Annotated in this window: 208 protein-coding genes, 3 tRNA genes, 1 other RNA gene, 2 pseudogenes and 1 riboswitch (2 of these 215 only partly in view); of the genes and pseudogenes, 74 read left to right on the forward strand and 140 right to left on the reverse strand. The window is 53.0% G+C overall.

Annotated elements, in window-relative coordinates; all coding sequences use genetic code 11:
• Window positions 1-1613: the 3' portion of a LuxR C-terminal-related transcriptional regulator gene (locus tag FE848_RS00545; RefSeq protein ID WP_200200797.1), read on the forward strand. 1138 nt of this gene lie to the left of the window's left edge; the window shows 1613 of its 2751 coding nt (coding positions 1139-2751); the start codon falls outside the window, past its left edge; its stop codon occupies window positions 1611-1613.
• Between the two features lie 243 nt (window positions 1614-1856).
• Here the strand turns inward: FE848_RS00545 and dinG are convergent, their stop codons facing one another.
• The 8 genes from dinG to FE848_RS00585 all read right to left on the reverse strand — a co-directional run bounded on the left by dinG (window position 1857) and on the right by FE848_RS00585 (window position 15605).
• Window positions 1857-4094, reverse strand: coding sequence for an ATP-dependent DNA helicase DinG (dinG, locus tag FE848_RS00550; RefSeq protein WP_200200798.1), 2238 nt, complete (start codon window positions 4092-4094; stop codon window positions 1857-1859).
• Window positions 4094-4783, reverse strand: coding sequence for a general secretion pathway protein GspB (locus FE848_RS00555; protein WP_200200799.1), 690 nt, complete (start codon window positions 4781-4783; stop codon window positions 4094-4096). The genes dinG and FE848_RS00555 overlap by 1 nt, the downstream gene beginning before the upstream one ends.
• A 3-nt stretch (window positions 4784-4786) precedes the next feature.
• Window positions 4787-6466: an ExeA family protein gene (locus FE848_RS00560; RefSeq protein ID WP_200200800.1), complete on the reverse strand. Its 1680-nt coding sequence runs from the start codon at window positions 6464-6466 to the stop codon at window positions 4787-4789.
• 100 nt (window positions 6467-6566) lie between these two features.
• On the reverse strand, window positions 6567-8057 hold the full coding sequence (locus FE848_RS00565) for a DUF3336 domain-containing protein (protein ID WP_200200801.1): 1491 nt from the start codon (window positions 8055-8057) through the stop codon (window positions 6567-6569).
• Window positions 8058-8086: 29 nt separating this feature from the next.
• On the reverse strand, window positions 8087-8875 hold the full coding sequence (locus FE848_RS00570) for a VacJ family lipoprotein (RefSeq protein WP_227715062.1): 789 nt from the start codon (window positions 8873-8875) through the stop codon (window positions 8087-8089).
• 64 nt (window positions 8876-8939) lie between these two features.
• On the reverse strand, window positions 8940-10061 hold the full coding sequence (locus tag FE848_RS00575) for a beta-ketoacyl-ACP synthase III (protein ID WP_200200802.1): 1122 nt from the start codon (window positions 10059-10061) through the stop codon (window positions 8940-8942).
• A gap of 121 nt (window positions 10062-10182) precedes the next feature.
• Entirely contained in the window at window positions 10183-13923 is a 3741-nt protein-coding gene (gene hrpA / locus FE848_RS00580) for an ATP-dependent RNA helicase HrpA (RefSeq protein ID WP_320159490.1), read from the reverse strand.
• A 5-nt stretch (window positions 13924-13928) separates the two neighbouring features.
• Complete coding sequence (locus FE848_RS00585) at window positions 13929-15605, reverse strand: AMP-binding protein (RefSeq protein WP_200200803.1); 1677 nt, start codon at window positions 15603-15605, stop codon at window positions 13929-13931.
• Between the two features lie 186 nt (window positions 15606-15791).
• Here FE848_RS00585 and FE848_RS00590 point away from each other — a divergent pair, with 186 nt between their 5' ends.
• A complete protein-coding gene (locus FE848_RS00590) occupies window positions 15792-16283 on the forward strand; it encodes a MaoC/PaaZ C-terminal domain-containing protein (RefSeq protein WP_200200804.1) in 492 nt (163 codons plus the stop codon).
• A gap of 17 nt (window positions 16284-16300) precedes the next feature.
• On the opposite strand, the gene FE848_RS00595 is transcribed toward FE848_RS00590, so the two are convergent.
• The 17 genes from FE848_RS00595 to ffs all read right to left on the reverse strand — a co-directional run bounded on the left by FE848_RS00595 (window position 16301) and on the right by ffs (window position 32733).
• A complete protein-coding gene (locus FE848_RS00595; protein WP_227715063.1) occupies window positions 16301-17314 on the reverse strand; it encodes an AgmX/PglI C-terminal domain-containing protein in 1014 nt (337 codons plus the stop codon).
• Entirely contained in the window at window positions 17311-17685 is a 375-nt protein-coding gene (locus tag FE848_RS00600) for a hypothetical protein (RefSeq protein WP_200200805.1), read from the reverse strand. Before FE848_RS00600 ends, FE848_RS00595 begins: the two co-directional genes overlap by 4 nt.
• 3 nt (window positions 17686-17688) lie before the next feature.
• Window positions 17689-18177, reverse strand: coding sequence for a tetratricopeptide repeat protein (locus tag FE848_RS00605; RefSeq protein ID WP_227714603.1), 489 nt, complete (start codon window positions 18175-18177; stop codon window positions 17689-17691).
• A complete protein-coding gene (locus FE848_RS00610) occupies window positions 18167-20998 on the reverse strand; it encodes a tetratricopeptide repeat protein (RefSeq protein ID WP_200200806.1) in 2832 nt (943 codons plus the stop codon). Before FE848_RS00610 ends, FE848_RS00605 begins: the two co-directional genes overlap by 11 nt.
• Window positions 20995-22332 (reverse strand): tetratricopeptide repeat protein, encoded by a 1338-nt coding sequence (locus FE848_RS00615; protein ID WP_200200807.1) that lies wholly within the window; start codon window positions 22330-22332, stop codon window positions 20995-20997. The genes FE848_RS00610 and FE848_RS00615 overlap by 4 nt, the downstream gene beginning before the upstream one ends.
• A 6-nt stretch (window positions 22333-22338) precedes the next feature.
• Window positions 22339-22836, reverse strand: a complete 498-nt coding sequence (locus FE848_RS00620) for a hypothetical protein (protein WP_227714602.1) — start codon at window positions 22834-22836, stop codon at window positions 22339-22341.
• A gap of 400 nt (window positions 22837-23236) precedes the next feature.
• Entirely contained in the window at window positions 23237-24415 is a 1179-nt protein-coding gene (locus FE848_RS00625) for a vWA domain-containing protein (protein ID WP_200200808.1), read from the reverse strand.
• A gap of 22 nt (window positions 24416-24437) precedes the next feature.
• Complete coding sequence (locus FE848_RS00630) at window positions 24438-25280, reverse strand: AAA family ATPase (RefSeq protein WP_200200809.1); 843 nt, start codon at window positions 25278-25280, stop codon at window positions 24438-24440.
• A gap of 18 nt (window positions 25281-25298) precedes the next feature.
• Complete coding sequence (locus FE848_RS00635) at window positions 25299-27335, reverse strand: VWA domain-containing protein (RefSeq protein ID WP_200200810.1); 2037 nt, start codon at window positions 27333-27335, stop codon at window positions 25299-25301.
• A gap of 30 nt (window positions 27336-27365) precedes the next feature.
• Window positions 27366-27710, reverse strand: a complete 345-nt coding sequence (locus FE848_RS00640; protein WP_200200811.1) for a hypothetical protein — start codon at window positions 27708-27710, stop codon at window positions 27366-27368.
• A complete protein-coding gene (locus tag FE848_RS00645) occupies window positions 27710-28156 on the reverse strand; it encodes a YcgN family cysteine cluster protein (protein WP_200200812.1) in 447 nt (148 codons plus the stop codon). Before FE848_RS00645 ends, FE848_RS00640 begins: the two co-directional genes overlap by 1 nt.
• Window positions 28153-28446 (reverse strand): YcgL domain-containing protein, encoded by a 294-nt coding sequence (locus FE848_RS00650; protein WP_200200813.1) that lies wholly within the window; start codon window positions 28444-28446, stop codon window positions 28153-28155. Before FE848_RS00650 ends, FE848_RS00645 begins: the two co-directional genes overlap by 4 nt.
• Window positions 28443-29591 (reverse strand): ribonuclease D, encoded by a 1149-nt coding sequence (locus FE848_RS00655; RefSeq protein WP_200200814.1) that lies wholly within the window; start codon window positions 29589-29591, stop codon window positions 28443-28445. Before FE848_RS00655 ends, FE848_RS00650 begins: the two co-directional genes overlap by 4 nt.
• Before the next feature lie 44 nt (window positions 29592-29635).
• Window positions 29636-30238: a recombination mediator RecR gene (recR, locus tag FE848_RS00660; protein ID WP_200200815.1), complete on the reverse strand. Its 603-nt coding sequence runs from the start codon at window positions 30236-30238 to the stop codon at window positions 29636-29638.
• A 35-nt stretch (window positions 30239-30273) separates the two neighbouring features.
• Window positions 30274-30597 carry a YbaB/EbfC family nucleoid-associated protein gene (locus FE848_RS00665; RefSeq protein WP_200200816.1) on the reverse strand — a complete coding sequence of 108 codons (324 nt, stop codon included), beginning with the start codon at window positions 30595-30597 and terminating at the stop codon, window positions 30274-30276.
• 3 nt (window positions 30598-30600) lie between these two features.
• A complete protein-coding gene (dnaX, locus tag FE848_RS00670; RefSeq protein WP_200200817.1) occupies window positions 30601-32505 on the reverse strand; it encodes a DNA polymerase III subunit gamma/tau in 1905 nt (634 codons plus the stop codon).
• 131 nt (window positions 32506-32636) lie between these two features.
• Window positions 32637-32733, reverse strand: an RNA gene (gene ffs, locus FE848_RS00675) — signal recognition particle sRNA small type.
• A gap of 209 nt (window positions 32734-32942) precedes the next feature.
• Between ffs and FE848_RS00680 the strand changes: the two genes are divergently transcribed.
• From FE848_RS00680 to FE848_RS00690, 3 genes are all read left to right on the forward strand, one after another.
• Complete coding sequence (locus FE848_RS00680) at window positions 32943-33860, forward strand: D-hexose-6-phosphate mutarotase (RefSeq protein ID WP_200200818.1); 918 nt, start codon at window positions 32943-32945, stop codon at window positions 33858-33860.
• 62 nt (window positions 33861-33922) lie between these two features.
• Window positions 33923-34738 carry a lysophospholipid acyltransferase family protein gene (locus FE848_RS00685; protein ID WP_200200819.1) on the forward strand — a complete coding sequence of 272 codons (816 nt, stop codon included), beginning with the start codon at window positions 33923-33925 and terminating at the stop codon, window positions 34736-34738.
• A complete protein-coding gene (locus FE848_RS00690; protein WP_200200820.1) occupies window positions 34738-35697 on the forward strand; it encodes an SDR family oxidoreductase in 960 nt (319 codons plus the stop codon). Before FE848_RS00685 ends, FE848_RS00690 begins: the two co-directional genes overlap by 1 nt.
• 62 nt (window positions 35698-35759) lie before the next feature.
• Here the strand turns inward: FE848_RS00690 and FE848_RS18985 are convergent.
• A pseudogene (locus tag FE848_RS18985) lies at window positions 35760-35843 on the reverse strand (PEP-CTERM sorting domain-containing protein); the annotation flags it as partial.
• 884 nt (window positions 35844-36727) lie between these two features.
• Here FE848_RS18985 and prsK point away from each other — a divergent pair.
• From prsK to FE848_RS00745, 10 genes are all read left to right on the forward strand, one after another.
• On the forward strand, window positions 36728-38860 hold the full coding sequence (prsK, locus tag FE848_RS00700) for an XrtA/PEP-CTERM system histidine kinase PrsK (protein WP_200200821.1): 2133 nt from the start codon (window positions 36728-36730) through the stop codon (window positions 38858-38860).
• 102 nt (window positions 38861-38962) lie between these two features.
• Window positions 38963-40336: a PEP-CTERM-box response regulator transcription factor gene (gene prsR, locus FE848_RS00705; RefSeq protein WP_200200822.1), complete on the forward strand. Its 1374-nt coding sequence runs from the start codon at window positions 38963-38965 to the stop codon at window positions 40334-40336.
• Window positions 40337-40386: 50 nt separating this feature from the next.
• Complete coding sequence (locus FE848_RS00710) at window positions 40387-43026, forward strand: tetratricopeptide repeat protein (protein WP_200200823.1); 2640 nt, start codon at window positions 40387-40389, stop codon at window positions 43024-43026.
• A gap of 191 nt (window positions 43027-43217) precedes the next feature.
• A riboswitch (cyclic di-GMP riboswitch) is annotated at window positions 43218-43300 on the forward strand.
• A 40-nt stretch (window positions 43301-43340) separates the two neighbouring features.
• Window positions 43341-44108 carry a PEP-CTERM sorting domain-containing protein gene (locus FE848_RS00715; RefSeq protein WP_200200824.1) on the forward strand — a complete coding sequence of 256 codons (768 nt, stop codon included), beginning with the start codon at window positions 43341-43343 and terminating at the stop codon, window positions 44106-44108.
• 118 nt (window positions 44109-44226) lie between these two features.
• The gene (locus FE848_RS00720; RefSeq protein ID WP_200200825.1) at window positions 44227-45663 is read left to right on the forward strand and encodes an exosortase/archaeosortase family protein; all 1437 of its coding nucleotides are present in this window, start codon (window positions 44227-44229) and stop codon (window positions 45661-45663) included.
• Window positions 45660-47108, forward strand: coding sequence for a lipopolysaccharide biosynthesis protein (locus FE848_RS00725; RefSeq protein ID WP_200200826.1), 1449 nt, complete (start codon window positions 45660-45662; stop codon window positions 47106-47108). Before FE848_RS00720 ends, FE848_RS00725 begins: the two co-directional genes overlap by 4 nt.
• 99 nt (window positions 47109-47207) lie before the next feature.
• Window positions 47208-49799, forward strand: coding sequence for a hypothetical protein (locus FE848_RS00730; protein WP_200200827.1), 2592 nt, complete (start codon window positions 47208-47210; stop codon window positions 49797-49799).
• Window position 49800: 1 nt separating this feature from the next.
• Window positions 49801-50424 (forward strand): acyltransferase, encoded by a 624-nt coding sequence (locus FE848_RS00735; RefSeq protein WP_200200828.1) that lies wholly within the window; start codon window positions 49801-49803, stop codon window positions 50422-50424.
• On the forward strand, window positions 50424-51797 hold the full coding sequence (locus tag FE848_RS00740) for a phenylacetate--CoA ligase family protein (RefSeq protein WP_200200829.1): 1374 nt from the start codon (window positions 50424-50426) through the stop codon (window positions 51795-51797). Before FE848_RS00735 ends, FE848_RS00740 begins: the two co-directional genes overlap by 1 nt.
• 58 nt (window positions 51798-51855) lie before the next feature.
• Complete coding sequence (locus tag FE848_RS00745; RefSeq protein WP_200200830.1) at window positions 51856-52818, forward strand: glycosyltransferase; 963 nt, start codon at window positions 51856-51858, stop codon at window positions 52816-52818.
• On the opposite strand, the gene FE848_RS00750 is transcribed toward FE848_RS00745, so the two are convergent.
• Entirely contained in the window at window positions 52787-53962 is a 1176-nt protein-coding gene (locus tag FE848_RS00750) for a hypothetical protein (RefSeq protein ID WP_200200831.1), read from the reverse strand. The genes FE848_RS00745 and FE848_RS00750 overlap by 32 nt on opposite strands.
• 471 nt (window positions 53963-54433) lie before the next feature.
• On the opposite strand from FE848_RS00750, the gene FE848_RS00755 reads away from it, so the two are divergent.
• Complete coding sequence (locus FE848_RS00755) at window positions 54434-54901, forward strand: hypothetical protein (RefSeq protein WP_200200832.1); 468 nt, start codon at window positions 54434-54436, stop codon at window positions 54899-54901.
• Window positions 54902-54903: 2 nt separating this feature from the next.
• The gene (locus FE848_RS00760; RefSeq protein ID WP_200200833.1) at window positions 54904-55809 is read left to right on the forward strand and encodes a phosphotransferase; all 906 of its coding nucleotides are present in this window, start codon (window positions 54904-54906) and stop codon (window positions 55807-55809) included.
• Here FE848_RS00760 and FE848_RS00765 read toward each other — a convergent pair.
• From FE848_RS00765 to FE848_RS00845, 17 genes are all read right to left on the reverse strand, one after another.
• Window positions 55806-56972 carry a glycosyltransferase family 4 protein gene (locus FE848_RS00765; protein WP_200200834.1) on the reverse strand — a complete coding sequence of 389 codons (1167 nt, stop codon included), beginning with the start codon at window positions 56970-56972 and terminating at the stop codon, window positions 55806-55808. The two genes, FE848_RS00760 and FE848_RS00765, sit on opposite strands and share 4 nt — an antisense overlap.
• 117 nt (window positions 56973-57089) lie before the next feature.
• Complete coding sequence (locus FE848_RS00770) at window positions 57090-58535, reverse strand: oligosaccharide flippase family protein (RefSeq protein ID WP_320159491.1); 1446 nt, start codon at window positions 58533-58535, stop codon at window positions 57090-57092.
• A gap of 64 nt (window positions 58536-58599) precedes the next feature.
• A complete protein-coding gene (locus tag FE848_RS00775; protein WP_200200836.1) occupies window positions 58600-59529 on the reverse strand; it encodes a glycosyltransferase family 2 protein in 930 nt (309 codons plus the stop codon).
• The gene (locus tag FE848_RS00780; protein ID WP_200200837.1) at window positions 59522-60844 is read right to left on the reverse strand and encodes an O-antigen ligase family protein; all 1323 of its coding nucleotides are present in this window, start codon (window positions 60842-60844) and stop codon (window positions 59522-59524) included. The genes FE848_RS00775 and FE848_RS00780 overlap by 8 nt, the downstream gene beginning before the upstream one ends.
• Complete coding sequence (locus FE848_RS00785; RefSeq protein ID WP_200200838.1) at window positions 60837-62033, reverse strand: glycosyltransferase; 1197 nt, start codon at window positions 62031-62033, stop codon at window positions 60837-60839. Before FE848_RS00785 ends, FE848_RS00780 begins: the two co-directional genes overlap by 8 nt.
• Window positions 62030-63925: an asparagine synthase (glutamine-hydrolyzing) gene (asnB, locus tag FE848_RS00790; RefSeq protein WP_200200839.1), complete on the reverse strand. Its 1896-nt coding sequence runs from the start codon at window positions 63923-63925 to the stop codon at window positions 62030-62032. Before asnB ends, FE848_RS00785 begins: the two co-directional genes overlap by 4 nt.
• The gene (locus FE848_RS18935; protein ID WP_200200840.1) at window positions 63925-65097 is read right to left on the reverse strand and encodes a glycosyltransferase family 4 protein; all 1173 of its coding nucleotides are present in this window, start codon (window positions 65095-65097) and stop codon (window positions 63925-63927) included. The genes asnB and FE848_RS18935 overlap by 1 nt, the downstream gene beginning before the upstream one ends.
• A complete protein-coding gene (locus tag FE848_RS00800; protein ID WP_200200841.1) occupies window positions 65094-66281 on the reverse strand; it encodes a glycosyltransferase family 2 protein in 1188 nt (395 codons plus the stop codon). The genes FE848_RS18935 and FE848_RS00800 overlap by 4 nt, the downstream gene beginning before the upstream one ends.
• A complete protein-coding gene (locus FE848_RS00805) occupies window positions 66278-67393 on the reverse strand; it encodes a FemAB family XrtA/PEP-CTERM system-associated protein (RefSeq protein ID WP_200200842.1) in 1116 nt (371 codons plus the stop codon). The genes FE848_RS00800 and FE848_RS00805 overlap by 4 nt, the downstream gene beginning before the upstream one ends.
• Window positions 67383-68510, reverse strand: coding sequence for a GNAT family N-acetyltransferase (locus tag FE848_RS00810; RefSeq protein ID WP_200200843.1), 1128 nt, complete (start codon window positions 68508-68510; stop codon window positions 67383-67385). Before FE848_RS00810 ends, FE848_RS00805 begins: the two co-directional genes overlap by 11 nt.
• Window positions 68511-68531: 21 nt before the next feature.
• Window positions 68532-70358, reverse strand: coding sequence for a carbamoyltransferase (locus FE848_RS00815; RefSeq protein ID WP_200200844.1), 1827 nt, complete (start codon window positions 70356-70358; stop codon window positions 68532-68534).
• Window positions 70355-71350 carry a polysaccharide deacetylase family protein gene (locus FE848_RS00820; protein ID WP_200200845.1) on the reverse strand — a complete coding sequence of 332 codons (996 nt, stop codon included), beginning with the start codon at window positions 71348-71350 and terminating at the stop codon, window positions 70355-70357. The genes FE848_RS00815 and FE848_RS00820 overlap by 4 nt, the downstream gene beginning before the upstream one ends.
• Window positions 71351-71405: 55 nt before the next feature.
• Complete coding sequence (locus FE848_RS00825) at window positions 71406-72554, reverse strand: hypothetical protein (RefSeq protein WP_413784998.1); 1149 nt, start codon at window positions 72552-72554, stop codon at window positions 71406-71408.
• 211 nt (window positions 72555-72765) lie between these two features.
• On the reverse strand, window positions 72766-73644 hold the full coding sequence (locus FE848_RS00830) for a polysaccharide biosynthesis protein (RefSeq protein WP_200200847.1): 879 nt from the start codon (window positions 73642-73644) through the stop codon (window positions 72766-72768).
• Window positions 73644-75221 carry an XrtA system polysaccharide chain length determinant gene (locus FE848_RS00835; RefSeq protein ID WP_200200848.1) on the reverse strand — a complete coding sequence of 526 codons (1578 nt, stop codon included), beginning with the start codon at window positions 75219-75221 and terminating at the stop codon, window positions 73644-73646. Before FE848_RS00835 ends, FE848_RS00830 begins: the two co-directional genes overlap by 1 nt.
• Entirely contained in the window at window positions 75221-75859 is a 639-nt protein-coding gene (locus FE848_RS00840; RefSeq protein ID WP_200200849.1) for an XrtA/PEP-CTERM system exopolysaccharide export protein, read from the reverse strand. The genes FE848_RS00835 and FE848_RS00840 overlap by 1 nt, the downstream gene beginning before the upstream one ends.
• A 49-nt stretch (window positions 75860-75908) precedes the next feature.
• Window positions 75909-77315 (reverse strand): TIGR03013 family XrtA/PEP-CTERM system glycosyltransferase, encoded by a 1407-nt coding sequence (locus FE848_RS00845; protein WP_200200850.1) that lies wholly within the window; start codon window positions 77313-77315, stop codon window positions 75909-75911.
• 301 nt (window positions 77316-77616) lie between these two features.
• Here FE848_RS00845 and FE848_RS00850 point away from each other — a divergent pair, with 301 nt between their 5' ends.
• A complete protein-coding gene (locus FE848_RS00850; RefSeq protein WP_227715065.1) occupies window positions 77617-78525 on the forward strand; it encodes an XrtA system polysaccharide deacetylase in 909 nt (302 codons plus the stop codon).
• Window positions 78526-78556: 31 nt separating this feature from the next.
• A complete protein-coding gene (locus tag FE848_RS00855; protein ID WP_200200851.1) occupies window positions 78557-79594 on the forward strand; it encodes an ExeA family protein in 1038 nt (345 codons plus the stop codon).
• Window positions 79595-79610: 16 nt separating this feature from the next.
• Here the strand turns inward: FE848_RS00855 and prpD are convergent, their stop codons facing one another.
• The 11 genes from prpD to FE848_RS00910 form a co-directional block, all read right to left on the reverse strand.
• A complete protein-coding gene (gene prpD / locus FE848_RS00860; RefSeq protein ID WP_200200852.1) occupies window positions 79611-81095 on the reverse strand; it encodes a 2-methylcitrate dehydratase in 1485 nt (494 codons plus the stop codon).
• Window positions 81096-81193: 98 nt separating this feature from the next.
• Window positions 81194-82372, reverse strand: coding sequence for a 2-methylaconitate cis-trans isomerase PrpF (gene prpF, locus FE848_RS00865; protein WP_200200853.1), 1179 nt, complete (start codon window positions 82370-82372; stop codon window positions 81194-81196).
• 17 nt (window positions 82373-82389) lie between these two features.
• The gene (gene acnD, locus FE848_RS00870) at window positions 82390-85002 is read right to left on the reverse strand and encodes a Fe/S-dependent 2-methylisocitrate dehydratase AcnD (protein WP_200200854.1); all 2613 of its coding nucleotides are present in this window, start codon (window positions 85000-85002) and stop codon (window positions 82390-82392) included.
• A 184-nt stretch (window positions 85003-85186) separates the two neighbouring features.
• On the reverse strand, window positions 85187-86317 hold the full coding sequence (gene prpC, locus FE848_RS00875; RefSeq protein WP_200200855.1) for a 2-methylcitrate synthase: 1131 nt from the start codon (window positions 86315-86317) through the stop codon (window positions 85187-85189).
• A 17-nt stretch (window positions 86318-86334) separates the two neighbouring features.
• Window positions 86335-87222 (reverse strand): methylisocitrate lyase, encoded by an 888-nt coding sequence (prpB, locus tag FE848_RS00880; protein WP_200200856.1) that lies wholly within the window; start codon window positions 87220-87222, stop codon window positions 86335-86337.
• Window positions 87223-87238: 16 nt separating this feature from the next.
• Entirely contained in the window at window positions 87239-87919 is a 681-nt protein-coding gene (locus FE848_RS00885) for a GntR family transcriptional regulator (protein WP_200200857.1), read from the reverse strand.
• Between the two features lie 122 nt (window positions 87920-88041).
• The gene (locus FE848_RS00890; RefSeq protein ID WP_200200858.1) at window positions 88042-89628 is read right to left on the reverse strand and encodes a glucan biosynthesis protein; all 1587 of its coding nucleotides are present in this window, start codon (window positions 89626-89628) and stop codon (window positions 88042-88044) included.
• 46 nt (window positions 89629-89674) lie between these two features.
• Window positions 89675-91780: a glucans biosynthesis glucosyltransferase MdoH gene (gene mdoH, locus FE848_RS00895; protein WP_320159492.1), complete on the reverse strand. Its 2106-nt coding sequence runs from the start codon at window positions 91778-91780 to the stop codon at window positions 89675-89677.
• On the reverse strand, window positions 91773-92087 hold the full coding sequence (locus tag FE848_RS00900; RefSeq protein WP_200200859.1) for a hypothetical protein: 315 nt from the start codon (window positions 92085-92087) through the stop codon (window positions 91773-91775). Before FE848_RS00900 ends, mdoH begins: the two co-directional genes overlap by 8 nt.
• Before the next feature lie 48 nt (window positions 92088-92135).
• Window positions 92136-93689 carry a glucan biosynthesis protein G gene (locus FE848_RS00905; RefSeq protein WP_200200860.1) on the reverse strand — a complete coding sequence of 518 codons (1554 nt, stop codon included), beginning with the start codon at window positions 93687-93689 and terminating at the stop codon, window positions 92136-92138.
• 82 nt (window positions 93690-93771) lie between these two features.
• Window positions 93772-94926 (reverse strand): ShlB/FhaC/HecB family hemolysin secretion/activation protein, encoded by a 1155-nt coding sequence (locus tag FE848_RS00910; protein WP_200200861.1) that lies wholly within the window; start codon window positions 94924-94926, stop codon window positions 93772-93774.
• A 318-nt stretch (window positions 94927-95244) separates the two neighbouring features.
• Here FE848_RS00910 and galU point away from each other — a divergent pair, with 318 nt between their 5' ends.
• Window positions 95245-96081, forward strand: coding sequence for a UTP--glucose-1-phosphate uridylyltransferase GalU (gene galU, locus FE848_RS00915; protein WP_200200862.1), 837 nt, complete (start codon window positions 95245-95247; stop codon window positions 96079-96081).
• Window positions 96082-96114: 33 nt separating this feature from the next.
• Here the strand turns inward: galU and FE848_RS00920 are convergent, their stop codons facing one another.
• The gene (locus tag FE848_RS00920; RefSeq protein WP_200200863.1) at window positions 96115-96531 is read right to left on the reverse strand and encodes a helix-turn-helix domain-containing protein; all 417 of its coding nucleotides are present in this window, start codon (window positions 96529-96531) and stop codon (window positions 96115-96117) included.
• 222 nt (window positions 96532-96753) lie between these two features.
• Between FE848_RS00920 and FE848_RS00925 the strand changes: the two genes are divergently transcribed.
• From FE848_RS00925 to FE848_RS00950, 6 genes are all read left to right on the forward strand, one after another.
• Window positions 96754-97830 (forward strand): hypothetical protein, encoded by a 1077-nt coding sequence (locus tag FE848_RS00925; RefSeq protein ID WP_200200864.1) that lies wholly within the window; start codon window positions 96754-96756, stop codon window positions 97828-97830.
• Between the two features lie 38 nt (window positions 97831-97868).
• Window positions 97869-98957 (forward strand): hypothetical protein, encoded by a 1089-nt coding sequence (locus tag FE848_RS00930; RefSeq protein WP_200200865.1) that lies wholly within the window; start codon window positions 97869-97871, stop codon window positions 98955-98957.
• Window positions 98958-99074: 117 nt separating this feature from the next.
• Complete coding sequence (locus FE848_RS00935; protein ID WP_200200866.1) at window positions 99075-100025, forward strand: DMT family transporter; 951 nt, start codon at window positions 99075-99077, stop codon at window positions 100023-100025.
• 238 nt (window positions 100026-100263) lie between these two features.
• Window positions 100264-101097 carry a VWA domain-containing protein gene (locus FE848_RS00940; protein ID WP_200201288.1) on the forward strand — a complete coding sequence of 278 codons (834 nt, stop codon included), beginning with the start codon at window positions 100264-100266 and terminating at the stop codon, window positions 101095-101097.
• 167 nt (window positions 101098-101264) lie between these two features.
• Window positions 101265-101341 (forward strand) — tRNA-Val (locus FE848_RS00945).
• Window positions 101342-101618: 277 nt separating this feature from the next.
• Window positions 101619-102086 (forward strand): c-type cytochrome, encoded by a 468-nt coding sequence (locus FE848_RS00950; RefSeq protein ID WP_227714595.1) that lies wholly within the window; start codon window positions 101619-101621, stop codon window positions 102084-102086.
• A 31-nt stretch (window positions 102087-102117) separates the two neighbouring features.
• On the opposite strand, the gene FE848_RS00955 is transcribed toward FE848_RS00950, so the two are convergent.
• Window positions 102118-102801 carry a cytochrome b/b6 domain-containing protein gene (locus tag FE848_RS00955; RefSeq protein ID WP_200200867.1) on the reverse strand — a complete coding sequence of 228 codons (684 nt, stop codon included), beginning with the start codon at window positions 102799-102801 and terminating at the stop codon, window positions 102118-102120.
• Window positions 102802-102909: 108 nt separating this feature from the next.
• Here FE848_RS00955 and FE848_RS00960 point away from each other — a divergent pair, with 108 nt between their 5' ends.
• Window positions 102910-103305, forward strand: coding sequence for a glutaredoxin family protein (locus FE848_RS00960; protein WP_200200868.1), 396 nt, complete (start codon window positions 102910-102912; stop codon window positions 103303-103305).
• Between the two features lies 1 nt (window position 103306).
• Here the strand turns inward: FE848_RS00960 and FE848_RS00965 are convergent, their stop codons facing one another.
• The 7 genes from FE848_RS00965 to FE848_RS00995 all read right to left on the reverse strand — a co-directional run bounded on the left by FE848_RS00965 (window position 103307) and on the right by FE848_RS00995 (window position 109331).
• Entirely contained in the window at window positions 103307-104314 is a 1008-nt protein-coding gene (locus tag FE848_RS00965) for an NAD-dependent epimerase (protein WP_227714594.1), read from the reverse strand.
• Window positions 104315-104357: 43 nt separating this feature from the next.
• The gene (locus tag FE848_RS00970) at window positions 104358-105080 is read right to left on the reverse strand and encodes a TIGR04219 family outer membrane beta-barrel protein (protein ID WP_200200870.1); all 723 of its coding nucleotides are present in this window, start codon (window positions 105078-105080) and stop codon (window positions 104358-104360) included.
• Window positions 105081-105125: 45 nt separating this feature from the next.
• Window positions 105126-105839: a phosphoribosylaminoimidazolesuccinocarboxamide synthase gene (purC, locus tag FE848_RS00975; RefSeq protein WP_200200871.1), complete on the reverse strand. Its 714-nt coding sequence runs from the start codon at window positions 105837-105839 to the stop codon at window positions 105126-105128.
• 49 nt (window positions 105840-105888) lie between these two features.
• Window positions 105889-107016 carry an outer membrane protein assembly factor BamC gene (gene bamC / locus FE848_RS00980; RefSeq protein ID WP_200200872.1) on the reverse strand — a complete coding sequence of 376 codons (1128 nt, stop codon included), beginning with the start codon at window positions 107014-107016 and terminating at the stop codon, window positions 105889-105891.
• 47 nt (window positions 107017-107063) lie between these two features.
• Complete coding sequence (gene dapA, locus FE848_RS00985; protein WP_200200873.1) at window positions 107064-107942, reverse strand: 4-hydroxy-tetrahydrodipicolinate synthase; 879 nt, start codon at window positions 107940-107942, stop codon at window positions 107064-107066.
• A gap of 65 nt (window positions 107943-108007) precedes the next feature.
• Window positions 108008-109087 carry an AI-2E family transporter gene (locus tag FE848_RS00990; protein ID WP_200200874.1) on the reverse strand — a complete coding sequence of 360 codons (1080 nt, stop codon included), beginning with the start codon at window positions 109085-109087 and terminating at the stop codon, window positions 108008-108010.
• Between the two features lie 16 nt (window positions 109088-109103).
• Window positions 109104-109331 (reverse strand): sulfurtransferase TusA family protein, encoded by a 228-nt coding sequence (locus tag FE848_RS00995; RefSeq protein WP_200200875.1) that lies wholly within the window; start codon window positions 109329-109331, stop codon window positions 109104-109106.
• Window positions 109332-109490: 159 nt separating this feature from the next.
• Here FE848_RS00995 and FE848_RS01000 point away from each other — a divergent pair, with 159 nt between their 5' ends.
• Window positions 109491-110966 carry a M48 family metalloprotease gene (locus FE848_RS01000; RefSeq protein WP_200200876.1) on the forward strand — a complete coding sequence of 492 codons (1476 nt, stop codon included), beginning with the start codon at window positions 109491-109493 and terminating at the stop codon, window positions 110964-110966.
• A gap of 2 nt (window positions 110967-110968) precedes the next feature.
• On the opposite strand, the gene nadA is transcribed toward FE848_RS01000, so the two are convergent.
• The 32 genes from nadA to aspS all read right to left on the reverse strand — a co-directional run bounded on the left by nadA (window position 110969) and on the right by aspS (window position 138236).
• Window positions 110969-112030, reverse strand: a complete 1062-nt coding sequence (nadA, locus tag FE848_RS01005) for a quinolinate synthase NadA (RefSeq protein WP_200200877.1) — start codon at window positions 112028-112030, stop codon at window positions 110969-110971.
• Between the two features lie 68 nt (window positions 112031-112098).
• Window positions 112099-112653, reverse strand: coding sequence for a BMC domain-containing protein (locus FE848_RS01010; RefSeq protein WP_200200878.1), 555 nt, complete (start codon window positions 112651-112653; stop codon window positions 112099-112101).
• Window positions 112654-112687: 34 nt separating this feature from the next.
• On the reverse strand, window positions 112688-114037 hold the full coding sequence (locus FE848_RS01015; RefSeq protein ID WP_200200879.1) for a 4Fe-4S dicluster domain-containing protein: 1350 nt from the start codon (window positions 114035-114037) through the stop codon (window positions 112688-112690).
• Window positions 114034-114690 (reverse strand): ethanolamine utilization microcompartment protein EutL, encoded by a 657-nt coding sequence (gene eutL / locus FE848_RS01020; RefSeq protein ID WP_200200880.1) that lies wholly within the window; start codon window positions 114688-114690, stop codon window positions 114034-114036. The genes FE848_RS01015 and eutL overlap by 4 nt, the downstream gene beginning before the upstream one ends.
• Before the next feature lie 74 nt (window positions 114691-114764).
• Window positions 114765-115709 carry an ethanolamine ammonia-lyase subunit EutC gene (gene eutC, locus FE848_RS01025; RefSeq protein ID WP_200200881.1) on the reverse strand — a complete coding sequence of 315 codons (945 nt, stop codon included), beginning with the start codon at window positions 115707-115709 and terminating at the stop codon, window positions 114765-114767.
• Between the two features lie 10 nt (window positions 115710-115719).
• The gene (locus tag FE848_RS01030; protein ID WP_200200882.1) at window positions 115720-117084 is read right to left on the reverse strand and encodes an ethanolamine ammonia-lyase subunit EutB; all 1365 of its coding nucleotides are present in this window, start codon (window positions 117082-117084) and stop codon (window positions 115720-115722) included.
• A gap of 14 nt (window positions 117085-117098) precedes the next feature.
• On the reverse strand, window positions 117099-118532 hold the full coding sequence (locus FE848_RS01035; RefSeq protein WP_200200883.1) for an ethanolamine ammonia-lyase reactivating factor EutA: 1434 nt from the start codon (window positions 118530-118532) through the stop codon (window positions 117099-117101).
• Window positions 118529-119827 (reverse strand): ethanolamine utilization protein EutH, encoded by a 1299-nt coding sequence (eutH, locus tag FE848_RS01040; protein ID WP_200200884.1) that lies wholly within the window; start codon window positions 119825-119827, stop codon window positions 118529-118531. Before eutH ends, FE848_RS01035 begins: the two co-directional genes overlap by 4 nt.
• Window positions 119828-119858: 31 nt before the next feature.
• Window positions 119859-121097 (reverse strand): iron-containing alcohol dehydrogenase, encoded by a 1239-nt coding sequence (locus tag FE848_RS01045; protein WP_200200885.1) that lies wholly within the window; start codon window positions 121095-121097, stop codon window positions 119859-119861.
• A gap of 1 nt (window position 121098) precedes the next feature.
• Window positions 121099-121944, reverse strand: a complete 846-nt coding sequence (gene eutJ, locus FE848_RS01050) for an ethanolamine utilization protein EutJ (protein WP_200200886.1) — start codon at window positions 121942-121944, stop codon at window positions 121099-121101.
• Between the two features lie 13 nt (window positions 121945-121957).
• Window positions 121958-123349, reverse strand: a complete 1392-nt coding sequence (locus tag FE848_RS01055) for an aldehyde dehydrogenase family protein (RefSeq protein WP_227714593.1) — start codon at window positions 123347-123349, stop codon at window positions 121958-121960.
• A gap of 59 nt (window positions 123350-123408) precedes the next feature.
• Window positions 123409-123714, reverse strand: a complete 306-nt coding sequence (locus FE848_RS01060) for a EutN/CcmL family microcompartment protein (RefSeq protein ID WP_200200888.1) — start codon at window positions 123712-123714, stop codon at window positions 123409-123411.
• 31 nt (window positions 123715-123745) lie between these two features.
• On the reverse strand, window positions 123746-124066 hold the full coding sequence (gene eutM, locus FE848_RS01065) for an ethanolamine utilization microcompartment protein EutM (protein ID WP_200201290.1): 321 nt from the start codon (window positions 124064-124066) through the stop codon (window positions 123746-123748).
• 91 nt (window positions 124067-124157) lie between these two features.
• Window positions 124158-124454 (reverse strand): ethanolamine utilization microcompartment protein EutM, encoded by a 297-nt coding sequence (gene eutM / locus FE848_RS01070; protein WP_200200889.1) that lies wholly within the window; start codon window positions 124452-124454, stop codon window positions 124158-124160.
• Window positions 124455-124477: 23 nt separating this feature from the next.
• The gene (gene pta / locus FE848_RS01075; protein ID WP_200200890.1) at window positions 124478-125461 is read right to left on the reverse strand and encodes a phosphate acetyltransferase; all 984 of its coding nucleotides are present in this window, start codon (window positions 125459-125461) and stop codon (window positions 124478-124480) included.
• Window positions 125458-126282: an ethanolamine utilization cob(I)yrinic acid a,c-diamide adenosyltransferase EutT gene (gene eutT / locus FE848_RS01080; protein WP_200200891.1), complete on the reverse strand. Its 825-nt coding sequence runs from the start codon at window positions 126280-126282 to the stop codon at window positions 125458-125460. Before eutT ends, pta begins: the two co-directional genes overlap by 4 nt.
• Window positions 126283-126296: 14 nt before the next feature.
• Complete coding sequence (gene eutQ / locus FE848_RS01085; RefSeq protein WP_200200892.1) at window positions 126297-126992, reverse strand: ethanolamine utilization acetate kinase EutQ; 696 nt, start codon at window positions 126990-126992, stop codon at window positions 126297-126299.
• Window positions 126993-127016: 24 nt separating this feature from the next.
• Window positions 127017-127586 carry a EutP/PduV family microcompartment system protein gene (locus FE848_RS01090; protein WP_227714592.1) on the reverse strand — a complete coding sequence of 190 codons (570 nt, stop codon included), beginning with the start codon at window positions 127584-127586 and terminating at the stop codon, window positions 127017-127019.
• Window positions 127565-127927: an ethanolamine utilization microcompartment protein EutS gene (gene eutS / locus FE848_RS01095; RefSeq protein ID WP_200200893.1), complete on the reverse strand. Its 363-nt coding sequence runs from the start codon at window positions 127925-127927 to the stop codon at window positions 127565-127567. Before eutS ends, FE848_RS01090 begins: the two co-directional genes overlap by 22 nt.
• 345 nt (window positions 127928-128272) lie before the next feature.
• Window positions 128273-128348 (reverse strand) — tRNA-Lys (locus FE848_RS01100).
• A gap of 75 nt (window positions 128349-128423) precedes the next feature.
• A tRNA-Lys gene (locus tag FE848_RS01105) sits at window positions 128424-128499 on the reverse strand.
• A gap of 83 nt (window positions 128500-128582) precedes the next feature.
• Entirely contained in the window at window positions 128583-129353 is a 771-nt protein-coding gene (ybgF, locus tag FE848_RS01110) for a tol-pal system protein YbgF (RefSeq protein WP_200200894.1), read from the reverse strand.
• A 27-nt stretch (window positions 129354-129380) separates the two neighbouring features.
• Window positions 129381-129950, reverse strand: a complete 570-nt coding sequence (pal, locus tag FE848_RS01115; protein ID WP_200200895.1) for a peptidoglycan-associated lipoprotein Pal — start codon at window positions 129948-129950, stop codon at window positions 129381-129383.
• Between the two features lie 67 nt (window positions 129951-130017).
• Window positions 130018-131274, reverse strand: a complete 1257-nt coding sequence (gene tolB / locus FE848_RS01120) for a Tol-Pal system beta propeller repeat protein TolB (protein WP_413784999.1) — start codon at window positions 131272-131274, stop codon at window positions 130018-130020.
• Window positions 131275-131347: 73 nt separating this feature from the next.
• The gene (gene tolA / locus FE848_RS01125) at window positions 131348-132379 is read right to left on the reverse strand and encodes a cell envelope integrity protein TolA (protein ID WP_413784997.1); all 1032 of its coding nucleotides are present in this window, start codon (window positions 132377-132379) and stop codon (window positions 131348-131350) included.
• A 22-nt stretch (window positions 132380-132401) separates the two neighbouring features.
• On the reverse strand, window positions 132402-132848 hold the full coding sequence (gene tolR / locus FE848_RS01130; protein ID WP_200200898.1) for a protein TolR: 447 nt from the start codon (window positions 132846-132848) through the stop codon (window positions 132402-132404).
• A gap of 34 nt (window positions 132849-132882) precedes the next feature.
• Window positions 132883-133572, reverse strand: a complete 690-nt coding sequence (gene tolQ / locus FE848_RS01135; protein WP_200200899.1) for a protein TolQ — start codon at window positions 133570-133572, stop codon at window positions 132883-132885.
• Between the two features lie 37 nt (window positions 133573-133609).
• The gene (gene ybgC, locus FE848_RS01140; RefSeq protein ID WP_200200900.1) at window positions 133610-134044 is read right to left on the reverse strand and encodes a tol-pal system-associated acyl-CoA thioesterase; all 435 of its coding nucleotides are present in this window, start codon (window positions 134042-134044) and stop codon (window positions 133610-133612) included.
• The gene (ruvB, locus tag FE848_RS01145) at window positions 134041-135078 is read right to left on the reverse strand and encodes a Holliday junction branch migration DNA helicase RuvB (protein WP_200200901.1); all 1038 of its coding nucleotides are present in this window, start codon (window positions 135076-135078) and stop codon (window positions 134041-134043) included. The genes ybgC and ruvB overlap by 4 nt, the downstream gene beginning before the upstream one ends.
• A 140-nt stretch (window positions 135079-135218) precedes the next feature.
• Window positions 135219-135848: a Holliday junction branch migration protein RuvA gene (gene ruvA / locus FE848_RS01150; protein WP_200200902.1), complete on the reverse strand. Its 630-nt coding sequence runs from the start codon at window positions 135846-135848 to the stop codon at window positions 135219-135221.
• Between the two features lie 30 nt (window positions 135849-135878).
• Window positions 135879-136406 (reverse strand): crossover junction endodeoxyribonuclease RuvC, encoded by a 528-nt coding sequence (ruvC, locus tag FE848_RS01155; RefSeq protein ID WP_200200903.1) that lies wholly within the window; start codon window positions 136404-136406, stop codon window positions 135879-135881.
• 27 nt (window positions 136407-136433) lie between these two features.
• Window positions 136434-138236: an aspartate--tRNA ligase gene (aspS, locus tag FE848_RS01160; protein ID WP_200200904.1), complete on the reverse strand. Its 1803-nt coding sequence runs from the start codon at window positions 138234-138236 to the stop codon at window positions 136434-136436.
• A 197-nt stretch (window positions 138237-138433) separates the two neighbouring features.
• Here aspS and fabR point away from each other — a divergent pair, with 197 nt between their 5' ends.
• Window positions 138434-139057 (forward strand): HTH-type transcriptional repressor FabR, encoded by a 624-nt coding sequence (gene fabR, locus FE848_RS01165; RefSeq protein ID WP_200200905.1) that lies wholly within the window; start codon window positions 138434-138436, stop codon window positions 139055-139057.
• A 23-nt stretch (window positions 139058-139080) separates the two neighbouring features.
• On the opposite strand, the gene FE848_RS01170 is transcribed toward fabR, so the two are convergent.
• From FE848_RS01170 to FE848_RS01200, 7 genes are all read right to left on the reverse strand, one after another.
• Window positions 139081-139512 (reverse strand): HIT domain-containing protein, encoded by a 432-nt coding sequence (locus FE848_RS01170; RefSeq protein ID WP_200200906.1) that lies wholly within the window; start codon window positions 139510-139512, stop codon window positions 139081-139083.
• Between the two features lie 22 nt (window positions 139513-139534).
• On the reverse strand, window positions 139535-140878 hold the full coding sequence (locus FE848_RS01175; protein ID WP_200200907.1) for a UDP-glucose dehydrogenase family protein: 1344 nt from the start codon (window positions 140876-140878) through the stop codon (window positions 139535-139537).
• Between the two features lie 34 nt (window positions 140879-140912).
• Complete coding sequence (gene galE, locus FE848_RS01180; protein WP_200200908.1) at window positions 140913-141911, reverse strand: UDP-glucose 4-epimerase GalE; 999 nt, start codon at window positions 141909-141911, stop codon at window positions 140913-140915.
• Window positions 141912-141917: 6 nt separating this feature from the next.
• On the reverse strand, window positions 141918-142421 hold the full coding sequence (gene tadA, locus FE848_RS01185; protein ID WP_200200909.1) for a tRNA adenosine(34) deaminase TadA: 504 nt from the start codon (window positions 142419-142421) through the stop codon (window positions 141918-141920).
• A gap of 124 nt (window positions 142422-142545) precedes the next feature.
• Window positions 142546-143157 (reverse strand): TetR/AcrR family transcriptional regulator, encoded by a 612-nt coding sequence (locus tag FE848_RS01190; RefSeq protein ID WP_200200910.1) that lies wholly within the window; start codon window positions 143155-143157, stop codon window positions 142546-142548.
• 25 nt (window positions 143158-143182) lie between these two features.
• Window positions 143183-146284: an efflux RND transporter permease subunit gene (locus FE848_RS01195; protein WP_200200911.1), complete on the reverse strand. Its 3102-nt coding sequence runs from the start codon at window positions 146282-146284 to the stop codon at window positions 143183-143185.
• Entirely contained in the window at window positions 146281-147648 is a 1368-nt protein-coding gene (locus tag FE848_RS01200) for an efflux RND transporter periplasmic adaptor subunit (protein WP_200200912.1), read from the reverse strand. Before FE848_RS01200 ends, FE848_RS01195 begins: the two co-directional genes overlap by 4 nt.
• A gap of 180 nt (window positions 147649-147828) precedes the next feature.
• Here FE848_RS01200 and FE848_RS01205 point away from each other — a divergent pair, with 180 nt between their 5' ends.
• Entirely contained in the window at window positions 147829-148860 is a 1032-nt protein-coding gene (locus tag FE848_RS01205) for a zinc-dependent alcohol dehydrogenase family protein (RefSeq protein WP_200200913.1), read from the forward strand.
• 111 nt (window positions 148861-148971) lie between these two features.
• Here FE848_RS01205 and FE848_RS01210 read toward each other — a convergent pair whose 3' ends face one another.
• The 3 genes from FE848_RS01210 to guaB form a co-directional block, all read right to left on the reverse strand.
• On the reverse strand, window positions 148972-150552 hold the full coding sequence (locus tag FE848_RS01210) for a phospholipase D family protein (protein ID WP_227715067.1): 1581 nt from the start codon (window positions 150550-150552) through the stop codon (window positions 148972-148974).
• Window positions 150553-150596: 44 nt separating this feature from the next.
• Window positions 150597-152174: a glutamine-hydrolyzing GMP synthase gene (gene guaA / locus FE848_RS01215; RefSeq protein ID WP_200200914.1), complete on the reverse strand. Its 1578-nt coding sequence runs from the start codon at window positions 152172-152174 to the stop codon at window positions 150597-150599.
• 62 nt (window positions 152175-152236) lie between these two features.
• A complete protein-coding gene (guaB, locus tag FE848_RS01220) occupies window positions 152237-153700 on the reverse strand; it encodes an IMP dehydrogenase (RefSeq protein ID WP_200200915.1) in 1464 nt (487 codons plus the stop codon).
• Window positions 153701-153923: 223 nt separating this feature from the next.
• On the opposite strand from guaB, the gene xseA reads away from it, so the two are divergent.
• From xseA to FE848_RS01235, 3 genes and pseudogenes are all read left to right on the forward strand, one after another.
• Window positions 153924-155279, forward strand: coding sequence for an exodeoxyribonuclease VII large subunit (gene xseA, locus FE848_RS01225; protein WP_200200916.1), 1356 nt, complete (start codon window positions 153924-153926; stop codon window positions 155277-155279).
• Between the two features lie 107 nt (window positions 155280-155386).
• Window positions 155387-157264, forward strand: a pseudogene (locus FE848_RS01230) (acetate--CoA ligase); the annotation flags it as partial.
• Window positions 157265-157364: 100 nt separating this feature from the next.
• Window positions 157365-157574 (forward strand): cold-shock protein, encoded by a 210-nt coding sequence (locus FE848_RS01235; RefSeq protein WP_200200918.1) that lies wholly within the window; start codon window positions 157365-157367, stop codon window positions 157572-157574.
• An 84-nt stretch (window positions 157575-157658) separates the two neighbouring features.
• On the opposite strand, the gene leuA is transcribed toward FE848_RS01235, so the two are convergent.
• Entirely contained in the window at window positions 157659-159365 is a 1707-nt protein-coding gene (leuA, locus tag FE848_RS01240) for a 2-isopropylmalate synthase (protein WP_200200919.1), read from the reverse strand.
• A 146-nt stretch (window positions 159366-159511) separates the two neighbouring features.
• Between leuA and FE848_RS01245 the strand changes: the two genes are divergently transcribed.
• Window positions 159512-160009, forward strand: a complete 498-nt coding sequence (locus FE848_RS01245; RefSeq protein WP_200200920.1) for an Lrp/AsnC family transcriptional regulator — start codon at window positions 159512-159514, stop codon at window positions 160007-160009.
• Window positions 160010-160108: 99 nt separating this feature from the next.
• Window positions 160109-161839 carry a proline--tRNA ligase gene (locus FE848_RS01250; protein WP_200200921.1) on the forward strand — a complete coding sequence of 577 codons (1731 nt, stop codon included), beginning with the start codon at window positions 160109-160111 and terminating at the stop codon, window positions 161837-161839.
• 92 nt (window positions 161840-161931) lie between these two features.
• On the opposite strand, the gene murB is transcribed toward FE848_RS01250, so the two are convergent.
• From murB to FE848_RS01295, 9 genes are all read right to left on the reverse strand, one after another.
• Window positions 161932-162960 carry a UDP-N-acetylmuramate dehydrogenase gene (gene murB, locus FE848_RS01255; protein WP_200200922.1) on the reverse strand — a complete coding sequence of 343 codons (1029 nt, stop codon included), beginning with the start codon at window positions 162958-162960 and terminating at the stop codon, window positions 161932-161934.
• The gene (locus FE848_RS01260) at window positions 162957-163436 is read right to left on the reverse strand and encodes a low molecular weight protein-tyrosine-phosphatase (protein ID WP_200200923.1); all 480 of its coding nucleotides are present in this window, start codon (window positions 163434-163436) and stop codon (window positions 162957-162959) included. The genes murB and FE848_RS01260 overlap by 4 nt, the downstream gene beginning before the upstream one ends.
• Entirely contained in the window at window positions 163433-164248 is an 816-nt protein-coding gene (gene kdsB, locus FE848_RS01265; RefSeq protein ID WP_200200924.1) for a 3-deoxy-manno-octulosonate cytidylyltransferase, read from the reverse strand. Before kdsB ends, FE848_RS01260 begins: the two co-directional genes overlap by 4 nt.
• A 27-nt stretch (window positions 164249-164275) precedes the next feature.
• Window positions 164276-164464, reverse strand: coding sequence for a Trm112 family protein (locus FE848_RS01270; RefSeq protein ID WP_200200925.1), 189 nt, complete (start codon window positions 164462-164464; stop codon window positions 164276-164278).
• Between the two features lie 19 nt (window positions 164465-164483).
• Window positions 164484-165521: a tetraacyldisaccharide 4'-kinase gene (lpxK, locus tag FE848_RS01275; RefSeq protein WP_200200926.1), complete on the reverse strand. Its 1038-nt coding sequence runs from the start codon at window positions 165519-165521 to the stop codon at window positions 164484-164486.
• Window positions 165518-167296, reverse strand: a complete 1779-nt coding sequence (gene msbA, locus FE848_RS01280) for a lipid A export permease/ATP-binding protein MsbA (RefSeq protein ID WP_200200927.1) — start codon at window positions 167294-167296, stop codon at window positions 165518-165520. The genes lpxK and msbA overlap by 4 nt, the downstream gene beginning before the upstream one ends.
• Window positions 167293-167718 (reverse strand): ExbD/TolR family protein, encoded by a 426-nt coding sequence (locus FE848_RS01285; RefSeq protein WP_200200928.1) that lies wholly within the window; start codon window positions 167716-167718, stop codon window positions 167293-167295. Before FE848_RS01285 ends, msbA begins: the two co-directional genes overlap by 4 nt.
• A gap of 5 nt (window positions 167719-167723) precedes the next feature.
• Entirely contained in the window at window positions 167724-168350 is a 627-nt protein-coding gene (locus FE848_RS01290) for a MotA/TolQ/ExbB proton channel family protein (RefSeq protein ID WP_200200929.1), read from the reverse strand.
• A gap of 72 nt (window positions 168351-168422) precedes the next feature.
• On the reverse strand, window positions 168423-170828 hold the full coding sequence (locus FE848_RS01295) for a DNA internalization-related competence protein ComEC/Rec2 (protein WP_265091866.1): 2406 nt from the start codon (window positions 170826-170828) through the stop codon (window positions 168423-168425).
• 98 nt (window positions 170829-170926) lie between these two features.
• On the opposite strand from FE848_RS01295, the gene FE848_RS01300 reads away from it, so the two are divergent.
• On the forward strand, window positions 170927-171457 hold the full coding sequence (locus FE848_RS01300) for a DUF2062 domain-containing protein (protein WP_227714590.1): 531 nt from the start codon (window positions 170927-170929) through the stop codon (window positions 171455-171457).
• Here the strand turns inward: FE848_RS01300 and lolD are convergent.
• Together lolD and FE848_RS01310 are read right to left on the reverse strand one after the other, a co-directional pair.
• Window positions 171445-172134, reverse strand: a complete 690-nt coding sequence (gene lolD / locus FE848_RS01305) for a lipoprotein-releasing ABC transporter ATP-binding protein LolD (protein ID WP_413785000.1) — start codon at window positions 172132-172134, stop codon at window positions 171445-171447. The two genes, FE848_RS01300 and lolD, sit on opposite strands and share 13 nt — an antisense overlap.
• Before the next feature lie 13 nt (window positions 172135-172147).
• Entirely contained in the window at window positions 172148-173389 is a 1242-nt protein-coding gene (locus FE848_RS01310; protein ID WP_200200932.1) for a lipoprotein-releasing ABC transporter permease subunit, read from the reverse strand.
• A 124-nt stretch (window positions 173390-173513) separates the two neighbouring features.
• Here FE848_RS01310 and FE848_RS01315 point away from each other — a divergent pair, with 124 nt between their 5' ends.
• The 9 genes from FE848_RS01315 (at window position 173514) to infA (ending at window position 180434) form a co-directional block, all read left to right on the forward strand.
• The gene (locus FE848_RS01315) at window positions 173514-174101 is read left to right on the forward strand and encodes a PilZ domain-containing protein (RefSeq protein ID WP_200200933.1); all 588 of its coding nucleotides are present in this window, start codon (window positions 173514-173516) and stop codon (window positions 174099-174101) included.
• Window positions 174102-174205: 104 nt separating this feature from the next.
• Window positions 174206-174508, forward strand: coding sequence for a hypothetical protein (locus FE848_RS01320; protein WP_200200934.1), 303 nt, complete (start codon window positions 174206-174208; stop codon window positions 174506-174508).
• 110 nt (window positions 174509-174618) lie between these two features.
• Window positions 174619-175671, forward strand: a complete 1053-nt coding sequence (locus FE848_RS01325; RefSeq protein WP_200200935.1) for an agmatine/peptidylarginine deiminase — start codon at window positions 174619-174621, stop codon at window positions 175669-175671.
• Entirely contained in the window at window positions 175668-176603 is a 936-nt protein-coding gene (locus FE848_RS01330; RefSeq protein ID WP_200200936.1) for a carbon-nitrogen hydrolase, read from the forward strand. The genes FE848_RS01325 and FE848_RS01330 overlap by 4 nt, the downstream gene beginning before the upstream one ends.
• Window positions 176604-176610: 7 nt before the next feature.
• A complete protein-coding gene (locus tag FE848_RS01335) occupies window positions 176611-177522 on the forward strand; it encodes an AAA family ATPase (protein WP_200200937.1) in 912 nt (303 codons plus the stop codon).
• 139 nt (window positions 177523-177661) lie between these two features.
• Window positions 177662-178615: a thioredoxin-disulfide reductase gene (trxB, locus tag FE848_RS01340; protein ID WP_200200938.1), complete on the forward strand. Its 954-nt coding sequence runs from the start codon at window positions 177662-177664 to the stop codon at window positions 178613-178615.
• 21 nt (window positions 178616-178636) lie between these two features.
• A complete protein-coding gene (gene aat / locus FE848_RS01345) occupies window positions 178637-179350 on the forward strand; it encodes a leucyl/phenylalanyl-tRNA--protein transferase (RefSeq protein WP_200200939.1) in 714 nt (237 codons plus the stop codon).
• Entirely contained in the window at window positions 179351-180064 is a 714-nt protein-coding gene (locus FE848_RS01350; RefSeq protein ID WP_200200940.1) for an arginyltransferase, read from the forward strand.
• A 151-nt stretch (window positions 180065-180215) separates the two neighbouring features.
• Window positions 180216-180434, forward strand: coding sequence for a translation initiation factor IF-1 (gene infA / locus FE848_RS01355; RefSeq protein ID WP_096781506.1), 219 nt, complete (start codon window positions 180216-180218; stop codon window positions 180432-180434).
• Between the two features lie 93 nt (window positions 180435-180527).
• Here the strand turns inward: infA and clpA are convergent, their stop codons facing one another.
• A complete protein-coding gene (gene clpA / locus FE848_RS01360) occupies window positions 180528-182798 on the reverse strand; it encodes an ATP-dependent Clp protease ATP-binding subunit ClpA (RefSeq protein ID WP_200200941.1) in 2271 nt (756 codons plus the stop codon).
• Between the two features lie 18 nt (window positions 182799-182816).
• Window positions 182817-183176, reverse strand: coding sequence for an ATP-dependent Clp protease adapter ClpS (gene clpS / locus FE848_RS01365; RefSeq protein WP_200201294.1), 360 nt, complete (start codon window positions 183174-183176; stop codon window positions 182817-182819).
• A 323-nt stretch (window positions 183177-183499) separates the two neighbouring features.
• Between clpS and FE848_RS01370 the strand changes: the two genes are divergently transcribed.
• From FE848_RS01370 to FE848_RS18840, 8 genes are all read left to right on the forward strand, one after another.
• Complete coding sequence (locus FE848_RS01370; protein ID WP_310965931.1) at window positions 183500-183793, forward strand: cold shock domain-containing protein; 294 nt, start codon at window positions 183500-183502, stop codon at window positions 183791-183793.
• 171 nt (window positions 183794-183964) lie between these two features.
• Window positions 183965-184603, forward strand: a complete 639-nt coding sequence (locus tag FE848_RS01375; protein WP_200200942.1) for a pseudouridine synthase — start codon at window positions 183965-183967, stop codon at window positions 184601-184603.
• The gene (locus FE848_RS01380; RefSeq protein WP_200200943.1) at window positions 184600-185049 is read left to right on the forward strand and encodes an NUDIX hydrolase; all 450 of its coding nucleotides are present in this window, start codon (window positions 184600-184602) and stop codon (window positions 185047-185049) included. Before FE848_RS01375 ends, FE848_RS01380 begins: the two co-directional genes overlap by 4 nt.
• A gap of 51 nt (window positions 185050-185100) precedes the next feature.
• The gene (gene mnmA / locus FE848_RS01385) at window positions 185101-186285 is read left to right on the forward strand and encodes a tRNA 2-thiouridine(34) synthase MnmA (RefSeq protein ID WP_200200944.1); all 1185 of its coding nucleotides are present in this window, start codon (window positions 185101-185103) and stop codon (window positions 186283-186285) included.
• Window positions 186282-186926 carry a high frequency lysogenization protein HflD gene (hflD, locus tag FE848_RS01390; RefSeq protein ID WP_200200945.1) on the forward strand — a complete coding sequence of 215 codons (645 nt, stop codon included), beginning with the start codon at window positions 186282-186284 and terminating at the stop codon, window positions 186924-186926. The genes mnmA and hflD overlap by 4 nt, the downstream gene beginning before the upstream one ends.
• Before the next feature lie 90 nt (window positions 186927-187016).
• Entirely contained in the window at window positions 187017-188384 is a 1368-nt protein-coding gene (gene purB, locus FE848_RS01395) for an adenylosuccinate lyase (protein WP_200200946.1), read from the forward strand.
• 17 nt (window positions 188385-188401) lie between these two features.
• Window positions 188402-189553: a cupin domain-containing protein gene (locus FE848_RS01400; RefSeq protein ID WP_200200947.1), complete on the forward strand. Its 1152-nt coding sequence runs from the start codon at window positions 188402-188404 to the stop codon at window positions 189551-189553.
• A gap of 4 nt (window positions 189554-189557) precedes the next feature.
• The gene (locus FE848_RS18840) at window positions 189558-190526 is read left to right on the forward strand and encodes a GNAT family N-acetyltransferase (protein WP_200200948.1); all 969 of its coding nucleotides are present in this window, start codon (window positions 189558-189560) and stop codon (window positions 190524-190526) included.
• Here the strand turns inward: FE848_RS18840 and FE848_RS01410 are convergent, their stop codons facing one another.
• Window positions 190527-191525 carry a LysR family transcriptional regulator gene (locus FE848_RS01410; protein WP_200200949.1) on the reverse strand — a complete coding sequence of 333 codons (999 nt, stop codon included), beginning with the start codon at window positions 191523-191525 and terminating at the stop codon, window positions 190527-190529.
• A 246-nt stretch (window positions 191526-191771) separates the two neighbouring features.
• Here FE848_RS01410 and FE848_RS01415 point away from each other — a divergent pair, with 246 nt between their 5' ends.
• Together FE848_RS01415 and FE848_RS01420 are read left to right on the forward strand one after the other, a co-directional pair.
• Window positions 191772-192545 carry a hypothetical protein gene (locus FE848_RS01415; protein ID WP_200200950.1) on the forward strand — a complete coding sequence of 258 codons (774 nt, stop codon included), beginning with the start codon at window positions 191772-191774 and terminating at the stop codon, window positions 192543-192545.
• A complete protein-coding gene (locus FE848_RS01420) occupies window positions 192538-194544 on the forward strand; it encodes an ATP-binding protein (RefSeq protein ID WP_200200951.1) in 2007 nt (668 codons plus the stop codon). Before FE848_RS01415 ends, FE848_RS01420 begins: the two co-directional genes overlap by 8 nt.
• Here FE848_RS01420 and FE848_RS01425 read toward each other — a convergent pair.
• Together FE848_RS01425 and FE848_RS01430 are read right to left on the reverse strand one after the other, a co-directional pair.
• Complete coding sequence (locus FE848_RS01425) at window positions 194504-194971, reverse strand: MarR family winged helix-turn-helix transcriptional regulator (RefSeq protein ID WP_227715069.1); 468 nt, start codon at window positions 194969-194971, stop codon at window positions 194504-194506. The genes FE848_RS01420 and FE848_RS01425 overlap by 41 nt on opposite strands.
• Before the next feature lie 9 nt (window positions 194972-194980).
• Window positions 194981-195466, reverse strand: coding sequence for a glutathione peroxidase (locus FE848_RS01430; protein WP_200200952.1), 486 nt, complete (start codon window positions 195464-195466; stop codon window positions 194981-194983).
• A gap of 274 nt (window positions 195467-195740) precedes the next feature.
• Here FE848_RS01430 and FE848_RS01435 point away from each other — a divergent pair, with 274 nt between their 5' ends.
• Window positions 195741-196955: a pyridoxal phosphate-dependent aminotransferase gene (locus FE848_RS01435; protein WP_200200953.1), complete on the forward strand. Its 1215-nt coding sequence runs from the start codon at window positions 195741-195743 to the stop codon at window positions 196953-196955.
• Window positions 196956-196981: 26 nt separating this feature from the next.
• Window positions 196982-197443: a hypothetical protein gene (locus FE848_RS01440; protein ID WP_200200954.1), complete on the forward strand. Its 462-nt coding sequence runs from the start codon at window positions 196982-196984 to the stop codon at window positions 197441-197443.
• A 30-nt stretch (window positions 197444-197473) separates the two neighbouring features.
• On the opposite strand, the gene pdxB is transcribed toward FE848_RS01440, so the two are convergent.
• The 3 genes from pdxB to FE848_RS01455 are packed head-to-tail and all read right to left on the reverse strand — an operon-like array spanning window position 197474 to window position 200520.
• Entirely contained in the window at window positions 197474-198625 is a 1152-nt protein-coding gene (pdxB, locus tag FE848_RS01445) for a 4-phosphoerythronate dehydrogenase PdxB (protein WP_200200955.1), read from the reverse strand.
• 17 nt (window positions 198626-198642) lie between these two features.
• Window positions 198643-199932, reverse strand: a complete 1290-nt coding sequence (locus tag FE848_RS01450; RefSeq protein WP_200200956.1) for a DEAD/DEAH box helicase — start codon at window positions 199930-199932, stop codon at window positions 198643-198645.
• Window positions 199933-199938: 6 nt separating this feature from the next.
• Complete coding sequence (locus tag FE848_RS01455) at window positions 199939-200520, reverse strand: elongation factor P hydroxylase (RefSeq protein WP_200200957.1); 582 nt, start codon at window positions 200518-200520, stop codon at window positions 199939-199941.
• Window positions 200521-200680: 160 nt separating this feature from the next.
• Between FE848_RS01455 and dsbD the strand changes: the two genes are divergently transcribed.
• The gene (gene dsbD / locus FE848_RS01460) at window positions 200681-202576 is read left to right on the forward strand and encodes a protein-disulfide reductase DsbD (RefSeq protein ID WP_200200958.1); all 1896 of its coding nucleotides are present in this window, start codon (window positions 200681-200683) and stop codon (window positions 202574-202576) included.
• A gap of 41 nt (window positions 202577-202617) precedes the next feature.
• Here dsbD and tusA read toward each other — a convergent pair whose 3' ends face one another.
• Window positions 202618-202857 (reverse strand): sulfurtransferase TusA, encoded by a 240-nt coding sequence (gene tusA, locus FE848_RS01465; RefSeq protein WP_200200959.1) that lies wholly within the window; start codon window positions 202855-202857, stop codon window positions 202618-202620.
• 84 nt (window positions 202858-202941) lie between these two features.
• Between tusA and FE848_RS01470 the strand changes: the two genes are divergently transcribed.
• From FE848_RS01470 to FE848_RS01520, 11 genes are all read left to right on the forward strand, one after another.
• Window positions 202942-203232 carry an antibiotic biosynthesis monooxygenase family protein gene (locus FE848_RS01470; protein ID WP_200200960.1) on the forward strand — a complete coding sequence of 97 codons (291 nt, stop codon included), beginning with the start codon at window positions 202942-202944 and terminating at the stop codon, window positions 203230-203232.
• A 125-nt stretch (window positions 203233-203357) separates the two neighbouring features.
• On the forward strand, window positions 203358-205193 hold the full coding sequence (locus FE848_RS01475) for a diguanylate cyclase (RefSeq protein ID WP_200200961.1): 1836 nt from the start codon (window positions 203358-203360) through the stop codon (window positions 205191-205193).
• Window positions 205194-205424: 231 nt separating this feature from the next.
• Window positions 205425-206855 (forward strand): cytochrome-c oxidase, cbb3-type subunit I, encoded by a 1431-nt coding sequence (ccoN, locus tag FE848_RS01480; RefSeq protein ID WP_200200962.1) that lies wholly within the window; start codon window positions 205425-205427, stop codon window positions 206853-206855.
• A 14-nt stretch (window positions 206856-206869) separates the two neighbouring features.
• A complete protein-coding gene (ccoO, locus tag FE848_RS01485) occupies window positions 206870-207478 on the forward strand; it encodes a cytochrome-c oxidase, cbb3-type subunit II (RefSeq protein ID WP_200200963.1) in 609 nt (202 codons plus the stop codon).
• 4 nt (window positions 207479-207482) lie between these two features.
• Window positions 207483-207668, forward strand: a complete 186-nt coding sequence (locus tag FE848_RS01490; protein WP_200200964.1) for a cbb3-type cytochrome oxidase subunit 3 — start codon at window positions 207483-207485, stop codon at window positions 207666-207668.
• On the forward strand, window positions 207665-208555 hold the full coding sequence (gene ccoP, locus FE848_RS01495; protein WP_200200965.1) for a cytochrome-c oxidase, cbb3-type subunit III: 891 nt from the start codon (window positions 207665-207667) through the stop codon (window positions 208553-208555). The genes FE848_RS01490 and ccoP overlap by 4 nt, the downstream gene beginning before the upstream one ends.
• A gap of 137 nt (window positions 208556-208692) precedes the next feature.
• A complete protein-coding gene (gene ccoG / locus FE848_RS01500) occupies window positions 208693-210123 on the forward strand; it encodes a cytochrome c oxidase accessory protein CcoG (protein ID WP_200200966.1) in 1431 nt (476 codons plus the stop codon).
• A 48-nt stretch (window positions 210124-210171) separates the two neighbouring features.
• Complete coding sequence (locus FE848_RS01505; RefSeq protein WP_200200967.1) at window positions 210172-210696, forward strand: FixH family protein; 525 nt, start codon at window positions 210172-210174, stop codon at window positions 210694-210696.
• Entirely contained in the window at window positions 210693-213143 is a 2451-nt protein-coding gene (locus FE848_RS01510; RefSeq protein ID WP_200200968.1) for a heavy metal translocating P-type ATPase, read from the forward strand. The genes FE848_RS01505 and FE848_RS01510 overlap by 4 nt, the downstream gene beginning before the upstream one ends.
• 38 nt (window positions 213144-213181) lie before the next feature.
• Window positions 213182-213436, forward strand: a complete 255-nt coding sequence (gene ccoS, locus FE848_RS01515) for a cbb3-type cytochrome oxidase assembly protein CcoS (protein WP_200200969.1) — start codon at window positions 213182-213184, stop codon at window positions 213434-213436.
• Window positions 213433-214122: a sulfite exporter TauE/SafE family protein gene (locus tag FE848_RS01520; protein ID WP_200200970.1), complete on the forward strand. Its 690-nt coding sequence runs from the start codon at window positions 213433-213435 to the stop codon at window positions 214120-214122. The genes ccoS and FE848_RS01520 overlap by 4 nt, the downstream gene beginning before the upstream one ends.
• 52 nt (window positions 214123-214174) lie before the next feature.
• On the opposite strand, the gene ttcA is transcribed toward FE848_RS01520, so the two are convergent.
• Entirely contained in the window at window positions 214175-215095 is a 921-nt protein-coding gene (gene ttcA, locus FE848_RS01525) for a tRNA 2-thiocytidine(32) synthetase TtcA (RefSeq protein ID WP_200200971.1), read from the reverse strand.
• Window positions 215096-215167: 72 nt separating this feature from the next.
• Between ttcA and FE848_RS01530 the strand changes: the two genes are divergently transcribed.
• From FE848_RS01530 to FE848_RS01540, 3 genes are read left to right on the forward strand one after another with little or no spacing between them, the layout of a single operon-like run.
• On the forward strand, window positions 215168-215812 hold the full coding sequence (locus FE848_RS01530; protein ID WP_200200972.1) for a TetR/AcrR family transcriptional regulator: 645 nt from the start codon (window positions 215168-215170) through the stop codon (window positions 215810-215812).
• A 28-nt stretch (window positions 215813-215840) separates the two neighbouring features.
• Window positions 215841-216518 (forward strand): DNA-J related domain-containing protein, encoded by a 678-nt coding sequence (locus tag FE848_RS01535; protein ID WP_200201296.1) that lies wholly within the window; start codon window positions 215841-215843, stop codon window positions 216516-216518.
• Window positions 216515-217546, forward strand: a complete 1032-nt coding sequence (locus tag FE848_RS01540) for a polysaccharide deacetylase family protein (protein ID WP_200200973.1) — start codon at window positions 216515-216517, stop codon at window positions 217544-217546. The genes FE848_RS01535 and FE848_RS01540 overlap by 4 nt, the downstream gene beginning before the upstream one ends.
• A gap of 5 nt (window positions 217547-217551) precedes the next feature.
• On the opposite strand, the gene FE848_RS01545 is transcribed toward FE848_RS01540, so the two are convergent.
• The 5 genes from FE848_RS01545 to FE848_RS01565 all read right to left on the reverse strand — a co-directional run bounded on the left by FE848_RS01545 (window position 217552) and on the right by FE848_RS01565 (window position 223799).
• On the reverse strand, window positions 217552-218523 hold the full coding sequence (locus FE848_RS01545) for a MalM family protein (RefSeq protein ID WP_200200974.1): 972 nt from the start codon (window positions 218521-218523) through the stop codon (window positions 217552-217554).
• A gap of 52 nt (window positions 218524-218575) precedes the next feature.
• On the reverse strand, window positions 218576-220201 hold the full coding sequence (locus FE848_RS01550; protein ID WP_200200975.1) for an OmpP1/FadL family transporter: 1626 nt from the start codon (window positions 220199-220201) through the stop codon (window positions 218576-218578).
• Window positions 220202-220240: 39 nt separating this feature from the next.
• Entirely contained in the window at window positions 220241-221251 is a 1011-nt protein-coding gene (locus tag FE848_RS01555; RefSeq protein ID WP_200200976.1) for a transporter, read from the reverse strand.
• A gap of 60 nt (window positions 221252-221311) precedes the next feature.
• Window positions 221312-222112, reverse strand: a complete 801-nt coding sequence (locus tag FE848_RS01560; RefSeq protein ID WP_200200977.1) for a C39 family peptidase — start codon at window positions 222110-222112, stop codon at window positions 221312-221314.
• Between the two features lie 223 nt (window positions 222113-222335).
• Window positions 222336-223799, reverse strand: a complete 1464-nt coding sequence (locus FE848_RS01565; RefSeq protein ID WP_200200978.1) for an SLC13 family permease — start codon at window positions 223797-223799, stop codon at window positions 222336-222338.
• 229 nt (window positions 223800-224028) lie between these two features.
• Between FE848_RS01565 and FE848_RS01570 the strand changes: the two genes are divergently transcribed.
• Together FE848_RS01570 and FE848_RS01575 are read left to right on the forward strand one after the other, a co-directional pair.
• Window positions 224029-224349, forward strand: coding sequence for a phasin family protein (locus FE848_RS01570; RefSeq protein ID WP_200200979.1), 321 nt, complete (start codon window positions 224029-224031; stop codon window positions 224347-224349).
• Between the two features lie 9 nt (window positions 224350-224358).
• On the forward strand, window positions 224359-226158 hold the full coding sequence (locus FE848_RS01575) for a PHA/PHB synthase family protein (RefSeq protein ID WP_200200980.1): 1800 nt from the start codon (window positions 224359-224361) through the stop codon (window positions 226156-226158).
• Window positions 226159-226223: 65 nt separating this feature from the next.
• Here the strand turns inward: FE848_RS01575 and FE848_RS01580 are convergent, their stop codons facing one another.
• From FE848_RS01580 to FE848_RS01610, 7 genes are all read right to left on the reverse strand, one after another.
• Window positions 226224-227234: an AgmX/PglI C-terminal domain-containing protein gene (locus FE848_RS01580; protein WP_227715072.1), complete on the reverse strand. Its 1011-nt coding sequence runs from the start codon at window positions 227232-227234 to the stop codon at window positions 226224-226226.
• Complete coding sequence (locus FE848_RS01585) at window positions 227231-227737, reverse strand: ExbD/TolR family protein (RefSeq protein WP_200200981.1); 507 nt, start codon at window positions 227735-227737, stop codon at window positions 227231-227233. Before FE848_RS01585 ends, FE848_RS01580 begins: the two co-directional genes overlap by 4 nt.
• Window positions 227734-228255, reverse strand: a complete 522-nt coding sequence (locus FE848_RS01590) for an ExbD/TolR family protein (RefSeq protein WP_200200982.1) — start codon at window positions 228253-228255, stop codon at window positions 227734-227736. The genes FE848_RS01585 and FE848_RS01590 overlap by 4 nt, the downstream gene beginning before the upstream one ends.
• A 24-nt stretch (window positions 228256-228279) precedes the next feature.
• Window positions 228280-228975, reverse strand: a complete 696-nt coding sequence (locus FE848_RS01595) for a MotA/TolQ/ExbB proton channel family protein (protein ID WP_200200983.1) — start codon at window positions 228973-228975, stop codon at window positions 228280-228282.
• Window positions 228976-229137: 162 nt separating this feature from the next.
• Complete coding sequence (locus tag FE848_RS01600) at window positions 229138-229452, reverse strand: hypothetical protein (protein ID WP_200200984.1); 315 nt, start codon at window positions 229450-229452, stop codon at window positions 229138-229140.
• A 15-nt stretch (window positions 229453-229467) separates the two neighbouring features.
• Window positions 229468-230052, reverse strand: coding sequence for a tetratricopeptide repeat protein (locus tag FE848_RS01605; protein WP_227715073.1), 585 nt, complete (start codon window positions 230050-230052; stop codon window positions 229468-229470).
• Window positions 230039-230686, reverse strand: partial view of a tetratricopeptide repeat protein gene (locus FE848_RS01610; protein WP_200200985.1) — the final stretch only. 2271 nt of this gene lie beyond the right edge of the window; the window shows 648 of its 2919 coding nt (coding positions 2272-2919); its start codon lies off the right edge, out of view — the gene reads right to left on this strand; it ends in the stop codon at window positions 230039-230041. Before FE848_RS01610 ends, FE848_RS01605 begins: the two co-directional genes overlap by 14 nt.

Below are 230686 nucleotides of genomic sequence, written 5' to 3' on the forward strand. Positions count from 1 at the left end.
TGGCGAGGGTTTTGGCAACTCATGGAAACAACCTGATTCATGGGGGGTACCACTTGCCGGTCCTGAACTGGCTCGATGAACTACCTGCAGATGAGATTAAAGATAGCCCCCAGTTACAAATGCTGCGTGTTTGGGGCCACTTTTTCGCTAACCGGCTCGATAACCTGGAACACCTGCTGGCCAATGTGGAAGATTTGCTTGATCAGCGTGTCGCTGATTCAGCTCCAGATGCCGAAGGCGCACTTGGCGTGCAAAGCGAGATAATGTTGATACGCTCCTACCTTGCCCGCTCACGCAGCGATGACAAGAACGCCAGTGATCTGACTCGCCAGGTTCTTGCAGAAATAGACCATACGCAAATCCCCCTCAAATCCGTAACCTACTATGGCCTAGGCCTCGACGATTACGGCAAAGGTGATTTGCCAGGGGCCGAAGAAGCGCTGAAATCTGCGGTTCATTACGGACAGGTGGAGCGCAAGCCAAGCACCGTTCTTTCAAGCGGTGGTTTACTCGCATGGATACAGTACAACCGTGGCGATATGGACCTTGCTCTGGAAACCTGCACCAACGTACGAAAGTGGGTAGATCAACACTATGCAGACCCTAGCCAGCCAAGGCTTATTTCCTGTTGGCTAAGCGCCTCACTGACGGAAATTTTCCGGGAGCGAAATCAGCTTCGGGATGCAGCTGCCCACCTGGAGCCTTTGCTTGAGCATGTAAACAAGGGGGCTGAGCCGGGACAACATATAATTATCCAGCATGTTCGCGGGCACCTGGCCTTCAGCGATGGTCGCTATCAGGAAGCAATAGAGTATCTGGCGGACGCGGAGCAAGTTGGCCGTAAACGCCGGGAGCATATTGTCTTTGAACCTCCCGCCAGTTCTGCACTATTTGCGCGCTGTCATCTTGCGGCCGGGCAAGCCGCCCGGGCCCGCTCCATTCTTGAGTCTGTTCAGAGCCATACCCTGACCAACCCGCTGAACCGTGAACAAAACAGCATCAGCTATGCGCGGCTGCTGGTTGATGAGGGTATGCCGCAACAGGCGCTGGAAATCCTTGATGCATTGATGGCGGCTGCCATGCATAACGAGCATACCCGGCACGTTGTTGAAGCATTACTTGTGTCTGCCGAAGCTCTCGACCAGCAAAATCGCAGTGAAGAATGCCAGGAGCGGCTCGCACGGGCATTGAGTGTCGCTGCAGAGGCCGGATTCTTAAGGCTATTTGCCGAAGAAAGCCCCCGGTTACAGGCGCTATTGCTTGAATCCCCTGCCTTGAAAAATGGCGGAAACTGGCAGCGCAACTTGACTGAGATGCTTCTGAGCCCGAACAGTGAGCCGAGTTCAGCCACTGCGACAGGGACTCAGCCTATGGCCAGTAAAACCAATGCCAGCCGCCCCGCCCGGGAGCTTGCGGAACCTCTGAGTCAGCGTGAATTGGAAGTACTGGAGCTGATCAACGCAGGCTATGCGAACAAGGATATTGCGGTGCGCATGGGAGTGGCTCCGGCCACGGTAAAAGCCCACATACGCAACCTCTATGGCAAGCTGGACGTAGGCCGGAGGACCGAAGCTCTGGCCAAAGCGCGAGAACTAGGCATCCTCACCGGGTAATTCTTGTGACGCACGTCACACTGCGCGATAAGTTTTTAACCTTGCTACGCCCTTTGGACGATTCGGCTACGCCCCCTACTCCCTTATTATTGTTTCCACGGTGAGGCAACCCCTCACTACGAATTCTGAAACTTCAGGCCTTCAGACTTCTTGTAACGCGTTATTTAACGCAGTGCTTTTGCGAAAGCCCCCTTAAAAAGCCAGCCCTCGGGCTGGCTCTTTTTTTGCCGCTTTTCTGTCTGATCAGCGTGCGATAATGCGCCGAAATGGTGGCAATGAATCAAGCAGTAGTTGTCCATAGCGTCTTGCGACAATGCGGCGGTCCAAAATAGTTACCCTGCCCGTATCCTCTTCCGTTCGCAGCAGCCGGCCAACCGCCTGAACGAGCTTAATGGATGCGTCTGGCACTGTAATTTCCATGAATGGATTACCACCGCGCTGGCTTATCCATTCTGCCAGCCCTGCTTCTATGGGGTCGTCCGGCACAGAAAAGGGTAAGCGAGTGATCACCACATGGTGCAGATACTTGCCGGGCAAATCGATTCCTTCTGCAAAACTGGCCACACCAAACAACACGCTGGCTTTGCCTTCATCAATCCGCTCCCGGTGTTGGCGAAGCACCTCACCCCGTGACATATCATCCTGAGTAATAATCAGATCCGGATAGTCAGGCGCGAGGGCATCCCGAACCTGATGCATCTGGCGACGGGAGGTGAACAGCACCAGCGTAGCGGTTTCACCGGCCCAGCATTCGGGTACACGCTTGATAAGCTCTTCGGCAAAACCATCATCCGTAGGCATGCAAGCCATGGCCGGCACTTCAACGGTCGCCATTTCTGCGTACCGGAAAGAACTGGGCACCACCAGCAAACGACTCGCTTCCGGCAGACCGGCCCGTGCCTGCAGGCGATCAAAGCGGCCAAGCGCCGTCAGTGTGGCGCTGGTTAACACAGCCCCGTAAGCCCGCGACCACAGCCTCGAATAAAGCAGATTATCTGCAAGCACTGGCGAGCTGAACAGAGTGATGTCTTCCGCATGATCCCAACGCTGCCGCACACTCCAACGTGCCGGAGGGGGGCTTTTGTAGATTCGGCCCCTCGGTTCCGGCCCGTTAGTGGAATCTTCCGGGATGCTTTCTGGTGAGCCTTCGCTGGCACCCTGCTCGCTTTCCGTGGTTTTCTTTGGTGATCCGGTTTGTTCAGTCCAGGCCGCCCAAAGCCGCAACTGATCTTCGGCACGGCTGTGGAATGCGCCAATTACCGGGTACCAGGCTTCGGCAGTGTCCCTGTCTATCTCGTGTTGCTTACGTTCATCAAAGGCACCTTGCAGTTCATCCGCCAACGCGCCCAAGTGACGCACCAGATTGGCCGTAGCGATTCTGCTTTCAGCAGCCAGCTCCGCCAGAGCGTCGGGCAGCTCACCCTCGGGATATCGCCATTGTGCAGAACGGCGCTCTTCATTGAATTCCCAGCCGGTATTGTGTTCGGCCTCCTCATAAACGCGGGCCAGTATGAGGTCAACATCCCGCGAGGCGGTGCTTATGCGCTCAACCGATTTAGCGGCTTGAGTAGCCGGGGAAAGGTAGGGCTGAATTTTTACTAACGCTTGGGATAGCTGTTTAAGCCATTGGCGTGTTGAGTTCAACGGAACAGACGCCGCAAAGTGATTCAGCGCTTTATCTGGCAGGTGATGGGCTTCATCAAAGATGAACAGCGCATTTTCTGGCTCAGGAAGTATTGCACCACCACCTAACGCAAGGTCAGCAAGTACGAGATCATGATTGGCCACCACGATATCCACTTCATCCAGATCCTTGCGAGCATCAAAAAATGCACAGCTGTCGAAATAGCTGCAGTGCCGGTTCGTGCACTGGCGATGATCGGTAGTTACCTGGCGCCAAACGTCATCGGGTATCTGCTCAGGCCAGTGATCCCTGTCGCCGTCCCATTTGCGGGAGCCATAGCTTGCCAGCATTTCTTCGAAAAACGCCCGGGTTCCTGGTTCTTCGGTTCCTGGGCTATCCAGCAAAAACAGAGGCATGGTATCGCTGTCGCCATTGCCCTCATCGTGCAATCGCGATTCCAGGCGGGACATACACAAATACCGGCCACGGCCTTTGGCGAGGGTCCAGCTGAAATTCATTTTGCTGTGTTTTTTAAGATCCGGCAGATCTTTCAGAACAATCTGATCTTGCAATGCCACGGTAGCAGTGGAGATCACCAGGGTTTTGCCCAAAGCCCGAGCTATGGGAATAGCTGCAATCAGGTAGGCCAGTGTTTTACCAGTACCCGTACCAGCCTCAACCACACAGGCCGCTGGAGCAGAGGTGCGCTGACCGTCGTTATCGGTAATTTCGCCCATATATCGAGCGATTTCGGCGATCATCAGACGCTGGCCATAACGGGCGCGCACCCCTTTGCCGGCCAACACATCTCGATAGGCTTGCTGAATCTGCTGTTTTACGTCCTCGGTTAGTGCCATTAGCGTGGGCTCACCCAGTCGCGGACGATACCCACGCGAAAGCTTCTGCCTTGCTTGCTAAGAATAACGCCGTTCTCCGTCACTTCTTCTACCATGATCCCGGAGAAGGCATCGCCCTGGCCAAGATAGTGGCCATTAATCATCACCCGGCTGGCGTATGGATCTGTTGAATAGATATGACTGTTAAACATCAGGTCCGGGATACTCTTCTGAAATGACAGGGGTAATTCAACAAGGTGTGGCACACGCTCTTTGGGCCCATTCCGGGCCGCATCCGGCGGCTCACGCTGCTGGCGCAAAGACGGAGTGATAATGGCAGGCCACTGGCGTTCAGGCTCAGCTATTGGTTCGTTGACCAAAGCCGCCGGCTGGGGAGCAACAACCCGGGCGGGTTCAGGCTGGGCTACTGGCTCTGGCTCTGATACTTCAGCAGCTGGCGCTGGTTTTACAGCCAACTCTGGCCCTGGCTTGGGGGTTGGCTTTTGTACAGCCTCCACTGCCGGTTTCGGCCAGAATATAACAGCCAGCACTCCGGCATTCACAAACAGTGCAAGCACCACCCACACCATCAGGGGTGTACGCTTTTTCTTGGGGCGATGTATCAATTGCACCTGTTGCCCAAGATCCGGGACTTTACCCTGGCGACGCTCAGTTTCAGACTTCCTGAGCGCATCAAGAATGTAGGACATACTCTATCCCTTCCCCTCAGGCTCTTTGATCATCAGCCTCGGAACATCTGCATTAAGGTCGCTGTTGATCTGAATGACGGTCATAGCGCCGGCAATACCATCAACCGTGAGCCCCTTTAACGACTGATACCAGCGCACCTGCTGTTGCGCTGTCATGCGTTTGATTCTGGCCACATCTGCAGGCGATTCACCGTAGGTCTCCGCAAGTTCCATCATGCGAACCCCAATCCACATTTCTTCGCCGGCGACGTCTCTGGCATCGGTGCGGAAGGTTACGTAATCCGGAAGTTGCCACAACACGCGGTACTCACCGAACCAGAAGGGCTCAATGCTGGCAAATGATACTTCCGCCGAGCCCTCAGGCATCACTATTTCCGCTACATCACCTTGAATGTGTCGCAGCACTACATAACCCCGGTTGCCGCTATCATCCTGAAGCATCAGCATGGCTGGTCTGTCGAGATACGCCAGACTACGACGACTACCCTGACGCTCCAGGCAATCAAGACCCGAGCTGCGAGCAAACTCACAGGCAATTGGCGATTCCTGTGCGTTGTACGCCAAGCCCCAAATACCGAACAGCCCACGAAATGCTTCAGACAAGCTCACCGCCTGATCAGAGAACCTGAATACTGGAATCGGGTATGGCTCTATTTCATCTTTTGGTGCCAACTGGATCTCCGGCGGGTCTTCACGCTGCACAGTACCGACAAGCTGAGCGGGGGCTGCGTCTACCTCAGATATCACATCCGGGCCTGACCACTGCTTGTAGACCCAATAGGTACTCACGATAGCAAGCAGTAATGATGCCGCGACCAACAGAATGCCGGGTAGATCCGGTTTGCCTGTCATCCTCGTTGGACCAGGCCCTATATTTTTGCTGCCTCCAACTTCTTTCGCAGCCTGCCGTATATGTGCAGGCGACACTTCATGCTCACCCTCGGCGTAGGCGCCCAGCAATGCACGATCGCTGATCAGGTTAATAAGGCGAGGAATGCCATTGCTCAACCGATAAAGTTTACGAACTGCCGCGGGTGCGAACACATCGCCGCGCATGCCCGCCACACCAAGTCGGTAGCTGAGGTAGGCCGGCAGTTCATCACGGTTGATGGCATCCAGGTGATAGCGCGCAGTTACCCGCTGGTTCAACTGTCGAAGTTTTGGAAGCGAGAGTATCTGCTGCAACTCAGGCTGGCCCAGCAACACAATTTGCAGCAGCTTTTTTTCTGCGGTTTCGAGGTTGGTCAGGAGGCGCAGTTGTTCCAGTACATCGGCAGACAGATTCTGGGCCTCATCGATCATCAGAACCTTGTGCCGGCCGGCTGCATGAGCCTTGAGCAGGTCCTTATTGATCAAATCCACCATCTGTTTGATGGTGGCGCCGGCCGGGTGAGCAATTTCCAGCTCGTCGCAAATTGAGGAAAGTAATTCACGGGCAGAAAGCCGGGGGTTCAGAATCAAGGCGATGTCTGCATGGGCCGGCGCATTCTCGATAAAGCACCGGCTCACCGTGGTTTTGCCCGTACCCACTTCGCCGGTGATCACAATAAAGCCACCCTGCCCCTGAACACCATACATCAGGTGCGCAAGCGCCTCTTTGTGACGTTCGCTCAAATAGAGGTAGCGGGGATCAGGCGCAATCGAGAACGGTGGCTCTCTGAAGCCGAAGAAGTCGTAATACATGGGCGTCCAGTCTAATACTCAGGCGCTGGGCTGATCGGCCTATTACCGGGCCAGGCTCTTTAGCAGCGTATCATACCGCCCGCCTCGCAGGCCTGTCATCTCAGGATGTTCCGGAATCAGCACTGTTTATCAGCCTGAGATCTGCAACGCTTCGGCGATTTTGTTGTTTCAGGCGGCGAACGCAGCGCTCCAGGGTTTTGGAGATACGCGCGTGGGAGCGAATCATTGAAATTTTAGGCCAGGTTGCGCGCTCTCCGGCCAGCGTCATTTCCCGCACAAACTCCGGGTTGGGATCGGCAAGCATTCGGGTGTAATCCTTGAACCCATAGGTAGGCGCAATGGTTATGTCTCCGGAGTATCGCTGGGCCATGATCGTGTACATATGGCCGGAAACCTGTCGCAACAGTTCAGGGCGCGCGCGCTTACGGAGGTAATCGAACACTCCCTGCCCGTGAAACTGGATCTCGGATTTGAGCAAGTGCAACGGCAGTCTGGCCAAAGACAGCTTGTCGTCTGTACCCCGATCGTTCAAGAAAGGCACTACGTGGGGATTGGTCTGGCTGACGATAGTGAAATTCACATCATAAAGATGCATCAGCCGCTCAATGGGCAGATCGCTCACAACAGAACCATCCACAAACTTGAGCCTTGGCATGTAAGGCAGCGCCTGACCCTGAAGATCTTTTTTCATCAGGGTAACCGGAGGGAATATACCCGGTACCGCAGCACTGGCTAGCGCAGCGCTCCACACCATCAGATAAGGCGAGGTGTAACCGGATAACAGTCGGGCCTTCTGGTGAGCCTGCACCGGCGACACACTCATGTTAATCGATCGGCCCGTACGCTGGTAAGCCTCTTCAAACGTGTACTCACCGATGTTAGTTCGCAGGCAAGTGCGCAACTGCTCTTGATCCATCAAACCTTCGCCGCGCATGGCACTGATTATGCCGCGCCACTTCCAGGCTTTCAGATTGTGGTTCTCCGGGACCAGCATCTCGGGGATTTCAGCGTCTGTGTGCACGCCCAGCATGCCCGCAACAATTGCGCCAGCACTGGAGCCTGTAACAACCTGCGGCAGCAGCCCTCTCTCCCATAGCGCCTTGATAACCCCAAAATGAAACATGCCAAGGCTGGCGCCACCACTTAACAATAGTGTGGGTCGACCATAACTCGTGAGGGTGTCGCGAAAAAACTGAAGTTTGTCAGCAACCGGAAAGCCGGGCACCGGGTGGTCGCACAGAAAATCCAGGGCTTCGCAAGCCTGCGCAATGTACTCTTCAATCAGATGTTTGGTACCAACCCGGGAGCGTGTGTAAAGCGCCGGGTTGCCCATATTGCCAAGGTCATGATGGAGCCCTTCTCGCAATGCGCGCTTGAGGCGTTCAAAATCATTCTGCTGGCGATACTGTTTGATACTGCTCAGGCGGTCATACAGCAATTCGTAATGGTAGTGTTCTGAGACAAAATCCTCTTTCCACTCGGCATTACCTTCCAGAAAGTCCAGCTCGAGAGCCGCTGCCTTCCACACCTCATAATTCGGTGCCTCAGCCAGCATCTTGCGGAATTTACTAATCCTTGGATCTTTCAGCACCGCGCCTCTCCTTGAGCCAGATGTCCGAGTCAGAAGTCGTCAAGCATCAGGTCGTCATCATCTTCGCTGGCGAATGGATCCTGAGTAACCATGCCGTCGTTAATCAGAAACTCGCGACGTTGCAAGAAAGCATTACGGACAAAGATATAAACGTCGCCCGAGACGAACCCCTCTGCGGGTATCAGGTCTGCTCGCTTATCGATAATCTGAACACCCCGTGCATAGTAATTATACGGGCTATCCACATTATCCCACAGAGACGGCAATACAAAACCATCTGCACCCAACCCGCTAAAATGCCGAGGGCTGGATGGCCCGAGGAATGGCAGCATCAGATAAGGGCCAGAGCCAACACCCCAGTACCCCAGGGTTTGGCCGAAGTCTTCTGGACGTTCCGGCAGATCAAATGCCGTTGCAACATCAATCAACCCACCCAGACCAAACACCGTGTTATAAGTGAAGCGCCCAGCAGCAACAATGGCTGATTCACCCTTCAGCTGGAAAATGCTGTTGGTGAAATTCCTTACTTCGGACAGGTTGTTGAAAAAGTTGGTGATAGCACGATCAACAATATCCGGCGTAAAGGTGCGGTAGGTTTGTGCCACAGGGCGCAACGCCCACCGGTCAATGGTGTCGTTGAATGTATAAACCTTGCGATTCCAGTTCTCGTAGGGGTCCTGCGGGTTGACGGCACGCGCGCCCTCAGGTGCCGGCTCCGCCGCGCTCTGTGCCGTGGCGGTGCCTGCGAAAAACACCAGTGCGAAAGCTGCCGCGAGTTGCATGGCAGCAAGCCAGCCCCGGGGTGAAAATTTTGTCATGCTCAACTCTTGGATTGTCGACTTTTGCGTTTGCAGCAGCCCCGAAGCGCTGCTGCAAAAGCCATCAGCGCCGGCGCACTACTATACTACCAATGGAATAACCTGCACCGAAGGAGCATATAACACCCGTATCACCGGATATCAGGTCGTCTTTGTGCTTATGGAAGGCAATGATGGAGCCTGCTGAACTGGTGTTAGCGTATTCATCAAGGATAACCGGGGCTTCATCTTCCGTTGCGTCCCGGCCAAGCACCCTGCGGGCGATAAGCTGATTCATGTTCAGGTTCGCTTGATGCAGCCACATTCTGCGCAGATCGCCTGGCGCAAGTGACAGACTATCCAGATGGCTCTGGATGGTTTCGGCTACCAGTGGCGACACTTCCTTGAATACTTTACGACCCTGTTGGATAAACAGTTTATCAGGTTTACCAATACCGGATTCGTCCGCCCGGTTCAGGAAGCCGAAATTATTCCGGATATTATTGGAAAAGGTCGTTTTCAGGCGAGTGCCAAGAATCTCGAAGCCATGCCCGGGCTGGGTATCTTCTTCCCGCTCAACCAAAATCGCCGTGCAGGCATCACCAAAAATGAAATGGCTGTCCCGCTCACGGAAATTAAGGTGGCCAGAACAGATTTCCGGGCTTACAACCAGCACCGCCCGAGCTGAGCCACTTTCTACAGAGTTGACTGCAGCCTGCAAGCCAAACGTTGCTGAGCTGCATGCCACGTTCATGTCGTAGGCGAATCCTTCAATACCCAAAGCAGCCTGGACTTCAATAGAGACAGCGGGATAGGCGCGCTGCAAGTTGGAACAGGCAACGATAACCGCATCTACATCAGAAGCCGTCTTGCCGGCCTGAGCCAGTGCTTCGTTGCAGGCCACAACCGCCATATCACATTGAACGGATTGCTCGTCGTTGCTGCGCTCCGGGATGTAGGGAGCCATGCGTTTCGGATCAATTATGCCCGTTTTGTCAATGACATGCCGACGCTTTATACCCGAGGCTTTCTCTATAAACGCTGAAGACGACGGCTGCAAAGCCTCTATTTCACCGCGCTCAATGGCATCCGCATGTTCCAAATTGTACATTTCGACATACTGGTTAAAGGCTTCGACCAGTTCATCGTTATCGATGGTTGCCGGCGGTGTGTACAGGCCGGTTCCGCTAATGACGGCTTTAATCACGCTAACCCCACGTCATGAATATGAAAATAAGAAGACAGGTAAATTGCTCTATCAGAAATACTAACACAGTCCGCAGAATTTGCCCGCCCCGCCTGGACTCGCAAACGCGGGGATTCGTTTGTCACACGCGAGTTAGCTGCCATTGTTTATCAAGGCGCTTGGCGGATACCGTCATAACAGTGCCCAATTGCTGAGCAAAAAACGATACGCGAAACTCCTCCAGCATCCAGCGGTAAATAACCAATTCCGGGTCCCGTACTCCTTGCCTTTGCTGTTCATCCCGCTTGCTCGCATAACGGCCCCAAAGCGGTTCCATCACATGCAGGAACTCTCTTTCACGGCCCATTTCTCTCGGCATTTTTTCAAGCCTTGCCAGGGCAGCTTCAAAATAGCGGCCAAACTCTGCTAACCACTCAGGCGGTGTAGCAACCAGAAAACCCGGATAAACAAGATTCTGCAGCTGAAACTTCAAGTCCGACATGCTGTTGGCCAAGGCGAGATTGATTTTGCCTTTCAGCTTCTTTGCGATTTCTTGGTAGCCCGTCATAGCCTGAAACAGACGCTCGTCGGCTTGCTCAAGGGCCGGTATAAAATCCCCCCTGTGCCGGTCAAACAGCTCATCAAATGCCGCCCGGGAATCGGGCATCTGATCGTTTAAAAAATGCGCCATTACCGTCGATAAAAGCAGATCGTCGAGAAGTAACTTTGCCTTGCCAATGGGCGCAAACATCAAAGCCGATTGTTTAAACCGCGGGAGTTTGCGCTCCAGATCGTCCAGCGTATTGCCAAACCGATTGAGAATAAGACGTGCAACACCCTTACGGGTTGTATCCTCTGCAGTGAGCCGATCAAGACAACGAATTTCCTTCACCGATTTGCCCAAATCCTCAAGCGCCGGATACACCGTTATCTGCATACCGCCCTTTTCAGTTTGAACTTTGGCGGGCAACTCGCCAAATTCCCACTCGGGGTATTCGAGGGCAGGCTTTTTATTAGTAGCTTCGCTGGTTGCTGATGCCAGTGCCGCCTCGGCCCGTCCTTCAAGCTGATCCTGAAGTGTGGTAGCTTCGCGGCTTTCAGCTATCACCTTGCCACCATCCCCGAGCACCCTCAGATTCATTCGCAAGTGCCTTGGAAGTTCGTCCCGAGGCCAGATTTCGGGATCAATACGCACACCTGTCATTCGGCGCAATTGCTCTCCCAATTGCAGAGCCAAAGGCTCATTGGAAGGCTGTAAGTTGGCAACGGCGGCATCAACAAAATCTGGCACTGGCACGAAATTGCGCCGCAGGGCTTTTGGAAGCCCTTTTACCAGCGCTATGCATTTCTCCCTTAAAAGCCCGGGCACCAGCCATTCCAGGCGTCGGGAGGGAATCTGACGGAGTGCCATAAGCGGAACGTGGAGGGTAACGCCGTCCCGCTCACTGGTAGGCTCAAACTCATAACTGAGAGGGTAACGAACCCCTTCCCACTCCAGAAAATCCGGGTAGAGTTCGGCAGCCTGAGCATCTACCGGGCGCTGCAACACGTCTTCTTCGGTCAGCTCAAGGTTACGCAGTTCTTCCGCCGTCAGGCCTTTCCACCAGTTTTCAAAATGGCGACCGCTAACAATCTCTGCCGGTAAGCGCTCGTCATAAAAGCTGACCAGCACTTCATCGTCTACCAGCAGATCCCGCCGACGGGTTTTGCTCTCGAGGTTTTCGACACTGGTGAGCATCTCCCGGTTGCGCGCAATGAACGGCGCTTTCGAACGGTAATCGCCTTCCACCAAGGCGTGGCGAATAAACAGGTTGCGGCATTCAATCGGGTCTATTTTGCTGAAGGCGATGCTGCGCTTGGGCACCACATCAAGGCCATAAAGGGTAACTTTTTCATACCCCATCACCTGGGCTCTCTTCTGCTCCCAGTGGGGTTCAAAATAATGATGCTTCACCACGTGGCCGGCGAGCGGCTCTATCCACTCAGGCTGAATCGCCGCCACCATACGAGCAAATACTCGGCTGGTTTCCACAATTTCAGTGGCCACAATCCACTTGGGCCCGGTTTTGGACACTTTTGAGCCCGGGAAGATCATCACTTTGCGATTGCGAGTGGCGAGGTATTCTTTTTTCTCCACCTTGGTGGCTACTTGGCCCAGAAGTCCCGCCAGAATCGCCTTGTGCATGGCTTCATAGGAGGCAGCCTCTTTGTTGAGAGCCAGCTTTTGCTCTCGGCAAATCAGGGTGAGTTGTCGGTGAATATCTCGCCATTCCCGCATACGCATCCAGCTCAGAAAACTCTTCTGGCATAGCTTTTTCAGCTGATTCTGACTCAATTCCTGGCGCTGCTCTTCGTAGAAATTCCAGATATTCAGCAAGGTAACAAAGTCGGACTCTTTATCATTGAAAGGCGCATGGGCCTGATCGGCCGCTTGCTGTTTGTCCTGTGGCCGCTCTCTGGGGTCCTGAACCGTTAGCCCGGCAATAATCACCAGAGTTTCTGCGAGACTACCGTGGTCTGCGGCAGTTACCAGCATTCTGGCAAGGCGCGGGTCCAGCGGCAGCTTGGACATAGTGCGACCAAGCTTTGTGACCCGGCGCTTGCCGTCTACCGCACTAAGCTCTTCTAGTAGCTTATAGCCATCATTAATCAGGCGTTTATCGGGCGCTTCTATAAACGGGAAGTGGCGGATTTCACCCAGGCCGGAAGTGGCCATTTGCAGAATTACCGCTGCCAGATTGGTGCGAAGAATTTCAGGATCTGTGTATTCGGGCCTGTTGAGAAAATCGGCTTCGTCGTACAGCCGAAAACAGATACCCGGCGCAACCCGGCCACAGCGCCCTGCCCGCTGGTTTGCACTGGCTTGAGAAACCGGCTCAATGGGGAGGCGCTGAATTTTGGATCGAACACTATACCGGCTAAGACGTGCCACACCGGCGTCGATAACATAGCGGATCCCCGGCACTGTAAGTGAGGTTTCTGCCACGTTGGTGGAAAGCACTATTCTGCGGCCACTGTGATTCTGGAATACCCGGTTTTGTTCCTGATTGCTCAGCCGGGAATACAGAGGAAGCACTTCGGTGTGCCTGAGCTCCGCATGTCGCAACATCTTGCTCATGTTACGAATTTCGCGCTCGCCTGGCAGAAATATAAGCACATCTCCCGGCGGCAGCTTGGCACTGCGCTCATGCTGTTCGATTTCGTCCATTACCGCCAGCACGCCATCGTTCCAGCCTTGGTCCCGATCGTCTTCATCACCTGTTAATGGACGGTACTGGATATCCACAGGAAAGGTACGTCCGCTAACTTCCAGTACCGGGGCCTTGTTGAAGAATTCGCTGAAGCGTTCCACTTCAATGGTCGCAGAGGTGATAATAACTTTGAGGTCAGGACGTTTGGGCAGAAGCTGTTTGAGATAACCCAACAGAAAGTCGATGTTCAGGCTACGTTCGTGGGCCTCATCGATAATCAGCGTGTCGTAGCGCTTGAGGAAGCGATCGTGCTGAATCTCTGCCAGCAAAATCCCGTCGGTCATGACTTTGACACGGGTCTGCTCTGAGGTGTTATCGGTAAAACGTACCTGGTAGCCAATCTGATTGCCTACCTGCTCGCCAAGCTCTTCGGCAATTCGAGCTGCGACACTGCGGGCGGCAATACGTCTTGGCTGGGTATGGCCGATAAGGCCGCGAATGCCGCGGCCCATATTCATGCAGATTTTGGGTATTTGAGTGGTTTTACCCGATCCGGTCTCACCTGCAACGATGACAACCTGATGGTTCTCAATCGCTTCGCGGATGTCATCCACACGATCAGAAACCGGCAACCCTGCCGGAAAACTGATCGGTTTGTGCAGGGCCGCCCGGATATCAGCTCTTGATGTCACCGTTATTACTTATTACCTGGTTCGTCGCGCAGCTCACGGCGCAGGATTTTACCTACGTTTGTTTTCGGAAGCTCATCGCGGAATTCAAAGAAGCGAGGCACCTTATAGGCTGTCAGTCGCTCACGGCAGAATTCTTTAAGTTCGTTTTCAGTGACACCCTCAGCTGAAGCAACCAGGTACACCTTGACCGCTTCGCCACTCTTGGCATCGGGAACACCCACTGCTGCACACTCAACCACCTTCGGGTGGCTGCTTACTACATCTTCAATCTCGTTCGGGTACACGTTAAACCCGGAAACGATAATCATGTCTTTCTTGCGATCGACGATACGGATATAGCCATCTTCCTGGATCACAGCAACGTCGCCAGTCTGAATATAGCCGTCTTCAGTGAAAGATTTGCGGGTATCCTCCGGCCGCTGCCAATAACCACGCATAACCTGAGGGCCTTTCACGCAAAGCTCGCCGGGCTCACCCAGCTTTGTTTCTTTGCCTTCATCATCAATGGTTTTCACCGACGTTGATGGTACCGGCAAGCCAATGGTTCCCAACTGAATGGCACTACGAGGGTTAAAGGTAACGACGGGCGAGGTTTCTGTCATACCGTAGCCTTCGGAGATAGGACAGCCGGTTACACGCTCCCACATTTTTGCGGTGTCACTGGTAAGTGCCATACCGCCAGAAGATGTGAGTTTAAGATGGCTGAAATCGAGGCTCTGGAATTCCTCGTTATTGCACAGCGCAACAAATAGTGTGTTCAGCCCGAGGAACGCGGTGAACTTATGGTTCTTCAACTCTTTCACGAAGCCTGGTATATCACGGGGATTCGGGATCAGAATGTTGTGGCCACCGGCCTCGAGCATAATGCCGCAGTTCAGGGTGAACGAATAAATGTGGTACAGGGGCAGCGGTGCAATAACGACCTCCTGCCCTTCTATAACCGTGTCTTCCATCATCGGGCGAACCTGCAGAAGGTTCGCCACCAGATTAGCGTGAGTGAGCATGGCTCCCTTGGCCACGCCAGTTGTGCCACCGGTGTACTGAAGCACAGCAATATCGTCAGATTTAACCTGAACCGGAGTAAACGTCTCCCGGGCGCCAGCGCTGAGTACAGCCGGCAATTTGTGGGCCTGAGGGATGTTGAAAGGCGGCACCATCTTCTTCACATGCTTCACAACCGCGTTCATCAGAGTACGCTTGATGGGCGAATGCATATCAGCAATTTCAGTAACGATTACATGCTCAATACTGGTTTGAGGCAGCACTTTTTCAGCGCTTTCAGCCATGTTGGCAAGCACTACCAGTGCTTTGGCACCAGAATCGTTAAACTGGTGTTCCATCTCGCGCGTGGTGTAAAGCGGGTTGGTGTTAACCACGATCAAGCCGGCACGCATGGCACCAAACACAACAACCGGATACTGAGCCAGGTTGGGCATTTGTACGGCAATACGATCGCCAGGTTTAAGATCGGTGTTATTTTGCAACCAGGCAGCAAAGTTACGTGTTTGGGTGTCCAGATCGCGATAGGTCAGAGTTGCACCAACAGCACTGAATGCTGGGCGGTCAGCGTATTTTTTAACCGCCTGCTCAAATACATCCACCATGCTGCTGTATTTGTTCAGATCCACCTCACGGGGAACACTGGCAGGGTATTTGTCTTGATAGAACTTCTCGAAATCCATCACCATCTCCTGTCTGGCGCTTCTGTTTATAGTGATTCACGAACATCGAGCGCCAGCCTGGTCAACTCGACATAAGTATCAGCCTTAAAAAAGTTGGGAGAGAATAGCAGTTTTGGTAACGTTGAGGTAGTTTCAAACGCCAACCCCAAAGACCAGTACTAACACGCCTTGATCATGGAGCAGATGATGAGCGACACCTTTGATACGCTTGAAAACATTACCTACAACGAGCTCAACGAGGGCGATACAGCAACGTTTACGCGATCACTAACAGAAAAAGAACTGGTGCTGTTCGCCGCTGTATCGGGAGATTTTAACCCGGTACACCTGGACCCTGAATATGCTGCGAGCTCTATGTTCGGAGAGCGTATCGCCCACGGTATGTGGAGTGGATCCTTGATTTCTGCAGCGCTTGCCACCGTTATGCCTGGCCCGGGCACGGTGTATCTGGAACAGAGCCTTTCATTCAAACGCCCGGTAAAACTGGACGACACGCTTACTGTTAATCTTACGGTACTAAGAAAAGAGCCCAAAAACCGGGTGGTCTTTCAGTGCGATGTGATAAACCAGAATGATCAAAAAGTAGTTACCGGTGAAGCCAAAGTGATTGCCCCGACGGAAAAGGTTGACCTTTATAAGCCAACACTGCCAAAAATCACCATAGATGGCTACGACTGACTACTCTTTATACAACCTCAGCCCGGAAGAAAATCAATCGGAAATCTAACCTTTCGGGCTTCCACATTAGCGGCGCCAAAGTTAAAAAGGCGCACCCGCATTGCAAGCTTTTGCTCCAGGGCCGGGTTATCAAGCTCTGAGCTTACAACCTTGCAGGCAGACACTGAGCCATCTGGCTGTATTACCAGCTCAAGCAAAACTTTACCGGCCAAGGTTGGGTCCTGTCGCAACTCTCTTTGATAAAGGGAGTACAGAGCTGTTTTGCCTGAGTCAAATACCTGGCGGATGTTACTCATTGCCCGCTCACCCACCGCAGGCGTCTGCTTGCGAGCTGGGGCGCTTGCCACAACCGGCGCTGGTTCCCGAGCAGCCTCCACCTTCCTTACTTCGTGCCCGGCAACCGCAACTTCAACTTCTGGTGCCTGTGCATCGCTTACACCACCGCTGGTTTTTAGTGCATTGCTATCCGGTATTGCCCCAGCCTTAGCGCGGCTTCCAGCGCTTGCCATATGTCCTGTGTTGGCCTGAATCACAGGGGCAGCTGCAGCTGCTGGCTGGCGCATAGAGGCCAGGCGATCTCTCATATTTAACAAACCGGATCGGGATGCTTTTTCCCTTGCCTGCTCCACGCTCTGGCTTACCGGGATTGGCGAAGGTTGTGCGGGTATAGGTTTCACAACGGGCTTTACCACCTGGGCTTCGGGCTTCACCGGCTCAGGGACTGGCTCTGGCGGCGCAATTTCTTCAACAGGTTTGGGCGCAGGCTTCGTTATTGGCTCCGGCTTTACAAGCAGCTTGGCAAGCTGGGGAGGCACACTTTCAGCTTTTTCCCGCGCGGGCTCAGGTACATCTGTTGTCGTAATCACGGCTGCCAATGGAACGAAAAGCAAAAGCGCCACCACCGTGATCACGGTAAGACGCAAGCGTTCGCCCTTTTCCTTACTCCAGGATAGCGAAGACAAAGCCACATTACCCAAAGTATTGGTCAGGCCAATACTACTGCTGGCTGGCATTGCGTTCATAGCTGTCATCGCCGTGCACCGGGCTGTCCGCCAGAGTTAGCAACACCCAGGTTCTGACGAAATATCCGATGACGCTCAAGCACAAGGGCATCCAGTGGCTCAACCAGTTCCGGTGCGGTGCTTTCCAGTTCTGCCCTTGGTCGGCGCGGCAAGGTAGGGGCTCGCCAGGGCAGTATCGTCAACACCCGCGGCTCATCCTCTCCGACATTTGCGGAAATACCTTCGATGCTCAAGCGTGCTGGTGAATTACTTTTGACACCTTTTAGCTGCGCCTCACTGCCTGACCCAGAGGCCGCCCAAAGAACAGGTGTAATCAAGGCAAATATGCCGGACAGACAAATAGGGCCAACCCGGCGTAACAGGGGGAAAAAACTGATCATGATTTAATCCAGCCTCCTTTCCAGATCTGCAATCCATCCGGTTACTTTTTTATCTTCATCAGCAGAAAGCCCTTGATAGCGCTGGTAATGGACAAGTGCTCTGTCGAGATCCAGCAAATAGAGTTCGGAAATGACCGCCAGGTTGTAATGCAGTTCCGCAACCTCCGGTGAGAGCTTAAGCCCATTCTCAAGCAATGCAGCGGCCTCATCGAAACGGTTTTTTTGTTTCAGCAGCAGGGCCAGGTTATTCACGATCACCGCATCGGCCGGATTAAGTTCAACCGCTAGATTCCAGGCCTCTATCGCCGCTGAAATATCTCCTTGCTCGTAGGCGATGGCGCCTTGTTGAACATGTACCTGAGCCTGCTGAGGATATAGCACAGGCGGTTTGCTCACTGGTTCCACAGGTGTTGAAGCACAGCCGAATAGCGCAGCCGCTGAGCCAACCAGAAAGCTCATAACCCAAAGCCGACGGAAAGTTTCACGCACCATCATTGCCTCCCTCAACTGACACACTCATCCAACGCATAGACCGCTGATAACGGCCAGGGTGCAACTCAGCAAGAACATTCAGACTCTTTTCCACCCAGGCATTGAAACCATTGGTCGCAATCCCTTGGTGGTTTTCAGAGTGCAATGCAATCGCACGCTCTTCAAATGGGTAGGCTTCTTCTTCCAGCAGCATGGCGTATTGCATCTGCTCGAGTTCATTCAACTCAGGCGGTGGTGTTGACGCCATGAGATCACTAGCCATAATGCGGTGAAGCTCGGCCCTGCGATACAGGGACTCAGGTAAAACCTCAGAACCTCCAAGAGATTCTGCATTGCGGAAATAGGTTTGCGCTCTTTCCATGGCCACCTGTTTATCGGCCAGTGATTTCTCAAGCGGTATATCGAGTTCAATTCCAGCAAACTCTCTAGCGGCTTCAGCACCAAGAGTCAGTGCACCCTGTGCTGCCCACTGCAAGGTTTGCTCTGAGTGCCACCGGCTTTGCAGCTCAGCAGAAACCAGGTCAACGCGCCACTGTGTTGTACGACTACCGGACTCTATCAAGCGCTGACGCATAGTCTGCAGGCGAATGTGTTCCTCGGCATCTTCAGCTACAGGGCTTGATGCAAGGTAATCTATGTATATGGCATCGCGCTGATCATTTGCTTCTGCCGCATGGAACAATTCCGCAGCCCGAAGCCGGTAGGACAAAGCACCTTCACCCGTGGCAATTGACTGGCCGATATCAATATACCCATCCGCCATATCCATCAGTTCTCCGGCTGCGCGAACGGGTTGGCTTGAAGCCGTGTAGGCCAACACCAATTTCTCGCTGATATCTGATGCCAAGGCGTGGCTTGAGTAATCTGCTCTGAAACGGTTTAGCTCGTTGATTGCGGGCTGCCATTCTGATGCTCTGAGCAGCGTATTCGCCGCATCAAAACGCCCTTTTATAGCTATTTCAGAACCAGGCAATACCGTCTCAATGCGCTGAAAGTGCGCAACTGCTATCGCAGGCTTACCAGCTTCAGCAGCCTGCTCACCCTGGCGATAGATCACGGTAGCAAGTTGCTGTTGCAGTTCCGGCATTTCCTGTTTCATGGCGGCGGTTGCGGATTCACCGGCAGCCAATGCCAAGGCCTCACGCCAAGCTCTTTCGGCAAGGCCGTACTCCAACATATTTTGACGCACCTGTGCCGTAACCAGCCATCCGGCGTAGCGCACTTTGGGCCCGGACTGTTCGTGGATAACGGCTCGCACAGCATAGTTCAAAGCCTGTTCATCATTGCCTGCCTCAAGCCAACGGTTTGCCACATAGGCGAGCAACTCTGGTGCGCGAGGATCAGCACCATGCTGCGCCGTGAACCGATCCGTTTCGACGGCGAGTTCGTTCAGGTCCGGCCTGTATTCCGAAGGCGCCAGTTCACCACTAACACCTGCCCTGATCAGGGCAACTGCTGCCCACCCAGCATCTGCCGTGTGTTCGTAACCCGGTACATCGTAGGCAGCAAACCGATAATTTTTAAGGGCGGCAGGATATGCTTTGGCCTGCAGCCACGCATCGCCAGCAAGTCGGTAGAACTCTCCGGCCGCCGGGCTGCGGCTTGCCAAACCTTCATAGTAGGTAGCGGCTGAGGCATAGTTACGGGCAGCAACACTGCCACTCCCTGCACCGCCCTCCGTGTAGTAAAAATCAGCGAGAACCCGACTGAAATCCCGCCATTTTGTACGGTAGCGTTCCTCAAGAGCGGCGTAATCGCTTTGATTATCAAACAGCGCAACATAGTCAGCCATGGCCGCTCTGGCTTTTACCGGCTGGCTGGCCTGGTTCCATACATCAACCACCTGCGCCATGAAGCCGGCACGCTGGGGGTGTGAGGGGAAGTAAGTCGCAAAAGCGCGGTTAGTGGCTACACTTTCCTCTGCGTTACCTTGCACCGCATAGAAATCCGCAAGGCGATCAAACGCCAGCGGAGTCCATGAGCGCAAAGGTGTCGGCTGTAACCAAGCCATCAAGGTTTCTGCGCCATTGCGCTGGCTGGCCATCAGCGCAAGTATGCGAAGCGTGTCGTCAATACTATCCACATTGGATTCAGACACTTGATGCAGGCTTTCAGTGTTTGGCAAGGACTCGTCAAGAACCGCCACAAATCGCTTTCCAGCGCGTTCCCAGGCATGTGGCCCTTGCTTGTAGAGCGACCATCCGAGCATATAGCGAGCTTTATTTCTCAAGTCGCCAGCATCAGCTTTGCCGTCAACGAGATTGCGGTATCCCGACTCAGCTTCTATATAGCTACCTGCAGCAAACGCCGACTCTGCAACCCGGAACCGAGCCTCAGGTACCAGAGCTGAATCCGGGTAGAGACCCACCAACTGTTGAAGGCGTTTGACAGACGCCTCGTTTTGACCGGTCAGAGCATGGGCTTTGGCCATCTGATATAGAAGCTCGTCCAGGCGACCGCCAAACGCTCCCCGCTCAAGAATGGATTCATAACTTTCGATGGCCTGCTGATACACTACCGCTTCTTCAGCAGGACTGAACCCTATGTCCTGGCCGGAGCGATCGCGAATATTGGTAAGGCGGTTTAATGCATCCACTCGTACAGACGGCTCATCCGTTGTGCTGAACAGTTTCTGATAGCGCCTGGCAACCTCGGCTGGTGAAATCGCCGGAAGCGGCCTGGTTTCGAACTTCAGAAACACCGGACGCATATCTGCAATGGTTTCGCCGTCTTTTCCCAGCTCTACACGAAACGATTCCTGCCCGCTGGCCACACCACAGAACAAACAAAAAGGCAGAAGCAAAGCCTTTAAACCTTTCATCGCGTTTGCTCCCCGGAATCCAGTTCCTGCAATGCCAGGTATTCATAAAGATGGGCAATCTGCTGCTCGGTTTTATCCAGGGCATACACCATTTTTTGATCTTGCGCGGCAACAAAATCCAGTGCAAGGCGATCCAACAAGTTTTCAGCTTGAATACGTAAAGCCGAAACGGATTCGAGGTGTGCAAGCGTCTTGTTACGCAGTTCATCGCTGTCAGCGAGCAATCCTCGCAGGTTGTCAGAGCGCCTATCTGTCACACTTCCGGGTTTATCAAGCTCCTCAGTTAAGGCGCTAATAAATACACCAAGATCCTGCGCGTTGCGTTCGAGATCAGCCGCTATTTGTGCCAGTTTTGCAACCCGGTCGACCGCTAACTGTGCAGCCGGCTGTTCCATCATGGTCAGTAAATAGGCCATGCGTGGCTGGGTTAGCGTGCGACTGTCAGCAAGAAACCATTCCACCTTCGGGCTGCCCAAGGTTGTTTTACCAGACCCTGCCCTTCCGGCTCCTGCGGCAGCTGTATTCTGACTTCTCGCATCCAGTACCAGTGCCTTGTAAGCACCCTGATCCTCAATCTGGGTAGCCAAGGCACGCAAAGTAACCCGCTCGCCCTCGTAGGCTGCATTTGCTGCCAGGTAGGCTTCGCCGGCCTGCCCAAGATACCCTGAGAGGTCATAACCGCGCCCCATGCCTATCCAGGCGTAAGCAACCCCCGGGTATGCCAATGGATATTTTTTAGCTCGGTGCCAGCTCTGCATCGCGGCTCGGTGATTGCCTTGCTCCGCCAGTGCCAAACCGTGCAAATAAAGCGCCTGGGGCGTTTTGTGGCTATCGAGTGGTATTTTTTCAAGGAAGCCAATGGCCTTCTCATAATCCGCGCTTGTGTAGGCAAGGTACCCGGCGCGCAGAAGGATACGGCTGCGCAGTGCTGATTTTCTGTGAACATCCGTGTCTTTATCAGCCATCGCCAGGGCCACACGCAGCGCGACAAGCGCGCGTGAAGGTTTCAGATCGTTGCGGGCATAATCCGCCGAAAGGTTAAGATAGCCAACCGCTGACCAGTAACCCTCATCCATTGTCGCAAGGATTTTGCCTGCACCTTCAGCATCGCCGCGGGTCCGGGCAGCTTCGGCTTTTTCGTAAAGTTTTTGCTGATTTGATTTTGGGGCGGTATCGGCTTGAGAGCCTGGATTCCAGCTAGTAGCGGCCTGAGCAAACTGATCAAGGCCCGCCTTAAGTCCCGAGGGATCAGGCTGGGCAGCGTGGGCTGGTGCCAGCAGTATGCCGAACAGGAAAGTGGGAAGCACGACATAGTTCAGCAAGAACACCCTCATGACTGGCTACTTCCACTCAATAAATGAAACACGGGGTTCGTAATCGGGCGCATTGGCTTCCAGAGCCATCTCCAAACGGAGCTCACCCGGCCGCTTCTTGAAACTGTGGGAGGATTCTCTGCGCACAAAACGGTCATTGGCTGCCCGGGCCGTAATCACCGCCTGCAGTTCGTGAGCGCCATTGACCAGATTACCCATGAACAACTGCTGAATTCCGCCCTGTTTCAGCGACCTGCTTTCGGCGGGCGTGTAAAGATGAGAAACCGCAGGTTTTCCGTTAACAAACAACTCCACCGAATCCAGATCCAGCCCGTCCCGGCTGCCTAGCGTCAGAAACACCGAAACACGGGTATCAACCAGCTGTCGCACTTTTTGCTCGAGCGTGACCATATCTTTTGCGGTAGCGGAGGTTTCGGCTTTGAGTGTTTCGATTTCATCATCGAGGGGTGAAGCTGCAACCGGGTTCAACCCAATCAGCAACATCACGAGGAGGCTTGCACTCATTGCCTTAACGAATCCACTCCCCTGGCCGCGCCGGCATCCTTGTGTTTTGTTCAGGCCGAACATAAGCCTATTACTCCCACCGTCTCAGTTACAAGCTGACAGGAAGAGTAACACTTGGTAACCGGCAAGAACGGTATGCAGATCACCAAATCGGAAACCCGGCGCCCCAGCCTAACTATCGGATTGCTTGCGTGGAAAGCGTCGAGTTATTTGACACAGGACATTTGGCCATTGAGGGAAACGTAACGAAGCAAGGGCTCAATCAATTGATAACTATCTGTATATTTTCAGATTTATATTTCTGGCCCTATATTTGCTGCTAATAAAAAGCGGGGATACGTTGTTAACGCCCCCGCTTGATATGCCGAGCTTTGCCGATGTCTCAACCGCATCGGCTTTTTTATTTGCTCAAATGCTTCATGGCCGACTCCAGCCCCTCCACAGTGAGCGGATACATATGGTTATTTACCAATTGCCTGGTCATTCCCAGAGAACCGCCGGTTCCCCAATAGCCTTCGGGTAACGGGTTGATCCACACCACCTTGCGGAAATGCTCACTGATGCGCTGAAACCAGGTCGCACCAGCCTCTTCGTTCCAGTGCTCAATAGAACCGCCAGCATGGGAAATTTCATAGGGTGCCATGGTGGCATCGCCCACGAAGATAACCTTGTAGTCTGGCGAATACTTATGAAGGATGTCCCAGGTGCTGGTTGTCTCGTTCATGCGCCGTATATTGCTCTTCCACAAACTTTCATAAACGAAGTTGTGAAAGTAGAAATACTCCATGTGCTTGAACTCCATGCGCGCAGCGGAGAACAGCTCCTCACACACCCGAACGTGGGGGTCCATGGAACCACCCACATCGAAAAATATCAGCACCTTTACCGCATTATGGCGCTCCGGAACCATTTTCAGATCCAGATACCCCGCGTTTCTGGCCGTTGACCGAATGGTATCGTCCAGATCAAGCTTATCTGCTGCGCCTTGGCGGGCGAACTTGCGTAGGCGTCTGAGCGCTACCTTGATGTTACGGATACCAAGGGTGACACTGTCGTCCAGATCCTTGAATTCGCGTTTTTCCCAAACTTTGACTGCACGGCCGTGACGGCCTTTTTTCTGACCAATACGGAAACCTTCAGGGTTGTATCCATCGGCACCAAAGGGTGATGTACCACCGGTACCAATCCACTTGTTACCGCCCGCATGGCGCTCTTTTTGCTCTTCCATGCGTTTTTTGAAGGTTTCAATCAGCTCTTCGAGGCCACCCAGAGAATCAATCTTGGCCTTTTCCTCTTCTGTCAGGTTTTTCTCGAACTCGGCACGCAACCAATCATCGGGAATCAGTGCTTCCAGCATCTGATCAAGATGCTCGATGCCTTCAAAATAGGATTTGAAGGCCAGATCAAACTTGTCGAAGTGGCGCTCGTCTTTCACAAGGCACAAACGCGCGAGGTAATAGAACTCTTCCATATCCGCAAATGCCAGGCGCTGTTGTAACGCCTCCAGCAGATCGAGGAATTCACGCAGGCTGGCAGGCACCTTGGCCCGCCGCACTTCGAGAAAGAAATCAATCAACATAAAACCGCACTCTTGCCGAATTTCAGCCGCGACGGCGGGCCATAAATGCTAACTTTTGCAGCAGGTGTACGTCTTGTTCGTTCTTAACCAGAGCACCGTACAGAGGTGGTAGCGCTGAGCTGCTGTCCTTTTCCTGTAACATCTTGGCGGTCAATTCGTCTGCCATCAGTAGCTTAAGCCAGTCAATCAATTCTGAGGTGGAGGGCTTTTTCTTCAGGCCCGGTACCTTGCGCACATCAAAGAAGACTTCCAGTGCGTCTTTCACTACCTGCTGCTGAATACCCGGGAAGTGAACATCCACGATACTCTTCATGGTGTCGTGATCCGGGAAGCTGATGTAGTGGAAGAAACAACGGCGCAAAAATGCATCTGGCAGTTCTTTTTCGTTGTTACTGGTGATCACGATGATCGGACGCTTCTTGGCCTTTACGAACTGCTGGGTTTCGTAAACGTAGAACTCCATGCGATCGAGTTCCAACAGAAGGTCGTTGGGAAACTCGATATCTGCCTTATCAATCTCATCAATCAACAGAACAACCTGCTCGTCGGCTTCAAAAGCCTCCCAAAGCTTGCCCTTAACGATATAGTTGCTGATGTCTTTGACCTTCTCATCACCCAACTGGGAATCCCGCAAGCGGGATACCGCATCGTATTCATACAATCCCTGCTGAGCCTTGGTGGTTGATTTGATGTGCCAGGGAATCAACTTCATGCCAAGCGAGCTGGCCATCTCTTCCGCCAGCAGGGTTTTGCCGGTGCCGGGCTCGCCTTTGATCAGCAGTGGACGTTGCAGCGTAATGGCGGCATTCACGGCCATTTGCAGGTCATCGGTGGCTACATAATTTTCGGTACCGGTAAACTTCATGCGTAGAGTTCCTGTTAGTTACTTTTTCTGTTCATCATCTGGCTTTTCGTCCAGATCATCAGGTAATTCGTAATCGGGTAAATCGTCAAATTCGGACAGGTCAAAATCATCCAGACCGAACTCTTCGTCATCATCGTCGTCTGCCGGTTCCGTCAACTCGGGAATTGCCTCTTCGGGCTCCACTAACGTATCCGCAACCGGTATATCCTCTTCCTCTGGCTCAAGCAAAGGCTCCGGCTCAAGCACTGGTTCAGGTTCAGGTTCAGGTTCAGGTTCAGGCTCAGGCTCAGGCTCAGGCTCAGGCTCAGGCTCAGGCTCAGGCTCAGGCTCAGGCTCAGGCTCAGGCTCAGGCTCAGGCTCAGGCTCAGGCTCAGGCTCAGGCATTATTATCGGAGTTTCCGCTTCGATATTGGCCATTTCCTGTTGCAATTCATTCAAGCCTTCTGCTTCTTCATCGGTTGTCATATCAGCAGACGATCCACTGCGGCGCTTGCGCATCAGCAGGAAGATCAACAGCGCGAGAACCACTAGAGATCCGGCACCCGCGCCGATCATCCATAACGGCACTGGCAGTTCACCTGACTCATCCTCAGGCTCAGCTTCAGCCAAAGGTTCTGGGTCTGTTTGTGCTGACGGCTCAGCAGCAACCTCAGGCTCCACAGCCCGCTCGGGCTCGACAGCCTGTTCCGCCACCGGCGCGGGTGGTAAATTTTCCACCTCTTCAACCATGCTTGTATCTATCGGGGCCCCAATGGAGGATTCAACCATTCCCGTGGGCACTATAAATTCAGTTGTAGCGCTAAATTTGCGTGCGAAGGTTTTGCCATCTGCAACCACATCTATGCGGTACAAGCCTTCGGTCGGCAGCTTACTGATGGTATCCGTGTATTCACCATCCGCAGGCGGCTGATCAGCTGAGAGTGATTTTCTGCCGCTTCGGCCGTCTTCAGAGGTCAAGCTGAGCGTTACACTCAATACGTTGAGAAATTCTGCATTGGTTAATTTTTTTGCTTCTTCAAAGAATGCCACCCGGATATCCACAGGCGATTCGGCAGTAAAGGTTGCCGGTATGGGGCTGACCACCATTCTCAGATCACTGACCACGGTAACGCGACTGCCCTCACCCAGTTCACCGGTTACGCGCCACTCACCAGCGTCTGGTTCGGTAATGGTCACCAGGTCGTATGCAGCTTCCCGGGCCCAACGTACGTTATCCGGTTGTGCAGAGTAGAGAAGAGTTTCACCGTCAGGCTTGACCAACTCCAGAACAGCTGGCGCGTTCTCACCCCGCTCTTCCGAATACGCCGTTTCACCACGAAAGATCAGCGCGGTGAACTCTTTTACCCCGGCATCGACGGTAAACGCATTACCTTCAATCGGTATCTGCTCTTGGGGGGCGGCTGTATTCAGGGCGTCAAGAAAAGCCAGATTAAGGGATTCAGCTGATTCTACAATGCGGAAACTGCCGTTTGATTTCTCTGCAAGGGTTTTCAGGAATGCCGCATCAGCCTGATTCGACAGGCCAACCGGATGAAAGGTAGCACCTTTCGCCACAAGGCTGTCCAGCAGTTTCCCAAGGATACGTTTCTCTTCAGCCTGATTTACTTCGGCAGTGTCTGAAATATCCACTTTACCGTCTGTCAGTAAGATGAAGTGGGTATTTTGGAGGGTGCCACCCGTTACATAATCGTCGCTGGCAACTTCAATAGCCTTACCAAGATTAGTACGCAAGGCTACAGAGTTTATTTGTTGCGTACGATCAATTGCCAGCTGGCGCCAGGTATCGTCCACTTCGCCATGGGGAACGAGCATGTTGACATACTGACCAAAGGTCCACACACCGGCGGTACTGCCCTCAGGGATAATCCTGGCCAGCAACCTTACGGCAGGTTGGCGCAGGTTATTTGGGTCGGTCTCTTTCATGGAGCCTGAGATGTCGACAATAATCCGGACATCCGGGCTTTCTGGCAGAGTCAGCTTTGTGGCCTCTTGTCCCCACAAAGCTGCAGGCAACCACAAAGCAGTAAACAAAATCAGCGAAAGGAATCTTGGCATTGTTGTTCTCGGAGGAATGAGTGGGGTTTCTCAGCGCCGGGATAAGCGATAGCGAACCAAGTCCAGAATCCAGACAAGCAGCATTGCCAGCCCCCCGATACCCAGGTTAAGCCAAGCCCGGCCTGCGTTATCTGCATCACCGAGAATCAGTTCATACCCACCGAAAAGCCACGCGGGTATCCACCAACCGGCCAGTTCCGGGGATTCTACAGGCGTCAGCAGCACAGCAACCAAAGCTGCGAGAAGCAGCGTGCGCAAACCGTACAAGGGTAAAAAACGGAACAGCTTTTTCATCATGTAAAAGAACACGGCGAATGCTATGACATAAGCCGCCCAGAAGACGGCGTAAGCAGTTTGTGCGTCAGTATCGATCATTACAGAACCCAGTGAATGATATGTTCTTCCCAGTTTTCTTCTGCCACTTTATCCTCTCGGATTACCTTGTGGCGTATGGAAACACCGGCTTCGTGTACCGTATCCGGGCTCCCACTACGTAGCGGATGCCAATCGGCAAGCGGCCTGCCCTCAGCCAAAGTGCGGTAAGCACAGGTATGGGGCAACCAATGGTAATCGCTTACACTGTCCGGTGTCAGCACTGTACAGCCTGGTACTTTTTCAAGCCGGTCGGGGTAAACCGTGCACCGGCAGGTATCTTCATCCATGAATCGGCAAACAAGATCCGTGTGGTACACCTCACCCGTATCTTCATCTTCAAGCTTGTTCAGGCAGCACTTTCCGCAGCCATCGCACAGAGATTCCCATTCCTGCTGCGTCATCTCATTCAGGCGTTTGCGTTGCCAGAACGGGATTTGCGCAATCATGAATGTTTCATTCCCGGCTTAGTGCGGAAATCCACAACGTAAGAATCCTGTTCTTCAGGCATCTGCAAAAAAAAGTCTTTTTCTTCGATAGCCTTAAGTACCTGCTCACCACTGGTTCTGGCCAGTTTGCGCTCGGGTGTCATGATCAGATCCATTGAATGCACAGGCGCGCCAAAAATGGATCTCAAGCTCTCAGGCAACTCTTCCCACTTCTGCCCGCGACGAACAAACATATAGGTATCGTTTTTTTTGCTGCTCCTGAAAACAGACACAAACTCCCGATCTTTCATGATTGCAGGTAATCCTCAATATCATTCATTACCGGCGCAAGGATTCTCGTGCGCCAGCCATGGAAAAAGGGGCTTCCAGCCAGGCTGCTTTCCTGTACAACTTTCTCAAGCCGCTTCCTGGGCGCAAGCAATTCAATTGGAATATCAGCAGCTTCCGCCGCCTTCCTGAAAAACCGCTTAAGGCCTTTAAAGTAATCCTGTTGTTCCCTGGTTAGCGGCGGCGCTATACGATCGAGCCCGGTGGTATCAGCACCACGCCCCTCGTCAACAAGCTTGAGCAACGCTTCGCCATAGCGCCGAACCACGCCACCGGGCACACCCTGGATATCCGAAAGCTCGCTAAGGCTGCCGGGCATTCGCTCGGCAATTGCAATAAGCAGAGGGTCTGCCAACACTCGACCCCGTGGGCGATTGCGCTCTCTGCTCTCCAGTTCCCGCCAAATAACCAATTCCTTCAGCACAAACTGTTGTTCGGCTGTGAGAGCCCAGCCTCCTCGCAAACGCAGATAATGATGGTGCGGGTCGTCTTGCCCGGCGAGTTCCTCTGCAAAGCGGGCAGATTCTTCCACCAACGCCGCCTCCAGGCCCCGCTCCCTCATGTGTGCGCTAACCCACTCGTACATGGGTGCCAGAAAGCGTATATCCTCAATGGCATAGCGCTGCTGGGCCTCGCTCAAGGGGCGAGAGACCCAATCAGACCGGGTAACAGATTTATCCAGCGCTTCGCCAAACAATGTTTCAACCAACCGCGCATAACCCAGTGAAAAGCCGGCGCCAGCCATTGCCGCCCCAATTTGCAGGTCCACGACACCCTTTGGGTTAATCCCCAGCCAATCACGAAAGAGCTCAAGATCTTCACTCATCGCGTAGAGTAGCTTGGTCACCGAAGGTTCAGCCAGAATTTCCCGGAAACGGGTGGACCGCTCTGCCACATCCGGATCTACCAGACAAAAACTGTCTCCAAGACCAAGTTGAACCAGCCCGGGAATGGGATAAAAGGTACTTACCCGCTCGAATTCAGTGTCCAGAACAAGGGGTAGCCCCGGTGCACTGTCCAGCCATTCATTTAACTCCTCCGGTTTTGCAATCCAGGTGATGGTTTCAGGTGCCGGAGGAACGGCAATAGCGGTTACAGGAAGTGTCATAAAAAAGGCCAGTCAAAAAGCGCCCAGCAGGCGCCAGTGCAGAATCAGTCCAGCAGAGGTTTTCTGCCGCGAAACGCATGTGTGAGAGTAAAACCGTCAACGTAACCAAGCTCACCACCTACCGGTATACCATGGGCAAGGCGCGTGATGAGGATATTGGAACCATCAAGTCGATCAGAGATGTAGTGGGCAGTGGCTTCACCCTCCACCGTAGGGTTAGTGGCAAGAATGAGCTCGGTAACGCCTTCGGAGCGTACCCGGCGCAAAAGGCGCTCAATGCCGATTTCATCAGGGCCGACACCGTCTATGGGAGACAAATGCCCCATAAGAACAAAGTAGCTGCCCTTGTAATCCCCCGCCTGCTCAATGGCTAATAAATCCGATGGGCTTTCTACCACGCAGAGTGTGCCATTGCTACGAACCGGGTTTTCACAAATCCCGCACACTTCAGTATCCGAAAAGTTCTGGCAACTTTCGCAGCGGCGGACCTTCTCCATAGCGTTGCTCAAAGCATCAGATAACCGGGTACCACCGGAGCGCGCACGCTCAAGCAAGTGGAAGGCCATGCGCTGGGCGGTTTTCTGGCCAACGCCGGGCAAACACCTAAGGGATTCGACAAGTTCATCAACCAGCGGGCTGAACGCCATGAAACATCCTCAAACTGCAGATCAGAATAGAGTCTTTAAAACGGCATTTTGAAGCCGGGAGGCATACCCATCCCAGACATCATGCCAGACATTGCATCTTTCTGGTTGGCTTCTACCCGGCGCACGGCATCGTTAACAGCCGCGGCCAGCAGGTCTTCCAGGATGTCCTTTTCTTCCGACATCAGGGAGGGGTCGATTTCCACCTTGCGAACATCGTGGCGGCCATTCATGGTTACTTTTACCAGGCCAGCACCAGATTCGCCGGTAATTTCAGCTTTGGCTGCCTCCTCCTGAGCCTTTTGCATTTGTTCTTGCATCTTCTGGGCCTTTTTCATCAGCCCCCCCATATCATTCAGCATGGTTTATCTCCTGCTTGTTTCTATTGGCCGGTCGTCTGCTGCTACTGGCCTGATACTATCTTCAACAACCCGCGCCTCAAACCGCTCCACAATGGACTGCACCAGCGGGTCGTTACGAATGGATTCTACGGCAGCGCTCTGGCGCAGAACTCGCTGGCGCTCTTCAAAAGCCGCTGGCGTGTTCGGGCCTGGGTCACCCTGCTCTATCTTCAATTGAATGGCGTCGCCAAAGTGATTTCTCAAGGCAGCCAGAATTTTTTCTTCGTGCCTGTCATTCAGTAATCTGGCGTGGCCATCATCAATCAGCAGCGTGATGGTGTTACCACTGCGTGACATAGCGCCATTGCTGGCCAGATTGCCAGGCATCCCGACAATGCCGAGGCTGCGAAAATCCCGCTCCCAGACAAACTCCCCCTCTGCCATTGGCGCTCGCATGTCTTGAATAGGGGTTGTCGAGGTCTCTGCTGGAGCTGGTGGGCTAGCCATCTCAGCCTGTGGCGCAACTTCTGTTTCGCGCGCCAGCTCAGGCTCAGGCTCAGGCTCAGGCTCAGGCTCAGGCTCAGGCTCAGGCTCAGGATAATCTGGCTGAGATTCCGCTTGAGCATCAAGGCTGGCTAGCCAGGCATCGTCGGCAGGTGCATCGGTGTAGCCCTGTGGCTCAATTTCCTGATCGGGCGCTGGCGCCGGTTCAGGTTCAGGCACTGGCTGCTCGATTGCCTTTGGCGCGGGTGCGGGTGCAGCAGCGGCAGGCTCAGGTTCATCCCTGGACTCCCCTTCAACTGCAGAGCCCGCATTGCTCGCAGCCGGTGGCGCGCGGCGATCAGAGCCAGGACGGAAGGCCAGCATACGGAGCAATGTCATCTCGAAACCCATGCGGGCATCAGGAGTAATTGCCAGGTCTTTTCGGCCGATCAGCGCAGCCTGATAAAACAATTGGGCATCTTCTGCACTGAGCTTACGGGCCAGGGATTGCACTTGCGCGGCATCGCCCAGCGCGTTATCGGCACTTCCCGGAACCACTTGCTCCATAGTTACCCGATGGAACAGCGACAGAAGATCCGCGAGTATAATGCTGTAATCCGGGGCAAAGTCCGAGATACGGTTGATTTCCGCCAGCAAGGCCGGGCCGTCCCGCTCTACCAGCGCATTTACAATCCGCTCAATGTCCCGCTGGTCAATGGTCCCCAGCATGCTGCTGACATCGCTGGCAGAAAGCTTCTGGTTACCGAATGCAATGGCTTGGTCCGTAAGGCTCAACGCATCCCGCATACTGCCGTCAGCTGCACGGGCCAACAGCCAAAGTGCAGGCTCTTCAAAGGGTATCTGCTCGGCCGTAAGAACGTTTGTGAGATGCCCGGCAATATGTTCCGGTGTCATGCGCTTCAAATTAAATTGCAAGCAACGCGAGAGAACCGTTACGGGCAACTTTTGAGGATCGGTGGTCGCCAACAGGAACTTGACATGCTCAGGCGGCTCCTCAAGGGTTTTGAGAAACGCATTAAACGACTGATTGGTAAGCATGTGCACCTCGTCGATGAGGTACACCTTATAGCGCCCGCGGCTGGGCGCGTACTGAACGTTATCCGTCAGCTCCCGCATATCGTCCACGCCGGTGCGGGATGCGGCATCAATTTCAATCAGGTCAACAAACCGGCCCTCCTGAATCTCCACACAACTGGAGCAGGTACCGCAAGGGCGAGGTGTTATCCCGGTTTCGCAGTTAAGGCAGCGAGCGAGCAAACGCCCAATGGTAGTCTTACCAACGCCTCGAGTGCCGGTAAACAGATAAGCATGGTGCAGGCGCTGGTTTTCCAATGCGTGAATTAACGCCTGGAGAACGTGTTCCTGGCCCACCATATCTTCAAAGGTGCGAGGGCGCCATTTACGGGCAAGTACCTGATAGCTCATGATCCGCCAAATGCTGAGAAAAACGCCTGCAACTTTAGCATGGACACGGATTTATAAGAAGTTATAAGGGTGCGGGAATGAAAGCTTGAGGGGGTTTTCGACAGAAAAACCAAGGGCAAAACTGGGGGTGGCCCCACCAGCGACACTCCGGCACACAATTCCACCGCTGCGGCTGCTCCCTTCCGGGCCTGACCGGGTTCGCGGTTTCATGTTGCGGAGGCACCAATGGAGCCACCATATCGGCGTTTCAGAACAAACTCTCTGAAAGCGGCGCGAATCTTAACAAAAGGGTTTGCGGACTACAACGGCAAATCCCCAACACCGTCGAATTGCTATTAAATAGTGCCAATAGCTATTGTATGACAGGAGTCGCCCAAAACACGGTTTTGACTTACTCTTGAAGCAAGCAGATGCACTTAAGTACGGAACAGAGCCCTATGCCTGAAAGCAGCAAACCGCCTTTATCCCTTTCTCCGGGCCAATGGTCCTTTATCCGCTGGAATACAATCGGGCAACTGGAAGCACTGGAAATTCACCACCCCCTGTTCGAAGCCACGCTGTTTCTGCAAGGTGCACATCTCACCCGGTTTATTCCCAAGAGCGATGAAGACTGGCTATGGATGAGCCCAACCGCTCGATTCGAACCGGGCCGAGCAATTCGCGGCGGCATTCCCATCTGCTGGCCATGGTTCGGCGACCCCGCCCGCAATGCGCCCGAGGTGCGAAAACGTGTCAAAACCCAAGGCCCACATGGGCTTGGCCGCACCGCTGTGTGGAAGCTTGAAGATGCATGCGAAAGCGCCCATGAAGTGGAAATATCCCTGTCGCTTGACGCCAACCAGGATTTTGACAATGTCTGGCATGGCCATGCCTTGGCCCTGCTCACCTTCAATTTTTCGGTACGCGGTTGCCAACTAGCCCTCACCACTACAAACCTCGGTAGCGAGCCCCTCGCCTTCAGCCAGGCATTACACACCTATCTACCAACAAGTGATATCAAAGGTACAAGGATTCTGGGCTTAGGGTTTGCCCACTACATAGATACCTTGAAAAACTGGGAATACTGCACCCAGGACGGCCCTATCTATTTTGATGGGGAAACCGACCGAATTTACGAAAATGGCGACCCTCTCACGGTAGTGACACCCGCTACAAGCCGCAAACTTACAGCCATTGGTAGTGACTCCACCGTGGTATGGAACCCGGGGCCGAAGAAAGCCCTAAAACTAAGCGATTTCCCGGACACTGCCTGGCAGACAATGCTATGTGTCGAAACTGCCAATGCAGCCAGCGATTATAGAGTGCTTAATAGTGGTCAGAGCCACACTCTTGGTGTTCTCATCGGGCGTGGCTAAAACTGACAACAATCAGTGGCAGCAGATAGCGGCTACAGCATGGCTCTATATAGGGAGTGCACATGAGCTTGGTATCCTTTGTGAAATCCCTGCTGGTCTCATCGGAACTGGATGAACAAATCAACCGCATCCGAAAACCCATAGGCACACTGGGCTACGACCCCTGGGGTTATAATAACGAGGCCGTCAAATTCGGGTTCTCGCTGGTTAAGCCGATTTATGAGAAATACTTTCGCACCGAGGCCCATGGCGTTGACCACATTCCGGCGGAGGGGCCTGTCCTGATTATAGGGAACCACAGCGGCCAACTCCCGATTGACGGCATACTTGTTGGTTATGCCCTGGCCTCCCGCAAGAAAAACCCCCGCATTCCCCGCGCAATGATCGAACGCTTCTTCCCGACGGTACCCTGGCTCGGCAATCTGTTGAATGAAGTAGGCGCTGTGCTGGGAGATCCGGTGAATTGCGCCAGAATGCTGGCCAACAACGAAGCAATAATAGTGTTTCCGGAGGGTGTGCGTGGTTCCGGCAAGCTATACCGGGACCGTTACAAACTCCAGCGCTTTGGCGCCGGATTCATGCATCTGGCCATGAAATACAATGCGGCTGTCGTGCCTGTTGGCATAGTGGGGTGTGAAGAAACCGTCCCCTCCATCGCCAACATCAAACCCTTGGCAAAAGCACTCAGCGTGCCCTACGTCCCGCTTGCACTGCCGATTGTCTTCCCCGCCAAGGTTCACCTTAACTTCGGCCCGCCAATGTACTTTAAGGGGGGAGACTTTTCAGACGCAGAGATAGATGAACGGGTTGATCAAGTAAAGACGGAAATAAACCGCCTCATTGAAAAAGGCCTGACAGAAAGAAAAAGGTTGTTCTGATGCCCGCTCACAAAAACAAGCAACCCAAGCCCAGCATTCTGATCACAGGCGCCGCAGGCGCGCTCGCGCAACAAGTGATTCAGCGCCTGCGAGAAACCTGCAACCTTGTGGCAGTAGACGCTCGCGTACGGGTAGAACTTGGCGACCAGATCCCCAGCTACTGCATCGATTTTAACAAGCGCACCTTCGAAGACCTGTTTCGCCGCTATCAGTTCGACACCGTGATACACATGGGCCGAATCCGATCCAGCCAACTCTCCCGCATGCGTCGCTACAACGCCAACGTGCTAGGCACGCAAAAATTGTTGGACCTCAGCCACAAGTACGGTATTCGCCGAGTTGTCGTGCTTTCCACCTACCATGTATACGGCGCCATGGCCTACAACCCGGCCCTGATCGACGAATCAGCACCTCTCAAGAGTGCTGGCCTGAGTGCCGATCTGATTGATTCAGTAGAGCTGGAGAACCTTGCAAGCATCTATTTGTGGCGCTACCCGGAGCTGAACATCAGCGTCCTGCGCCCATGCAACATAGTGGGCTCCAGCGTTCGCAACACAATAGCCAAACTACTCGCCAGCCCTCTGGCGCCTGTAATGGCCGGCTTTTCCCCGATGATGCAATTTATACACATAGATGACATGGCAGACGCCATAGTGCTCGCCAGCCAAAAGCCAACACGGGGAATTTTCAACGTGGCACCAAACGATTGGGTAGCCTACCAACGAGCACTGGAACTCTGCGGTTGCACACGAGTTCCAATACCCTCCGTGCCACCCGCACTGCCACGATTGATACTGCGCACCATCGGGCTAAAGCGCTTTCCTGCGTACTTGATGGATTTCTTCAAGTATCCGGTGGTGATTGACGGCAGAGCCTTTGAGAATGAGTATGGCTTTACACCGAAACGGTCACTTAAGGAAATATTCCGGTTTTACAGGGACAACAAAAAGCCTTTGTAGAGATGAAGCAGAATGCAAAAAGCCACCGAATTACGGTGGCTTTTTGCATTAACTGACGAGTGTCAGGCTTTTTTACGCCGGGCTGCCAGTCCGGCCAGGCCCAGACCCAGAAGCGCAAGAGTGCCTGGCTCAGGCACACTTACCGGAGGCTTGGGCGTGAACACTAAAAGGTCCTGAGAGTCTACACCGTCCGGAACAGTAACAGCATCCAGAACATACATAACGTAATCCTCAGATTGGCCAGCCAATCCAGCTAGCCACCCATCAGCGAGTGTGCGGGAGCCACTAAAACCGGTATCAGCCTGGAAGTTACCGCTCTGAAGGCCATAAGAACCGCCTGTCTCATAGATAACTTCCCACAAAGCAAGCTGGAAAGCAGCAGATGAACCTACACCAGCTACGCTGCTTTGGTACCCGCTATAAAGCTTACCAATCGACGACACCAGATTCGTGTTATTAAAATAACTATCAGCCGTCTTCAACTCATACGTTCTGTTGCCTTTATCCAAAAATACATCAAGGTCAATGCAGAATGCGTCGAGAGCGCCAGTCCAGGCAATTGGCGAAGTTCCAACAGCGTTACTTGTAGTGAAATTGAACATGCCAGCATTGTAGTTGTTGTAATTACTGCTTGTAGCTGTGTTCGACAGATTTCCACTGTTGAAGCCGTGGGTGGCCCCCTGATAATCCAAATCAATAGTTGGGCCAGCAGCGACATTCCCGGCAAACATGGCACCAGATAGCGAAGCAATAGCAAGGAGTTTCATTTTTGTATTCATAGCGCGATCCTTTTGCATCCTGTTCGGTTTGTACCATCCCCAAAACAGCAATAGTCACACCAGCAATACGCAATTGACTATTTTTCATACACATAGAAAGAGCCCGACACGGGAAACTGCCTAACAGTCAGTTGTCATGTAAAATTTACCGACATATACAACCTGCTTGCATGTTCAGTAGTAACTCATGGGAGTTGCACAGAACCGCCGGCAACCTCAAACTACACCTATCCATGGAATAGGTAGATTGCATGCTTCCAGATTTGAGCGTGATAAGTCACGGCGCAGCGGCTGTGGTATTTGCAATACTTTCAGTGCTTGTAGGCACTCGTTACCTGCGTCGCGACATAGATCGGGCTCTATTCCTTGCTGCCCTGGTTACTACCCTGTGGGCATCAACCCTCGTTACCCAAAGCCTATGGGGCCATCCCGGCTTTTTTATTCGCTACCTTTTGGAATTGCTCCGCGACACTTCCTGGATTCTCCTTCTGTTTGCAATGCTGCGAGACACCTTTCGCCATGGTCGGCTTAGCGGGCAACTAAAAAAGTTCCTTGGTGGCGCGACAAGCATTCTGCTCATCACGCTACTCGTCATTGGTAGTCTTGAATTCATATTCGGCATCGCCTTGGTGGACGGCAAAACCAAACTCATCGGCCAGATTGCCCTGTCACTTCTCGGGCTCTCTCTGGTAGAACAAATCTGGCGCAATGCACCCGCGTTTGGTCGCTCGAGCATGAAGTACCTGTGCATAGGAACCGCCACCATCTTTATCTTCGACTTCCTGATGTACGCCGACGCATTGCTGTTTGGCTCAATTGCAGATTCATTCTGGAACGCACGGGGCTTCGTTAACGCAGCACTGGTCCCTCTGTTTGCAATCAACGTAGTCAACACTCGTAAACAACCTATCGATTTCCAGCTATCCCGCTCGGCAGTATTTCATGCCAGCACGCTGATTATGGCCGGTGCTTACCTGCTACTCCTCTCGGTGAGCGGATATTACGTTCGAATTCTTGGTGGTGACTGGGGCGAAGCCTTACAAGTGCTGTTGTCTGCCGTTGCTCTGGTATTTCTGGCAACGCTGGTGCTCTCCCGTCGCATTCGCGCAAAGCTCATGGTTCTGATCAGCCAGAATTTCTTCGACTACAAATACGATTACCGGGATGAATGGCTAAAACTCACCAAAGAGCTGGCATACCTGACCGATGAACCGCCCCTCACACAACGAGTAATCCGCATTCTGGCGGGACTGGTGGAGAGCAATGCAGGCGCCATCTGGCTCAAAAGCGATCAAGGGGCCTACACCCTGAGAGAATCTGCCAATCTCGCCACACCCAGATACACAGTTATAGATGAAGATGCCGAACTGGTGCGCTTATTCAATGAAAAAGAATGGATAGTCAATCTAGACGAATACAGAGCCGACCCGGTGAGCTACGACCTGCTGGAGATCCCAGATGCCATTGCCAAAACCCCGGATGCCTGGCTGATTATCCCCCTGTACCTGAGCAATGAACTCTACGGTATAGCAATGATTGGCCAACCCTACGCCCGTGTAGACCTGAACTGGGAGAACTTCGACCTTATTAAGGTGGTTGCCCGGCAAACCTGTAACCTGTTGGCACAGGCCGACGCACAGAACCGGCTATCCCGCGCCATGCAATTTGAAGCCGTCAGCAAAGCATCTGCCTTCATGGTGCACGACCTCAAAACAGTCGTTGCGCAACTGACACTACTGGTAAACAACGCGCAGAAACACAAAAGCAACCCTGCATTTATTGAAGATATGATCAACACCACCGACCATGCGGTTCGAAAGATGTCCAACCTGTTAGCCCACATTCGCAAACCTGCAGCAGATGACATGGAAAACTGCATAAAGCTGGACCTGACAGAACTCGTAAGCGAACTCGTTGATCACTACAGCAGGCAACAACCGGCACCGAAACTCGACGGTGGTCAACCGCACATACTCGTGAAAGCCGACCCCGAACAGCTAAAAAGCGTACTCGGCCACCTGATACAAAACGCCCAGGATGCCACACCCCCCGATGGCGAGGTCAGCCTGTCGCTAAAGATTGCCAAAGGCAATGTTGTGCTGTTTATTCAAGACACCGGCTGTGGAATGAGTGATGACTTTATTAATGATCGTCTGTTCAAAGCCTTTGAAAGTACCAAAGGGCTAACCGGCATGGGAATTGGCGCCTACCAGGCCCGGGAATACATACAAAAGCTGGGCGGAACAATAGATGCCACCAGCGAACCTGGCGTAGGGTCATGTTTTTCTGTGCGAATACCCCTGGCAGAACGCTCGGAACACGGAAATCAGACGAATAAACAGCCGATTATCGACCTGCCGAGCCCGCCGGAGTTTGTCAATTAAATGGCGAGCAAGCACAACAGATGAATCGATCATTGCAAAGTGTCAATGTTCAGTTAAGAATCAGATATATTGGAACATTAAAACAAAGGACTTGTTGCTGTTGTGACTAGACGACTACTGATTGTAGAAGACGATCCGGGCCTGCAAAGCCAGATGCGCTGGTGTTTCAGCGACGACCTGGAAGTGACTGTCGCCTCAGACAGGGAAGCTGCCCTCACCGCGCTGCGGCGCGAAGAACCCCACGTGGTAACGCTGGATCTTGGCCTGCCGCCAGATCCAGGCGGCGCAACGGAAGGCTTTGCCCTGCTGGAGGAAATTCTGCGGCTTGCGCCTTTAACCAAGGTCATTGTCGTAACCGGTAGGGAGGACAAGGAAAATGCCGTCAAAGCAATCGGCATGGGCGCATCAGACTTCTACCAGAAGCCTTTGGAAGCCGACATCCTCACCTTTGTAGTTAACCGCGCGTTTCGCCTGGCCGAGCTGGAGCGGGAAAATCAGGATCTTTCTCAGCAAAACAACGGTACCAGCATCAAAGGCATCATCGCAGCCAGCCCACAAATGATGGCCGTATGCCGCACGCTGGAGAAAGTTGCACCTACAGATGTAACCACCCTCATCATCGGTGAAACAGGTACAGGCAAAGAAGTTCTTGCCCGCGCACTGCACGACCTCAGCCCTCGCGCAGGCAATGCCTTTGCAGCCATTAACTGTGCCGCCATTCCAGAAAACCTTCTGGAAAGCGAGCTGTTCGGCTTCGAAAAAGGCGCCTTCACTGGAGCTACGCAAGCCAAAAAAGGCAAGATCGAAAGCGCCAACGGCGGCACTCTCTTTCTCGATGAGATCGGCGACATGCCTATGTCGCTTCAATCCAAGCTGCTGCGCTTCCTGCAAGAGCGTGTCGTAGACAGGGTGGGTTCTGTTAAACCCATTCCCGTAGACGTAAGAGTAGTGTGCGCCACACACCAAAAGCTTTCCCAGCTTATTGAGAACGGTGATTTCCGTGAGGATCTATATTACCGGATCAGCGAAATAACCCTCGACGTTCCCGCTGTAAGGGAGCGAGATGGTGACGCACTGGTTATCGCCCAATCATTGCTGAAGTCCCTCGGCAAGCAAATGGACAGACAAAACCTTACCTTTTCAGACGACGCCGTAAACGCCATTAACAGCTACTCCTGGCCAGGCAACGTTCGGGAAATGATCAACAAAGTGAAGCGAGCCACCATCATGGCGGATGGCAAGCGGATAACCGCCGAAGACCTGGAACTGCCGGGGTGCGATGAGCCTGCAGTAAGCCACCTGAACCTGCGCCAGGTACGGGAGCAGGCCGAAAGCAAAGCAATAATGCAGGCGCTTCAGACCAGCGGCTTCAATATGACTCAGGCCTCCCGGCTTTTGGGCATTACACGCCCTACCCTGTACAACCTCACCGACAAATATAAAATCGACACATCGGCAGTGGCTCCGGAAGTATAAGTAACCCTCCGGCACACGATGGCAGCGCACAGCTCAAGGAGCAGTTTTACATGATCACAAGGCAAACAAAAAAGAAAACACTTCCCGGGCTGGTTCTGGTGAGCAGCCTCATGCTTGCAGCACCGCTGCTATTATCCGGCTGCAACAGCGGTCCAGATACCTCGGAGGCGCTCTCTCACATTACACGTGCAGAGACATATTCTGACCAGGGACAATACCGCTCGGCCCTGCTGGAAATAAAAAATGCCATCCAGAAAGACCCGAACAATGTTGAGCACATCGTTCGCCTGGCGGATATGTATTTAGAGCTGGGCGCCTCCAAAGAAGCCGCAGAACTCCTGGCTCCCTGGGTGAAAGAACAACCAAACGCCGTGGCCCTGACTTTGGCCCGCGCCTATGTAGAACAGGGTAAGCACCTTTCAGCAACCGAAACGCTGGCACTGCAAACCCCAAGCTCTCCAGATGACCAACTTGAAGCCTCACTGATCCGGGCAGAAGCTTTGCGCAGATCCGGCGAAGTAGCCGAAGCCCTTGCCCTGTACTCCAGCTTGGCCACAAGTAATGGCTCTGACATCCCGGCAATCACCGGTGTTCTGCAAGCCCAGATCAATCTCGGCAAAAACGAGCAAGCAGTAGAAACCGCCGACAACTGGCTTGCAAAAAACCAGGCGGCCCCAGAAGTTCTGTACTGGAAAGGCCAGGCCCAGTACCGGCTGAATCAACTTGATCTGGCCGCTGCGACACTCACAGATGCGGTTGGCGAGCTGCCCACATCCGATATTTTCCTGCCCATTCGGCGCAATGTACTCACCACCCTGTCTCGAGTGCTTACCGAGCAAGGCAAGATAACCGAAGCCCAGATTTATAACCGGATACTGGCAGAAAACATCAACACTGGCGCACGTGAACAAGCCGAAGCCGCTGTTGCTGCACTCAAAGAAGGCAATTTTGAGGAAGCCAAAGCCATACTTCGCGATACCCTGAAGCTTGATCCTGAAAATGAGCAGGTCGCCCTGATGTTAGGTGCCATATCCGCTGGCACCGGCGATCTTGATGAAGGCGCCCAGCTACTTAAAGAAAACCTCGACCCGGAAACAACCCCCGTACAATTCATACGGGCGGCCACCATGGCCCAGATTGATACCGGCGATAGAGAAGATGCACTTGCAACCTTAACCCGTGCCATAGAGGCTCGCCCGAATGATAACGAGCTGCTGGCCATGCACGGTATTCTTGCTCTCAGCCTGCCCGGCCACGAGAACGCTGGTATCGCAAGCCTCAGTAAAGCTGTTGGAAACGAGCCCGGGCGCGTAAGGTTGCGGTTGGCCCTCGCAAGGCATTACCTGCAAAACGACCAACCCGAGCAGGCCCTTGGCCAATTGCGCATGGCATTCACCTCCGACCCCTCAGATTGGTCTACCACCAGCACCTACCTGAACGTATTGATCCAGCAGGGTGAACAGCAGGAAGCCGCAGAAATCCGCGACTCACTGCTTAACGGCTATGGAGACCAACCCCGGGCAATTCTGCTGGCAAGCCTTGCCGACGCACGGCTTGGAAACCCCAGTGCAGCAATAGCACGCCTCGAAAAGCTAACAAAAGAAAGCCCCGAGCTACAGGCTCCGAAAGTTGCACTTGCAAGCCTCTATGCCCAAACCGGCAAACGCAGTGATGCCGTTGATTTACTGGTAGATGCTGCCACCATCACACCAGATGCCATCCGCCCGCTGCAGCAAGCCGGCCAGATCTACATGCAAGACCACACTGTACCCGAGGCTAAAACATGGTTAGCCGATGTCGCCAAAGCGCACCCTGAGCTTAAACAGAACACAGACACACTCGCCGCACTGATCGCCATCACCCAAGGCGAACTGGCATCCGCCAGAGCCACTCTGTCGCAATGGAAAGACAGCGATTCCATAACTGTACAACGCGCCCACGGCCAACTGCTACTGGCCGAAGCAAAGGCTGCAGCCGACAAAAAGGACTGGACAAAAGCCCGGGCAAAAGCTGCCGAAGCCATAGCCCTTGAGCCGGAAAACATCGGTTTTGCACTCTTGCCCGCAGGCATCGCACAGATGGAAGGCAAACTAGACGATGCCTTTAGTGCTCTGGATGGCGTCGAAAAAATTCACGGCGAACTACCCGCAACCATCCTGTCGCGTACCAGGCTCTTGCAACAACAAAAGGGCCCTGAAGGTGCGTACGCCTATCTTTCAGAAAGATGGCAGGCCACCAAAAATCCAAGCCTGATGCCCTCCCTCATTGTGCTTGCCCAAGCGAGCGCACCAGACTCAATGGATGGCTTAACCCAAAACTGGGTACAGGAAGCACCACAAAGCCTTGCCGCACACATGGCAAGAGCCGACTGGCTATTGACCAATGGTCAGGAGACGGCTGCTGTAAGTCACTATGAACAGGTGATAGCCAAACAACCGAACAGCGTAACTGCGCTCAACAACCTTGCCTGGACGCTTCGCGAAGAAAACCCCAAGCGTGCACTCAATCTGGCGAAACAAGCAAGCGAGCTCGCACCGAACAGCCCAGCTGTATTGGACACCTATGGCTGGATCCTGCACCTGTCTGGTCAACAGACAGAAGCGAAAGCAGTGATAGAAAAAGCACTGGATCTCGCACCAGGTAATGCCGAGATTGAAGAGCATCTAGAGGCTGTTAAAAAAGCCATGTAAAGAACCTCGACAAGCCCTGTCGGGTTCGAATACACAAAAGGCCTGAGGCATTAGCGTCTCAGTCCTTTTTTTATACGCTCGTCGATTTTTTTTACATGTCACATCCAGAGCTCAATAAATATCTATATATATCAGCGTATTGAAAACTTGGCACGCGAATCGCTTTGTATTATCCATAGGATCGGGTACTACCGGTCGTATGCCAAACCACCTGTGAGGGTGGGACGGAAAGCCAAGGATCTCTAAAGCAATAAGAGACAGCCTGGTTGCAAGCAAACTATATGGAATTAGAGCTAGACAACCGGAGAAATATTATGAAACTCAAAAAAACCTTGCTTGCGCTTTCATTGGCCGCTTTTGCAGCGTCTGCTAGCGCCGGTACTGTAATAAATGGCAACAGCCTGCAAAATGGCTTGAACGCGTTGACCGAAGGCGGCAACTTTTACGATGTAAACACTGCGCAACTTGCACCTGATGAAGTTTGGAACATTTCAACGTCCAATGCTTCTGTTAACAGGTTGATGTTCGAATTTGCCGGTTTTGCAAATCAGGCAAAATTTGGCATCTACGATGTCAACGATGTTAGCAAAACCCTCCAAATTTACGATGGCAGCGCTTGCGGCTCAGCTCAAGGATGCACCCTGCCGCAGAGCTTCGGGCTCACAGTAGAAGATCCAGCTGGCACCTTTAGCGCATATGCTCTCGGTGGCCCAGCAACTACCACTGTGTTCTCTTCATCAAACTTCGGTTATTACCTCGATTCAGGTAATGGCATTTTTTACTCTGAGGCCTCCAAGAACTCAGACGTAGGCCAGAATGGTACTTCTGACCACATGGTTGCATATGCCGGTAACGACTCCGTAAGAATGGACATTAACGGCGGCAACAACTACAAAGACTTCACGTATGGCGAGTTCATCCTGGCTTGGGAAGACTTGGCGTTCCCTAATTCAGACTATGATTACTCAGACTTCGTTGTACTGGTTGAGTCTGTATCGGTAGTACCAGAGCCCGGCACCCTGGCCCTCCTCGGCCTTGGCCTTGCAGGACTTGGTGCAGCTCGCCGTCGTCAGAAAGCCTGATTTCGGTTGAGTAATGAAAAGCCAGCTTCGGCTGGCTTTTTTTTGTTTTGAATTTGAGTTTTATGTAACTGCTATACACAGTATCCTGTCGATTGGTTAGTAGTGCGGCGGAGAAACGATGTTAAGGAAGACATTAGACAACCTACCTCTTTCCAGGCCTTACCTGGTCGTTACCGCTATTGCGGTGCTTGTTTTTTATCCGACCTGGATCCGGCTCGCACAAGCATGGCTGGAATTCGAGCAAGTTCTCGCCCATGGCTTGGCTACTGCCCTGATTTTTATCGGGCTACTACTAATCCACCCGCCCAAAAGCGCAACCAACAACACACAGCTCAAGCCCTATCATCTTATAGGGGCCATACTGCTGGTTGTAACAGCATTAACATGGGCACTGCTCGAACTGGTTCGAATCGACACTCTTGCCTACCTGATGCTCCCAGCTGGCGTAATAGCAACTGCCTGGGCACTTCTCGGGCTGGCACGAACCCTTAGTTTCCTCCCCTACGTTTTACTTTTATCGCTTTCTTTGCCTGTATGGGCAGATATGGTTCCCGCACTGGTAGACCTCGCCAGCATAGTGGTAGGAACCTGGGTTAGCTGGTTTGGGATGACAGCCCTTATCGAAGGCAACAGCATCACGCTACCCTACGGCCGCCTTCTCATTGCCGACGGCTGTTCCGGCATACGGTATTTTGCAATTTCCATATTACTGGCAATGATGACCTCCATTCTTAACGACTATCGCTGGCGCGATTGGCTCATCACCCTGCTGATAGCCATGACACTCGCCCTGATCGCGAATTGGGTACGCATTACGATTCTAGTTGTGGTTGCCTACGAAACCGACATGCAAAGCGACATGCTTACCGACCATGAAACCATGGGCTGGGTTGTGTACGGATTATTCGTTTTGCCGGCGCTTTATTTCTCGCCTGTACGCAAAAGAAACCCAGAATCGGCAGGTGCCAAAGCGAAATCAGGCTACAAAAAAATCGGCATCGCAGCCGTTATTGCCGCCATAGTATTGGGCCCCATCGCGCTTGCCATCACGCAGCCGTCAAATGTAGCGGTTTCCCCCTGGATGCTTGAACTGCCCAGCGCCACACCGGCAAGTGCCGAAAACATGCCAATACCGCTCACACTGCCAAGCACGCTTACTCAGCAGGTTTGGAGCTCCGACGGAGTGTGGGTGTCCCTCGCCCAAAGCCAGAAAACCACCGCTGAAGAAAAGCTTGTGCCCTACTTGCGACCACCATTCGACCACTCACTCTGGCAGATTCAGGAAACCTACGGCCCAGGGCTAGTGCGCGTTCGGAATATCCTCAACAGGAAGCAAGTTATTGTTGGGCAGTGGTATCAGGTTGGTTCATATCGAGCCTGGACATACAGCGAGGCAAAGCTATTACAGGTTTTAGCAATGCTGAAAGGAGAACAGCGGTTTGCCCTTGTGACATTGCAGGCAGAGTGTGGGCAAACAGAGTGCGACAGAGCGATTGCGAACCTGGATCACCAAATGCCGCTTATCGATAGTCGCCTGACACAAAGCAAGCAATGACAACTAGTTTAAGAGTGCTCAAAAGCGCTGGCCTATTACTAGGCATGCAACTGGTACAACGCGGCCTCGGCATAATCAGCACTCTAATCCTCGCTCGCCTACTGCTACCCGAGCACTTCGGCGTTGTCGCCCTCGTTATCATTGCGCTGCAGTTCTTCGAATTGTTGGTAGAGATCGGAAACCAGCAGTACATTATTCAAAAAACCGATGTCACCGAGGCAGACCTCAACACAGCATGGAGCATGGACATAGTTATCAAGTCCACCATGTTCGTGTTAATCCTCATTTTGGCACCCTTTCTAGCCGATTTCTTTGACACCCCGGAGCTTTCAACAGCATTGGCCGTTGCCGCAATCACCCTGCCGCTCAGAGCCCTGAAAAGCCCTGGGATGATGTTGTTAGCACGGGAAATAAACTACCGGCCAATCTTTAAGCTCACCCTTTGGCAAAAAGGACTGTCGTTTATGGTTGTGATTGGCTGGGCTTTCAGCAGCCCAAACCACTGGGCAATCATATCGGGCACTGTTGTATCCGGGCTGATCTTCACCATAGGGTCGTATCGCGTTCATGACTTCCGGCCCCGCTGGACTCTCATTCACTTTCGCCAGCAGTGGCAGTTTTCCCAATGGCTATTGCTACGTGGAATCGTTGGCTTTACCAGATCCCAAATAGATAACCTGATGGTTTCACGCCTGTTTGGCACCGCCCAACTAGGAGGATACAACCTGGTACGCGAAGTCAGCCTCCTGCCAGCGTTGTCAGCCATCATCCCTATGAGTGAACCGTTGCTCGCTGCCATATCAGAAAGCAAAGCAGACAGGCAGGCACTTGCCTACCGTATACGGCTGAGCCTTGCGCTTATGATAACCGTGCTCACCCCAATCACCGCCTTCATAATGCTGTACCCGGAACTCATCATTCGAGTTCTGCTGGGGCCGGACTGGAATGAATTCGCTCCCTTACTGGAACCCTTCGGATTATTTTTCTTCACCTTCTGTCTTTTTGCGCTGATCAGCGATGCAATCATCGCTCAAGGGCGAGTAAAGATGCTCTTTTGGTTTGATGCGGCCTCAACTGCCATTATTGTCGCTGTTCTCTGGCTAACCGCCACAGGAGGCTTGGAAATCATGGCGTGGGCCCGGGGCTGGCTGGCTGTCGCAACCACGATTGCACTGTTACTTATTCTGGAACAACAAACCGGGTTCTCGTCCGCTAAACTTTTGTTCCTGTGCATTCCCACACTTGCAGGAACATCGCTAGCGATTTTGGTAGTTCGATCAATAGACCTTTCCGGCAGTCACTTCCTGGTGCAGTTTTTAGCCTTAGGCACCCTGCATGTCACAATCGCGGCACTCGTTACAGGTATTACTGGGCTGGCTTTACTCAGAGGAACCGAAGAGTGGGGGCAACTCCACTATCTCGTGAATCAGGCGCGCGGTAAATGAGTGGGAACAAGTTTCTGCACCAGCAAAATGGGGCTTTATGTTACTTCGCGGGCAGATTATTCTAGGCATCAAACAGGGAGTTAAGCAGTAGGCAAGCTTATGGAAAAAGTAGCCATTCAAATAAGGGAACAAAACGGTACGGCTCGTATTAAAGAGCCTGTTGGCCTAGGCATCCCTCTGCCTAAAGGCACCGTGAGAAGTGCACAGCAACTCGCACTGATGGATGGTGACAAGCCTCTTACCGTGCAGCTACAGCCCCTTGCCCATTGGCCAGACGGCAGCATACGCTGGGTCCATGCCAGCACTTTGGTAGATTTGACCCCAAACAATCAGAAGGACTTGGTGCTCGCCTACCTGAAAGCACCCTCCCCCAGCACAACTAATGAAGCTGTCAGCCAAACCGTAGGTGGCATTCAAATTGCCACAGCAACCGGTAGCGTTATTCTGCAACCAGATAGATTAGCTTGGCAGGTTCGTAACCCAAACGATGAAGCCGTGCCCTCTGCGGTCACCCTCAGTGACGATGCAGGAACGCCCTGCACAGCAAAAGCGGAGTCTAACTGGGAAGTCACCCACAAAGGCCCTGTTTTTGTAGCGGCCACCTTGAAAGGCCAATGGTTAAAGAAAACCAGCGAACCGCTTGCAAGATTTGAATGCGAACTGCGTATTTTTCTCGAAACCGGGTTGGTGCAAGTTGAGCTTGTAACACACAACCCCAAGCGTGCACGCCACCCAAGCGGTTTGTGGGATTTAGGGGATCCAGGTTCCGTACACTTCCGCGAACTCGCTATAGAAACAACAATTCCAGGCTCCAGTATCGCCAAAGTCACGCCACAGACAACAGGTGCAAGCCCATGCGTTTTTAACCTTGCTGACTTCAACCTCTATCAAGATTCAAGTGGTGGTGAAAACTGGCAAAGCCGAAATCACGTAAACGCCAATGGCGAAATCAACACGCAGTTCCGTGGCTACCGTCTTACTAGCACCGGCAAACCTGAAGACGAAGGTAAGCGCGCCAATCCACTAGTGAGCATTGAACACGATTCTGGACAGCTAGAGATTGCAGTACCCCACTTCTGGCAGAACTTTCCAACGAGCGTGCGAAAAGAAGGAAACATAGTAACCGTTGGACTCTTCCCAAAAGATGCCAAGAATGCTTATGAACTACAAGGCGGCGAAAGGAAGACACTGCGCTGCCTAATGAGCTACCAGGCCAACACCAGCTTATCTGCCATGGCCTACACACCTTTAGCACCAATAATCGCCCCAGAGTGCTATGAGCGAGCTGAAGCTTTCCCCTGGTTTAAGGCCAATACAGAGCCCGGCCCCTTAGACCTGCTTATTGCCGAGGGCCTTGAGGGGGAATCTAACTTCTTCGCTAAAAGAGAAGTAATTGACGAATTTGGCTGGCGCAACTTTGGGGATATTTTTGCGGATCATGAGACCCTTTACCAAGCCGTAGATGAAGAACCATTTATCTCCCATTACAACAACCAGTACGATGCAATATACGGATTCGCACGACAGTTCGCGCTAACCGGAGACAGCCGCTGGTTCGAGCTGATGGATGATCTTACCAGCCATGTTGCAGATATAGACATTTACCATACTGAGGAAGATCGGGCGGAATACAATAACGGCCTGTTTTGGCATACCGACCACTACCTTGAGGCCTATACAGCTACCCACCGTACCTTTTCGAAAGACAATGACACAAGCTCAACACCTGGTCAGACAGGCGGCGGGCCAGCTGCAGAGCATTGCTACACTACCGGGTTGCTCTACCATCATTACATGACAGGTTCGCAAGCCTCACGGGATGCAGTTTTACAACTAGCTAATTGGATTCAAACTTCCCACGAAGGCCAAGGCGGTCTATTGGAGCAGATGCTGGCCCTGAAGAAACACGAGCTGCCAATGCTGAAAGCTCTACTGAAAGGCCAGCGCCCATCGGCGCACCAGTACCCGTTCACCAGAGGCACTGGCAACTACCTCAATGCCCTGCTGGACGCATCACTACTGGAACCTGGCGAGAACTGGCTGAAACAGGCGGAAGTGGTTATTAGCAAAACCATCCACCCGGCAGACAATATAGAAAAACGCAATTTGTTGGACGTGGAAACAGGCTGGTCATATCTGATATTAATGACCAGCATTGCCCGCTACCTGCACATCAAACGAGAATTCGGCAAAACTGATGCCCACTTCAACTATGCGCGCGATGCATTCATGCATTATGCGCACTGGATGCTGGAGAATGAGCGGCCTTTCCTGTCCGATCCCGAGCAACTCGAATTCCCCAACGACACATGGGTAGCCCAAGATATACGCAAAGCGATGCTGATGTTTCAGGCAGCAGAACTGAACCGGCCAAACGCAAAAGCATTCCAAGATAGAGGAAGCCGGTGGTTAACAGAGATCTGTGAAACTCTGGCCAAAGGTGAACAAAAGCACTATTCACGGATCCTGATTATACTGATGCAGAATTATGGGCCTCATCAGTCGGGGTATAGGGAAGGCGTGACTGAAGAGCTAACGGGCGAGCCTTCAAAAGCAACGCCCAGCAAGCTCCCGATTCTTACATTGTGGGAACTGCTAGCCAGAGTAGTTACCAGATTGGTTCGAGGCGCACTCACGTTCAGGCCTTCAAAGGAGCGTGCTTGGATTCAAGCTCGATTGGACCGTACTTAATATGCGAACTTTAAAACGTTTCCTGAAGCTAGTCTTTCTGGCACTCGCATTCCCGCTGTATTTGCTCTTCTTGCTGTTCGCTCAGCTTGGCAACACCGATGGCGTGTTCATGTCATTTTCGCAGGGTCTAAGCCTTATACCTGGCAAACCAGGAACCTACCTCCGTGCTGCCTTCTACCACCTCGCTTGCCCAGCCACCTCTGACGAAATATCAGTGGGCTTTTTGACGATACTGTCCCACCGCAACACCAGTATCGCGAAAGGGGTTTATATCGGGCCACAGTGCAATATTGGCATGTGCTCCATTGGGGAAAACACTTTGATTGGTAGTGGCGTGCATGTTCTTAGCGGTAGTCGCCAACATGAGTTCACAGATATTACAAAGCCCATTCAAGAGCAAGGCGGCACTTTTGAAAAAGTCCGGATAGGAGCAGACTGCTGGTTAGGAAACACTGCACTAGTGATGGCGAGCCTCGAAGATCACTGCATTCTTGCGGCAGGTAGTGTCCTGACAAAACCTTCAGCCAAGGGGGATATTCTGGTGGGCAACCCAGCGAAATGCATCAGCAATCGATTTAAGCACAACACACACTCTGCACCCCAGCCACCAGAGGTGGCCGAATAATGAAGGGCATGATAGAAGCAATTTACTACCGTTCACCGGTCTTCTTGCAGAACCTATTGGTGTCTGCGTATGGATACAAGCTATACCATAAACGCTACTCAGGACCACTCTACAGCGAAATCATGGAGAAGGTTCGCCTCAGCCGATCCTGGAACTCAGAAGAGATCGAGGCATATCAAAGCGAACGCCTGCACGAAGTGGTTAAGCACTGTCGGCTAAACATCCCTTACTACCAGCAACAATTTGCTGAACATGGGATCCACGAAAATGACATTACTTCGACAGAACACATTACACGCTTGCCCATTCTCGAAAAGCAGAAGCTAAAAGAACACTCTCAACTATTTACCGAATCCAGCACAAAACCTTTCATGCTTCAGCACACAAGCGGTAGTACCGGGACACCTCTTACACTGATGGTCAACGAAGAAACCTACAAACTCGCAATGGCGCTTCTCGTAGACCATGAAGAAACCCACGGTGTTCCGTTTGGTGCAAAACGCGCAACTTTTGCGGGGAGAATGGTTCAACCCGCAACCGATATGACGCCACCGTTTGCCAGGATGAACCGGGCAGAGAACCAGAAGTTGTTTTCCAGCTACCACCTCAACAGCCAGACGTTCCCTTGGTACCGAGCAGAACTGGACCGATTTCAACCTGCCGAGCTTATAGGTTATCCCTCTGCCATCTGCGATCTTGCCACACAGTACAGAGAAGCTGGTGTTTCGCCAGCGTTCCGCCCTGCGGCTATCGTTACTAACTCCGAGACCCTCCTTGAATGGCAACGAGCAATCATTGAAGACGTATTCGGCTGTATGGTCAGCGACTATTATGGCACCGCGGAATACGTGCTTTTTGCTGGTCAAGACAAGAACGGGATCTATCGCTTAAACCCACTGATTGGGATAACCGAACTCCTGGCGCAACCTGGCGATAGTGAGGCAAAGAGACTAATTGCAACGACATTAACCAATACAAAAATGCCCTTACTCCGCTATGACCTTGGCGATACAGCCGAAAGCCAATCAGAACACCATTCAGGAAATGTCGTTCATCAACTCAAAACCATCAATGGCCGAGTAGATGATTACATTGAAACTCCAGATGGAAGAAAGATTGGCCGTATAGACCACATTTTTAAAGGATTGGACGGGATTTCAGAAGCTCAGGTTATTCAGAATGCACCAGACCATTGCATCATTAAGATCATCGTCCAGTCCGCCTTATCGGAGATGGATAGAGAGGCCCTAAAAACCAACTTTTCAGCCCGCACTGGTGGAGCATTTAGGCATACCGTAGAGACTGTTTCCTCAATACCCCGGGGGCCCAATGGAAAGTTCAAAAGTGTCATCAGGAATATCTCTCCGGATTAGTTGAACAAACTTCCACTCGACCACAAGTCCAAAAGCAATTTCACCATAGGGTTACAGTATGGACTGCAAACTTATTAGTGTCATCGTACCTGCTCACAATGAAGAAAAATATATATCACAATGCCTCGAGTCTCTTGCCGCTCAAGATTACCCAAAACAAAAATACGAGGTCATTGTTGTAGATAATAATTCGACCGATCAAACCAGTGAAATAGCAAATAATTTTGAAGTTAAAATTGTGCAGAAGACATCTGGGCCTGTCGGCGCGGTAAGAAATGCTGGCGCAAAGTTGGCTAACGGGGAGCTGCTGGCCTTCATTGATGCAGATTGCGTTGCGCCCGCCGATTGGCTTTCAAAAGGAGCCAACTTACTGAATACACATGGCACGGTGTATGGGGGTGATTGTGATCTCCGAAAGCACCCTCACTGGATAGAGAAAGCCTGGTTGCTGGAAAATGAGCTTCCTCCAAAAGATCTTTTGGGATGTTGTATTTTTATAAGGAAAATTGATTTTTTAAAAATAGGCTTATTTGATGAAAAAATCACATCAGGGGAAGATACCAAGCTATCTAACTCCTTAAAATCTCAGCATTATAATGTAGTAATGACAAAAGAAATCAACGTTATTCATCTTGGAAATCCGACTACTCTCAAGAGTTTTTTTCTCAGACAAGTATGGCACTCAGAGAACTATTTCCAAAACTGGAATGAAACGAGAACAGATCCAACATTTTATCTTGTGGTTCTATTTCTATTTGGATTGATTTTTTGCATTTCGAGCCTGATTAATCAAACCATATCTAACTTGCTCGTATCAATATCTTTTGTTTTTGGCATCCCTTTCGTATTCACCGTCAAGAGACTGCGCAGGTCAAAGGTCATCCGAAATGACCTGCGTAATCTACCAGCTATCTACTTCCTCGACCTTGTTTATCTATCTGGTCGTATTATTGGGCTCGCTAAAAGCATATGGAAAGAAGCCATGCGATTTACTTCACTTCAAAGCCAGCGGGTGGATTAGGCGGAACAACAATCGTACTACTGCCAGAATCAACGTAATCGGGAATATCATTGCGGATAACCAGATCGTCTATCGAGTACCACTCTTCATGGCGATCTTCATTGGGATAGGTTTGGAAAAAATCATTACCGCCTATTGCGACCAAATTCCATTTCGCATTTTCGTCACGAGTTTCTGATGGTCGAATCCATGGGATTTCAGTGCTAACAAATATTTGTTTGTCGTTTAACCATTGTCTAAAAACACCATCTTTCACTCCAGGTGCAGAGTTCATTTTTACATAGAACGCCATTTTCGTCCAAGATGCTCCACTACCAAAAATCTGATCGTGCCCTACCACTCCAAAAGTCCCCCCGGTTATTAATCCGCCATTGACCCGATCATTTATAATAGGTTGCTCTTTATTTGGGCCCATTTCAGAGAGACTACCGGAGAAATTAAGATTAAAATCACCTAAACTGCCTGATATGAGATACCTCCCAACATCTGGAATATCCTGCGCTGTGAGCTTATAGTTATCACTATGCGGCCCCCCCCTAAAGGCAAGAGTGTTTCTAAGGCCGTATCTGTTGACGGTATGATCCCACAACGCTATCGGGCCAATATTTCCGTCTGAAAACGCACCATATTCAGTTCCATCCCCACTCCAACTAGAAACACGAAATATTTTTGACGTTGCGCTGGGTTTGCTAGGCACAGCAACACGTGTCCAATTTGGGTCAAAGCTTATCCAAAATTCAACATAAAGCTCGTCATACCCCTTAGGAAAGTACTTTAGTAGAATCGACTCTGAGGCCCAGTAATTCCAACCTGCATCGTAAGAGTCTCGCCAACTTACAAAGCTTTTACCTTTCCGGCCGCGAGCTTTTTCAGAATTGGACGCAAGTATCTCAATAGTTTCATGTTTATCCGGATGTCCCTTGGATGGCGCCCATGTTGGAACCTGGCGAATAGAAAACCAACCCTCTGGAATTTTATGTGTAGCCGCTCTCTGGACTGTGTCTGTACTAAACATCCCACTTGTCCAATCGGGCTGATTATCAAAGTTTTCCTCAAAAATAACTTCCGCTTGAGTGGCTGTCGCGCCCATTAGCATGCAACCGGTTAGGATGCCATTGATCAGCAGTCTATTTTTAAAAGCCATAATTTGTTCCTTCGCTCAGCTTGAACAGAAAAGATTGCCTAGAGACAACAACACCTCGCCTCTTGACTGAAACGGATCGCCAGAAAGCCAAAGTCATGCCCGGCATACTGCCGGGGCTTTAACAAGAGTCAAGGCCTCAGTCTAGAATAGTAGCAGGCATTAGTATATCGAATGCTCTTTAGCAGAATTGCGATTCACTCGTAAAAATCTCACAGCGTAACCAAAGTATATAATTTGTTACCTACCCAATTCGCAAGCTCCCGCTGAAAACCTGACATTGAAAAATAGACTATCTCTGTAACAAATTTCGGGGCGGGGTATGGATCGGGGATAGCCTACCAGTGTATAACGATCCTTTTTGGCAACGCACACAATATTCATAACGGAAGCACTATAGTATCTCCCTTTATCTTTCAGCATAGTTGTCGCCTGAGTTGATCTTTACTCAACACTCCAAGGAATTAAGAATTAATGCAAAATTCAACTGTCAAGGACGGTGAGCTGCTCCAACTCAAAGAGGCTCTTCAAAGCCCCATCACACCGCTCAATGACGATAATGGCTCTGCCGCACTCCTAGAAGCCAAGCAGCTACTTATCACCTCCGGTCGCTGTTGTATTGTTGTGGCTACAAGCACCGGTTCCAATACCCTTCAGAACATCACAAATTTGTACCAAGGCATGGCATCTCTAAAGCGCCTGAAAAAGCATTTTTTAAAAGAGCGCCCCGACACGCGCGCAACCCTAATTGGAATCTACCCGTCTCTGGAGTACCCTGCGTGCGTATTTGAACTCAACACCAACGCTGATCGCTATGTGGCGGGTAATGTACTGCCTCACACTGGCTCGCTTTTAGAAACAGCCGTCAAGTCCATGATCAGTAGACTCCTTGGAGTCAGCCCTGCCGTTGGGGGCATAGGTCTTGCCGTATACAGGGAGTAATTATGCAATTCATTAAGGAGCTTCTCGCTGTAGCGGGGCTCGCGCATATCCGGCTGGCCGACTATTCTGTTGCATGTATTAGCACGACTCGGCCGATCTATCTGGTTTTCGGTCATGATGCTGATCATCCAGCGTATGTAATCCGTAGGTTGGCGGACGATCACGATTTTCACACACAGCAAATTCACAAGTACTTGTATCAATTAGTCGGCAAACGTATCCCGGAGCCTGTTGGGATTTTCGAACATGCGCAGCAAAAATACGATATTCAACATGGCGTGAAAGGCGCGCCTTGGTTCCAGATCAAGTCTAAATTTCACACAGAAACTGCTCGGGCACAGCTGGAAGCAAGGCTATGGCAAACATTGGTGGATTTTCAGTCTGCTATTACTGCTTGTAACGCTAACGAAACCAATACTATCCAGCCCCATGATGAACTAAGTCGAGTCTTCTCTGAGTATCAAAAGATAGAGCAAACAGAAAACGCCGAACTTGTGAAACTTGTTGAGTCTGCTGTTAGCGACCTGTCAGGGGTGCCTGGCTGCTTCGCTATCCCACAGCATGGTGATTTTTGTTTGAATAATTTAATTATCGACACATCTCATATCACTGTGATCGATTTTGAGGATTATGAGATTACCGCAATGCCGATGTACGATCACTTCACCTTGGCTCTTTCCTTACCCTCCTGCTCCGAGGAGCCAAACTTAGCTGTCAACGCCTTTAAAGACACACAAATTGCGGCGACAGCAGAAAAACTTGGCATTGGCGCTAGCGACATCCGGTGGCACTTCCTTCACCACATTCTTTTACGCTTGGGGCCATGGAGTACTGGTGAGAAAAGAGCAAAATATCGGGCTTGGCTGAAGCAACTGCTAGCCAGCTTCATCGAGGCCCATGCACCTTAATCATTATGCATTATGGTGCTTAACAGATTACTCATAGTTTTTTCAATACTATATTTTTGTTTAAATTTTGTCATGAACGAGGGCTGACAATCTTCATTTTTGTATTTACTCTCAGTCAAGTAAGAAGCTATTTCTTTAGCCCACACTTCAGGATCATGTGAATTAATAACAACTCCATTATTCATTTCGTTTATCACCTCAGCGCAATTACCCACGTTGGATGATAAAATATCACAGCCGCAAGCTGTCGCTTCGAGTACTGTCAGAGGAGCTGACTCGGATATACTAGTAATCAGCAGTGTTTGCATTGCAGAGTATGCTGCTACCATGTCAAACTGTTTTCCAACGAAAAACACATTTTCTAAATTTAATCTTTCCGCGAGGGCTTTCAGATTCTCGTGTTCAGGGCCTACACCAACGATGCACAGCGCGACTCGTTTTCTGTCCAGCTCACTAAGCATACTTAAAGCCTGAATCGCGACGTGAAAGGCTTTGCCTGTAAAGAGGTTACCGACGCAACCAAAAACGTGAAGATCTGAATTAATTCCATTTCTGGTTCGAAATTCCACACCTCTTTTGGCATCACGTACCCAAAACTCCGTGTTTATACCATTACCACACACCTTGACATCTTTATAGAAAGTATGAGCGTATAGTTCAGTCTTTCCTATATCTGATACCGCGATCACCCTATCAACTAACTTATAATACAAGTACTTTATAAGTTCGTTTTTTAGTCGCCAGTATCCAACCTTGGGAATAAAACCTATACGCGGTAAAAGTGGCCGCCTCGGAGGTAAAGAGTGCTCAATAACAATCAACTCTCTATATTTAAATCGCAGAAGAAATAGTAGTTTTAAATCTATTGAGAAATATGAGGGCTTTACCAACAGAGCTCTTTTAGCTCTATTTTCTTTTAATATTTTTCGCCAAACCTCGATATCTTGTTGAGTAAGTTTTTGCACTTTCGACTCAACTTTATTAGCTCTCACAGATGGATATCCACTAGGGATATGCCCATTAAAACCTTCGCCAGAATAGAAGAAATCTGCACTTAATCTCTCACTATCAATATGACTGACCAGTTCGAGAGTATGTCTTTCTGTTCCTCCATATGAGTTAGAGTGTACAAAAATCGCCAAATCGGGGTTAGTATTTTCCATAAAAAATCGCTTGGTAAATTTATAACACGAACATTTATAGCTTAGAATTTTCAACTTTAAAAATGGTGTGGATGTTACCACACTGGCCTAGCTTTCATGTCGACTTAAAGTTGATCTTCAGCTCTTCGTCTGGAGTCTTCTGAATATCGCCTCAACTTGTTCCCTAAGGGGGTGCTTTAGAAAATGAATGGAAGCCAACCACACCGGTGGTAGTACGATCATAAGACAAACAAGAACCATAACTGGGGATGTATCTTCGAAAGGCACATACCAATCAAGTGCCTTGGTTGCGCCCCAGCAAATCAGTGTCACAACAGCACTACTACTCATCCCAATGCAGTAGGGTAAAAATCCGACACCCACTTTATGCTTCATGAACCAAGAAGAAATCAGGAATTCAGCTAGGCCAGCGAATACAAATGCGTATGCAACCCCCATCAAACCTGATTGGTGATAGGCAATAGTCGTCACCAGAAGAAACACGGCAAATACTATTACTTCCTTCACTAACATGGAGCCCTCTTTGCCCACCGCAACCAGAGCGTTGGGAGCCATGACATGAGCAGAGCGCAGAATTGCCCAAAATGCTGCCACTGTAGCAATTGGTGCAGCTTGATCCCATTGATCTCCAAACATTAGTCTGATGGCAGGAAGGCTAGAAACACTAGCTACTGCAAGAACCGGCCAAACTACACCTGCAATTAACTCCGAGGCGTGGCAATAGGCAGCAACCACATCCTTCCCTTTATTCTTTACCTCAGAAAAATAAGGTAACGCCACGGGGGAAATTCCGGAGAGCAGCAAGGTAGAGATAAACATGGTAAAACCGAGCCCGCGGGAGAAGATACCTACCTGCGTTGGGTTACCCAGCTTACCGATCAGCATATCAGGAAATGTTTGTTGCGAGTTGCGTATTACATGACTTGCCGAAGTGAAGACACCCAGCTTGGCAATGGCTTTCATCCCACTGAAGCTGGGCATATAAACTCTTATATGCCGAGTAAAATAAAGGCTCAGCACACACTTAATAAGTATCGATATAGCTTGGCCAATTGCGAGGGAAAAAAAGCTAAAACCCTGTTTAATAAGCACCACCGTCAGAACCAACTGAATCACTGATGATGTTATATTAATGATTAAAATCTCACGGAAACGGTAATCTCTCGTTAATAAAGCATCGGGTATACTGACATAAGGAGCCAGCAGAAAAGAGAAGGAAAGAATCAAAAAGATAAAACCTAGCCCATCGACCTCAAAAAAACCTTCTAGCGACCAAGAAATCGCAGCAAGTGCGATTCCTAGAGTCCATGAAATCAGTATTGTGAGACCATAAGCCGAACGAATGTTTTCTGTGGTTACTTTTTCCTGTCGGACCAGGTATGTATTCGCACCCAGCATCCGGAACTCTGCCATGATTATGACCACTGAACTTGCAATAGCAAAGGTGCCGATCTCTTCCGGTGAAAGCAAGCGAGCCGTGATCATTGAGCTCACCAAGCCTATTACCATAAGCAGGTATCGCCCTAACGACGAATATAAAATAGCCTGCTTTACACTGGACACTTAGATAAATCCAAAACAGTCATCAGACATGCACGGTGGTTAAAAATATCAATTAAGGCGATCATCATTGAGCTTTCTTAAATTTTCGAAGAATACGATTCCCTGATCTTCCGAGCATACTTCTCACAAGCCTCACTGGTGTATCTTCATAAAATGGTGATATCTTGATGACTCGTAAAAAGTTACCAATAGCTTTTCCAAACTGTTCTTGTGAAAAGCAGTGAACGCCCAATTTATAAAAGAGATCAGCTTCCGCTAGTTTTGAATACCTTGCGACAAGTTTGTCCGACGAGTGCCTATCACAGTGCTTTTCTATGATCTGTCGCTTGGCATCCTGCATTAAGATTATGTCTTTTGACATATTGCTCTGATGCAAACGGTACTTCACTACCGGCTTGTTTACGAGACGGACTTCGTACTTTTTGCAAATCCGTAGCCAAAGATCCCAGTTTTCTGCAGCACTGAACTCGGGATCGAACATGCCCACCTTATCCAATGCCTCCCGCAGAACTACGACAGAACCACCTGTCATTCGGTTTTTGACTAGCAACTGGGGAAAGATACTCCCTTGAATCTGAGGATCACAGGGATCTAAGCCTGTTGTTTCGCCACTTTCATTGATCAATTCGACCCCACCGTAGACCAGCCCAACACCCTCATCAAACAACGGTATCTGTAATTCGAGCTTATCTGGCACCCAGAGATCGTCACTATCCAGGAACGCAATATACTTTCCGTTAGCTGCTGCTATCCCCTGATTTCGAGAGATTGTTTGGCCTTGGTTTTCTTGATCAATGATACGCACCAGACTAGGATGTTGTTGCTGAAGCGTCTGCATAACATTTAAAGAGCTATCAGTAGAACCATCATTAATCAGAATAATTTCAATAGGCCTGTATGTTTGGCCAAGAATACTCGCCACTGTTTCCGTGACTAGTTTCTCACGGTTGTAGACTGGGACAATAACTGAGACGAGAGATCTAGAGTTATCCATTCATGCGGTCCTTCTTAGCATCACTTTCCTTAAAACGCAGATAGTACAAATTAGAGGCTATCGCTATGAAAAGAATTAACCAATAAAGCATTTCGGCTCTTGCTCGGTTGATAAAGCTCGCCGCCACCAGAAAACTCAACAATGCCCCCTCCAATGCCAGCATCTTGAAGTACGCGTTATAATTATTATTAGCTATTAGATACTTCTTTGTGTTTCTTGACATCTTAAACGTCGAGATGAGAAGCATTACAAAAAGAGCGAAGCCAAGCCAGCCAACTTCCCCAAGAGCCTGAAACCAGGTGGAATGGACAGCTTTTCCGATCTTCCGTCCTTCAAAATAGTGCTCGGGTAGATAGTTAGGGCTTAGCTCAATATAACCTTGGATACCTACACCCATCGGGTAGTCTTCCAGAACATCAAATGTCGCTATCCAGAAATCGATTCGATGAGAGCCGCTTTTAGATCCATCATCAATATCCTCAAGCGTTTCCATTCTTGACCAAAAAGCCTCGTCGGCAACATAAGCCGTGCCAGCCAAGCCGACAATTATAATTAAAATTGCCATTCCGCGCTGACCTTTGCGCTGATGTCTTGAAAAGATCATGAATAAAAGAAAGAAAAAAGCTCCGACTACGACCCCGAGAAAAGCACCTCTACTATTAATTAGAACAATACCATTCGCAATAAAGCCACCACAAAAGATAGCAAAAACTTTGATCTTTTTGTTGCCCAACCAGGCCATGTAAGTCAGTAATATCAATGCGGGTGCCATAGCAGCAGCGGTCATGTTTCCATCACCGCCAGTATCTATCATGCCTATGCCTTCAACCCGCCCTTGCCCATCACGACCTACTGAGTATGCGATGTAACCAATATATGTTACACCCAAAATATAGGCCCAAAGGCATGCGTTCAAAGCCTTTTCTGAATTAACAAGCTTGTACACGGCAAGCATAATAATTATTAATTTTGCAAAATCATAAGTGAATGGTTTATGAACTTCTGGAACGATGGCAAAAAATATCATCACCCCATAAATTGCTAACAGCGCAAACATCCACTTGAATACAGGTTGCTTTCCCCAGGGAGAAATTTCAGATAGCTCTTTATAGCGCATCATTACCATAAACAACATCAATAGGGCTGCTATAAAAGAGTATTTAAGGCCAGGAATGCTTGCTGCCCACCAGCTATTATCCGGATTTACAAAATAGACCAACTGGTAAACAAGCACGGATAAGACAGGGGCGTAAAATAGAGCTCCGAAGATACCCGCAAAAAACAAAAAAAGGAAAAGTAGTGCAAACTTACCCATTCTTTATTTCATCCGTACTGCGGTGTAGCGAATATGGAGTTGGATCAGGGTCTCCATAAATTTTAGTGTACTGATAGACCATCGCGTCTGCACTAAACCGCTTATCAAAGGTCAGCCTTGCGGCCTTTCCCATACTCTTTCTGAGAATCGAATTTTGATGAAGTTGCTCAATACCTTCTGCAAAAGGGTATGCCATGTCTGGCTCGACCAGAATTCCCGTTACGTTATCCTCTATTATTTCAGGGTTTCCCCCCACCCGAGTAGCAACCGCCGGCATTTCCAGACTCATCGCTTCGAGCAATGTCATCGACGTGCCTTCTGTGTGGGATGACAGGAGGAAAATATCCATCGCAGCAAGATAGTGAACTGGGCTGTTAATGAAGCCGGTGAATATTACTCTCTCGCTAAGACCGTACTCACCCGCCAGCGAGAGCAACTTAGCCTTGTCAGGTCCATCTCCAACCATCAACAAATAACTGTCTGGCTGTTTCTCAGAAAGCTGCTTAAACGCTCTGAGCATCATGGCTTGATTTTTAACCGGGTCTAACCTGGAGACAGTGCCAACGACAAAGGCATTTTTTGGGATACCCAAACTATCTCTAACCTTTTGAGCTTCTTCATCGTCTCGCACTAACGGCGCAATACCGTTGTAGATCACCTGGATCTTATGCTTTGGAATAAACTCATACTTTACGAGCGCATCCTTGGTTGCTTCCGAAATTGCGACAATAGATGGGGTGAACAGGGCCATTACCGGGTTAATAAGCATGGCTTTATAGCGATACCTGTCCGGATAGAAGCGGCCATGCTCCGTAAACACCACTTTGGCGCTTGTTGGTAGTGCCGCTAACCATCCATACATCCAGGGCGTGTACTGATGGCAGTGCACTACATCAAACCGCCCTTCCTTCAGGTGTTTGCGTATCGCCTTAATCAACGCCCAGTCAAACCCCTGCTTGCGCGCAAATTTATGAACCGGAACACCAGACTGCTGAAGTGTTTCGCCAATCGGGCCTATGTGGCCATCGATACACAGAATTTCAGACTCAACGCTTTTAGCAGCCATTCCTTGAACAAGCTGACGAATAACCTGTTCAGTACCACCAATGCCCATATTGAAGGTAAGGTGCAACACTCGTAGAGGTGTTTTGGTTTGTTTGGTTGTTGGCTTGCTCTGTTCCACTGTCATGCACTCACCTGATACTGCTGCCACCAAAGCTCAAAAGCCAGTAAAGACCACAGCTCCTGGGTGAACTGGTCATCCCCTGCCAAATGTCTTTGCCAGAGATTGCGAATACCTGCAGGTTCAAAAAAGTTGGCCACGCCGCTATTTGGCGCTAACAACAGCTGTTCAACAGTAGGCCTCAGTTCATGGCGCAACCAATGGGCTAAGGGCACCGAAAAGCCCATTTTTTTCCTGTACAGAACGTCTTCCGGCAGCATACGCTCAAAAGCTTTCTTCAGAATGTACTTCTTTTCTTTGCCATTTAGCTTCAGTGCTGCGGGTATCTGCGCAGCATACTCCACCACCCGGTAATCCAGCAGTGGAGCACGGGTTTCCAGGGAGTTCGCCATGCTCATTCGGTCTACTTTCACCAGAATATCGCCGGGAAGGTAGGTTTTTATGTCGGTGTACAGAATGCTGGATAGATGGTCGTCTGTGTCGGCATTCTTGTAATGGGCACGGGTGATATCTGCAGGGTCGTAATCCTGGGTTTCCCGCTTTAGCTCACCTGTAACGAGATCATTCCAAATGTCTCTTCGGAAGAAGCTGTTTGTGATGAAAAATGCTTCGTCTGGTTCCAGCGCTAGGGTTCCCAGAAGGGATTTGGCTTTTCGTGTTGGACCGGAGTTGATCAAGCCTGCCAAGCGGGCAAGCCCGGGGAATAGATTGTGGCGAACTCCGGCCGAAAACAGGCCTCTTAGTCGGTTTTCTACGTGATCCGTGTAATATTTGCTGTAGCCCGCAAAGTTCTCATCGCCCCCATCTCCGGCCAGTGCCACGGTTACTTTTTGTCTGGCTAACTGCGACACAAAATATGTGGGTACAAAAGATGGGTCTGCAAAGGGCTCATCAAAGAACCGTGCAATGCTGGCCAGGCTGTCGGCGACATTGTCTTTTACTGTGAATTCGTGATGATCGGTTTTGAATTGCTCGGCAACTTTCTTGGCCCAGTGCACTTCGTCGAACCGCTTTGAATCAAACCCTATGGCGCAGGTAGTCACGGGTGTGGTGGTGTGGCCTGCCATCAAGCCAACCACTGCGCTTGAATCAATTCCGCCACTGAGGAACGCCCCAAGAGGCACATCGCTCACCATGCGTAGGCGAACGGCATCGTCAATCAGGTTGTAGAGGCCATCCTGCAATTCATCCAGGCTGGCGCTTGAAGGCGAACCGAAAGACACATCCCAATACTGTTTTTGGTGTGTGTGGGTGCCATCTGTTTCTAACCAGTGGCCGGGCGCCAGTTTGTGCACGTTTTTGTAGATGGTTTTGGGGTCTGGCACGTACTGGTAAGCAAAAAAGTCTTTGATTGCATCGTGCCGCAACTCGGTTTTAACGAAGGGAGCGGGTGTTAGAGCCTTTAGCTCAGATGCAAAGGCAAACTGCCCATTGGCTTGGTAAAAGTACAGTGGCTTCTTGCCAAGGCGATCCCGTGCCAGGAAGAGTTTTTTTGCTGTGCGATCCCAAATGGCTAACGCGAACATGCCATTCAGTAATTGGAGACATTCCGGGCCGTGAATTTCGTAGAGCGCGAGTAGAACTTCGGTATCCGTGCGCGTACGGAAGCTATGGCCTTGGTTTACAAGGTCGTCCCGCAGTTCCTGAAAGTTGTAGATTTCGCCGTTATAGGCAATCACGTAACGCCCGGAGGTGGATACCATAGGCTGGGTGCCGGCATCGCTGAGATCAAGAATGCTCAGCCTGCGATGTACCAAGCCAACTGCGTCGTCGAGCCACGTTGAACCCGCATCTGGACCACGATGAAGGATTGCCTGCCCCATGTTGTCGAGCCAGCCTTGATGGGCGTCTCTGCCAGGTGTTGAAGCAGTGCGAAGGAAACCGGCGAACCCGCACATTAGCCTACCTCTCGCTTTTCTGGGGACTGTGTCGCGGCTACGGGTTTGGCTTTGCCAGTCAGCTCTCGGAACAAGGCTACATATTCATCGGCCATACGGGCAGCGGAGTAGCGCGCATGCACCATTTCCCTGGCATTTTGACTAAGGGTGGCCGCCAGCGCGGGATCTTCCAGAACCTGTTTGCAGCATGCCGCCAGTGCAGCCTTGTCACCAAAGGGCGCCAGTAAGCCTGTTTTGCCATGCTCTACAAGCTGATCAACGCCGGGAATATCATAGGCAACTACAGGAATGCCCACGGCCATGGCTTCCATCATGCACCGCGGAATGCCTTCCAGTGAGGAGGTCATAACAAACAAACTGAAGTTGGAAAGCAGTTCCAGGCGATCACTTCGAAAGCCCAAAAACTCAATGGCGTTAACACTCTTAAGTTGAGCTACCTGCTGTTCCAGCTCTGATCGTTGGCTGCCGTCACCCAGCAACTGCAAACGCAGGTTTGGCTGCGCTTGGAAGATCTGGTCAAAAACCTCTATCAGATCCGGTATTCCCTTGCGGGGGATCATTTGGCCGATAAAGCCTATGACGGGGGAATCTTTATCCGTAGTATTTCCCTGAGGCAGGCTTGCCAAAGCCGCATCGATCTCTTTGAGATCCACGCCGTTGCGGATAAACGATGTTCTGGCTTCGGGCACTTTGAACCGCTTCATATCGTCCATCAATTCCTCCGACAGCGGCACAACCCGGTCGAAGTAGCGAAGCATGTAGGTGCCGATGCGAATGAATGTGGCGAGTTTGAAGCCAACGTTACCGGAGAAGCCGTGTGGCGTGCTTACGCAAGCAATACCCGCCCGCTTGGCAGCCAGCAGCCCTAATATGTCGGATTTGTATCCGTGGGTATGGATAACGTCGATCTTGTTGTTGCGGATCACTTCGCACAGCCTGCTAACTACCCGAAAGTCGAAACGGCCGTTCATCTCCAGGTAGTAAACCTGCTGGCCATCCGTGCGCGGGTAGTATTCGGCAACGGAAAGATCCTGATCCGGAGATTCGCGGGTGACTGCAAGATCGCAGATCACATCATCGTGGTTGATGTTGTTGGCCAGCGCCAGAACCCAGCGTTCTGCCCCATAAAAGCCCGCTGGGGTGATGAACTGAAGTACTCGTAGCTTGCTCACTGGTCTGACACTCCGGAATTCCTTGTTTCGTTGTTTCTGGCACTATTCCACGTTACTTGAGTCCGCCCCTGAAGTGCCTTAACAATGCCGCGAACTGCATAGCCGTTCACCATCACAAAGTAATAAGGCGTTGCAATCCAGGTAGGCAATTCATTGCGATTTTGCGAAAGGTGCCCCACAAGCGTTAGCACTAACATAAGCACCGTGCCTGCCGTGATGAGTTTGAACAGACCCAGGCCGAAAAAAGCCAAAAGTACGCTTCCTGCAACACCCACAAGCAAGAACAAAGGGATCAGCCAGCGCAGCAATTTGTGAGAGATAACCTCAAAGGCAAACACGCCTGATTTCGCGGGGCTCATTACCTGCCCTACCCGCATCAGCCCACGAATACTGCGATTTACGATGCGTTCTTTGCGGGCTACTTCCCGATCAAAATCGCCGGCGGTTTCTTCAAAGCACTTTGCGTCTGCATCGAACACGCCCCGGTAGCCTTTGGCGATGATTTGCAGCGGGTTCACAAAATCGTTGATGTCCTGCTGCTGCAGCGGCTCCCACAGTTTGGTGCGAATGGCGTAGATGGCGCCATCTCCGCCCACTACGGAATGCAGGCGGGATTCCATGGCTTTGATGGCCAGTTCGTAGCGCCAGTAGAGGTTTTCGTTGCGGGCGCTGGCGCCCTCGTTGCCGTCTGTGTATAAGGCTGCGCCCACCACGTAACCCACATCGAGATCTGCAAAGTTGCGCACCAGTTTGTTGATGGCATCGCTGGCGTACATGGCGTTGGCATCGCTGAACACGGTGATGTCGGCTTTCACCTGCTCCATGGCAAGGTTGATGCCCATGGTTTTGCCCAGCCGGCCTTCCTGGCGGATCAACAGAACTCGATCATCTTCAAACTCGTTTACGGCCTCATCGGTACCGTCATCTGAACCGTCTGACACCACTATGATCTGCAGCAGCTCTTGGGGGTAGTCCAGCTCCAGTGCGTTTTGAAGCTTCTCCCGAATGACGTCTTCTTCGTTGTAGCAGGAAATAATCAGCGCCACTGAAGGTTTGTGTTCGCCCCGGCGATGGGTGATATCCGGCAGGCCCCGGGTGAGCAGCCACAATATGGCCGGGTACCCGAAGTAAACGTACACGGGTACGGCAAGGCAAAGCAGGGTTAACAGCAGTACTAACGTCATAAGGTAATGTATCGTCTCAATTTTGGTCCAAGCCAGTTGGCAAAGGACAGCGGTAGCCGACGCCAGATGTTTTCAATGAGGGGCCGGAGCCTGGAGGCTACGGATGCCCCACTGCTATTTGAATCCGCCTTCGGCAGGTTAAGTTTGCCGGCGGGGTATTCCGACCAGATCAGCTCATAGGGCTGAGCGCCCCACTGTTTCTTGAACCGGTAGGTGCCTTCATCCAGTGTTGATCGGCCGAAGTCGAACCGGGTGTACCCCAGATCGCACACATGGCTTAACAAGGTCCAGTACAGCAGCATGTTGGGCGCAAGCCGGTTGAACTCCTCCAGCGTGGAAGCCCAGGGAATGCAGGCTTCTTTACCCCCCAGCAATACGATGCCCGCGCCCACAGGCTTATCGGCCTGGAAAACAATACCAATCAGCATGTGCTCGCCGTAGGCGGCTTTCAATTCCTGAAACCACCGCAGGCTATGCACTGGTGAACCCAGCCTGCGCATGTTCTGGGCGAATACCTCATAAAACAGATCTACCGCATTTGCTTCTATTCGCAGTTCGGCCCTCAGCCCATTTTTCTCAGCCTTGCGAATCTGGCTCCGCAGCTTGGGCTTGTAGCTTTTGAACAGGGCTTCGCTGTTTTCCGGTAAGTCGCACAGCATTCTTACTTTAGTGTTTCCAGGCAGCGCACTAGCGCTCTGCTTGTTTTGGTCGCCTGAGGCATCTTTGTCGATGCTAAGCGCCACACCACCCTCACGTATTTCGAGGATTTTGATGCGATTTGTTTTAGTCAGGGTTTTGGCTTCGGATATCAGCCTTTGCCGAATGTCTGCGTTGTCTGCCAGTGCACCGCCAAGATCGCAGAAGGGCAATGTCACAAGGCTGCTGGTGCCGATGGGTGGTTTTACTTCCACCAAGGGCAATATGCCGCACAGAGTTTCGTTCTGATGCGCGCTGATCACCCAACCTGTATGACCATAAGCTTGCTCAGTCGCCTGCAACCAGGCACTGCGGTGGTACGGCGTTGCTGCAGCATGCCCTGCAACATACTGGTTGTAGTCATTTACCGGGAATGCGTTAAATCTGGAGGCCCGGAGGTGAAGCTCAGCGTTCATTGTTAGCACTTGCCTCCCCAATCCAGCGGTTTCTTGCGCGCCTGGCGACATCCTCAAGCTTCAGTTTGAAGCGGGGGCGCTGCAAGGCAATCTGAACCAGGTTGCGATGAAAGTGGCCAAGGTTGGATTTGTAACGCTCGTCGCCACCCATAAAGTCGTAATAGTCGAACCCTTGGTTGCGGTAGTCTTCAATGCACAGAGCATGGCCCACCAAGCCAGGTTTGAGGCGGTTATCGGTTTCAACGGCCATGCCACCCAGGTAAAAATACACCACTTTGTTGTGGAGCAGGTTGTATAAAAAAGCAATTTCTTCATCCCCTGCCATTACAGAGATCAGATCAACGCCGCCCTCTGCCCACTGTTCACGAATCAATTCCCGGTGGAACCGCACGAAATCCGGATTGGCAAACCCGCTCTGGTCCGGCCCATTGCCCCAGCGTTCGAGGTGCCTGGGACCAATAGCATCAAATACAGCCAAGGCCTCCTCTACGGAGCCAGGGCGGACCAGGCTTACCTCGCCCCGCTCGCTATAGAGCCGGTGCGCACGGTTTATCTGGTGGCGGGTGTTCCGAGAAAGAGTGTCGAGATAGGTTCCACCGCTTTGGCGCAAGCTATCAAGATCCACACCAAAGCAAGGTGCTTCCCAGCGCAGATGCTTGTAAAGGCCAGTTATTTTCGCGTAATGGTCTGCCTCGTCAGCATCAATTGCCCCCAGAATAAACTCGTCCCATTCAGGCATGGTGCGGCACAGGTGTTCCAGGGAGGCTTTCGCAACCGCGTCTTCTTTTCCGCGTTCAGCCAGAAACCCGTTGTACTCAATCCAGATTTGATCAAGTAGTTTGTGGCCAGTTTGATGCAGGCGCAGGCAGCGGGATTTCAACAGGCCGTGCCGGCGTTCTTCGCTCTCTACTACCAGCCCCAAGCCAACCAGACGCTCTCCTTCCATTACACGAAGCACCAAGGCATCTGGCTTGTATACTTGCAGCCAATGCCCTAGCCATTGCCAGGATAGAAACACCGTGGGTTGTGCACGGTGTTCCAGATCCAGCCAGTCGCTGCGCAAGGTTGCGCATTTACTGGCTGGTTCTGTTGTCACGGTCAGCAGTCCTGCTGTCATGGTGCTACGTCCGTTGCCTGTTCAGTGCCCGGGGTTCGGATGTTTTACCAGGAATGGACCTATGGCGAGATAGTCCAGAGCACCCTGAATAAAGGCTCTCACCCCGTCTTCCGGGGAGTTGACGATGGGCTCTTCGTGCATATTGAAGCTGGTGTTGATCAGGCTTGGAATGCCACTCAGCTTTTCATATTCGCTCAGAATGTCGTAGTAGCCGGGATTGGCTTCACGCTGGATAAGCTGCGGCCTGGCTGTGCCATCCACGTGCACGGCAGCCGGGCAGTTTTCTTTCATGAAGTCGGTGCAGTCGAAGGTCACCGTCATGAATTCAGCTGCGTGCTCTGCGCCCTTGATGTTGTGGTAGCACTTCTCTCGAGCTTCGTAGAGCGTAACCGGGGCGAAGGGCATGAACTCGGTACGGCCAAGACGTTTATTCAACCACTGGTTAACTTCCGGTTCGCGGGCGTGATAAAGAATAGAGCGATTCCCCAAGGACCTTGGGCCGTATTCCATACGGCCATCAAACCTTGCGACTACTTGGCCACTGTGAATCAGCGCGGCAACTTCAGCAGCAAGATTTTCAGGCCGACGATACTGAAGGTTTTCCGCCTTCAATGCCTTTTCCATTTCGGCTTCGGAGTAATCAGGGCCCATATAAGCGTTCGCTATGGAAGGTTTAACTCCGCCCGGCCAGCTGTGATAGAGCGCAGCGCCTGTTCCACAGCCTCCATCGCCCATATTCGGATAAACAAAAATGTGGTTAACACCTTCGATTTCAAAAATACGTTGGTTCAGTTTTACGTTTGCAGTTACACCGCCAGACAGCACTATGGTGTCGATGCCGGTTTTTTCTACCCAGTAGCGAATGTAGTTGGTGGCTACTTTTTCAAGCACATATTGATAAGCTGCAGCTACGTCGATTTTAGGGAACTTGGATGCCAGGTAGCGGGAGAAAAATACGTTATTGGATTCGTAAATGCGGAAATCCCCGGGCTTCTGCTCTATGCGAGAGAGAAGGATTTCTCCCAGAATTTCAGGGTCGCCATAGGAGGCCAAACCAACAATCTTGCCTTCATGTCGGCTAGGCTTGAAACCAAGGCTAGACGTAACATGCTCGTAAAGTGTTCCTAGTGAATTCGGATAAGGGAGCCCGTGCAGACGGTGTATTTTGCCATCTCGCCCTTCACTTACGGAACCGGCCAACCCAGACCCATAACCATCCAGAGTCACACACAGTGCCCGCTCATAGCCGCTGCACAGAAAACTGTTGGCAGCATGAGACAGGTGGTGGTCCATGCGTTTAACCGGCTTGGTCCAACCCATCTCGCTCAAGCCTTGAACGAGTTCTTTTTCCCACTGCTGGAACGACTCAGTAGCGCCCTCGCCCCACTGCTTGGAGGATTTCAAAGCCGCATTGTTAGACGCCAGCTTCTGCACGCCTGCCATGTTGTAGTAGGAGTTGTGCAAAAAGCCCTTTTCCATAATGGCGTTGGGGTGCTGCAGCCCGTGAATCGGCTGGTTGCGATCTGGCACCCGGCCCAATGCTTCTTTGATTTGTGGCCCTAGATCCTTCGGCTGAAAACCTTTGATAAAGGCTTTCTCATCTTCCAGGTTCTTTGTGAACAATTTCTGTTCATTTTCCCAGGTAAGAAACGGGTAACACACCTGATCGAAGTCACTCATGGAGAGGCCGGTATATGAAAGCGCTTTTTCCAGAGCCAAGCGGGGGAAGCCCGACTGCTGTTTCGTTCTGGTGAAACGTTCTTCACCAGCGGCAAAAAGAATCTTGCCATCTTCAACAATTGAAACCGTTGAGTCTTTGTCTAGCGGGGATATCCCTAGCACCTTCATGCCTTACTCTCCATATACTTGCGAATGCGGGTGGGCGATGACGCCTGGCCGCCTAATTCATTGAAAAAGAAATCGAAAAACTGCCGAAAACTGTCCAGAAACACCTTTAACTGCGCTTCGTTCTGCACATAAGTCGTGTTGCCCGGGACTACGCTGGGGCTGTGAAAACTCCAGGTAAATGTTCGCACGCCCTGATTGTAAAGCGCTCTTGTAAGCTTGATGTGCTCGGCAGATGTGAAGCCTTCCGGAGAAAGCATTAGCCGGTCTACTGCACCTACCCGAGCGAGAATGCCCGGCGCCTTGAACTTACGCAGCCGTTGCGCGGCCTCATACAAAGGAACAGCAACCGGTTGAGCCCAGCCGATAAACCCACCAGTACAGGGAATCTCGAGGATAGGTTTGTCCGAACCGCCAAACCAGAACGGGTGCGCGTTGTATCTACGATAGTCCGGCCCGCCATCTGCCCGCGAATCCAGAGGTGGGCAAACAGACAGATCAATATTGAACCCCAATTCCTGAAGAATACCCGTGGTATTCGGCCCGAAACCATACCGCCCGGCTTTGTATGCAACCGGCGCCTTTCCGAAATTTTGCTCTATGGTGTCGCGCAACACACGGAGCTTTTCCCGCTCCAGGCCTTCAGGCAAGTTGCCGGGATACATGTTTGAGCGGGACAGAATTTCTTCCTGGGGCGGGTTCACCCAAGGGTGGAGGTGGGCACCAATTTCACACTGATCTTTCTCGGCAAACTGCTTGAGCAACCCATAGCCCTGAGGCTGGCTGGCTACCGGGTAATCAATTACGTAACAAGGGCGAATGCCGTACTCATTAAAGATCTTTTGGGCACGATCAATATGTGCCATGGCTGACACCCGATTTGCCTTGGCGTCTGGCTCGGCGCTCCAATCAAACTCTTCTTCAGTATCAATCACCACGATCAATTGTGGTGGTGTCTCCGAAGGGAGCCGTATTTCCTTCTTTTGCTCAAACATGATTCCATTCCTGACTGTTATGTCGCCGCGCTATTACCCTTAGCTTTACTAGCTATCAACGCTGCCTGCTCATTGCAAAACCGTGAGTCAGCACAAAACGCAGTTCAAATTGCTCCTCATCACTCCGGGCCAGGCTCGAGCGCAAATACGATTGGTCGAGCTGAACTCCAAAGGTGGTGTTTTCGGCCAACTGTCGGCTCCAGCTCGTGGTAAAGCGGTGAAGCTGCTCAACTATAATATTGGCATCTTCATCTGCATCTGCCTCCCAGCTGTATCCGAACGTGAGCCTTTGCAGTGCGGTAAGCTGAACCCCAAGGGTGGTGCCGGCACGGTATTCGTGGGTGGTGGCGCCGGAAACCTGCGATTCCAGGATTGAGCCTTCGGCATAGATCCCAAGATCACATACATCGCAAATCCGTTGGTTGTTGTGCGTAAAGAGTAGTGAGTCGGTAACAACCAGCTCTCGCAACCGAACAGTATCTGGCAGGAATGAAAACTCCGGGGGCAAACCTGTTGAAAGATCCGTGGCGCTATCAGACATACTTCGATCGTACGCTATGGCTGTTCGCCAATCGGAAGTCACCCAGGAGCGCTCCAAAAAGCCGGTTATCGCCTCGTTTTCACTGACTGTACCGTCCGGGTATTCTGAATTTGCCTTGCTACCACCGCCTCCGATGCTGAAGAAGCCGCCTTCTGCTTCATAGCTGTAAACGAGTTGTACTGTGTCTATGGTTATATCTGTGCGCCGCTCTTCAGACCAGCTGCGGCTGGCGTTAAGGCTGCCCGTGGAGCGTTCGGTCAGCCTTCGTGACAATTGGCTGCTGGCCGTGACCGACTTCTGATCGTTTAACGTGTCCTCGCCAAACGAGCGACCCGCCTGGCCTGAAAAACGCAGTGTTGTGAGCTCGCCAGGGTAAAACCTTAGCCCGGCTCCCCCGCTCAAATTGTTCTGCACGTCATAGCTCGAAGGGTTAACCACAAATCCTGTGTCGTTGCGTACGGAGTTGACTGTGTGGCCCAGATTAAAATCTAACCGACTGCCGGGGTCCTGGTGGGTGTAAAGAGCGGCCCCGGTAATGGTGCTGTTATCTGACTGATCTGAGTCGGCAGACTCCCAACTGGTATCAACCGTGCCGCCATACTGCAGTGTCAACGCATTAGCGCCTCGCTCCAGAGTGCCACCTACAACCCCGGACAAACCCACTCCTGGCTCTGTGTTTGTATCTGTGTATGTGCCTTGGTCTGTGCGTGTGTGTGTAACAGCCGTGAATACTGACGCAGAACCAGAGAGCACCGAAATGTCGTCACTGAGGCTCTGCGCCGGGGCTGCGAAAGACCAGATGGCACAGCATGATCCCGCCAGTAGACTGGTGAGACGGAAATTGCTTGCTATCCCTGCTCGTTGCTCCACCGTGCTACTCCTGAAAAATCAGGCCGGAGAATTTATCAGATCCAAGCGCATCCACGGAATCTTCAATGACTTCTGCGGTGACTTCTCCGAATGGAACGCCAAATACTATCTGATCTGCAAAACGTTCAAGAATCCGTGCTTCGGTATTTTCCCGGAAAGGGGGTGCATTCAGGACAATGCAGCGATCCGGATAACGAGCTTTCAGTTCGGTCATCAATTCTCGCATACGCACGGCAGAGAACAGCTCAACTGCGGAAGATGCCTGGGTGCCTGCAGGGATCACTGTTAGCCGCTCGACACCACTGGAATAGAGGATGGATTTGATAGCCATCGACCGATCGGCAACAAAATCCGTAACGCCCGCTTCCATAGGGCTGGAAACCAATCCTGCCAATTCGTTACTGTAAGGGTCGCAGTCGACAAGCAAAGCGGAGGTCTGTGAATCCAACGCAAACGCGGTCGCCAGGTTGTATGCTGTCAGCAGGCCACCCGGGCCGCTACCTAAACTACTGAACATGACTGTGAAGCTTTTGCCTTCACCTGCCCGATTTCGCAGCTGTATACGCAGCTCCCGGTAGGCATCCATGACTTCTTTATCAGCCATGCCGGAATAAATTATTTTCCGCTCGCGTAACTGCTCACGACTCCAGGGCCTGGGGTTACCAATCAGTGCCAGAGACACAGATGAGTCATACACCGTAGGTGGATGTTCGTTGGCGTTTGTGTCAACTCGGGTCCAGTTGGGTTTGTCCCTGTCGGAACCTGCATAGGGGCGCTCTTTTCGAAAGTTGTCCTCCGACTTGGCCTCACCACGGTCATGCTTTAGTTGGCGCTGCTGCTCCTGGCTTTTGAGAAGCGCATTGTAGAGCTTGTTTTCATCCATCAGTTGACGCCTCCCCCTGAACCGGTCAGCTCACTGAGTTTGTTAATCAGCTGTTCGGGGGTTATGCCCATCACACTGAAAACAAGAACGGCCAGATACGCTGTCATAAACACCGCCAGCATCAACAGAATCGACAACACATCTTTGCGTAGCAAGCGATCTTTCCAGGTGCTCCTATAATGGGGAATGCTGGTCAGCACGGGAATGGATTCCGGCAAGGCCAATTGCAGAGCACGGGGCGAGCGAACACGTTGATCAAACATCACGAGCATTACCAACAACCCCAACACCATGGCACTACCCAGGAACGGCCCCGCAAGGCCGACCTGATACAATTGCAGGCCATCCCAATGCGTAGGATATGTAGCGGGCTCCTGAATTTTGTAGCTTACACCCTCACCCTGAACGTCCAGCGTCATAGACAACCGAGCTTTTTCCCGGCGCTGCAGCATGTCTTCGTAGACATCTCGGGTAACGTCGTAATCCCGGGTTAGCTCTGAAAGCTGTGCCTGGTTCTCTGCAACTCGTTGCGAGCGAACAAACGACTCATCAAGAAGTCTTTCCAGTGAGGCCAGGCGGTTTTTCTGAACGGCCAAACGGGTGGTGCTATCAGAAAGCTGAATTTTAAGGTTCTCGTAAACAGGGTTTTCCAATACCTCGGTAACACCGCCATCCCGGTCATCGTCTGTTTGCGTGGAAACGCGGCTTTCCAGATCTGCAATCTGGTCTTGAATGCTCACTACATCGGGATGACGTTCGTGGTAGCGCAAGAGTAATGAGTCCAATTCCTGCCGCATAGCAACCAGCCGTCGCTCAGCAGACGACTTGCCGGGGTCTACTGTGATGCGGCGCACCGGCTGCTCGTTATCCAGTTGGCGACGGGTAAGCGTGACTTCGGATTCAGTTTGCTGGATTTCCAGCTTGAGGTTTTCAATATCCCGGCGGAGATTTTCGATTCTTGCGAGCACGCTACTCTCAGTGCCGTCCTGATTACCAGACTTGAATTCCTTCAGCCGCTGCTCAGCCTCTTCAAGCTGGCGCTGATAGGACTTAACCTGAGAATCTATAAACTCAAACGCACCCTGACTCTCGGAACGCTTTTTGCGCACAGTACGTTCGATAAAGCGGTTCAGCACCGCGCTGAGAACCTGAAACGATTCGTCCGGGCTACCGCTTGTGTAACTTAGCTCGAGGAAGTTCCGGTTGGATACCCGAATACCAACCTGCTTGCGCAAGTCGCTGATTTTTCCATTTCGAATAGCATCGGTTTCGCCGCCCCGGATAAGCCCGGTATCCAGAGCGATCTGCTCAAGGAATGTTCGGCTCTGCATCATTTCCCGAGCTTCATTGATGCGATCAAGCTGGGTAACCTCAGCCTGGCCCCGCAGCAATGGCTGCAGAATATTGGATTGGTCTGCGTACAGAACAGCCTGGGAGGTATAGCTTTTCGGTGTTACATAGCCCAGCGTCAACACCCCTGCGGTCACGGTCATAAAGATGATTACCGCAGCCAGCCTGTGCCGGTAAAGCTCAAGCTTTACCGCGCGGAGGGTGTCGAGAATGAACTGTAGATCCATCAGAGCTCGCCTCGGAACAACTGCTTGCGTGGCACGCTTATAACGTCCCCTGGCTGCAAACTATGATTCGTGCGCATATCGCCATCGGTGAGAATGGCTTCGAGGTCCAAACCAAAGCTCTTATACTCGCCGTTGATCTCGCGATGCAAAATGGCGCGATTATCCGCTGCAAAATCCGTAACGCCACCCGCCATCAGTACAACATCGAGAACAGTCATGCCGGGCTGAAAAGCTACTGACTGGGGCGCTCCCACTTGGCCGGTTACGCGAATCCGGTTACGGAACTCTTTACTGAGTGGGTTGGTAACCATCACTGTGACTTCTGGTGTGCGGATAAACTCGCCAAGGTTGTCACTGATTTCCGCAGCCAACTGCTCAGGCTTTTTACCTTCGGCTTTCACATCACCCATCAGAGGCATGGAGATATAACCATCTGGGCGAACCACAATCGATTGCCCCAATTCCGGGTTGCGCCAAACGTGGATAGAGATGGTATCCCCAACGCCTATCTCATAAGGCTCTGCCTCCAGCTCGGATGCCGGAGGCATTTCGGCGGAAGACGGCAGCCCTGCGCAGGCAGTGACAAGCAGACCCAGAATTGCAACCAAGCCCATCCGCATAAACGTGAAACTAGTCATAAACGCCCTCCAATCCTTTGTTGTTCTATAGTTCAGTATGACAGAACCGTTACCGTACGCCTTTACCCAGGAGGATCACTTCCACAGTTTGGATCATGATCAGAAAATCCATCAAAAGGCTGTGATTTTTGGAGTAGTAAAGATCGTACTCCAGCTTGCCCCGGGCGTCTTCAACGGATGCACCATAGGGATATTTAAGTTGTGCCCAACCCATCAGGCCAGGTTTTACATAATGCCGGGTATCGTAAAACGGAATCTTCTCTTTCAGTTCAGAGACAAACTCTGGCCTTTCCGGGCGCGGCCCGACGATGCTCATTTCGCCTTTGATCACATTATAGATTTGCGGTAGTTCATCCAGACGGGTGTTGCGTATGAATGCACCTACCCGGGTAATCCGATTGTCATTCGCTGAGGCCCATTGAGCTTTGCCGTCCTTCTCTGCATCCTGGCGCATACTGCGAAACTTGTAGATGCGAAATTCTTTACCCAGCATGCCCACGCGAGTCTGGCTATAGAGTATGGGCCGCCCGGTTTCCAGAAACACCGCAATCGCTGTGAGAATAATAAAAGGTATCATCACAGCAAGGAGCGTGAGACTGATCAACAAATCCAGAGATCGCTTGGCGAAAGCCCGGGATTTTGATGCTTTAAAACCTTCCGAAAATACAATCCAGGAGGGATGCACCATATCGAGCTTCGCTTTTTTCAGCTCTCGCTCGTAGAAATCTACGCCGTTGGTGATGGCAATACCACGAAGTTTACACTCCATCAGATCCGGCACCGGCAGCCATCCTCCCTCATTTCGGCGCCGCTCCTGCTGGGCAATGACAATTTCAGAAACCTTGTTTTGCCGACAAAACTGGTAGAAATCGTAAGGCGTAGGCAATAGTTTATCGGCACCAACAGCCCCGTTAGGGTTGTCGGAGATACAACCAATAATACGTACCCCAAGCGCGCGCATGTTGCGCTCGTACTCATCGAGAAGATTGGCTGCAAAATCTCCGGCACCAAAGATCACTACACGACGAACGAGTTTCTCCGAATCGACAACTCGCAGGAATATAAGCCTTAACAGGATAACAATCAGTGATGCGCAAATTACGGCCCAAAACAGATTGGTACTGCCCGGGTTTGCGGTTGGCACAACCAGGTAAAGAAGTTTCAAGCCGATTCCACCTACAAAGCAGTAGGCAACCAGTGTGCGAAAAAACAAGGCAGAAAGACTCTCGTGGACCATGGCGAGATAACCGCCCATAGCCAGAGTTCCACAACTCAAAATAAGCGCGAACAAGCTTGCAGAAAGGACATTTGTATCAACCGAAGGGTAACCAACACCTGCAATGGAAAGCAGCAACCCCAGAGAAGCGAAAATCGCATATAGAACGACAAATTCCAGCGCAGCGAGCACCAGATAGGGGATATGAAGATAGTGTTTTCTGAACCGTATATACGTCACGCGGAACTTCCTTGTCGTCTGCACAACAACCTGCGCCAGACCAACATCAAATTCTCCGGCAGACCGCGCTCAGTTTAGCTTTGAGCGACACCCTTTCCACCGGTTCCTTTTTTTACGTGGCCCATTTTGCGCCGGCCAACATCGAATCTCAACTCATTGTATCTTTTGGTTACACAGTTTTACATTGTTTTTCGTCGCAAGCAGACTTTACTTGCATCAAGAATTGTATTTGCGCGGGCAGTAAGTGAAAATTAACGCTCAGGTACTGTTTTTTTATTGGTACCACTGGAAAGGAGTACCCATGCCAAGTCAGGAAAGACCTCAACCATTGCACGCTATGAGCATAGACGTAGAAGATTACTTCCACGTTGCCGCTCTATCGGGTGTGATTCGCCCAGCGCAATGGGACTCACTACCCTCCCGTGTGGAGCAAAACACTGAGCGACTGCTGGCGCTTTTTGACAAGCATCAGGTGAAGGCAACGTTTTTTGTGCTCGGCTGGGTTGCTGAGAGATTTCCTGCCCTGATTCGGAAATTATCCGATCATGGCCATGAAATAGCGTCCCATGGATACAGCCACCAGCTCATTTACAACCAGACTCAGGAAGTGTTTCGAGAAGAAACCATTCGCTCGAAGGCGCTCCTTGAGGACATCACTGGCAAATCTGTCGATGGCTATCGTGCCGCCAGCTACTCTATTACCCGTGACTCTCTGTGGGCGCTGGATATATTGAGTGAAGCGGGGTTTACCTGGGATTCGAGCATTTTCCCGATTCGGCATGATAACTACGGCATTCCTGATTCCCCGACCGCCCCCTACTCTATCCAGACCGCCAGCGGTGCAATTATCCGTGAGTTCCCATTAACCACAGCACACATCATGGGGCTTTCAATACCAGCGGCGGGTGGAGGCTATTTTCGCCAGTTCCCTTACCCGGTATTCCGATACTTGTTTCGCAATGCTTCTGGTTTTGGCGCGCGGCCGCAAATGTTTTATCTGCACCCTTGGGAAATCGATCCCGAGCAACCACGTTACGATAACGCAAGCTGGTTCTCCCGCTTCCGGCATTATACTAACCTGGACCAGTGTTACGGTCGTCTTGAGCGTTTGCTTGGAGACTTCCGGTTTGGAACCGTTAGTGAAAGCTATAATGCCTACGAACCAGACAAAACCCTGTTGCGCAGCGATCAAATGATTCGCCTCGCCTGATTCAGGGCAATGAGCTGAACAGGAATTATCTATGTATCTGGAATTTTTCGGTCTCCATAGACATCCCTTCCGCATTACACCGGAAGACGACTTCATTTACATGAGCCAACAACATTCGCGAGCTTATGTATACATGTCTTCGGCGATCTGGAGCTCTGAGGGCTTCGTGGTTATCAGCGGAGAGATTGGTTCGGGCAAGACAACATTGCTTAAAAAGACCATTCGCAATCTTGAGGGCAACCTGAAGCTACTCAACATTTCCTACACAAACCTTGAGTCCAAGGATCTGTTTGGTCTGATCCTTCGCAAGGCCGGTGTGAAGGTAGAAGACGAGAGCAAGGTAGCCATGCTTTTCCAGATCTCTGACTACCTGGAGCAAATGGCAAAAGCTGGCACCCCTGTGGTGCTCACGATTGATGAAGCGCAAAACCTTACCCGGGAAAACCTTGAAGATATCCGCATGCTGGCCGGCATGGAAAGCATGGGTGGGCCTTCAATGCGGGTTATTCTGCTTGGGCAGCCCGAACTGAAGCAGGCCGTTCTGGACATTCCGCAGCTGGCCCAGCGGGTAAAGCTGTTCTTCCACCTGGAAGGCCTCTCTCCGAAAGAAACCGCTGAATATATTGATTACCGGCTTCTGGTTTCCGGTCACGGCGGCAACAAGTTGTTTGATGTGGACACAGTTCGCGAAATTCACAAGCTGAGCAAAGGCATCCCACGGCTGATTAACAAACTGTGTGACGGCATGATGATGTGCGCCTACTCAGAGGACCGGCCATTTATTGACCCCCATGATCTCAAATCCATACGCAAGGATTTGCTGGGCGATGATCTGCCCGCGAACACCCCGAAGTTGACCGACGTGAAGAAACGGGAGCACCCGGCGCCAGAGCATGCCGGGACTTCTGGCGATTTGGCTGGTGTAGGCCAGGCGCTGATTCGCATGGCGGAAGCACTGGAGCGTATTGACAGCAGGCTGGCCAAGATTTTCCCTGACGAGCAATCTGGCCACAGGGAAAACCTTGGTGTGCCGGACAATGTTAAGCCGCTATCTCCGGGCAGAAAATAAACACTCTTCGGCCAGATCAGATAACGAACATCCCCACAAACTCCTGAACCGGGGTATTCTCCAGGCTCTTCTGGTTCTTGCAGACTTCGAAGATCTGCTCGCACCGTTGCGCCGGGAAACGGGTCGCCAGATTAGCTCGGAACTTGTCTGATAGCAGTGGAATACTTTCCTCCCTTCGCCTGCGGTGACCTATCGGGTATTCCACAGCTACCTGCTCTGTACTGGAGCCGTCCTTGAAGACCACCTGGATAGCATTCGCGATTGAACGCTTGTCTGCTTCGAGATACTCGCGGGTGTAACGTTCATCCTCGACAATTTCCATCTTGTCTCTGAGCTCATCAATGAGAGGGTTGGCCTCGTGAAAGCTGTCTTCGTAATGCTCGGCCACCAGATCACCAAAAATTAATGGCACAGCCACCATATATTGAAGGCAGTGATCCCTATCTGCAGCGTTTGCCAATTTACCGACCTTGGAAATGATGCGTATGGCTGACTCGTGGGTAGTTACTACAATTCGGTCGATCTGATCGAGCCGGTCTTTAACTTGTGGATGAAGCGTTACAGCCGCTTCGGCCGCTGTCTGGGCGTGGAATTCTGCCGGGAAAGATACTTTGAAGAGTATGTTTTCCATCACGTAGGAACCAAACTTCTGTGGCAGGGAAAACCGGCGTTTGTCTTCCGGTTTCAGGGCTTGGTCTTTATTGGTTTTGCTAAAAAGGACATCGTAGAAACCCCACTGGGGTGCTGTGAGCGCGCTGGGAACCCCCATCTCACCCCGCATGGCAATATCCGCAAGGCGAACGGCACGGGAGGTGGCATCACCCGCTGCCCAGGATTTCCGGGACCCGGCATTCGGGGCGTGGCGGTATGTTCGTAGCGCCTGGCCATCAATCCAGGCATGAGAAAGCGCCGCCAGCATTTGCTCACGAGTGGCACCCATGAGCTTCGCGGTGACGGCTGTTGAAGCCACTTTCACCAGGATAACGTGATCCAACCCCACGCGATTGAAAGAGTTTTCAAGGGCGAACACGCCCTGGATTTCGTGGGCCATAACCATGGCTTCGAGAACTTCACGCATGGTAAGCGGTGCTTTCCCCTCTGCAACACGCTTTTGCGACAGATGGTCCGCCACTGCCAGTATGCCGCCAAGGTTATCTGAGGGGTGCCCCCATTCCGCTGCCAACCAGGTGTCGTTATAGTCTAGCCAGCGCACGATACAACCAATGTCCCAGGCTGCTTTCACAGGATCGAGCCTGAATGAGGTACCTGGAACGCGGGCACCATGGGGAACAATCGTGCCCTCCACGATCGGCCCCAGGTGTTTGGTGCAATCCGGAAAGCGTAAAGCCAGCAGGCCGCAGCCGAGCGTATCCATCAGGCAAAGGCGCGCCGTGTTCCAGGCTTCTTTGTTTTCTACTTTATAGGTAAGGACGTAATCGGCGATTTTCTGGAGGGCTTCATCGTAATCGGGGCGTTCGTTGAGATCGAATGTGGCTGACATAATACCGACTCCTTCGATTTGACTGTCTGCTTACTACAGCCTAGCAAACTTGACGCACAATGATCGAAAGGAGCCGGTTACCCGTTTTTCACTTACTGCTAGAAGCTATCTCCAGGCACCCTAACCCAGCCTTCCATCAGTATGCGCGCACTGCGGCTCATGATGGCTTTGGTAGCCGTCCATTGGCCGTTTATTTCTTTGGCTTCTGCCCCGACTTGCAGGGTGCCTGACGGATGGCCAAAGGTGACTGAGGTGCGATCACCGCCGCCTGCCGCCAGGTTCACCAGTGTTCCGGGAATGGCTGCTGCGGTTGCGATGGCGACTGCGGCTGTGCCCATCATAGCGTGGTGTAGCTTGCCCATGGAAAGAGCGCGCACCAGTACATCGATGTCACCTGCAGCAATCTTCTTTCCGCTCGATGAAGTGTACTCCGCCGACGGTGCCACGAAAGCCACTTTTGGCGTGTGCTGCCGGGCGGCTGCTTCTTCGATGTTCTGGATCAGCCCCATCTTCACAGCGCCGTGGGCGCGAATGCTTTCAAACATCGCCAGGGCTTTGGGATCGCTGTTGATGTCGTCCTGCAGCTCCGTGCCTTTATAGCCGACAGCCTCCGCATTGATAAACACCGTAGGAATACCGGCATTGATCATGGTGGCTTGCAAGGTGCCAACACCTGGCACCTCCAGTTCGTCCACCAGATTGCCAGTGGGGAACATTGAGCCTTCGCCATCGGCCGGGTCCATGAATTCCACTTGCACTTCAGCTGCGGGAAACGTGACTCCGTCCAGCTCAAAGTCACCGGTTTCCTGCACCTCACCATTGGTGATAGGCACATTGGCAATGATGGTCTTGCGGATGTTGGCCTGCCAGATGCGCACCACCGCCGTGCCGTTTTCCGGAATGCGGTCGTTTGCGACGAAGCCACTGTTAATCGCAAAGGCGCCGACGGCTGCCGTGAGGTTGCCGCAGTTGCCGCTCCAGTCCACAAAGGGCTTATCGATGCTCACTTGCCCGAACAGATAGTCCACATCGTGATCTGGCTGAGTGCTTTTGCTCAGGATTACGGTTTTGCTGGTGCTGGATGTAGCACCGCCCATACCATCGGTTTGCTTCTGGTAGGGGTCTGGGCTGCCAATCACACGCAGCAACAGGTTATCCCTGGCCGGGCCCGGTGTACGGGCCCTCTCAGGGAGATCATCCAATCGGAAAAACACACCTTTGCTGGTGCCGCCACGGATGTAAGTGGCGGGGACTTTGATTTGCGGTGCGTGACTCATTTCATTGCCCTCATTGTTCAAACCGCACCTTCGGACTGAAGAAAGTCCTCAGCAAAGCGCTGCAATACGCCTCCCGCTGAATAAATGTGCAACTCCTCTGCAGTATCCAGTCTGCAAATAACGGGCACCTTCTCAGAACTTCCGTCTTTGCGGGTGATGATGAGAGTCAGCTTGGCGCCGGGCGCAGGCTTTCCTTCAACATCGAAAATTTCCGTGCCATCAATACTCAGGGTTTTGCGCGTTGTGCCTTCTTCGAACTGCAGTGGCATAACACCCATACCTACCAGGTTGGTGCGGTGGATGCGCTCAAAGCCTTCGGCAACGATGGCCTCAACACCGGCCAATGCCACGCCTTTGGCTGCCCAATCCCGGGAGGAACCCTGACCATAATCAGCGCCGGCGATAATAATCAGCGGCTGCTTGCGCTCCATGTAGGTTTCGATGGCTTCCCACATGCGAGTAACCTTGCCTTCCGGCTCGATACGCGCCAGAGAGCCCTGCTTCACTTTACCGTTTTCATCCAACACCATTTCGTTGAACAGTTTCGGGTTGGCAAAGGTTGCGCGCTGGGCGGTCAGGTGGTCGCCGCGGTGGGTTGCGTAAGAGTTAAAGTCCACTTCCGGCACACCCATTTTGTGCAGGTATTCACCGGCTGCGCTGTCCATCATGATGGCGTTGGACGGCGACAGGTGGTCTGTGGTGATGTTGTCTGGCAGAACCGCCAGCGGGCGCATGCCTTTGAGCTGCTTCTCGCCAACCATGCCGCCTTCCCAGTATGGCGGGCGACGGATGTAGGTGCTCATTGGGCGCCAATCGTATAACGGGCTGATGTTGGCGTGGGCTTCCTGGGTTACGTCGAACATTGGAATGTAGGTGCTGCGGAACTGTTCCGGCTTCACCGACTTTTTCACAATGGCGTCGATTTCTGCATCATCCGGCCAGATATCTTTCAGGGTGACTGGATTACCTTCTTTATCGTACCCCAGCGTATCTTTTTCGATATCGAAGCGGATGGTTCCAGCAATGGCGTATGCCACCACCAAAGGCGGTGAAGCAAGGAATGCCTGCTTGGCGTAGGGGTGAATCCGGCCGTCGAAGTTACGGTTACCGGAGAGCACTGCCGTTGCGTACAAATCACGATCAACCACTTCTTTCTGGATAACCGGATCCAGTGCGCCGCTCATGCCGTTACAGGTAGTGCAGGCGAACCCCACCACACCGAAGCCTAGATCTTCCAACTCGGGCAACAACCCGGCATCGTTGAGGTACATTTCAACGGTTTTAGAACCCGGTGCCAGAGAGGATTTCACCCAGGGCTTGCGGGTGAGGCCCAATTTGTTGGCGTTACGGGCAATCAAACCGGCAGCAACCATGTTACGGGGGTTACTGGTGTTGGTGCAGCTGGTGATGGCAGCGATGATTACAGCCCCATCCGGCATTTTGCCTTCTTCCTGCTCCCACTCACTGGCGATGCCACGTGCAGCAAGCTCGGAGGTTGGCAAGTGCGCATGTGGATTGGAAGGACCAGCCAGTGTGCGCACAACGGTAGACAGATCGAACTTCAGAACACGCTCATACTCTGCCGTCTTCAGGGCGTCTGCCCACAGGCCTGTGTGCTTGGCGAACTTTTCTACCAAAGCTACCTGCTCGTCTTCACGGCCGGTCAGCTTCAGATAGTCGATGGTTTGGCCATCGATGTAGAACATGGCCGCCGTTGCGCCGTATTCCGGTGTCATGTTGGAAATCGTCGCACGGTCACCAATGGTCAGGCTGTCTGCGCCTTCGCCGTAGAATTCGAGATAGGCACCTACTACGCGCTCTGTACGCAGGAATTCAGTCAAAGCTAATACCATATCGGTACTGGTGATGCCTGGCTGCAGCTTTCCTGTCAGCTCTACACCTACGATATCCGGCAGGCGCATCATGGAAGCACGGCCAAGCATTACGCTCTCGGCTTCCAGGCCACCAACACCAACAGAGATAACACCAAGAGCATCAACCATTGGCGTGTGGCTGTCTGTGCCTACGCAGGTATCCGGGAAGGCCACTTTCTTGCCTTCGCCATCGGCACGGGCCTGAACTACCGGAGACATCTTCTCCAGGTTGATCTGGTGCATGATGCCGTTACCTGGGGGGATAACATCCACGTTCTTGAACGCTTTTTTGGTCCAGTTGATGAAGTGGAAGCGGTCGTCGTTGCGGCGGTCTTCGATTTCACGGTTCTTTTCGAACGCGTCTTCCTCGAAACCAGCGTGCTCAACAGCCAGAGAGTGATCCACGATCAGCTGGGTGGGAACCACCGGGTTTACTTTTGCGGGGTCACCACCCTTCTCGGCAATGGCGTCGCGCAGGCCGGCGAGATCCACCAGAGCTGTCTGGCCCAGGATGTCGTGGCAAACCACGCGAGCCGGGTACCAGGGGAAGTCGAGATCACGTTTGCGCTCGATGAACTGCTTGAGGGAATCCGTCAGCGCATCCGGGTCGCAGCGGCGAACCAGTTGCTCCGCCAGAATTCTGGAGGTGTATGGAAGTTTGTCGTAGGCGCCGGGCTGAATGTCTTCAACGGCCTGGCGGGTATCGAAATAGTCCAGGTCGGTGCCTGGTAGGGGTTTGCGGTAATTGGTGTTCATGGACGTTACTCTGACTGAATCTGTTGTATTTCCCCCTCTCCCCCGACCCCTCTCCCGCAAGGGGCGAGGGGAGTAAAATCACTGTTCCCTCTCCCCTTGCGGGAGAGGGTTAGGGAGAGGGGTGCTTTGATCTTTATCCCCTCGCCCCTTGCGGGAGAGGGGTCGGGGGAGAGGGGGTCGCTTTTTAGGCTCGCTTCTCTAGCGGCACCCACTCAGCATGCTCCGGCCCGGTATAGTCCGCACTCGGGCGAATGATCCGGTTGTTTTCACGCTGCTCTTTCACGTGTGCCGTCCAGCCGGATACGCGAGACATAACAAAAATCGGCGTGAACAGTTCAGTGGGAATGCCCATGAAGTGATAGGTCGAGGCATGGAAGAAGTCGGCGTTACAGAACAATTTCTTCTCGCGCCACATTACTTCTTCACAGCGCACGGATACCGGATACAGAACCGTATCGCCCACTTCCTTAGCCAGCTTTTCTGACCACTTTTTTATGATCACGTTGCGCGGATCGGATTCGCTGTATATCGCGTGGCCGAAGCCCATGATCTTTTCCTTGCGAGCCAGCATGCCCATCAGGCCTTCTTCCGCTTCATCTGGTGTCTGGAATCTCTGAATCAGTTCCATCGCCGCTTCGTTCGCGCCGCCGTGCAGTGGGCCGCGCAGGGTACCGATGGCGCCGGTTACACAGCTGTGAATGTCAGACAACGTAGACGCACACACGCGAGCCGTGAAGGTGGAGGCGTTGAATTCGTGCTCGGCGTACAGAATCAGGGAGACGTTCATCACACGCTCGTGCAGCTCGCTGGGCTTCTTGCCGTGGAGCAGTTCGAGGAAGTGACCGCCAATGGAATCCACATCACTGTCGGTCTCGATGCGCACGCCTTCGTGGGCGAAGCGGTACCAGTAGGTGATGATGCCCGGGAACAGAGCCAGCATGCGGTCGATTTTGTCGTCCTGCTCGCTGAAGTCCTTCTCGGTTTCCAGGTTGCCCAGCATGGAGGCGCCGGTGCGCATAACGTCCATGGGGTGAGCATCTTTGGGGATCTGCTCAAGAACGGTCTTGAGTGCTGCAGGCAGTCCACGCAGGCTCTGGAGCTTCTTCTTGTAAGCGTCCAGTTCCTGCTGGTTCGGTAGCTTGCCGCGCAGCAGCAGATAGGCTACCTCTTCAAACTGGGCATTGTCTGCCAGATCGCTTACGTCGTAACCACGATAGGTCAGGCCGGTTCCGGTTTTACCAACAGTGCACAGTGCAGTTTCACCAGCTACCTGTCCGCGAAGGCCTGCGCCACCGAGTTTCTTTGCTTCTGCCATGGATATCTCTCCTCTAATTATTTTGACTGCTGGAACAGCTGGTCCAGCTTCTGCTCAAAGTCGTGATAGTTCAGGTAATCGTAGAGTTCCATACGGGTCTGCATCAGATCAACTACGTCTTTCTGATCGCCCTTCTCAAGAATGTTCTGGTACACGGTAACGGCCGCTTTGTTCATGGCGCGGAAGGCGCTCAGCGGGTACAGAACCATGCTGGCACCGGCCTCACCCAGCTCTTTGCGATTATAAAGAGGGGTGGCGCCAAACTCGGTAATGTTGGCCAGCAAAGGGACGTCGCCCAGTGCTTCGGAAAACGCTTTGTAGTGTTCCAGCTCGGTAACCGCTTCAGCAAAAATACCATCAGCACCGGCTTCAATGCAGGCCTTGGCGCGATCGATGGCCGCTTCCAGGCCTTCTTTCTGGAAGGCATCGGTGCGGGCCATGATGAAGAAGTCTTTATCTGAACGGGCGTCCACAGCGGCTTTGATACGATCAACCATTTCGTCTTTTGAAACTATTTCCTTGTTCGGGCGGTGTCCGCAACGCTTCTGGGCTACCTGATCTTCAATATGTACGGCGGCGGCGCCTGCGCGTTCCATCTGCTGGATAGTGCGGGCAATGTTGAATGCCCCACCCCAACCCGTATCAATATCCACCAGCAGCGGCAGTTCGGTGGCTGCGGTGATACGGCGTACATCTTCAACGACATCGTTCAGGCTGGTCATGCCCAGGTCTGGCAAGCCATAAGAGGCGTTCGCCACGCCACCACCAGACAAGTAGATAGCCTGGTGCCCTACGCGTTCGGCCATCATGGCCGCGTAGGCGTTAATTGTGCCTACAATCTGGAGGGGTTTGTTATCGTTCAAGGCTTTGCGAAAACGCGCGCCTGGGGAGAGCTTATTGGACATGGTTATTCCTCTCTTATCAGATGGTTAAAACGCCTTCCTGAATTTTTTTCTCGATGTTTTCTCGAGCGGCGTTGATGTGTCTTTTCATCAGAAATTCTGCGAGCTCACCATCACGCTGGGCAATGGCTTCAACTATACGGCGGTGTTCACCGAGGGCTCGGTGGGGGCGACCAGCGGAGGTGCTTAACCGGTAACGGTACATTCGCACCATGTAATAGAGATCGCCCAGTAGCATCTGAGCCAGTTTGGTGTTCCGGCTGCCCGTGGCAATGCGGTGGTGAAAATCGTAATCCCCTTCAGCCTGATAATAGGCCTGCCCGTGGGCTTCGTCGATCATGGTTTCGTGGGCATCGAGGGTGGCTTGGAGGTCGGCAATCTCCTGGTCAGTCATGCGCTCTGCAGCCTGGCGTGCGGCAAGGCCTTCCATGATTTCCCGTATGCGATACAACTCAACCAACTCGGTGGTGCTTAACGAGACCACCCGCACACCCGCATGGGGGCGTCGCACTAGCAGCCCGCGGGACTCCAGCCGGCCAAGGGCCTCCCGGAGCGGGCCACGGGTCAGATCGAAGCGGGAGCAGAGATCCAGTTCGCCGATTTTGTCGCCCGGCGCAAGATCCCCCTTTACGATTGCCGTTTGCAGACAATCAAAGGCTTCATCAGCGCGAGTGTAGGTTTGAGGTGCAGTATCCAGCATGGTTTGTCGACAATGTGGCCTTGATAGAGTCGAAATTTACGCTGGACTGGCGGGATTGTCAACAATCCGGGCTTTCTATTGTAAACAATCCATAGCAAAGTGGAATTATAGATTCTGATCTCTCAGTACAACTTTCGCTCTGAAAGCGGTGGCGGCGTGTATTGGTAGACCCAGGTTTCCGTGAGCGGCTCATCGCCCAGGCGTAGATACATCCGTATATTAATGGGCTCTTCCGACTCGCCCGGAACCAGATCGAACATTGCCCGATACCCGTCGATTGCAGACAATGGCCGCGCCGAGGTAATTTCCACCTCTCCCCGGCTTACGGTTATAACGGGCTCTACCTCCGCGTTTCCCCCCAGCATGCTCAGCACACCTCCGGCGAAATCCACGGCAAAGCGCCAGGAAAAATACTCACGTTTCTGACCGATCACGCCGCCCAGTCCCGTGCGGGTTGCTTCGACAATTGCCAACTCGCTCGGATTAACCGGCGCATGCTCACCCCAGTGTAAGCGATAGGCGAACAGGTATTCCTGGTTCGGTTTTAATGGTTCCTCCGGGTGCCAGAAGGCCACAATGTTGTCGAAGGTTTCATCGACGGTTGGAATTTCCACCAGATCAATACTGCCCTTGCCCCACTGGCCTTTCGGCTGCACCCATACACTGGGGCGGCGCTCGTAGAACACGCCGTCGTCCTGATAGTGATCAAAGTTCCGATCCCGCTGCAACAAGCCAAAGCCTTGGGGGTTGTTATCGCTGAAGCTGTTAAAGCGCAGATGGGCCGGGTTTTCGAGGGGCCGCCAGAGCCATTCGCCACTACCAGAAAGCATAGCCAGGCCATCGGAATCGTGAATCTCGGGGCGCCAGTCGTAATCCATGCGCCGGCTGTTTTCACCCACCTGATACATGCTGGTCAGCGGTGCAATGCCGGCTCTTTTCATTTCAGTTCGGGGGTAAAGCGCCACATCTACATCTATCACCATGTTACGCCCGGGGTCGAGAACAAAGGCGTATGCCCCCGTGGTGCTGGGCGAATCGAGCAAACCCCATACCCGCATCACGTGACTGCCTGGCTTTGGTCTTTCCAGCCAGTAGGCTCTGAACCGGGGAAACTCCTCTTCGCCGTCTATTGCGGTATCAATGGCCAACCCACGGGCCGACATGCCGTACTGCATTTCGGAACCAACTGCACGGAAGTAACTGGCACCAAGGAACGCAGCCAGATCGCGGGAGAAGTCGGTTTGATAGTGCAGGCGGAAGCCGGCATAGCCCAGGTTGGCTGGAAGGTCGCCGAGTGGCTGCTTACCCTCGTAGGCAAAATAATCCGGGTTATACCTGAGAACGGTGGCCTTTCCGTCAATCACCTCTTGAAGCGTGACGGGCGATTGAAAATACAGCCCCAAATGGAAGAGTTGCGCTTGAAAGGCCGAGTCGCTGTCGGCCCAGAGGGCGTGATCTTTGCGAAACCGGATGGCCTGGTAGTCGTCCCAGCTGATCTGTTTGAGACTTTCGGGCAACTCGCCTTCGTGGGAGATGTAAGGGTGCTCTGCCAACTCACGGGCATAGCCTTTCAGCCACGCATAGCTGAATGGCTTTTCGCTGTTAGCACTATCAACCTCTGCCTCCCGCGCAAATACCAGAGGCGCAAGCGGCAGTGCACTGGCACCAAGCCCCGCTATCAGGGTCTTCATGAGGGTGCGTCGATCCATAGTTTTTCTCCTTTCGTAACTCGTCGCGGCCGTGGAGCAGTGAATACTAAGCGTCTTTCGCTCGGGCACTCAGTCGAGCGATAGAACGCCCCCAGAAGCTGCTCGGAACTGAGCGCCAGGCACCCTCGTGCAATGCCTTTAAAGACTCACGGTCCCTGACAATCTGGCTCATTTCAGAACGCGTTAATGCACCGGGTCCCAACTCAAGGCACCGTGCCACGCAGAGTTCCAGCTCAGCCTTGCGGGAACCACGCCGGTGATCCCACGCCAAGGCCTGGTGCAAGCGGTTGTGGTCGAGCCTCAGTACAGCTTGTTCAAGAGGGGTAAGGGTCGAATCTGCAGGTTCCTGTGCGCGATATGTCACCGCATCTTCCAGCAACGCCATGGCGGTATTTTCTTCCGGTATTAGCAGGAGACGGCGCTTCTTCAAAGCCTGACCTAACGAATTTCGGCTGAGGTACACGGCGGTGGGTGCGGCCAGAATCAAGGGTAAGGCCACGGGCAACGACCACAGGAAGAACATGGTGTCGAGGCTCCAGGCAAAGGCGGACCAACCAGCGCCCAGCACCATTCCCGGCAATTGGGTGATCAGTGCTTCTTTCCAGCTGGTTTCCTCGGTGCGATTCTGCCCGGCCCATTGCAACGACACATTTAATAAGGCTGACACCACGTAACGACTGTGCGCCCACATGCGCACCGGCGCTAACAGTACGGAAATAATAATTTCCAGCATCACGCTGCAGAACAACCGAATCAGCCCGCCGAAGTCTTTGGTATACCGGTGAATTACAGCGTCGATGACAGCCAAAAACTTGGGAAAAAACAGCAGTGCCAGAGTACTGAGCGCCAACCCCAGGGCCCACTCTGGTCGCCATTCCGGCCACAGCGGAAACAGTCCCTGATGGCCATCGGGAAAGTATTCAATGGGTGACAAGGTCATGTTGGCGGCAGCAATCGTGGTAAGAATCAGGAAACCCAGCCACAAAGGTGAAGCGACATACGCCATGATCCCGTTCAGAAATGCCATGCGGTGGGCGAAACGTAAACCCGGTTCCCTCAGCATTACCCATAGGTGCTGCAGATTGCCTTTGGCCCATCGGCTATCGCGAGCCAACTCGTCGGCCAGGGTTGGCGGGGATTCTTCGTAACTGCCACTCAAACCCGGCTCCAGCCAGACTTCATAACCCGCACGACCCATATAGGCGGCTTCAACAAAATCATGGCTCATGATGGGGCCGCCAAAAATCCCGATACCTGGCAATTTGCGCAGGCCGCAATGCTTCATGAAGGGTTCAATACGGAGGATGGCGTTGTGGCCCCAGAATGCGGCATCGCCCATCTGGATAGCCGCCAGACCGGTGGCAAATAATGTTGAATAAAAGCGGTTGGCAAATTGCTGAATGCGGGCAAACAGGGACTGGCCGTTGATGATATTCGGATTGGTTTGCAGGATTCCCACACCTGGCTCTCTTTGCATAAGCTGAACCATGCGAACGATGGTGCTGCCGGTCATCAGGCTGTCTGCATCCAATACCACCATGTACTTGCAACGCTTTCCCCAGCGCCGAAGAAAGTCTGCAACGTTGCCGCTTTTGTAGTTGAGGTTCACGGGCCGGCGACGATAGAAAATTCGGCCTTCACCTCCCAACTCCTTTGCGACTCTATTCCATGTCACCTGTTCTTCAAGCCACACATCTGGATCACGGCTGTCTGAAAGTATGTAAAACTCGAAATGTTCGATCTGGCCTGTGCGCTCAATATCCCGATATACCGCTTTCAGGCCACTCAGAGTCCAGTGCACTGGCTCGTGGTATATGGGTAACAGAACAGCGGTTTTCGCCATGGGCGTCTGCTGAAGTTCCGCATCTGGGTGGCGTTTGAGTATGGAGTGTCGGTCTCCACCCATCAGCCTGACCACAAACCCGAATACAGCTGTCCAGAAGCCCACAGCGATCCAGGCATAAAGAATGGCAAACAATGCCAGCATACCGATTTCCAGTGCAGTGCCTCCATGGTAAGGCAGCACCCAAAGCAGGTAGTAGCTGGCAACACCGGTTTGGCCGAACACGAACAGCATTAATACTGCCCGGCGCATATTGGCTACCAGACGCCACCGGTGTTTTCCGGGGCCTTGTGTCTTGGATTTATCCACGACAGCGATACCCGATGCTGCCTCTGCACAGATCAGGTGCCGGCGTGGGGATCCTGACTTCAGGGAGGGTGAAGTATTCAGGCAGCCTGTCCATAGCACTCCGCAACAGGCGGTGGCCGCCGAGGGTTGGGGAGCCGTGGAAGGTTTCAGCTGAAGCCGTTTGGTTAGCGCTTTCGCCAACCTCGGCGACGGCGTCGTCAATTAGCTGAAGCAACTGTCGACAGCGTTCACTGGTCATCTCAATTCCAGCTTCACACAGATAGCTATATACACGGCTGAATACATGCTGGAAGGAAATATCCTCCATGTTTGTCTCCTTGCCCGTTAGTGACTGTCTGTTCTGGCTACCCGTGACCTATGATGAGACGCCCCGAAGATCTGTTTTTGGTCCGAGCAAATATGTCCAGGTTTCGGTAATGGCTTTGCCGTCTTTATTAAGGGTGCCCCTGAGCGTAAGCGGCTTTTCTGTGGGTGGCTTTGCAAGAATCGACAGGCGCCAAACGTCAGTGGCTTCGATGTACTCAACAAAATGCTCCATCACCTCCACACCTTCGCCACCCGTCACATGACTTACAACGGCGGCATCCGGGGGCAGCTCTGAAAGTTCACCGCCTTCGAAATCCACAATCAGACGCAAGGCTTCACCAGAGTTACTCCCAACATTGTCAGTGCCGACAAAAGTACGTAGCGCACGCGCATTAGGTTGCTCAGTGATACCTGGCTCGCCAAAGCGCACTGAATATTGCAGGCGGCGGCTTTGGTTACCCATCACCTTTTCCGCTGGCTTGAAGAAGGCAACAATGTTGTCGTTTGATTCCGCACCGGAGGGAATTTCAACGAGCACTATCTCGCCCTTTCCCCAACCTTCCCTGTTTTTGCCGCCAGGCTCTACCCACATGCTTGGCCGGCGATCATAACGGGCTTCGTTATCCTGAAAATCCTCAAACTGCCGGTCACGCTGGATCAAACCAAAGCCTTTGACGTCTTCTACATGGTGATAGCTCAACTGCAGATCTGCCGGGTTGACCAGCGGGCGCCAGAGCCACTCGCCGGTTTTGCCATCATTGATCAACAAACCATCCGAGTCATGCACCTGAGGTCGCCACTCTCCCCTTGGCCGCAAGGTGTTATCACCATAGAAAAACATGGACGTGAGCGGTGCCTGGCCCAGTTGCTCAATATCACTCCGGAAGAACAGTTGTGCGGTCACGTCCATTCGGGTGCTTTTCCCTGGATGGATTTCAAACCGGTATGCGCCGGTGAGGCTGGCGCCATCAAGCAGGCCATACACCACCATTACATCGCTGTCTGCCTTGGGCCGCTCCATCCAGAATTCGGTGAACGAGGGGAATTGCTCGCCGGATGGCAGGCCTGTATCGACGGCTATGCCCCGCCCTGAAAGTCCGAAGTTCTGATTTGCACCAACACCACGGAAGTAGCTCGCGCCACCAAACACCAGAAACTGGTTTTGTGTGCCTTTATCTGACAAAGGGTAGGTTAACTTGAACCCGGCATAGCCCAGATCAGCCGGAATACGTTTGGCCATTTCAGGATTGGGATAATCAAACCGGGTTTTATCAAACCCGACGGGATGCACGCCTTCACTATCGATGATGTTCAATTTGACAGCGTGGGAATAGAAGCTGCCTTGGGGGATCATCATCACTTGAAAGCGCGACTTGCCTGAACGCCAAAGGCTTTGCTCAGGCTTGAACCGGATAGATTGGTAATCTGAATAACCAAGGTTAGCGAGGAAGTCTGGTGCTTGCGCTGGCTGCTCGTATTTTTCGTGGGCCAGGGTTTGGGCTTTGTCTGAGACATCTTTGAATCCGAACGCCAGAGTGTTGCCGGAGAGCACCATTAAAATCGCAAGGGGAGATAGAAACCCGGTTCGCCGTGATCCAGTCATGCCAGAACTCCTTGTAAGCCAGCTTATCAATGTAGCACCAGCTACACGGCAGGCTTCAAGTGACATCTTGGTAAGGGGGTAGTCAGATACCGACTGAAATGGAAAAAGAGAGATCCGGGCTTGTAGGCATGAGGAGTGCAGTATTGGAGGCATTAAGCATTTGCCCGACGCTCAAGTCTGCACGGAAATCTCTGGAATAGAGCTGGAAAGAGATTTCGCCAGAACTGGTGCTGCCAAACCGGTCAGACTGCGCCTCCGAATAGGGTGCCCAGCCTTGTAACAGGGAAAGTGTGATGGATGAATTAAGCTCGGATCCAAAAGGCCAGTGATAGCCGGGACTACGAGCATTCATCTGAAGCAAGCCGCCCTCGACAACCCGCAGGGTCTGGCCGTTAAACCCGCGCATCAGGCTTGGCCCTGCAACGACCATATACTCGGAGGATGGCAAGTCTTCGGGCGCGAATTGATATCGACCGTTAAGGCCAAGGTTCCAGCTCAAAACCTCCCGACTGAGAGAAGCTTCCACCGCCAATTTATGGAAGCCCTCAGAATCACTATTGTAGCCCTCCGCACGTATTGTTTCTTCTGAATCCACCCCGCCAATGGCGGTCAGTGATGTTGTGGCATAAAAGCCGCCCATCAACTCTTGTGAGGCGCTTCCTTGCAGCCCAAAGCTGGAAAGCTGGTGCGAGGCATCCTCAAGCCATATCTCGTCTTCGAAGGCACTACTTCTGCTGCTGGTGTAGGAAAACAGACTGCCAACCTCGATCCCTTGCCATGTCCAAAGCGCCCGTTTACCGGTTACTTTTAGGTTGCGCCGCTCACCGTAAGTATCGTAACGCTGGCCGGAACCGTTCACCGCCCCAGCATAGTCCCGATTCTCAAGATCAACCTGGAAGTGACTGCCCGCCAATGGAAACGAATAACGTAGCGCCAGTGTCGTCGATTCTGCACTTCCCTCTCTTGCCACTGAGTCACTAAAATCAAGACCAAGTACGTGCTGAGACCAGATCAGGTTGTTACTGGTCAGGTTAAGCCGGCCATCCGCTCTATCGTTGTTCCGGGTGGAGTCACCGGAAAGCTCAACATGCGAAGCCACATATTGGGTCACAGACTGCAGAAGGTCGGCCGGATACAGATCCCACAACGGCGACTCGGCCCGAGACTTGGCACTGGTAGCTGATGCCTGGCCGGCAAAAAGGCCAAATATCAGGGTTGTCAGCAGGATGGGTCTCACGCTGTGCCTCATTGAAGTGAAAAGTCAGAATGACGATCCTTACAGATTCGCCCTGTTACTCTAAAAAACCGAGATCGGATAATCCAGTGCCGATTTCCAAAACTTACAATTTTAATAATCATTAAAACAGTAGGTTATAGCGACATTTAGAAGTAATTAATTAAACACCAGCGCCAGGTCTCTATAAAGTGCCCTACCTGTACAGGCGATTACAGAATGTAATGATTCCTCCTTGCTCTCTCCATTCCGGCAAATAACTTGGTAAACTCTCCAAAATCATGGACACGCTACAAATCCCGACCAAAGGAAAAATCCCAAATGATCAAAAAATGCCTCTTCCCGGTTGCCGGTTACGGTACCCGCTTCCTGCCTGCCACCAAGGCGATGCCCAAAGAAATTCTGCCGATAGTGAACAAACCTCTGGTGCAGTACGGTGTTGAGGAGGCCTCTGAAGCCGGCATTCATGAATTCGGTTTTGTGACCGGTCGCGGCAAGCGGGCAATCGAAGATCATTTCGACATAAGCTACGAGCTTGAGCACCAGATTGCCGGCTCAGGAAAAGAAGGCTTGTTGTCATCCATTCGGGAACTGATTGACAACAACACCTTCGCTTTTACTCGCCAAATTGAGATGAAGGGGCTGGGCCATGCCATTCTTAGTGGCCGTAACCTTGTGGGCGACAATCCGTTTGCAGTAGTACTTGCAGATGACTTTTGCGTTGGCCCGGGTGAAGGCGAAGACGGCGTATTGGCACAAATGGTTAAACTTTATAACCAGTTCCGCTGCTCCATTGTCGCCATTGAAGAAGTTCCTGAGGACGAAACCCACAAGTACGGTGTTATTGCGGGCGAGTCCATGAAAGATGGTCTGTATCGCGTTACAGACATGGTTGAAAAACCTGCTCCGGAAGATGCCCCAAGCAATCTGGCGATCATCGGTCGTTATATTCTCACACCGGATATTTTCGATATTCTGGAGCGTACCCCTGCAGGTAAAAACGGTGAGATCCAGATAACCGATGCGCTGCTTGAGCAAGCGAAAAACGGGTGCGTTCTGGCCTACAAATTTAAAGGCCAGCGCTTTGATTGCGGCAGTATCGACGGGTTTGTAGAAGCGACCAACTACGTTTACGAGAACATTTACAAAAAGCAGTAATGGGGTTAAAACCCACGTGCTATTTCTGGGCGCTCAGGCGCCCAGAATCTGCAGAATCATGCGCCGGTTCTCCGCAGTCGTCTTTCGGAATCGGCGCAGCAGTTCACCCTCCTCATCCGACAACTGAATCCTGTCTATTTCCTGCTCAAGCTCTTTCAGTGCCGTTGACAGGTCATCACTGTTGCTGAAAGCGAGTCCTGGCAATTCAAGCTGGCCGCCGCCCCCTGGCTCGGTAAGATCCAGCATGTCTTCCAAAGGCGTTTCGGTCTTTATGCAGAAATCCAATAGTGCGGATACATCCGGATAGGTACGCTGTCTCGCATCCGACGCTTCCCAACTTACAACCTTGGCTTCTTCAACGCCGCAGATCTCTGCTACGTCCTTGCTCGATAGACGCCCTGCCTCACGTATTTGCCGCAACCGACTATTAAATGTCTGCAGGTAACGCATGGTATTCGCCTCTGCACGATTGTTCGAAAAATAAGTTAAGCACGAAATGTAACGCACATATAACTTTATAGGAAATTAATGGTTCCGGGTGCTTTTGATGTTTTTGTGCGGCGCGTCACACTAATTTGGGACGGGCCGCCTCATTTTGACTATATTTTGGCCGGTATGGACTAAACGACACCGCACTTGACGGACAACCCAATAACTAAAAAGGTCAGATGAATGCTCCCGAAAGCGCTCGCAATCAGTCTATTAGTTGCTGCCTGCACAGTGATTGGCACTGGCTACCTGCTGTCGGAAGAAAACCGCTTCGCTTTTAGCTGGGAGTCGATGGCTCCAGGGAACAAAGGCCAAAACAAAACTCCCGGCTCTGCCCCCGCCACATTAGCCTCTGCAACACCGGCCGCCTCCCGGACACAACCACCCTCAGACAATCCTGTCGGGTTCATGTTGGCAAAAGTAGCGAATGAGTATGCTCAGTCTGTGCGTTATCCCTCTTGGTCCGTGCCGTTAACTGAAGCCCAGGCTAAGGGATACCGCGGGAACCATTACGAGCCAGTGGTGCTGCCGCTTGAAAACAGCGGCCAGTTTACTGTCACCCTCGAAAAATTCCGTTTTACCCGGGGTGAAGACATACTTGTTGTCGCCTCATTGCAGGGTCCACAGGTGATGGGGCCCTTACTTCAGGCAAGCTTGGAGCGCCCAGAATCCAGAGACTCGCCAACAAGCACAAATCTGGAACAGGATACCCAAACAGGGTATTACCAAGGCAGCCTGAACTCCGACCAACAGCCCGGAGACTACCGGCTTGTTGTTGAGGCAACAGTGGACGGCAAGCCTGTCAGACACGTTTCCAGCCTTACTATCGAGCCTTACCTGGGAGACTTTGAAGGGCTTGACGACACCTACGTGAGTAACAACAACCTTGTCATTCCAGTAACATTCTCGCCACAAGATTCCGGTTTCTTTGCGTTGTCTGCACAGCTCTACAACGGCCAACAACCAATCGCACAGCTTCAAGCCGAGAAACGCCTCGACCGCACATCAGACACTATCCTGCTGAGAGCTCACGGCACTGTACTTGCCAACAAATCATTCGATGCAAAACTCCAACTGCGAAATTTGCAGATACGGCAACTGCCGGCGAAACCCGGTGACCGCACCCATTATGCCTACGGTCCGAGTGAAGGATTCGACTTTGAGCCGCCAGATCTTGATGACCTTCAGGACACCCCAGCGGCAAACCCCGAATCAGAACAGCGCGCAGCGTTGCTAAAACAGCTGGCTGACAAGTTCTGAGTTAGCAAAAAAATAATAACCAAGCAAACGGAGCAATCATGAAAACAAAAATGACCCGAAATGCCTGTAAAATTACGCTAGCTGCGGCTCTCACCAGCAGTATGATAGCCGGAACTGCCCAAGCCCAACTCGCGGGGCACAACGTTATACTGGTTCACGGATTTCAGATGGAAGATCTTGCGACTCCTCCTGCCGATCTCCAGGCGATCAGAGCCGCGGGCGAGGATTACTGGCGAACATTTTGGCTATCACGATCTGAAGCCCGCATTGACTGGCCCAGCGACGGCCGGGTGGAAGGCAGCATTGCGCAAAGAGCCTACGAACAGATCCGCGAAATCAGTCAGCAGGGATTGTGCAGTAATTTTTGTATAATCGTTTCGCACTCAACCGGCGATTTGGTGACTCGCTACCTGCTTGAAAATCAGGCACGCTGGTTGCAGAACGAAGGTTTGCCCCCGCTGAAAATTCTGGCATCCATAGATTACTCCGGTGCAGGTGGTGGTACCGAGTTGGCTAACTTGGCTGTAAACCTCGCGTATAACCCCACTTGGTATAACTGGCCTTTGCGCGCTGCGGTGCAGGCGTTCACAGGAATAGAGCCAGAGCCCGGAAAACTGGGGGTAGTCAATGATCTGCAAACCAATACCGCCAGAAACCTGGCTCTAAGCCCAAATTCTTTCCCAAGGCTGAGGTTCGTCGCAGGTGGCTCTTCCTACGGCGGTATTACCAAACCATTCATCGCCGGCACTGACGATGGCGTTGTCCCAACCCATTCAGCCTGCGGCGCCACCTCTGCGCAGGGTATCGATTCCTGCTCTGGCAATCTCAGCCTTGCAGGTAAAGTCGGCAACCAGAATGGCCCTGCCGGCCTTTTCTACAACCACTACCCGGTGCTTATGAATGAGGGAGTGAGCCATAGTGGTGTGCTGGGTTCTGAAACCGGAAACATCTCGGTTCCAGTCGTGAATAACACAACTCTAAATGGCCTACAGGTGGATTTTGCCAGCAGAACCTACGGTAAACGCCCATGGTGGAAACTGTGGGGGTCCAAAGACCAGTACATAGAGGTGCCAGGCTCGGATCAAACGGATATGTCTGCGCTTGTTTACACTACGCTTAACAATTAACAGCCATTGGCTTTAGCGGTTTCACCGGGCTCAAGGACGAGCCCACTTTCTTTTTTACTTCGCAAACTATACATTGCCAGGCAATAACACTTTCTAACTCTGGTGCCTCCCTACACCATGTCTGACTCGTACAAATCGGATTTGCTCCTCGTCGCCGTTACCCTCCTTGCCGCAGTAAGCTGGATTTTTTCCAAAGAAGCCATTCTACTCATGCCACCGCTGCTATTTATGGCGCTGCGCTTTCTGGTTGCAGGTGGCTTTCTGGCTCTCTTCGCATGGCCCAGCCTGGTACGTCTCAGCAGTGACCAGTTCAAACGAGGAATTGGTGTTGGCCTGGTATTTGGCGTTGCAATGAGCTTCTGGGTCATGGGCCTCTTTCACGGCACCAGCATGGGTGAAGGAGCGTTTTTAACAAGCCTTGGCGTGGTAATCGTACCGATTATTGCACGGCTGGTTTTCAAAGAGGCCCAACCTGCGAGCACCTGGCTGGCCATTCCTGTTGCCATAGCAGGGCTGGCTTTGCTGTCCCTTAAAAACGGATTTAAGCCAGAAGCCGGACAGATATTTTTTGTTGTGGCAGCAACCATTTTTGCCCTGTATTTCACGCTCAACACCCGCGCGGCAAATCAACGCACAACAATTAACCGTAAGGGCGAATCCGTCGAGAGGCGTCGTATCCCTGCCCTACCTTTGACAGCCATCGCACTGCTTACCGTTGGTTTGCTAACCCTGATTGAATCCTTACTGATGGAGCCTTGGCAGCCAACCTTCAGCAACCCGCCTCCGCTTCTGATCTGGTGGGTACTCGCGAGTGCGATTGTTGGAACCGCCGGGCGCTTCCTTGTGCAAACCTATGCCCAAAGCCTGTCTACCCATAGCCACGGAGCCGTTATTCTGGTCTTGGAGCCTGTATGGGTGTCACTGTTTGCGGCAGGCTGGTTTGGTGAAACCATGGCGCCCATGCAATTGGCAGGTTGCGGATTAATCTTCGCGGCGTTGATCGTTAACCGCTGGAATGCTTTGAGTAGAGCTCTTAGGGCCTCGCTGAGAAAGGGTAAAGCATACTGACAGTTATGACTGGGGTAATGTCAGGAAATCATACACCTTTCACTAAAACCATCACCCCACAGCACCCCTCCAACATCTATGTTTTTGTTTTTATAGCATTTTATTAAAGACTGACGAAATAGGCACACAATATGCAGAGATATGATTGAGCTGAAACCCAGCCTAGCGCAAGCTTTCGCGATCTAATGATGTACGGCCGGAAGCCTGCAACGCACTCAATCAGGAAGAGATAACGATCATGAATCTAAAAAAATTACTATCCGGGCTAGTCTTCGGAACCGCAATTGTGGCGGCGCCGGTTCATGCTGCACCCATCCTCAGCGACATCGTCTTCGTTGTAGATGAATCAGGGTCAATGGGGAATGTTCAGAGAAACCTCAGAGCCAACATTGGTCTATTCGCGAGCATACTGACCGGAACGGGGCAAGTTGACGCTCAGTACGGCTTGGTCGGTTATGGTGACCGCGGCGTATCGCCACGAATGCTTACTGACTTCGTTGACGCTGATGACTTCTCAACTGCAGCAAACGGATTGCGCACTAACGGAGGCACCGAGCCTGGCTATTTAGCTACAGCCTTCGCGTTAAATGCGCTGGACGGCCAATCAGACCTCTTTTCCTTCCGGTCCAACGCTGTAAAAAACATCATCATTTTGACAGATGAGCCGAATAACCCGAACAACTCCTCATATTATGGAACAGTCGGCGGCGCGAACGTAGATAGCTCCGTTCTTGACAGCATCCTCACAGACAACAATGCGCTGTACAATGGTGTACTAAGAAACTCAAGCACGATCGAATCGTACAGCAGCCTGATTACCGGCCACGGTGGCACAGTATTCAACTTGAACCTGTTCAACACCACGGACACCGATGTTGTCACGGCTTTTGTAACTGATTTTGCCAACAAGAAGCTGCAAGAAACACTAGACTTTTGCGATCTGAACCCGACTGATCCCGCATGCTTGCCAACTCAGGATGTTCCAGAGTCTGGCACTCTTGGACTTTTGAGCCTGGCACTTGGTGGACTGGTATTCAGAAGGCGCCTAAGCAAATTCACAGCAACTGCTTGATACTTTAGAATCGGCGGGGTCGCAATACCCCGTCGATTTATTTTACATTCCGAATTATCTTCCAAATCAATCTCCCCTGCTCTTTTCCGTTAGCAAATACGCATTCCCTATAAAAGTGGTTGACCATATACGCCGGAATCAGTATATTTCGCCCCGTTGCAGAATACAGGACCATAGCTCAGTTGGTTAGAGCGCTACCTTGACATGGTAGAGGTCCCCAGTTCGAATCTGGGTGGTCCTACCAATTTTGCAAAAAAGTCACTCAGGCGCGAGCCAAGTGGCTTTTTTTGTTTCAGGGTTACACGATTACGATCCCACCAGCTATACCTCTGGCACCCGCTTGACCGGCAATGATAATGCCACCATCTTTCCGTTCCCTTCCCTGTGAGCAGATTCCATAGATGCCGGCAGGCAGAATTCGGGGCTTCAGAGGTTGCGGAATTGAGGTATAAATTTGGCCGTATCTATGGAATCATTACATCGACCAAGCCACAGCACCTTACACAATAAGAGAACCAACCATGCGTATATCACGATTTTTTGTAGCCTTGGCAATGAGTGCTGCCGTATCAGCACCCGCTAGTGCTCAGCTCGATGTTGAAGACCAGATTGAAACACGCCAGAGCGCATTTACGTTTGCGGCGTGGAATATGGGAAAAATCAAGGCTCAGGTAATTGACGGAAGTGTAGCCTATAACGAGCAGCAAATTCTTGCAGCGGCGAATGCGATTGCTTCGGTGGCCAACTCTGGTTTGGGTGCGCTCTTTGGCCCCGGCACCGCCAATGACAAAAATGACAACACAAGGTTAAAGCCTGTGTTCTTTGACAAGCCCGAAAAAGCTCGTGAGGTTGCTATTGGCTTTGCCCAGGCAGCGACCAAGCTGCAGGAAGTTGCAGCGAATGGTGGCGGTAAGGGCGCTCTCGCTGCTCAGTTCAGCGAGGTAGGAAAGTCTTGCAAGGCTTGCCACGACGAGTTCCGTGCTGACTAAGCCCTGCCTGTAAAGCCTCCTTCACTGTCGCCTACCAACCCAGATCGGGTGCTGGCGGTGGAGGGGGCGACAAAAGCCCGCCTGTTGCTACCCATACAGCAAATACAGCCACCGCTAACGCGATCACGAATGCTATCAGGCCACCGCCTGTCCTCTTGTAAACGCACTCCTCGCTTACTTTTTTACGCCCGGTAACCATCGGAGTAATCAGGTTATCTTTTTTAATCAGGGTATAAAAAAGAACGCTAGCAATATGCAGACCTATCAGGCCGTAAATAAACCACTCCGAGAACTTGTGCCAAGAGGTAATTGTGTCATTCCAGTCAGCTGATACCGCGCGGTAAAGAGGCCCGTTAAACGCAATGGCATCTGTCGAAAACAGCCCTGTAACTGCCTGAAAGCCGACTAGCCCTAGCATGGCCAGAACCGAGAGTGCTCCCAACGGATTGTGCCCCAGTCCTCGCCACTCACCTTTCAGATATGCCTCAATTGCCGAAGGCCCCGGAATAAACTGCAAAAAACGCGCGTAAGTGGAGCCTAGAACCCCCCACATCAAACGAAAGCTGATCAGGCCCACAATGGTAATGCCAAAGCGTTCATGCCAGAGCATCCAGGTACCACCAAGTTTGACTGTTACCAATGAACCGGTAACCGCAGCCACCAGAAGCCAGTGGAAGAGTCGCGTGGGCAAGTCCCACAAGGAGATCGACTTCATTTTCAGTTCCTTATTAAACTGACGTATACAGGCTGTTTACCCGAAACCATACCTGTTTTGCTTTATACTGCCCACTGAATTTCATATACCAATTTAGGGATTTATTTAATGCGACTGGTTATCCGTTATTTTTTTCGGACCTTACGTCTTATTCTGACGCCATTTGTGCTGCTGAGTGAAAAGCTCGGCGGAGGGAAGCCTATAGAACGCAGCCCCGAAGAACAAAACAAAGTGGATGCGGCGTGTGAAAAATTGGCGCTATATCAGTTCAAGACCTGCCCTTTCTGCGTCAAGGTTCGCAAGCAGATAGCACAACTGAATCTGAATATTGAAAAGCGGGATGCACAGCACAACGAAACCCACCGGGCCGATCTGGAACAAGGTGGTGGTAGTGTAAAAGTGCCTTGCTTGCGAATTGAAAATGAGGATGGAAGCGAACGATGGATGTACGAGTCCTCAGACATTAATGCCTGGCTGGAAGAGCGTTTCGGCCAGGCTACCTGAATCAGACCTTGTAGAACTCGCGATACCAGTCAACAAACTTGGCTATACCTTCTTCTACATCCGTAGATGGCTTGTAGCCTACGTCACTGATCAGGTCATCCACATTGGCGTAGGTGGCAGGCACATCACCCGGCTGCATGGGCAGAAGGTTTTTTATTGCCTTCTTGCCGGTCCTCTCTTCGATAATTTCTATGAAGCGGGACAGTTCGACCGGGTTATTACTGCCGATATTGTAGATGCGATACGGGGCCTTGCTGGAGCTTGGATCGGGCGCTGCCCCACTCCACTGATCATTGGGCTGTGCCACCTGATCAAGAGTGCGGATAACACCCTCTACAATATCGTCTATATATGTGAAATCACGCTTGTGATGGCCATGGTTGAACACATCGATAGGCTCTCCCGCAAGAATCTTCTTGGTGAAGATAAACAAAGCCATATCCGGTCGGCCCCAAGGGCCATAGACGGTGAAGAATCGAAGACCAGTGGTTGGTAACTTATAAAGGTGGCTGTAGGTGTGAGCCATCAACTCATTGGCTTTTTTCGATGCAGCATACAGGCTCAGAGGATGATCGACGTTATCGTGAACCGAGAAAGGCATGGCTTCGTTAGCGCCATACACTGAGCTGCTGGACGCGTATACCAAGTGCTTCACCTGGTTATGGCGACAGCCTTCCAGGATATTCATAAAACCAACCAGGTTGGCATCCACATAGGCATTAGGGTTTTCGATTGAGTAGCGTACACCTGCTTGGGCAGCCAGGTGAACCACTCGTTCAGGGCGATGCTTTGCGAAGATATCTGCCATCACAGCGCGATCTGCCACATCCTGGCGCACTTCTGTGAAGCCAGGATGTCCGGTCAGGCGTGCAAGCCGGGCTTCCTTGAGGTTTACATCGTAATAGTCGTTAACGCTGTCAACGCCGATCACCTCGTCTCCGCGCTCAAGTAGCCGGTGCGCCAACTGCGCTCCGATAAATCCCGCGGTGCCCGTTACCAGAATCTTCAAGTCTTTCGCTCCTTTTAAACCGGCTAACCGGCGTTTAACACGCTCAGAAAGTAACGCCTGCGCTGAAGAAGGGGCCATCGATTTTCACATCGAATACGTCGTTTCGATCTTCATAATCAACTGCAATCTGGCGATAGCCAGCGCGCAGTTGCAGCAGAGAAATGCTGTACTGGCCATAAACGTTGAAATCGCGAATTGAATCACCGTCAAAAGCGATGAAATTACCTTCAGCACCAATGGCCGCACCGGTCAGAGGTAGATCGAAACGAGCGGCGATATAGCCCAGGGGCAAAACAGCATCGGCTTTGGATTTCTCTGATGCACCACTACTCTGGACCAGCAACTCACCTGAAAAGTCGCGAACGGTCAAACCCAGGTCCAGATTTACCCAATTATCGAGAACTTCGTAATACAGAGTAAGATCCAGTTGCTCGAGGTCAAGGTCGGAGCGCACGTTGCCTGCTGCAACATTGCCATAGTCGCTGGCAAGTGTGCCATTACCACTTTGCTGGATCAGCGTATAGGCCAGACGAACGTTCGGCAGCAGGGGTACCGGATGCTCAAAATAGATGCTGGCATCGGTGTTTCCGTCGTCCTTCAGTCGCAGCTGGTCATGTACATCAACCGAATCGCTGCCTGTGGAAACCTTTCCTGAGACGTCGGTATCCCAGTAACCCACACTAGCACCAAGACCCAACATGTCAGCTTGAGCCAGAGGGGTGGCCAGGATTAAAGAACTGCCTAATGCAAGTGTGAGTTTACGCATGGTGCACCTGTGTCATTATTATCTGTTTGACTATCTGGTTAAAAATCAGTCGAAGCTAATACCGATGCGACGACCAACTTCTTCGTAGGTTTCAATCACGTTGCCCAGCCCCTGCCGGAAGCGATCCTTGTCCATCTTTTTGCGGGTTTCCTTATCCCAGATCCTGCAGCCATCCGGGCTGAATTCGTCACCCAGCACAATTTCACCGCCACTACGGCCGAATTCCAGCTTGTAGTCCACCAGCAGCATTCCGGCTTCATCAAACAGGTTTTTCAGCACGCCGTTTACCTTGTAGGTTAACTCTTTCATGCGTGCGAGTTCGGCCTCGGTCGCCCAATTAAAACTGACAGCCAACGACTCGTTTACCATGGGATCGTGTAGAGCGTCATTTTTCAGAAACAGCTCATAGGTTGGCGGGTTAAGCTCCAGCCCTTCTTCTACCCCCAAACGGCGGCAAAGGCTGCCTGCAGATACGTTTCGCACAACGCATTCTACGGGAATCATATCGAGCTTTTTAACCAGCGATTCCGTCGCAGACAACAAGCCCTCGTGGTGTGTTGGCACGCCGGCCGCTTCCAGTTTGTCCATGATGAACGCGTTAAAACGGTTGTTCACCATGCCTTTGCGGTTTAGCTGCTCTTTCTTTTCACCGTCAAATGCCGAGGTATCGTCACGGAAGACAAGAACAAAGCGCTCTGGATCATCAGTGCGGAATACAGATTTGGCTTTGCCTGCGTAGAGTTCTTCGCGTTTTTCCATCGTAAGTCTCCGAAACGGAGGCCTGCGCTCTGCAGGCACCCCTTCTAGATCAGTATAGGTATTCGAACAGCTGTGTCAGTAAATCCTCTGGCTTATGATCACCGCTGTACCCCTCAGTAACTTCAGCAGTAACCCTGACTTCGGCATCCCGCTCCACCAGATTCACCGTATGGGTATGGCGAGGGGTTTCTTTGTCGCTGAACCAGCCAAACCACCCACCTTTGAGCTCATCTGCACTGCGAAAATCGACGAAAAGCCAGCCTTCACTTCGGTTGAGGTCAAGCACAGCAATGCCCGATTCAGTTAGAGCCCGGTTCACCTCAGCCCAAGCACGGCCGTAGTCGAGATCCATGCCAATGGCCTGCGCCTTTTCATTTTCAGATATCAGTTTTACCAGTGGCTTGGCAACCAGGCCGGACGCTGCGCGCGAGAAGGATTTATTTTCTTCACGGGCCTGCAGGAACTCACCCATATTGGCAAGAAGTCGCTTCTGCAATGCCATCTGATCTTCAGAGGGCTCGGCAATTCCACTCCAGGGGATCAACTCTCCTGGCCAGGATGCTCCTTCCTCCAAGCCTTCCCCGGAAACGAGCTTGCGCACCTGGATTTCCGTGGTTTTACGCCTGACGCCCGGAGCTATACGAACTTGCAGAATTGCTTTGGGCTCGGCCGTGGCCTCATCGACAGCAACACTTGGAAGCTCAAGCAACTCACGGGCACGCATGTTGTAATTGGCCAATTCGCTCTGCAACAAGCCCAGTTGCGGACTGTCGTGGGCAACACCAAGACCTTGTTCGTTCATATAACTGGTTACAGCCGGCCAGATTCGCCCAGGCACATCGTTTACCAGCAACCATGTACGACCATCAAGCTCCTCAACCACGTAGTTCTCTTCGAGAATTTCAGAGGTCATGTCCGGAGGACGAGGGATATCAGACGGATAAAGTTTGCTGCCATCTGCCGGGTCAATTTTCCGGACGGGCATTACCTGGGAAAATCGGGAAGGATCCGCGGTTTCCGGCAGAGCCAGCGGCTCTCCCTCTTTCTCGTGTACGTAGCGTTCAGAGCGATCTTCCAAAATGCCGCACCCGGCTGTTGCCATAGTAAGCAAAAGCCCGGATACAACTGCCAAGTGTCGGGATGAAACAAACTTACGGGTTCTTGAAAGAACCTGCATCGGCCTTCTCTCTGTGTAGGACTGTTTCAGATGTGGTATCGGCAAACTCAGAGAACACCCGAAGCTTTCATTGCTTCTTCCAGCTCTCCGTGGAATTTCTCGCTGAACTGAGTCAGCGGAAGCCGAATCCCCTCGCCGATCATGCCCATACGCTGAAGCGCCCATTTCACGGGAATTGGATTGGCTTCCAGGAAGAGTTTGCGATTCAAAGGCATCAAGAGTTCGTTCAGGCGCTCCGTTTCTTCCCGGTTGCCCGCGATAGCCGCGGCGCAGAGATCGGCCATGGCTTTTGGGGCTACGTTTGCGGTAACAGAAACGTTACCCTTCGCGCCGGCGAGAATAAGTTCAGCTGCAGTAGCATCGTCGCCGGAATACACGGCCAGGCGTCCATCGAGGGCTTCAATCAGCTCCGCACCCCTGGGAATATTGCCTGTGGCATCTTTAATCGCAACAATGTTCGGGATGTCAGCCAAGCGCAGAACTGTTTCATTCAGCATGTCACAGGCTGTGCGCCCAGGTACGTTGTAGAGCATCTGGCTCATGCCGGGAACAGCTTCAGCAATGGCTTTAAAGTGCTGGTAAAGACCTTCCTGAGTTGGCTTGTTGTAGTAAGGCACAACCAGCAAACAGGCATCTGCGCCCAGTTTATGAGCTTCGGTTGTCAGATAGATGGCTTCACGTGTGCTATTACCACCCGTGCCAGCGATAACAGGAATCCGCCCATTAACGCGCTTGATGATGTAACCAATTACCCGGCAGTGCTCTTGCTGATCGAGCGTTGCGGATTCGCCGGTGGTTCCTACAGCAACGATACCGTTGGTACCATTGTCCAGATGAAAGTCGACCAGCTGGTCCAGATGCTCCCAGTGAATGTCACCGTTTGGATGCATGGGCGTGACCAGTGCGACAAGGCTACCCGTAATCATAAAAGCTCCATCCGAATAAAACGAATATGGTAATGTTGGGCACGAACTGACACAAGGAAATTAAATTACACTTCGTCCGAACTGGTTGAGAAAGCAGGTTTCTTTACCGGCCAGGCAAAGAATACAGCTTTCAACATGGTGGCCAATGGAATGGCAAAGAAAACACCCCGCAACCCCCAAATACCGCCAAAGAACAATACCGAAATAATGATAACAACCGGGTGCAGACTGTTCACTTCCGAGAACAGCACAGGAACCAGTACGTTACCGTCCAAAGCCTGAATAACGCCGTAGATCACCATTACCCAGATAAAATGACTGCCCCACCCGAAAGCGAACAGTGCAATTACGGCTACCGGAATGGTCACTACAGCCGCACCAATGTATGGAATTACAACACTCAACCCCACCAGAAGCGACAGCAATGCAGCATAGGGTACGCCAAGGAGTTTGAACGCAACATAAGTTGCACCGCCAACGATCAGGATTTCAACCGCTTTACCGCGCACATAATTTGCGCACTGCAGGTTCACCTCATGCCAGATTTGAACCATCATCGGGCGCTGTGGCGGAAGCAGCCTGGAAATAGCCCCGAGCAGTACTTCCCGGTCTTTGAGGAAGAAAAAAACAAGTATCGGCACCAGCACCATATAGATGAGCAGCGCGACCAGATCGGGGATGCTGGACAGCGAGAAAGACACTAACCACTGAGTCATGTGCCCCACTTCGGTACTCACTTGCTGGTAAAGACTTCGGACCGCCTCAGCCGAGATCATGTGGGGGTATTCTTCGGGCAACAGTTCAAGGTACGACTGCAGCTCTCCAATAATACGGGGCGCCTCGCCCGCAAGCGTGCTGACCTGGGTCCATATCAGCGGTAAAAGGCCGAAAATAAAACCTACCAGTACGCTGAGGAACACCAGAAACACCGCCAGTATTGCAAAGCCTTCCGGAACGCCATAAGCGTTCAGCCGGGTAACCAGCCCCTGCAGAATAAACGCCACGATAAGCGAGGCGATAGCCGGTGCCAGCATGGCACCAAACCATATAATGAAAAATGTACCCGCGACCAAAATCAGAAAAAGAATGACCGCTTCTTCATCTGAAAAGTATTTGTGCGCAAGACCGCGTAAAATTCTGAACATCAAGGACTCCGGAAAATTAACCGCCGCACTCTACCACAAAGCGGAAATGGCCATCAGTTTGTGAGGAACTCACCAAACGGTGGCGGGACAACTCCAGAAAAGCCGGAATATCGCGAGCGGAGCCCGCATCGGTGGCAATGACCTCAAGCGTTTCGCCCGGGGACATGCCATTGAGCTCCAACTTTGTTTTCAGCAGGGGCATAGGGCAGCGAAGCCCGGACGTATCCAGTGTACGATCAGCCATAAAGAAGGTGCACCATCACAAGACATGAAATTCACAAGCCGGCATTATGCCTCCAGTGATACTGTATTGCATCACAATACCTGTTAATCATCAGATCCGGATTTTTTGACAGAACATGCTGTCACAATAGCAGTTCGAAACAGGAGCACACTGCATTACATGAACGACGTTCTAATAGAATTTCGCAGGTACCGCACGGTTGCAATCGTGATCATTCTGGCTTTTTTTCTGACATCAAGCCCGGTGTCAGAAGCTCAGGACACTGGCCTCCCTAACATTGGAGGAACCGGCGGTGGCCTTATTTCCGGACACCAGGAGAGCGACATTGGCCAGCAGGTGATGGTGTCGATCCGCCGATCTGCGCCGCGCATTACCGATCCACTGATTTACGACTATCTCAGCGCCATTATTTACCGACTGGTACCCTCAGCCCCTTTGGAAAACCGGGAGATCACACTCGCGCTAATCGACAGCCCAGCCCTCAACGCTTTCGCAGTCCCCGGTGGGATCGTTGGCGTGAATGGCGGATTGTTTCTCAATGCAGCGACAGAGCAGCAGTTTGCGTCGGTGCTTGCTCATGAGCTTGCACACCTTAGCCAAAGGCACTTCGCCCGCCGACTGGAACAGCAGGAAACCAGCGCACCCTTAACACTTGCAGGCATGATTGCCGGCATCGTGCTGTCTGCAGTCACTCAATCTGATATAGGCATTGCCGCCATTGCCGGCACACAGGCACTGGCGATACAAAACATGCTGGCTTACAGCCGCTCACACGAACAGGAAGCGGACCGAGTGGGGCTGGACATTCTCGCGACTGCCGGGATGGACCCAAGGGGCATGCCTGAAATGTTCGAAATCATGATGCGTCAGAACCGGCTGCAGGGAAACAACATGCCGGAGTATCTCTCGACTCACCCCCTCACCCAAAGCCGGGTGGCCGACACCCGCAACCGGGCAGAACAATACCCTGAGAAGACCATTCGGGATGGACAGGAATATCACTTGGTGCGTAGCCGCTTGCAGGTTCACTATGCAGCCTCTCCCGAGATAGCCGTCGACACCTTCGAAAACTATCTGAAAAAGCCAAACGCCGAGTCTAATGAAGTCGTTCGTTATGGGCTGGCAGTGGCCTACTTGAGCAACAACCAGCCTGAAGAGGCCGAAAAGGTCATCAAAGAACTACTGACCTCTAATCCAGGCCGGATAACGTTGCAGGTAACCCTGGCAGAAATATACATTCAGGAAAACAAACTGGATGACGCGCGATCTCTGCTTAAAGAAGCCTTGAACAGGAACCCTGGCAACTACCCGATTACTTCTACGCTTGCAGATGCGGAAATAGCAGCAGGTAACGGCACTCAGGCGGCAGAGCACCTGAAGCAGCTGACACGCAGAATGCCCCAGCAGGAATATCTGTGGTTGCGTCTGGCGGAAGCCGAAGGGATGGCGAGGAACATCGTGGGAGTTCACCGCGCAAGGGCAGAATATGATGTTCTTATGGGGGACCTGGAGTCTGCCCAGAGACAGCTAAGGCAAGCTCAAGAGAAACTGCCTGCCGGTTCGGCTCAAAGACAGGTGGTGGGTGAGCGGCTAGCAGAGATCACTAACCGCCTCCAAACGCGCAGAAACAACTAAAATCAGGCGTTACCCGCTGCCTTCAGGTTCATCCCGGCCGTGAAATCGAGCATGCGCCGCAGAGGCTTGAGGGCGGCCTCTCGGATTTCCGCATCCACCAGCACTTCCTGATCACCTTTCTCAATCACACTCAGAAGGTTTTCCAGGCCGTTCATGGCCATCCACGGGCACTGTGCACAACTACGACAGGTAGCACCGTTGCCTGCTGTCGGTGCTTCAATCAGAGTTTTATTGGGCGCCAGTTGCTGCATTTTATAGAAAATGCCGTTGTCGGTAGCAACGATAAATTCCTGATTGGGTAGTGTTTGCACGGCGTGAATCAACTGCGAGGTTGAGCCAACAACATCCGCCATTTCCACAACCGCATCGGGAGATTCAGGGTGAACCAGAACGGCAGCGTTCGGGTAAAGAGCCTTGAGGTCTTCCAGGCCGCGGTGTTTGAACTCTTCGTGCACTATGCAGGAGCCATCCCACAGCAACATGTCGGCCCCGGTGGTTTTCTGCACGTAATGTCCAAGATGCTTGTCAGGAGCCCAAAGTATTTTCTCTCCCCTCGAATCAAGATCTTCAACAATAGCTTGAGCACAACTTGACGTGACAACCCAATCTGCGCGGGCCTTTACAGCCGCGGATGTGTTGGCGTATACCACAACGGTGCGGTCACTGTGCTCATCGCAGAAGGCCTGAAATTCATCTGCTGGACATCCGATATCGAGTGAGCAGGTCGCCTCCAGAGTGGGCATCAGGACTCGTTTTTCAGGGTTCAGAATTTTAGCGGTTTCACCCATAAAACGAACACCGGCCACAACCACCGTTGAGGCGGGGTGTTGATTCCCGAAACGGGCCATTTCGAGCGAGTCTGCAACGCAACCGCCAGTTTCTTCAGCGAGGCGCTGGATGTCGGGGTCGGTGTAATAGTGCGCCACAAGCACGGCGTCCTTTTCCTTGAGCACTGCCTTGATGCGGGATTCAAGCCGCGCCTTCTCATCAGCGCTGAGCGGCTTGGGCTCCGCTGCATGGGCCAGGTGTTCCTGAACAAGGATTCGGTCTTCAACTTTAGTCATGTACAGCTTCTCTCAGTTACTTTCTGCGGCTGAGTATATCATTTCAGACAGCAGTAGCACTGTAAGCACTATAACTTGTCCTGCAAGATCTCTTTGCGCGGCTGAGGAATCACAACTTTATCTACCAGCATCCCCTTGCTCTTGATGAAATCTGTTCCCGCATCTACTGCTGCGGTTACCGCAGCGACATCGCCTGTCAGGGTCAGGAAGCCTTTGCCGCCGATCGCCATCGCCAGATGAATATCGATCAACTCAACGTTGGCTGCTTTTACCGCAGCGTCTGCCGCCTGAATGATGGTGGCAACCGAGAAGGTCTCGATGATACCCAGGGCAGCCGTTTCCTCGATCACCCGGGTGCCGCTGATAGCGGCGAAAACGGACGGGTGAACATTGGGTATGATCAGTTCGTCCACAATGGTTTCGCTGCCCAAATCCAGGCCCGCAGACATGGCAGACTCAACAGCAGCCACATCGCCCGCCACCATGACCATGAACTTGCCCGGGCAGATGGTCCGGTTAAACACGATTTCCACGTTTGCCGCCTTCAGCATGGCGTCGCCTACCGCGTAACCTTTTGCGATTGAATTCATTTCAATCATTCCGATCGCACTTTTATTGCTCATGATTACTTCCCATCCGGAACCCTGTAAAACTCCGTCACATGACGGCGTCAATAACGATACTGTCACCCGTCAGGGTCACCTTGCCGCTTATGCTGGCGTGCAATGGTATGCCCATACCCTCCTTGGGCGGCGCTGCAATAATATCCCCCTCGCTCACCATATCCCCACTGCGGACTACAGGTTCTGGCTGCTGCCCCATGCGTTGATGCAAGGAAATAACCACCCTCGACGGATTTACCTGGACGTCTTTCCAATGCGCAGTTTTACTGTCGTATTTTGCCAGCCCCAGCTTTCGGGTCAGCCGTTGCGATGGTACGCCTCGATACTCACGCATACTATGCACCTCGCGGGTCTGGCCCTGTAACTGCTCAGGTGTCAGCCATAGATCGTTGGCCTTGAGGTCTCGTTTGGTTGATACACAGATATCCCGGGGGTTCAGTTGCTCCGGGCAGGCCCACAAAGTACAAATATTGCACTCGCAACAGGCTTGGGCATGGACTGACAAGGTTTCGCTGACCACACCGGTCGTCAGCAGAGAGCGCATTACCAGATGCGGCTGTATCGGATAACCGAGCAGGTACCTGGGGCACATTTCGGTGCACAGTGTGCACTGATCACAGCCGGATTTTCCGATGCGCTTGTATTGCTGCTCGGTTTCCGAACGCCGCCTCACGAGATAGCTATCCCGTGGCAGCACCAGCAGCCCACTGCTCACCGCTGCAATCGACGCGTCCATGTCGTCAACTACCGTCCCCATCATTGCACCGCCATCAATCACCACCGGATCATCACAGGTAATGGCGCCAGCAAGACTGATAACATCCGCAAAGCGCATGCCTATGGGCAACCAGGCCGTGAAGGGGTGCTCCACCTCTCCGTGCACGGTTATCATGGTTCTGGTAACCGGTTTACCTTCTGCAGCCCTTGCAATGTTCACCAACGTCTCAACGTTCTGAACCGCAACGCCGACATCTTTTGGCAGACCACCCGCTGGGATACGATCTCCTGTTATCTCGTAAACCAGTTCGTATTCATCGCCTGCCGGGTACATGTTTGTCATTCGTTTCAGTTCAATGTTACCCGGCAAGAGCCCTTCGATATGCGATATCGAATCCTGGTGCTTCTCCTTGATGGCTATAAAGCCCCGGCTTGCACCCGTTTGCTCCATTACTAACGCCATACCTTTAAGGAGTTCGGCTGCAAACTGTTGAATGATTGTCTGATCCTTATACAGCAGGGGCTCGCATTCCGCGCCGTTAGCAATCAGGATGTCCGCCCGCGCCTGCATTTTGACGTAAGACGGAAAGCCACCACCACCAGCGCCGACAACGCCTGCGCTTCTGACCTTTTCAACAAGAGAGTTCATGTCAATCGAGCCGCTCATATATCAATAGGGTTTCTGGCAACCGCCAGAACTGCCTCCTCGAAGGCCTCGCAAGCTGCTCTGCAAGCTGCCTGGCTACCGGTCAGGAATCCCCCACCGTAGTTCGTTTCAGAAGGCGGTGAAAAGAAGGTAGCCACTTGAACGCTGGCTGCTTTCAGTGCCGCATCCATACCGAACATTGCTTCCAGTGGTGGCGCAATCAGATACGCCATCGAATCGCCTCGCTTCATCCCGCCCTCTTTCGACAGGTAGCCACCTGTGGCGGATACCAGATGGGCAAAATACGCGATACTGCCCTCTTCGTTAGCGGAGTAAAAGCAGGCTTCGTTCTCGATAACTTCCTGCGCGCGCTGGAGCCCGGCGATAACATCTGCAGGCCCCGGCCCGGCGATGATGCCGATCACCTCACCTGACAACAAGCCAGATGAGTGGGCGGCACCGGCGTAGAATGACCGTGCGTACACCACATCAACCTGTGCGGCTTTCGTGGCTTCATCCAGCGCCACATAAGTAACGTCATCACTGTCGGCTGTGATCATTCCGATGCAGCGCTGTTCTTTTTTAAGGTTGAACTGTTTCATCATTGCGTCATCGACTGACGCGATAACACGGGTAGCCAATACCGTTGCTCTGATTTCGTCCCGAATTGCCATGATGGTGCTCCTTTCGTATCTTGCCGGGAGTCTTTTTGTAAAGAACTCCGAACCATGTGTCTGAGCCCTTGGCTTCAGCGTTTCATTTTCAGCCCGCTCGCTTTCTGTTCCAGCATTTTGCGTGTCAGATCGACAATAACAGCTGCCGCTTCTATGGGTGGTGTACCGCCTGTATGGATATTGGAAATCACCATACGATCCGACTCCACCGTCTTCTCGGTGGGCTTGTAGACGCAATAACAGCTCAAACTTTCAGACTGCCCAAGCCCTGGTCGCTCCCCAATCAACAGCAAGTTAGCCTCGGCCTGTAGCAGGTTGCCAATTTCATCCTGAGCTTTCACACGACCGTAGCGCAAGAAGAAAGGTGTACCCACGGTAAACCCAGCGCTCTCCAGACCTTTCATCAGAGGCGGTATGATTTCTTCGAGGTTATTGGTGACGGCATCTGTACTTAGCCCGTCAGAAATAACCACCTGAACCTGAGGCGATTTTTTGCAACGTTCTCCGATCGTTTTCTTTGCCTCGTCGGAAAGCTTGCGACCGAGATCCGGGCGCCTGAGGTACTCACTCTTATCGGTGACACAGGTCTGCACTTCCCAGAGATTTTGCTGCTCAAGCCACTCTGGAGCTACTTCCTTGACTACCGTATCTTTGGAACGTGAGTGGTCCGCAAGAAAACGCAGCAGCGAACGGGTGCGAGGCCTTGGGCCAGCGCGGCCCTGACAAACCCGCGCGGCCGTTTGCTTGACCATGTCGCTGTTTACCGAATCATTGTGGCCATTCTCGATACCATTCCAGTGCACAAACTTTTCCAGGCTGAGATCTTCCAGCCCCTGGCTCTGATCTTTTACCTCGGCCTTACTGCCAGCGGCTTCAGAGGGTTTGTAAGCCGGTGGGTTGTTTTGCTGTGAACCGTTGCTCTGGGGCTGAACACGGGTTACCTGTCCAGCCGGGAGCGAATGCTCACCCAACTCACGCAACACCGAATTGACGATACTCTGAATTGTTTGCTCGTCCATGGTCGTCACCTCAATCAAAGAAGATGGATGGGTCGCCCGCGCGGGCAGTGAGCTTGCCGTTCTCCATCAGGCCCATGGTCTCCATCCAGGCCTCAAACTCGGGAGCGGGTCGATAACCCAGAAGCTGCCGGGCCGTAGCAATGTCGTGGAAACCGGTAGTCTGGTAGTTCAGCATGATGTCGTCGCCAAGGGGCAAAGACATGGTGAAGTTGCAGCCCGCTGCGGCCAACAGAACGATCAGATTCTCGTTGGAGTTCTGGTCGGTTTCCGCATGGTTGGTGTAGCAGGCGTCGCAGCCCATGGATATGCCGGTCAGCTTGCCCATGAAGTGGTCTTCAAGTGCCGCCCGGGTAATTTGCTGGTGGTTGAACAGGTATTCTGGCCCGATAAAGCCGACCACCGTATTCACCATGTGCGGCTTATAGCGTCGTGCCAAACCATAGTTGCGCGCTTCCACAGTCACCTGGTCTGCGCCGTGATGGGCATTGGCAGACAGCGCAGAGCCCTGCCCCGTTTCAAAGTACATCATGTTGGAACCGGCCAATTTGCAGTAATGCTTGCCCATCTCATAGGCTTCATCGAGCAAATCGACAGTAACACCAAATTCGGTCAGACCTTTTTCAGTGCCAGACAGACTCTGGAACAGCAAGCCGCCCGGTGCGCCTTTTTCAAGCGCTGCCATCTGGTTGGAGATGTGGGCCAGCACGCAACCTTGGGTGGGTATGTTCCACTTGTCGGTCGCTTCCTTGATGGCGTTCAGAATCCGCAGGGTATTCTCTACGGACTCGGTCACCGGGTTAACGCCAATTACCGCATCACCGCAGCCGTATGTCAGCCCTTCGTAGACCTGCACCATAATGCTGTCGAGATCGTCACGGGTGTCGTTGGGCTGCAGCCGGGCAGAGAAGGTTCCAGGGGTGCCGATGGTGCAATTTGCCTTGGAGATCACGTAGAGCTTTTTAGCGCCCACCATGAGATCGCCGTTCGAGCAAATCTTGCATACGGCGGCGACCATTTCGGCAGTCAGACCTTTGCGCAGGCGTTCATAATCCTCGCGGGTCGGCACATCCGAGAGTATGTACTCTCTCAGCTCGCTGACGGTCCAGTGTTTGATCTCATCATAGATCCCGGTGTTCACGGCATCTTGTATTACCCGGGTTACGGCGTCTTCCTCATAGGGCACTATCGGGTTTTCCCGCAGCACTTCCAGGCGCATTTCACTCAATACCTGCTTGGCAGCCACGCGCTCCTGAGCCGTTTCTGCAGCAACACCCGCAAGCACATCACCCGAACGAAGTTCGTTGGCTTTTGCAAGCACATCCTTTACGTCACGGAACTGATAAACCTGCCCGAACAGTGTTGTTTTTAAGATCATGAAAACCTCCCCCTCTAGGCAGGAAATGCCAGAGATTTGATGGTTAATGGCACAACTTCCCCGCCAAAAAAACTTTCGCCGACATCGATATAGTCACCGGCAACGGCACGCACTTCATCAATAACCAGTAGCTTCTGGGGGTCGATCAGGGGCTGCAACTCCATCCCCAACACTTTCCCCAGGTCGTTTTCCGTCACGATGATTGCAGGTGCCTGGCGATTGCCATGCTGCTGATAATATTCTGCAATCTCTATTGCTGTGTGATGCACCACGCGATAGCTCATGGGCATATCCCTTCCCAGCGCAATGGCGTAACTATCCTCTCGCAAGCGCAGATCCATACGTTCTGCTGCTTCGACAATCTGCTGGCAAACCGCTGGTAGATCGGCTGCCTGCCAATCAATCTGCGGCTCTACTACCGGTATATTGCGGATAGGCAGCGAATCAACATTCAGCCAGATCGAGCTTCCGGAGAGCGACATGGAATAGGCGCCTGCGCCAATAACTGTGGCCTGCTGGGTCTGCAAAGGTACGCGGACATTCATGGCAGACAACGTGGGATGCTTCAGTAACGCACCGCCGAGCAATATGCCTATGTCTTGCCAGTGGAACGGCTCGAGTGCTTCGGTTTTCAAGCTGTAGTAACTGGTACCCACGCCTCCGCTTATAAATACAGCGTCGAACTCACCTGGTTCCTTCAGGTCAGACGTCATCATCAGCTTTTGACACAACTCTGAGCGGTTGCCGACGATGACATCGACAACCAGTTGCGCCATGCGACTGACAATTTTTTCAAGGTGATCTGCGCTTATCCGGGCTTCCGGCAACGACTCACCGAACAGGGACTCGATAACCCACTTCGCAGGCTCACGGATTTTTGTTACCGATCCTGAGCGGTCCGTTTTGATCAGGTTCCCGCCGATATTAAGGCAGGCGGTGTCTTCTACACGACCACTGTTAAACACCACGTAATTGCTGGTGCCACCGCCAATATCGATGTTCAGTACCCGTGCATGGTTTTGTTTGGAGTAGTCTCCGGCGCCGCTGCCCCTGCCTGCAATCACAGACTCCAGGTTCGGGCCTGCCGTGGCCACCACAAAGTCGCCCAGCCGCTCTGCAAGGTTCAGAACAGTATCCCTGGCGTTCTTCACCTTGGAGGTTTCGCCGGTGATGATAATGGCCCCGGTTTCAATATCGCTGAGTGTGATACCAGCGGCCGCAAACTGATCGTCGATGAACCGCTGCAGCATGGGAACATTCACGGTTCCATCCTCCTGCAGAGGCGTGGGGCTGACAGGGCTCTGGAAAAAGATCTCCCGTTCCACAAACTCATACCGGGGCACCTGAGTAACAGGCGCCCGGTTGACCATGGTGAGCCGTGAAAAGATCACCTGGGTTGTGGTGGTGCCGATATCAATACCGACACTGTGTACGGTTTTTCTATTCACAGTTGTCCCTTCGCCTCCTCTGGCGTGGATGACTCAGAGGCCGGCTTGCCGTTCTTTTCAATAGACGCAATCATCCGGTCTGCAAGCAGCATGGCGAACAGTACGGCAGTGATGCCACCAACGAGCTTGCCGATGATGACAGCCATGATCATGTCTGGCTTATTCGCTGCGGTGAAACCCAGGTGGTCACCAAAGGTAAACGCGGCGCTGACGGCAAACGCGGAGCAAAGAATCTTGCCGCGGCTGTCCATATCCTTCATTACCTGGAACATGGGGATGTTGTTGGCGAGGGTGGCAATCAGGCCAGTTGCTGCGGTGGGGTTTACATTCAGCACGTTGCCCATCTTCAGCAATGGCTTCTCGAACCAGCGGGTCAGCAACAACACCATGGGGTAAGCGCCCAACAGGATGATGGCGATGGAACCAATGACTTCGATGGCTCGCATATCTATGCCCGGCTCATCACCCGGGGACATGAAAATCGGATCCATACCGGGAATCAGCGTAATGCCCAGTGTGGTTTTCAGCACTGCAGCCGCAAGGCCAATGGTGATAAAGGCAACCAGAAACTTTGCAAAAATTGAAAACCCGTTGATCATTTTGTTGGGCATAAACCACAGGCCGGCTGCAATCAGGGCAGACACAATAATGACCGGAATAAGGTTCATGAAAATCAGCGGCAGGTTGAACTGTATGGCCTCTTCAGTGCCGGGAATCAAAACCGTGGATGCCATGGCAGCCAGCCCGCCTGCAATACAGCCAATGGGAATGGTCACAATGCCCGCGAGTACCCCGGACGCCAGGTAGGGGCGATCCTGTTCTTTGATGATGCCAACGGCAACGGGAATGGTGAATACAATGGTGGGGCCCATCATGGCGCCGAGAATCAGACCGGCGTACATCCAGGCACCATAGTTAACGGTACCGTCTACAGCCGTGGCCATTTCCTTGGCCAGAAAGTACCCTCCCATGTCGTTGGCAAGCAGTGTAGTGGCGAACATGGCCGGATCAGCACCCAGGAAGGTGTAGATGGGCACAACGACCGGTGACAGTATTTTGGCCAGTACCGGTGCCATGGCGATAATACCGACCATGGCCAGAGCCAGAGCACCCATGGCCTGAAAGCCTTCTTCAAACTCGTTGCCGGCGCCGGAGATGGATTTCCCCACCCGGCCTAGCCCAAGCTTGCCAAGCACCAACCCGGATCCGCCAAACTGCATGAATACCCGGTCCAGAGCGCCGATGACCATAAAGGTCATCATGATATAAAGAATGATCTGGTTTAACGTTTCCATATTCGGCTCTCCGCCTTCTAGCAAAGGGTTGTTATTTGGTACTGCATGCCTCTTCAAGTAACTGCACTATGTCCGCTTCAGTAACGTCCCTCGGGTTGTCCCTGATACACACATCGTCTAATGCATCCGCGGCAATGGCGGCAAAGTCCTCACGCTGAATGTTTGTCCCCGCAAGGCTTCCAGGCAATCCGATATCTGAAAGAAGTTGCCGCACGGCATCGATTGACGCCATACACTGCTCTCTTTGTGTCATTCCGGTGCGAGTCACACCGAGCATGTGCGCAATGGCCGCATACTCCTGCTGACACACCAGTGCATTGAATCGCATCACATAAGGAAGAAGGATCCCGTTGGCAATGCCATGGGCCAGGCGATAACGGGCACCTATCTGATGAGATATGGCATGAACCAGACCAAGCCCGGAATTGCTGAAAGCCAGCCCGGCTTTATAGGCCGCAGTTGCCATGGTGAGACGGGCTGCAACATCGCCACCGTTGCCCACTACCACTGGTAGCGCCTCTGCAATGCTCTGCACGGCGCAGATAGCCAAAGCCTTTGCCAGAGGATGTGAGTTACGTGCCGCGTAGGCCTCAATGGCGTGGGTCAGCGCATCAATGCCGGTAGCCGCAGTCACCAAAGCTGGCAGATTCAGCATAAGACCCGGATCCACGATGGCGAAATCCGGCATCAGATCGACCTGTTTGATCACGAACTTGTGCTTGCGATCAGCGCGCATGATCACACTGATGTCGGTTACTTCGGATCCCGTGCCAGCGGTTGTCGGCACAGCACCTAACCCGATAACCCGGCGACCTTTGAATCCCGGCTCTGCCAGTTGCTGCAAGCTGCTCTGGCAGCTTCCCGCTAGCGCAATGGCCTTGGCGGCATCAAGCGCGGAGCCGCCGCCAAAACCCAGTACAAAATCCGCGTGATTGCGGGTAAGCAATTCTGTGGCGGTCGCAATAACAGTTTCATCGGGCTCCCGGGTAATTCCGGGATAGATAGTGAACTCAATGCCTGCTCGCTCCAGGCTTCTCTCCATGCTCCGCATCAGGCCTTTTTCATGAACCACGCGGTCAGCGACCACCAACACATGCATTACGCCAAGATGACTGAGCATCTCGCCAATTTTGAGAATCGCACCTTCGCCCATCAATGTCTGGCGCGGAGCGTTGAAGTTGAACAGACCACGCGGCGCCAGCTCGTCTACCGTGCGGGTGACGATGCTTTCGATCAGGGCGTTATCGGGCGACTGCTCGGGCGTTCTCATATCATCCGACCCTCTGTTCCTTGGCTCGAATCACGTCCGAATAGGTTGCTATGGCAAGGGGTGTGAGGTAAAGCGGGTGCGAAGGCATCACAATTTCGGTGCCGGGAAACTCAGCCGCGAAGACTTCCAGGAATCCGGGCAGCGCGCACGAACCGCCTGTCAGATAAATGGCTGGTACCTTGTGGCCTTCAATGTGGCCGTGAACAATATCAGCCATTTTCCCAATCACCGGTGCAGCAAGCCGACACAGTGCCAGGTCTTTACTGGTGCGTTTCATCTCTTCGGCTTCCTCGTAAGGCAAACCGAAATGCCCAGCAAGCGTCAGCGTAATATGCCGACCGCCAGTGGCGTCATCCATCGACCGAACCACCCGGCCTTGCTCAATAATGGCCGTGCCTGTAGTTCCCCCACCAATATCCACTACGGCAGCATGATCAAGCTGCAGCATCTGTGCAACGCTACTGGGTTCATCAATAACGCCTGCCACTTCCAGGCCGGCGGCTTCAATGACATTGGTCGAGATACGTGAATCGGTACCGGGAGGAAAAGACGTGATGACCTGTTCAATATTAATCCCCAGCTTCGCGTTAGCTCGCCGGACCTGCTCCCGGACAATCTGGCTGGCACCGAAGAAATCCACAACCACACCGTCGCGGACAACGTTGGCCCAATCCATGAATGCCGCAATCGGATTACCGGCTGCATCCAGCACTATTGTCTGAATGTCTGCGGTACCCAGGTCAACACCTACTCTGAACTCACCCTGAAACGGGCTTTCAGTGTCGTTATTGATCAGACCAGCGGTCTTCTTCAGTAATCGGTTGACCTCGGCCATTGTCCTGCTCATTTCACTCTCCTTGTCAGACGATCCGGAACGAATCCACCATGGTGCAGCGCCGTTTGCGTACAAACGTGCTGGCGTTGGTAACGCCCTCGCCGGTGGGTGTGGAAATCGTCATGGACGTCCAGCCTTCTCCGCCCGCGCCCAGTCCCGCAAGGCACGGCCCATTCTTCACAAACAGGCTGCAGTTGATTTCCAGCGCCATACGGGAAAGGTTATCGATATTGCGGGAGTGCATAGCTGCCGTGTGGCGATTGCCGGCTTCCAGTTCCACTGCCCAATCAATTGCCTGGTCGGCGTCACGGGCACGTATCAGAGGAATAACAGGGAGCATCATCTCTGTTGTGGCGAACGCGTGATCCCGCTCGGTTTCCGTGACGAGCAAGCGAGTGCCTGCCGGAACGCTGAAACCTGCGGCAGCCGCGATTTTTTCAGCGTCGCGCCCTACCCATTCCGGCTTCGGATGCGGGTTCGGCCCCGGGTATCCTGCAAGAACGAGCCTGGCCACTGCGTCAGCCTGATCGGCATTGATCTCCGCAGCACCGTGCCGGCACATGGCCGTTTTCAACTCTGTCGCAATTGACTCTACGGCGATGATTTCTTTCTCATCAACACAGATGATGTTGTTATCAAACGATGCACCCTGAACAATGCTGATGGCCGCCCGCTCTATATCAGCGGTTTCATCCACAACCACCGGAGGGTTGCCCGGCCCCGCAGCAATCAGGCGTTTGTCGGTGACCTTGCGGGCTGCATTCACTACTGCTTCACCACCCGTAATGGTCAACAGGTGTATGCCGGGAAAACTGAACAGCCGGGTGGCCGCTTCAATCGTGGGTTCTTCAACACAGGTTACGAGATTTGCAGGCCCGCCGGCGCTTACAGAGGCACGGTTGATCAGCTGGATAGTGCGCTGTGAAACGGCCCTGGCTGCTGGGTGCGGAGAAAACACAACCGAGTTGCCTGCCGCAATCATGCTGATCGCGTTATTCAGAATGGTTGCAGACGGATTGGTTGACGGTGTAACAGACGCTATTACACCCCAGGGTGCGTTTTCGATAAGTGACAGCCCGTGATCACCTGTCAAAGCCATAGGCACTACCGCTTCGGTGCCCGGCGTTTTGTCCAGAACCAACTGGTGCTTACGGATTTTATCGTCTACCCGGCCAAATCCTGTCTCCTGAACGGCAAGCTCAGACAGCGCCTGAATATTCTCGCGTCCGGTGCGCCGGATAGCCGCGATGATCGCTTCTCTCTGCGCCATCGTTCTTATCTTTCTATAAGCATCCTGAGCCCCGGCTACGGCATCATCAAGTGTTCTGAAAACGCCGTAGCTTTCACCGTCACGCTGCGGAGAGTGCAACTGCTCAATAACCCTGCGTACGATGGACTCAATCTGCTGTGCATCCATTTGCATCTTCCATCTCCCCCAGGCTGCCCGAGAACTGATGACAGCCCGATAACGGTGGCCTAATAGTTTCGCTGGTATTTCTTGAACCAGGTTTTAGTGCCCCCGGTGACTTCGTCGATAATCCCGACGATACTCAGGTCAACAGGTGTCTGGCCGGTGCCATCCACAGACATCCGGGCGGAACTGCCACTGACTACCAGCACCCACTCACCTTCCCCTGCGCCAAGCCTGTCAGCTGCCACCATGACTGAGCTCTCTTCCTTACCGTCCTGATCGATAAACTTGATCAACGCCAGCTTATCCATCCCCAAACGCTCGCTGCGGACAGTAGCAACGACTTGACCGATAACCTTTGCAAGTCTCATGGGATTTCTTCCAGTTCAGTTAGCCTTGGCCCTATGCTTTCTTACCCTGGTTGGGTTTTCCCGGCTCTACCGTCTTCTTCGGCACAATCGGGAAAATAGCTTCCAGATCCGCGTGAGGCCGTGGAATAACGTGGACAGCTATCAGCTCGCCGAGCCTTTGTGCTGCCGCTGCGCCTGCATCTGTTGCCGCCTTGCAGGCCGCCACATCACCCCTGACCAGAGCAGTGACATAGCCAGCTCCGATCTGCTCATAACCCACCAGTTCAACCCGGGCGGCTTTCACCATGGCATCCGAGGCTTCAATAAGAGCTGTCAGACCCCTGGTTTCAATAATGCCTAGTGCTTCCATCATGCTAGTACCCTCGCGCCTTACGGCTTGTTCTGAAGCCTGCTTCCAGACTGCGTTCATCTGAATAAACCTTTGTCAGGGCCTCCTGATTTCCTCAGGAACCGGAAGGCTTGACCGCCGGATTGATCGGGAAGATCGCTTCCAGGTCTCCGTGCGGACGTGGGATCACGTGTACAGCCACCAACTCGCCCAATCTCTGTGCGGCAGCTGCACCGGCATCTGTTGCCGCCTTACAGGCCGCCACATCACCTCGTACCATCGCAGTCACCAAACCACTGCCAATCTGCTTATAGCCAACAAGCTCAACTCTGGCGGCCTTGACCATTGCGTCAGACGCCTCAATCAGAGCTGTGAGACCTTTTGTTTCAATAATTCCAAGTGCTTCGTTCATGGGTAGTTCTCCTCAGGGTGTTACTACACTTTGTTTACCAGGCATGACGCCACTACGGCCACGTCGACGATTTCGTCGGCAGTGCAGCCTCGTGACAAGTCATGCATAGGTTTCGACAAACCAACCAACATAGGCCCCAGCGCCGTGTAGTTACAAAGGCGTTGGGCAACCTTGTATGCGATATTCCCGGCATCAAGTGACGGAAATATCAAAACATTCGAGTTACCTTTCAGGGGGCTTTCGGGCGCTTTTTTCAGAGCAACCGAAGGCACAATAGCCGTATCAAACTGAAGCTCCCCATCAATAATCAGTGATGGATCCAGGGTGCTCGCCAACTCAAAGGCTTTCCGTATCCGCTGGGCTGCTGGATGCTGCGAACTACCCTTGGTAGAAAATGACAGAAGCGCAACTCGCGCCTTCTCGCCAGTGAGAGCCTCGAAGCTACGGGCAGAATCGATGGCAATACTCGCAAGTTGCTCAACCGTGGGCTCAGGTATCACCCCGGCATCTGCGAACAATCTGAAATCCTGACCCTCCGCAGAAGACATCAGAAAAAATGAGGACACGGTTTTATCACTGCCCTTAACTCCGATGACCTTGATTGCTGCCCGGATTACGTCACCACTGGTGGATACATTTCCGGCGATGCATATATCTGCTTGTTCGCACTTAACCATCATGGCGCCAAAATACAGCGGATCACTCAGGAGCTTGTAAGTTTCCTCCCTGCCCACTCCCTCGTTTTCAGCAAGGTAGGCGTTGACGAATGAATCCATCCAGCGTGAGCGCTGCGGGTCGACTATTGAAAAAGACGACATTGCCAATCCTGCGCTTTGGGCGTAATCACGAAACTCGAACGGATTACATAAGAAAATCGGTTGCGCCAGCCCTTGCTGCTGAAGTTCATTTGCAGCCTGCAGAACACGCGCATCGAGCGCATCAGGAAAAACGATGCGCTTGGGCGCTTCGCGGCAGGCTTTTTGGCACTGCTCCATCATCCGGATCATGAAATTCCTCCAAAGTCGGGAAGAGATCCGGTTGTTTCCACCACCAGAGTCATCAGCATCAAAACGTAAATAGCGCTGCTAAGCCGGTTCAGCCCCTGAACAATATCCGGCCGGGTGAGATCAAAGCTGTCTGTCTGGAAGGTTCTGCAGGCTTCTACTTCCGCCTCTCGGGCCATCGCCCTGAGGACGTTCAGCAATGACACATTTGCACCGTGTTTCAGCTCCGGAACGATATGGTCGTGCCCGAGATATTTCAGGGGGTTATGGGAAATGCGGTGAATGATTTCATCAGACAGGTCACCCATGCTGATTTCATCCTGAGCCTCACCGGTCACTTCGCTGCGCAGAAGATTACCCATGAAAGAACGTAGGTCTGCGAGCCCATGGCGCAGCATCGGGTACTTTTCAAAGCTCAGGGCGAACTGGGTCTGCACCCAAACAGTTTGGGAAATGAGCGTATCGAGCTTGCCACGCAGAGCAATTCTGGGGTGTGTCTTGGGAACCAGTTTCTCGCCGTCCAGCAGCGTCAGCAGTTCTGTCTTCTTTTCAACCTGGCTATGGCAAACCGAGCAAAGATTGCCCGGGCGCTTGTTCGCACTTGTGAGGGGGTGAACGGAAGATTTCTGCTTAGCGCCGGTTTCAGATTCATCAGGAAGGAAAACCCGGCCGTCATCACAGATATACTTGATGCGAATTTTGCGCTCAGCGAGCAACTGACTTGCAGAAGGAGTGAGCCTGGCCCCTGCAGGCAGGTGCACCTCACTGCCATGGGCCAGACCATGCTCGGCTCGCAAACTGGTTTCTGTAATCCAGGATGGCATCAATACAACCCCTTTTATTGCGCTGACCAGTCCGCTGGGTAAGTCACATATACAAAACGTACTTTCCCTGGCGATCCAAATTCAATAGCCGCGCCCTTGGGTATAAAAAACACATCCCCCGGCTTTCCGATATGCGTCTTATTGCCGCAGGTGATGTGAAGTTCACCTTCCAGAACCACGTCAATTTCGTCGTAATTCAGTGTCCATGGAAAACTGCAGTTGTCCCACTGCATGTAGCCGGCCGCTATAGAGCTGTTGTCGGCAGAACCAATCACATCAGTCAGCCCTATAGGCTTGCCACCCGCGCCATCAAACTTTCCGGGTTTAACAGAGGCACCGCGCACAAGAACAACACCATTGGGCGCTTTCTCCCGTTCGCACGAGGGGCCTTCCGTGTCCTGGCGCTGCAACTCCTTCAGGGCTTTTTCAATCAACTGGTCAAGCAGGCTGGAATTCTGATGCGCGGCCGGAAGCTTTTCCCTGACGGCCTTTTTAATAGCTTGCAAGCTATCAGGGCGGCTGCCTGCCAAGGACATGCTGTCCTTTTCAGGTACGCTGTTGATCGGAACGTCAACAATTTTCAAACCCAGCTTTTTGGCGACATCGCGGGCTTCTGGCGTGATGATGGTGCGCTGAGGCGCAACCTCCACAGCAGTCTGCCCGTTCCGGTGAAGCTCCTTGATCGTCTCAGCCGTTAGCAGAGATTTCATAATCCGGCCCCTATCAGATTCAAATCAACATTCGTTTTCACCAACGCCCGCACTTTCAGCAGGTTTTTCGCTGGCTCCCATACTGGCGTCTGGCATTTGCAAACTGATCAGAAAGGACCTCAAAGCAGCAACACCTTCACCTGTTGCTGTAGAAGTCAAAAAATATGGTGGAGAAATATTGTGATCTGCCAATATTCGGCAGGCTTTGTCAGTATCGGCATCCGGTAAATCGATCTTGCTGACGACACCAATCACCCGCTTGCCAGGGTAAACCTGCAACAGGCCAGGAGGTAAAGAGAAAGCCCTGCTATTCGCGGGCTGGAGGTACACAATCGTGCTGATCTCCGCGATGGTCGAGAGCAAGGCGCCGTAATAGGCGGGACGGCTGATGAACTCCCCGGGCGTATCCACAACCTGGCTAGGATGAAAGACAACAGCCTGAGTTTTCAGCACTTGCTCACCGGACTCCAGTAGCGCCAGAGTGAGCGCCGTTTTGCCGCTGCCGACATCGCCCACCAGAACAAAATCTGCCAAGTCAGGATGAAGTGGTTGTTTGCTCACATCCCTGCCCTTCAAGTCCGAGTTGCCTGACATACTCTGTATCCCAGTGACAATTTCAACGTAGACAGAATGGAGCCCAATGCTTCTTCTACCGAACCGATGCTACCGGTAAGGACGAGGGCGCCCGAAAATCGATCCAGAAATCCGATTTTCACCGATGCGAACTTGGTTGCCACATCTCCGGCAATAATGGCCGTTTCGCCAGGCGTAAGAGTAAGAATGCCAATTGCCTCTGCATGCTCAACCCCAACTTTGTGACACAGCTCCTCAGTCGGGTTCGCAAGCAAATGCGCAAGAGTTACCTGCTTACCAGGAACATACTCCTGAATAATCCGTTCTATATCGGATGTACCACCGGAATTACTCGCAGACACTATAAAATGCTCCGCTTCGTTAGGCGCTTGAACGGCCTAATCGACCAGCATAAATCTCTGGCGTCGTATTCACGTTAGTCTGTTATCGTTTAAAATCCAGTCCTCCCTCATGCAATGTGATAAGGAATTGACGCTGGTCAATACATGATAAAGGTGGGGAAAGGGCTTTCGAAGGCTTGGGTGGGCAGCGCAGCTGAGGTGCACGAAAAGCAGGAATGCAGGGATATATTGGCAAAAAAAAAGGACTGCATCTCTGCAGCCCTTAAGCTTTAACTCGCAATGCTTTTCAATCTACCGAATCAACTTTGTAAACTAACGAACCTTGATTCTTGGTACTACTGATAATGGTGGGTCGTGATGGATTCGAACCATCGACCAATTGGTTAAAAGCCAACTGCTCTACCAACTGAGCTAACGACCCTAAAACGGTTGATCAGTGCCTGGTGACCCTGATCGATCCCGGAGCGGCTCAGCAACTGCTCCGAAATATCGAATATGGTGGGTCGTGATGGATTCGAACCATCGACCAATTGGTTAAAAGCCAACTGCTCTACCAACTGAGCTAACGACCCAAGCGAGGCGCATATAGTAATGATTTTTCCCTGACGATCAACCCCCTCTCGTCATGTTTTCTGATTTTTTTCCGATTATCAGCTTATTGAGCCTGACCTGAGCCCAAAAATTTTCTGGCAAGTCCTGCTGCATCACTCTCAGGGTAGTCGTTTATAACTTGCTCCATTTGTCTGCGTGCTTCGGCTTTCTTGTCAAGCCGATCAAGGGTTACACCCAGTTTGTACACGGCATCCGGCGCCTTGCGGTGGTCCGCATAACGGGTTGCTACAATGGAGAACGCCTGCCTGGCTTGCTCAAGCTGAGGCTTGACCAGATACACCTCACCCAGCCAATAGTATGCATTGACCGTAAGATCCCCCTCGGGATACTTGTCTATAAACTCATAGATGCGGCTAATGGCTTCGTCGTATTTTTTCTGACTATGGATAAGGTCCTGAATGTCGTTGTATGCCTTCCGCTCTTCAGCTTGCGGCTGACGATACTCTCGTATAGCTGCAGGCTTGCTCTTTCCGGCAGCCCTGCTGGCTGTTTCTGTGGCTTGGGGTTGGGCAGATACTTTCTCTGAAAGATCGAGTATGCGCTGGTCGAGATCAATGTAACGATCCCTGCCCTGCTCCTGCAAACGTTTTATCAGATGCCTCTGCTCTTCCGATTCCCCCTGCAGACGCCGTACTTCACCCTGGAGCTGCTGAATCATGTAAAACAATTCAGACGTGGCCTGGCTGGTATTGGCCTTGCGCTGGGCTTCTGAGGCATTGTTCTGGAATGCGGGCGTAGATGATTGCGCCAGCGTTATCCCCGCCTGCCCTAAGGCAAGCGGGAAAATCACTGCCGCCATGAGCTGTTTTCTCATGGGTTTAACCTGATGTTGTATGTGCGTTTACTCGAATACGAGCTCCACACGGCGATTTTGTGCCCATGCGCTTTCTGTAGAGCCCATAACCGCCGGTTTCTCTTCACCATAGCTTACGGTTTCCATCTGGCCCCGTGAAGCGCCATTCACAATCAGGAAACGCTGAACGGCATTCGCACGACGCTCACCCAGTGCCAGGTTATATTCTTTCGAGCCGCGCTCATCACCGTGGCCTTCCAGACGAACCTTCTGGCCAGGATTGCTGGACAGGTAACGGGCGTGAGCCATGAGTACGTCACGGGCTTCCGGCTTGATTTCAGATGTGTCGAAATCGAAATAGAAGGTCGTAATGTCGCGCAGGGCTGCCTGCTCTGCCTGCCTCTCAATCTCCATGCGCTCATCTTCGCTCATTGCTGATGAAGAAATCCCGCCCTGATCACCACCGCCATAAACGGTAGAGCCGCCATCCTGATCGATGGGCTGAACATCGGAGCCGTAACCTCCTTCGTCCAGGTTTTCGCCAGTGGTACTACAACCGGCGAAGAGGCCTGCGGAAAACAGCAGTGCAATTACTTTGGCTTGAGCTGACAGCTTCATGATTCATTCCTTTCCGTTGGTTGATTTGAACTTCGACTTTTCAGATGGATGCCGTTGCACCCACCCACTACCGAACAATAGGCCCCCACGCCGGGTCGCGAACATCCCCTTCCGAAGCGGGAAGGCTGTATGCGGCACCGCCATCTGCTGAAATTACAGTCAGAACGCTTTCACCACTTTGCTTGGTGGCGTATATCAACATGCGGCCGTTTGGCGACACGCTGGGAGACTCATCGGATTCTGTGCGAGTGAGGACTGTTTCCTCATCGTTCTCAAGATTAGTGCGAGCGATCGTGAATGCCCGATCGCGCTGGTGTACGTAATACACATATTTGCCTGTGCTATCAGGGCGCGGGCGAGCGTTGTATCGGCTGCCAAAGGTGATCCGCCGCGGCTCCGCTCCAGGCTTTGCCATGTAGTAGATCTGCGGCCCACCTGAACGGTCCGACGTAAAGAAAATACCCTTACCTGCACTATCCCATGCGGCTTCAGTATCAATTGCCCAGTGGTTACTGAGTTTCGTCACCTTGCGGGACTGAAGATTCATCTCATAGATCTCGGCGTTACCGTCTTTCGACAAAGTCATCAGCAGCGACTGACCATCTGGTGACCACGCAGGCGCCGAGTTCAGTCCTGGGAAGTCAGCTACCTTGGTGCGCTGCCCCGAACTGAGCTCATGAACAAATATGGCAGGCTTGCCAGTTTCAAAAGAAACGTATGCCAACTTTTTACCATCCGGAGACCAGGCCGGCGACAGAATCGGCTCCTTGCTCTCAAGGCGAATTCGCGCGCGCTTGCCATCTATATCGCTCACCTGTAACCGGTAGCGTGATTTGCCGTTTTCCCGCTCAAGCGTTACGTAAGCCAGTTTGGTGGAAAATGCTCCGGGAACGCCCGTAATCGCTTCATACACCTTGTCGCTAACGTGGTGAGCTAATGAACGGATATTAGAGGCCGGGGCACCAGCGGTCTCACCCAGTATTCGTTCCTCTCGATTCACATCAAATAGCTCATAGCGCGCCTCTACCCTGTCGCCGTTGCGTGTAAGCTCACCTACCAGCACATAGCGCTGCCCGAGCAGGCGCCAATCCCGGAAATACACATCGGATCGTTTGGATGGAAGGCTAAGCATCTTCTCCGGAGGCAAGGGGCGAAACTCACCGCTCATTGCCAGATCTGCCTGCACAATACTGCTTAATTTATCCCCTACAGGCATGCTGCCATTTTCAGCAAACGGAACCACAGATACCGGAATTGCAGAATCTGCACCCTCGGTAATACGAATCAACAACTCTGCCTGAGCACTGCCAGCGGCTGCCAGCATCACTGCAATTGCTGCGATAATAATGGTCGGCAGCCTGAATGATGATTTTTGCTTCATGGTGTTACCCGTATCCTTATCTCAATCGTTTAGGATTGAATTCGATCGTAAACTGGCGGAAATAGGTTTCAAACGTGTCCCGCTCAGATGGCACTGGGTACCGGTTCAGGGACCTTACTGCTCCCAGGGCGGAGTTATCGAAGGCTGTGTTCCCACTACTGGCCACTAATTTCACGCTGGCGAGCTCACCGGTTGGCAGCAAGGTAATCTGCAAACGAGCGGTCATCTCTTCTGTCGCGGACGAAGGTGGATACCACGCCTGGCTTAGCCTCTCACGAATCAGCGCCTGATATTTCTGGCTATCAGACAGCATCTGCGCTTCCCGGGCCTTGGCCGCTGCCGCCTGTTCCTGACGTCGCGCCTCATCTGCACGGGCCTTTCTGGCTTGCTCTGCCTGAGCCTCCAGTTGCTGCTCCTGTAGCCTGCGTTCTGCATCCAACCGTTTGCGCTCAGCTTCTTTGCGAGCCAGCTCTTCCTGCTTTTTACGTTCTGCTTCTTCGCGCTTTCGCTGCTCTTCCTTGCGCTGCTTTTCCTCTTCTGCCTTGCGTTTGGCTTCTTGCTGGCGCTTTTTCTCAGCGTCTGCTTCTGCTTTGCGACGTTCTCGTTCTTTTGCTTCTGCCTCGGCTTTTAGGCGAGCGGCCTCCTGAGCCTTTTTAGCTTTCAACTCTTCAGCCTTGGCTTGCTCCTGCTTGCGCTCCTGTTCTTTACGCTTCACTTCTTCAAGCTTTTTCTGCTCCGCAGCCTTGCGTACTTCTTCCTCTTTCTGGCGCTTCTGCAGCTCCGCCTGTTTCTGTTTTTCCAGCTCTTTACGTTCCTGCTCTTTGTCTGGCTGGTCAACAGGCTCCACAACCGGGCTTGGCTCAGGCTTCTGCTGGGTGATCAGGCGCGCTGAAATACTGTTGGGGGGCGGTTCCTGGATAGGATTCGACCACGACCAACCCGCAAGGGCCACGCCCGCAATGAGCAGATGCAAAGCCACTGAGAGCGCGACTGGCGATTTCCAGGCCGGCACTCCCGTACTGGTGTATTCCCGTTCCTGACCTGTCACAACCATTCCGCCTGCGCTGATGTCACGTTTCGTCCGGGGCTGAATCAGTAATCAGCCCTATACTGGTCGCACCTGCGCCCTGTAAAGCCGCCATCAAGCGGACAACGGTGCCGTAATCAACGTTTTCATCACCTCGCACAAGAATTTCGCTGGAGGTTCTTTGGGAAAGGATTTTTGCCACCTGCGCTCGAACTTCAGCCAGGGGCATTGGATCACTCCCCTTATCTCCAACTTCCACGTAATAGGCACCATTTGAGTCCACCGACACTATGATGGATTCCACATTTTTGTCGGCGGTAATTGGCGCGGAAGAGGTCTCCGGAAGATCAACCTTCACGCCCTGGGTGAGCATGGGTGCCGTAACCATGAAAATAATCAACAACACCAGCATCACATCAATGTACGGAACAACGTTGATTTCCGACATCGGCTTCTTTCGGTTTTCGGGCATCATCCCCATGCCTTTCATAGCGCTGTGCTCCGTCTGTTAGCCGAAAATGTCATCAGGCTGCGCCCTTCTCGGCGCTGTGTACACGGCGATGCAGAATGCTGGAAAACTCTTCCGCAAAGGTTTCGTAGTTTTTGAGCAGCGCATCTGACTTGGCGGAAAACCGGTTGTACGCGATAACGGCGGGAATTGCTGCGAACAAACCCATGGCCGTTGCAATCAAAGCTTCCGATATGCCCGGCGCAACCGTTGCAAGCGTGGCCTGTTGAACCTGGGCCAACCCACGGAAGGAGTTCATGATGCCCCACACGGTACCAAACAGACCAACATAAGGGCTCGTAGAGCCAACCGTTGCCAAAAATGGCAAATGGGTCTCCAGACGCTCCTGTTCACGGGAGAAAGCCACTCGCATGGCGCGCTGCGCACCTTCCATCACTGCATCGGCATCACGGCTTTGCTGGCGCAGTCGGGAGAACTCTTTGAACCCGGCACGGAACAAGGCCTCCATGCCCGAGAAAGGAGTGGGTTCGGCGTTTACTTCACGATAGAGTTGCCCCAGATCCATGCCAGACCAAAAGCGCTCTTCAAACGCCAACTGTGCCTGCCGGGCTTTACGAAATACCTGCAAGCGCTGAAAAATAAGCGCCCAGGACATTACCGATGCAGCGGCAAGTAACAACATAACCAGCTGAACCAACACACCGGCATTTGCAATCAGACTCCAGACTGACAGTTCCGAATCCACCACTTACTCCTGGGTTATTTCGTGTTTTGTTTCGTTTTTAAAGCGTCGGGCAATTACTGCCCAACAGCTCCAGCATGTTTTCAGGCAAGCGCCTTGGTCGCCCGCTATCAAGGGCTATACAAGCAACTCTTACGCTTGCTTCGCACAGCAGCTTGCCGTCCTTTGCCCGCACCACCCGCTGCCTGAAATCCATCCAGACGCGGCCAAAGGCCACTGGTTCTGCGGTGACAGTAAGCTCATCGTCAAGCACAGCTGGCAAGACATAATGAATCGACAAACGTTGCACAACATAACTTATGTTGTCAGCCAACCCGGCCCGAAGGCCTATTCCGCAACTTCGCACCCACTCGGTGCGTGCGCGCTCCATGTAATGCAGGTAGCGGGCATGGTAAACAATGCCGCCAGCATCTGTATCTTCGATATACACCCGGACTGGCAGCCCAAAGGTTGCCGCAGTTTCGCCTTCACTCAAAGAGCACCTCCGTCTGAAGGCGGTGAATCCGGCGCTTCCCGCACAATGCCAAAGTGCTGATACGCATGGGATGTCACCATACGACCCCGAGGTGTGCGTAGCATAAAGCCTTGCTGGATCAGGAAGGGTTCGAGAACATCCTCGATTGTTCCTCGCTCTTCGCTGATCGCGGCTGCCAGGCTTTCAACACCCACTGGCCCGCCATCGAATTTTTCGATCATCGCAAGGAGCAGCCGGCGATCCATGTGGTCAAACCCCTGACTGTCTACTTTCAGCATGTTCAAGGCCTGATCAGCAATGGCCGCATTAATGTGCCCATCTGCTCGCACTTCCGCGTAGTCTCGCACCCGTCGTAACAGGCGATTGGCGATCCGGGGCGTGCCTCTTGAACGGTGCGCTATTTCGTAGGCACCCTCTTCATCAATATCCACACCGGAAAGCCGTGCTGAGCGACTCACAATGTGCGTGAGATCCGCCGTGTTATAAAATTCCAGGCGTTGAACGATTCCAAACCGATCTCGCAACGGGGATGTCAGCAGGCCAGCCCGTGTGGTTGCGCCCACCAGCGTAAAAGGCGGCAAATCAAGCTTGATCGAACGGGCTGCCGGCCCCTCGCCAATCATAATATCCAGCTGATAGTCTTCCATCGCTGGATACAGTATTTCCTCTACCACAGCGCTGAGGCGATGAATCTCATCAATGAAGAGGACATCACCCTCTTCCAGATTGGTTAGCATTGCCGCTAGATCTCCGGCCTTCTCAAGTACCGGCCCGGACGTTGTCTTTATTGAAACACCCATTTCATTGGCAATGATATTGGCTAACGTAGTTTTCCCCAGCCCCGGAGGCCCGAAGATCAGAACATGATCCAAGGCTTCCCGACGACCGCGAGCCGCCGAGATAAAGATATCCATCTGCTCCCGCACCGCGGGTTGCCCAACATACTCCGCAAGCAACGTTGGCCGGATAGCGCGATCCTGAACCTCTTCGTTTTCACCGGCCCTGGCTGAGATCAGTCGGTCGGATTCAATCATGAACTTATCCGCTTATCGGGAATCAATAGATTGCCACTTAAAACCAAAAAGTGACCCAATTGTACAAACAGCCACCTGCGTGTCACGTTACGCTCTCTACAGGTTTGGCGCCATACAGGCGACATATTAAAGTCACGTCATCAAGCAGGAATCATGTTGCGCAGAGCCAGACGAATCAGCGCCTCGCTGGTCATCCCCTCTTCTGCCACCTTGCTGATTGCGCGTGCGGCCTCCTGAGGTTTATACCCAAGTGCTATGAGCGCAGCCTCTGCCTCGTCGGCAGGATTGTGTGAGGAAATTGTAAGCTGGGCCGGGTCAACCGTGCCCCCATCGATACCCGCAGATGCAGGTATAAACTGCCCTTCAAGCTGTTTGATGCGATCTGCCATCTCAATCAGCAGGCGCTCAGCTGTCTTTTTGCCCACACCTGGCAGTTTCACCAAAGACTTTATATCGCGGCCTTCCACGCAACGAATGAACTGCGGCGCCTCCAGCCCGGAGAGAATGCCCGCGGCCATCTTCGGGCCTACGCCGTTCACTTTAATCAGCAAACGAAACAGGTCCCGATCAAGCCTTGAGGCAAACCCATACAGGCTTTGAACGTCTTCTCGAACCACAAAATGTGTATGAAGGGTAACTTCCTGCCCGGGTTCTGGCAGGTGATAGAAAGCAGTGAAAGGAATATCAACTTCGTAACCCAGACCGCCACATTCTACCAATGCTTGCCCGGGTGTTTTTTCGACCAGAATACCTCGGATACGACCTATCAAGGATTGCCTCCTGCCGCTCCGTAGAGCAGTTTATTGTTGTCGCACGCGCCCGCTGCGCGCCTTACCCGCACCGTTTGCCACTCTCAGTATGCTTTGATTCATGTGTGCGTGACACAACGCAATAGCCAATGCGTCCGCGGCGTCTGCCTGGGGTTTTCGGGAGAGTGACAGCAACACTTGAACCATGTGCTGTACCTGGGATTTTTCGGCACTGCCCTTGCCAACCACAGCCTGCTTGACCTGTCGGGCAGAGTACTCGTGTACCGCCAGCCCACTGGTTGCGGCACCAACAATCGCCGCTCCACGGGCCTGTCCAAGCTTGAGAGCTGAATCCGGATTTCGAGCCATAAAAACCTGCTCGATGGCAAACTCCTGCGGCTGAAATTCAGTGATCAGGCTTACCAGGCTCTGAAAGATGATCTTCAGGCGCTCCGGCATGGGCTGTTCACCCATGCGGATACAACCACTGTCGATATACTCTATGTGCCGACCCTCGACGCGGATAATACCGTAACCGGTGATCCTTGAGCCGGGGTCGACACCCAGAATAATTGCCACATCAGAGCCCTGTTATTGCCTTAAATTTTACTCTTCGCCAGAGATTGGCACATTGCCTTCAACGGGCTTTACTGGCTTGCGCAGGCGAATATGAAGCTCACGCAGTTGTTTTTCATCTACTTCGCCCGGTGCCTGAGTCATCAGACAGGTTGCGCTCTGGGTTTTCGGGAAGGCGATCACGTCCCGAATGGAGCTGGAACCGGTCATAAGCATGATCAAGCGATCAAGGCCGAACGCCAAACCACCATGTGGCGGGCAACCGTACTTGAGTGCATCGAGCAGGAATCCGAACTTGGCGCGAGACTCTTCTTCACCAATGCCCAGAATGCGGAAGACTTCTTTCTGCATTGTGTCACTGTGAATACGAATAGAGCCACCACCCAACTCGGTTCCGTTAAGAACCATGTCGTAGGCACGTGACAAGGCAGTTTCGGGATTTTCAGCCAACTCTTCCGGGCTACAGCTTGGTGCCGTGAACGGGTGGTGAATAGCAGTCAGGCCGCCATCCGGCAGAACTTCAAACATCGGGAAGTCCACCACCCACATAGGTGCCCACTCGCAGGTCAGCATCTTCAGGTCGTGGCCAACCCGAATACGCAGCGCGCCAAGCGCTTCGTTTACAACGGTAGTCTTATCGGCACCGAAGAATACGATATCACCGTCTTCTGCGCCGGTGCGTTCGATAACAGCCATGGCAACATCATCGCCCAGGAACTTGACGATAGGCGACTGCAAACCTTCCACGCCTTTGGCCAGCTCGTTCACTTTGATGTAAGCCAGGCCTTTTGCACCGTAAATACCAACAAACTTGGTGTATTCGTCGATCTGCTTACGGCTCAACTCGCCGCCCTTGGGCACGCGCAGAGCGGCAACACGACCTTTTGGATCATTAGCAGGGCCGGCGAATACCTTGAAATCAACACCGGCCACCAGATCGCCCACATCCTGAAGTTCCAAGGGAATGCGAAGATCAGGCTTATCGCTACCGAAACGATCCATTGCTTCTGCGTAAGGCATGCGCGGGAACGCTGGCAGCTCAACATCCATAACATCCTTGAACAGAGCACGAATCATGCCCTCGTTCAGGTTCATCAAATCTTCTTCGTTGATGAAGGATGCTTCGATATCGACCTGGGTAAATTCAGGCTGGCGGTCAGCACGCAAATCTTCATCACGGAAACACTTGGCAATCTGGTAATAGCGATCCACACCCGACACCATCAGCATCTGCTTGAACAGCTGGGGCGATTGAGGAAGCGCAAAGAATGACCCTTCGTGGGTACGGCTGGGCACCAGATAGTCGCGGGCGCCTTCCGGCGTGGCACGGGTCAGGATGGGGGTCTCCACATCCATAAAGCCGTTGCTGTCGAGGTAGTTACGGATATAGCTGGTTACCCGTGAGCGAAAACGCAAGCGGTTCAGCATTTCCGGACGGCGCAAATCCACGAAGCGGTAGCGCAAACGCACGTCTTCTCCGACATCCACATGCTCATCCAGCGGGAACGGAGGCGTTGCCGCGGCATTCAGGATGGTGACCTCTTTACCAAGCATTTCAACCTGGCCCGTGGGCATGTTGCTGTTTTCAGTGCCTGCAGGGCGACGACGCACCAGGCCTTTGATCTTCACCACGTACTCGCTGCGCACTTTCTCGGCAAGGGCGAAACTTTCGGGTGTATCCGGGTCTATAACCACCTGGGAAATACCATCCCGGTCGCGCAGATCCAGGAAGATAACCCCACCATGGTCACGGCGGCGGTGTACCCATCCGCAAAGTGTAACTTCCTGATCTATGTGAGATTCGTTGATCCCACCGCAATAATGACTGCGCATACCGGTTCCCGTAGTGTCTGGTGTCTGAGAATAAAGTTTAAAAGCCGCCTATTATAAACATAATGGCGGCGAAAATCAGGCCTGTTTAGCCTCCGAACAAAAACTGCAAACACCCGGATGCAGACTTTCTTCAAAGGTTCCCTCCCGGTTAACAGACCGCTAGACTACAGCATTCATGAGTTATTGGAGCCCCAACCTTGTCAACCAGAGCCGAGCAGAAACTCCTCACCCGGCGCTCCCTTATGGATGCGGCCCTTGCCCAATTGAGCCCGGACCGTGGATTCGGAAGCCTCAGCCTTCGGGAAGTAGCGCGAGAGGCTGGCATTGCGCCGACATCTTTCTATCGCCATTTTGTCGACCTGGACGAACTGGGGCTGGTATTGGTAGACGAAGGCGGAGTGGCTTTGCGGCAGTTGATGCGCCAGGCCCGCAAGCGGATCGCCCGGGATGGCAGTGCCATTTCAACCTCTGTAGAAACGTTCATGGAGTATCTTGGCAAAAACGCCAACCTTTTCCGGCTGATGCTCCGGGAGCGCACGGGCGGTTCCAAACCCTTTCGGACGGCTATCAAAGCCGAAATTGATCATTTCGTAACAGAACTGGCCGACGACCTACGGCGATTTGCGGAAGAACAGAACAAACCCCTGTCTGATGCACGAATGGTTGCTGAAGCTATGGTAACACTGGTATTCAACCAGGGAGCAGACGCGCTGGATGCTACGCCGAAAGAGCGGGAGGAATTAAAAGTCAAACTGAAGACCGAGCTCAGGATGATTTTGATCGGCTCACAAATGATGGCCCGGCACGCATCTATACGATAAAGGCCGCCAGCAAACAAATATGCTCAGCTGGCGCCGATTTCAGACAACACAGCTGCAAAGGCGCGCCTGACTTCCGCCAGCTCGCACTCTTCGTAAGGTACCGGAGGCTGCTTACCCCACACAGGCCCCGGCCAGGCAGGATCACCCTCAAAACGGACGATGTGATGTAAATGTAACTGGGGAACCATATTCCCGAGGGCGGCCACGTTCATCTTGTCACCACCGAAGGCTAGCATCATCCCACGACTGAGGGCTGAGGATTCGCGCATCAACTGATGCTGCTGCTCTGCGCTTAACTCGTAGATCTCGCGAATGCCGACCAGCGCCGGCACCAGCAAAACCCAGGGCCAGGTTCTATCGTTCATCAGCCTGATTTCGCACAGACTGCTACGGCCAAGGCTGACGGTATCGGCAGCCAGCCGCTCATGAAGATGAAATTCCTGATCCTGAGTCATCACCGGGCTCCTGCCTGACGGATTACTTCGACTGGAATTGATTGCGTCCGCGACCGATGGCGTAGTAAACCAATCCGTGGCGATCCAGTATTTCCGGCTCGTAAAGATTTCGACCATCAAATATAACAGGCTCGCGCAGTGTTGATTTGATGGCATCGAAATCCGGAGAACGGAACTCTTTCCATTCCGTACAAATCGCCAGCACGTCTGCACCGCGAAGTGTCTGCTCTTTTGTACCGCAAAGCGTTAAACCTTCGTGATCACCGTAGATGCGTTGGGTTTCTTCCATGGACTCAGGATCAAACGCCTGAACAGTAGCACCAGCCTTCCAGAGATCTTCCATCAACGTGCGTGCGGAAGCTTCGCGCATGTCGTCGGTATTTGGCTTGAAAGCCAACCCCCAAATTGCCACGACTTTACCCTTCAAGTCGCCATCGAAATAATGGCTGATCTTGTCAAACAGTACATGTTTCTGAGCGTAGTTCACTGCTTCTACAGCATTGAGCAAACGGGCATCGTACCCGGAGTTTGCAGCGGTCCGGGCCAGCGCCTGAACATCTTTGGGGAAACACGAGCCACCGTAACCACAACCAGGATAGATGAAGTGGTAGCCGATTCGGGGGTCTGAACCTATGCCACGACGGACCGCTTCAATGTCGGCGCCCAAGCGCTCAGCCAGGTTCGCAATCTCGTTCATGAAGCTGATCTTGGTTGCCAGCATGGAGTTGGCTGCGTACTTGGTCAGTTCTGCCGAACGGATATCCATGAAAATCATACGATCATGGCTGCGGTTGAATGGGTAATACACTTCCCGCAGCAGGTCTGCAGCCCTTTCGCTGTCTGTACCTATGACGATGCGGTCCGGCTTCATAAAATCGTTGATCGCCGCGCCTTCCTTGAGGAACTCCGGGTTGGAAACCACATCAAACTCAAGCTCAAGACCACGGCTTTCAAGCTGGGCACGAACGGCAGCAGCCACCTTATCGCCTGTACCAACCGGTACTGTGGATTTGTCCACAATAACCTTGTAATCGTCCATGTACTGGCCGATAGACTTGGCGACGGCCGTTACATACTGCATATCTGCAGAGCCATCTTCATCCGGTGGTGTACCGACTGCGATGAACTGAAGCGTGCCGTGCTTAACGGCTTCCTGAACATCCGTTGTGAACGCCAGGCGCCCGGCCTCCACAGTATGTTTTACGATGTTATCCAGCCCAGGCTCAAAAATAGGTATCTGGCCATTCTTCAGCTTGTCGATCTTGGCCTGATCAACGTCCATGCAAAGTACTTCATGGCCAACATCTGCCAGACACGCTCCGGTAACAAGCCCGACATATCCGGTACCAAAAATCGTTATTTTCATCCGTTAAATCCCGATATTTTAATTTAAAAACAGTTTAGTGCTGGCCAACCGCATCTTTTTTCTTTTGCCAGATCGCTTCCCAGGCCAGCGCAGTACCAACAATCGTTTCCAGATTATCGTAGACAGGCTGCCAACCAAGGGTCTTTTTAATCAGTGCATTATCCGCCATCAGTGCTCCGGGGTCACCGGCTCTGCGGCCCGTTTCAGTTACCGGGAAATCCACACCGGACAGTTTACGGACCACATCAATCACTTCGCGAACGGTAAACCCACGGCCATAGCCGCAGTTCATAACTTTAGACTCGCCACCACCGGCCATATAATCCAGCGCCATTACATGGGCACTGGCGAGATCTTCCACGTGAATATAATCGCGCACGCAGGTGCCATCGCTGGTGTCATAATCTGTGCCGAAGATGCTCATGCCGTCTCGCTGCCCGGTTGCGCATTCGCAGGCCACTTTGATCAGGTGAGTCGCTTCCGGCGTTGCCTGACCCAGTAGGCCATCCGGATTGGCACCAGCCACATTGAAGTAGCGCAGCACAACATAGTTAAGGCCAGAAGCGGCTGCCAGATCCATGATCATCCGCTCGCTCATCATCTTGGATGCGCCATAGGGGTTGATGGGGGCAAGGGGCAAATCTTCCGTGAGAACGGTCTGCTCCGGCATTCCGTAAACTGCGGCGGTTGAGGAAAATACCATGTACGGCACTTTATACTTATCAACAGCCTTCAGCAGGTTCAGGGTATTGCGAGTGTTATTGCTGTAATACTTGAGCGGGTTGGTTACAGACTCGGGTACAACGATGTTCGCAGCGAAGTGCAGTACTGCTTCAAATTGGTGGCTGGCAAACACCTGGTCAATCTCGTCTTCGTTAGCCAGGTCACCCACAACCAGCTCACCGGCAGTGACTGCCCAGCGGTAACCTGTTGAGAGATTATCAAAAACGACAATATCATGACCGGCCTTGGCCAGTTGGCGAACCACATGGCTGCCAATATACCCGGCACCGCCAGTTACTAATACTTTCATGCAGAACTACTCCTTCCCTGAATTCTGTTTGCGCCGCTGCCGGATTTCGGCCCGTCTACGGCTGAAAAAGTCGCTGATTATCTGGCTGCACTCATTCTGCAAGATGCCACCCGTGGTTTCCACTTGCCAGTTCAGCTGAGGTTCATCCAGTGTGCGCCGGGCGGATTCAACCGCGCCAGCCTTGGGCTCAAGAGCACCATAAACAAGACGACTGATGCGGCTGTGCACTATGGCGCCAACGCACATAGTGCAGGGTTCCAGGGTGACATAAAGCGTTGCCCCAGTAAGACGATAATTCCCTTCCCGAGCTGCAGCATCGCGTAATGCGCAGATCTCTGCGTGAGCAGTGGGGTCGCAGCCGGTAATTGGCACATTGAAGCCGGTGCCCAGCTCTTTTCCATCACGGACAACAACCGCACCAACGGGCACCTCGCCCACGGAAGCCCCGCGGGCTGCCAAAGTAAGCGCACGGGCCATCCAGTACTCGTCAGTGTTATGTATATCCGGCATAAACGCGGCTCTGCTGATAGCGCCCTGTACAAATATGATACTGGCCAGGCCAGAAAGCGCCACGAAAATACCATTATTCGGTTTTTTTACCAAGCGATCCGCATATGCATCCCCTGCTTTCGCCCTATTCGACGTTTGCAATACCGCGCCGGTATATGGAGAACACGCCGGGCGCGTCTCTTCGCATTTGTTCCATCTCACCGGAGATCAGCGATTGCATGATCAACCCCTGAATAGTGCCAATAAACAGGATGGCGGCTGCATGGTTATCCAAGTTTTGTGGTAACTCTCCGCTCTCCTTCGCCAGTTCAATAAGTCGGTGCAAGCGCTCCGCATACTGCTTGAGCAACTCATGCGCCAAGCGCTTTGCCGGTGTCGATTTGGCCCCCTGAAGCTCGCCAAATAGCATCCGTGGTGCACCGGGGTGCGCTGAAACAAAATTGATATGAGCCAGAAACATGGCCCGCATTGCCTCAAGAGGTGAGTCAATGCCCTCTGCAGCTTTCTCAATGCGCGACATCAGGCGCTCAGCGACCCACTGCATAACCGACGCCCAGATAGCCTCTTTGTTCGGAAAGTGCCTGAACAACGCTCCCTGTGTCAGCTTCATGTGTTTGGCGATAGCTGCCGTTGTTATGTCGCCAGGGTTTGTCGTTGCAGCAAGGTCGATAACAGCCTCAACTGTAACGTTTCTGCGCTCGTCGGCTGGAAGGTTCTTCTGTCTGGTTTTTTGCATCACACTCTCTGAAAATCGCTAACAATTATTCCGGTTTAGCAGGCTCTTTACTTGTCCAGCCCCAGTCATCGAACAGCACGTACACTGCAGGAATCATCACCAGCACCAGCACGGTAGTGGCCAGCAAACCGAAGACCACGGAAATCACCAGAGGTTTTATTGCCGCTGACTGAACGCTGGTTTCGGCCAACAAGGGTAATAGACCTGCAATGGTGGTGATAGACGTAATCAGAATTGCCCGAAGCCTGTCGCGACTGGCCTGCCCTGCGGCAACAATTGCACTCATGCCCTTGCTGCGGTGTTCCTTGATGAACTGGACCAGCAGGATGGAATCGTTAACGACTATGCCAGCCAGCGACGCAGCACCGATCATTGATGGCATTGAAATGTACCAGCCCAGCAGCACATGCCCCCACAAGGCGCCCACAAAAGCCAACGGGATGGCCAGCATCACGATAAGCGGCTCGGCGTAACTGCGGAACTGAAATGACAGTATAACGAACACACCCAGCAGCCCGATCAGCAATCCCCTCGCGATGGAACCGCCGGTTTCTGCGGAACGGGCAACCTGCCCCTCAAAGCTGATATCAACATTCGGGTGGCGCTGCTTGAACTCCGTCAGCCATTGACCGCTCATATCATTAACAACCGCTTGGGCACTGGCTTCGCGGGCGTCCACATTGGCCTGAACTGTCACGGTACGTTGGCCACCCACCCGTGTGATCATGGCCCAGTCGCGCTGGTCGTGTATTTTCGCCACAACTTCCAGCGGCATCTGACGACCATCGGGCATTAAAATGGTCTGATCGGCAAGGTCTTCGAGGCTGGATCTGTCTTCTTCCCCTTGGCGTACCAATATGTCCACATCGCGCCTGCCAATGCGCTGGGTATCTACAATTTCCCCAAGAAAGGCCGCACGCAACTGCGAAGCTACCATCTCGGCAGTCAGCCCTGATGCCAGTGCGCCGTCTGTCAGGGTGAATGTTCGCTGAGGTTTGCCGGGGCGCAGATCGTCGATAATGTTATAGACAGCCTCATAGCCGGTCAGATGCTCACTCACATCCAGCGACGCCGCTTTGAGATCTGCCAGATCCGCGCCTTTCAGGCGAACCTCAATGGGTATTCCCGCCGGGCCAAAGCCAGGCTCCTGAATGATCAGGCTGGACAGCCCCGGGATATCACCTATCTGCTTGCGCCATGCGACGGTCAGCTCATTCAGGTCCATGGTTCGGCGTTCGGCGCTCAATAGATCAACCATGACCGTTGCAACATGAGCGCCCGCCTCCCGGGCGCTGGGGTTGTAATTGAAGCGAACCTGAATGGCATCAACCAGCGGAGCCTCATCTGGCTGTTCCGGGGTATAGACATCATTGAGGTGCCACATGGCATCTGCTATCCGGGTTGCAGCAAGTTCTGTACGGGCCAGCGGTGTTCCCTGGGGTAAGAGAATCCGGGCTTCCAGAGTATCGCCGTCGAGATCTGGCATGGCTTCGGTGCTGACATGGCCGCCAGCCATGAAGCCCGCCGTACCCAACAATACGAGCAACACACCACCCAGCACTGCATAACGCCAGCTAACCGCTTTGTCTGCGAGCCTGCCAACGCGCTCCTGAAACACAGCAAAGTGTCGCTCAAACGCTGTCCGGAAACGGGACTGAGTGCTGGCTTGCAAGGGTAAAATACTGCCCCTGAGATGATGAGGAAGAACCCAAAGCGCTTCTATAAGGCTGGCAAACAAGGCGGCAATCAATACCACCGGCAATACTTTAAGTACCGCGCCCAATTCGCCCACAAGAAACGCCAAAGGCGCAAATACCCACACGGTTGTCAGGAAGGACGACACAACGCCCGGCAGCACCTGTCGAGTGCCTTCAACCACGGCATCCAGTGGTGAGGCTCCCGCTTTCGCTTGCATTGCGATGCTATCGGCAATCACAACGGCATCGTCCATCACGATACCAATCGCCATCAGCAGAGCCACCAGCGTAATCATGTTCAACGACAAGCCACTCAGGCTCATCACAAAGAAGGCGCCCATAAAGGCAACGGGGAGACCCAGCACCGCCCACAGAGCCAGGCGTGGGCGAAAGAACATCCCCATCACAACAATCAGCAAGGCAAGCCCCGCGATACCGTTGCTGACCAACATCTCCAAGCGCTCACGCACGATGCTGGTCATGTTCTGGGTTAGCGTTAGTTGCAATGGCCCGTCGATACGCTGGCGCTCTGTGTCTATCAGGGTTGTCAGCTCTTCAAGCACATTTAGCGAGTCATCCTGCAGTGTCTTGCTGACTTCCAGTACGATCGCGCGCTGGTTATTGAAATAGATCTGCGCCTCAGGCCGTTCGCCGGTTTCCCGCAGTGTTGCGATCTCCCCCAAGGTGAGCTCGCCACCGCCACTGCCTGAGACCACCACCAGGTCTGCAAGCTCCTGCAAGCTGCGCCGCTGGTCTGTAAAGCGCAGCAATATGTCGCGGTCCGGAGTTTCCAGGGTGCCCAGCGGCACATCGATGCTCTGTTGCCTGAGGCGCTGCCCCAAATCGCTGGCCGATAACCCATATTGAGCCAGCACGGCCCGTGGCACCTCAACCTGCCACTGCCGCTGGGAAAGCCCCTGCAGAGTTACCTGAGCCACACCAGGCAGCGTCATGATGCGCTCTTCAAGTTGCAGTGCGTAGTCTTCGAGCTGATTAGTTGCCATGTCGCCATAAACAGCAACGGCGGCTACCAGATCACTGCGATGAAGCTCCCGAACTACCGGCCTTTCAGCTCTCGCTGGCAGATCCGTAAGCGCATTAACTTCAGTGTCGATATCGCTGAGAAAGCGGATAGAGTCCCCAGCCGCTTCCATAGTGACTGTTGCACGGGCAAGATTATCCTGCGCCACACACTCAATTTCATCGAGAAAATCCACGCCTTTGACGGCATCGTACAAGCGACGACAGACCGCATCTTCAACGTCTGCCGCGCTGGCGCCGCGATAGACAACATCGATACTGACTTCAACCGGGCGATAATCAGGAAAGGTTTCGCGCTTGAGCGTTGGCGCTGCAAACAAACCTGCCGCCAACATCAGCAATAGCAGCAAGTTAGCCGCTGTCGGATGGCCAGCAAACCAGCGGATCATTGTGCTATACCCAGTGCACGTCGCTGCAGGTGTTTCTCAAGGTCCTCATTGCGATGGGGCTCAACCTTCATGCCTGTAATCGCAGGCACAGGGTCGTCTGTGATCAGCAGCTCTCCGGCCGCCAACCCACTTTCAATCACCGCCAGACCATTCTGCTCAAAGGCCACCTCAACCGGGCGCCGCTGCAGAAGGTTGTCCTCACCCAGAATGTACACCTCACCCTGGTGCAGCGCAGAGGAAGGCACCGCCAGCATGGACGTTGGGCTATCGGCTGCAAAATTGACCTGAACGTGCATATCACGCTGCAGTGCGGGGCGCTCGGGTAATTGCACAAGGCTGTATGGCTGGTCCACGGTGACCACGACTCGCCCGCTACGCGTGCCGGGGTCCAGACCACTGGCTACCCTGCTGACAGTTGCGGGCCAGCGCACGGCAGGAAAACCTGTCAACTGCACCTCGCTCTGGATGGCCAAAAACTCGAACTTCTCGGTGATATCCAGTGCAGGTTCCTGGGAATTATCGGGCTTTGATACCGCGGACATGAGCCTGCGCAACATAGTGAGTGGCACCTGCGCTTCTATTTCAGCCTGCTCAATCCCGTCAGCAAGAAACAGCGGTTGCCCGAGGCCCGCGTATTGATGCTCTTCTACCTCAACGGCACGAACACGCAAATCGTAGGGGGCAATAAAGCGGGTATCTTGAAGATCCTGCTGCCCCTGCTCCATGCGTGTATTTGCGCGCTGTATCTGGGCATCAAGATACTGCTGCCGCGACGGCAACAGCGAAAGCTGGTTATCCAAAGACTGCACAAGTTGGCGCTGTGAAAGCGTTGCGCGCAACTGTTCATCAAGGCGTGATCGGGACACGGCACCTGTTTTAAGAAGTCGCTCAATACGGCTGAGTTCGCCTTCAGACAAGGCCAGCCGCTCGCGTTCCAGCTGTATCAGGTGGCGGGTATTTTGCGCTTCAGCCGCAAGCTTGGCTTGCTCTGCCGCCAGGGATGCCAACTCGGCTTCCGTCTCTGCTATTGCTAACTGGTAGCGACCTGGATCCAGCGCCAAAAGTAATGTGCCTGCCGGCAGTAATGTACCGCTATTCAGCTCCGGATGACGATGCACAACACGCCCGGCGACATTGGCCACAGCCTGCCAGGTTTGTACCGGGCGAGTAATACCAAAGCCCCGCGCCGTCAGCTTGAACGGCATTGGCTGCACCTCAATAACGGTCAGGTGCAGAGGCTGGGAGCTGGTCTCATTGTGAGCCGGCCCCTCGCGCAAGAAAACCAGAAGCGCAATCAGAAGAACGCCCCCAATCAGGCCAACCAGAGCCAACGCCTTTCTGTTACCAAACTGCCGCAGCGCCATTTTATCTTCTCTTCATTAAATTACTCGATATAAAAGATAGTAATCAGTCACTATCTTTTATACAACCCACGCATCGGCTCGGATTTTGATGTGGATCAAGCGCCCTTCATGCCGCCCGTGCAAGGTTGAAGCAGCAGTACTTGGTATTGGCAGTTTTGAACCTCCAAAGGAGAAAGTGTCATGAAAGCACTGGTATTTCACGGGCCCGGCAAGCGCAGCTGGGAAGATAAACCGAAGCCAATGATTGAAAACCCCACGGATGCGGTGGTTCGCATCACCCACACAACCATCTGCGGCACAGACCTTCACATACTGAAAGGCGACGTGCCTGCAGTAACGCCCGGCCGCATTCTTGGGCACGAGGGGTTGGGCGTTGTTGAGCAGGTAGGTGAAGGGGTAAGCAACATCAAGGTTGGAGACGAAGTGCTGATCTCCTGCGTCACTTCCTGTGGCCGATGTGACTACTGCAAACGTGGTATCTATGCCCATTGCCGCGATGGAGGCTGGATTCTCGGCCACCTGATCGACGGAACCCAGGCCGAATACGTGCGCATACCACATGCGGATAACAGCCTTTACCTGCTGCCCGATGATATGGACCGCGCTGCAGCCGTCATGCTCAGCGACATCCTTCCCACAGGCCACGAGATTGGCGCGCTGAACGGCGAGGTAAAACTCGGAGACACGGTGGCTATCGTCGGCGCCGGCCCTATAGGACTGGCTGCTCTGATGACATCGCGCTTCTATTCTCCAGCGCGGATCATTATGGTCGATCCGGACGAGAACCGTCTGGCCATGGCCAAGATGCTCGGCGCCACTGACACCATTTCCCGGGACCCCATTGAGGCCATCAAAAAACTGACAAATGGTGAGGGTGTAGACGTAGCTATGGAAGCGGTCGGCATCCCCGAAACCTTCGATATATGCCAGAGCATTGTCCGCGCGGGCGGCCATGTGGCCAACATAGGTGTACATGGCAAGAGTGTCGAGTTCAAGCTGCAGGATTTGTGGATCAAGAACATCACTCTGCGCACTGGCCTGGTGAATACAGACACCATCCCGGTTCTGATGAAAGTGGTGGAGAGCGGCGGCGTGAAGCCCGAGGATCTGGTCACTCATCGCTTCATACTCAACGACATCGAAAAGGCCTACGATATCTTTGCAGAAGCGGCGAAGGAGAAGGCGATCAAGATGTTGCTGACGGCTGAGTGATCGCATAATAAGCAATAAACACAGTGCACTGAAACCCACCTCACGAGACGTGAGCCATGGGTTTCAGTGGCGTGTTCTGCATCTGGAGTGTGGGCAAGCCATTAGTCGAGGCTACAAATATTTCTCTATCGGCAACAGCCTGAACAGGCCGGACTTGAAGCGCCGCCAAAATCCTGTGGTCGGTTCGTGAGTCCAGGATTGCTCCTCGCCCGCCGACCAAAGCAATTGCCCATCCGCCTCCCGGGTTACCTGCCAGCTGTTCTCCGGCGCCATTGCGGCTTCAATATCGTGCGCAAGCTGCGCTGCCAACCGGGGGCTGTGGATTACTAACGCGGTTTCAGAATTCAGGTAGATCGAACGAAGATTGATATTGAGCGAACCGATGTATACGATTTTACGATCGAATACTGCGGATTTGGCGTGCAAACCCACCATTCCTTCAGTGCAGAAATCCGGCAGCTTTATCCAGCTCGAACAGGCGGCTGCATCCGGCCGCAGTTCATACAGTTCCAGCCCATTATCGAGCATCGCGCCGCGACGGCGTGCGTAGCCCGCATGGTTCGTGGTGAGGTCGTTAGAGGCCAGGGAGTTGGTCAGGGCCAGGACACGAACACCGCGCTCCCTGATCTGTTCCAGTATATCGAGCTGCTCATCACCCAGAATGAGATACGCGGATTCAACCAGGATTTCCTCATCGGTCTGCTCAACGAGTTGGTGCAGTGTCTGGGCAGCGCGTTGAGGCTCGTCCGTATCCGTTTCACCATTTACCACCGGCGAATCGAACACCAGTTCCGCTTCCGCCCAAGTTACGTCCGAAAACACTTGCGCCATATACTCAAGCGCTTGAGTTGCATCTTGCGGCGGCACCCGGGTGAGCCCGGTGGTACCGGAAGCGCTTGCACGCAGCTGATCCAATTGTGAGCTCAAGCCCAGCTCCTGCTCAGCATCAGGCTCCAATTGGCGAATGGGGTAGCTTGACGCGCTGTTCCAGAACGCATCGAAATTTGCGGAAAGGTCAGCAACAATCGGCCCTGCAATCAGAACGTCCCGGTCGCGAAAATTCATCTGTGGGTGTAGATCGAAGTACTCATCCCCGATATTACGACCGCCCATGATGCCCAAGGCGCCGTCGACCACGAAGGTCTTGTTGTGCATGCGCTGATTGAGACGCTGAAAGTCGGTTATGAAGCTCAGCCATTTACCAATGCCCGAGCGAACCGCAAAGGGATTGTAAATGGAAATCTCGATATTGGGGTGATGGTCCAGCGCGGCGAGCATGGTGTCGCGACCGTCCAGGTTCACATCATCGAGCAACAGCCGCACACGCACACCGCGGTCAGCAGCTACCAAAAGACGTTGTGCCAGATAAGACCCTGACACGTCTGTGTTCCAGATGTAGTACTGGGCATCAATACTTTGTTCGGCGGTTTCTATCAGCGCAGCTCGCTGTAGAAAAGCCTGGCGACCAGTACCCTGAATGAAAAACCCGGAATAACCTGATCGGTCCTGCAGGTGGGGCTGAATCTGACGGCCCAAGCGCGTTTCACTTGGGCGATCAAACGCATATGACGGCAACAGTGCATTTTGAGGGGGCAGCTGGGCGCACCCCTGCACAAACAGGATAACGAGCAGAATACAAATACGTCTGGCACGCAGCGCGTGCCTTGAAACGGTCGCCACCCTGTCAGGCAAACCCTCTACTCCGGTTTATGCATTTGCCCTTGCGAACTCCAGACTCATTCCCACTCAATCGTAGCCGGCGGTTTGGAAGACACGTCGTAAGTCACCCGTGATATACCGCTGATCTCATTGATAATGCGGTTAGACACGGTTTCCAGAAGTTCGTATGGCAGATGCGCCCAACGAGCTGTCATGAAGTCGACGGTCTCAACGGCGCGCAGTGCAATTACCCACTCGTAGCGACGGGCATCGCCCACTACACCCACAGATTTCACCGGAAGAAATACGGCAAACGCCTGGCTGGTTTTGTGGTAAAAGTCTGCGCGGTGCAGCTCTTCAAGGAAGATGGCATCGGCACGGCGAAGAATTTCAGCGTATTCCTTTTTCACCTCACCCAGAATGCGCACGCCCAAACCTGGCCCCGGGAAGGGGTGGCGATAAACCATGTCATAAGGCAAACCCAATTCGAGTCCAATGCGGCGTACTTCGTCTTTAAACAGTTCGCGCAGGGGCTCTACCAGCTTCAGCTTCATGGTTTCCGGCAGTCCACCCACGTTGTGGTGGGACTTGATCACATGAGCTTTGCCGGTTTTGGATGCGGCTGACTCGATTACGTCCGGGTAGATGGTGCCCTGGGCTAGCCAATTTACGTCCTTGATACGGGCGGCTTCTTCATCGAACACATCAATAAAGGTGTTACCAATAACCTTGCGCTTTTGCTCCGGGTCGCTGACGCCCTTGAGGTTGGCAAGGAAAAGATCTTCCGCATCGGCCCGGATGACTTTCACACCCATGCTGTTGCCGAACATATCCATTACCTGATCACCTTCGTTCAGGCGAAGCAGACCGTTATCGACGAATACGCAGGTAAGCTGGTCGCCAATCGCCTTGTGCAACAGCGCCGCTGTGACCGAGGAGTCCACGCCGCCAGACAAGCCCAGTAGAACTTTGTCAGTACCCACCTGTTCGCGAATCTTGGCGACAGCATCATCAACGATCTTGGCGGGGGTCCACAAAGCTTCACAGCCACAAATGGACAGTACAAAGTGCTCAAGAATGCGCTTGCCTTGCAGGGTGTGGGTCACTTCCGGGTGGAATTGCAGCCCGTAAAGGTTACGAGACACGTCTTGCATGGCCGCAATAGGCGCACTTTCTGTTGAGGCCAGCAGCTCAAAGCCCTCTGGCATAGCGACAACCTTGTCACCATGGCTCATCCACACGTCGAGCAGGGAATCGCCCGTTGACGTAAGGTGATCAGTAATATCTTGTAGCAGCGGGCCCTTGGCGCGCACTTTTACCTGGGCATAGCCAAATTCACGCTTTTCAGAACTTGCAACCCGGCCACCTAGCTGCTCGGCCATGGTTTGCATGCCATAACAGATACCCAATACCGGAATGCCACGCTCAAACAGCCCGTCCGGGGCGCGCGGGCAATCCAGCTCTGTAACCGATTCAGGACCACCAGCCAGCAAAATACCCTTCGGGTTGAACTCTTTGAGTTCTTCATCTGTGATATCGAACGCGCGAACTTCGCAGTAAACACCTATTTCGCGCACACGGCGTGCAATCAGCTGAGTGTACTGAGAACCAAAATCCAGAATCAGGATACGGTGGTCGTGAATGTTATTGGCCATAGAGTCCTCGAAAAAAATAAGCTGTGCGGCTCAAATCCGAGCCGCACTCAGGCAGTCTGTTCTCAGCTAACGCGGTAGTTTGGCGCTTCTTTGGTGATGGTTACATCGTGCACGTGGCTTTCACGCATACCAGCACCGGTAATGCGAACAAACTTGGGTTTGGTGCGCATTTCAGGCATGTTCGCGCTACCTGTATAACCCATGGATGCACGCAGGCCGCCAATCAACTGATGGATGATATTGCGCATGGGGCCTTTGCAGGCAACACGGCCTTCAATACCTTCCGGCACAAGTTTTTCAATACCTTTGCTGGCATCCTGGAAGTAACGGTCGCTTGACCCCTGCCCCATAGCGCCCAACGACCCCATACCACGGTAGGCTTTGTAACTTCGGCCTTGATAGAGTTCGATTTCGCCAGGCGCCTCATCGGTTCCCGCCAGCAAGCTGCCGATCATCACGCAGTGGGCACCCGCAACAATCGCTTTGGAGATATCGCCGGAGAAGCGCACGCCACCATCCGCAATAATTGGAATATCACGGTCTTTCAGTGCTTCAGCAACGCTGGAAACGGCAGAAATCTGCGGCACACCTACGCCAGCCACAATCCGGGTAGTACAAATGGAGCCCGGGCCTATGCCCACTTTAACAGCATCCACTCCCGCGTCAGCCAATGCGATAGCCGCTTCTCCGGTAGCAATGTTACCGCCAATCACCTGAAGATCCGGATAGTGCTTTTTAACCCAGCGAACGCGATCGATGACACCCTTTGAGTGACCATGAGCTGTGTCTACAACAATCACATCCACGCCGGCATCGGCCAGTGCAATAATGCGTGCTTCAGTGTCGCCGCCGGTGCCAACGGCAGCACCCACACGCAAACGCCCTTGACTGTCTTTGCACGCCATCGGGTAGTCTTTCGACTTTTGAATATCTTTAGCGGTAATCAGGCCGCGAAGCTGGAAATCCGCATTAACCACCAACACTTTTTCAATGCGATGGCGATGCAGCAGTTCTTTGACTTCGTCCAGGCTTGCGCCTTCCTGCACGGTCACCAGTTTGTCTTTCGGTGTCATAATCTGGTGTACAGGTGTATCCATACTGCTTTCAAAACGAATGTCGCGGCCAGTCACTATGCCAACCAGTTCGGTGCCATCAACCACAGGCAAACCGGAAATGTTGTTGGCCATGGTGATTTCCACCAGCTCACGGACGGTGTTTTTCGGGCTAACAGTAATCGGGTCCTTTACCACGCCACTTTCGAACTTTTTCACTCGGCGCACTTCCGCAGCCTGATAGTCCGGGCTCATGTTTTTGTGCATGATGCCTATGCCACCCTCCTGGGCCATGGCAATTGCCAGCTCTGCATCGGTTACCGTATCCATGGCCGCAGACACCAGCGGAATGTTCAGGGTGATCGTCCGGGTAAGTTTGGTGCGCAGGTCCACCTGGTGTGGTAGAACCTCGGAGTAACCGGGCACCAACAGAACATCATCAAATGTGAGAGCTTCTTCGACAATTCGCAGCATTGGGATCGGCCTTTTGAACGTGCTAAATTTAAACCTTCCGGGGAGCACCCATGACTAAAAAGGGTGCAGCCGCAAAGTAAAATGCGTAATCGGCCTATTATAAAGAGGTGTCGCAGGTCAGTAAACTGCACAATTTCCTGTCACTTACCGCATGCGTTTGAAATTCCAGCAATTTACACTCAAATTTTTCGGCTATTGCGTATAAGCCGGTTAGGAGTTTTTGGTGAAAAACGTGTTTCCGGACACTCGGCCCAGGGCCCTCTCCGTCAGTGAGTTGAACCATCAGGCCAGACACCTGCTGGAATCCAGCTTCATGCAGGTGTGGGTTGAGGGTGAACTGTCAGGCTTTTCCCGGCCGTCTTCCGGGCATTGGTATTTTTCCCTGAAGGACCAGAAATGCCAGGTTCGCTGCGCCATGTTCCGGGGGCTGAACCAGCGTATTCGTCCGCTACCAAAGGAAGGCGACCAGGTTCGCATTCGCGGCAAGGTAACCCTGTACGAAAACCGGGGCGACTTTCAGATAATTGTTGAACACATGGAGCCCGCCGGCCTTGGCGCACTGCAACAGGCATTTGAAGAGTTAAAACGCAAGCTGCAGTCAGAAGGCTTGTTCGAGGTGGGCCGTAAAAAGCCGATCCCGACCTTGCCGACCCACATTGGTGTTGTCACCTCCCCTACCGGTGCCGCCATACACGATATTCTCACCGTTCTGGCAAGGCGTTGCCCTGCGATACCAGTGACCCTTTACCCCACAACCGTTCAGGGCAAGCCGGCTACAGCGGAAATTGTCCGTGCAATTGAACTGGCCCAGGCCCACGGTGTGGCCGATGTTCTGGTTATTGGGCGCGGTGGTGGCTCTCTGGAAGATCTCTGGTGTTTCAACGAAGAAGCCGTTGCACGAGCCATTGCAGCCTGTGCCATACCCACCGTAAGCGCCGTTGGCCATGAAACAGACGTTACCATTGCAGATTTTGTGGCAGATTTGAGGGCACCGACACCGTCGGCCGCTGCCGAAAAAATCTCCCCCGACCAAAACGACATGCTCCGGCAGGTGAATGATTGCGAGTTCCGGCTAGCCAACGCTACCAGACGAGCCCTTCAGCGTCTGAATACAAAACTGGAGCATCTCTCTGCGCGTTTGCGCGACCCAAGGCGTGAGCTGCTGGAGAAGGCCCAGAGGCTGGACGACCTGGAGATGCGCCTTGGTAAAGCCATAGCGCAACGCATGGATCGCTCCCAGGTGCGAAGCACGCATCTGACCCAACGGCTTGCCATGCAATCTCCCCGCAAACAACTTGCCAACAGCCGCGAAGCGCTTGATCGCTCTTGCTTGCAACTGGGCAAAGCCATGGAGCGAATTCTGGCAAAGCTTCAGGACAGACTGGAACACACCGCAGGCACGCTCAACGTTGTAAGCCCATTAGCCACGCTGGGGCGTGGGTATGCCATCGTTCGCGATGATCAGGGCCGCATCATCCGCAACGCAGCAGACCTTGCAGCTGGCGATCAAATCTCCACACGGGTTGCAAACGGTACAATTACAGCCGAGGTAACATCCGTGAGCCAAGGAAACGACTAACCCCGAAACCCTTTCGACTAATCCGATGGTCTACTGGTTCACTGCTTCAAAGCGCCTAAAGTTGGACAACTGACAACAAAAATTCCAGCAGGTACTACGAGGCAGATTGTATGAACTACAACTCAGAGTTCCGGAGATCGATTGATAAACCGGAAGAGTTCTGGCGTGAAAAGGCAGGCGATATTGACTGGATACAGTCGCCTGAAGCCATCTGGCAAGCTACCGATAATGGACATGGCCAGTGGTTTCCTGACGCGACTCTTAATACGTCTGACGTAGCCCTGGATGCCAACGTTCGAGCTGGCCGGGGCGACCAAAAAGCGCTCATCTACGACTCACCGGTTACAGGCACCAAGTGCAGCTATACCTATACAGAGCTGACGAACGAAGTCGCACGTTTTGCCGGCGCCCTCGCCGCTCAAGGCGTAGCAAGGGGCGATGTGATCATCATCTATATGCCGATGATTCCGGAAGCCGCCATTGCAATGCTCGCCTGCGCGCGGATCGGTGCAATCCACTCAGTAGTGTTTGGTGGGTTTGCAGCCCACGAACTCGCAGTCAGAATCGATGACGCGCAACCCAAAGCGGTGATCACGGCATCCTGCGGCATAGAAGTTGCCAAGGTTATCGAGTACAAGCCTCTGGTGGACAAGGCCATTGGGCAGGCATCACACAAGCCCGATTTCTGTGTGGTCTATCAGCGCCCGCAAGTAAAAGCTCAAATGCAGGATGGCCGCGACCACGACTGGAGCAACCTGATGGCCACTGCTGAACCCGTTGAACCGGTTCCAGTGAAGGCGACCGATCCGCTCTACGTACTGTACACCTCGGGCACCACCGGCAAACCCAAAGGCGTGGTAAGAGACAACGGTGGTCATGCGGTGGCTCTGAAATACAGCATGAAGCTGGTTTATGACGCCAACCCGGGTGACGTGTTCTGGGCCGCCTCAGATGTAGGCTGGGTAGTAGGTCACAGCTATATTGTGTACGCCCCCTTGTTTGCTGGCTGCACGACCATTCTCTATGAAGGCAAACCGGTAAGGACCCCTGATGCCGGGGCATTCTGGCGCGTTGTTCAGGAGCACAATGTAAACCTGCTGTTTACCGCTCCCACTGCTTTCCGAGCTGTCCGCAAGGAAGACCCGGAAGCCGATCAGCTTTCACGCTATAACATAAGCTCTCTCAGACGCATTTTCCTGGCGGGTGAGCGCCTGGACCCGCCCACGTACGACTGGCTAAGAGAGCATACCCAACTCCCCATCCTGGACCACTGGTGGCAAACAGAAACTGGCTGGGCTATTTGCTGCAACCCGGTAGGCATTGAAACCATGCCTACCAAACCGGGCTCGGCGACATTTCCGTCACCTGGCTATAACGTACAGGTTGTTGACTCGCGTGGTAGCCAGGTACCTGCAGGTGAGCAAGGCCAGATTGCCGTCAAACTTCCACTTCCTCCAGGGTGTCTGGTAACGGTTTGGGGTGATGACAAGCGTTTCCAGGACAGCTACCTCAACCTCATACCTGGCTTTTACAGCTCCGGTGATGGCGGTTACGTTGATGACGATGGCTATGTCTTTGTTATGGGCCGTACAGACGATGTAATTAACGTTGCCGGCCACCGTCTCTCTACGGGTGAAATGGAAGAAGTGGTTGCCTCTCACCCGGCGATTGCAGAATGCTGCGTGGTTGGAGCACACGATGACATGAAAGGCCAGATTCCTCTTGGCCTGGTGCTCATCAAGGACGGCGCAACCATTGACCACGACGAGCTGGAAGAAGAGCTTGTTGAGATGGTAAGGGAGAAAATCGGTGCAATTGCCTGTTTCCGCAGGGCGCTCGTGGTAGATCGTTTGCCCAAGACCCGCTCCGGAAAGATACTGCGACGGGTTATCCGCCAGATCGCTGACGGAGAAGAATATGCGGTTCCTAGCACCATTGATGACCCGGCAATTCTGGAGGAAATCAGCGAACAACTCCGCCGCTGAGATTGATGTTGACGACCTTCAAAGTCGGTCTATACTCAATTTGCTGTGGAAAATCTTCAGTGCCCCGTGGGGGGAAATCTCAGAGATACAGGAAAGTTCAATGTCAGATACAGTAACAGGCACGGTAAAGTGGTTTAACGAAGCCAAAGGTTTCGGCTTTATAGCTCAGGATGGCGGAAGTGACGTTTTCGTGCACTACAGCGCCATTACCTCAAGCGGCTTCCGCACACTGACAGAAGGTCAGCAGGTGCAGTTCACCGTAACACAGGGGCCTAAAGGCCCTCAGGCGGAAAACGTAACACCTGTTTAAGGCGTTATTTTTCCTCCCTCTGCCCCTCACGGGCATGAGACCCAACATTAAGCCGGCACTTGTGCCGGCTTAATGTTTTATTGGTTACGCGCTTACAGCGCCCGCTGTAATCTTCTCCGACTTACCTTGCATTGATTCAATATCTCCAGCCGCTTGGGCAACAGCTGAAAACAGTGCTTGTAGCGTTGCAGACGTTGTATCTTCAGCCAAAGCAGCTGCGCTGCAATGCTTGCCTCCAGCTGTCAGGCGTATGCAGGCAAGCGCGTTGGCACGGGTACCCTCCCCCAATGCAAACTCATCGTAGGCCTCCACCGCTATAGCCAATCCAAAACGCTTATCGAGTGCGGCAGAAACTGCCTCTACTGCCCCAAGCCCTTGCCCCTCGAGGCGCACCGGCGCTGACTCGCTACCAAAGGTTACTTCAGCGTGCACGCCGTGTTCGTCTCTGCGCAGATCATAACCACGCAGCGCCCAGGCATCGTGAACCTTCAGGTAGCGTTGCTCAAACAGGTTGTGGATGGCCATTGAATCAATTTCACCGCCATTGGTTTCTGCAGCTTTCTGAACTACCTTACTGAACTCGATTTGCAACCAGCGTGGCAAGCTGATGTTGTAATCACGTTCAAGCACATAAGCCACTCCGCCTTTGCCTGACTGGCTGTTGATACGTACAACTTCTTCGTACCGGCGACCCAGATCAAACGGATCAATAGGCAGGTAGGCCACATTCCACGGATCGCCCTCTTTTCTCAGAGCCAGGCACTTGCGGATGGCATCCTGATGGCTACCGGAGAAGGCTGTGAACACCAACTCACCTGCATACGGATGGCGCGGATGGGTGGAGATTTCGGTACAGGCTTCTACAACCTCGGTAATTTCCGCCATACCCGACAAGTCCAGCATCGGGTCGATGCCCTGGGAGTAAAGGTTCATGGCCATGGTCACCAGGTCCATATTGCCTGTGCGCTCACCGTTACCCATCAGTGTGCCTTCTACGCGATCTGCACCGGCCATCACTGCCAACTCGGCCGCAGCTACGCCACAACCCCGGTCGTTGTGAGTGTGAACACTGATACTGATGTGTTCCCGGTGGCGAATGTTGTCGCACACCCATTCAATCTGATCCGCAAACACGTTTGGCGTAGACATTTCCACAGTTGCAGGCAAGTTGATGATAACCGGCTGCCCTTGATCCGGTCGCCATACTGCGGATACCGCATCAATAACATCAACGGCAAAATCCAGTTCTGTGCCGGTGAAACTCTCAGGAGAATACTGGAATGTCCACTCGGTATCCGGGTTCTGGGCAGCCAGGTCTTTAACCACTTGCGCGCCGTTTACTGCTATATCACGAATGCCCGCACGATCCAGCCCGAACACCTGCTCCCGCTGCACCGTTGAGGTAGAATTATATACGTGAACAATGGCGCGCTTTGCACCTTTAAGCGCCTCGTAAGTGCGCTCAATCAACTCAGGGCGGGCCTGGGTCAGCACCTGGATTTTCACATCTTCAGGAATCCGATTTTCTTCAATCAGTTTGCGGCAAAAATCAAAATCCGGCTGGCTGGCTGCCGGAAAGCCGATTTCGATCTCCTTGAACCCAAGCTTTACCAGCAAGTCGAACAAGCGCTGCTTCTGGGCAACATTCATGGGCTTGACCAGTGCCTGGTTGCCATCGCGAAGATCCACCGCGCACCACACAGGTGCTTTTTCGATAACCTTGTCTGGCCAGCGACGGTCGGGTTTAGCGACCGGGCGGAAGGCTACATATTTGCGATGATCAAAAGCCATGTTTGTTGTACTCCGTAGCAGTTCAGATGTATTCCAGTAAGGACACCAGTTTAACGCTTTGCCAGCGCCATGGGATTGCGAACTTACGCCAGAAAGCGTAGCTTATTAGCCATATATTCTACAAGTAAACGAGATTCGGCAATTCTATGCTTAAGAACAAAGAAACCCTCATACAAATCGACAAAATTGACCGGCGTATTCTGGAACAGATACAAAAAGATGCGTCCTTAACCAACCAGCAGCTCGCCGAAAAAGTGGGGCTATCTCCGTCACCCTGCCTCAGACGGGTGCGCGCCCTTGAAGAAGCCGGCATTATTGTGCGCACGGTTACCGTGCTTGATCACAAAAAGCTTGGCCTTTCGCTGACTGCAATCATTCTCATCGGGATGGACAGACACACCCCCGAGCGCTTTGCCACATTCGAAGAACAGGTAAGCGACTACCCTGAGATTCTCGAATGCTATCTGGTGACAGGCCACGATGCAGATTATATGTTGAAGGTGGTGGTGCCAGACATGGATCACTACCACCACTTCCTGCTTAACCGTATTACCCGGATCCCGGGGGTGAGCGGCGTTCACTCGAGCTTCGTATTGAAGCGTGTATTAGACAGCACTGCCCTGCCCTTGGGCTATTTGTCCTGATACCACATTCGCTATCTGTACCTTGTGCGGCAGGCTCCGTACAATAAACGCCACTTTACAAACCATCCCTCTACGAAACACCAATGAACGGAAACCACAATGCGAGCAAGCCGTTATCTGATTGCAACCCAGAAAGAGACACCGTCTGACGCGGAGGTTATCAGCCACCAGTTGATGCTGCGTGCAGGTATGATCCGAAAGCTGGCAGCCGGTCTTTACACCTGGCTACCCATGGGCTTGAGAACCTTGCGCAAGGTTGAACGGATTGTTCGTGAAGAAATGGACAAAAGCGGTGCCCAGGAAGTTCTGATGCCAGCGGTTCAGCCCGCAGAGCTTTGGCAAGAGTCTGGCCGCTGGGAAGAATATGGCGGTGAACTGCTGCGCATGAACGACCGCCACGGCCGTGAGTTCTGCTTCGGTCCTACCCATGAAGAAGTGATTACTGATCTGATCCGTAATGAGCTGAAAAGCTACAAGGAATTGCCTGCCAACTTCTATCAGATCCAGACCAAATTCCGTGATGAGCGCCGCCCACGCTTTGGCGTTATGCGCGCCCGTGAGTTCATCATGAAGGATGCCTATTCCTTTCATATAAATGCCGACTCGCTGGATGAGACCTATCAGGTAATGCATCGGACCTATTGCGCCATCTTTGACCGCTTGGGCTTGAACTACCGCCCGGTACAGGCTGACTCAGGCGCTATTGGAGGCAGTGCTTCCCATGAATTCCACGTACTCGCAGATTCTGGCGAAGACGATATCGTATTCAGTACAGACAGCGACTATGCGGCAAATATTGAAAAGGCCGAAGCGGTAGCTCCAGCGGGAGAGCGAGCGGCTCCCGCTGAAGACATGAAGCAAATTGCAACACCGGATCAACGCACTATTGATGCCATTTCCGAGTTTTTGAATATCGATGCTACCCGCACGGTGAAAACCCTGCTGGTTAAAGCAGAAGCCGATGAAGAAGGCAGCGCGGGCCTCATCGCCTTGATTTTGCGTGGCGACCACACCCTGAACGAGATCAAGGCAGAGAACCTGAAAGGCGTGGCAGAACCTCTGACCATGGCGACCGATGAAGAGATCGAGTCCGCTGTTGGCTGCAAAGCCGGCTCCATCGGCCCGGTAAACCTGAAGGTCCCGGTTATCGTGGACCGCAGCGCAGCGCACCTTGCAGATTTTGTATGTGGCGCAAACAAAGAAGGCTACCACCTGACGGGCGTAAACTGGGAGCGTGATCTGCCACTGGACCGGGTTGAAGATATCCGTAATGTTGTGGAAGGCGACGCCAGCCCGGACGGCAAAGGCACTCTGGAGATTCGCAGAGGCATTGAGGTTGGGCATATCTTCAAGCTGGGCAACAAATACAGCACGGCAATGAACGCCACAGTACTGGATGAGAACGGCAAAACCGTAATCATGGACATGGGTTGTTACGGGATTGGTGTTTCTCGCATTGTGGCCGCCTCTATTGAGCAGAACCACGATGACAAAGGCATTATCTGGCCAGATGCCATCGCACCCTTCCAGGTAGCAATCGTTACGTTGAATGCCCACAAAACACCCGCAGTGGCGGAGGCCGGCGAGAAGCTCTACGAGCAGTTGCAACAAGCTGGTTATGATGTGCTTCTGGACGACCGCAAAGAGCGCCCGGGCGTGAAGTTTGCCGATATGGAGCTGATGGGCATTCCCCACCGATTTGTTATTTCTGATCGCGGGCTAGCTGCCGGTACGTTGGAATATAAGGGCCGCAGAGACGCTGACAAGCAGGACATTGCAATTGAAGAGGCTCTGCCTGTTCTTGCCAAGGCATCACCACAAAAAGGCTGACATAAGCGGAAGTGGCCAAGCGGGGTTCAAGGCCTGAAACATGGCCTTGGACTACTGTTAGCATGAGTGGGGTTGGACGTTGTTTGAGACTGTCAGCCCCCTACAATTCCTGGCTCCATTTCCAAAGCCACACCAAAACGTTCCTGCACTGACTCGCGAATTTCTGAAGCCAGTTCCAGCACATCCTTCCCTGTTCCACCTGAATGATTTATCAGCACCAGCGCTTGCCGGTTATGCACGCCCACGGTGGCATTTCTATAGCCTTTCCAACCACATTGATCAATCAGCCAAGCTGCTGCCAGCTTCACCGTATCAGTCTGCGGATAGCCAACCACGTTAGGGTGCATAGCTTGTAGTTCTTCGAACTTCCCGGTTGCAACCATGGGGTTTTTGAAAAAGCTGCCTACGTTAGGAATCATCTCAGGATCTGGTAATTTCCGGCGGCGCACTGCCATCACTGCTTCAGCCACGGCCAGCGCATCCAGATCCTGCGAGGCAGATTCCCCAAAGTATTCTGCCAGATCTCTGTATCCAAGCTTTAGGGGTTTGGTGCGAGACAACCGGAGCCTGATCTCGGTAATGATGTAACGCCCGGGCGAGCGCTTGAACAGACTATCCCGGTAGGCAAAGCCGCATTCTGCGTTATCAAGACAAACCAGCTGGTCAGACTCGCGATCCAAGGCTGTTACGGAAATCAGCGTATCGCAAAGTTCAACGCCGTAGGCACCTATATTCTGTACTGGCGCAGCCCCGGCAGTTCCAGGAATCAACGCAAGGTTCTCTATACCCTTGTACCCGGATCCAGCAGCATAGAGAACCGCTTCATGCCAGTTTTCACCAGCTCCCAGAACCAAGGTGGCGCCCGTATCGTCAACCTGCTCCCAGTAACGGGCTGCTATTCGCACGCGAATCACCAGACCCTTGAAGTCCCCGGCAAAAACCAGATTACTGCCACTTCCGAGAACCAACGTCGGGAGGCCGTTTTCATGCGCCCATGCCAGCGCGCTGCGCAAGTCATCCAGGCTTTCGACATCCATGTAGTATCTTGCAATAGCGGACACGCTCAGGGTGTTGAACTTCAAAAGCCCCACGTTTTCCTGAAGTTCCGCTCCAAAGCTCACGCCATACGCTCCTGAATATCTCGCAGCAAGCCCTCACCGGCGTCCTGAATCAGATCAAGCACATGCTCAAAACCCTCTTCACCACCGTAATAAGGGTCAGGAACTTCAGTGAGGTCTGAGCTGCCGTATTCCAGAAAAAGCGTCGGTTTCGTGCCGCCATTCTGGTGCCATATATCCTTTACATCGGCCAGGTTCTGACGATCCATTACAATGACATAATCGAAGGTATCCAGGTCCTTTTCAGTAAACTGGCGCGCTTTAAGATCACTAATATCAACGCCACGGTTGTTGGCAGCGGCAATTGAACGCGCATCAGGCCCCTTTCCTATGTGCCAGTTACTGGTTCCACAGGAGTCGATGAAAACCTTGTCCTGCAATCCAGCCTGCTGCACCAGCTTCCGAAACAATCCCTCCGCGGTTGGCGACCGACAAATATTGCCAAGACACACAAAAAGGACACTGACCTGCTTACTCATGCCTTACCTTCTCCTGTTTCAACCGATTTAGCCATCCAGGCTCTTACCCGCTGTAAATCAGCCTCTGTATCAACGCCCGCTGGTGGTGTTCCAGCGGCTACTTCAACATGAATTCGGGCACCGTTATACAAGGCTCTTAGCTGCTCCAGGGACTCCGCCTGCTCGGTAGGCGCAGGCGGCCAGGAGACGAACTGACTCAGGACACGCGCACGGTAACCATAAATACCAATGTGGCGGAAGTACCCGGTGCCATCCTTAAGGGCGGCACCCGCAGTGGGCGATATCAGGTTATCTTTACCCATGTCGCTCCAGTGATCCCGCGCCCAGGGAATTGGCGCGCGGCTGAAGTAGTGGGCCATCCCCTCTGCATCAAACACAACCTTTACCACATTGGGGTTGAACACCTGTTCGAGGTCATGTAGCCGCTCACAGAGCGTCGAGATTGCAGCCTCTGGATAGCGCTCCAGGTTTTCAGCCACCTGGTCAATCAATGCCGCCGGGATCAAGGGTTCATCACCCTGCACGTTCACCACACGGTGATCAGCATCCAACCCCAGCTTGCGCACGACCTCTTCAAGGCGGTCGGTGCCACTCACATGGTTGGGGGATGTCATGACGACTTCAGCGCCAAAGGCCTCACAGGCGGCCTGAATACGGGAATCGTCCGTGGCAACCACAACGCGGCTTGCCCGGCTTTCCAGCGCACGCTCGCACACATGCTGAACCATGGGTTTGCCTGCAATATCCAGCAGCGGTTTACCAGGTAATCGGGTAGAGGCGTAACGAGCCGGAATCACAACCGTAAAAGACATGGGGTTTCGATCCTGCAGAGAACTTACTCAGTTTTTATGAAGACGTTCGTCGGTGCTTAGGGTGCGCGCTTCAGTGGCCAGCATTACCGGAATTCCCTCACGTATAGGGAACGCCATGGCGTCCGCATAGCACGTCAGTTCCGTTTTTGCGTCATTCAATTTCAAATCGCCCTTACATACCGGGCAAGCAAGCAAAGCCACGAGTTTTTTGTCCATAGTGCAATCTCACTGACAGTTAGGAAGCAGGCGTTCCGGAGCTCGCCCGCAATTTTTCAAGAACAGCCGCTGCAAACGCCTCAGGCAATGTTGCCTCAACATGAAGCACCCAGGCATTATCCGGTGCAAAACTGCTGCACTTAACGCCATCTTTGGCAGTCATCACCAGTAAATGACCGGATTCGGAGCCGAGATCTTCCGGGCGGAAACGATGATGGTCGGGAAAAGGCACAGCAATCAACTTTGCCCCCAAGCCCTTGAGCGTATCAAAAAAGCGTGTGGGGTTTCCTATGCCAGCTATGGCACGGATTTTCTGGCCCTGGAGGCTTTCGGGAGAGCGGGTTTCACCGGTTTTAAGATTTACCAGGCGCGTTGGCTGAAGGCTCATGGTATACATCTGTGGGTGCTTGATACCCCCTAGTGCTTCCGGAGGTACCCGGCCCGCCTCGTTGGCTGAGGTTGCGCCGTTAACGATCACAAAATCAACCGTATCCAGCCGGCTTACCGGCTCACGCAATGGGCCAACAGGTATCAAGGCACCATTGCCTACTCCGCGGGCACCATCAAATACTGATAACTCTATATCCCGTGGTAGTTTGTAGTGCTGCAGGCCATCATCGCTGATCAGTACATCGCCTAACGCATTGTCGAGCACGAATGCAGCACCTCTGCGCCTGTCCGGGTCAACGATCACTGGTGCGCCAGTTGCCTGAGCCAGCATAACCGGCTCGTCCCCTGCAAGCGACGGCAACGTATCCTGGGTTACCAACATTGGATGGTCAGAAGCACTACCACCGTATCCGCGGCTAAGAACCACGGGATGCCAGCCTTCAGCTTTCAGTGTGCTGACAAGCCATGCTGTTAACGGAGATTTACCCGTGCCCCCCGCAGTAATATTACCCACCACAACAACCGGAACAGGTAGCTTTTCGGTATACGCGCTAATCGCTTTGCGTCGGCGTGCTTCAGCAATTACCCGATAGAGCCACGAAAACGGCGACAACAAGACCAAGGGGCGACCTTTGCCGTACCAGAGGCGATCTACCAAGGATGTCATGAGTGCTCACTGAACTGCATTTGGTGGAGCTGGGCATAAGCGCCTTTCAGTGCGAGAAGTTCTTCATGACGCCCGGATTCAACAATACGGCCGTTGTCCATAACCAATATTCTGTCGGCGCTCTCAATCGTTGAAAGCCTGTGAGCAATAACCAGTGTAGTCCGGCCCTGAATAACAGTTTCCAACGCCTTCTGAATATGACGCTCAGACTCAGTATCCAAAGCGGAGGTGGCTTCATCCAGAATCAAAATCGGGGCATCTTTCAACAAGGCCCTGGCAATGGCCAGCCTTTGCCGCTGCCCACCTGAGAGCATCACACCGTTATCACCAATCATGGTGTCGAGCCCTTCAGGCATCCGGTCTATAAACTCCAACGCGTGAGCTTTGGCCGCCGCTTCGCGTATTTCTTCCCGGCTGAAACCCCGAAGCGCACCGTAGGCTATGTTGGCGGCAATCGAATCGTTAAACAGCACCACATTCTGAGTCACCAGCGCAATCTGGCTTCGCAAGGCTTTCAGGGAAAAGTCTTTGAGGGAGTGCCCATCAATGCGGATATCACCACCGGTATATTCATAAAACCTGGGCAACAGGCTTACAAGGGTTGATTTACCGCTGCCGGAGCGCCCTACCAGAGCCACACTCTGCCCCGCGGGAATATCAACAGAGATACCCTCCAGCACATTGTCGAGCTGATCGCGGTAGCGAAAAGACATGTCATCAAACTCAATATTGCCTTCCACGCGCTCGGGAGCAAAAGTGCCAGGATCCTGCTCTGGAGCTTCGTCGATGGTTTCAAACACATCGTAGGCGGCAGCCACTCCCTTTTGAATTTGCGCGTGAACTGAAGTCACCTGACGTATCGGCTTGGCCATGGTAGTGGCTGCAGTAATGAAGGCAACCAACTGACCGGTGCTCATCTCGCCCCGTATCTCCGGGGACAACATGGTCCATACCAGCGCGGCTATTGCGACTGCCACCAAGGTCTGAATCACTGGAACGCTGATCGCCTGGGTTGACGCCATTTTCAGGCTTTGCTTCAGGTTTCGGTCGTTAACCTTCTGAAAACGTTGCTGCTCATACTCTACACCGCCAAAGGTCCGAACAACCCGATACCCGGTAATGGACTCAGAAGCCACGTGGGTTATGTCACCCATCGAACCCTGAATGCGCTGGCTGATTTTACGAAAACGCTTGCTGGCATAACTCACAACCGCCCCGATCAGCGGCCCAACAGCCAGGAATATCAAAGTCAATTTCCAGTTGGTATACAGCATAAAGCTGAGAAGGCCGACGATTGTCAGACCTTCCCTGAGGGTTATGGTGACGGCATTGGTAGTGGCTTCCGCCACCTGCTCTACGTTAAACGTGAGCTTGGACACCAGCCTTCCGGCAGCGTTTTCGTCAAAATACCGGGATGGAAGGGTCATCAACCGGTTGAACACATCCGTGCGGAGGGAGTTGATAACCTGTCGGCCAACATAGCTGATGAAATACTGGCTCAGGAAAGTCCCAATTCCACGGAAGGTAAACATACCTATGATCAAGGCGGTCAGCAAAATGCGGTTTTGTTCAGTGGGATTTTCGATGGCCGCTATAACATATTCCATGGCAGCGGCCATGCCCGTAGAGGCCGCTGCATAAATAATGTTACCGACAACCGCAAGCGAGAACGCCAGCCAAAACGGTTTTACATACGCCAACAAGCGCTTGTAGGTTTCCCAACTTTCGCCAGGTTTAACCGGTTTGGGTTCTGGTGGCGGAACAGCCTGGCTCACTGGGTTTCTGCCTCGCGTTCTGTCGTAATACTGAGCTTTGCAAAACCAAGGCGCCCGGCAACATCCATAGCTCTGACCACATATTCATGGGGCGTTCGGGCATCTGCTGTAATTACGAATGGCAAGGCCGTATCGCCTGCAGCCAGCTCACTCACTCCCCGCTCAAGCGTCTCACGACGATTATTCACGAGCGCTTTATCGTTGAGTATGTACTGGCCTTCAGCATTGATTACAACGTCAATCTGCCTCACTTCGGATGCGGCAGACGGCTCACCGCTGGCCTCTGGCAGTACCACCTGTAAGTGGCTTTCCCGGGTGAAAGTCGTTGAGACCATAAAGAAAATCAGCAGCAGGAACACCACATCGATCAGCGGCGTCAGGTCTACCCCAACTTCCTGGCTTCTCTGGCGTGTGAACTTCACGGCGTTCAGGCCCCTTCTACGTCGATTTCACGGTCACCGTGCACAACTTCAACCAGCTTGATAGCTTCCTGCTCCATCCCCACCACCAACTCATCTACCCGGCGGATAAAATAACGGTGACAAATCAGTGCAGGAATAGCGATGCTCAGCCCGGCCGCAGTGGTTATCAAAGCTTCGGAGATGCCCCCCGCGAGGTTGCCGGCATTACCCACACCTGCAAGCTGGATTTCAGCAAACACCTTGATCATGCCAATCACAGTACCAAGAAGACCAAGCAATGGTGTAATGGTCGCAACTGTGCCTAAAGGATTCAAAAAGCGCTCCAGTTCGTGAATTACCTGAGTAGCTTCATGCTCAATACTCTCCTTCATGATCTCACGGCCATGTTTGGCATTCATGAGACCCGCCGCAAGTACACGGCCCAAAGGTGATGAGCCTTGCAGTGCCTTCAGCTTGCGACTATTAAGCTCTTTTTTCTTGATCCAGCGCCAGAGTTCATTAATGGTCTGCGGCGGTGCGACACGTGACGCCCGAAGCGTCCAGAAACGTTCCAGAATAATCGCGAGTGCCAGGATGGAACAGGCAACAATTGGCACCATAAGAATGCCACCAGCTTTCAACAGCTCGAACACGCTTGATCTCCCTGATTGTTAACAAGCCGCGCTACTTTAGCATAGCTGCAGGTCGAGGCTACACCCGCAATGTCACGGTATTTTACACTCGGCCCTGGTAAGACCCGGGCCGCCAATCCAGAAGGGCGCGGAGTGACGGGCTTCGATGGTTTTTACAGTGCCACTGTCCAGGGTCAACACTAACCCGCCCGAGCAGGCAGTGTTGAACGCTGTTGCGCCCGCACTCCGGTAGCGCGCCGTTACATCCTTGTGGGGATGCCCGTATCGATGCCGGTATCCAGCCGTGTAGATCACCACGTCGGGTCTCAGTTCATCAACCCAAGCTCTGGATGACGACGTTTTACTGCCATGGTGCGGCGCGATAACAACACGTTCACGGGGCTGACTTTTGGCCGAAAGGTTACGGGATACTCTAAGATATTTCGCCTCAACACGGGAACTGATATCACCAGGAAACACCCATTCTGCTTCCATACCCCGCCGGGCGGTAAGAACACAGGATGCGTCATTACCTTTTAACTCGCCTTTTGCACGCCAAAACGAGAGTGCCAACTCACCGCCCAACTCATCCTCGCCCCCACACTCAACGATGCTTACCGCCCCTGCCCGCTTCAGCTTGTCACGAACAGCCTTTGGCTCGCCTGTCACAATATGGCCAACGTCAAAATGCTCCAGTATCTGGTTAATCCCGCCGGAATGATCATTGTCGGCATGGCTTATAACCAGCGTGTCGATGCGCGCTACCCCCAAGGCTTTGAGATTGGGTATCAGGACGGACTCTGCAGCAGAAAACACACCTTCAACTTCAGGGCCTGTGTCATAGAGCAACACCTGGTCGCCTGCCCTCAACATGGCTGAGAGGCCCTGACCAACATCCCAAACCCGGACTTCGGGCTCAGCAAGGTGCGGATTATCAGGCCTCTCCTGGAAACTCGCAGCAACCACCCAGGTCGCCACAATAGCAACCCCAACCAGCTGGAATGTCCGGATCGGCACCAATGCAATTAACAGCACCAATATGGCAAACCCGATAATTTCCGGGGTGCTGCCATAGAGATCGGGCCAACTCATGTTGGCAACCCCGCCAAGAAATCTCCAAAGGACGTCAAGCAGCGCATCCATCAACGGGACAATCAGCCCTGTCAGAGTCGGAAACAGGGCGACAGCAATCCCACCAATGAGAAGTACTGGCATGAGCACGAGAGAAACCCAGGGAATAGCTAAAATATTCGCCAGCAGGCCAGCAACTGGCTGCCCCTGGCCGACCAGCTCAAGCAGTGGCCAAAGCCCGGCAAACACAGCGACCTGAGCAATAAACAGGCCGGCCAGCCAGCCTGTACCTCCCAGCCGACCCGCAAAAACACACATGAGGACAGAGACGGCTCCAAAGGATAGCCAGAACCCTTGGTCCAGGGGCGCAAAAGGGTCAAACAGGAGTACAGCCCCAAGCGCAATCACAAGCGAGTGCCAAACAGGCACCTGCCAGGCGTTCAAGAGATACCAGCTACCAACGGCCACCATAATAAGGGCTCTGCGGGTTGGCACCGTGAATCCTGCCGCTAATGCATACAACAGACTACAAACAAGCACCACAGCAAACACTGTTACGCGAACAGAGCGTTCGCTGAGCCGGGTCGACGACACTGCCAATAGAACACGACGAGCTGCAAACCCCGCGCCCAAAGCAACCAGCCCCAAATGTAGCCCCGATATAGCCACCAGATGTATGGTTCCCGTTGCCTTTAGCACATCCCAATGTTCCGAAGACAAATGCCCACGATTGCCGATCAGCAACGAGGCGATTAATGCTAGGTGACGGGCCTCGGCAAACTGACTGTCTACCCAATCCGCCAGTCGGGCATGAAGGCGATGATACTGGCACTCTGGCGTACAAACGACAGATGGATCCGGAATCGCACTGCGCACACTACCTGTTGCACGATACCCCTTGCGGAACAGCCAGTCTTCGTAGCGGAAACCCTCAGGATTCAGTGTGCCGTGGGGATTTTTCAAAACTACGTCAAGTCGCAGGCGATAATCCGGAAGCACAAGATCGGGCTTACCATACCAGGCAAGACGCAATGTCGTGGGCAGTGAATCATAAGCCTCTGGGGTCAGTGAAAGCCCGTACCAGCGAGTCACGCAAAAGCTGAAGCGGATGCTGTTAAAACTTCCAACAGAAGGGAGGTCGCAAATATAACCCGAAACCTGGGTGCGATCCCCCTCAAGCCCCTCGGGGAGCCTGTGTTCCAGACGATCGCTGGCCCACAAAAATGCCCAGGCGATACCTAATGCCATGCCAATTACAAGCGCCCGGAATGATCCGGGCAGCATCCTGCGAATGGGCAAAAACCACAACAAAGCCGGGATTATGGCCAGGAGCAGGCATACTTGAGCTGGCAACACCGCCAACCTATAAAGTAAGATAACGCCGCAGGAAAAAGCGAAAACGCCTATTACTGTAGAGCTTCCGGACAATCCGTGTCCTCCCGATGACCTTATCCGTCGGCGACTTCCTTGACGCCGGATGTTTCATTCTACTCGAAGGTAGAGCATTCCCAATGCCGAAGAAGTTCATGAAACGTTATCTGCCAACACCTGAGAAGGTGCAAGCGATGCAGTCGCTTGATTTTCTTGGCGATATCCTGCATGAACCCAACTTATGGCATATCAACCGTCACAGTGTTTCCAGAGCATTCCTGATCGGGGTGTTTTTCGCTTTGATTCCCATGCCTTTCCAGATGATTGCCGCAGCCTTCTTTGCCATCTGGTTCAACGCCAATCTGCCGCTATCCGTAGTGCTGGTCTGGATCAGCAACCCGATTACCATGCCACCCCTGTTTTATTTCAATTACAAGGTGGGAGCCTGGGCACTAAATCGGCCCGTTCTGAGTTTCGATATACATCTCTCGTGGTCGTGGCTCAGTGAGCGCTTGGTGGATATCGGCATTCCCCTCTACCTGGGTTCGCTGATTGTCGCCACAATTTCAGCCTGCATAGCGTATCTGGCAATTCAGTTTATCTGGCGCCGGAAAATCCGCACCGACTGGCAACTGCGCCGCCGGGCCCGCAGAGAGCTCCGGCGCTCCCGCGATCAGGCCTCCTGAACCAACCGACCCTGTTCAAGCCTCAGCACCCGCCCCAGGCTCCGAGCCATCTTCATATCGTGGGTCACCATAACAAACGCAATCCCAAGCTGATCCCTCAAAGACTCTATAAGTGCACGAACCCCTTCACCTGTGTGTTCGTCAAGGTTGCCCGTGGGCTCATCCATCAGCACACAATCTGGCTCGTTAACCAGCGCCCGGGCTATAGCAACACGTTGGCGCTCGCCACCGGATAGCTCCCCAGGCTTGTGCTCCAGGCGCTCCGCCAATCCAACCCTCTGCAAAATTGACTGTGCACGGGAACGGGAATCATTAATGGACATCCCGCCCAGTGCACAGGGCATCATGACGTTCTCTAGCGCAGTGAATTCCGGCAACAGATGATGGAACTGATATACGAAACCAAGATGACGGTTGCGGAAACGAGCCCGCCCCGCTTCAGACAGGCGGTGAATATCCTTGCCACAAATAGAAATCTGCCCGGTAGAGGGCTTGTCGAGCCCACCAAGAAGGTTAAGCAGTGTAGTCTTGCCGGCACCACTACTGCCAACGATGGCCACAGTTTCCCCCGCTGTAACTTCAAGCGAAATGTCGGAGAAGATGGTCAGCTTTTCCGGCCCCTGAGTGTAGGTGCGGGTAACCTGTCGGCAATCGATTACCAAGGGGACATCCTTCATGGCATCAGGTTCCTTATTCATAACGAAGAGCCTCCGCAGGATCCACTCGCGACGCTCTCCACGCCGGGTAGATAGTCGCCAACAAACTCATTGCAAGGCCTGCACCGCTGATTATGGCTACGTCATTCCATTGCAACTGGGAAGGCAAGTAACTGATAAAATACACATCCGCACTCAGGAATTGCTGCCCAAGCGCGCTTTCGAGCCACGAAATAAATGCGCTGATATTGAGAGCACCCAAAACGCCAAGCGTGGTGCCAATCAGAATGCCAAACACACCGATGACCGCCCCCTGTACGATAAAAATCCGCATAATGTGCCCTGGCGTAGCGCCCATAGTACGGAGAATGGCGATATCCGCGGTTTTATCAGTCACCACCATCACCAGCGTGGACACGATGTTGAACGCAGCCACTGCAACGATAAACATCAGCAGAAGACCAATCATGGTTTTTTCCATGCGAATGGCCTGGAAAAGATTTCCGTGGGTGCGCGTCCAATCTGAAATGTAATAACGGCCAGAGAGTTCTCTAGCGGCCTCTTCTGCAACCTTGGGGGCGGCAAAAAGGTCATCGACCAATAACCGAACACCCTGCGCTTTACCTCCGGTTCGCATCAGCTTCGCAGCGTCATCCATGTGAATAAGCGTGTAATTGCCATCCAACTCTGCACCAACACTGAAAACCCCTTTTACGGTAAAGCGCTTGAGACGAGGCAACACGCCGGCGGGGGTAACTGAGGCTTCAGGCAGCACCACGGTCACTTTATCGCCCAGCTGCAAACGCAAGCTCGCCGCCATGGTACGGCCCACAATAATGCCGAACTCGCCAGCAACCAGATCGTCCAATTTGCCTTCAATCATGTGGTTTTCGATGATGGAGACCGAGCGCTCTTCCTCAGGAAGTATGCCGTTGAGCATAACGCCCCGCACGTCACCACCACCGGTAACCATGCCCTGCCCCTGAATGAACGGAGCAGCGGCTAACACTCTGGGATGCTTCTGCACCTGAGCATCTACCGACTCCCAATCATCCAGTGGCCCGCTGCCCTGAATAATGGCGTGGGGAACCATGCCCAGGATTCTTTGCTTGAGTTCACGATCAAAGCCATTCATGACAGACAGCACAATAATGAGTACTGCCACGCCGAGCATCAGCCCGATCATGGATGTGAGAGATATAAAGGAAATAAAATGATTACGCCTTTTGGCCGCGGTGTAACGCAAGCCGATATAAAACGATAAGGGTCTGAACATGGAGAGGTGCCTGTCGCTACCTTCAGATCGGTCGTGGTCTGGAATTCCCATCGCAGCCTTTCAGTGCGGTAGGAAACTGCTAAACTTTTACTACTGGCTGAAATCCTTGCTTGCGGAGCCCTGAATGCACACCGAAGACACGCCTTACGAAACCACAGACAATCTACCTGAGCGCCGGGAATTTTTCCGCATCGAAGACCGGATTGGCCTGGAAGTCCGTAAGCTGTCGCCTTCAGCCGAGTTCAACGACAACCACTTCAACGACGAGCATATCGAGACGCTGAAAGCGGACTTCAGACGGCTGGATCAGGACATCAAATCGCAGCTCGCCAGCCTTGCCGATCAGGACCGCCTGCTTACCGGTCTGGTAAAGTCGTTGAATGGCAAGCTGGATACGCTAGCGCGCATTATGGCCTTTCAGCAAAATCCCTTGCAACCGGGCGACTGGCAAGACGTAACACTGAGCGAGGGCGGGCTGGCCTTTTCGGGTAGCCCACAAGCATGGCAGACTGGCGACAAGCTTGCAGTTCGCATGACCCTGCCGCCAGAACTATTCCAGCCCCGTGGCGTCGCACAGGTTTTGGATGTACAGGCCACCGAAACAGGCGGAGCAAGGGTTCATACCGGCTTTATCCAGATACAGGATGGAGATCGTCAGCAAATCGCCAGACATGTGATGCGTTGGCAGATTCGCCAGCGCCAAAAAGAGTAGACTGGCGAAAACATGTGACTTTTGCGTGTAATTCTCGGATATTACGTTTTATCCATGTCCCCGGAGTGCTCACCGGTGACCCAAGTATGAGTGGAGAACGATCAATGACAATAAAGCGAGTCCTGACCGGCACCCTGGTATCGGCAATGTTTATGACTCTGACCCCGATTTCCGGCGCGCTTGCGGAAGAACTCCGTGTACCTGTTGGCAGCCAAGCTGACCGAGGCGAACAAAATGTGCCCCGGGTAGGCACAACACAGGCTTCGGTAAGAGCTTCGTGGGGCCAGCCAGCTTCCGTTAAAGGCCCTGTTGGCGAACCGGCGATCAGCCAGTGGAATTATGGCAACTTTGTAGTCTATTTCGAAAATGATCGCGTCATACATTCAGTACTGACGCCACAGCGCTGACATTTTTCGGTACAGTGTTCTTCCCGCCCACCAGTTCCGGGCACACATCCTGACGACATGCCGCCTTTTGTTTAGAATGGCGGCTTTTGCAATTTTAAGGTGACTGTAAAGTGACATCCCTACGCGTGTTGCCCGCTGAATGGGCACCCCAAAGCGCCGTTGTACTTACCTGGCCTCATCCGGGTACCGACTGGGCAGGGATTATTGATGAAGTGGAGCCCGTATTCCTGGAAATTGCCCGCTCGGTTCTCCGCTTCCAGCATCTGGTTATCAGCTGTGAGCATGTGATTCGACTGCAGGATCTTGAGCGCGAACTAAACGCCTGGGCCAGCCAGCAGGACCTGCCAGGACGCGTGCATGCGGTGCCAGCGCCGGCAAACGACACCTGGACTCGTGATCACGGCCCGATCACTGTAGTGACCGATGGCACCCCCACCTTGCTGGACTTTCGCTTCAATGCCTGGGGTGGCAAATTTCCCTGGGAAAAAGACGATGCGCTCAATCGCCACCTTGCGAACTTCGGTGTATTTGGCACTACCCCCATGCAAACTGTGGACTTTGTGCTGGAAGGTGGCTCCATCGAATCTGACGGTGAAGGCACTCTATTAACCACCAGCGAGTGCCTTTTGACACCTTCGCGCAATGCCTCCATGGACCGCGGCGCCATTGAGCAGTTACTGTCTGAAATGCTGGGGACAGACCGGATTCTGTGGCTAAACCATGGTTATCTGGCCGGCGACGATACGGACAGCCATATTGATACTTTGGCGCGCTTTTGTGCACCGGATCATATCTGCTACGTGGCCTGCCCGGACGTGGCAGATGAGCATTACAGCGCCCTGGCCGCCATGGAAGAGGACCTTCAGGAGTTCCGCCAGCGGGATGGTTCGCCCTACAAGCTCACAGCACTACCCTGGCCCGACCCGGTATTCGGTGACGAAGGCGAACGCCTTCCTGCAACCTACGCTAACTTTCTGATTATTAATGGCGCAGTGCTGCTGCCGATATACGATGTGCCTCAGGATGAAGAAGCCATTCGCATTGTGAACGGGATATTTCCTGATAGAGAGATAATCCCCATTAACTGCCGCCCGCTGGTCAAACAGCACGGCAGCCTCCACTGCGTTACCATGCAGATCCCGGAAGGAGTTGTCACGCCATGAGCCAAAACCCTGGCAGCACCCGGAATTCAAGCCAGCTCGTAGTAGCTGCAATTCAGCAGGCCTGCAGTGAAAACAAAGCTGCCAGCCTTGCCACTTCTGAAATGCTGATTCGCGAAGCGGCCGCCGGTGGCGCTGAGCTGATTATTCTGCAGGAACTTCACGCAACCCAGTATTTTTGCCAAACCGAAGACACTCGCATATTCGACCTGGCTGAGCCCATCCCTGGGCCCACAAGTGAAAAGCTATCAGACCTGGCCCGGGAACTGAACGTCGTTATCGTGGGTTCTGTGTTTGAGCGACGCATGAACGGTGTTTATCACAATACGGCTGTAGTCATTGAGACCGACGGATCCATTGCCGGCCTGTATCGCAAAATGCACATTCCGGACGACCCGGGGTTCTACGAGAAATTCTATTTCACCCCGGGTGATGCCGAGTTCAACGACGGCCGCAGCGGGTTCTCCCCCATAGAAACCTCGGTAGGTAAGCTTGGGGTTCTCGTTTGCTGGGATCAGTGGTACCCGGAAGCGGCACGCCTGATGGCGCTCGCCGGCGCCGAAATACTGATTTACCCCACCGCCATCGGCTGGGACATAACAGACACCCAGGATGAGCAAGCCCGTCAACTGGAAGCCTGGGTCACCGTTCAACGGGGCCACGCCGTGGCCAACAACCTCCCGGTAGTTGCGCCCAACCGGGTAGGCACAGAACCGGATCCCACAGGGCATTCCGACGGTATACAGTTCTGGGGTAACAGCTTCATCTGCGGCCCTCAAGGCGAATTCCTCGCCCGGGCCGACGACAGCAGCGAGTGCATACTGAGCGTCACACTTGATCGCCACCGCACTGAATCTATTCGCCGCATCTGGCCGTACTTCAGAGACCGGCGCATCGACGCCTACGGCGACATTCTAAAAAGAGTGAGGGACTGAACCCGGCATGAAAAACCTGGTGGACAACGTAGTTACCGAACTGAATCAGATCCTGCTCGGCAAAGAGCGCCAGGTTCGGTTAGCTCTTTGCGGCTTGCTCGCCAGCGGTCACCTGCTGATTGAGGACATTCCTGGCATGGGCAAAACCACCCTGTCCCATGCCTTGGCCAAAGTAATGGGGCTCAGCTATCAGCGCATTCAGTTTACGAACGACTTGTTGCCTGCAGACGTGCTGGGCTATTCCATGTACGACAAACAAGCAGGGAGCCTGGTATTCCACCAGGGCCCTATTTTTGCCCAAGTGGTCCTGGCAGACGAAATCAACCGCGCGTCGCCACGAACACAGAGCGCACTGCTGGAAGCAATGGAAGAGCGCCAGGTATCCATTGAAGGCGAAACCCGACCACTACCCCATCCGTTTTTTGTAATTGCCACCCAGAATCCTACAGAACAAGGTGGCACCTACCCGTTGCCGGAATCCCAACTTGATCGTTTTCTGATGCGCATAAGGCTTGGCTACCCCGACCCCCGAGCCGAGCGGGAGTTGCTGGAAGGCGAAGATCGCCGGACAATGACAGATCGACTTGGCACCCTGCTTTCTGAAAATGACTTGGCAAAACTTCAGGAAGAAGTAACCCGTGTAACCGCGAGCCCTGCACTGCTGGACTACATCCAGCGCCTGCTGGAACAGAGCCGCCGCATGCCCGGGCTGCTCTATGGTTTGTCACCCAGAGCCGGGCTAGGGTTGCTCAGAGCCACTAAAGCCTGGGCTTTGATGGAAGGCCGCCGCCACGCACTACCTGACGATATACAAGCAGTCTTCCCGTCGATCGCCGAACACCGCCTTGAACAAGGCGAATCCGGAAAAAGCGCAGAACGCGTACGCCAGCTACTGGCCAGCGTATCCGTGCTGGAGTAAGCGGTTAGATAGCATTGCTTTATCAGGGGAATTGACCAAAACAAATGGAAGCTTGCTGCTTTCGTGATAGCCTTTTGTTCTTCCTCGCAATACAGGCTCCGAACGAGCCCGACACGTACCGAATAAACGAGAGACACCCATGAGCGAAACCAAACATTCCCGGCTAATCATCCTCGGCTCCGGCCCCGCCGGATACACCGCCGCTGTTTACGCAGCCAGGGCCAACCTCAACCCGACCCTCATCACCGGCATTGAAGTCGGCGGCCAGCTCACCACCACTACCGACGTAGACAACTGGCCCGGCGACAACGACGGCGTGCAAGGCCCGGAACTCATGCAGCGCATGCTCAAACACGCCGAGCGCTTCGAAACAAACATCGTTTACGACACAATCAACGAAGCTGACCTGCAGACCCGCCCCTTTCGCCTCAAAGGCGACAGCGGCGAATACACCTGCGATGCCCTGATCATCGCTACCGGTGCATCCGCCATGTACCTGGGCCTGGAATCCGAAGAAAAATTCAAAGGCCAGGGCGTATCCGCCTGCGCCACCTGCGACGGATTCTTCTACAAAAAACAGAAAGTCGCCGTTATCGGTGGCGGCAACACTGCTGTTGAAGAAGCTCTGTACCTCTCCAACATAGCCGCGGAAGTCACCCTGGTGCACCGCCGTGATAGCCTGCGCGCAGAGAAGATTCTGCAGGACAAGCTTTTCGATAAGGCTGAAAACGGCAACGTCAACATTGTTTGGGACCACACCCTCGATGAAGTTCTGGGTGACGGCACCGGTGTAACCGGCATGCGCATCAAAAGCATGAAAGACGGCTCGACCCAGGAACTCGACCTGTCTGGCGTGTTCATCGCCATCGGCCACAAGCCCAATACCGGCTTGTTCGAAGGTCAACTGAACATGGAAAACGGCTACATCAAAATCCAGTCAGGCCTTGAAGGCATGGCCACGCAAGCCAGCATCCCGGGCGTATTTGCCGCCGGCGACGTAGCCGACCACGTTTACCGCCAGGCTGTAACCTCCGCCGGTTTCGGCTGCATGGCTGCATTAGATGCCGAAAAGTTTCTGGATCAGCAAGCTTAAGAGATATCGGCAAAAGACAGGATGACTTCACTGCCCTGGCTAGACCCCGACCAGCTGTGGTTCCCCTCAGCCGATGAAGCCCTCGACGACCCCGATGGCCTCCTCGCGCTGGGTGGTGACCTCTCCACAGAACGGCTAATCCTCGCCTACCGCAGCGGCATCTTCCCCTGGTACAGCGACGACCAACCCATACTCTGGTGGTCCCCAGACCCCCGCTGCGTGCTCTTCCCTGAAGACATACACATCTCCCGAAGCCTACGCAGAACACTCAATCAGCGTCGCTTCAGCGTCACCGCAGATCAGGCCTTCAGCCGAATCATCCGCTTGTGCGCATCCACCCGCAGCGAAGGCACCTGGATAACCGATGACATGATCGCAAGTTACTCAGCCCTGCACCGCCAGGGTGTCGCCCACTCCATCGAAGTATGGAACCAGAAAGGCGAACTGGCCGGCGGTATGTACGGGTTAGCCATTGGGCAGTGCTTTTTTGGTGAATCCATGTTCTCTCTGGAAACCAATGCATCCAAAGTACTCATGGTCCACCTTGCTCACCAACTGCAAGATTGGGGCTATCGAATCATGGACTGCCAGGTAGAAAGCTCCCACCTTCTCAGCATGGGCGCATGCACCCTACCCAGAAGTGAGTTCTTATCTATAATCAGTGAGCATACGGAAAAAAAACCGAACCAGAGCAACTGGACATTCGACTGGCAGTGGAACCGGCCGGAGGCATAAATGAGTAGTCTGAGAACTCTGGTGTTCTATGCAACACCAGCCCACGACTGCAGCTATCTTCCTGATCGCGAAGCGACAACCATGTTTGTTGACCCGCGCGCCCACATCGACAAAAAGCTCTACAGCCAACTGACCGCGCTGGGCTTTCGGCGCAGCGGCACACATTATTATCGCCCCCACTGTGAAGCATGCAACGCATGCATCCCGGTGCGAGTGAACGTGAATCACTTTCAGCCGGATCGCAACCAGCGCCGGGTCATGAAAAAAAACAGTGACCTGGAATGCACTCTGGTGCCTGCCGCCTTCACTGAAAGCTACTATCGGCTCTATGCCAACTATGTCGAACTTCGCCACAAAGACGGTGACATGTACCCACCCTCCAGGGAACAGTTTATTTCCTTTCTGCTAGAAGGCACCTCTGATTCCTGGTTCCTTGAAATGTGTAAAGACGGAGAACTGGTGGCTCTGGCAGCAATCGATGTTCTTGATGATGGGCTCTCGGCAATCTACACCGTATTCGATCCAACTCAGGAGAGCCGCAGTCTGGGCACCTTTGCTGTTCTCTGGCAAATTGAAGAGACTAAAAGGCGTAAACAGCCTCACCTTTATCTTGGATACTGGATAAAACAGTGCAACAAGATGAGTTATAAAACGCGGTTCAAGCCCATGGAGGCGCTCCATGATGGTCAGTGGCGTGTCCTGACAACCGAATAGCAGCGCACGGCACGTAATTACCGATATAAACCGGTAATAAGCACCTTTATTTGCCGGCATTCATGAACGCACTTTGCCAAACGGCTACAAATCAGGCAGAATTGCGCAATTTAAAATTACGGAAAGTTTTCCCAATAGAGGTTTCTACTGAATGGCGAAGTCAGATGTCGTTGAAATGGAAGGTGTTATTCTTGACACCCTTCCAAACACTATGTTCCGGGTCGAATTGAGCAACGGCCATGTTGTCACTGCTCACATCTCTGGCAAGATGCGTAAAAACTACATCCGCATCCTGACAGGCGACAAGGTCAAGGTTGAACTTACACCTTACGACCTGAGCAAAGGCCGGATTGTGTATCGCGCCCGTTAAAAGAACGGCGACATCGAAGAAGCACAAAAAAACCGCTGCATCACTGCAGCGGTTTTTTGTTAGTGCCTTTGTGTGGCTGGCCTGCCAGCCGTCTCAGACGGCTTCTGCAGGCTCATCCTCATAGTCGAACACCAGCTCATCATCCTTGAGGTGGATAAACACATCCCCGCCCTTCTCGGACAGCCTGCCGAACAGTATCTGCTCAGCAAGTGGGCGCTTGATCTTGTCCTGAATCAACCGCGCCATGGGGCGTGCACCCATAGTGACGTCATAACCCTTATCTGCAAGCCACAACTTGGCCGCATCATCCACATGCAGAACCACATGCTTTTCATCCAGCTGCGCCTGCAACTCGGTGAGGAACTTGTCCACAACGTGGGTAATGGTATCCCTCTGCAAGTCGCCAAACTGGATAATGCTATCCAGACGGTTGCGGAATTCCGGCGTGAAGGTCTTGCCGATAATTTCCATGCCATCACTGCTGTGGTCTTGCTCACTAAAGCCCATCGAGCGGCGAGCCATGCTTTCCGCTCCGGCGTTTGTCGTCATCACGAGAATAACGTGGCGGAAATCTGCTTTGCGCCCATTATTATCGGTCAACGTTCCGTGATCCATAACCTGCAGCAGCAGATTGAAGACTTCAGGGTGCGCCTTTTCGATTTCGTCCAGCAACAGAACACAGTGTGGATGTTTATTAACAGCTTCTGTTAACAGCCCACCCTGGTCATAGCCTACATAGCCTGGTGGAGCACCAATCAGACGAGAGACCGTATGACGCTCCATATACTCGGACATATCAAACCGAACCAGCTCAACCCCAAGGGCTTTTGCAAGCTGCTTGGTTACCTCTGTTTTACCAACACCTGTCGGGCCGGCAAACAGGAAGGAACCCTGTGGTTTCTCTGGTGCTTTCAAACCGGCACGAGCCAGCTTGATTGCCATGGTCAGTGATTCAATAGCTGGATCCTGCCCGAACACCACCATCTTGAGATCACGCTCCAGATTGCGCAGCAGATCCTTGTCACTGGTGGACACGTTTTTGGGCGGAATGCGGGCGATCTTGGCAACCACCTCTTCGATCTCTGCAACATCGATGGTCTTCTGGCGTTTGTCTTCTGACATCAATCGCTGACGCGCACCCGCTTCATCAATCACATCAATAGCCTTGTCCGGCAGGTGACGATCCGTGATGTAACGATCTGCCAACTCTGCAGCAACGCGCAGTGCCTGATCTGTATATTTAAGATCATGGTGCTTTTCAAAATTCGACTTGAGCCCTTTGAGAATCTGGTAAGTATCCTCAACGCTTGGCTCATTCACATCGATTTTCTGGAAGCGACGGGCCAGTGCACTGTCTTTCTCGAAAATGCCACGGAATTCCTGATACGTGGTGGAACCAATACAACGAATTTCACCCGAACTCAGCATGGGCTTGAGCAGATTCGATGCGTCCATCACCCCACCAGACGCCGATCCAGCGCCGATGATCGTGTGGATTTCGTCGATAAACAAAATCGCGTGCTTTTGTTTCTTCAGCTCCGCCAGCAGTGCTTTCAAACGTTTCTCGAAATCGCCGCGATACTTGGTTCCTGCCAAGAGTGCACCAAGATCCAGCGAATACACGACACCATCAGAAATGATATCCGGTACTTGGCCATCGACGATGCGCTTGGCAAGTCCTTCTGCGATAGCGGTCTTGCCTACACCGGCCTCACCCACCAGCAACGGGTTATTCTTGCGACGGCGCACCAGAATCTGCACCACGCGCTCAACCTCGTGCTCGCGGCCGATCAACGGATCAATCCGCCCTTGGCGAGCTTGTTCATTCAGGTTGGTAGCGTATGTTTCCAGAGGCTTGGATTGCCCACCCTCTTCGCCGGAATCCTCAAGTGAGGCCTGCTCAGTGCCATCCTGATCTTCAGCCCCCTGAACACGGGATATTCCGTGTGATACAAAATTGACGACATCGATGCGTGCAACGCTCTGTTTCTTGAGCACATACACAGCCTGGCTTTCCTGCTCACTGAAAATGGCGACCAGAACATTCGCACCGGTAACCTCTTTTTTACCAGAGGATTGCACATGAAATACGGCGCGTTGCAATACTCGCTGAAACCCTAGTGTTGGCTGGGTCTCGCGCTCGTCATCGCTACCTGGAATCAATGGTGTTGTGGAATCCACAAATTCAACCAGCTCATCATGAAGCTGCTTGAGGTCTGCACCACAGGCTTTGAGAACACCCACTGCAGATTCATTCTCCAGCAGAGCCAACAATAAATGCTCTACGGTCATGAACTCGTGGCGCTTGTCGCGGGCACTTTTAAAGGCCGAATTCAGCGTAATTTCAAGATCTTTGCTCAGCATGGGCCACCCCAAAGTCTATCAGTCTGCACATTCAATCTCGCAAAGGAGCGGATGTTCGCATTCAGAGGAATACTGGTTCACCTGTGCCGCCTTTGTTTCCGCGATGTCTCGGGTATAAACCCCGCATACTGCCTTTCCCTGCGTATGGACGAGCAGCATCACCTGTGTCGCCTTTTCTTCATTCATACCGAAGAAGGTCATCAACACATCCACAACAAAATCCATGGGTGTGTAATCGTCGTTCAGAAGCATCACCTTATATTGTGCCGGACGCTTCAGTGCAGGCTTTTCGGGAGCAACGCTGAGCTCATCATGACGCCCTGGCAGTTCTTCCTCCCGCTGGTTTAATACTAGTAGAGAATTTTCGATAGTCCGCATCATTCTTTACCGGTTATCGGTGTCCTTCATCAATGTGGTTGCCTGGCCTCGGGTTTTCAAGTCAGATCCAAACTCGAGCGTGAGATAATTAACAATACGAACATGATACCGCTTCCGGACTGCGTTCAACCACACAATACCGCAATACAAGCTATTGACTCGACCCCGGGTTTGGTCGACAGTTAACCCACAGTGTTAAATAATGTAAATAAATGAGCGGTTCATGTAACAGCATCATATAGATGAAACTGGCAAAAAAGACTCTGAGCCGGTTTTAAAAGCCAACAACAACAAGTGACAGTAAAAGAACAGGGGAGTTCATCATGCCAAGAGGCAAGGTAAAGTGGTTCAACAATGCCAAAGGGTACGGTTTCATCATTGAGGATGGTTGCAGTGACGACCTGTTTGCCCACTTTTCATCCGTCCAGATAGACGGATATAAAACACTCAAAGCAGGCCAGGCTGTCAGTTTCGAGAAGAAGCCCAGCGACAAGGGCGTGCATGCCATCAATATAGTGCCTGACGACCAGCCCAATGCCACAGACACAACGGGGCTCACCACGGACACCACAGCGGATAACAGTGGAGACTACCCTTCACGCGCTGTGAACGGCTGAAATACCTACCTGGCAAGCTGCACACCCAGTGAGCCCTCTCCTGCCGGAGCACTCCGGCGGGCTCCTGACTGGCCGTGCGTAAGGCATTCTGCATGTCTTGCGCTTTCAAACTCTGTTTTTTCTCCGTAACCTTTCCCCCTGATCTCATTTTCTTGCCCGGGAGAGTCCTCTGTGGCCGACCTCATTCTCTTTAACAAGCCCTTTCAGGTTCTCTGTCAGTTTACGGATGAGCCTGCGGGTAACGAGCAAACCTCACGAGCCACCTTGGCCGACTGGATTCGCATCCCGGACATCTACCCTGCCGGCCGACTGGACTACGATTCTGAGGGGCTTTTACTTCTAACCAGTGATGGTGCCCTCCAGCATCGAATTGCATCACCTGGGCAAAATATGCCTAAAACCTACTGGGTTCAGGTTGAGGGCAACCTTTCTGCAAGCGCATTAGACAAGCTAACAGCAGGGATGATGCTCAAAGATGGCCCCACCAGGCCAGCAAAAGCACGAATAATATCGGAGCCTGAGATTTGGCCCAGAACCCCACCAGTGCGCCGCCGCGATACGATACCTACCAGTTGGCTTGAGCTGACCATAACCGAAGGGCGCAACAGACAGGTGCGGCGCATGACCGCTGCTGTCGGGTTTCCAACATTGCGACTGATCCGCTATCGTATTGGTGATTGGACGCTGGATGGGCTCGAGCCGGGAAAATACCGGAAAATACCCATCAATCTGCCTACGCCCTCACGCCCCGGGAAGCGCTCGACACACAAACGTTCCGCCACGTCGCCAAGGAGAGGACGAAGCTCATGACCTGGACTCCACACGCCACCGTCGCAGTGGTTGTTGAAGACGCTCACGGCCGCTTCCTGATGGTTGAAGAGCGCAGCAGCGGCAAGGTGGTATTCAATCAGCCGGCTGGCCATGTTGAAGAAGATGAAGCAATTCTTGATGCGGTGCGCCGGGAAGCACTGGAAGAAACCGGCTGGGACATTGAGCCAGAGCACTTCCTGGGACTGTACACCTATAAGGCACCTGCTAACGGAGTGACCTACTACCGTTTCTGCTTTATTGGCAAGGCTCGCAAACAGGTAACCGATGAGCTCGACACCGGTATTATTGCGGCCCACTGGCTATCGCTGGAGGACATCCGGCAACTGGGAGACAAACTTCGCAGCCCGCTGGTAATCAAAAGCATAGAGGATTACCGAAAAGGTCGCTGTTTTCCACTGGATGTCATTGCAGACTCGCAGACGTAACCGGCACAAAATGATAAACTACCGCGTTTTGCACCGGTGCGCAGAGTTGTCATGACAAATCCATCATTCGAAGCCAAGCCCCTCGAGAAAACCCACGTCATCGTTGGCATGTCCGGCGGTGTCGACTCATCGGTTGCCGCCTGGTTGCTCAAGGATCAGGGCTATCAGGTCGAAGGCCTGTTCATGAAGAACTGGGACGAAGACGACGGGACGGAATACTGCACCGCCATGACCGATCTGGCCGATGCTCAAGCGGTGGCCGATGCGATCGGAATCAAACTCCATACTGCGAGTTTTGCCGCTGAATACTGGGATCGTGTTTTCGAACATTTCCTGTCTGAATACAAAGCAGGCCGCACCCCTAACCCGGATATCCTTTGCAACAAAGAGGTTAAGTTTCGAGCATTTCTCGACTACGCCATCACCCTGGGTGCTGACTATATTGCCACCGGGCACTACACCCGCCAGCGCCCGCTTCCAGACGGCTCAGGCAAAGCCCATTTGCTGAAGGGCCTGGACTGCAACAAGGACCAAAGCTACTTCCTGCATGCCGTTTCTGGTGACCGAATCGCCCGCACCCTGTTCCCTGTGGGTGAACTGGAAAAACCTGAGGTGCGGCGCATAGCTGAGGAACAAGGGTTCATCACCCACGACAAAAAAGATTCCACCGGTATCTGCTTCATTGGCGAGCGCAAATTTACCGACTTTCTAAAGCAGTATTTGCCAGCACAACCGGGAGATATCGAAACTCCGGATGGTATAACAATCGGCCGACACCAAGGCCTGATGTACCACACTATTGGCCAGCGCCAGGGTCTTGGTATTGGCGGCTTGAGCGATTTTAATGATGAGCCTTGGTATGTGGCCGGCAAAGATTTGAATCGCAATGTACTGCTTGCTGTGCAAGGCAAGCACCACCCGCTTCTTTTCTCCCGTGGCCTGTTATCAGACCCAATTGACTGGGTTGCAGGTGCTCCCCCGGCAAGCACTTTCCGCTGCATGGCGAAAACTCGCTATCGCCAACCGGATCAGGCCTGTGAAGTCACGGTTATTGATGGTGGTGTTCAAGTTGTTTTTGATGACGCCCAAAGAGCGGTGACACCCGGGCAATCCGTGGTTTTCTATGACGGTGACATTTGTCTTGGAGGCGGGGTAATAACCGAAACCTGGCGTGACGGTGAAGCTCTGCCCGACCGCATTGTGCCCACACAGCTTTTACAGGGTTCACACCCATGAGCCGGTCGCTCCACGACCAAACCCTTGCATTGGCGGGCGTATTCCAAGCTGCCAACCTGGTTCAGCAAATTGCTAATAACGGCACCTGCAACACAGACAGTCTGGAAACCTGCCTGCGGTCGCTGTTTGCGACCGACCCCGCCAGCACCCTCGATGTTTACGGCGGCGAACTGGCCGATGTACGTGAGGGGTTGGTGACGCTATCTACCGTTATGGGCGAACAAAAGAAGCAGCAAGATATTGAGGTGCTGCGCTACGTACTGAACCTCATTCACCTGGAATCCAAGCTCAACCGCGACAAAGATATGCTGGAAGTGATTGGCAGCCGGATTGATCAAGCCAGGCACACCGCCAGCCACTTTGGCTATGTGCACCCAAATCTGATCAGCAACCTGGCCTCCATTTACACAGACACCATCAGCACCTTCAGCCTGCGTATTCAGGTAAGCGGCAACCCTTCAATCCTGCAGCGGGATGAGAATGCCGCCAAAGTACGGGCACTTCTGCTGGCAGGTATCCGATCAGCGGTACTGTGGAGGCAATCCGGCGGACGTCGATGGCAACTGGTTTTGTCACGCCGCAAGGTGATTCAACATGCGCGAGAACTCACCGAGAAAGCGAACCGCTCGTTCGATAACTGATCTGTTGCCACTGATTCACCCGCCATGCTGGTGTATTATGGCCTATCCCTTTTTTCTGAACCGATTCTTTGATTATTTGAGAGGTTTTCAATGGAACTCAACGCCCTGACCGCCATTTCCCCGGTCGATGGACGCTATGGCAGCCGAGTCAGCGTTTTTCGTGATATTTTCAGCGAGTACGGCCTGATCAAAAACCGTGTGACAGTAGAAATCCGCTGGCTTCAGCAATTGGCGGCGCACCCGGAGATCACCGAAGTTCCAGCATTCAGCCCAGAGGCAAACGCCTTTCTTGACGGCATGGTCAGCAACTTCAACCTGCAAAATGCCGAACGCATCAAAGAGATTGAACGCACCACGAACCACGATGTGAAAGCCGTTGAATATTTTATTAAAGAACAAATTGCCGGCGTACCAGAACTGCACGCAGTCACCGAATTTGTTCACTTTGCCTGCACCTCGGAAGACATCAATAACCTGTCCCACGCCCTGATGCTTCGCGAAGGCTTGGCCAGTGGCCTGCTACCTGCCATGAACCGGGTTGCCGACAAGCTGAGCGAGCTGGCGAAAGAGCATGCTGAGCAGCCAATGCTGTCCCGCACACACGGTCAGACTGCATCACCTACTACTGTTGGCAAAGAGTTCGCCAACGTGGTGTACCGCTTGCGCCGGCAAATCAAACAAATTGGCGATATTGAAATTCTGGGCAAGATTAACGGCGCCGTAGGCAACTACAACGCTCACATCTCTGCTTACCCAGCGGTGGACTGGGCAGCCAATGCCAAAACCTTTATTGAAAACCTGGGCCTGGACTTCAACCCGTACACTACACAGATTGAACCCCACGACTACATCGCCGAATTGTACGATGCCGTTGCCCGTTTCAATACCATAGTGATTGATCTCGACCGGGATATCTGGGGCTATATTTCACTGGGCTATTTCAAGCAGAAAACCATTGAAGGCGAAGTGGGCTCTTCTACCATGCCCCACAAGGTTAACCCCATTGATTTCGAAAACTCCGAAGGCAACCTCGGCATTGCTAACGCGGTACTTGGCCACTTGTCTGCCAAGTTGCCGATTTCACGCTGGCAGCGCGACCTGACCGACTCTACCGTACTGCGCAACCTGGGTGTCGGTTTTGCCCACAGCCTGATCGCCTACGAAGCCACCCTGAAAGGGCTAGGCAAGCTGGAGATCAATCCCGCGCGCCTTGATGAAGACCTCGACAACGCATGGGAAGTGCTTGCAGAGCCGATCCAGACAGTGATGCGCCGATACAACATCGAGAAGCCCTACGAAAAACTGAAAGCACTGACCCGTGGCAAAGCCATGACACCAGAGGTAATCCAGAACTTTGTGGAAACCCTTGAGATGCCAGACAGCGCCAAAGCAGAACTGATGGCACTGACACCTGACAACTACATCGGCAATGCCGTTGATCAGGCTCGCAACATCTAACTTCCAGGAAGCGCACTATGGATATGCTTGGCGGACTTTCGCCTTCGGAATTTCTGAGGGACTACTGGCAGAAAAGGCCTCTGGTCATCCGCCAGGCATTTCCCGGCTTCCAATGCCCCGTTGACGCCAACGAACTCGCCGGCCTTGCCTGCGAGGAAGGCGTAGAATCCCGCATCATTATCGAAAACGATAACGGCAAGCCCTGGCAGTTGCACAACGGCCCCTTCCCGGAAGACCACTTCAGCAAACTGCCTGCGCAGGACTGGACACTGCTGGTCCAGGGCCTGGACCACTGGGTTCCGGAGATCGCAGATCTGCTCGAGCATTTTCGTTTTGTGCCTAACTGGCGCCTGGACGACATTATGGCCAGCTACGCGCCCAAAGGCGGTAGCGTAGGGCCTCACTACGATCAGTATGATGTATTCCTGCTGCAGGCACAGGGGCACCGCCGCTGGACCTTCGGTGGCCGCTGCGATCAGACCTCACCCCGGGTTGAAGGCACCCCCCTGCGCATACTCAGCAGCTGGGAAGGCGAAGAGACCGTAACCCTTGAGCCTGGCGACATGCTGTACCTGCCGCCAGGCATAGGTCATCACGGCGTAGCCGAAGATGATTGCATCACTTTGTCAGTGGGCTTCCGCGCGCCCACTGTTGACGACTTGCTTACCGGGTTCACTGACTTTCTGTGCAACCAGCCGGGGGCTGACGCCCACATGAATGACCCGGACCTGCAGGTTCAGGATAACCCCGGCACCATAGCACCGAACGTTATCGACCGCTTGCAAGGCCTGCTCAGGGAAAAATTGGACGACAAACGCCAACTGGCTCTTTGGTTTGGCCAGTATGCTACTGCGCCCAAAAACATGGATGTGGTGGTGCCTGCGGAAGAGCCCGCTGCAGACGAAGACGTCGCCGAAGCGATCCGGGCGGGAGAGCAACTCCGCTGGAACGAAGGTTCCCGTTTTGCGTACCATGAGGGAAGTGACGAAACTGCCCTGTTTGCAGACGGCGAGCAGTTTCTCCTCAAGGGTGATGCGCGCCCCCTGGCTCCCTTGTTGTGTGCCGCAGCGCGCATCGACATGAGTGCGCTGATGCAGTTTACCGGTGACCCGGCCCTGCTCGGCCTGCTGACCAATCTCTATAATCAGGGCTCTGTGTATTTCGAGTGATACCATGACTGTTCGGATTCGAAAATACAGCTGGCAACTCGCCCCCGGGCATATCCGGGCCATTCGCCAAAAGGTGTTTGTTGAAGAGCAGAACGTACCACCGGAACTGGAATGGGACGACACCGACGAAATTGCCGATCATTTTCTCGCGGTGCTTCCTGACAATACACCGGTTGGCGTGGCCCGACTGTTTTCGACTATGGGCGAAACCGGTCATATAGGACGTATGGCCATACTACCCGCGTTCCGTGGCCAGGGAATTGGTGAGACTCTGCTTCAGCACCTGATCGCTGAATCTGCCGGGCAATACCAGGAGCTAAAGCTCTCAGCCCAGCAGCACGCCCTTGCATTTTATGAACGGGCCGGTTTCCATGTCTGCTCCGAACCATACGACGATGCCGGCATACCTCATCTGGATATGCGCTGCCTGGCCCCGACTCTGCTTGCAACACAAGCAGGCTCTGGAAGGCTTACGCCTCTGCAACTGGGCAAAGACCCACAGTCCTGGCTTTTTGAAAGCGAAAGCAGTCTGCTGGAACTGATGGATTCGGTGGTAGGACAAACGAGCCAGCGACTGTGGCTGTACGATCGCATACTGGATCACGATCTATATGACCGCGGCAGATTCCGGGAGTTGATATCTGACCTTGCCCGGCGTCACAGGCTGAGCGAAATCCGCCTGTTGATTCACGATGATGAACCCTTGATAAAACGCCGCCATCAACTGGTCGAACTGATGCGACGACTGCCCAGCCGAATTGATCTCAGGTTGATCAACAGCGACTACCCCCACGATGACCAGCCTTTCCTTATTGCAGATCGCGAAGGCGTGGTTTACCGACACGATTTTATCCGGCCTTTTGGGTTCGCCAGCTTCGCAGACAGCGGGCGTGTCAGGTTGCTGTCTGAAAACTTCCAGCGCATGTGGAACGCTGGCCGCAGCTCTCTCGAACTGCGGGAGTTACCGATCTGACTAAAGCTCGAGAGGTGTGTCTGCCGACTCAAAGCGCGCGCCAAAGGGCGCAAACTCCTCATCAACCTCCTCGGCAACGTCTGAAATCAATCTTCGTAACCACTGATGATCCGAGTTGTGCTGCAACAGCGGGCTCCAGGCCATCTTCAGCTCAAAAGGCGGAATCTCAAAGGGTGGAATTTTCACCACAAGATTAGCATTGTCTTTTTGCAGCCAGGCTGCCCGGGATGGCAGCGTGGCAATCAAATCATGCTGCTCGGCCAAAAGCATGGCCGACTGATAATGCCGGGTGAATACCGAAATTTGACGCTGGCTACCCATACGAGACAAAGCCTCATCAACCCAACCAAGCCGCTGGACGTCCTTGGGGTTTACCCCCACCCCCACCCCAAACCCGGTTTTACTGACCCAAATATGGCTGGCCCCGAGGTATGAATCCAGTGTGAAAGGCACTTTCAAAATCGGGTTCCGAGCGTTCATCAGGCAGGCAAAGTATTCAATCCAGAGTGTTTTCTGGTGGAACGACTGGGGAATTTTGTCGAACCGGTTAATCGCCATATCCAGGCGCCCCTGCTCCACATCCAGAAAGCTCACATCACTTGGGGTAAGAACATCCAGCGTCACATGGGGCGCTTCCTGCCGAATTCGGCGCAACACTCTGGGCATCAGGCAGGATTCCGCATAGTCACTGGCCATGATGCGAAACACCCGCTGGCTTTCCAGCGCCGCAAACGGTGTTTTTTCCTGTACCGCCTGCTCAATGTCTGAAAGGATGCTTCTAACCAACGGTTGCAATTCCTGCGCGCGCTCCGTAGCGGTCATGCCTTCGCTCGTTCGTACCAGCAGAGGGTCACCGAACAAATCCCGCAAACGGCGCAAGCTGTTGCTCATGGCGGGCTGGGTGATGCCCAGATGGTTTGCTGCTTTGGTAACATTCCGTTCCCTCAGTAGTACATCCAGATAAACCAGCAAATTGAGATCAATACGGGAAAGATTCATTAGCGACTCCAGAGCACCGCAAATTCTATTGACCGGGCAAGTTGTGCAAACCCTATTCATCAGCCTAATATACAGCAAATCAATGATTCACAGAATCAATAGACAAAGCGAACTTTCACATTTGTTTCCGGTTTCAGTGGTAAATTTCTGCTAATCTTTCTGACACTTGCCGGAAGTGTCGGTATATCGAGTCAGAATTCTGTCGCAGGCATGACTTGCCCAAAAGCCGGAGTCATTAGATAACAAATGAACACCATCACAATTGTCCTTGCCTTGGCGGCTGTTGTTGTCATATCAATCATCACTATTGTCGTCACCCAAATGCGCGAAAAAGCCCGCATCGAACGCGCCCGTAAAATTACGGCGCTGGGGGACGGCTATAAACGGTGTGTTCGCCTGCTTTCTGAAATTCCCGGTCAATATCTGACACCTGAGCTAAAACTTTTGCTGCTGAAACGCATGCTGGACATTTGTAACGATCTGGCAGGGCTTAAATCTGATTTGCCTGTAGGTCAGTGGCGCGAATCCGCAGAACAACGTAAAAAGCTGGTCCGGGAAAACCGCGACGAGGTAACACAAATCAAAATTGATTCGGTGGAAAAGTCAAATTCTGCTAAAGAACTGCTTCAAAACCTGTTCAAGCTGATTGAATCCATGCATAAAAGTGGTCGCATAGATGCAGCAACAGCAAAAAAGAATCTGAAGTATGTGCTGTTTCTGGTGCACAAAACCCACGCAGACCTGCATGTGTTTCAGGCCCGCGATCTTATCCGGCAGAATGAGATACGCAAAGCCATTCATGCCTACCATCTGGCCAGTACAGAAATGGGTAAATCCCAGGATAATCCACTTGCCATGAAAGCGGTCAAGAGCTTCCGTATTCGTATAAAGGAACTGGAAGCCATGGTGACAGAGGGTGGTAACGCGAGCCCTGGGGAGTCCGGTTCCAAGCTCGACAAGCAGTGGGACGACTTTCTTCACGATGAAGAGTGGAAGAAGAAAGCCGACTACGATGACTAAAGGCTTTAAGCACCGCCTATCCTATCGACTCACCCGCGATACGGTCCTGATCGCGATGGTGCTAGGCGTTATTCTTAACGTTATACAAATCACCCTGGATTACTTTTCCGCGCACAAGTCCATGGAAGAGGACATTCAGGCATTGATTGAGATCAGCCACAACCCGGCCTCCCAGATTGCCTACAACATCGACGTGCGCTTGGCCGAAGAGTTACTCGACGGCCTTCTCCGGCACCCCGCCACCATAGATGCGCGAATTGTAGACAGTGACGACAGCACCATGGCGTCCGCCAGCAAAAGAAGTCCGGATTCGCCCTACCGGTGGATCAGCGACCAGCTGTTTGGCCCAAGCAAGGTATTCAGCCGCCAGCTGCGTGTTACCCAACTCAACAGCCTGCCACTTGGCCAGCTTGTTGTAACGATTGATACATACCACTACGGCTTGCAGTTCCTGGAGCGAGCCAGTTACACACTGGTCAGCGGCTTTCTGAAAAGTCTGATTCTTTCAGCTTCACTGCTCCTTATTTTTTATCTGATACTGACGCGGCCCATGCTCAGCGTGATCAATGCACTCAGCGAGGTAAAGGCGGATTCACCGGAAAAAATCCGTCTGCCCATACCGCCAGGCCACGGACAAGATGAAATTGGCACAATGGTCGGCATTATCAACCAACACCTGGAAACCATGGATGTCACCTTGGCGCAGCTGCGCCAGGCAGAAAGTGCCATGAAAAACTACTCCAGCGAGCTGGAGCACGAAGTTGAAAGTCGCACACGGGAAATATCCGACAAAAACCAGGCGTTGCAGCGAGGCAACCGGGCACTGGTAAAAGCCAAAGAGGATGCCATGCGCCGGGCCAAGGCAAGGGCGAACTTTCTCGCCAGCATGAGCCATGAAATACGCACACCGCTAAACGGAGTACTTGGGATGCTCGGGCTTGCCCTGGAGGCCGAGCAGGACCCTTCGAAACACCACAGGCTTGAAATAGCCTTTTCGGCGGGCGAAAGCCTGCTTGGCATTCTCAACGATATTCTGGATATTTCGAAAGTTGAGGCAGGAAAGCTTAACCTGGAAACCATTCCGTTTAGTATGCGCGGCCTGATCGAAGAGTGTGCAACCCTGCACACCCAGCAGGCTGGCAAGAAAGGCATTGAGCTCATCGCGGAAACGGGCCCGGGTTTCCCGGATCAGTTTCTGGGTGACCCGACCCGGGTCCGGCAGATTCTCAACAACCTGCTTAGCAATGCCATTAAGTTCACGGATACCGGCAGCGTGCGTATAAATGCGAAATACTCCGCTGGCATAATGACCATCGAGGTGTCCGATACCGGTATAGGCATGAGCAAAGAAGGCCTGCGCCGGATCTTTTCACCCTTCTCTCAGGCCGATACGCAAACCACACGTCTGTATGGCGGCACCGGCCTGGGCCTGACGCTTTGTCGTCAGTTAATTGAGCGCATGCATGGCGAAATAACGGTTGAGTCGAAAGAGCAGCAGGGAACCCGCTTTACTGTGACCTTGCCACTGCCAATCTACAGCAACCTGACCACGGATAACCCCGAAAGTCGCGCCGAGCCGGCCGTTTTGCCTGAAACCATCGCAACGCCACAAGGTGCTCTCCAGATCCTCCTGGTGGAAGACAATGAGGTAAACCAGATGGTGGCATCTACTCTGCTGAGAAAAATGGGGCACCATGCAGATATCGCTGAAAATGGGCAACTGGCGCTAGAAGCCCTGGAACAACAACATTACGACCTTGTACTTATGGATTGCCAGATGCCAGTTATGGATGGCTACGAAACAACCCGCCGAATCCGAAAAAATCCGGACTGGCAGAACTTGCCCGTGATTGCTGTGACGGCTAACGTGATGCAGGGTGACAGGGCCGACTGTTTTGCCAGCGGCATGAACGACTACATCACCAAGCCCTACAATCGGGCCCAGCTAGCCGAAGCAATCACACGCTGGGCTCCTCCCCCACCCCCTGAACCTCAATAGCCTTTAGCACCGCATTCAATTCGTGCTTCAGGGCTAGCAAACGCTCCGGAGAAACATCCAGACCGCACAGCAGTTTTTGCGGGACTAGCGCCGCCCGCTCCCTCAAACCTGCGCCCTGGCCAGTCAGCGATATAGTCACTACTCGCTCGTCGTCCCGGCTTCGCTCCCTGTGAATCAGCCCCCGCAGAGCCAGGCGTTTCAATAGCGGCGTAAGCGTGCCCGAATCCAGCCGCAAACGGGTGCCAAGATCTGAAACCCGAGTTGGCTGATTGGCACGTGCCCGCTCCCAAAGCACCAGCATCACAAGGTATTGGGGATAGGTTAGCCCTAGCTCGGCAAGCAAAGGCCGATACCGTGAGGTAACTGCCCGATTGGCCGCATACAGGCTAAAACAGATCTGACTATCCAGCGCCAGCAAATCGTCCAAAACCGGGCCCTACAGCAGCTTTACAATATCGGCCTTGATGTCTTCTGGCTTGGTGGTGGGCGGATAACGACGCAAAACCTTGCCGTCACGCCCCACCAGAAATTTAGTGAAGTTCCATTTTACTTTCTCTGAACCGAGAAGCCCTTTAGCCTCGGATTTCAGAAACTGGAACAACGGGTCCGCATTCTCGCCGTTCACATCAATTTTTGAAAACATCGGAAAGTCCACGCCGTAATTCAGGCTGCAGAACTCACTGATCGCTTTGTCATCCGCAGGGTCCTGGTTCAAGAACTGGTTACACGGAAACCCAAGCACCTCAAGCCCCTGCTCTCCAAGCTCCTTGTGCAAAGTCTGCAAACCTTCAAATTGCGGCGTGAGACCGCATTTACTGGCGGTATTTACGATCAGTAGCACCTGGCCCTGATAGTCGGCCATCGCCTTTTCATTACCTTTGATGTCTCGAACATTGAAGTCATAAATGGATTTGTTGGCCACAAGCTTCTCCCTGGCAAAATCATGAACACCTGTAAATACAGGCTCTTTATATCGATGGCGGCATTTATATTGCGCACAATTTAATTGGAGACTATACAGAAAAGCTTCGTCAAGCAACGGTTATCTAACGCAGAGATCAACGCAATACGGTGCTAACCCGCCATAATTCATCACAATTCCCCTGTTGCCGTTAGCCTCGCCTCCGCTAGAATAGGGGTTTGCCTGCACGGCAGGTGCCCGATTTATGTTTACTGACTGAGGAAGCCCGGGTCTTATGCTGAACTACTACAAATCCGCCAAGCTGGATAACGTGTGCTATGAAATACGTGGCGTAGTCATGCGGGAAGCGCGCCGACTCGAGGAAGAGGGGCACCGGGTACTCAAGCTCAATATAGGTAACCCTGCCGCTTTTGAACTGGATGTCCCCGAAGAGATCCAGCAAGACGTGATCTACAACATGCAACAGGCTCAGGGCTATGTGGAGTCAAAAGGTCTGTTTTCAGCACGCAAGGCAGTCATGCACTACTGCCAGCAAAGAGGCATCGACAAGGTCGACATTGACGACATTTTCCTGGGCAATGGTGTCAGCGAGTTGATTGTGATGACCATGCAAGCCATGCTCAACACGGGCGATGAAGTGCTGATTCCTGCACCGGATTACCCTTTGTGGACAGCCGCAGTGACTCTTTCCAGTGGCAAACCTGTGCACTATCGTTGCGACGAGGAACAGAACTGGTTCCCGGACATCGACGATATCCGCAAAAAGATAACATCCCGCACCCGTGCGATCGTTCTGATTAACCCGAACAACCCTACAGGCGCGGTTTATAGCCAGGAACTTCTGGAACAAGTCATTGAGCTTGCCCGCAAGCACAACCTGATCGTGCTTTCAGACGAGATTTACGACAAAATTCTCTATGACGGCACACAGCACGTTTCTACTGCTTCCCTGGCAGATGACGTGCTCTTCTTTACTTACAATGGGCTTTCCAAGAACTACCGGGCTGCTGGCTATCGTTCAGGCTGGATGATCATCAGCGGTGCCAAGCACCGGGCCAAAGACCTGATTGAAGGCATCGACATGCTTTCCAACATGCGCCTGTGCGCTAACGTGCCCGCTCAACTGGCCATACAGACTGCATTGGGCGGTTATCAGTCGATCAACGACCTGGTTGCTCCCGGAGGCCGACTGTACGAGCAGCGGGAAACGGCGTGGCGGATGCTCAATGACATCCCCGGGGTAAGCTGCGTAAAGCCCCAAGGCGCGCTATACCTGTTCCCGCGACTGGATCCAAAAATACACCCGGTAATAAATGATGAAAAACTGGTTCTGGATCTTCTCCTGCAAGAGAAAATCCTTCTGGTTCAGGGCTCAGCGTTCAATATTGATGACAAGCAACATCTGCGGGTCGTATTCCTGCCCCGAAAAGACACGCTGGAGGATGCCATGACCAGGCTGGGCAACTTCCTCAGTAAATACAGACAGTAAAGCAGCAGGCAAATAAGAAGTGAATTATGGCTGACATCCATATCGAAGAATTCTACAAAGACGCAGCCGTTGCCTTGGTGCAGCTATACAACGCCTTCCCCAGGCGGGTGAACCTGTTTGTGGAAGATATTGCAGGCGCAGATCAACCGGACGAGTTCGGGCTGCATAGCAAGCGCCATATGGCATGCTTTGGCACCTTGTTATGGCTGGCAGAAGAAGGGTTTCTTCGCTATGTGGATACTATCCGGCAGGATGCTCTTGATCAGGCAGTTCTAACCCAGGAGGCTTTTATTCGGTTGAGTGCGCCCGCGCCAGATACTCTTGTTCAGCAGTTCGGCGAGCCGGAAAACCACGCAACTTCTCCTCTACCGCCCTCTTTGAAAGAAGATCTCTCCAGCCATATTCATCTGGTGCGCACCGTGCTGAAAAGCCGTCACTCCTTGCGTATTGGCCACGTTGTTCGAGCAACGCTCTTTACGGACAAGTAAGGCGACTGGGCCTGTGACAGTGAGCCATTCTCAGATCTTCAGCTTGAATCCAATTGCACGGAAGCTGTCATGAAGGGATTTGCTGGTGCCCTTGAGCTGCACTTTCAGGCTGGAACACTCACGCCGGACAGGGTAGTCCTTCCGTAGTCGGTCAAAAGCAACTCCTCGCTCCTGGCTTGCCGGCACACCCATGATATGACGCAGGCGTGCATCGTCCTGCCTGGGATCGTAGCAGGCACGCAGTGCAATGCGGATAGCGGCTTGCTCATCAGCCGCACTTGTAAACGACACCTTGCTGAGTGCGGGCTCAGGCAAAAATTGCCCAGCTTTCTTGCGCGCGGGCAGTCCCAGAAAACGGCTGACCGCCTGGTAAATCATCTCGGTTCCCTGAACTTTACCCTCAAGGCTATAGCCCGCAATGTGGGGGGTCGCCAACCAGGTTTTGCCCACAAGCTCCGGATTAATACGAGGCTCCTGTTCCCAGACATCGAGCGCCACCAGCGGCGCGTCGGCCTGGCTCAGGCGCTCACTCAGTGCGGCGCCATCAATCACTTCACCGCGCCCGGTATTGATCAGTAACTGCCTGGAGGTCAGCAAATCCAACTCGCGCCTGCCGATCATCTGTAGTGTGGGGTGAGCAGAGTCTCGGGTTAAAGGTGTATGGAGGGTGACCACATCACACGCAAGCACTTCGTCCAGGCTCACGAAGGTAAGGTTTCGTTCCCGCTCTGCTCTGGGTGGATCGCAAAGCTTCACGCTGAAGCCCAGGCGATCCAGCTTTTCGGCAAGCTCACTGCCAACATTGCCGGCACCAACAATCCCAACTGTGAGTTGCGACCAATCATTCAGCACCTTGCGCTCTGCATACAGAGACAAAACACTCAACACATACTCAACAACACTGTTGGCATTACAGCCGGGTGCTGCGGAAAAACGGATGCCGTTCTCCTCCAGCCAGCCCAGATCAATGTGATCTGTCCCTATGGTGGTTGTTCCCACGAAGCGAACAGAACTGTCTTCAAGCAGCTCGCGATTCACACGAGTGACTGAGCGAACCAGTAACACATCTGCGTCACGAACATCGATGGCACTCATCGTTCGGCCGGAGACACGCCGGATTTCACCGATATCACCAAAAAACGCATTCAGCAGCGGAATGTTCTCATCTGCGACGATTAGCATAATAAGGTCACACCGCCTCAGTTTCTGCGGGGGCGGGGGCCACCACGACCACCTGGCCCGCGTCCACCCTGCCCTTGCGACGGCCTGCGACCACGCTTGCGGGTAATGGGCGGATTATCCATTTCAGCCATCAACTCTTCTTCCGGAACGGTTGTTTTGAGCTTTTGACCGATGTACTTCTCAATGGCCGGAAGACCAAATGAGTCGTCCTCTCCTGCAAAACTGACCGACACACCAGTCTTCCCTGCCCGACCCGTACGACCTATGCGATGCACGTAATCTTCAGCACTGTCTGGCAGGTTGTAATTGAATACGTGAGTAACGCCATCCACATGGATTCCGCGCCCCGCAACATCCGTAGCTACCAGCACCTGAATGCTGCCCGCCTTGAACTGATCCAGAGTTTTCAAGCGCTTGGCCTGGGCAATTTCTCCAGACATAAGAGCAACTTTAACGCCCTGATTGCGCAAATCCTCTTCAAGGTCCCGACACTGGTCACGGCGATTGGCAAACACTAGGGCCTTTTCAACTTCAGGGCGCTTGAGATAGTTCACCAACACCGGCAGCTTTTCGTCATCACCAACCATGTAAACCGTTTGTTCGACCCGCTCTGCGGTTTTCTGCTCTGGTTCGATTTCCACAAACTCGGCATTGTTGGTCCACATGGACGCCAGGTTCAAAACGTCCTGATTAAAGGTGGCGCTGAATAGCAGCGTCTGGCGTTCATCTTTAGGGGTGCACTTGCGGATAATGCGCTTCACATCAGGAATGAAGCCCATATCCAACATACGGTCTGCCTCATCCAGAATGAGGATGTCGAGCTGGTCAAGGAACACGTCCTGGGAGCCAAGGAAGTCAATCAGGCGACCCGGGGTAGCCACCAGAATATCAACAATGCCGTTATGTAATTGTTCGCGCTGTTTGTCATAGTGCATGCCACCCACCACGGTAACGACGTTGTGGCCAGTAAGCTTGCACAGCGCTTCCGCATCCTTGGCAATCTGCATGGCGAGCTCGCGAGTTGGTGCCAGCGCCAGAACCCGAGGCTCAGATGCAAATCGATCACCCTCGGGTATTGGCGTTTCGAGCAGGCTCTGGATGGCGGTAATCAGAAATGCAGCTGTTTTTCCGGTTCCGGTTTGCGCTTGGCCTATCAGGTCCTGACACGCCAGTGTCCAGGGCAGTGTTTCCGCCTGAATCGGCGTGCAGTATTCGAAACCAATGGCGGCAATGGCGTCCAGCAGGCGTTTGTCCAGATTCAGATCGCTGAATCTCAGATCGCCGGTGTGCTTTGAGTCAGATGTCATGGAGTCTCAGTTTGCCTCATAAAGTTCTTTTGCAGAATATAGCGGAACCACACGCCGGACATCATCACGCCAGGCTGTACTGAAGTTATCGCCGGTTCCATAAAACGATTTCAACACATCAAAAAAGGACTGTGCCCGTAGCGGCAAGCCTGTCGCCAGGTAACTTTCTGCCTGGCCTAGCACCCTGGATCGGAAGCCGCACTCGTCAGACGCGCCCCCACCAGACAGGTTATCCACACTGATATGAAATTTCGAGCCGGCGGCCACTGAAAACAACCACTCAATAGCCTGCGGTTTTACCTCAACTTGCTCGAATGCTTGCTGTTGAGCGGGTGTCCGGCCGTCCGGGCAGTACCAGTAACCATAATCGTGAAGTGTGCGCCTGTACTCACCCGCAACACACCAGTGACTTATTTCGTGCAGAGCACTGGCATAATAGCCATGAGCAAAAACAATCTGCGCAAGCTCACTGGTGCTGCCAGCAGGCAAGTATTCAGGTTCTTCGTCGCCTCTGACCAGAACAGTCCGGAACGCATCCCGGAACAGGTCATTAAACAACATGATAAGATCGTTTGGGCTGTGATTCATTGGGGAGCTATTGTGCGACTTTAACGCGCCCAATGCCAGAGGGAACTTTCTCGCGGGCCCTATGTCCACTCACTCGCAAACCACTACCGGGGCGCAGGCACGTTATTGCATCGCCAGCTCTCCTGTATGCCATGACACTTACCGGGAAACTGCTTACTCCATGACAGCATTATCTACCGCTTCCGGCAACGCTCGCCGCTCCAGTTCTCCAGCCAGCCTACTCTTCATTTTTGCTCTGCTGTTAACAGCCGCCAATGTGTCCTGGGCATTCGGTGGCAGCAACTCCCTGTTTGGCGGCCAAAGCAGCCAGTTTCTTCCGGTAGATGAGGCCCTTCCCTTCAGCCACTTAACTGAAGATAGCGCAGTGGTTCTATTCTGGGACATTACCCCCGGCCACTACCTCTACAAGGATCGCATCAGCATCAAAGCGTTGGATGGGGGCGTCAGTGCCGGCGCACCGAAATATTCCAGTCCCGGTACAGAAACAGAAGACGAGTTTTTCGGAAAAACCACCGTTTTCTTTGATCCGGTTGAAGCCCGGATTCAGGTCACTTTGCCGGATAATACTCGCGAGGCCCGTTTCGAAGTAACCTACCAGGGCTGCGCGGAAGCCGGATTGTGTTACCCACCTCAGACCCGCGAAGTACTCTTTTATCAAAGCCAGGACGCTGATGGGGCGCAAGGGGCTACAGGCTCAGCTGCTCCCACAAAAGCCAAGACAGATACCAGCTCAGCAACCGGGCTTGCCGGCTTTCTCTCAGAGCAGTCTACGCTGGTCATAGCGGGCGTTTTTCTGCTGCTGGGCCTTGGACTGACCTTTACGCCTTGTGTGCTGCCAATGGTTCCGATCATTTCATCACTCGTTTCAGGGCAAAACACACGCACAACCGGCCAGGCGATTTTGCTTTCCAGCAGCTACGTGCTGGGCATGGCACTAACCTATGCTGGTGCCGGAGTGCTTACGGGGCTGCTTGGTGCCAGCTTTAATCTGCAGGCACAACTTCAGTCACCTTGGGTGCTAGGTGTTTTTGCCGTGATGTTCGTGGTCTTTGCGTTGTCGATGTTTGACCTGTTTGAAATTCAGCTCCCGCGAGCTATCCGCGATTCGCTAAACGATGCCAGCCAGCGTCTGACGGGTGGCCGGGTTATCAGCATTTTTGGCATAGGCGCGCTATCTGCCCTTATTGTATCGCCCTGTGTGTCTGCCCCCCTTGCAGGCAGCCTGCTTTACATATCCACAACACAGGATGCGGTAATCGGCGGCATTGCTCTTTTTTCCCTTGGGCTGGGCATGGGAATTCCGCTTATTCTGGTAGCTGTTGGTGGGCGCAAGCTTCTGCCAAGTACCGGGCACTGGATGACCACCGTTAAACATTTCTATGGCGTTATGCTGATTGCAGTCGCTATATGGTTGATTGAACGCCTGGTTCCGGGCTGGGTTGGGCTGACCCTCTGGGGAGTACTCATTGCCATCACTGGTGTGCAACTGGGGGCTTTCGACGCAGCAAAGGCGGGCTGGGAGCGCACCCGTAAAGGCTTGGGCTTGATCTTTTTCGCTTATGGTCTGGCACTGCTCGCTGGTGCTATTGCAGGCGCCAACAACCCTCTCGCCCCACTTGACCCTTTCATCGCCAAAACCACGTACAGTGGGCAGCCAGGCGACTCTGCCAGCAATGACAATAGCCACGCCGGATTTACCCGGGTAGAAACTCCTGCTGATATAAAAGCCATGCTTGTGCAAGCCCAACAAGAAGGCCGCCCGGTAATGCTGGATTTCTACGCAGACTGGTGTATTTCATGCAAAGTGATGGAGCGCAACGTGTTTAGCGACGGAGCCGTCATTAACTCGCTAAAACCTTTCACGCTGCTGCAAATTGACATGACTGACAACACCCCGGCTCAGCAGGCCATGCTGGACGAACTGGGATTATTCGGGCCACCGGCCATATTGTTTTACGATCGCAGCGGCAGCGAAATGGCACCGAGAAGAGTGCTTGGCGAAATGAACCGCAGCCAGTTCCTCGATCACGTCAATGGGCTGACGCCGTCTATTTGAACAGTCCAAACATCACAGCAGACAGAGCGAAAAAGCGGGCACTATTCGCCCCGACGGATAAGGTAAACAAACTGCTCGCCCTGCTCTGCATGGCTGATAAGCTCGTGACCTAAAAACTGACAAAACCTCGGTATATCGCGCGTGGTTGAAGGGTCTGTTGCCACCACTCGCAAAACCTGCCCAGGCTCCACCGCATTGATGCCAGTGTGAAGCATCATCACTGGCTCCGGACAAAACAGGCCACTGGCATCCAGTTCGGCATCATAATCGGTAACGCTCACAAAATGTCTCCCTTTGGATGATCTGATTTTTCATAAATACGTGCTAAATTACTGTTTATACCATTAAAACATCTGGAGGTTTGCATGATCCGGGTTCTGATTGAACGCCATATCGCTGAATCACTTGAAACTGCCTATGAGGAACGTTCCCGCAAGGTTTTGCAGCGTGCAGTGGCAGCACCGGGTTTTATTTCCGGGGAAACACTGGTCGACAAAAACGACCCCAACCACCGGATAACCCTTGCCAACTGGCGCTCTGAAGCGGACTGGAACCGCTGGTACCACTCCGATGATCGCCGCAATTTGATGGCCGAACTAGTCCCGATGATGGACAAAGATGAAGCCATCACAGTACTCGCGCAGAGCGGCGTCTGACCTGAACAGATCAAGCTTGTGACGGCTTACAGAATTTTAAACTGTTTAACAGCACTGATTGTGCATATTCGCTACACTTCCGAGCCGCAAAGCTCCGCCTAAGCAAAGGCACTCGGGAACTGTTGATGTCATTCGTAGCGCGATTATTGTTATTCCTGTTCTGTGCCGCAACTCCGGCGCTGGCTATAGCCAATGCTCTTGCAGCAGCCCCTGAATGCCCAGCGATAGATGCCAACGATGCTTATGCGCGCAATTCGTTGATGCACTATGTGTGCTACTACCAGGCATCTCCCGGGGAACCGGCCCATTCCGCACGGCGCCCCGGAGAACTGCCTGAAAGCCTCGAATGGTCCTCAGCCCGAGGGCACGATCTGACATTCACGCAAACCCGCTCGGTGTACTGGATACGCCTGAACGTGCGAAATAGCGGCAACGAACGCAGGACCTGGTATCTCAATCTTCACTACCCCCTGCTCGACGAGGTCACCTTTTGGTGGAGCCGTGATCCGACTGATGTTCTGGTTACTGGAGACCTGCATCGATTCGGCTCAAGAGCGATAAATTACCGGTACTTCCTGCTCCCGATCACGCTCGACAGCGGAGAATCACGCTCAATTACATTACGAGTACATAGCAGTGGTGCACTGAACATCCCCTTGAAGCTGGAGTCGCCGGAAGAACTTATTACTGCAAGCAATCACCTGGCGATGACCCACGGGCTGTTTTACGGCGCCATTCTGGTGCTCGCTGTTTTTAACCTCCTCCTTTTTATAAGTTCAGGTACAGCCTATTATTTCCACAACGCGCTTTACATGGGGGCCATGGGGCTTTTCCTGCTTGCCATGGGTGGCTACGCAAATCAGTACTTTTGGCCCGAAAGCCCTCAGTTTGCAAATCTCTCCATTCCCCTGATGCTCGTACTCTGCGCTTTGGCAATGAGTCTCTTCGGTCGGTCATTTCTTGAAGTAGAGCAAGGCACCCGGGCCTACACAACCCTGAAGGTTATCATCTGGACGTGCGCCGGGTTTACCGGGCTGACGCTGATACTCCCGTACAGCCAAACCATTCTTTACAATACTGCGCTCAGTCTGATTATCATTTTTGTCCTGTCCTTTATTGCACTAAACCGATGGCGCCAAGGTTACCAGCCGGCGAAGTGGTATGTTCTTGCCTGGGTCATTATGGCAGGCGGAGCTTTAATCTATGCAGCCGCGGCATTCGGCTATCTTACTGACTTTTTGGCAAGGGAATCCCTGATGCAGATTGCTATTGGCGGCCAGGTCATTCTCCTCAACTATGCCATGGTGCAGCGCTGGCGCCTTCTGAACAACAAGTTGCTGGAAGTAGAGCAGCAGGCCAGAACAGACCTGGAAGACAAGGTTCATGAGCGCACAGCCCAGTTGCGATCAACCATGCGAGAACTGGAGAACGCCAACCGCAAGCTCGCCGCTCTCAGTCTCAACGATCCTCTGACCGGGCTTTATAACCGCCGTCACATGGACAACATTCTGACCGAGCTGTGTGCCGAATCCCGCAGAACCGGACAACCGCTAACAGTCACTCTGTTGGACGCGGATCATTTCAAATCCGTCAATGACACTTGGGGACACGGCTTCGGGGACCTGTGGCTACAGCAGATATCGAGCATTCTGTGCCGTCACGTAAAGCGCCCACGGGATATCGCCATTCGATTTGGCGGTGAAGAATTCGCTCTATTGCTGCCAGGTACAGGTACAGAAGGCGCTCAAAAAGTATGCGAAGCCATACTTGAAGAGCTGCGCACCACTAAAATAGAAGCCCCGGACGGTAAAATTGCAAAGTTGACCCTGAGTGCAGGCATAGCGACCCTGTTACCAAACGAAAGTCAGCAGACATTGTTTGCAAGGGCCGACCGCGCTCTATACAAAGCAAAATCCCGCGGGCGAGACCAAGTCGTTTTAGCCGACATTCAGTGTATTTAATTTCGTCTCACGCTGAATTTTTTGTTCTTAATCAATTTTGGCAAGTTCAACTTGACCGACGGCGGGGCTATCATAGTGATTCAGCGAGTATACGCACGGGAAAGGTGCCATGCTGCTGTTTCGGGTGCATTTGACGGATATCAGGAGTTGACTGGCGTCATTGCAAACAGCTAATGGTTTCTCCATACTTGCGCCCGCATAATTTCCCTCTTTGAACCCATTGGTAAGGCTATGAGCACACAAAATCCGAACCTGACATATAACTATAAGGTGGTGAGACAGTTCGCCATCATGACAGTGGTATGGGGCATTGTAGGAATGGCACTAGGCGTGTTGATTGCAGCACAACTGGTATGGCCATCCCTCAACCTCGATCTGCCATGGACTCACTTCGGTCGCTTGCGACCGCTGCACACCAACGCCGTTATATTCGGATTTGGTGGTAGCGCCCTGTTTGCAACGTCGTATTACGTTGTACAGCGCACCTGTCAGGCCCGCCTGATTTCGGACAAACTGGCCGCTTTCACCTTCTGGGGCTGGACTGCAATCATTGTTGCCGCAGCCATTACCCTGCCCCTTGGCTACACCAGCACTAAAGAATACGCAGAGCTGGAATGGCCAATCGACATCGCAATCGCGGTCGTCTGGGTAACTTACGCTTTGGTGTTCTTCGGTACTATCACCAAGCGCAGCACGCCTCACATTTATGTTGCCAACTGGTTCTACGGTGCGTTTATCATCACCATCGCCGCGCTCCACATTGGTAACAACATGGCGCTACCTGTCAGTGCCTTCAAATCCTACTCTGCATACGCCGGTGTGACCGACGCGATGATGCAGTGGTGGTACGGCCATAACGCCGTAGGCTTCTTCCTGACTGCTGGCTTCCTGGGCATGATGTACTACTTCGTTCCCAAGCAGGCCGGCCGCCCGGTTTACTCCTACCGTTTGTCCATCGTTCACTTCTGGGCGCTGATCGCGACCTACGTTTGGGCTGGTGGTCACCACTTGCACTACTCTGCACTTCCAGACTGGGCTCAAACAGCCAGTATGATTATGTCCCTGATTCTGCTTGCACCATCCTGGGGCGGCATGATCAACGGTATGATGACCCTGTCCGGCGCATGGCACAAACTGCGTACCGACCCCATCCTGCGCTTCCTGGTGGTTTCCCTGTCGTTCTACGGCATGTCCACCTTTGAAGGCCCGATGATGTCTATCAAGACCGTTAACGCCCTTTCCCACAACACTGACTGGACTGTTGGTCACGTTCACTCCGGTGCTCTGGGTTGGGTTGCAATGATCAGTATCGGTGCGATCTACCACCTGATTCCCAAGCTTTGGGGCCTCAAGGAAATGTACAGCACCAGCATGATTAACGTGCACTTCTGGCTGGCGACTGTCGGTACCGTTCTGTACATCGTTGCCATGTGGGTCAACGGCATCATGCAGGGCCTCATGTGGCGCGCAGTCAACGACGACGGCACTCTCACCTACAGCTTTGTAGAGAGCCTTGAAGCATCCTACCCTGGCTACTTTGTGCGCTTCCTCGGTGGCGTCATCTTCCTGAGCGGCATGCTGTTCATGGCTTATAACGTCTACATGACCGTGCGCCAGAAAGATGCGGTTGCCCAGGACAATGCAGCAGTTCAGGCGGCGTAACGGAGAGAGACCCGATGAAACACGAAATTGTAGAAAAGAATCTTGGCCTGATGATTGTTTTTATCATCCTGGTCATCAGTGGTGGTTTTCTGGCGGAAGTGCTCCCGCTATTTTTCCTGAAAGAAGTGAACGAACCGATTGAAGGCCTTGAGCCCATATCGGCGCTGGAACTTGAAGGCCGTGACATCTACATCCGTGAAGGTTGTCACGTCTGTCACACCCAGCAGATCCGTCCGTTCCGTGCTGAAACTGAGCGCTACGGCCACTACTCCGTTGCGGGCGAGTTCGTTTACGAGCGTCCGTTCCTGTGGGGCTCCAAGCGCACGGGGCCAGATCTGGCCCGTGTTGGCGGTCGTTATTCGGATGCCTGGCAGCGCCAGCACCTGTTTGACCCGCGTAGCGTGGTTCCCGAGTCCAACATGCCTGCCTTCCCATGGCTGTTCGAAGATTTGGTAAACCATAAAGGCACCGCAGCCAAGATGACTGCCCTGCAGACTTTGGGTGTGCCCTACACTGACGAGCAAATCGCCAGTGCAGCCGGTGAGCTAGAAGGCAAGTTTGAGATCGAGGCCCTGGTTGCATACCTGCAACAGCTGGGTACCGTACTTTCAGACAAACGGTGATTTGATGGATATTAACGAGTTACGCGGCATGCATACCCTTTTAGTGATGGCGGTATTTATCGGCATCATCTGGTGGGCCTTCAGCGCTCACCGGAAAAAGGCTAACGAAGAAGCAGCCCATCTGCCGTTCGATGATGACGAGGTGGAAAAGCGTACTCTTGAACAGGAAAAAACGGAGAATAAACAATGAGTACCTTTTGGAGCATCTGGATCAGCGTGATCGTGCTCGTGGTGGTCTTTGGTTGTGCCTGGTTACTCTTTGCAACACGCAAGAGCCAGACAACTGATGTAGAAACCGACCGTACCATGGGCCACTCCTTCGATGGCATCGAAGAGTATGACAACCCCCTACCCAAGTGGTGGTTCTATCTATTTGTTGCGACTGTAATCTTCTCTCTTGGTTACTTGGCTCTGTACCCGGGCCTTGGCAACTTCAAGGGACTGCTGGGCTGGACCTCTACCAACCAGTGGGAAGCCGAAGTTGCTTCAGCTGACGAGAAGTACGGCCCAATCTATGCGCAGTTTGGCCAAACTCCGGTGGTGGAGCTTTCCAAAAATGAAGACGCGCTGAAGATCGGCCAACGTCTGTTCGCAAATAACTGCGCTGTTTGCCACGGCACAGCTGCTCGTGGCCAGGTTGGCTTTCCTAACCTGACCGACGGCGACTGGATGTGGGGCGGCTCGCCCGAAGCTATCCTGGAGACCCTGCGCAATGGCCGTATGGGTAACATGCCAGCCAAAGGTGTCATGCCTAACATGACCAATGAGCAGGTGGATCAGGTGGTTAATTACGTTCTGAGCTTTAGCGGTCGGGAAAAAGACGCTGCTGCGGCAGAAGCCGGTAAAGCCGTGTTTGCACAGGGCTGCGTTGCTTGTCACGGTCCTGAAGGAAAGGGCATGCAGGCGCTGGGTGCACCCAACCTGACAGACAACATCTGGCTCTATGGCTCCAACTACGAGTGGATCAGAGAAACAGTTCTGCACGGTCGTGTGAACGAGATGCCTGCTCAAAGCGGTCGCTTGTCCAACGATCAGATTCAGATTCTGGCTGCTTACGTTTACAGCTTGTCGAACTGACTTTCCCGCCGGGCCTCTGGCCCGGCTTGGTCTGTTCAACCCTGTGTCTGCTTCCGCGGGCACAGGCTTGAAAAGATCAGCATCAGCCTTTTTTCAGGCTCCGCATCAGCGCTTTAAAGCTCCTTCTGGAGGTACCCATGAGTAATGAAATTCCGGTCAAACAGGTCGACCCCTCCTCAGAGCCCTCGGGCGGTAAAAAACAGCCGGAGACGGTTGAGCTCTATGCCAGCCGGAAGAAAATCTACGTCAAAGAAGTAACTGGGCTTTTCCAGCGCATTCGTACAGTTAGTTTGATGGCGCTCATGAGCATGTATTTCCTGTTCGTATGGATTACCCTCGATGGCAGCCCGCTGATTCATTTCGATCTGCCCGCCCGGGAATTCCACCTCTACGGTGCAACCTTCTTCCCAAGAGACTTCTTTCTACTGTCGGGCATGTTAATTATTTGTGCTTTTGGCCTGTTCTTCATTACCACGCTTTTCGGTCGTGTCTGGTGTGGCTACACCTGCCCGCAAACAGTGTGGACATTTATCTTCATGTGGGTTGAAGAGCGTATTGAGGGCAGCCGCAACAAGCGTATGAAGCTGGACAAGGCACCCAATTCACGGGAAAAGATCTTTAAAAAATCAGCCAAGCACACAATCTGGCTACTTATTGCACTGCTGACTGGCCTGACATTTGTCGGTTATTTTTACCCGATTCGCGAACTCATTGCAGATATTTTCACCTTTCAGGCGAACGGTTGGGCGTACTTCTGGGTTGCCTTTTTTACTGCTGCCACCTATATCAACGCCGGCTGGATGCGTGAGCAAGTTTGCCTTTACATGTGCCCATACGCGCGTTTCCAGTCCGTTATGTTCGACCCGAACACGCGCATTGTTTCCTACGACCCCAACCGTGGCGAGCCACGCGGCGGCCGCAAAAAGGACGTAAAGCCTGAAGAGGTAGGTCTGGGTGACTGTATTGACTGCGGACAATGTGTCCACGTGTGTCCCACTGGCATTGATATTCGCGATGGCCTTCAATATGAGTGCATTGGTTGTGCTCTCTGTATTGATGCGTGTGATGAAATCATGGACAAGATGGACTACCCTCGCGGGTTGATCCGATACACCACCGAGAACGAACTCGAAGGAAAGCCCTCAAAGCTTCTTCGTCCCCGTACGTTTGGTTATGGCGCCGTTCTGACGGCCATGATCGGGGCAATCATCTTCGTAATAGCAACTCGCGTTCCGGCCCAGCTTGACGTTCTGAGGGATCGCGGCGCACTGTTCAGCTTTAACGGTGAGGGGCGTATTGAAAACTCCTACACCTTGAAAATAGTAAACATGTCAGAAGTACCCCAGACATTTAAACTGTCAGTAAAAGGCCTTGAAGGTGTTCGCATTCTGACCCAAACACAGGTGTCAGTCGCTAGTGGTGAAAACCGCTCTCTGCCGACGGTCGTGGACGTTCCTCCAGAATCGATCCCGCAGTCAAACAACGAAATAATATTCCATGCACAGTCTGAAACGGATGCGTCACTGAAGCTGGAAACTGAAAGCCGATTTGTCGGTCCAACGCAATGATCTTCAAGATCACCGTTGGCAATCTGTAAACAGACGAGACTGAGTGTTATGAATCAACAAGCACCCGCAGCAACAATCGCACCTTGGTATCGGCAGCCCTGGTTCTGGTTCTTGACCATTGCGCCGCTATCTGCGATTACGTTTAGCATGTTTATGCTGGTTGTCGCATCAAATATGCGCGACACAATGGTCACAGACGATTACTCAAAAGAAGGCCGTGGCATTAACCTTGAGATAGCCCGCGACCAGGCTGCCGCAGACATGGGCCTCAACGCTGACATGGCATTTGAAGATCGCAGCATTCTGCTGAATGTGAACACCCAGGAAGGACCAGCAGACTTTCCTTACCTGATCCTTAACCTGTTTCACCCAACGCTTTCTCAAAATGACCGTACTATCCAGTTCCGCAGTGATGGTAATGGTCACTACACAGGGAACATGCTTGGTGACATAGATGGCCGTTGGTACTACGAGCTTCGAGGCCCGGACAACCACTGGCGCCTGAAGGGCGAGGCCTGGCTGCCAACCGAAAGCAAGGTTCATATGGTTCCGAAAGGATCCGCCAAAGGGTGACCCCTGTGGATTGCTTCCATTGCGGCGAGCCGGCTGAAGGCGAGCCGCGCATTACTCTTGAGCTTGATGGCGAAACACGGTTTTTCTGTTGCCAGGGCTGCAAGGCGGTGTGCGAAACCATTCACACCGAAGGCCTCACAGGCTTCTATCAGCTCCGCACACAAGCCGCGATTACCCCTCGCCAGCTAACGGCCACCGAACTGGACAGACTCAGAGAGCTTGACCACCCACTGGTTCAGCAAGCCTTCGTGTCTCCCGTTAAAGGAGGTCATGAGGCCCAGCTTTTGATTGGTGGTATTACCTGTGCGGCGTGCATATGGTTGCTTGAAAACCATATGAAAAAGCAGCCCGGTGTGCTTTCTTTCTCAGTGAACCACACTACCCAGCGAGCACGCCTTGTCTGGGCCCAGGATAAAGCCGGTTTGAGCGATTTGTTGATCGCCATACACGAACTTGGCTATACCGCCCGCCCCTATCAGTCAGATGAAGTAGAGGATCAACTCAAAGCAGAAAATCGCTCAATGTTGATTCGCCTTGCTGTCGCGGGCATGGGCACTTTTCAGAGTATGATGCTCGCTTTCCCGCTCTACTTTGAGTTGGTCAGCGATCTGTCACCAGAACTTGTGTCCTTTTTCCGCTGGTTCGGCTTACTGGTGGCAACACCCGTTGTTTTTTACAGTGCAGATTCGTTTTTCCGCAACGCACTAAGAGACATTAAAACCCGCCATCTGACCATGGATGTCCCCGTAGCCATAGCTATCGGGCTCGCATACATGGCGAGTGCGTGGGTGACAGTAATGGGCGGTGAAGAGGTCTATTTTGAATCTGTCTGTATGTTTACTTTTTTCCTGCTGCTCGGGCGATACATTGAAGTCCAGGCACGATACCGCGCAGGCCTTACCGGTAATGCCCTGGCAGGTTTCAACCCCACGGTAGCAACCAAGGTGACGGGCAAGGAGACGGAAGTTGTACCCGCCCACCAGGTAAAGCCCGGCGATGTGGTTCGTATTCGGCCAGGAGAAACACTACCGGTAGACGGGGTCATTCTGCGAGGCCAGTCCACTCTCAATGAGTCCGCCCTCACTGGTGAGTATTTGCCGGAAACCCGGATTCCTGGAGATACAGTGCATGCGGGTAGCGTTAATGGCGAAAACCCGCTGGATATTCAGGTTGAGAAATCCGGAGCTCAAACAAGGCTGTCAGGAATTCTGCGAATACTGGATCGGGTTCAGTCAGAAAAGCCTCCTGTCGCCCGGATGGCAGATCGCATTGCAGGTAAGTTTGTAGGGCGCGTACTCATTCTTGCGCCGGTCGTCTGGATCGGATGGTGGTGGGCCGGAGCAGACAACGCTTTCGACATCACCCTCTCCGTGCTTGTAGTGACCTGCCCTTGCGCGCTGTCGCTGGCAACGCCCACCGCGATTACCTCAGCCACAGTCAAGCTGCGGCGGCTGGGCTTCCTGCCCACCCGAGGCCACGCGCTTGAATCCATGAATACCATAGATACCGTAATCTTCGACAAAACCGGCACACTGACCCGGGGTAAATTGAGTCTGATTGATACTCGCGTAACGGGGAGTAAAGACAGGGATACATGCCTGCGCCTGGCTTCCGGACTTGAGCAGCATTCTGAACACCCTATTGCTAAGGTATTTCATAACCGGCCATCTGCAGCCATTGAAGAGGTAACTAACCACCTGGGTGGTGGTCTTACAGGGCGTTTGGGTGACCAGGCCTTTTTCATTGGACATAAGGCCTTTGTGGCGGGGCATCTCGACCTGCCCGAGCCGGAATCAGAGCCACACACCGGCATGGAAATCTGGCTGGCATCTGATACCGAATGGCTGGCAAGCTTCTGGCTTGATGATCAGCCCCGGGAGGATGCGGCCCAAGCCATCAAAGCCCTTCAGGATGCCGGAATCCGTACCTTGTTGCTCAGTGGAGACCGCTCAGGCCATGTGCGCGAAATAGCGGATATGCTTGGGATTGACGAAGCTATTGGCCAAGCTTCGCCTGAGCAAAAGCTTGAGGTTCTACAAAAGCTGAAAGCAGAAGGCCGTCAGGTGATGATGGTCGGGGATGGACTCAACGACCTGCCCTCTATGGCCGGTGCAGGAATATCTGTGGCTATGGGCACTGCAGCGGACCTTACACAGCTCAAAGCAGATGCTGTTTTACTCAATGGCCAGTTGATGCAACTTGTGGAGGCACTGGATACCAGTCGCCGCACTCGCAAGATAATCCGCCAAAATATGGCATGGGCGCTTGTTTACAATGTCAGCGCATTGCCGCTCGCAGCCGCAGGCCTGGTTCCACCCTGGGCCGCAGCAATCGGCATGTCACTTAGCTCGTTAATTGTTGTACTCAACGCATTACGCCTTGGTAAACAGCCTCGGGCCACGAGCCACTCAGGAACAATACGAGTTGGCGCACAGGTTGCGCCCTGATACCGTGAACATCTGATTTTTAATATGAGGTTTATCCCGTGGAAGTCGTAGTGTTCCTGATACCGGTCATGCTGATTCTCGTGGTGATGGGCATCTTTCTGTTTTCCTGGGCCGTCAAGAATGGTCAATACGATGATCTGGAAGGGCCTGCACATCGCATCCTTTACGATGACGATATAGATATGATCCCGGAGGAAGCCCGCACCGATAAACAGAATAAAGCTGCAGGCTCCACGAGCGCTGAAGCTCATATTGAAAATGGCGATCCTGAGAGTAAGCCTGATCGATCATGAGCCCGGAACTGTATCTTAGCTATCCCAGTGCGTTTTTCATTGGCCTGCTTGGCAGCACTCATTGCATTGCCATGTGCGGCGGAATCAGCGCCTCGCTCTCCATGGCATTGCCGGTCGGCAAGGGTTTTCGCGTACGGCAGTCAATGTTACTGCTTGCCTATAACATTGGACGCATCGGAAGTTACGCACTGATTGCGGCGCTGGTTGCGCTGCTAAGTACGTCAGCCGCAAACCAATGGACACAGCTAGGCATGATTTTGCGCTCGGCAGCGGGCCTGCTGTTGATTGCAATGGGATTGTCCATGGGCCAGTGGTGGCAGGGCATCCGCTATGTAGAGCGCATCGGTGCCCCACTATGGAAGCGCTTGTCACCCCTTGCCAGCAGGATTCTCCCGATCAATCATGCGGGCCAGGCCCTCGCTCTCGGAGCTCTCTGGGGCTGGCTACCATGTGGATTAGTGTATAGCACACTGGGTTGGGCGGCCTTGCAGCCGACTGTGGGTTCGGCCGCTCTGACAATGGTGTTTTTCGGGCTGGGCACCCTGCCCTCAATGCTCGGGGCAGGTTATGCAGCTAGTTGGATCAATGGCCTGAAAAGCAATCAGATGTTCCGGAAGTTCACCGGCGCTCTATTGATCATTTTCGGGCTTTGGACCCTGCCCCTGCTGGCAATGACCGGCCATTAATTCCACTCTCTGACAAGCCTTCCGGATTCACCAGGCAGTCCTGAGGCCAGAACTAGATATTCAGAACGTCCAGGCGCCCGAAGCTCTGCTCCGGCTCTTGTGCCGGCGCAGCCGTCTGAACGGCTTGGCGCTTGCCCCCCAAGCGCTTGCCCTCGCGAAAATCATAGAGGTTGGGGTCTGCAAGGTGTGATGGCTCAACATTGCATAAGGCCCGGAACATCGACTCAAGCCGGCCTGGATGTTGCTTGTCCCAGTGCTGGAACATTTCCTTGATAACCTGCCGCTGCAGATTTTCCTGAGAACCGCAAAGATTGCAGGGAATGATTGGGTATTCCCGAAGCTCCGCATACCTGGCTATGTCTTTCTCCCGGCAGTATGCCAGGGGACGAATTACAGTATTCCGACCGTCGTCGCTGTGCAGCACGGGCGGCATGGTTTTAAGCTTGCCACCGTAAAACATATTCAAAAACAGGGTTTCCAGAAGATCATCGCGGTGATGGCCCAAGGCAATCTTGGTAACGCCCTGCTCCTCTGCAAAGTTGTAGAGAATGCCCCGCCGTAAGCGTGAACACAGGCCACAAGTAGTTTTACCCTCTGCCACCTTGTCAGTGACGATGCTATAGGTGTCTCGCTCAATGATGTGATACTCGATCCCCAATTCGGCGAGATACCCTGGCAGCACTTCTTCAGGGAAACCCGGCTGCTTCTGATCAAGATTGACAGCAATCAGTTCAAACGACACTGGCGCACTTTTTTGCAGATTGAGGAGTATGTCCAGCATGGCATAAGAATCCTTGCCACCGGAAAGGCAACACATTACCTTGTCGCCTGCTTCGATCATCGAAAAGTCTGAAATGGCCTGGCCGACGTCGCGGCGCAGGCGTTTCTGCAGTTTATTCTGCTCCAGTTTCAGGTTACGTTCGTATACTGAACTATAATTTTGTTCGGGGCTGTCACTTATGGCTTCGGGCATATCTACTGTGTTCAGTGGGAAAATGATCGTGAGATTATACGCATCCACTACTAACAGGGACAGGCTACTAACATGGATATGTTGAGCTCAGATAAAGAAATACCAGGTAAGCGGGAACGCAACCGCATGCGCAACCACGCAGCAATACTGAATTCTGCGCGCATCTGCTTTCAAGAAAAAGGCTATGAAAACACAACCATCCGTGACCTTATCAAAAAAACGGATCTGGCTTCCGGCACCTTCTACAACTATTTTCGGAGCAAACAGGACATCTTTGCGGCCCTTCTCACCGATTTTCTCAGTGGATTGAATGAAAACCTGACTCGTTCACGCCGCTCCGCTGAGAGTACCGAAGAATTTATTCGCCGCTCCTACCATGCAGTATACAGCGCCACCGCAAAGGACCCTCTCGTTTACGAGCTGGCTCATCGTAACGATCGCGCTATAAGGGATCTATTTGGCTCAGGCATACTTGAGCTCATCATGATGTCCCTTGAGGATGATGTTAGAGCAGCTGTTACGCGGGGCATATTGCCAAGCGTCGATCAGGAATATCTTTGTGCTGCGTTCTTTGGCGTGGCCTATGAGACCAGCCTGACTGTCGCGAGGCGCGTGCACCTGCACCCGGAACAAGCAGACAGTGAGGTGGACCGGGCGACGAACCTTGCTACGGCATTGTTCAAAGGCGGGCTGCCCGGGCTCACTACCCTTCCCTGAATACGGCTGCTGGCCTAACATTGTGGCCATGAAGAATATACCCGCGTCCATGAAGTGCTCACAAAGGCCATCGGCAAAAGGCTCTGATACATTGCTGGAGCAACAGGTTCAGCATATGCTGGTGGCTGTTGAGCATGAGCTTCGCAGCGCGCCAGCAGGCATAGACGAGCTCAGCCTGATCAAAAAGCTTCAGGGCCCGCCGTGGAATCTGATTGGCGCACTGGCGTTTCACGATATTCAAGCGCTCTACCCGGTGCATTTTCTCCTGTTCCATGTGCTGTACCGCCTAAGGGATACCCTCGCAGAAGCCGGCGAGAACCTGTATATCTCCCCTTTGCGCATCGGCATTGAGCATCAGGATATCATCGGCGGTAAAGGGCTGCCCGGTACAGTAGACAGCCTTCGTAGTTTCTATCTGGACGTTTCGCAATATGAGTTACCGGAAGAATCGGTTCAGCAAATGATGGATGATTTCTGGGAGGGCCGCGGCGGCTCCAATCCCAGCAGCCCGGAGATTCTGCAAGCCGCCCGAGTTCTCGGGTTCGATTCTGTTCCCGACAATTTTCAAACGGTAAAACAGGCATTTCGAAGGGCTGTGATGCAAGCCCACCCCGACCGTGGTGGAGAAACAGAAGCAATACAGTCACTAAACGAAGCGTTTGCCGTTCTGAAGGCACATTTCAGTCAGATTTTGGAGCACATATGAACGCACGAAAACCCTGGATATCAGCTGTCCTGCTGTCACTTTTTCTCGCAAGTTTTGGCGCAAAAGCCGATCTCGTCGTACTTCAATATCACCACATAAGCGAGTCTACACCGCCATCAACCAGTACCTCTGTATCACTGTTCAATGCACAGTTGGACATGATCACCGAACTGGGCCTTGAGGTTGTTGATTTGTACGAAGCCACAAAGGATTTATTTTCCAACAACCCGTCAACCGGCCAGCGCATCGCGATTACCTTTGATGACGCCTATGAGTCGGTATATAGCACAGGCGCAGACATCCTCCAGGAACGGGGTTTGCCTTACACCATTTTTGTCGACACGGCCGCTATCGGAAAACACGGCTACATGACCTGGGGTCAACTGAAAGAGCTCTCAGGACGGGAGGGTGTAAGCATTGCCAACCACACGGCGGGACACGGCCATCTGGCGCGAAAGCCGGGCGAAGCGGAAGCCGACTGGATAAAGCGGACAAACCGCAGCCTGGATACCGCGCAAGCTGAACTAAAACGGAAACTGGGAACAGACCTGCCTGTATTTGCCTATCCTTATGGCGAGTTCGATGAAGCCCTTGAAGCGAAGGTCTCAGAACGAGGCTGGTATGGGTTCGGGCAGCAATCTGGTGCAATTGGGCCCCTTACAGGCAAAACCCGTTTGCCCCGGTTTCCCATGGCCAACACCTACGGTCAGCTGAACGGCCTGAAAGACAAATTAAACAGCAAAGCCTTCCCCTTAGACACCAACCAACTGCCTGACGGAATCGTGAGTGCCAACCCACCAACCCTGTCTCTGCCTTTGGTAGATGATATTCAGCCCGCCAGGCTGACCTGCTTTGCTTCGGGCATGGGGCGGATTGATTTCAAGGTGACTGACAATAACATTCTGATTAAGGCACCCAAACCCTTCAACAGCCGACGATTCCGCTATAACTGCACCCACCCGGCTAAAGCTGGCGGCTTTTACTGGCTGTCCCAGCAATGGCTGGATTTGAGTAAACCGGAAGACTGATCCGGTTATAGAGCATCTACCATGTTCAGCCCCATTTCACCGGTGCTGACGTGGGGTATCTTGCGGGGGCCACGGCGGGTTTCGATAACCGTTTGGCCCTCAAGATCCTCGTTTCGGGTAAAAACAAGCATCCAACGCTCTGCCCCAGTGCTGGCTACCGGGATACGAGCTTCCAGGTACCCCCGGCGGTGCCAATTCTCCGGCACGAAATCCGACACCAGGTCTGTTACAAGGCGCACAGGGCTCAAAGTGTCATCAAGAAACAAGACCGAAGGTACAACAACCCCTTCACTGGCGTATGAGCGCAAGCGAAACATCTGCCCTTCTGCTTGTCCACCTTGTGGTAGTGAAATCAGTTGATAGGGACTCTCACCTGTGAGGAAGCTGTGCGTGGGAGAACTTTTCTTCAGGTATACGCCAAACTCACGGTTTTCCTGCCAGCGTTCATGATCCTGGGTGTCCAGCGTCTCACAGCAGGTTTCGGAAAATCGGCTCAGGAAGTCGTTGTCAACCTCGGCAATGCCTAGAATAGCAAAGGCTTCGGGATCGTGCCCGGCCACAGGATCAGTTTCAATAAGGGTGTCACCGGCGCGATACACTGTTGCCGGGGTCGCCCCTGGCGGCGGAGCGATAAGCCCTTTTTCCTCATCTGTTCGGGTGTCTGGCTGGTAATAGGTATTTCGAACGGTGCCATCGGCATCACGCCAGGTATAGTAAGGCTGTTCGTCCCCTTCTCGCACATAGCCCTTGCGCCGCAACTCTTCCGCATCCGGATAATTGGCAGCTGTAAACTCGTCACCGCTGGCAGGCTCGCTGACCGGCGGCTCTTCGGCAGGCTTCTCGACGATGGGTGAATAGCGCACGCGTCCCTGCTCATCTACCCAGGAAAAATAGCCTTCCTTGTTTGATACTGTTGAGCCACCAATCTGACAGCCAGACAACATTGCACCAAGAATCAGACAAACAGCCGCAGTCATGAATCTATGTCTGTTCACTGATACGCCCTTTTAAGCTCGATACAGCGTGCTGTCAGAATTTTTTCCGGAAACTGATACCCGCCATAACAACACGGAGAGATGTTTTTACGTCCAGCCCTGCATACGGGTTGTAGATAATGTTGGTAATGTTATCGCAGTTAATGTTGCAACTGGTGTTTGCCGGAATCGTTTCGATGGAGTGCAGATAACTGAGATTCATATCAATTTCTGTATTTTTGTCCCATTTGTAACCCATTCCAACACTGTACAGGTTAGCGCCGCCAAAAGGCGCCATAACCGAACGCTGGTCATCCGGAATTACCGAATCCCTAATCTCAACACCCGCCCTCAAATCAAGCCGTGAGGACGCATGAAATTCCGCGCCGAAAGCCCAGTTCCACTGGCTGGTAAAGCCCAATGGCAATTTGAGGGTGTTCGGTGTGGCATTGTCCGGAGACAAAATCCGCGCAGCGTTAAGGAATTCCAGATTCCGATCGAAACGGAACAGGAATGCATCCCACTGTGCATAGTCAGTCCAGCCTATGTCGGCGTTCAAAGTGAGCTTCGGGTGTACATCCACACTAATACCGGTTTGAAAGTGCTGTGGATAGACCAGATCCATACTTACGTTGCCCGCCTCTCGCGGCGCACCAGATGGCAGACTGAGAATCGCTGAGGTAATGGCGCCGAGAACCGACCCGTTGACACTCTGCCAGAATCCGGACCAGTCATCGGTGTACTGGATCTCGAAGGTGCCCTTCATGTTCATTTCAGCTTCGGAGGTATAGCTTGCCCCCCAGGAAAACCAATCTACCGGCTCCCACATAACCCCAAGTGTGTAGGTAGGGGAAAGTGAATCCTGAACATTAAGGGACATGGCACCTATGTCGTCCCAAGGGCCGACGTTACCACCACAAAGAGCGAGCCAGGGCTGTAGTGGCTCATCGCCACTTTCGCAGTTGAACGCATCCTGAAGAATTTCTGCAACACCCAACAACATGTTAGGGGCCCGCATGTACTGATCAGCAGCAATACCCATATGGGACAAGTGAATGCCAGCGCCCACGGACCATTCTTCATTAATTTTATAACCTACGCTTGGCGCAAGATAAGTCGTGCGCTGCAAGGCAGCCGCCTGAGGCTGATAGCGGCCAGGATCATCTTTGTCACGGTAGAAACCTGCTGCCATAGGTAGATAAAACGCATTGGCAAAGGTCAGTTTCGATCCGGGAGGCGTGATACTGAATCCCGCAGAAGGGGCTACTGCGGGCCCGGGAGGAGTGCGTAGTATTCCAAAGCCGGGAATATACAATGAGACGTTGTTCGTGTGGCTGTGGGTGTTTGCAACAGGGTCCCGTTGTTGGCCGGTATTCGGGTCTATTTCTGTGCCATCAATGCCAAATATTTCATACCCTTCCGGGGCCGTAAAATCAGCGTCAACATCCAGGTAAACACCCAGCAGGTTGATTTCAAATTGGCGACCTTCCAGCTTGGTCAGGCCGGCCGGGTTAAAGTGAACAGCCATGATTCCCGGGGGATCAGCTGTAACGGCATTACCCAGAGCCAGTGCTTTCGGGTGAATCGTCAGGTTCTGTGCCAACTGCGCCTGAGCACCACACGAGATTGTCGTGGCTACCATGGCCGCGAGAAGTTGGCGCTTGTAGCTGTTATGTCCCATGAAATCCTTCCCTTCCCTTTAAATCGTCAGCGGCACCAATCACTCTTTGAGGCCGGAGAAGTTAATGGGTAGGGACACGCCCAGGGAGAAATCCGGGGCATCCTCAGTCAGACCAATACCAACGCTGGTGTTCACTATTGTGGTATCGCTGACACGGGTTCCCAGCGACATACTCAGGAAACCGCTCATCTGGTCCTGCGCCATTGCCTGGTCACCATTGGAGAAAGTAAGGATGGTCTCATCGCTATAGCTCATCTGAGCAGAGATGCTTAGAGAAATGTCATAAGAAAGCGAATAAGCAAATCCGGCGGAACCGGAAAGACTGAAGCCTGGCTCAACTTCCTGAAGCAGTCGCGCACCACGAACCTGCTGCAGATCATCTTCAGGCAGGTTGTAGGTAACACTGACGGACCCGAACACAACAACCGGATCAAGCACTTTCGACAAGCTTGCGCCACCACCAATAGAGTAATAGCCGCTGCCGGTTGAAAGCTGTTCGTTTATATCGATTTCATAAGGACTAACGCCCGTTTTAGTACTGAAGGTACCAAACAGGGTGGTCGACATCTTGCCCGGTACATAGGCAAAAGGCTGCCAGCGACCAGTAAAGGAAATATCACCAAAATCGTAGGTGTTCAGTTCATCCTGGGTGTCGTATTTTACGACCAGAGGAATCCGTGTGCCCACCGTGAAGTTGTCCAACAGCCCGTAATCATAGGAAAACGAGTTGGTGAAGTTGTGGGTTGCCGAAGGGACCACATCGAGGTTACGTACCGATCCGTTTGTAATCGCAAGATCCAGACGCTGATCAGCCGTATAGGAATAGTCAAACGAATAGTTAAGGGAATGACTGCCTTTTTTCTGCAAGGAGTAGTTTTTCTCAGCGGCCTGAAACACTTCTTCAAGCTGCCGCGACGAATCCTCATCGCCCTCCTGCTTTGCGAGCGCATCCCTCGCCTGGCCTACATTGTCGTCCTGCGCCAGGGCTGTGCCCGGAAGCAAACCCGCCGCGGAAACAAGGATAAGACCTCGCACAAACCAACGATTCATCCTGACTCCCTTAATTTTTATTGGTAGTAGTCCTGAGCCGGGCACCGTGCCCGACAAATGTTAATTGCGACGGTAGTGCAACTGTTTTCTTGTGTTTTCTACACTGCCGTCCGGATTGTTTTTCTGCCGTTCAAGCATGTTCTGAATACGTCTGGCTGTAGCCTCATAAAACTCAGGCATGCGCTCAAGTGCCAGCAATGTCATGGTTTGATCATCTACAAAACGCAGATCTTCTTCTTTGAGCTCAAGGTTATCCAGTGGTTTGTCACTACCCGGGAAAACGATAAAAAGCACATTGTCGTCCCATTTCTCTTCGAATTGTGCGAGCGTGAATGACAGGTTGCCTACTGCTGGATCAGCCATATACACACGGCCATCACGAATGGTTCTGAGCACAACAAAATGCTTGAAACCCGCATGATGGATAGGAACGATAGCCGGGTGGTCGAGGTCAATCAGATCGTCGATCGTGGCACGGAAACCACCAGATGGATAACCCAGGGCTGTCACCAAACGCTTCATGTCAAGCATGGAGAAGGCCCGGCGTGCAACGATGCGATCACTTTCGCCATAGTGCAGCAGCCCCTCCATCACTTGGCGCTCCGAAAGATTGCGCCCAAGATAGAAGTTTAAAATGGTGGTCAAGGCGGCACTGCCACAACTGTAGTCGTATGCCTGACGCACAATATTGCGGAATTTCTGCTCGACCAGCGGCTCAACCCGAAACTCCGTGAGCAGCTCCACCGGGCTGGAATCGACCTTTTGCTCGATAACAACCGCACCCTTTTCATAGGGCTCAACCACAGTTGCTTCCTGCACTATGGCGAATGTAAGAATGGATCCAGCGAGCACAAGCAGCATGTCAGACGAAATCCCTGTTTTTGTTATCCATGATATTTATTGGATTACATATTGTTACGGCAAGATACCGAAATAGCGGAGAGTTTAAAGATAACTGTGCCTCAAATCTGGCGCTGCAACGGCGCGCTATCGCAAGGCTATTGGCAAAACAGAGAAGCTGCTCCCGTTACGGGGCCAGGTATGCAGGAGTGCGGGCGCAAGACAAGCTGCACCCGCACGTTGGTCAGATGGTGAAAACAAAATCCATAAGCAGGTAACACAGCAGGGTAACAACCACAATTCCGATGATGTTCAGTGCAAACCCGGCACGGATCATATCCCCTATTTTCATGTCCCCACTTGAGAACACAATTGCATTGGGCGGTGTGGCCACAGGCATCATGAAGGCGCAACTGGCGGCAATCGCTGCTGGAATGGTCAGCAACAACGGCGATATCTCCTGGGAAAGCGCCAGTGCCCCCAAAAGTGGCAGGAAGGCAGCAGTCGTTGCCGTGTTGCTTGTTACTTCCGTAAGAAAAATGATTACTGCGACGACCAGCGTGATCATAACAATCAAGGGCAAGGCACTTGCGACCCCCATAGATTCAGCAATCCAGCTGGCCAGACCGGAACTACTGATAACGCCAGCCATGGCAAGGCCGCCACCAAACAGCAGAAGAACGCCCCATGGTATCCCTTTGGCTGCATCCCAATCGAGTACAAACGTCTGCTGCCGCACAGAAACCGGAATAATGAACATGGCAATGGCGGCTGATATGGCAATGCCCGTATCGGTCAACCAGGGCATGATGCTAGCCGAAAGAAGCGGCCTGAATATCCATGCACTTGCTGTGAGAACAAACACTACAGCCACCAGCTTTTCACCACGGCTCATCTTGCCGAGTGCCGCAAGCTCATCACGTATGGCCTCACCCGCTCCTTCTTGCGCGACCAGGCCAAAATCGTGCCGCGTGAGCCACCACCAGATCAGAGCTAACATAACCGTCGCAACCGGGACACCAAGGAGCATCCATTGAGCAAACCCGACTGACACTCCCTGAGTCTCGCTCAAATAGGCCGCCAGCAGCGCATTAGGCGGCGTTCCTATAAGTGTGGCAATACCACCGACACTGGCGGAATAGGCAATAGCGAGCAGTAGCGCCGTAGCATAGCGCTGAACATTCTCCGGCTGACCGTTGCCCATCATGCTAATGACTGACAGACCGATGGGGAGCATCATTATGGCCGTTGCTGTATTGCTGACCCACATACTCAGGAACGCTGTTGCCAACATGAAACCTGCGACCTGCCGCTTCGGCTCGTTGCCAACCGCTCTCAGCGTCATCAGCGCAATGCGGCGATGGAGCTCCCAGCGCTGCATTGCAAGGCCCAGGGTAAAGCCACCAAGGAACAGAAAAATGATCGGATGTGCGTAAGGCGATGTCGCCTGCGAAATACTCCCCAACCCCAATCCTGGCACCAATACAATCGGCAGCAGAGCAGTGGCCGGTATCGGGATAGCTTCCGTTGACCACCAGGTTGCCATAAGCAACATGAGCCCTAATGCCGACCAGGCTTCCACTGTCATGGACTCTGGCGGCGGCAAAGCCACTGTCATCAGGAGAAATCCGGCACCGACTAGCAGACCAACCAGCTGGCTTATGGGGTAGCCCTGCAAGTTCTCTGTTGTCGATTGTTGGTCAAGCATACAAACACCCCATGTGACGCCACTCCGTCTCAAAATTGGTTTTTATAAGGGTATGAAATTCCGCACAGCGACTGTCCGGCAGGCAATCCGGACATTCAGGCTTGCGGTTCATTATTTAAATGCCATTCTGAATTATAAGCCTAACGCTGAATTGATGTCCGTCATGATTGTGACATGCTGGTCAGAGCACAATAGGAGTGAACCCAATACAAATGCAAAGGAGCTGTATATGAATAACGACATGTTTGATAAAGCCACGCGCCTTAACCAGGCCCTTTTTGAACAGTTCAGCAAAGCTGCAGAAATGCAGATGAACGCGTTCCGCAGGTACGCCGATGTAACCATGGAACAGGCGAAAAAGGTATCGGAAGTTCGCAGTATAGAAGACCTTAAAACGGTAACAAGTGACCAGGCGGAAACCCTGAAGTCCATCAGCGAACAGGCAACCCAAGACCTGAAGGATTGGCAGAGCTACCTGACGGAAGCTCGCGAAGCGATGCAGAAGGCCATATCTGGCGAGCCGGAAGAAACGCCTGAAACCCAAAAGTAGGAGAGCGTCATGCTGGGTCTGGATCTGCTTGGAAAAACAACCTCTAGGCTTGTCAACACCTTTGAGACAAAGGTTCGCGAAGGCCAGCAGCAACTTGAAAAGCTGCTTGGGGATTCTGGTGTTATGGATGCTGCCAAACTCTCCACTCTGGCAGAGATGTCAGATGCCTACAGGGCCATGGCAGAAGACCTGCTTCTGCACCCGCTGCGTTTTGTGGGCGCGGAACTGGATCTTGCTCGCAAACATGCAGCCCTCGGAGGCTACACACTGGCCCGGCTGACCGGGCGTGAAAAAGAGCAGGTTGCTCAGGCAGATCCGGACGACCGGCGTTTCAACGCAGAGGAATGGCACAAACACCTGCCATTTGATGTCCTGCACCAATCCTATCTGATTAACTCCCGGGCTTTTCTGAGCTGGGTAGAAAGTATGGAAGGCTTGCCTCCTGCAGCCCGAGATCAGATGCTGTTCTATGCCCGCCAGCTCACCAGTGCTCTTTCTCCTTCAAATTTTGTGGCAACAAACCCGGAGGTTCTGAAAATAACCTGGGAGCGAAAGGGAATGAACCTGGTCGACGGCGCAAAGCAGCTTGTTGAGGATTTTCGCCAAAACCCGTCCCTGTTCAATGTCGGCATGACGGATCGTTCAGCGTTCGAGGTGGGCGGCAATCTGGCGACAACACCCGGCAAAGTCGTATTTCAGAACGACCTGATTCAGCTTATTCAATACAACGCGACTACAGAAAGCGCTAGCAAGCGGCCTCTGCTCATTGTACCGCCATGGATTAACAAGTTTTACATTCTGGACCTGACGGCCAGAAACTCGTTTATACAGTGGCTGGTTAACCAGGGTCAGACAGTTTTCGTTATCTCATGGCGCAACCCGGGGCCGGAGATGAGAGACAAAGGCTGGGACGACTATATGCTTGAAGGCCCGCTGGCCGCCATGGATGCCGTAACTGCAGCCACCGGCGAAGAGAAGATGAACCTCATAGGTTACTGCATCGGTGGAACGCTTCTGGCATCAACCCTTGCCTGGCTAAAGAAAAAAGGGAGGGATCCTGTAGTCAGTGCGACCTACCTGACCAGCCTGTTGGATTTCTCTGACCCGGGTGGCATTGGCGTGTTCATTAACGAGCATTCGATCCGTGGTATTGAGCGCATGCTGGAACGCAAAGGTTATCTCGACGGCCGCGCCATGGCATTTACTTTCAATCTGCTACGGGAAAACGAGCTATTCTGGTCGTTCTGGACAAACAATTATCTCAAAGGAAAAAAACCTGCTGCCTTTGACCTGCTGTACTGGAATACAGATGGCACCAACCTGCCCGCGAAAATGCACAGTTTCTATCTGCGGGAAATGTACCTCAACAATCGGCTTGTAGAGCCCGATGCGCTTACCTTCGCGGGGGAAACGATCAACCTGGGCGAAATCGATGTGCCGTCGTTCTTTCTTTCAGCACGACAGGATCACATCGCCAAGTGGAAAACGACCTATAAAGGTGCGCTGGTTCATGGTGGTGATGTTCGGTTCGTATTGTCTGGTTCAGGCCACATTGCCGGGGTCATCAACCCGCCATACAAAGAAAAGTATGGCTACTGGACCAACGATACGATGAGCAAGAGTCCCGATGAGTGGCTTGAAAATGCCAAACAACACCCGGGATCCTGGTGGCCACATTGGCTGGAATGGCTACAACAGTATGCTGGCGAGCCGGTTGCCGCTCGAGTGCCGGGAGATGGCAAGCTCGCCATACTTGAAGATGCACCGGGAAGTTATGTCCGGGTGAAAGCGGCAGAAGCCGCTGGGTAACGGGGACATCAGGCGCATATTGAAAAAAGCTGCTGCTCCAGAGCAGGGGGCTTAACGAAAAGCCCTCAGCTGGACAGCAGCTGAATCGGATAGCGAATCGTTGTTCTGTCTACCCCCGGCCTGGATCCAAAATCTACCAGCAACAGGCGATTACAGATTTTGTTCTCCAAACCTGGCTCACCCAGTGTCGATTCAACCACTGAACAGCGAGACACAGCGCCACTGGACTCAATCACTAACTCGGGCGTAATACTGCCCTGCAACGAAGGCTTACGGCGAAGTTCACGATTGTAGATGCTATAGATGGCGGATTTATTTGCATCCATGGTGCGCCTGAGCTCTTCTTTGCTGCGTGTCCGGGAAGCAGTTTCCTGCTTTTCACGCCGCACAACTTCTTTGGCTTCAGCGACGCGGGTCGCGTCTGCCACTTCTGCCCTCTCACGCTCCACCAATGCAACCTGACGACTTTCCCGCTCAAGCACGGCATCGCTCACACCAGCACTGCGTGCATTGGCCGTGGCTCTCGCGGCCAGGGTGTCCTCTGTTTTCCGCGCAATGGGTTCAGCTGTCCGGGTCACCGGTGCATCAAGCTTGATGGAACTGGCCAGTGTGTTGAGCTTTGCAAGCTCGTTGCCCATGGCCAGAATGCCTGTGTTCTTTGCTTTTTCGCGGGCCTTGGCGACGGCTTCAGGCTTTGGAGTTTCCTTTACCTCAGGCTTGGGCGGCAGCAGCTGGGGCTTTGGCTCAGGCTTGGGTTCCGGCTTAGCCACTTCAACCGGCTTTTCTTCCGGCTCTATTTCAGCTTTTGGTTCGGGCTCCGGCTTTGGCTCGGGCACAACCGGCTTGGGTGGTTCTTTTTTCTCAATAACCAGCTTCGCCAGTTGGGGTGGCAGAGCTTCACGCTCCTGCCGATCCTTTTCTGGCAACTCGATCCAGCTCACATAACCGGCAAAGATCACAAACAGGGGCGCTACAACCAGCGCAATGGAAAGCAGTCGCCTGCGCTCCCCGCGCTCACCACTCCACGGCAATCCGTACCGATCTTCTGACATGCTCTGAGTCGAACGCTGGGTCATGCTCCGGCTCCCTCTTTTGTCTGCTGGTTAACCGCCAGAGATATGCTGGCGTATCCCGCATCCACACAGGTAGACATGATCTTTTTGAGCAAATCGTAAGGCAGTTCCCGATCAGCCAGAATAGTAATCGCTCGCCCGGCTTCCGGGGCTGGCTGGCCTGATCGGCTGGCCTGATAGTCCAGCTCCTGCTTCAAACCCGGCTCAATCTGCCCTTCAAGTGCCTGCAATGCCTCCCGCTTGATGACCAAACGCCCGTTTACCAGGATATCCTGGTCGGTTACGGTGAGCGCGAGCACATCTCCCGGTGGTTGCGAGGCAGAGGAATCCGGCAGTTTGATGGTGCTGCTCTGGTTTAGTACCTGCACATCAGACGAAGAGTTAACCATCAGGAAGAACACCAGAATCGTGAAGATGTCCATCAACGATACCAGATTCATCTTGCTCTGGTTATTGTTACGCCTGTGATGGCGCTTCTGGCGGCGGGCTTTTGCTGATTCTTTCATGACTGCCCCCCTGCCCTTTCTGCGTCTTCAGTGCTCTCTACAGGGGCATCGCCCAAAGAAATCTCCGGAAACAGCTCCGCCTCTACCAGGTTGCCTGCAACAACCGCATCGTAGGACCGCACCGTATCCATAACACTGACCAACACCTGATACGACGTTTCCCGGGAAGGCATGATAATCACGTCCTTTTTCTCGGGAATACGGCTTTTAAGCTCTTTCATGACATCTTTAAGAACAGCGAAATCGTGCTCGCCTCCTTTCTGGTCGATACTCTTGATAACGCCGCCCTGATTGTCTGCAACAACCAGGCTATCCGCGTGGATAACCACCTGTATTTGCAGCTCTTCAACCTGCTCTGACGCAAGACTTTCGCCAGTGGGAAAGTTGAGTTCAAGCACGCTGGTGTGTGCAAACACCATGTTCAAAAGCAGCACCGGCACCAGCACAATCATGAGGTTCATGAATGGCGTGATATCGAGATCCGGTTCGCTCTGTAATCGACGATGTTTCCGTCTCATAGCCCGAGATCCTTTAGCTGATTATCAGGCCGACGCTGCTGCCGGAGCAGAAGATGACACGGATTGCGCCTGGGACTGAACACCAGGGCGAGATCCTGAACCATCGCTGAGCAGGTTAAGTACTTTGATACCGGCCATTTCAAAGCTGTCTACAATTTCGTTGGTCTTGGTCTGCAGAACGGAATGAACCAACAGCATGGGAATAGCTGACATAAGACCAAATGCGGTGGTGTTCATGGCCACAGAAATACTCTGTGAAAGCAGGCTGGCTTTTTGCGCGGGGTCTGCAGCGGCAACAGCAGTAAAGGCTGCGATCAGGCCGATGATGGTTCCCAACAGACCAAGCAGTGTTGCGATATTGGCAAGCGTTGCAAGGTACTGGGTGCGCTTTTCAAGGCGCGGCATTACATCCAGCAACCCTTCTTCCATAGCGTACTCGATGTCTTCACGGCCCTGTCGACGTGCCAGCCGCTGAAGGCCGTAACCGATCATGGTGGACATGCCCGTACCGGACTCCTGAGCGTAATTAAGCGCGCCCTTGAAATCTTTTTTCGCAATCATCTGGTGCAGACGATTGAAATCCCTGCGATTAGTGATCTTTTGCGCAGACAGGTATACGTATCGCTCAATGGCTACTATGAGTCCGATGATCAGCACAATGGCGATCGGAAACATAAAAAAGCCACCTTCCTGAAAAAAGCGAACGGCGGTATCGATCATTTTTTAGGCACTCCATGGTTCAGTTTGGGAACAGTCTAAGCGCTAGGCTACTTCAAAGGGGTTAAGTTTTCGGGGGTCTGTGTTGCGGTTTGTTGTAGTTTGCACTCGAACACAGAAATACTGTGACGCACATCTCACTGCCAGGCGGCTTTTACTGTGCCTTCAAGGTGTTGTCACTGCATTTTCCAAGGCATGCTGCTCAGCCTTGAAGGCATCATGGTAACGGACAAGCCGTTGAAATTCGTATCGATCCATAGGGGTAAAGGCCTGCTCCACCAACAGTTGCTCATCGGGCGCTCTGAGTTCGTCCACTTCCGGGGGCTGCCAGGGCACCAGGTACATCACTGTCGGCACCTCCTGATCACCACGAATTCGGGTGCCCTCAATGGTTACTATCCCTGAGTCCTGGGCCTGAGCAGGCAGTATGCAAAGCAATGGCGAGGCTGCCAGCAGAAGGATTCTGAAAATAGTTTTCATGCGTTTCGCCTCGCGTCAGATTCTGTTTTTTGCATCGAATATCCAGTCTTTCACTCTCGGATCCGGCTCTTCTGCACGCTCTTTGTACTGTTCGTACAGCGGCAACGCCTGGGCTGGCTGGCCCAGGTATATGTCCAGTAAAAACGCCAGATTAAGGAGTGCGGGCAAATACTCGGGGTTGGCAGCCAGAGCCTCGCGGTAACGCTTTTCAGCCAAGGAGAAATCACCAGCGTTACGGGCGATAACGCCAAGGTGGTTGAGCGCCACCGGGTGCTTGGGGTTCAGAGCGAGAACCTGCTCAAACCGCACGCGGGCAAGCTCCATATCACCGGACTGCATCGCCAACAGCCCCAGGTTGGCAATGGGGCCACTTCGTTCCGGATGCTCCGCTGTCAATTTCTCAAAGCGGGATCTGGCCTCTTCAAGGTCGCCGTTTTCCATTAACACAACCGCTTCCGAAAAAGCCTCCTGAAGGCGTGCCTCCGATTCCGCTGTAACGGCGGCATCATCCAGTGCCGTTGTGCGCTCCGGCCCTACCGCACAGCCCGTGAGCAGCAGAAGCAACATAAGCGCCGGGTTCAGCTTTTTAACCCAGATCATGGACAACTCCGGCGGTGACTTCGGGTTTGTTGTAGCGGCCCGGGAGCAGGCGACGTAAGGATTCATAGCTGCGTTTCACCCACTCATCAAAGATGCCTTCACGGGCTCTGCGGATATTTTGTTCATGGATATCAATGGCATTGTCTTCGAATGGGTAGGCCTGCTCTTCCAGCAATAATTCGTATTGAGAAAGTTCCAGCTGGCTGAGCCCTTGCGGGCGTTCCGAATCCATCAAGTCTGCGCCCAGACGACTGTATATATGGGCGATCTGATAGCCCGCCTCCGTGGCAAACGATGAAATCCCGTAGCTGGCGGTTTTCTGATAAGCGCGCACGGCTGTCTCAAGGGCATTGGTTTTGGCCACCATGCTTTTATTCAGGGGCAAGGTCAGGCGGATACTGTCGTAGCGGGCCAGTGCATCCCGCGCCAGGATTGCGGAGGCAGACGCCGCCAGATAGCGCATGCGGTCATCGGCAGCCCCGGAGTTGTCATCCACTTTATCCATCTGCCGGTTCAGCCAGTAATTACGTCGCTCGATGTCGCCCTGGGCTGCGTATAGCTCGCTCAAGCGGTTGGCTGCTTCCATATAGACGTCAGCCGGTTCAGGATGGCGGTTTGCGTACTGGCGCCAAGT

The organism is Marinobacter sp. 1-3A (assembly GCF_016597775.1).
Lineage (GTDB): Bacteria > Pseudomonadota > Gammaproteobacteria > Pseudomonadales > Oleiphilaceae > Marinobacter > Marinobacter xiaoshiensis.

Excerpts from the sequence above, each read along its gene's own strand:
- dinG (WP_200200798.1), bottom strand. The coding sequence starts at position 4,094 with ATGGCACTAACCGAGGACGTAAAACAGCAGATTCAGCAAGCCTATCGA.
- FE848_RS00555 (WP_200200799.1), bottom strand. The coding sequence starts at position 4,783 with ATGTCCTACATTCTTGATGCGCTCAGGAAGTCTGAAACTGAGCGTCGC.
- FE848_RS00560 (WP_200200800.1), bottom strand. The coding sequence starts at position 6,466 with ATGTATTACGACTTCTTCGGCTTCAGAGAGCCACCGTTCTCGATTGCG.
- FE848_RS00570 (WP_227715062.1), bottom strand. The coding sequence starts at position 8,875 with ATGACAAAATTTTCACCCCGGGGCTGGCTTGCTGCCATGCAACTCGCG.
- FE848_RS00585 (WP_200200803.1), bottom strand. The coding sequence starts at position 15,605 with ATGGATTTCGAGAAGTTCTATCAAGACAAATACCCTGCCAGTGTTCCC.
- FE848_RS00590 (WP_200200804.1), top strand. The coding sequence starts at position 15,792 with ATGAGCGACACCTTTGATACGCTTGAAAACATTACCTACAACGAGCTC.
- FE848_RS00595 (WP_227715063.1), bottom strand. The coding sequence starts at position 17,314 with ATGACAGCTATGAACGCAATGCCAGCCAGCAGTAGTATTGGCCTGACC.
- FE848_RS00600 (WP_200200805.1), bottom strand. The coding sequence starts at position 17,685 with ATGATCAGTTTTTTCCCCCTGTTACGCCGGGTTGGCCCTATTTGTCTG.
- FE848_RS00605 (WP_227714603.1), bottom strand. The coding sequence starts at position 18,177 with ATGGTGCGTGAAACTTTCCGTCGGCTTTGGGTTATGAGCTTTCTGGTT.
- FE848_RS00610 (WP_200200806.1), bottom strand. The coding sequence starts at position 20,998 with ATGAAAGGTTTAAAGGCTTTGCTTCTGCCTTTTTGTTTGTTCTGTGGT.
- FE848_RS00615 (WP_200200807.1), bottom strand. The coding sequence starts at position 22,332 with ATGAGGGTGTTCTTGCTGAACTATGTCGTGCTTCCCACTTTCCTGTTC.
- FE848_RS00620 (WP_227714602.1), bottom strand. The coding sequence starts at position 22,836 with ATGAGTGCAAGCCTCCTCGTGATGTTGCTGATTGGGTTGAACCCGGTT.
- FE848_RS00625 (WP_200200808.1), bottom strand. The coding sequence starts at position 24,415 with ATGTTGATTGATTTCTTTCTCGAAGTGCGGCGGGCCAAGGTGCCTGCC.
- FE848_RS00630 (WP_200200809.1), bottom strand. The coding sequence starts at position 25,280 with ATGAAGTTTACCGGTACCGAAAATTATGTAGCCACCGATGACCTGCAA.
- FE848_RS00635 (WP_200200810.1), bottom strand. The coding sequence starts at position 27,335 with ATGCCAAGATTCCTTTCGCTGATTTTGTTTACTGCTTTGTGGTTGCCT.
- FE848_RS00640 (WP_200200811.1), bottom strand. The coding sequence starts at position 27,710 with ATGATCGATACTGACGCACAAACTGCTTACGCCGTCTTCTGGGCGGCT.
- FE848_RS00645 (WP_200200812.1), bottom strand. The coding sequence starts at position 28,156 with ATGATTGCGCAAATCCCGTTCTGGCAACGCAAACGCCTGAATGAGATG.
- FE848_RS00650 (WP_200200813.1), bottom strand. The coding sequence starts at position 28,446 with ATGAAAGATCGGGAGTTTGTGTCTGTTTTCAGGAGCAGCAAAAAAAAC.
- FE848_RS00655 (WP_200200814.1), bottom strand. The coding sequence starts at position 29,591 with ATGACACTTCCTGTAACCGCTATTGCCGTTCCTCCGGCACCTGAAACC.
- recR (WP_200200815.1), bottom strand. The coding sequence starts at position 30,238 with ATGGCGTTCAGCCCGCTGGTTGATGAACTTGTCGAATCCCTTAGGTGT.
- FE848_RS00665 (WP_200200816.1), bottom strand. The coding sequence starts at position 30,597 with ATGCTGAATGATATGGGGGGGCTGATGAAAAAGGCCCAGAAGATGCAA.
- dnaX (WP_200200817.1), bottom strand. The coding sequence starts at position 32,505 with ATGAGCTATCAGGTACTTGCCCGTAAATGGCGCCCTCGCACCTTTGAA.
- FE848_RS00680 (WP_200200818.1), top strand. The coding sequence starts at position 32,943 with ATGCCTGAAAGCAGCAAACCGCCTTTATCCCTTTCTCCGGGCCAATGG.
- FE848_RS00685 (WP_200200819.1), top strand. The coding sequence starts at position 33,923 with ATGAGCTTGGTATCCTTTGTGAAATCCCTGCTGGTCTCATCGGAACTG.
- FE848_RS00690 (WP_200200820.1), top strand. The coding sequence starts at position 34,738 with ATGCCCGCTCACAAAAACAAGCAACCCAAGCCCAGCATTCTGATCACA.
- prsK (WP_200200821.1), top strand. The coding sequence starts at position 36,728 with ATGCTTCCAGATTTGAGCGTGATAAGTCACGGCGCAGCGGCTGTGGTA.
- FE848_RS00710 (WP_200200823.1), top strand. The coding sequence starts at position 40,387 with ATGATCACAAGGCAAACAAAAAAGAAAACACTTCCCGGGCTGGTTCTG.
- FE848_RS00715 (WP_200200824.1), top strand. The coding sequence starts at position 43,341 with ATGAAACTCAAAAAAACCTTGCTTGCGCTTTCATTGGCCGCTTTTGCA.
- FE848_RS00720 (WP_200200825.1), top strand. The coding sequence starts at position 44,227 with ATGTTAAGGAAGACATTAGACAACCTACCTCTTTCCAGGCCTTACCTG.
- FE848_RS00725 (WP_200200826.1), top strand. The coding sequence starts at position 45,660 with ATGACAACTAGTTTAAGAGTGCTCAAAAGCGCTGGCCTATTACTAGGC.
- FE848_RS00730 (WP_200200827.1), top strand. The coding sequence starts at position 47,208 with ATGGAAAAAGTAGCCATTCAAATAAGGGAACAAAACGGTACGGCTCGT.
- FE848_RS00735 (WP_200200828.1), top strand. The coding sequence starts at position 49,801 with ATGCGAACTTTAAAACGTTTCCTGAAGCTAGTCTTTCTGGCACTCGCA.
- FE848_RS00740 (WP_200200829.1), top strand. The coding sequence starts at position 50,424 with ATGAAGGGCATGATAGAAGCAATTTACTACCGTTCACCGGTCTTCTTG.
- FE848_RS00745 (WP_200200830.1), top strand. The coding sequence starts at position 51,856 with ATGGACTGCAAACTTATTAGTGTCATCGTACCTGCTCACAATGAAGAA.
- FE848_RS00750 (WP_200200831.1), bottom strand. The coding sequence starts at position 53,962 with ATGGCTTTTAAAAATAGACTGCTGATCAATGGCATCCTAACCGGTTGC.
- FE848_RS00755 (WP_200200832.1), top strand. The coding sequence starts at position 54,434 with ATGCAAAATTCAACTGTCAAGGACGGTGAGCTGCTCCAACTCAAAGAG.
- FE848_RS00760 (WP_200200833.1), top strand. The coding sequence starts at position 54,904 with ATGCAATTCATTAAGGAGCTTCTCGCTGTAGCGGGGCTCGCGCATATC.
- FE848_RS00765 (WP_200200834.1), bottom strand. The coding sequence starts at position 56,972 with ATGGAAAATACTAACCCCGATTTGGCGATTTTTGTACACTCTAACTCA.
- FE848_RS00775 (WP_200200836.1), bottom strand. The coding sequence starts at position 59,529 with ATGGATAACTCTAGATCTCTCGTCTCAGTTATTGTCCCAGTCTACAAC.
- FE848_RS00780 (WP_200200837.1), bottom strand. The coding sequence starts at position 60,844 with ATGGGTAAGTTTGCACTACTTTTCCTTTTTTTGTTTTTTGCGGGTATC.
- FE848_RS00785 (WP_200200838.1), bottom strand. The coding sequence starts at position 62,033 with ATGACAGTGGAACAGAGCAAGCCAACAACCAAACAAACCAAAACACCT.
- asnB (WP_200200839.1), bottom strand. The coding sequence starts at position 63,925 with ATGTGCGGGTTCGCCGGTTTCCTTCGCACTGCTTCAACACCTGGCAGA.
- FE848_RS00800 (WP_200200841.1), bottom strand. The coding sequence starts at position 66,281 with ATGACGTTAGTACTGCTGTTAACCCTGCTTTGCCTTGCCGTACCCGTG.
- FE848_RS00805 (WP_200200842.1), bottom strand. The coding sequence starts at position 67,393 with ATGAACGCTGAGCTTCACCTCCGGGCCTCCAGATTTAACGCATTCCCG.
- FE848_RS00810 (WP_200200843.1), bottom strand. The coding sequence starts at position 68,510 with ATGACAGCAGGACTGCTGACCGTGACAACAGAACCAGCCAGTAAATGC.
- FE848_RS00815 (WP_200200844.1), bottom strand. The coding sequence starts at position 70,358 with ATGAAGGTGCTAGGGATATCCCCGCTAGACAAAGACTCAACGGTTTCA.
- FE848_RS00820 (WP_200200845.1), bottom strand. The coding sequence starts at position 71,350 with ATGTTTGAGCAAAAGAAGGAAATACGGCTCCCTTCGGAGACACCACCA.
- FE848_RS00830 (WP_200200847.1), bottom strand. The coding sequence starts at position 73,644 with ATGGATGAAAACAAGCTCTACAATGCGCTTCTCAAAAGCCAGGAGCAG.
- FE848_RS00835 (WP_200200848.1), bottom strand. The coding sequence starts at position 75,221 with ATGGATCTACAGTTCATTCTCGACACCCTCCGCGCGGTAAAGCTTGAG.
- FE848_RS00840 (WP_200200849.1), bottom strand. The coding sequence starts at position 75,859 with ATGACTAGTTTCACGTTTATGCGGATGGGCTTGGTTGCAATTCTGGGT.
- FE848_RS00850 (WP_227715065.1), top strand. The coding sequence starts at position 77,617 with ATGCCAAGTCAGGAAAGACCTCAACCATTGCACGCTATGAGCATAGAC.
- FE848_RS00855 (WP_200200851.1), top strand. The coding sequence starts at position 78,557 with ATGTATCTGGAATTTTTCGGTCTCCATAGACATCCCTTCCGCATTACA.
- prpD (WP_200200852.1), bottom strand. The coding sequence starts at position 81,095 with ATGTCAGCCACATTCGATCTCAACGAACGCCCCGATTACGATGAAGCC.
- prpF (WP_200200853.1), bottom strand. The coding sequence starts at position 82,372 with ATGAGTCACGCACCGCAAATCAAAGTCCCCGCCACTTACATCCGTGGC.
- acnD (WP_200200854.1), bottom strand. The coding sequence starts at position 85,002 with ATGAACACCAATTACCGCAAACCCCTACCAGGCACCGACCTGGACTAT.
- prpC (WP_200200855.1), bottom strand. The coding sequence starts at position 86,317 with ATGGCAGAAGCAAAGAAACTCGGTGGCGCAGGCCTTCGCGGACAGGTA.
- prpB (WP_200200856.1), bottom strand. The coding sequence starts at position 87,222 with ATGTCCAATAAGCTCTCCCCAGGCGCGCGTTTTCGCAAAGCCTTGAAC.
- FE848_RS00885 (WP_200200857.1), bottom strand. The coding sequence starts at position 87,919 with ATGCTGGATACTGCACCTCAAACCTACACTCGCGCTGATGAAGCCTTT.
- FE848_RS00890 (WP_200200858.1), bottom strand. The coding sequence starts at position 89,628 with ATGGATCGACGCACCCTCATGAAGACCCTGATAGCGGGGCTTGGTGCC.
- FE848_RS00900 (WP_200200859.1), bottom strand. The coding sequence starts at position 92,087 with ATGGAGGATATTTCCTTCCAGCATGTATTCAGCCGTGTATATAGCTAT.
- FE848_RS00905 (WP_200200860.1), bottom strand. The coding sequence starts at position 93,689 with ATGACTGGATCACGGCGAACCGGGTTTCTATCTCCCCTTGCGATTTTA.
- galU (WP_200200862.1), top strand. The coding sequence starts at position 95,245 with ATGATCAAAAAATGCCTCTTCCCGGTTGCCGGTTACGGTACCCGCTTC.
- FE848_RS00920 (WP_200200863.1), bottom strand. The coding sequence starts at position 96,531 with ATGCGTTACCTGCAGACATTTAATAGTCGGTTGCGGCAAATACGTGAG.
- FE848_RS00925 (WP_200200864.1), top strand. The coding sequence starts at position 96,754 with ATGCTCCCGAAAGCGCTCGCAATCAGTCTATTAGTTGCTGCCTGCACA.
- FE848_RS00930 (WP_200200865.1), top strand. The coding sequence starts at position 97,869 with ATGAAAACAAAAATGACCCGAAATGCCTGTAAAATTACGCTAGCTGCG.
- FE848_RS00935 (WP_200200866.1), top strand. The coding sequence starts at position 99,075 with ATGTCTGACTCGTACAAATCGGATTTGCTCCTCGTCGCCGTTACCCTC.
- FE848_RS00940 (WP_200201288.1), top strand. The coding sequence starts at position 100,264 with ATGAATCTAAAAAAATTACTATCCGGGCTAGTCTTCGGAACCGCAATT.
- FE848_RS00950 (WP_227714595.1), top strand. The coding sequence starts at position 101,619 with ATGCGTATATCACGATTTTTTGTAGCCTTGGCAATGAGTGCTGCCGTA.
- FE848_RS00955 (WP_200200867.1), bottom strand. The coding sequence starts at position 102,801 with ATGAAGTCGATCTCCTTGTGGGACTTGCCCACGCGACTCTTCCACTGG.
- FE848_RS00960 (WP_200200868.1), top strand. The coding sequence starts at position 102,910 with ATGCGACTGGTTATCCGTTATTTTTTTCGGACCTTACGTCTTATTCTG.
- FE848_RS00970 (WP_200200870.1), bottom strand. The coding sequence starts at position 105,080 with ATGCGTAAACTCACACTTGCATTAGGCAGTTCTTTAATCCTGGCCACC.
- purC (WP_200200871.1), bottom strand. The coding sequence starts at position 105,839 with ATGGAAAAACGCGAAGAACTCTACGCAGGCAAAGCCAAATCTGTATTC.
- bamC (WP_200200872.1), bottom strand. The coding sequence starts at position 107,016 with ATGCAGGTTCTTTCAAGAACCCGTAAGTTTGTTTCATCCCGACACTTG.
- dapA (WP_200200873.1), bottom strand. The coding sequence starts at position 107,942 with ATGATTACGGGTAGCCTTGTCGCACTGGTCACGCCCATGCATCCAAAC.
- FE848_RS00990 (WP_200200874.1), bottom strand. The coding sequence starts at position 109,087 with ATGTTCAGAATTTTACGCGGTCTTGCGCACAAATACTTTTCAGATGAA.
- FE848_RS00995 (WP_200200875.1), bottom strand. The coding sequence starts at position 109,331 with ATGGCTGATCGTACACTGGATACGTCCGGGCTTCGCTGCCCTATGCCC.
- FE848_RS01000 (WP_200200876.1), top strand. The coding sequence starts at position 109,491 with ATGAACGACGTTCTAATAGAATTTCGCAGGTACCGCACGGTTGCAATC.
- nadA (WP_200200877.1), bottom strand. The coding sequence starts at position 112,030 with ATGACTAAAGTTGAAGACCGAATCCTTGTTCAGGAACACCTGGCCCAT.
- FE848_RS01010 (WP_200200878.1), bottom strand. The coding sequence starts at position 112,653 with ATGAGCAATAAAAGTGCGATCGGAATGATTGAAATGAATTCAATCGCA.
- FE848_RS01015 (WP_200200879.1), bottom strand. The coding sequence starts at position 114,037 with ATGAGCGGCTCGATTGACATGAACTCTCTTGTTGAAAAGGTCAGAAGC.
- eutL (WP_200200880.1), bottom strand. The coding sequence starts at position 114,690 with ATGGCAATTCGGGACGAAATCAGAGCAACGGTATTGGCTACCCGTGTT.
- eutC (WP_200200881.1), bottom strand. The coding sequence starts at position 115,709 with ATGGACGAGCAAACAATTCAGAGTATCGTCAATTCGGTGTTGCGTGAG.
- FE848_RS01030 (WP_200200882.1), bottom strand. The coding sequence starts at position 117,084 with ATGATCTTAAAAACAACACTGTTCGGGCAGGTTTATCAGTTCCGTGAC.
- eutH (WP_200200884.1), bottom strand. The coding sequence starts at position 119,827 with ATGGAAACGTTAAACCAGATCATTCTTTATATCATGATGACCTTTATG.
- FE848_RS01045 (WP_200200885.1), bottom strand. The coding sequence starts at position 121,097 with ATGAGAACGCCCGAGCAGTCGCCCGATAACGCCCTGATCGAAAGCATC.
- eutJ (WP_200200886.1), bottom strand. The coding sequence starts at position 121,944 with ATGAGCAGGACAATGGCCGAGGTCAACCGATTACTGAAGAAGACCGCT.
- FE848_RS01055 (WP_227714593.1), bottom strand. The coding sequence starts at position 123,349 with ATGGATGCACAGCAGATTGAGTCCATCGTACGCAGGGTTATTGAGCAG.
- FE848_RS01060 (WP_200200888.1), bottom strand. The coding sequence starts at position 123,714 with ATGAGACTTGCAAAGGTTATCGGTCAAGTCGTTGCTACTGTCCGCAGC.
- eutM (WP_200201290.1), bottom strand. The coding sequence starts at position 124,066 with ATGATGGAAGCACTAGGCATTATTGAAACCAGGGGTCTGACAGCTCTT.
- eutM (WP_200200889.1), bottom strand. The coding sequence starts at position 124,454 with ATGAACGAAGCACTTGGAATTATTGAAACAAAAGGTCTCACAGCTCTG.
- pta (WP_200200890.1), bottom strand. The coding sequence starts at position 125,461 with ATGATCCGGATGATGGAGCAGTGCCAAAAAGCCTGCCGCGAAGCGCCC.
- eutT (WP_200200891.1), bottom strand. The coding sequence starts at position 126,282 with ATGCCATCCTGGATTACAGAAACCAGTTTGCGAGCCGAGCATGGTCTG.
- eutQ (WP_200200892.1), bottom strand. The coding sequence starts at position 126,992 with ATGAAATCTCTGCTAACGGCTGAGACGATCAAGGAGCTTCACCGGAAC.
- FE848_RS01090 (WP_227714592.1), bottom strand. The coding sequence starts at position 127,586 with ATGTCAGGCAACTCGGACTTGAAGGGCAGGGATGTGAGCAAACAACCA.
- ybgF (WP_200200894.1), bottom strand. The coding sequence starts at position 129,353 with ATGAGAAAACAGCTCATGGCGGCAGTGATTTTCCCGCTTGCCTTAGGG.
- pal (WP_200200895.1), bottom strand. The coding sequence starts at position 129,950 with ATGAAGCTGTCAGCTCAAGCCAAAGTAATTGCACTGCTGTTTTCCGCA.
- tolB (WP_413784999.1), bottom strand. The coding sequence starts at position 131,274 with ATGCTGGCAGCCGCTGGCAGTGCTCAGGCAGAGTTGTTGATTCGTATT.
- tolR (WP_200200898.1), bottom strand. The coding sequence starts at position 132,848 with ATGAAAGGCATGGGGATGATGCCCGAAAACCGAAAGAAGCCGATGTCG.
- ruvB (WP_200200901.1), bottom strand. The coding sequence starts at position 135,078 with ATGATTGAATCCGACCGACTGATCTCAGCCAGGGCCGGTGAAAACGAA.
- aspS (WP_200200904.1), bottom strand. The coding sequence starts at position 138,236 with ATGCGCAGTCATTATTGCGGTGGGATCAACGAATCTCACATAGATCAG.
- FE848_RS01170 (WP_200200906.1), bottom strand. The coding sequence starts at position 139,512 with ATGACTCAGGATCAGGAATTTCATCTTCATGAGCGGCTGGCTGCCGAT.
- FE848_RS01175 (WP_200200907.1), bottom strand. The coding sequence starts at position 140,878 with ATGAAAATAACGATTTTTGGTACCGGATATGTCGGGCTTGTTACCGGA.
- galE (WP_200200908.1), bottom strand. The coding sequence starts at position 141,911 with ATGAAAGTATTAGTAACTGGCGGTGCCGGGTATATTGGCAGCCATGTG.
- tadA (WP_200200909.1), bottom strand. The coding sequence starts at position 142,421 with ATGCCGGATATACATAACACTGACGAGTACTGGATGGCCCGTGCGCTT.
- FE848_RS01190 (WP_200200910.1), bottom strand. The coding sequence starts at position 143,157 with ATGCAAAAAACCAGACAGAAGAACCTTCCAGCCGACGAGCGCAGAAAC.
- FE848_RS01195 (WP_200200911.1), bottom strand. The coding sequence starts at position 146,284 with ATGATCCGCTGGTTTGCTGGCCATCCGACAGCGGCTAACTTGCTGCTA.
- FE848_RS01200 (WP_200200912.1), bottom strand. The coding sequence starts at position 147,648 with ATGGCGCTGCGGCAGTTTGGTAACAGAAAGGCGTTGGCTCTGGTTGGC.
- FE848_RS01205 (WP_200200913.1), top strand. The coding sequence starts at position 147,829 with ATGAAAGCACTGGTATTTCACGGGCCCGGCAAGCGCAGCTGGGAAGAT.
- guaA (WP_200200914.1), bottom strand. The coding sequence starts at position 152,174 with ATGGCCAATAACATTCACGACCACCGTATCCTGATTCTGGATTTTGGT.
- guaB (WP_200200915.1), bottom strand. The coding sequence starts at position 153,700 with ATGCTGCGAATTGTCGAAGAAGCTCTCACATTTGATGATGTTCTGTTG.
- FE848_RS01235 (WP_200200918.1), top strand. The coding sequence starts at position 157,365 with ATGTCAGATACAGTAACAGGCACGGTAAAGTGGTTTAACGAAGCCAAA.
- leuA (WP_200200919.1), bottom strand. The coding sequence starts at position 159,365 with ATGGCTTTTGATCATCGCAAATATGTAGCCTTCCGCCCGGTCGCTAAA.
- FE848_RS01245 (WP_200200920.1), top strand. The coding sequence starts at position 159,512 with ATGCTTAAGAACAAAGAAACCCTCATACAAATCGACAAAATTGACCGG.
- FE848_RS01250 (WP_200200921.1), top strand. The coding sequence starts at position 160,109 with ATGCGAGCAAGCCGTTATCTGATTGCAACCCAGAAAGAGACACCGTCT.
- FE848_RS01260 (WP_200200923.1), bottom strand. The coding sequence starts at position 163,436 with ATGAGTAAGCAGGTCAGTGTCCTTTTTGTGTGTCTTGGCAATATTTGT.
- kdsB (WP_200200924.1), bottom strand. The coding sequence starts at position 164,248 with ATGTCTTTTACGGTTGTGATTCCGGCTCGTTACGCCTCTACCCGATTA.
- FE848_RS01270 (WP_200200925.1), bottom strand. The coding sequence starts at position 164,464 with ATGGACAAAAAACTCGTGGCTTTGCTTGCTTGCCCGGTATGTAAGGGC.
- lpxK (WP_200200926.1), bottom strand. The coding sequence starts at position 165,521 with ATGACATCCTTGGTAGATCGCCTCTGGTACGGCAAAGGTCGCCCCTTG.
- FE848_RS01300 (WP_227714590.1), top strand. The coding sequence starts at position 170,927 with ATGAAACGTTATCTGCCAACACCTGAGAAGGTGCAAGCGATGCAGTCG.
- lolD (WP_413785000.1), bottom strand. The coding sequence starts at position 172,134 with ATGAAGGATGTCCCCTTGGTAATCGATTGCCGACAGGTTACCCGCACC.
- FE848_RS01310 (WP_200200932.1), bottom strand. The coding sequence starts at position 173,389 with ATGTTCAGACCCTTATCGTTTTATATCGGCTTGCGTTACACCGCGGCC.
- FE848_RS01315 (WP_200200933.1), top strand. The coding sequence starts at position 173,514 with ATGCACACCGAAGACACGCCTTACGAAACCACAGACAATCTACCTGAG.
- FE848_RS01320 (WP_200200934.1), top strand. The coding sequence starts at position 174,206 with ATGACAATAAAGCGAGTCCTGACCGGCACCCTGGTATCGGCAATGTTT.
- FE848_RS01330 (WP_200200936.1), top strand. The coding sequence starts at position 175,668 with ATGAGCCAAAACCCTGGCAGCACCCGGAATTCAAGCCAGCTCGTAGTA.
- FE848_RS01335 (WP_200200937.1), top strand. The coding sequence starts at position 176,611 with ATGAAAAACCTGGTGGACAACGTAGTTACCGAACTGAATCAGATCCTG.
- trxB (WP_200200938.1), top strand. The coding sequence starts at position 177,662 with ATGAGCGAAACCAAACATTCCCGGCTAATCATCCTCGGCTCCGGCCCC.
- aat (WP_200200939.1), top strand. The coding sequence starts at position 178,637 with ATGACTTCACTGCCCTGGCTAGACCCCGACCAGCTGTGGTTCCCCTCA.
- FE848_RS01350 (WP_200200940.1), top strand. The coding sequence starts at position 179,351 with ATGAGTAGTCTGAGAACTCTGGTGTTCTATGCAACACCAGCCCACGAC.
- infA (WP_096781506.1), top strand. The coding sequence starts at position 180,216 with ATGGCGAAGTCAGATGTCGTTGAAATGGAAGGTGTTATTCTTGACACC.
- clpA (WP_200200941.1), bottom strand. The coding sequence starts at position 182,798 with ATGCTGAGCAAAGATCTTGAAATTACGCTGAATTCGGCCTTTAAAAGT.
- clpS (WP_200201294.1), bottom strand. The coding sequence starts at position 183,176 with ATGCGGACTATCGAAAATTCTCTACTAGTATTAAACCAGCGGGAGGAA.
- FE848_RS01370 (WP_310965931.1), top strand. The coding sequence starts at position 183,500 with ATGCCAAGAGGCAAGGTAAAGTGGTTCAACAATGCCAAAGGGTACGGT.
- FE848_RS01380 (WP_200200943.1), top strand. The coding sequence starts at position 184,600 with ATGACCTGGACTCCACACGCCACCGTCGCAGTGGTTGTTGAAGACGCT.
- mnmA (WP_200200944.1), top strand. The coding sequence starts at position 185,101 with ATGACAAATCCATCATTCGAAGCCAAGCCCCTCGAGAAAACCCACGTC.
- hflD (WP_200200945.1), top strand. The coding sequence starts at position 186,282 with ATGAGCCGGTCGCTCCACGACCAAACCCTTGCATTGGCGGGCGTATTC.
- purB (WP_200200946.1), top strand. The coding sequence starts at position 187,017 with ATGGAACTCAACGCCCTGACCGCCATTTCCCCGGTCGATGGACGCTAT.
- FE848_RS01400 (WP_200200947.1), top strand. The coding sequence starts at position 188,402 with ATGGATATGCTTGGCGGACTTTCGCCTTCGGAATTTCTGAGGGACTAC.
- FE848_RS18840 (WP_200200948.1), top strand. The coding sequence starts at position 189,558 with ATGACTGTTCGGATTCGAAAATACAGCTGGCAACTCGCCCCCGGGCAT.
- FE848_RS01410 (WP_200200949.1), bottom strand. The coding sequence starts at position 191,525 with ATGAATCTTTCCCGTATTGATCTCAATTTGCTGGTTTATCTGGATGTA.
- FE848_RS01415 (WP_200200950.1), top strand. The coding sequence starts at position 191,772 with ATGAACACCATCACAATTGTCCTTGCCTTGGCGGCTGTTGTTGTCATA.
- FE848_RS01420 (WP_200200951.1), top strand. The coding sequence starts at position 192,538 with ATGACTAAAGGCTTTAAGCACCGCCTATCCTATCGACTCACCCGCGAT.
- FE848_RS01435 (WP_200200953.1), top strand. The coding sequence starts at position 195,741 with ATGCTGAACTACTACAAATCCGCCAAGCTGGATAACGTGTGCTATGAA.
- FE848_RS01440 (WP_200200954.1), top strand. The coding sequence starts at position 196,982 with ATGGCTGACATCCATATCGAAGAATTCTACAAAGACGCAGCCGTTGCC.
- pdxB (WP_200200955.1), bottom strand. The coding sequence starts at position 198,625 with ATGCTAATCGTCGCAGATGAGAACATTCCGCTGCTGAATGCGTTTTTT.
- FE848_RS01450 (WP_200200956.1), bottom strand. The coding sequence starts at position 199,932 with ATGACATCTGACTCAAAGCACACCGGCGATCTGAGATTCAGCGATCTG.
- FE848_RS01455 (WP_200200957.1), bottom strand. The coding sequence starts at position 200,520 with ATGAATCACAGCCCAAACGATCTTATCATGTTGTTTAATGACCTGTTC.
- dsbD (WP_200200958.1), top strand. The coding sequence starts at position 200,681 with ATGACAGCATTATCTACCGCTTCCGGCAACGCTCGCCGCTCCAGTTCT.
- FE848_RS01470 (WP_200200960.1), top strand. The coding sequence starts at position 202,942 with ATGATCCGGGTTCTGATTGAACGCCATATCGCTGAATCACTTGAAACT.
- FE848_RS01475 (WP_200200961.1), top strand. The coding sequence starts at position 203,358 with ATGTCATTCGTAGCGCGATTATTGTTATTCCTGTTCTGTGCCGCAACT.
- ccoN (WP_200200962.1), top strand. The coding sequence starts at position 205,425 with ATGAGCACACAAAATCCGAACCTGACATATAACTATAAGGTGGTGAGA.
- ccoO (WP_200200963.1), top strand. The coding sequence starts at position 206,870 with ATGAAACACGAAATTGTAGAAAAGAATCTTGGCCTGATGATTGTTTTT.
- FE848_RS01490 (WP_200200964.1), top strand. The coding sequence starts at position 207,483 with ATGGATATTAACGAGTTACGCGGCATGCATACCCTTTTAGTGATGGCG.
- ccoP (WP_200200965.1), top strand. The coding sequence starts at position 207,665 with ATGAGTACCTTTTGGAGCATCTGGATCAGCGTGATCGTGCTCGTGGTG.
- ccoG (WP_200200966.1), top strand. The coding sequence starts at position 208,693 with ATGAGTAATGAAATTCCGGTCAAACAGGTCGACCCCTCCTCAGAGCCC.
- FE848_RS01505 (WP_200200967.1), top strand. The coding sequence starts at position 210,172 with ATGAATCAACAAGCACCCGCAGCAACAATCGCACCTTGGTATCGGCAG.
- FE848_RS01520 (WP_200200970.1), top strand. The coding sequence starts at position 213,433 with ATGAGCCCGGAACTGTATCTTAGCTATCCCAGTGCGTTTTTCATTGGC.
- ttcA (WP_200200971.1), bottom strand. The coding sequence starts at position 215,095 with ATGCCCGAAGCCATAAGTGACAGCCCCGAACAAAATTATAGTTCAGTA.
- FE848_RS01530 (WP_200200972.1), top strand. The coding sequence starts at position 215,168 with ATGGATATGTTGAGCTCAGATAAAGAAATACCAGGTAAGCGGGAACGC.
- FE848_RS01535 (WP_200201296.1), top strand. The coding sequence starts at position 215,841 with ATGAAGAATATACCCGCGTCCATGAAGTGCTCACAAAGGCCATCGGCA.
- FE848_RS01540 (WP_200200973.1), top strand. The coding sequence starts at position 216,515 with ATGAACGCACGAAAACCCTGGATATCAGCTGTCCTGCTGTCACTTTTT.
- FE848_RS01545 (WP_200200974.1), bottom strand. The coding sequence starts at position 218,523 with ATGACTGCGGCTGTTTGTCTGATTCTTGGTGCAATGTTGTCTGGCTGT.
- FE848_RS01550 (WP_200200975.1), bottom strand. The coding sequence starts at position 220,201 with ATGGGACATAACAGCTACAAGCGCCAACTTCTCGCGGCCATGGTAGCC.
- FE848_RS01555 (WP_200200976.1), bottom strand. The coding sequence starts at position 221,251 with ATGAATCGTTGGTTTGTGCGAGGTCTTATCCTTGTTTCCGCGGCGGGT.
- FE848_RS01560 (WP_200200977.1), bottom strand. The coding sequence starts at position 222,112 with ATGCTGCTTGTGCTCGCTGGATCCATTCTTACATTCGCCATAGTGCAG.
- FE848_RS01565 (WP_200200978.1), bottom strand. The coding sequence starts at position 223,799 with ATGCTTGACCAACAATCGACAACAGAGAACTTGCAGGGCTACCCCATA.
- FE848_RS01570 (WP_200200979.1), top strand. The coding sequence starts at position 224,029 with ATGAATAACGACATGTTTGATAAAGCCACGCGCCTTAACCAGGCCCTT.
- FE848_RS01575 (WP_200200980.1), top strand. The coding sequence starts at position 224,359 with ATGCTGGGTCTGGATCTGCTTGGAAAAACAACCTCTAGGCTTGTCAAC.
- FE848_RS01580 (WP_227715072.1), bottom strand. The coding sequence starts at position 227,234 with ATGACCCAGCGTTCGACTCAGAGCATGTCAGAAGATCGGTACGGATTG.
- FE848_RS01585 (WP_200200981.1), bottom strand. The coding sequence starts at position 227,737 with ATGAAAGAATCAGCAAAAGCCCGCCGCCAGAAGCGCCATCACAGGCGT.
- FE848_RS01590 (WP_200200982.1), bottom strand. The coding sequence starts at position 228,255 with ATGAGACGGAAACATCGTCGATTACAGAGCGAACCGGATCTCGATATC.
- FE848_RS01595 (WP_200200983.1), bottom strand. The coding sequence starts at position 228,975 with ATGATCGATACCGCCGTTCGCTTTTTTCAGGAAGGTGGCTTTTTTATG.
- FE848_RS01600 (WP_200200984.1), bottom strand. The coding sequence starts at position 229,452 with ATGAAAACTATTTTCAGAATCCTTCTGCTGGCAGCCTCGCCATTGCTT.
- FE848_RS01605 (WP_227715073.1), bottom strand. The coding sequence starts at position 230,052 with ATGATCTGGGTTAAAAAGCTGAACCCGGCGCTTATGTTGCTTCTGCTG.